Genomic DNA, 220998 nt, shown 5'->3' with positions numbered 1-220998 from the left:
GTGCACCCCGGAGGCGTCCTACGTCACCGGCACCGGGCTGGTCGTCGACGGCGGCTGGACGGCGTACTGACATGCGGAGGACGACACGATGCTCATCGGCGTGAGCGGGCTCGGTTCGATCGGCCGGCAGCACCTCGCGGCCTTCGCGCAGCTGCCCGGGGTCCGGCTCGTCGCGTTCGACCCCGATCCCGGCCGGCGCGCCGCGGCCGAGGCGCATCCGGCGGTCGAGCGCGCCGTGGCCGACTACGCGGACCTGCTCGACGCCGGGCCGGGCGCGGTGGTCATCGCCGGACCCGACCACGTCCACGTGCCGCAGCTGCGCGCCGCCGCCGACGCGGGCGTGCCGCTGCTGGTCGAGAAGCCGGTCGCGGCCGGCCTCGCCGAGGCCCGGGACGCCGCCGCGCACGTGGCGCGGGCCGGGACGCCCGCGCTGGTGGGGTACGTGCTGCGCCACCGGCTCGTCGTCCAGCGCACCCGGCGGCTCCTGGCCGCGGGCGAGGTCGGCGAGCCGGTCGCGGTCCACGTCATGCTGGGCGCCTACGGCACCATCGAGGCCGCCGTGGACCGGTTCGGCACCCCCGAGCCCGACCGCCTCTACCGCGACTACTCCCACGAGTGGGACTACCTGCGCTGGTGCTTCGGCCCGATCACGCGCGCCTTCGCGGCGGCGCGGACGGTCGAGTCCGTGCCCCACGTCGAGCGCCCGAACTGCGTCGACGGGCTGCTGGAGTTCGCCTCGGGCCTGCGCGCCACGTTCCACCTCGACTACCTCGAGCCCGTCGGCACCCGGACCGTGCAGGTGCTCGGCACCGGCGGCGCCCTGCTCGCCGACTTCGGCCGCGGGAACATCACCACCCGGACCAGGACCCGCACCGAACTGCACGAACTGCCCGAACCGCCGGCCGCCGCGCTCGCCCGCCAGGCCGCCCACCTCGTCGCCGTCGCGCGGGGCGAGGCCGAGCCCGTGGTCACCCTCGCCGACGGCGTCGCCGCGCTCGCCGCGTCCGAGGCCGTCCGCGCGGCCGCCGCGACCGAGCGGTGGCACGCCCTGTCGTTGCCGGATTGAAACGCGCGTGCCGCATGACTCCCGCGCTCCGATCTTGACCCCGATACCACCACGGTCTACATTCCCAAAAAATAAAACGCACGATTCACTAGATGAAACGCGGGAGGCTCGGGTGACGCAGTTCCAGATTGCCGGCGTGGGCGTGGTCGTCGACGCGGTCCCCGCGATGTTCCCAGGGCTCACGCGCACGGGCGGCGGCGAGCTCGTCGCGTCGTTCTCGACGGTGCCGGACGGCTGGCCCGGCGGCACGGTCGGCGTGGTGCGCTCCGGCGACGAGGGCCGCACCTGGTCCGCGCCGCAGATCGTGGCCGCCCCCGGCGACGGGCAGGACGCGATCCTCAACGCGGTCGCCCTCACCACCCTGCGCGACGGGACGCTGCTGCTGCCGTACAACGGCGTCCGCTGGACCCCGGGGCTCGGCGTGGCCGGGCGGGTCATCTCGGCCCACCTGCTGCGCTCGGCCGACGGCGGCCGCAGCTGGACCGGCGGCGAGCCGATCGACCTGGACTTCCACAGCCCGGCCGTCTACGGCGAGATCGTCGAGCTGGCCGACGGCCGGCTGCTGTGGCCGGTCTGGGGCCAGCGCACGGCGGCGGAGCGGTGGCGCTCGGCGCTGCTGGTCTCCACCGACGCCGGCGCGTCCTGGAGCGTCGGCTCGACGATCGCGTTCGACCCCGACGCCCGGCTCGCGGGCGCCTACGCCTCACCGGAGGTCTCCGGGCTCGGCGCCGACGGCAACCCCGACGTCTCGGTCACCACGGACCCCGCGTTCCGGCCGCACAGCCCGATCGACGGGTTCAACGAGACCACGGTGCTCGACCTCGGCGCCGGGCGCCTGCTCGCGATCGTGCGCCAGCAGGGCATCGGCGGCGACACCACGATGCGGCTGTACCGCGCCGAATCCGCGGACGCCGGCGCGACGTGGAGCCCGTACGTCCCCCTGGGCTTCACCGGCATGTCCCCCCTGCTGCACCGGGCCGAGGACGGCAGCCTGCTGCTGGCCACGCGCCGGTGCGCACCGGAAGGCGGCGACGACACCCCCGGTGTCGAGGTGCGCCGCAGCCACGACGAGGGCCGGTCGTTCTCCGACCCGCTCCCGCTGGCCGACCCGCACGGGTACCGGTACACCGCCGAGTACCAGTGCGGCTACCCCGCCATGGCGAACCTGCCCGGCGGCGACGTCCTGGTCATCTTCTACAGCTTCGCTCCCAACCGGGGCCGCTACGTCGCGTGGAATCAGCTCCGGCTCGCGTAGACCCCCGTTGACCAGTCGTTTTTGACTCCTGGAAGGCTCATGATCATGCGACGACACACCCGCGCCCTGCTGGCCGGCCTCGCCGTGCTGGCCCTGGCGCTGGCCGGCTGCTCCGGCCCCAGCGGTGGCGACGCCGGCGGAAGCCGTGATGCGACCGTGCAGCTCTACCAGGCCCCGCGCGGGTTCAACCCGCTGCTGGCCTCGATCGGCCCCGACCACCTGATGGAGCAGCTGCACTGGGACTCCCTGGTCTCCGCGGCCGGCGACAGCACCTACGGCGCCCGGCTCGCCGAGCGCTCCGAGGTCAGCGCGGACGGCAAGACCTGGACCTTCCACCTCGTGCAGGGCGTGAAGTGGAGCGACGGGACGCCCTTCACCGCGAAGGACGTCGTGTTCACCTACAACCTCTACGCCAACCCGAAGAGCGGCAGCGGCTACGTCGGCAAGTTCGCGAACGTCAACGGGGCCAAGGCCTTCAAGGACGGCACGGCGACGAGCGTGGCCGGCTTCCAGGCGCCCGACGACAACACCTTCGTCATCCAGCTCGACCAGCCCAACGTCGCGTTCCTCGACGAGCTCGTCCAGCCGATCATGTTCATCCTGCCCGAGCACGTCGTCGGCAAGTTCCCGGTCGACGGGCTGACCAACAACCCGTTCTGGCGCAACCCGACCGTCGGCCTCGGCCCGTACGTCTTCTCCCGGTGGGTCACCGCCGACCAGGTCGAGTTCAAGGCCAACCCGAACTACCGCAAGAAGCTCGGCCTCGACCGGGTCTTCGCGCAGTACCTCACCACCGACGCCGCCATGGCCCAGCTGCAGACCGGCAAGCTGGACTACGCCCAGGTGGCCGCGCCCGACGCCAAGCGCGTCGAGGGGCTCAAGGGCGTGAAGCTGCAGCGGGCCGAGGGCCCCGGCATCTTCGCCCTGCACACCGCGGTCGACTCCGGCAAGCTCGCCAACCCGCTGGTGCGCCAGGCGATCATGTACGCCATCGACCGCGACGCCCTCGTCAAGCAGGTGCTCAACGGCGAGGGCAAGGTCGTCGACACGCTCGTGCACGGCCCGTCGTGGGCGGTGCCGTCCGGCCTCACGCACTACGGCTACGACCCGGCGAAGGCCAAGGCGCTGCTGGCCCAGGCGGGCTGGAACCCGGCGACCGAGGTGCGCATCGAGCTCACGCCCGGCCAGCGCGACCGCGACACCGCCGCGACCATCATCGCGGCGCAGCTCAAGGAGGCCGGCATCAACGCCAGGGTGCAGAACTACCAGGCGGCCGAGCTGTCCCAGGCGATCGGCAAGCGGGACTTCGACCTGCTGATCTCGTCCTACGGCCTGTTCACCATCGACCCGGCCTCGATGAACGCCCGGCTGTCGTGCGCGGCCGTCGGCGGCACGAACATCACCGCCTACTGCAACAAGGACCTCGACGCGCTGCTGAAGCAGGGCATCGCGACGAAGGACCAGGCCCAGCGCCAGCAGATCTACGCGCAGGCGCAGAAGATCGTCAACGAGCAGATGCCGATCCTCGTGATGTACGTGCCGAACACCATCGCCGCGACCAGTGACCGGCTCAAGGGCTTCCAGCTCAACCCGTCGGTCGTGGACGCCTTCTGGAACGCCGCGGACTGGTCGGTGAGCTGACCTCGCCCCCGACGGCCGCGTCTCGATAGGAGAGTGAACATTTGATCGCGTTTCTCGTCCGGCGCCTGCTGGTGTCCGCGGTGGTGCTGGTCGGCATCAGCGTGCTGCTGTTCGTCCTGCTGCAGCTCATGCCGGGCGATCCGGCCGAGATGATGATCGATCCGATGTCGTTCTCCGGCGACCGGGACGCGGCCGTCGCGCTGCGCCGCCACGAGCTCGGGCTCGACGCGTCGCTGCCGGTGCAGTACTTCCACTGGGTCGCCGAGCTGCTGCGCGGCAACCTCGGCTTCTCGTTCAGCAGCGGCCAGCCGGTCACGCAGGTGATGGCCGAGCGGCTCGGCCCGACGGTGTCGCTCATGGGCACTGCCCTGCTGATCTCGCTGCTGGCCGGCATCCCAATGGGGATCGTGGCCGCGCTGCGGCGCAACAGCGCCGTGGACTACGGCACGACCGTGGTGAGCCTGCTGGCCATCTCGGTGCCGAGCTTCTTCGGCGCGCTGCTGGGCATCTACGTCTTCGGCCTCAAGCTCGGCTGGGTGCCCACCAGCGGGATGAACTCGATCGGCGGCGGCGGCTTCCTCGACTCGCTGCACCACCTGGTGCTGCCCGCCTGCATCCTGGGCTTCGCGCTCGCCGGGCCCTACGTGCGCTACGCCCGGGCCGGCATGCTCGAGGTGCTCGGCCAGGACTTCCTGACCACGGCCCGCTCCAAGGGCCTCACGAGACGACGAGTCATCGGCCGCCACGCCCTGCACAACGCGCTCATCCCGCTCGTCACCGTGGTCGCGATCCAGATCCCGACGCTGTTCGCCGGGGCGGTCGTCGTCGAGCAGATCTTCGCCTGGCCCGGCATGGGCCGCATGGCGCTGGACGCCGTGCTCGCCCGCGACTACCCGATCCTGCTGGGCTTCGTGATGGCGGTGGCGGTGCTGGTCCTGCTGTGCAACCTGCTGGCCGACGTCGCCTACGCGCTCATCGACCCCCGAATCCGGCTGTAGGAGGCCCCCGATGACTGTCACGGACGTCCCGGCCCCCGCGGCCGCCCCGCCCTCGGGCGCCGGGCACGCCTCGCCCGGCCGGCTCGCCGCCCGCCGCTTCTTCCGCCACCGCCTCGCGCTCGCCGGGCTGATCATGCTCGGCCTGTTCGCGCTGGCCGCGATCGTGCTGCCCTGGATCCTCGGCACCGACCCGAACCAGGTCATCCCGACCGCGATCCGCCAGCCGCCCGGCGCCGGGCACCCGCTCGGCACCGACTCGGCGGGCCGCGACGTGCTGGCGCGGCTGCTCGTCGGCGGCCGGATCTCGCTGCTGGTCGGGCTCAGCTCCGCGCTCGTGGCCACGCTCATCGGGCTCGTGCTCGGCGCCGTCGCCGGCTACTTCGGCGGCTGGGTCGACGGCGTGCTGAGCCGCTTCGCCGACGTCGTGCTCGCCTTCCCGAGCCTCATCGTCATCATCGTCGTGGCCGCGTTCGTCGGGCCGAGCCTGCCGACGCTCATCCTGTCCATCGGGCTGTTCGGCTGGCCGACGCCGTTTCGCATCGTGCGCGGCCTGACGCTCTCGCTGCGCGAGCAGGACGCGCTCGTCGCGGTCGCCGGGCTCGGCGCCGGGCCGCTGCGCATCCTGCGCCGCCACGTCGTCCCCGTCGTCGTCGCCCCGCTGACCGTCGTGGCGACCCTGGCCGTCGCCCAGGCGATCCTGCTCGAGGCGACCGTGTCCTTCCTCGGCCTCGGCGTGCCGCCCCCGACCGCCAGCTGGGGCAACATGCTCAACGACGCCCAGTCGCTGACCATCCTCGAGACGATGCCGTGGCTCTGGCTGCCGCCGGGCATCGCGATCGCCCTGACGATCCTCGCCGTGAACTTCATCGGCGACGGGCTGCGCGACGCCGCCGACCCGAGGAGGGGCCGGTGACCGGGGCTCCGCTGCTGTCGGTGACCGGCCTCGTCACCGAGTTCGGCGTGCACGGCGGCGTCGTGCCCGCGGTCAACGGGGTCTCCTTCGACGTGTACCCGGGGGAGACCGTCGGCATCGTCGGCGAGTCGGGCTCGGGCAAGAGCGTCACCGTCATGTCCGCCCTCGGGCTGCTGCCGTCCACCGGGCGGGTCGTCGCCGGCCGGGCCGAGTTCGGCGGCCGGGACCTGCTGGCCCTGCGCGAGCAGGACCTGCAGCACGTGCGCGGCAAGGAGATCGGGCTCGTGTTCCAGGACCCGATGACCGCGCTCAACCCGGTGATGACCGTCGGTGCCCAGGTCGCCGAGGGGCTGCGCCGCCACCAGGAGGGCCTGACCCGCCGGGCGGCCGCGGCCCGGACGGTCGAGCTGCTGGCCGAGGTCGGCATCCCGGACCCCAAGCGCCGGGCGCGGCAGTACCCGCACGAGTTCTCCGGCGGCATGCGGCAGCGCGCGATGATCGCGATCGCGATGGCGAACCGGCCGCGGCTCATCATCGCCGACGAGCCCACCACCGCGCTGGACGTCACCATCCAGGCGCAGATCCTCGACCTGCTGCGCCGTGTGCAGGCCGAGACCGGGGCCGCGCTCATGATGATCACCCACGATCTCGGGGTCATCGCGGAGATGACGCGGCGGGTCATCGTCATGTACGCCGGCCGCGTCGTGGAGACCGCGGACGTCGACACCACCTTCCACGCCGCCCGGCACCCGTACACGCGGGCCCTGCTGCAGAGCCTGCCGAAGCTGTACCACCGCGTCGACGAGCTCCCCGCGATCGGCGGGCAGCCGCCGAACCCGCAGCACCTGCCGGACGGGTGCGCCTTCCGGCCCCGGTGCGCGCGCAGCAACGGCCGCGAGGCCTGCCTGACCCGTCCCGAGCTGTTCGAGACCGGCCCCGGGCACCGGGCCGCGTGCCACTTCCACGCCGAGGCCGTCGAGGAGGAGGTGCCGGCATGAGCGGTACGGAGCGAAGCGGAGGTGCCGGCGTGAGCGAGCCGTTGTTGCGGGTGGACGGGCTGGTGAAGCACTTCCCGATCCGGGGTGGCGTGCTGCAGCGGCGGCAGGGCTGGGTGCACGCGGTCAACGGGGTCTCGTTCGACGTCGAGGCCGGGCAGACGCTCGCGCTCGTCGGCGAGTCCGGCTGCGGCAAGTCGACCGTCGGGCGCACCATCATGCGCTTCCACGCGCCGAGCGCCGGGCGGGTGCTGTTCGACGGGCGCGACCTCGGCACGCTGCCGACGAAGGCGCTGCGGGGCGTGCGGCGCGATCTGCAGTACGTCTTCCAGGACCCGTACGCGTCCCTGCCCGCCCGGATGCCCGTCGGGGACATCGTCGCCGAGCCGCTCGCCATCCACGGCATCGGCGACCGCGCCGGGCGCCGGGACCGTGTCCGGGAGCTCTTCGAGCTGGTCGGGCTCCCGGCCGAGGCGGTCGGGCGGTACCCGCACGAGTTCTCCGGCGGCCAGCGCCAGCGCGTCGGCATCGCCCGCGCCCTCGCGCTGGAGCCGAAGCTGCTCATCCTCGACGAGCCCGTCTCCGCGCTGGACGTGTCGATCCAGGCCCAGGTGGTGAACCTCCTGGCCCGGCTGCAGCGCGAGCTCGGCGTCGCCTACCTGTTCATCGCGCACGACCTCGCCGTGGTGCGTCACCTCGCGCACCGGGTGGCCGTGATGTACCTCGGCCACGTCGTCGAGTACGGCGACGCCGACACGGTCTTCACCACGCCGTCGCACCCGTACACGCAGGCGCTGCTGTCCGCGGTGCCGGTGCCGGACCCGCGGCTGCGCGACCCGGACCGGCGGCGGCTGCTCACCGGCGACGTGCCCAACCCGGCCGACCCGCCGTCCGGCTGCCCGTTCCGCACCCGGTGCTGGAAGGCCGAGGACCGCTGCGCGACCGAGCGCCCGCTGCTGCAGGTGCGCACCCCGTCCGGCGCCGAGTCGGCGTGCCACTTCGCCGAGCAGGAAGCGATGGCGACACCGTGAACTGGTGCCAGGAGAGGATCTCGGCCGGCCCCGACGGGCCCGGCGTCACCGTCCACGAGCTGGACAGCGGGCACGACGGGCCGACCGTCGTGGTGCTCGGCGGCGTGCACGGCAACGAGGTCGGCGGGATCGTCGGGGCCGGGCGGCTCACCACGCGCGCGCTCGACCTGCGGGCCGGTCGGCTGCGGGTGGTACCGGTGACGCACGAGGCGGCGTTCGAGGCGGATTCGCGCACCGGGCCGGCCGACGGCGGCAACCTGGCCCGGTCCTTCCCCGGCGACGAGCGCGGCACCCCGACCCAGCGCCTCGCCGACCTCGTCGCGCGGCGGCTCATCCGCGGCGCCGACGTGCTCGTCGACCTGCACACCTCCACCCCGGCCACGGACATGCCGTTCTTCGCGGGCGGCCTCGACGACGGCGGGGACGCGGCGACCACGGGCGTCGCCCTGGCGGTCGCGTTCGGCGCCGGCCTGGTCTGGACCCACGGGAGCCTCGGCCCCGGCCGCACCCTGACCCTGGCCCGCGACCTCGGCATCCCGGCGATCTACGTCGAGTCGCCCGGCGGCGGCGTCCTCGACCCCGCGCTGCTGGACGGCTACACCGGCGGCGTCGTCAACGTGCTCGCGCACCTCGGGATGGTCGCGGAGCCGGCGACGCCGCCGCGGCCGCCCGCGCTGTGGCTGCACGGCGACGGCGACACCGACAGCTTCACCGTCGCGCCCGCCGCCGGGCTGTTCCTGCCCGGGGTGCGGCTGCTGGACCGGGTCGAGCGCGGGCAGGCGGTGGGCCGGGTGCTCGACCCGCGCGGCCGCGAGCTCGCCGTCGTCGAGGCGCCCGAGTCCGGCCACGTGGCCACGCTCCAGCGGTTCGCGGCGGTCGCGGCGGGCACCCCGGTCGTCGGCGTCGCCCCCGCCCGCCCGGCCTCGCTCGGCCTGCCGTCGGACCGCATCCACGCGCGGGCGGTGCCCCGGTGATCGGCGTGGCCCTGCTCGGCTCGGGCGCGATCGCCCGCGACCACGCGGCCGCGTTCGCGCGCGTCGACGGCGTGCGGGTCACGCACGTGGTCGGCACCGATCTCGCGCGGGCCCGGCGGATCGCCGCGCTCGCGCCCGGGTGCCGGGCCACGACCGACCCGGCGGAGGCGTTGACGGACCCGGCCGTCACCGGCGTCGTGGTCTGCGGGCGCACCGGGGACCACGTGGACCGGGCCCTCGCCGCCGTCGCCGCGGGCCGCCACGTCGTCATCGAGAAGCCCCCGGCCCGCACCCTCGCCGCGTTCGAGACCCTCGTGGCCGCGGCGCGGGCGGCCGGGGTGCGCCTCATGGTCGGGCAGACCACGAGGTTCCAGCCGGCCGTGCGCACCCTCGCGGCGGCGGCCGCGGCCGGCGAGGCCGGCACCCCGAGGCTGCTGCACCTGGCCTGGTACGTCGGCCACGTCTGGCCCGGCGGCTGGAACAGCTGGCAGCTGGACCCGGACGCGTCCGGCGGCCACCTGGTGCACAACGGCATGCACCCCCTCGACCTCGCCGTCGCGCTGCTGGGCGGCCGACCCGTGCGGGTCTTCGCCCGCGGCTGGTGCACCCACGCGCCCGGGATGGCGACGCCGGACAGCTTCCACGTCACCGTCCGCTTCGACACCGGCGCGCTGGCCCTCGCCGAGCTCTCCTACGGCCTGCGGACGCCAGGGGCGATGCTGCGCCGCATGGTGCTCACGGGCGACGCGGGCGCCCTGACCCACCACACCGGCGGCGACCCGGTCCTCGGCGGCGCCCCGCCCGCGTCGGTCGCCGACGCCCTGTACCAACAGGCCGTGCACACCGCCGACGTCTTCGCCGGCCGGGCCGAGCCGATCGTCACGCTGGAGCAGTCCCGCGCGGCCCTCGCCGCGGCCCTGGCCGCCCAGCGCTCCCTGCACAGCGGCCGGCCGGAGCCGTGCGATGCCTGAGCGCGTGCGGGCGTGGGTGGAGGCCGGCGGGCTCGGCCTCCCGCGCAGTGTCAACGTCGAGTGCCACGACCTCGCCGCCGCCGTCGGCCTGGCCCGGACGCTGACCGGGTGCGAGCCGGTCGAGGTGTTCGCGGAGGCGAGCGGCGCCGTCCTCGTCGCCTCGATGCTCATGACGCACGGCGTGGTCGCCTCGCTCGTCGTCGGCCCGGTGCCGGGGACGGGCTCGGCCCGGCTCATCGGCTCCCACGGCCACACCGAGATCGACCTGGACGAGCCCTCGGTGCGCCACCACGGCCCCGGCGGGGTCCGCCGGATTCCCGTCGAGCCGCAGATCGTCCACAGTGGACCAGCGATCGTCGTCGAGGCGGTCGGGCGCTCCCTCGCGTCCGGGCGCCCGGAACGGGTGCACCCATGACAGACCTCGTGAATACCGACCTCGTGAATCTCGCCGACTACGAGAGCCGGGCGCGGGAGCTGCTCGACCCGGCCGCGTACGACTACATCGCCGGGGGCGCCGACGCCGAGGTGAGCCTCGCGCTGCCCCGCCGGGCGCTCGACGCCATCCGGCTGCGGCCCCGCGTCATGGTCGACGTCACCGTGTGCGACCTGGCCACGACCGTGCTCGGCACGCCCGTGCCCGCCCCGATCCTCGTCGCCCCCTCCGGCGACCACGGCATCGCGCACCCCGACGGCGAGCTCGCCACCGCCCGCGGGGCCGCCGCCACCGGCACCCTCCTGGTCGTCAGCTCCGGCGCCACCTACCCGCTGGAGGACATCGCCGCGGCGGCCGACGGGCCGCGCTGGCTGCACGTGCCGCTCCTGCGCGACCGCGCGGCGGCGCTGGACCTCGTGCGGCGGGGCGAGGCGGCCGGGTACACGGCCGTCTGCCTGACCGTCGACCACAAGGTGATGGCCAAGCGCGAGCGCAACATCCGCAACCGCTGGACCACCCCGCCCGCCGCGAACCTGAGCGGCGTGGCGGCGGCCGGCTGGGACGTCGACGGCACCGCGATGCGGCGGCGGTTCGACGCCGTCCTGGACCGCTCGGCAACCTGGTCCTATGTGGACTGGCTGGCCGAGCGGACCCCGCTGCCGATCGTCGCCAAGGGGATCCTGGCCGGCGCGGACGCGGACCTGGCGGTGCGGGCGGGGGCCGCGGCCGTCGTCGTGTCCGACCACGGCGGGCGGCAGCTCGACACCGCGATCGCGCCGATCGAGGCGCTGCCCGAGGTCGTCGCCGCCGTCGGCGGGCGGGCCGAGGTCTACGTCGACGGCGGGTTCCGGCGCGGCACCGACGTGCTCAAGGCGCTCGCGCTCGGCGCCCGCGCGGTGCTGCTCGGCCGCCCGGTCATCTGGGGCCTCGCGGCCGGCGGCGCCGACGGGGTCGCGGCCGTCCTGCTCATGGTGCGCGACGAGCTCGAGCGCGCGATGGCCATGTGCGGGCTGCCGTCCCTCGCCGCGATCTCACCGGAGGTGGTGAAGGTGCCATGACGGTCAGGGAAGGCATCGGCGTCGGGATCGTCGGATCCGGGTTCATGGGCCGCACCTGGGCCGCCGTGGCCGACGGGCTCCCCGGCGCGCGCGTCGCCGCCGTCGCGGGCGGGCGCCGGGCGCCCGGGCTCGCGGCCGAGTTCGGCGCCCGGCTGCACGCCGGCGTGCCGGAGCTGCTCGCCGACCCGGACGTGGCCGTGGTCGTGCTCGCGAGCCCGCCGGCCGCCCACCGCGAGCAGGCCGTGGCCGCCGCGCGGGCGGGGCGGCACCTGCTCGTGGAGAAGCCGATGGCGCAGACGCCGGACGAGTGCGCGGCGATGGTCGCGGCCTGCTCGGCCGCCGGGGTGCGCCTCGCGGTCGTGTCGCAGCAGCGGTACCGCACGATCCCCGCGACGGCGAAGCGCCTCATCGACGAGGGCGCGATCGGCCGCGTGACGATGGTCCGCGCGATCGGCCCCGAGGTCGGCTTCTGGGACACGGCCGTGACCCGCGACGAGTGGAAGCTGGACCCGCGGCAGCAGACGGCGTTCGCCTCCTGGGGCGCGCACGCCTGCGACCTGCTGCGCTGGTTCACCGGGGCCGAGGCCGAGGTGGTCTTCGCGCTCTTCGGCGCCTACGCGCCGGACCCGCCGCCGCTGCGCAGCGCCATGGTGACCTACGGGCTCACCGGCGGGGCGATGGCCCAGCTGTGGATGAGCTACGACGTGCCGCGGCCCGGCCTCGGCAGCGGGCTGCAGTTCCACGTCACCGGCACCGAGGGGATGCTCGAGCTCGACGCGTACGGGTCGCTGCGGCTCGGGCGCGGCGACGGCTGGACGGAGGTGGCGCGCCAGCCCGGCTTCGACGCCTCGGACCCGCGCGACCCGGTGCGGCTGGGCGCGTACTCGGCCCAGCTCGCCGACCTCCTCGACGCCGTCGCGGCCGGCCGCGACCCGCACGTGACGGGCCGCGACGGCCTGCTGACGACGGCGATGCTGCACGGCGCCGAGCGCTCGGCTCAGCTCGGCGCGAGCGTCCGGCTGAGGAACGACAGCGTGTCCGCCTCCTGGTAGACCTCGCCGCCCTCGTGCCCGTTGTAGGGCCAGACGCAGATCTCCTTCGGCCCCGCGTAGTGGTTGTACGCGGCGTACACCGTCGACGGCGGGCACACGTCGTCCATGAGCCCGACCCCGAACTGGGCCGGGGCCGTCGCGCGGGCGGCGAAGTTGACGCCGTCGAAGTACGCCAGCGTCCGGAACACCGGCTCGACCTCGGTGCGCCGCGCCTTGAGGTACTGCGCGATCTCGGAGTAGGGCGCCTTGTCCGTGATCTCGGTGGCCCGCCGGTAGTGGCACAGGAACGGCACGTCGGGCACGATCGCGGCCACGTCCGGCACGAGCGCCCCGGCGGCGAGGGCGAGCCCGCCGCCCTGGCTGCGCCCGTAGACGGCGACGCGGCGCGGGTCGACCGCCGGGTGGGCGCGGACCGCCTCGACCGCGCGGGCGGCGTCGGTCATGATGCGGCGGTAGTAGTACCGGTCCGGGTGGCCGATGCCGCGGGTCATGAAGCCGGGGTACTGCCCCGTGCCCGGATCCGGGTCCGGGTCGGGCGTCACGCCGGGCCGCCACGCCGAGCCCTGCCCGCGCGAGTCCATCACCAGGTGCGCGAAGCCGGCCGCGCTCATGAACAGCCGCTGGTGGGCGAGGCTGCGGCCGCTGCCGTAGCCGACGTACTCGACCACCGCCGGCAGCGGCCCGGTCCGGTGGCGGGGCAGCAGCAGCCAGGCCGCGACCCGCTCGCCGTTCCAGCCGGAGAACCGCACGTCGACGACCTCGACGGTGCTCAGGTCCGGCTCGCCGGGGCGGAACTCGGGGGCCAGGTCGTGCTCGCGGGCGGCGGCCAGGGTCCGCGCCCAGAAGTCGTCGAAGTCGGCGGGCTCGGTGCGCTCCGGCCGGTACGCGCGCAGCTCCTCCAGCGGCTTGTCGAACAGGACCATCGGCCAACCTCGTTCCACTGATTGAAACGCGCTTTCCATTCTCGGCCCCGATCTTGCCGCGCCGCCTCCACGCGCGTCAAGGTCGGTGGTCGTCGTTCACCAGGGCGCTCGGTAGTCCCGCTGCCGCCGCCCGTCCCGACCGATGCCCGCAACCGCAGGATCTCGGCGGTGCCCGCGACGACGAGCGCGAGCCCGAACGCCCAACCGGCTACGAGGCTCCGCGTGAACCGGCGCCGATGCGGCGGGGGCGGCCATCACGCCGCAGACGACCGAGACGACGGCCTCGGCGGCGTCCGTGCTCCAGGGCTCGGCGGGGGCCGTAGGCTGAGGCGCATGGCTGACGCTGACGACGTGCGGCGCATCGCGCTCGGGCTGCCCGACGTGGTCGAGATCGACAGCGACGGCTTCGACTTCCGCGTGGCGAACAAGGGCTTCGTCTGGTCCTACCCCGAGCGGATTCCGGGCAAGCCGCGGGTGATCCGGACCGACGTCGCGGTGCTCTACGTCGGCGACGAGGCGGAGAAGCAGGCCCTGCTGCTCGGGGAGCCCACGCGGTTCTTCACGAACCCGGGGTACGACGGACTGCCCCTGGTCATGCTCCGCCTGGAGACCGTCGACGAGGCCCGGCTGGAGGAGCTGATCACCGACGCCTGGCGGATGCGAGCGCCCGATCCCGGCCTCTAGGGTGTCCGCTGCCGCGCGCATGACAGATGTCATCCCCGGCCTGTGCCGGTCGGCACCGGGATCGACGTCGATGCCCGCCTACCGTCATGGGCATGGATGAGAACGAGACGCCGTTCCTGACCGGCAAGTCGGGCGCCACCTGGTACTGCAACCTCCTCGGCGGCACCAAGCGCCGCGGTGCCTGGACGATGCCGCAGGACATGCGCGTCGTCGGCCCGCTCGGTGGCGCCAACCTGGACCTGTGCGAGGCCACGCTGCCGCCGCGCCCCGTGCTGACGAAGATCAGCCTGATCGGCGGCGTCTCCCTGCGCGTCCCCGCCGACGTGGAGATCGAGGTCGAGGGCTTCCGCATCTTCGGCGGCGTCCGCATCGAGCCCGCGTCCGAGGGCGCGGCGCGGAGGCTGAAGGTTCGCGAGTACAGCCTGATCGGCGGCGTCCACGTGGTGCGCGGCTGACCCTTGACGCAACCGAAAGGTTGCAATAGCTTAAGTAGCAACCGAAGAGTTGCTACTCACTGGAGGTCGTCATGGGGTTCCCCGATCGCATCGAGCGGACCGTCGAGCTCACGCAGCCGCCGGCCCGGGTCTGGGCCGCGCTCACCACCGCCGAGGGGCTCGGCACCTGGTTCGGCAACGGCGCCACCGTCGACCTGCGCGAGGGCGGCGAGGCCAAACTGACCTGGGACAGCGGCGACCAGGCCACCCTGCACATCGAGCGGGTCGACGAGCCGGCCGTGTTCGCGTTCACCTGGGGCATCAACGGCCTCGCGGCCGAGGATCCCCGCCGCACCTACGTCGAGTTCACGCTCGAGCCCGCCGGCGCCGGCACCCGGCTGCGCATGGTCGAGTCCGGCTTCGCCCAGCTGCCGGAGGATGCGTACCGTAAGGCGTTCGAGAGCAACACGGGTGGATGGACGCACGAGCTGGGTGAGTTGGTCGAATACCTGCATGCCGCCTGAGCACGAGATGCCGCCCGACATCGAGGCGGTCGCCGAGCAGGTCTTCGTCGCCCTGGCCGACCCGTCGCGGCGCGGCATCCTCGCCGCGCTCGCGCAGGGCGGCCCGGCCACGGCGACGGACCTGGCCGATCGCCTGCCCATCACCCGGCAGGCGATCGCCAAGCACCTGGCCCTGCTGTCGGAGGCCGGCCTGGTGACGGCCGAGCCGGGGGAGCGCCGCCGCGTGCGGTACCGCCTCAGCTCCGCCCCCATGCGCGTGGCGCAGCAGTTCCTGGCCGCCCTCGCGCGCGACTGGGACGACCGCCTGGACGCGCTCACCGAGCACCTCAACCGCGGGGACCGGTGAGCGCCGGGCCCGGCGCCCCTGCCGGCGTCAGCCGCCGAGGGACTCCGCGGTGCCGACCTTGCGGGCGGCGAGCGCCCGCACGATGAGGGCGGTCTCGTCGTACCCGAGGATCAGCACGCCGTTGGGGGAGTTCTGGCGGACGCGGGCCGCGATGCCCGAGAAGTCCTCGGTCGTCGTCGGGTAGGAGATCAGGTCCACGTCCGCGTCCGTCATGCCCGCGGTGAGCAGGTCGGCCTTGACGTTCTTCTGCAGCCCGAGGCCGTACGCGTCCTCGCGGGCCACGATCGTCACCCGGTGCGGGCCGTCGCGCATGACGACGTCGGCCAGGGCGCGGGCCTGCAGGGTGTCGGGCGGGGCGGTGCGGAAGAACAGGCCGTTGTCGGCGATGGTCGACAGCTCGTCCGACGTGGACGACGGCGAGATGAGCATCCGGTTCGCCGCGGCGATCTTCGGGATCATCGCCTTGGTCACGCTCGACGACGACGCGCCGATGATGACCTGCACGCCGAGGCCGATGAACCGGTCGACCGTCGCCGCGGCCACCTTCTCGTCGGTGCCGTCGTCGCCGTCGACCCACTCCACCGGCTGCTCGATCACGCCCCCGGCCGCGTTGAGCTCGGCCACCGCGAGCCGGGCGCCGGCGAAGCGGGGCGCGCTGCGGAAGGCCAGGCGCCCCGTGTGCGGCATGAGCCCGCCGACCTTCAGCGGCGGGATCCGCTTCTTCGCGTTGCCCGTCGGGTACGCGGTGTAGGGCGGCGAGGCGGCCGTCGAGGCGCTCCCGGGATCGCCGGCGCCGATGTACTCCGTCAGGTTGTCGTTGATGGTGTTGCTGCGGCTGAAGTGCAGCGCGCCGTAGGAGGCCGAGGACGGCTCGCCCGCCTCGGTGAAGCCGCTGCGGCGCATCGACACCCCGCGGTAGGCGAAGTCCTTGCCCGCCTTGGCCAGCGCCAGGCACGCGGCCGCGCTGTCGCAGACGGTCCCGGAGTTGGAGGCGCCGACCATGTACCTCGAGATCGCCGTCGCGTCCGTCGAGCGCGCCGACTCCGCGGCCAGGCCGGCCAGCAGCACGGCGTCGTAGGCCTCCGCGGCGTAGCCGTAGTCGGCCAGCGAGGAGTCCACGCCCCGCAGCCGCTCCTTGAACGACTCCGGCAGGTCCAGCAGCGGCGCCGTGCCGACCATCCCCGACAGGATGACGGGGCTGTCCTTGAGCTTGTCCCTGAGCGAGTTGCTCATGTTCGCGTCGGAGCCATAGAGATGCACGACCATCGGCTTGCCGTCGTCGCCGCCGTCGGCCGGCGTCGTCCCGCACCCCCCGGCGATGACCGCCACTCCCACGAGCGTGGCGAGCATCGATGCCTTGCGTCCCACGAACCCTGCCCTTCGCAAATCGGCCCCGGCGAACCTAAGCGGCGCACACCGGACAGGCACAGGCCGTGATCCGGACCTTGAGGAAACCTTGAACAGAAGCGATGGAACGGGATGGAACGCATCACACCTCGTCACCATGCGTAGAAGGGAATCCCCGCATGTCGCTGTCGGCCGCGAAGAGCCGCGTGATGCAGGCCCGCACCCAGATCGAGACCGGCCGCCTCGACGACGTGGAGCCCACGCTCGCCGCCGCGCCCGCACCGCCCGAGCCGGCCCCGGCGCCCGCCGCCGAGCACCCCGCGGACGTGGCGCCGGCCCGGGCGAGCCGGCTGGTCGAGCAGGCGTGGTCGCTGGTCGAGAGCGGGCGCACCGAGGCCGTCGACGCCGTCCTGGCCGAGGCCGCCGCGCACCTCGCAGCGGTGCCCGCGAGCCCGCAGCGCGACGGGCTGCTCGGCCGGGCCGAGGGGGCGCTCGACGCGCTCGGCGGGGACTGGCAGGCGCGGATGCGGGCCCAGGCCGTACACGATCGGTGGCTGGTCCTGCTGGACGGCGTCGAGGACTGGGCGGACGAGTCCGACGACCCGGCGCAGCGGCCCCTGGAGGAGCCTCGGCTGCCGAAGACCCGCGAGGCGGTACAGCGCCTGCGCCACTTCGTGCGCGACGACGACGGCGACGAGGCCCCGGCGATCCGGGCCGTCTACCGGGCCGCCGCCGAGACGTTCGAGCGGGCCGGGGTGCGGCTCGACGCCGCGTTCGGCGCGATGCTCGACGACGCCGAGCGGCGGCCGGTGCCGCTGCGCGGGCCCGAGCTCGACCGGCCGCTGCACCTGGCCACGGCGGCGCGGTACACCTTCGAGGGCACCCGGTTCCTGGAGGCCAACGTGGCCCGGGCGGAGGCGCTGCACGAGCGGTGGCAGGCCGAGGTCGTGGCCGTCATGACGGCGCGGCGGGCGCTCTACGACCGGCTCGCCGCCGAGGCCGGCGCCGCCTGGCCGGGGATCGTGGCCGGGCACGGGCCGGTGCCGTTCGCCGCGGGCGCCGAGCCGGGCACCACGATCCTGCTCAGCCGCGTGCACAACCGCGCCGGCTGGGACTTCGACGGCGGCGCGCATCCGTTCTCGCTGCGCCACGACGGGGTCGTGCTCGCGGGCGACTACGAGCCGCACGTGCTCGCGGCGCTGGAGCACGCCTGGTACGAGCTCAAGCTCGACGTCAACGACCGCATCCCCTGGGACGTCGTCGCCGTCGTCGAGGGCCCGGGCACGGTGGGGGAGCGGACCGTGGTCCCGGTGCGGGACTTGGGCACCGGCCTGGAGATCGGCAAGCGCGAGGAGTGGCCGCCGGTCCCGTGCGTGCGCCTGCGGATCATCGCCCTGCACGCGGGGCCGGTCGCGGTCTGACCCCGCGGATCATCGCCCGGCCCGCGGCCCGGTCGTGGCATGAATCGGGGATTCCGCCGGGGCGGGCAGGGGACACGCTGAGGCACATGGCGTACGCATACCAGCCGCAGCAGGCGTGGCACCCGCACCCGGTCCGCACCACGGCCCCGATCTCCCTGCACGTCGTGGCCATCTTCCAGTACCTGGGCGGCGTGCTCATGCTCGGCGCGGCCGCGCTCCTCGCGCTCGCGGCGGCCCGCATCGCCCCGGCGTGGGACCTGCGGCTGGGCGGGGACACCTTCACGACCCGCCCCGAGGTGCTCACCGTCGCGACGTACACGGTCATCGGCACCGCCGCGCTGATGGGCCTCATCGCGATCGTGCTCGGCCGCAAGCTGCAGAACGGGCGCAACTGGGTCCGCGTGCTGCTCACCCTGCTCAACGGCCTGAGCGTGCTCGGCGGCGTCTACCAGGGCTACGTGCAGGGCGCGCCGTACGCCGCGACCCTCATGTCGGTCGCGTTCCCGCTGCTCTTCGTGATCCTGCTCAACACCCGCGCCGCGCGCGGCTGGTGCCGGTACCGCACCTACTGAGCGTTGCGCGGGCGGGGTGACCTGGCATTCTGGATGCCGTGAGCACCGACCCCCGCCTGCGTGAACTGGCTCTGCTGCGCCGCGTGCGCGACCGGATCGACCGGGAGTACGCGCAGCCGCTCGACGTCGAGGCGCTCGCCCGCGGGGTGCACGTCTCGGCCGGGCACCTGAGCCGGGCGTTCCGGGCCGTCTACGGAGAGTCGCCGTACAGCTACCTCATGACCCGCCGCATCGAGCGCGCCATGACCCTGCTGCGCCGCGGCGACCTCTCCGTCACCGATGTCTGCTTCGCGGTGGGATGCTCCTCGCTGGGCACCTTCAGCACCCGCTTCTCCGAGCTCGTCGGCATGTCCCCGAGCACCTACCGGCGCAAGGCCGCCGAGGACGCCCGGGGCATCCCGCACTGCGTCGCCAAGCAGGTCATGCGGCCGATCAGGAATCGAGAAGTCGCGCCCGGGCGCGGCGTCTAACGTGGGCGCATGAGCGTCATCATTCAGCACACCTTCCTGCCGGCCGACGACCATGAGGCCTCGGTCGCGTTCTACCGCGACGCGCTCGGCTTCGAGGTCCGCAACGACGTCGGCTACGGCACCATGCGCTGGGTCACGGTCGGCCCGAAGGACCAGCCGCAGACCTCGATCGTGCTCTGCCCGCCCGCGATCGACCCCGGCCTCACCGACGACGAGCGGCGGACCATCGTCGAGCTGATGGCCAAGGGCAGCTACGCCGCGATCGTGCTGGCCGCCGACGACCTGGCCGAGACCTTCGACCGCGTCCAGGCCACCGGCGCCGACGTGGTGCAGGAGCCGGCCGACCAGGACTACGGCGTGCGCGACTGCGCCTTCCGCGACCCGGCCGGCAACCTGGTGCGGATCAATCAGCGCTGAGCGACTCGTAGTAGGGCTTCATCGACGGGTAGTAGTCCTCGAACGGCCTCGCCGGCGTGCCCTCGCGGGCGGCCACGAGCGCGTCGAGATAGAACTCCCAGCCCGGGCCGACCTCGCCGACCTGGCTCACGTCGACGCCGCGGTGCACGAACCGCAGCTCGGTGGTGCCGTCCCGCTCGGTCAGCAGCACCTCCATCCGCCAGTTCCCGGCCTCGTCGGAGCCGGACACGGCCAGCCGGCGGGGCGGCTCGCACGCGTCGATGCGCAGGTCCATGACGGGCTCGCCCTCCTCCTGGACCATGCGCACCTTGATCGTGCCGCCCGTCCCGCCCTGGCCCTCCCACGGCCCGAACCACCGCGCGCTGCGCTCCGGCTCGGTCACGCTGGCCCACACGTCCTCGATGCCGGCCCGGAACGTCCGGACCAGGACGAGGTCGTGCCCGCCGTCACCCGGGATCAACTGCCCGCTCATGCGCTCTCACTCTCCGCTCGATGCTCGTCCGGTTGCCGCCTGCGGTCGCGGCGGGTGCGGTACACCTCGGTCTGCAGGGCGTCGAGCCGCCGGGCCCAGACCGGGCCGGGGCCGGCGATGGGGCCGGTGAGCCGGTCGATCCATCCCCGCAGCTCGGCGAGCGCGGAGGGGTCGAGCTCGTAGCGCCGCTCCCGGCCCACCACGCGGTCGCGCACGAGCCCGCTCTCGCGCAGCACGCGCAGGTGCCGGCTGACCGCGGGCCGGCTGATCGGGAACGCCTCGGCGATGCGCCCGGCCGCGATCGGCCCGTCGCGCAGCGCCTCGAGAATCTGCCGCCGCACGGGATCGGCAATGGCCGCGGCCACCTCGTCCACCCGGGAAGCGTAACCGATGTGTTACACGTCCGCCAGTCGATACACTGGAGAGAGTGACCCTTTCGCATCTGGAGCTCTTCCAGCGGTACATGCACGCCGGCCCCATCACCCGCAGCGCCACGGCCTACGCGAACCTGTTCACCGAGGACGGCGTCTATGAGGCGCCTCTCGAAGGACTCCGGCTCGAGGGGCGGGAGGCGATCGAGCGGGGCATCGTCGCCGTGCAGGAGCGGCCCGCTCCCCAAGGCGCGATGAACCCCGGCGCCTCGCGGTTCACGCTGCACGACACCGCCGACCCCGACGTGTTCGTCACCGAGATCGACGCCGTCTACGACGGGCCGGACGGGCCGGCCACCGTGTCGCTCGTGCAGATCTTCCGGCGCCGTGGCGACAGCCTCCGCGAGCTGCGGGACTACTTCCGGCCCTGAACCGTTCACCGACCGTGGTGCCGTGCGCCGGTCAGCCGACCGGTGCACGGCACCACGGGGACGGTGCTACAGGACCGCCTCGATGGGGCCGCGCAGGAAGTACACGATGAAGAGCACGGCCACGCCGTACAGCAGCGGATGCACCTCGCGCGCCTTGCCGCTGACCAGCTTGATCACCACGTAGGAGATGATCCCGGCGCCGATGCCGTTGGAGATCGAGTAGGTGAAGGGCATCAGCACGATGGTGAGGAACGCGGGCAGCGCGATGTCGTAGTCGGCCCAGTCGATGGTCCGCACCGCGGTCATCATGAGGAAGCCGACGACCACGAGGGCGACCGACGCCGCCTCGAACGGTACGACCGTCACCAGCGGCGCGAAGAACATCGCCAGCAGGAACAGCAGGCCGGTGACGAGGCTCGCGATGCCCGTGCGCGCGCCCTCGGCCACGCCCGAGGCGCTCTCGATGTAGCTGGTGTTGCTCGACGTGCTGGCGGCGCCGCCCGCGGCCGCGGCGAGGGAGTCCACGAGCAGGATCTCCCGGGTGCGCGGCGGCATGTTGTTCTCGTCGAGCATCCCGCCCTCCTGCGCCACCGCGACCATCGTGCCCATGGTGTCGAAGAAGTCGGTGATGAGCAGGGTGAAGACGAACATCAGCGGCACCAGTACCCCGGCCGTCTGCCAGGAGTGCAGCACGTTGAAGTGCCCGAGCAGGGACAGGTCGGGCCGGTCCACGATCTTCTCCGGCAGGGTGGGCACGTTGAGGCTCCAGCCCTTCGGGTTCGGCTTGCCGTTCACGAACGACGGCCCCGCCTTGGCGATCGCCTCGATGACGATCGCGAGCACCGTGGAGGCGAGGATGCCGATGAGGATCGCGCCGCGCACCCTGCGCACGACCAGCACCACGGTGAGCAGCAGCCCGACGCCGAAGGCGAGCGCGGGCCAGCTGACGAGCTTGCCGCCGATGCCCAGCCCGACCGGCACCGTCGTGCCGGCCGCATCCGGGACGCGGCGCACGAAGCCCGAGTCCACGAAGCCGATCAGCGCGAGGAACAGCCCGATGCCGACCCCGATCGCCGTCTTGAGCTGCGTCGGTACCGCCCGGAAGACCGCCGTGCGCAGCCCCGTCAGCACCAGGATGGTGATGAGCACGCCCTCGATGACGACGAGCCCCATCGCGTCGGCCCACGTCATCTGCGGGGCGATCTCGAACGCCACGAGCGCGTTGACGCCCAGGCCCGCGGCCAGCGCGAGCGGGAACCGGGCCACGACGCCCATGAGGATGGTCATCACGCCCGCGACCAGGGCGGTGCCGGAGGCCAGCGCGGTGATCGCGAGCTTGCCGCCGCTCTTGTCGATGCCGCTGTTGAGGATCAGCGGGTTGAGCACCACGATGTACGCCATCGTGAAGAACGTCGCGAGGCCGCCGCGGATTTCCCGGCTCAACGTCGAGCCGCGCTTGCTGATCTCGAAGTACCGATCGACACGGCTCTGTGTCGCGGCGGGTTGCCCGGCCATGGAACCTCCAGGTGGATCTATGGTTACGCGCGCATGATGTCACCTGCGGCGTCACCGGCCCAGACCTGCGGTGATACGAAGTGGTAAACCCCTCAGGGCCGCGCCGGGCCCGGGGGATCCGCGGGGACGGGCCACCGCTCGACGATCGCGCGCAGCGGTGCGAAATCGACGTGATGGAACTTGTACCGCCCGCTGCGCTCGGCCCGCACGAACCCGGCCTCGGCGAGGATGTCGAGGTGCTGGGAGATGGCCTGGCGCGAGGAGGCGACGCCGTGCCTGGTCGCGAGCCGCGCGCAGATCTCGAACAGCGTCTGCCCGTCGCGCTCGGCCAGCTCGTCGAGGATCGCGCGCCGCGTGGCGTCGGCGATCGCGGCGAAGACGTCGCTCACGCCGTACAGGATAGGCAAGCCATGACTTGCCTGTCTATGACGGGGCCGCGCCCGGATCGCGCCCGGTGCCACAATGGGCGGCCGTGACCCGTGATCATCAGACGTGCCCGCGCTGCTCGGCGCGGCTGGCCGGCCACCCGCCCGAGGCGCCGTGGTGCCCGGCCTGCGAGTGGAACCTGGCCCGCTACGACCGCTTCGCGGTGGCGTCCGAGTGGGGCAACCGGCAGCTGGACCGCGTCGCGCACCGGGTGGCGTTCGGGCTGGACGGGCTCACCTTCCGGCGCCTGCGCGGCGGATCCGCCGGGCGGCGGGGCGGGCGGGCCGGCCGCGGCCTGCTGCTGGTGCTCTGCGCGCTGGTGGCCGCGCTCGGCCCCGCGGCGCTGCTCGGCGGCGGATGGTTGATCGCCGCCGGGCCGGGCGCCACCCCGTACCTCGGCCTCGCGCTCGTGCTGCTCGCGGTGGTGCTGCGGCCCCGGCTGCGGCGCGGGCGGCCCGACTGGTTCTGGGAGGTGCCGCGGGAGGCGGCCCCCGCGTTCTACGCCCTGCTGGAGCGCACCGCGGCCGCGACCGGCGCGCCGATGCCCGCCGTCGTCGGCTTCTCCGCACAGGTCAACGCCTCGGCCGGGCACTGGGGACGGTACCGCTACCTCGACATCGGCCTCCCGCTGTGGGCCGCGCTGCCCGCCCAGCCACGTGTCGCCCTGCTCGCCCACGAGTTCGGCCACTTCGTCAACCACGACGTGCGCGACCGGCGCCTGGTCGCCATCGCCCGGCGCACGCTGGCCACGCTCGTCGACACGCTGGGCCGCACCCTGCTGCGGGTCTTCGGCCCGTTCGCGCTCCCCGTGGTGCTGCCGCTGGACGCGGCCCTCGCGCTGCTGCTGATCCTCGGGCAGCGCGACGGCCAGCGCGCCGAGTACCTCGCCGACGGTCTCGCCGCCGACGCCGCCGGTGGCCCCGCCGTCGCGGCGCTGCTGACCCTGCTGCTCGTCGGCGAGGAGCTGATCCCGGCCCTGCGGGCGATCCGCGGCCGCGCCGCCCGGCCGGAGGACTGGCGCACCGCCGGCGTCCAGGCCCTGCGCGACGCCGGCGACCTCCGGGTGCGCGAACAGCGCTCGCTGCGCGCGGAGGCGTCGCTGCTGGCCACCCACCCGCCGGTCGGCCGCCGGATCCGGATGGCGGCGGCGCACCCCGCGGGCCGGGCCCCGGCCGTGGAGCTCTCCGAGGCCGAGGCCGAGCGCATCGACGCCGAGCTGGCCCCGTGGTACGACCGCCTGCGCGCCCGGGCCGCCGAGGCCGCGTACATCTGACCCCGGATCCGCGCGGCGGCAGTAGCGTCGGAGGCGTACACCACCGAGGAGGACCAAACCATGGACAAGCGCACGCTCGGCAACGGCCTCGAGGTCTCGGCGCTCGGGCTGGGGTGCATGGGCATCAGCCACGGGCTCGGGCCCGCATCCGACCGCGTCGACGGGGTCGCCGTCATCCGGGCCGCGGTCGAGGCCGGAGTCACGTTCTTCGACACCGCGGAGGCGTACGGGCCCTACGTCAACGAGGAGGTCGTGGGGGAGGCCCTCGCGCCGTACCGCGACCAGGTCGTCATCGCCACCAAGTTCGGCTTCGCGTTCGACGGCCGGCCGAGCGGGCTCGACAGCCGGCCCGAGCACATCCGCCAGGTCGCCGACGCGTCGCTCAAGCGCCTCGGGGTCGAGACGATCGACCTGCTGTACCAGCACCGCGTGGACCCCGACGTGCCCATCGAGGACGTCGCCGGCACGGTCAAGGAGCTCATCGCGGCCGGCAAGGTGCGCCACTTCGGGCTCTCCGAGGCCGGGGTCGCGGTCATCCGGCGCGCGCACGCGGTGCAGCCGGTGACCGCGCTGCAGAGCGAGTACTCCCTGTGGTGGCGCGAGCCCGAGGCCGAGATCCTGCCCGTCCTGCAGGAGCTGGGTATCGGCTTCGTCCCGTTCAGCCCGCTCGGCCGCGGCTTCCTCACCGGCAAGATCGACGCGAGCACCACCTTCGGCAAGGGCGACATGCGCGGGACGCTGCCCCGGTTCAGCGTCGAGGCGCGCGAGGCCAACCAGGCCCTCGTCGACCTCGTCCGCGCCGTGGCCGAGCGCCGCGGGGCCCTGCCCGGGCAGGTCGCGCTCGCCTGGATCCTCGCCCAGCAGCCGTGGATCGTGCCCATCCCCGGCACGCGCAACATCGGCCGGCTCACCGAGAACGTCGCCGCGGCACGGCTCGAGCTGACCGCGGACGACCTGGCGGAGCTCGACGGCGCCGCCCAGCGCATCACGATCCAGGGCGACCGCTACCCCGAGCACATGCAGCGGATGATCAACCGCTGAGCCGCCGCCGCGGCGGGCGAGGCCCGACGCCGGGGGCACCGCCGCGCACGGCCGCGGCGGTGCCCCCGGTCGCGGCCTCGCCGCGACCCTCCGCTCGTGCGCCCGGGCAGCCGGGCGCACGGACCGCGCCGGCGCCGCTGCCGCCGCGGCGCTGGGCGCTGGGGGAGCTGTGGGGGAGCCAGAGCCTCGTACTCGGCGGCTTCGCCGGCGCCGAGCAGGAACTCCCGTCCGCGCCGCAGGCGTGCCACGAGGCGACGCGGACTGACTCGCCTACAGTCCACATGTGTACTTCGTGTGCCGGTGGCGGGAGCGTTCGCTGTTCAGCAAACGGGTGGTCACCGTCGCGGACGAGACCGTGCTCGACTGGTTCCGCCGCGGCTGGGACCGCGACGACCCCGAGGCGTGGATCGGCAGCGAGCTGGGCGGCTACGTCTATGGCCTCGACTCGATCTTCGACGAGGTCCGGGAGCGCAACGTGCCCCGGCCGCGGAGCATCGACGAGCTACGCGAAGTGCTGGACGAGCACCTCTGGGTGGAGGGCGACGACGAGGACGCCTGTATCCGGCTCGGGGAGCACGCGCTGCGAGTGCGCACCGACGACGACGAGGTGGATCTGGCGTACTACCTCATCGACGACGTGGCCGCCGCGGCGTCGCCGGACCGGCTGGCGTTCCTGTTACACGACACCTGGCCCCTGCCCGGCACAGCCGCAGCGCCCGGCGCGGTCTTCGACCATCGCGTGCCGGTCCGGACCGTCCGGCCCGCCGGGTCCGGGACGGAGTCCGTCTTCTCGGTCCGCCTCTGCTGGGAGTCGCCCGACGCCTACCGGAACCTGCATCTCACGGGCGCCGTCGTAGTCCCCGGCCTGACCGTGCCCGATCTCGCCGGATACCTGCGGCGCGTCGAGGACCCCGGCGCCCACCGCTGGCCGCACGACCTCCGTCTGCTGCGGGCTCTCCTCGGCCCGCAGGAGGATGACGTGGGCCCGGCGCTGGAGCGCTACCTCCGCCTGCCCGGCTACAACCCGTCACCCTCCGGCATCGACCGGACACCCGCCCATGACGCGATCCACGACCAGGTGCTGCGGCTGCTGCGCCCGGAGCCGCTCGCCGGGTCGCTCATCCAGCTGGACGGGCACATCGCGCAGGTCGCCCGGTACATCGACGACTTCTTCGGGTTCGACCAATGGTTCCTGTTCGACACCCGATGGGCGGCGGCCCACCCGGACCTGGCCCGCTCGCTGCTGCGCTACGCGGCGCATTGGGACCCGTATGAGGGCGTGGTACCGCGCTGACGTCCGGCCCAGCCGGTTGACTGTCCGCCATCGGCACTGCGGTGAGCTGTGGTCACCGCACCCGGGCCGACGCCGGCCTCGTCGAGCATCGACACCAGCTCGCTCTCGGCCGCGCGGATCATCATGAGCAGAGTGTCTCGCTCGCGCACGCGGTTCACGGCCGCGGTGTCGGTGTGGCGACATCGCCGCTGGTGAACGTGGTTGTGGCGGGTGCCGTGTCCCCCTGTGTCCGGCGGCGGACGGAAGCCGCGGGGAAGGGGAGGAACAACGATGGGCATCATCAAGGGCATCGCGACCCTGGCCGTCGGCGCGCTCGCGGGCGCGGCCGTCTACGCCGGCGTCAGCACCTTCGGCGGCGGGGCGGGCGTCCCCGAGTTCGACAAGGTGGGCGACTACACGTCCACGGCGAAGAACGCGGTGCGGTTCACGCTGGCGCCGAGCAGCGACCAGCTCGCCAGGTGCATGCCGAAGGCCAAGGTCGACGTGGCCGTCGCGCTGACCACCGACGCCAAGGGCTTCGACGTCCTCGACGTGCACATGACCGGTGCCCCGCCGAACACCTCGTTCACCGTCTTCCTGCTCGAGGTGCCGGGCAGCCCGTTCGGCGCGGCGGAGTACATCGGCGATGTCGGCACCGACAAGAAGGGCAACGGCAGGACCGAGTTGAAGCTCATCGTGGAGGAGGCGTTCTCCTCGACGCTGGTCGGCGACAAGCGCGTGCGCAAGGAGCTCGACCACGTCGGCATGTGGTTCGCCGACCCGAAGGGCGACGACTTCTGCCTCGGCGCGGGCGCCGGGCCCGTGACGCCGTTCGACGGCGACAACGAGGCCGGCGTCCAGGCCTTCAACTCCGCGCCGTCGCTGCCGAAGGCGCCACTGCCGTAGGCGATCCGGGCCGCTGCTCGACCGTCTGCACGCTCCAGAACACCGCGAACAGCAGCGCCACCGCGATCTCCAGCCAGAACAGGGTGATCGCGCCGAACGCCCACAGCGGGATGCCGATCGCCGCGACGGCGATGAGGGCCCAGGCGACCAGGCCGTACCGGTCCGGCCTCGCCTGGGCCTGCGGCGTCGCGCGGTGCCGGCGGCGGTTCACCAGCGCCACGGCGATGATGCACAGCAGCAGGCCGATCGCGGCGGCGAAGTGGGCGTGGTCGATGAACCAGTCCAGCGACGCCGCGAACGTCCCCAGCGCCGCGGCGTAGAGCAGCGCCGCCGCGCCGATCCCGGCCCACGGTGCGTGCCGGTCGCGCCGCGCGAGCGCGACCGTGACGGCGATGCCGAGGCCGCCGAGCACCAGCAGCGCCGCCATGTTGTTCTGCACGTTGGCGCGCGTCGCGTCGGCGAGGGCCTGCACGGTCGGGCAGTCGATCCCGTTCGGCAGCGGGCCGCCGCCGGCCCGGCAGGCGCGGACCGCGGCCTCGTAGTCGTCCCCGCGGGCGGTCGGGACCACGGCCACGACGGGCGCGAGCATGCCGCCGAGGTTGAGCAGCACGTCCTCGAGATCGGTCGTGCCGCGCAACGCGATCATGCTCGCGCCCAGGCCGACGAGGGAACCGATGAAGATGCCCTGCGCCGGGGTGTAGTAGTACGCACTCACGGACGACAGCGGGGTGCCGCCCTGGTGCCAGGTCTGCAGGCCCACCGCCGCGCCGAGCGCGACCAGCAGGCCGACCATCGCGATGCGGACATACAGGTATGACCGCAGCCACGTCTCGCTCGGCTCCACGTTCATAGCCGTAAACGTGCGCCTCGACGCTCCGTGACGTCCAGTGTGCAGTCGGCTACGCGATACCCGCGCGGATCAGGCGACCCAGAGCGCGTAGAGCCCCGGCGCCTGCCAGTTGGTCGGGGTGATCGTCTCGCAGTAGTAGGACGTCCACTGGTGGTTCTGCTGGCCGCTGTGCCCGACGCCGGCGCACTGGTCCGGCCAGCCGTAGAGCCCCTGCCTGGTGTAGCCGGGCGCCCCGGCCTCCGCCGCCGCCGCGCCCACGCCCACGCCGGCCAGCACGACGCTCGCGATCAATACCGTCCTGGTGATGATGCGCTTCATGAAAGAAAGTTAACGATTAAGTCCATCGATGCGCAACGATAACTTTGCGTCATCCCGGAAGGCCTCGGGCCGCCGCGCCCGCGACGGCCCGAGAAGGCCCGCCGCGCCCGCGGCGGCCCGGGAACGCTCAGCGCGGTGCGGTCACCGGGCGGAGCAGCTGACGTTCGTGACCGCGAAGTTCGGGCCGTTGAAGACCAGGCCCCAGCTGGTGCTCGCGTTCGCCCCGATGGTGCCGTTGTACGAGGCGTTGGACGCGGTCACCGTCTGCCCCGACGCCGACAGGGTCACGTTCCAGGAGCTGGCGATCGTCACCCCGGCCGGCAGCGTGAACTTCACCGTCCAGCCCGAGGTCGGCGCCGTGCCGGTGTTGGTCACCTTGACCTCGGCCTGCCCGCCGCCCGACCACGAACCCGTGGTGGTGACGGCGGCCGAGCACCCACCGGCGGGCGCCGGCGACGAGGACGCCGACCGGCTCGGCGAGGCCGACACCGACGCCGACACCGACGCGCTGGGCGAGGCCGACGCCGAGGCCGACTTGGACGGCGACGGGCTCGTGGAGGTGCTCGTGGTCGTGTAGGTCGCCTGGGTGTACGCCTGGCTGCACTGCGACGAGCACGCGGCCGGGAGCGAGAACGCGTACTCGCGGCCGTTGAACAGCAGCGCGTCGTTGACGTCGCGGACCCGGATGCGGAAGTCGGTGCCGCCGGACGTGGTGCCGCCGATGACGTACGACTGGCCCATGTCCCCGTTCATCGTCGCGGCCTTCCAGGCGCCGTCGGCGAAGTACTCGATGCCGTGCACGCCGTTGGGCAGCTTCGAGACCGCGATCGCGGGCCACCAGCGCTGCGCCCCGCTCAGGAACCCGATCTTGATGTCGCCGGAGTACGCCGGGGCCGGGATGAACTGCCAGGACACGTGGCGGTTGTTCCAGTGCGACGGGTACAGGTCCGTCATCGGCGCGCCGTTCTTCACGAACCTGTTCAGCGAGTCCTTCGACAGGTCCAGGTGGTACTTGTCGTCGCGGCACCAGGCGTTGGAGTCCCCGCAGCTGTCCGCGACGATCATGTCGAGGGTGCCGCCGTTGTACGCGTCCGCCGTCCACGCCCCGCTGCGGCAGAACGCCTGCCCGAGCGCGCCGTCGTTGACCCCGGTGCAGTAGTCGCCGATGCTCACCCGCACCCAGCGGCCGCAGTTGTGGCCGTTGTTCCAGATGCCCATCTTGTCGGCGTCGGCCGAGGACAGCGGGCGCGGGTAGAACGTGCCGCTGCCCGGGGTGTCGAAGACGTTGAGCGCGACGAAGTTCTGCGTCTCGAGCTCCGCCTGCGGCAGGCCGCAGCCGCCGTAGGGCGCGCCGAGGCCGTCGAAGTAGGTCGCGTTGCCCGTGACCGGGGCCGTGGGCTCCGGCACCGTGGCCCGCGCCGAGGGCTGCAGGGCCAGCACGATGAGGGCGGCACCGGCCGCGGCGATGACCGGGATGGCCAGCCGGGCCCACCAGATTCCACGATGCATGGTGAGCAACGTCCGCGCCGGGCGCACGCAGCGTCAACGGCCGTTGCCCCGGGACGGTCGCCACCTGCGCCGACCCGCGAAAGTTACAGCCGGCCGTTGTACCGTCGGATCATGGTCATGCCGCAGATGCCCGTGAACGTGCCGAGGCCCTCGCGGCGGATCAGCGCCGAGGACATCCTCAACGGGCGGTACACGATGGACGGCTACCCGTTCCGGTACTGCTACATCGTGCCGGGCTCGACGGCCCTGGCCGGGGCCGCGTTCAGCTTCGGCACCGGCCAGGGGGACATGATGCGCGACCAGGTGCTCAGCGCGGTCGAGTTGCTCGAAACGCGCGGCTGGCACCTGGTCGCCATCGAACAGAACGGGCTGGTCGCCTACCTCAGGAAGTGAGGCTTACGCCGGCAGGCTGAACTTCTGCGCGCCGGTGCCGTTGCAGTCCCAGATCTGCACCTGGGTGCCGGACGTGGTCGACCCGTTCGGGTCGTCCATGCACTTGTTGGCCTGCGGGTTGTAGTAGGTGTTGTCGGTGCGGTGGATGAACACCTGCGCCGCGGTGCTGTTGCAGTCCCACAGCTGCAGCTTCGCGCCGTTGGCCGTGGAGCCGTTGGGGATGTCCAGGCACTTGCCGAACGCCCGCAGCGTGCTGCCGGCCTCGACGTAGGTCCACTGCTGCGCGCCGGTGCCGTTGCAGGTGTAGAGCTGCACCGGGGTGCCGTTGGCGCTGTTGCTCGAGCGGACGTCGAGGCACAGACCGCCCGGGCCCTTGACCGCCTTGCCGCTGGTGGGAGGCGGCGTCGTGGTGCCGCCGCCACCGCCGCCCGCGGTGTAGGCCGCGACGTAGTCGACGAGCATCGGCACGCCGGAGACGGTGTTGCCGTTGGGGCCGCCGCCGAACGCGTCCGGGAAGCCGCCGCCGATGGCCACGTTGAGGATCATGAAGAACCCGTGGTGCGTGGCGTTGTTCCAGGTGGTGGCGTCGACCTGGTTCGCGTTGATCGTGAAGAAGTTGTTGCCGTCGAGGTACCAGCGGATCTGCTCCGGCGAGGTGCTGCGGTCCTGCTCCACGGCGTAGGTGTGGAAGCCGGTCTGGCAGCCGCCGCAGGCGCGCTCGCCGCTGCCGATGCCCGTGGTCTCACCGCACGGGCCGCCCGGCGACGTCCCGCAGTGCAGGGTGCCGAACTCGGAGCTGCGGCCGTTGATGTCCTCCATGATGTCGATCTCGCCGATGCCCGGCCAGCCGGACGCGCCGGTGCCGCGCGCCGCCGCGCCCAGCGCCCAGAACGCGGGCCAGTAGCCGGCGCCGTTGCTGGTGTTGACGTTCGGCTGCTGGAGGCGGGCCTCGAGGCGCAGCTTGCCGCCCGCCGGCGCGGCGAGGTCGGTGCGCTGGGTCTCGACGCGGCCGCTGGTCCAGTTGCCGGCGCCGTCGCGGATCGGCTTGATCGCCAGGTTGCCGTTGCCGTCCTGGTAGACGTTCGCCGTGCTGTTGGTCATGTTCTCGATCTCGCCGGTGCCCCAGTTGCCGGCGCCGCCCGGGTACCCGTGGCCGAGGTCGTAGAGCCAGTTGGCGGTGTTGAGGCCGGTGCCGGCGGCACCCGTGAAGTCATCGGCGAAGATCCGCGTCCAGCCGGCCGGGGTGCTGGGCAGCGAGGCGGACGCGTCGGGCAGTGCGGCGAACGTGGCCGCGGCCAGCACGGCGACGCCGCTGCCGGCGAGGAGCGCGAGGCGCCCGCGCCTGCGTCCCTTGGATTTCTGTTGGCTTTCCACAGCGATGGTGTGCCCTTCTCAAGATGGGGGCGGGGGAGGGGCTTGTCCTGTTCAGCCCTCACCTGGCGGACGTGAGAGCGCTCTCAGGGCATGTTCGCTGACTGGAAAGATTGTTGTCAATAGGGGGTGGGCCGATGTGCGAATCTGTCGCCACCGGCCCACCGGCTGTTACTGGTCCGGGGTCACCATGACGACGCGGCGCCGCCGGGCGATTACGAAGAGCACCGCGCCCGCGGCGACGAGCGCGGCGCCGAGTCCCGCGTAGAGGGCCGTGCGGTCACCGGTCACGGGCAGCGCGGGGCCGGCCGCGGCGCTGGCGGACGGCGTCGGCGCGGCCGTGCGCGACGGCGTGGCCGTGGGGGCGGCCGTCGTCGGGTTGTGCTCCGGGGCCTTGATGGTGACCGTGTAGCGGCCACCGTCGTTGGCGCTGTCGCGGTCCTCGCCGCCGCCGTCGGCGAAGAACACGAGGCCGCCGTCGTCCGGATGGGCGTCGGCGAGCTTCAGGTGGAACGTCCAGGTCTTCTCGGCGCCGACGGCGAGCCCGTCCGGCGTCGTGCAGTAGTAGCGGTCCGGCTGGATCCTGCCGTCACACTCCGGGGACACGTCGCCGGTGAACTCGGTGCCGCCGGGCCGCTGGATGAACGCGACGCGGACGCGGCCCGGCTCGACGGCGGCCGGACCGAGGTTGCGCACGGTCAGCGTGATCGGCACGACGTCGCCGACCGCGCCGGTGACATTGACGATCGGGATCGTCAGATCCCAGGGAAAGGTGTCGTTCTGCTCGGCCTGGGCCGGGGCGGCGCCGAGGGCGCCGAACGCGACGATCGCGGCACCGGCGGTGGCCGCCAGGCGTCGCGGGAAGAGGGATGACATCCGGGGGTTGCTCCAGGGTCTGTGGGAGGGACCGGCGGAGCCTAATGGCTGCCGCCGATCCCTCGCAGCCCCGGTCAGGTCGCCGGCATGTCCCGCCGGCGCAGCCCCGCGAGGCCGGCCGCGCCGAGTGCCAGGGCGACCACGGTCAGCCACACGACCGGCGTCGCGGTGAACGCCGAGCCGGGCAGCTTCGGCACGTGCGCGAACGGGGTGGCGTCGAGCAGGTACTGATTGATCCCGAACAACGCCCCGAGCTCGACCAGCAGCACCGACACGATGAGCGCGGCCCAGGTCAGGGTGCTCAGCCGCGGCGCGAACCCGATCAGCGCGATGCCGAGCCCGGCCAGCACCAGCGCGGCCGGCAGCTGCACCATGGCGGCGCCGAGCAGCCGGGCCGTCTGGCCGCCGGTGTCGTGGACCTGCGCGCCGTAGACGAGCCCGCCCGCGATCCCGGCCACGGCCAGCAGCAGGGCGGTGCCGAGCACCGCGAACACCAGGTGGCTCGCGGCCCAGCGCAGGCGCCCGACCCGGGTCGCCAGCAGCGCCTCGACTCGGCCGCTGCTCTCCTCCTGGCGCAGCCGCAGCGTCGCCTGGATCGTGTACGCCGCGGCGAGCTGGCCGATGAGGCCGTAGATCGCGCCGAGGAACGCGTCGGTGAGCCCGGTCCGCCCGCCCATCCGCGACAGGACGTCGGTGAGCTGCTGGTTGGGCGAGCTGAGGTTGCCGATGCCGACCGCGGCGCCGCCCATCACGGCCCCGGCCGCGGCCAGCGCGACCACCCACGCGAGCAGCAGACCCCGGTGCAGGCGCCAGGCCAGGCCGAGCGGGCTGCGCAGGGCGGGGGCGGCCTGGGCCGGGCCCGGGCGCTCGGCCAGCAGACCGGCGCCCACGTCGCGGCGGTCGACGAGGACGTACCCGACGGCGGCGAACAGGACCGCGAACCCCACGAACAGCAGCGCGATCCACCAGCGCTCGCCCGCGAAGGGGCGCATGTGCAGGGCCCAGCCGGTGGGCGACAGCCAGCTCAGCGCGGTCGGGCCGGTGTCGCCGACGGCGCGCAGGAGGTAGGTGCCGCCGAGCACGGCCCCGGCGATCCCCGTCGCGGCCCGGGCGCCCCGGGTGAGCTGGGCGGTCGCGGCGGCGATGGCCGCGAACAGCATCCCGAACAGGGCGGTCGCGAGCCCGAAGGCGAAGGCGCCGGCCGGGTCCAGCCCGACGGCGACGAGCCCGAGCGCGCCGAGCAGCCCGATCGCGAGGTCGGCGGCGACGGTGACCGCGAGGGCGGCGCTCAGCGGGGCGTACCGGCCGATCACCGTGGCCCGCAGCAGCTCCAGGCGGCCGGACTCCTCCTCGGTGCGGGTGTGCCGCACGACCGTCAGCACACTCATCAGCCCGATGAGGATGAGCTCGGACACCCCGATCTTCCACACGGTGAGCCCGCCGATGGACACGCCGAACAGCGGGCCGCTCAGGGCGACCAGGGACGGGTTGGACAGCACGCCGCTGACGGCCTGGAGGTCGGCCTCGGTGGGGTACAACTTCTGGTAGTTGGCCGCGGTGCCCATCGGCATCAGCGCGAGCCCGAGCACCCACACGGTGAGCCGGACCCGGTCGAGGCGCAGGGCCAGTCGCGCGAGCGCGCCGGTGCCGGTCATCGCGCGACCCCCGAGCGCGGCTTCGCCCCGTCGGCCGCGGCGCGGTCGTAGTGGCGCAGGAACAGCTCCTCCAGCGTCGGCGGCGTGCTCGTCAGGCCCCGCACGCCGGCCGCGGTGAGCCGGCGCAGGACGGCGTCCAGCTCGGCGTTGTCGACGCTGAACCGGACAGTACCGTTGTGCGCCTGCAGGTCGTGCACGCCCACGAGCTCGCCGAGACCGTCGACCGGCCCGGCCAGCTCGGCCTGGATCGACGTGCGGGTCAGGTGCCGCAGGCTCTGCAGCGTGCCCGTCTCCACCGCCCGGCCGTCGCGGATGATGGTGACCCGGTCGCACAGCGCCTCGACCTCGGCCAGGATGTGGCTGGACAGCAGCACCGTGCGGTCGCCGCGCCGCTGCTCCTCGCGGATCACCTCGCGGAAGACCTCCTCCATGAGCGGGTCGAGACCGGAGGTCGGCTCGTCGAGCACGATGAGCTCGACGTCCGAGGCGAGCGCGGCCACGAGCGCGACCTTCTGGCGGTTGCCCTTCGAGTAGGTCCGGCCCTTCTTCGTCGGGTCGAGGTCGAAGCGCTCCAGCAGCTCCTTGCGGCGCGCGGGGTCGAGCCCGCCGCGCAGCCGGCCGAGCAGGTCGATGACCTCGCCGCCGGAGAGGCTCGGCCAGAGCGTGACGTCGCCGGGCACGTAGGCGAGCCGCCGGTGCAGCTCGGTCGCGTCCTTCCACGGGTCCCGGCCGAGCAGCCTCGCCTCGCCCGAGTCGGCGTGCAGCAGCCCGAGCAGCACCCGGATGGTGGTCGACTTCCCGGCGCCGTTGGGCCCGAGGAAACCGTGCACCTCCCCGGTCCGCACGGACAGATCGAGCCCGTCGAGCGCGCGGGTGCGCCCGAACGTTTTGACCAGTGCGTCAACGCGGATCGCCTCGGTCATGGTCGCTCATTGCTCCTTCTGGTTTCCCCTGTGGTTGTCCCGCAGCGCCTGCATGGCCCGGTGGGCGTCGGCGGCGAGCGTGGGATCGAGCAAAGTGCTGGAGTAGAAGTCGACCATCGCCTCGACCAGGCGCGTGTAGCCCTCCATGGCGAACATGTCGGCGCCGAGGTTGCGGGAGACGTGGTCGTGCATGGCGAGCAGCCCGGACTGCATGCCGACGAGCACCGCCGCGAAGCCGCGCCGGTCCTGCGTGACGTCCGGCGCGAACTTGTCGATCCACTGCTCGGCGATGAGCACCATGTCGTCGAACATCGCCGCGGCGGCGGGCGAGCCGTCGAGCAGGGCCCGGGTGACGTACCGGTACATGAGCATGACCGTCGGGTGCACGGAGGGCATGAACCCGGGACTGGCCATCTTCCCGTCGATGATGATCTCGGCCTTGATCTTCATCGACAGGTCGAGCACGTGCTGGTCGCACGCCTCGCGCAGACCCTCCTTCGACCCGAAGTGGTGCCGCAGCAGCCCCGGCGAGACCCCGGCGGCCTGCGCGATGTCGCGCACGGTGGTGCCGTCCATGCCCCGATCCGCGAACAGGCGGATGGCGGCGTCCCGAATCCGGGCACGGGCCGTGAGGTCCTCGTCCGTCATGCGGCGTCACCCCTTGCTATACGTGCGTACAGCCGACTATACGCTCGTATAGTCGGCTGGCAAGGGGGGACCGGCAGAGGGTTCCGGGGGCCGGTCAGCCCCCGGCGGGATCGAGCCGGTAACCGGCCCCGCGCACGGTCTTGATCGCGGTCCGGCCGTACGGATGATCGATCTTCTTGCGCAGGTAGCCGACGTAGACCTCGACGATGTTGGGGTCCCCGTCGAAGTGCGCGTCCCACACGTTCTCGATGATCGCCGTGCGGCTCAGCACGTCACCGGGGTGGCGGAGCATGAACTCGAGCAGCGCGAACTCCCTCGCCGTCACCGATATCTCGTCGGTACCGCGGGTGACCCGCCGCTGCACCGGGTCCAGGTGCAGATCGCCCGCGCTGAGCACGACCGGCCGCTGCGGCGCCCCGCGCCGGATGAGCGCCCGCAACCGGGCCACCAGCACCACGAACGAGAACGGCTTGGTGAGATAGTCGTCGGCCCCGAGATCGAAGGCGTCGGCCTGGTCGTACTCCCCGTCCTTCGCGGTCAGCATCAGCACGGGGGTCCACACCTGCCGCTGCCGCAGCTGCCGGCACACCTCGTAGCCGGACAGCCCCGGCAGCATGATGTCGAGCATGATCGCGTCATAGGCCCCGTGCGGCGTCTCGGTCGCGGCCCACAGCCCGTCCACGCCGGTGTGCACGAGGTCGACCGTGAACCCCTCCCCGCTCAGCCCGTCCCGGATCGTCTCGGCCAGGTTCACCTCGTCCTCGACCACCAGCACCCGCACGACGCCCACCCCTCCCAGCGCGAACCTCCAGACTCACACTGTGATCCTGAACCAATCCTGAACGGCCCGGGCCCGATCGTCAGCGCGGCGTCGCGGCGGTCGGGGCGAAGGCCGGCCCGTGCCCGGGCACCACGAGCGCGGCGAGGGCCAGCACCCGCTCGCGCCCGGCGTGCAGGGCGTCCAGGTCCGTCGCGTACGCGTCGCCGGCCGACGTCGCCGTGGTCCACAGGTGCGTGAAGGCGACGAGCCCGTCCGCGGTGTCGGCGAGGGTCGTGATGTCCTGCGGGCTGTGGCCGGGGGTGCGGATGAGCCGCACGGACGGGCTCAGCTCGAAGCCCTCGGCGTCGCGGTCCTCCCACACGTCACCGTGGTAGATCGCCCAGTGGTCGTGGAAGCGCGCGGCCGGGAACAGGGCCGCGTTGAGCGTGTGGTCGGGATGGTGGTGGCTGAACACCACGTCGGTCACGTCCTGCGGCCGCACGCCGAGCGCGCGCAGGGGGTCGAGGATCAGGGCACGGTCGCGCACCATGCCGGGGTCGGTGACGATCAGCCGCGAGCCGTCACGGATGAAGCCGACGGTGCTCGCCACGGCGCCGCCGAGGTAGCCGGTGTGCAGCAGGGAAACGGTCGCACTCATACCGGCTGAGCATTCGCGCCGCGGCGCCGCGCCGCGAGCGGCCCGGCCGCCCAAGTGCGCAAGATTCCTGCCAATAGGATCGTCGCCGTGTTCACCACCGCCCCGGCCGCCGTCGACGTCGCCGCGACGTTTCCGCAGCTCGTGCCCTTCGCGCGGACGGCCGTGCGGCTGCATCCCCGGCCGGGGTCGCCCGACGCCGGGCAGAGCTCGATGGGCGGCCCCCTGCTGTGGCCGGCGGCGGAACCCTGGCCGATGTGCGACGGCCCGGACCCCTACGACCACTGGGGCCGGCCGCCGGCCGAGGCCCGCAGTCCGCTGGTCCCGGTGCTGCAGCTGTTCGCCGAGGACGTCCCCGGGCTGCCGTTCCCGGCCGGCAAGGACGTGCTGCAGGTGCTGTGGTGCCCGTTCGACCACAACCCGTGGAGCTCGCCGCGGCCCGAGCTGCGGTGGCGCCGGCGCGCCGGGACCGGGCCGCGGCTGCGCACGGCACCCCCACCGGACCCGGCGGCCGAGGCCGGCCGCGTGCCCGACCCGTGCGTCCTGCACCCGGAGCGGGTGACCGAGTACCCGAACCACGACCTGCCACCGCAGGTCCGGGAGAGCATCAGGCCGGCCGTCGCGCGGGTCGAGCGGGAGACCGGGTGGGAGTACGAGTACGACCTGTCGGTCGCCTCGGGCACGAAGGTGGGCGGCTACCCGGGCTGGACCCAGGTGCCGGACTGGCCCGCGTGCGGCTGCGGCGCCGTGATGGAGCACCTGCTCACCGTGGCGACGTGGGAGTTCAGCCGGGGCGACGAACGGCGCTGGATCGCGCTGGAGGACCGCCCGGCGATGGCGGGGTGGGACGCCGGCGCGGCCGATCATCCATGGCGGCGGGTGCAGAACCCGGCCGGGCTGATGCTCGGCGACGCCGGGGGCATCTCCCTGTTCGTGTGCCCGCACTGCGACGATCGGCCGTTCGACCATCGGTTCGACTGCGCCTGATCACAGCGTGGCGAAGGCCCGCGTGCGGCGGGCCTTGGCCAGGCAGCGGGCCCTCGTCGGGCCGATGGCGCCGACCGGGATGCCCAGCGCCGCGCTGATCTCGCGGTAGGGCACGGGCGGGTCGCTGAAGAGCATGGTCAGCAGCCGGCGGTCGCGCGGCGGGAGCTCGTCGAGCACCCGGTGGGCGATCTCGTGGCGCCGGGCCGCGTCCGGGTCGGGGTCCGGCTCCGGGTCGGCGGGATCGGGGAGCCGCTCGGTCTCCACGGGGATCTGGCGGCCCTGGTGGCGCAGCAGCATCAGGCACTCGTTGCGGCTCGTCGTCACCAGCCAGCCGGGCAGGGCCCGCGGCTCGCGGATGTCCCGCAACCCGGCCACCAGGCGCAGCCACACGGCGCCGCAGACGTCCTGGGCGTCGGCGCCGCGCAGGCAGTACCGGGCGCAGATCGCGAAGATCAGGGGTGAGTAGCGCTCGACGATCTCCCGCCAGGCGTCCGAGTCGTGGCGCGCCGCGCGCTCCAGCAGTGTGGTCATGGCAGAAGGGTCGCGGGGCCACCTGATCGGCGACCTTGCGCCAACCTTGCGGGCCTTCCCAGCACCCTCGCCGGTCCGCGACCATGAGGGGGTCATGGACATCCGGCTGTTCGGGGAGGTCCGGCTGTTCGCGGCCGGGCGGCTGCTCGACGCCGGGGCGCCGCGGCAGCGGGCGGTGCTCGCCGCGCTCGCGGTCGACGCGGGGCGCCCGGTGCCGATCGAGACGGTCGTGGACCGGGTGTGGGGCGAGGAACCGCCGGCCGAGGCGCGCAACGTGCTCTACTCGCACGTGAGCCGGCTGCGGCGGCTGGTGGCGATCGAGCGGCGCAGCGCCGGATACCTCCTCGACGTCCCGCCCGAGACCGTGGACCTGCACCGCTTCGCCGCGCTGGTGCAGACCGGCGGCGCGGCGGCGCTCGCCGAGGCGCTCGCGCTGTGGGACGCCCCGCCGCTCGCCGGGATCGGCGGGGACTGGGCGGACGCCGTGCGCACGGCCTGGCACCGGCGGCGCCTCGACGCGGTCGTGCGGTGGGGCGAGCTGCGGCTCGAGGCCGGGCACCCCGGGGAGGTGGCCGCGGCCGTCGCCGACCTGACCGCCGAGTACCCGCTCGCCGAGCAGCTCGAGGTGCTCGTCCTGCGGGCGCTGCTCGCCGCCGGCCAGCGGACCGAGGCCCTGGAGCGCTACGGGCACATCAGGCGCCGGCTCGCCGACGAGCTCGGCACCGAGCCCGGGCCCGAGCTGCGCGGGCTCCACGAGCGGCTGCTCGGCCGGGCCGGCGCCGGGAACGCCCCCGCCGGGAACGCCGGCGTCATCCCGGCCCAGCTGCCGGCCGGCATCGGCGGGTTCGCGGGGCGCGCGGCCGAGCTGCGGCTGCTCGACGACCTGCGGGGCACCGGCACGGTGATCCTCTCCGGCACCGCCGGCGTCGGCAAGACCACCCTGGCCGTGCACTGGGCGCACCGCGTGCGCGACGCCTTCCCGGGCGGCCAGCTCTACGTGAACCTGCGCGGCTTCGATCCGGGCGGCGACCCCGTCACCCCGGCCGCCGCCGTCCGCGACTTCCTGGACGCGCTGGACGTGCCCGCGAGCCGCCGGCCCGCCAGCCTCGAGGCGCAGATCGGGCTGTACCGCAGCCTCCTGGCCGGCCGCCGCGTGCTCGTCGTGCTCGACAACGCGCGCGACGCCGGGCAGGTCCGGCCGCTGCTGCCCGGCGCGCCCGGGTGCCAGGCGGTGGTCACCAGCCGCGACGAGCTCGTCGGGCTGGTCGCCGAGGGGGCCCGGCCCGTACCGGTGGATCTCCTGCCCACCGAGGAGGCCCACGCCGTGCTGCGCGAGCGGCTCGGCGCCGCGCGGGTCGAGGCCGAGCCCGGCGCCGCCGCGGAGATCGCCGAGCTGTGCGCGCGCCTGCCGCTGGCCCTCGCCGTGGTGGCGGCCCGGGCCGCGACCCGGCCCGCGTTCCGCCTCGGCGACCTCGCCCGGCAGCTGCGCGAGGCCCGCGGCGGGCTGGACGAGTTCGCCGGCGCCGACCCGGCCACCGACCCGCGCGCGGTGTTCTCGTGGTCCTACCTGCGGCTGAGCCCCGCGGCCGCCCGGCTCTTCCGCCTGCTGGGCCTGCACCCCGGGCCGGACCTCGGCACCCGGGCGGCGCGGGCCCTCGCCGGGACCGCCCGGCCGGCGCTGGCCGAGCTGACCCAGGCCCACCTGCTCACCGAGATCGGCCCGGGCCGCTACGCCTGCCACGACCTGCTGCGCAGCTACGCCGCCGAGCTCGTCGCCGAGCACGAGAGCGCCGGCGAGCGCGCGGCGGCGACCCGCCGGCTGCTCGGCTACTACCGGCACAGCGCCTACCTCGCCGACGGCTTCGTCGAGCCGCGCCGCGAGGTGCCGCCCGAGTTCGCCCCGCTGCCGGCCGGCGTCGAGCCCGAGCGGATCGTCACGCACGCCGAGGCGCTGGCGTGGTTCACGGCGGAGCGGCCGGTGCTGCTGCGGGCGGTACACCAGCCATCCGCGTTCGACCGGGAGGTGTGGGAGATCGTCTGGGCGTCGCGGCGGTTCCTGAAGCTGCGCAGCCGCTGGCACGAGGCCAACGCCATGCTGGCCGCGGCCCTGGAGGCGGCGCGCCGGCTGGACGACGGGCCGAAGCAGGCCTTCGCGCACTGTTTCCTCGGGTGCAGCGCCGTGTGGCTGGACCGCCACGACGAGGCCGGCGAGCAGCTCGACGCCGCGCTCGCCCGCTACGCCGAGGGCGGCGACCGCATCGGCCAGGCCTACACCCACCACTACTGGGCCTGGCTGCTGGAGAAGCAGGGGCGCCACCCCGAGGCGCTCGGCCACGCCGAGCGGTCGCTGGCGCTGTTCGCCGCGGCCGGGCACCGCGCCGGGGAGGCCAAGGCGCGCAACGCGGTCGGGTGGTTCCACGCGCTGGCCGGGGACCACGCCGCCGCCGTGCACCACTGCGAGCGGGCCCTCGCGCTGCAGCAGGAGCTCGGCGACGGGCTCGAGGCCGCCCAGACGTGGCACAGCCTCGGCTTCGCGCACCACGCGCTGGGCGACGACACCCGGGCGCTGCTGTGCTACAAATCCGCGGAGGACCTGTTCCACCGGTCCGGATATCTGTTCAACGAGGCGCTCGTCCTGACCGCATCGGCCGATATCCACGCCGCCTGCGGCCGTCACGACCGGGCCCGCGCCGAACGGCGGCGGGCCTACGACATCCTGCGCCCCCTCGGCCACCCGCTGGCCGAGGAGGTCCGCGCGCATCTGGAGGATTCGCATGACTGAGCCCGCAACGACGCCACCCGGCGACGACGACCTCGCCGCCCTCTACGCCACGCTCGCCGCGCTCGACCTGCCGCCCGCGCAACGGCAGCTGCTCGACAACATCCTGGCGATGGCCCGGGACATGACGCCCACGGACGAGCCCGTCGCCGCCGGGTTCGCCGCCGCCTACGCCCCCGGCGCGGCCGCCCTGATCGCGGCCTACGCGCACGGCGGCCCGCTGCTGGTCAGCCACGCGCCCGGCGGCGGCCACCCGGTGATGATCAGCCGCATGATCAGCCGCTGACCCGTGCCGGCGACCGCGGGGCCGACCGTCATCGTGGCCATGCCGTTCCTGCACGCCGACCGCCCGTCCATCCCGCTCGGGCTGCTCAAGGCGATCGGCGCGGCGCGAGGCTTCCCGGTGCGCACCCTGCACGCGTGCCTGGACTTCGCGGCGCGCATCGGCCCCGAGTACTACGCGCTGCTGGCCGACCACCGCGGCCGCCAGGTCGGCGACTGGCTGTTCTCCGTCGAGGCGTTCGGGGCCGAGGCCCCGGACCCCGACGGACGGCGGCTGCTGGAGGCGTTCGGCGACGAGCTGGCCTACCTCGGCGACCGGCTGCCGCACATCCGCGCCCACGACGTGCCCGCGTTCCTCGACGCGATCGAGCGCGAGCTGGGCGACGCGCGGATCGTCGGCTTCAGCGCGACGTTCCAGCAGAGCGTCGCCTCGTTCGCGCTCGCCCGGCGGCTCAAGCGGCGCCGGCCGGACCTGGTGACCGTCTTCGGCGGCGCCAACTTCGACGGGGCGATGGGCCCGGCCCTGGCCCGCGCGCTCGACGTGATCGACTACGCCGTCGTCGGCGAGGGCGACGACGCGTTCCCGGCGCTGCTCGACGCGCTCGCGAAGGGCGAGGATCCGGCCGCCGTACCGGGCGTCGCCACCCGATCCCGCCACACCCCGCCGGCCCCGCCGCGGCAGCGCCTCGACGAGCTGCCGGTGCCGGACTACGACGAGTACTTCGCCCGCGCCGCCCGCCTCGGCCTGCCCGTCGAGCACGTCGCGCTGCCGTTCGAGTCGGCCCGCGGCTGCTGGTGGGGCGCCAAGCACCACTGCACCTTCTGCGGCCTCAACGCGACCACGATGGCCTTCCGCGCCAAGTCGGCGCCGCGGGTCCTGGCCGAGCTCGACACCCAGTCCCGCCGCCACCGCACGTTCCGCTTCGAGGCGGTGGACAACATCCTCGACCCGGCGCTGCTGCGCTCGCTCGTCCCGGCCCTCGCCGAGCGCGAGTACCAGCTCTTCTACGAGGTGAAGGCCAACCTGAGCCGGGCCCAGCTGCGCGCGCTCGCCCAGGCCGGCGTGACCCGGCTGCAGCCCGGCCTGGAGTCGCTGAGCTCGGCGGTGCTGCGGCTGATGGACAAGGGGGTGCGCGCAGCGCAGAACGTGAACCTGCTGCGCTGGGCGCGGTACTACGGCATCGGCATCGCCTGGAACATCCTCTGGGGCTTCCCCGGCGAGACGGCCCAGGACTACGCGGCGCAGACCGCGCTCGTCCCGCACCTGGCGCACCTGGCCCCGCCGGCCGACGCCGGCCCGGTCTGGCTGGAGCGCTTCAGCCCCCTGTTCGCGACGTTCGCGAAGCGGCCCGAGCCGAGCTACTCGCTCGTGTATCCGTCCACTGTGGACCTGAACGAGGTCGCCTACTTCTTCGACTACGAGCCGCTCGACCCGCTGGATCCCCGGGTGTACGGGGAACTGCGCGACGCGGTCGCGGGCTGGACCGCGCGCTGGAACTCGCCCGAGCCGCCGGTGCTGGTCTACCGCGCCGCCCCCGGCTTCCTGCAGATCTACGACGGGCGGCATCCGCCGGGCACCGGGACGTACACCTTCCACGACCCGCTCGCCGCGATCTACCTCGCGTGCGCCGAGCGCCCCCGCACCCTGCGCGGCGTGCGGCGCGACCTCGGGCTGCCCGCCGCCACGATCGCGGCCGCGTTCGCGGGCTTCGCCGAGCGCGGGCTCATGATGCTGGACGAGGATCTCGCCCTCGCGCTGGCCCTGCCCGCCACGCCCGGCCGCTGAGCCGTATCACGGCGCCGGGCGGTGCATCCGCTCGGTGTGGACAGTTCGGTCATCATCGAGGCGCCGTGCTCGAGCGCGACGCGCGGCGGGCGGTTCGGCTGGGACCGGCTGCACAAGGACGGCTGCGCGATGGCCGCGGCCGTGCTGCTGTGGCCGGGCGGCACGGCGGCGTTCGCCGCGACCGTGGCCGGCGCCGCGCCCGGCGACGCCTGGGTGATCTGGCACGTGGACCTGCTCGACGCCGACGGGTTCGTCCTGGGCTCGCTGGCGACCGAGGACCCCGTCGGCGGCGACTGGCGCAAGTTCCTGCTCCCGATGCCGTGGCCCGGGATGCGGTACCGCCGGGAGGGCCGGGCGACGTTCGACGCCGGGCTGTGGCCGGTGCTGCGCCGGCTCAAGCTGTATGCGTCGGTGGCTCGCGGAACTCGGCCGTCACCCGCCAGCCCCGTTCGGCCGTGCCCCAGGTGAGGGTGCCGCCGACCGCCGCCACGTCCTCGGCCAGGCTCGCGAGGCCGAAGCCGCCGCCGCCCGGCTCGCCCGCGGGCCGCCCGGACCCCGGCGTGCTGGTCAGCCCGAGCCGGACCGTCTCGCCCGCCCGGGTCACGGTCGCGTCGAGGCGGGCGCCGGGGCCGTCGTGCCGCAGCGCGTTCGTGGCCGCCTCGCCGACGAGCCGGAAGGCCACCTCGCGCACGGCGGCCGGCAGGGTGTCGAGGCCGGTGATCCCGTCCGCCTCTAGGCCCGCCTCGCGCAGGGCGGCCAGGCGGCCGTCGAGCGTGGCGGCGGCGTCGCGCTGGGCCTCCTCGGCCAGGGCCAGGCGGACCTCGGCGAGGGCGGCGCGGCCGGCGCCCAGTACGACATCCAGGCGCTCCTCATCGGCGGTCGTCAGCCGTGCCGTCGCGCGCAGGGCCTCGCCCTGCACGAGCATGACGGTCATCGTGTGCGCGAGCCCGTCGTGCAGGCGCCGGGCCAGCCGCTCCCGGGAGCTCGCGGTCGCCGCGGCCCGGTCCGCGAGGTGCCGTTCGAGGCGCAGCTGCGCGACCAGGGCCCGCTCGCGCAGCAGCACGCCGCGCTCGGCGCCGAACAGCCAGGTGACGATGAGCGCGCCCGCCGCGAGCAGCCCGCCCTCGACCGGGCCGTGCCGGATCGCACCCGTCACCGTGACGAGCACGACCGCGCCGCCGCACACGCCCCACCGCACCCACGGCGAGCGGTGCGTGGCGGCGCCGTAGAGCGCGAGGGCGGCCGGCAGGTAGCCGACCGCGCGCGCCATCCCGAGCAGCGAGTGCGCCGCGGTGGCCGCGGCGATGACCGCGAGCGCGGCGCCCGGGTACCGGCGGCGGGCGAGCAGCGGCACCAGCTGCACGACCGCGAGCGGCACCGAGACGACCGAGTCCGAGAGCGCGAACAGCACGACGACCAGCGCGAAGAGGGCGATGTCGAACGCGAGCAGCCGGCGCACCCGGGCTCCCCCTTACGATCGGACGGTGATCCGGCTCGTGATCGTCGACGACCAGGCCCTCGTGCGGGAGGGCCTGAGCCTGATCCTGGGCAGCCAGCCCGACATCGAGGTCGTCGCCGAGTTCGCCGACGGCGAGGCGCTGCTGGACGCCGCCGCGGACCTGGCCGCCGACGTCATTCTCCTGGACCTGCACCTGACCGGCCTCGACGGGGTGGCGGTGCTGCGCTCGCGCACGTTTCACGCGAAGGTGCTCGTGCTGACCGCGGTCGGCAGCGCGGCCGACGTGCAGCGGGCCCTCGCGGCCGGCGCGGCCGGGTTCGTGCTCAAGGACGCGACCGGGGCCGAGCTCGCCGCGGCCGTGCGCGGGGCCCATGCCGGGGTGCGGCCGCTGAGCGCGTCGGCCGCCGAGCTGCTGTGGCCGCGCTCGGCGCCCGCCCCCGCCGCCGCCGACCTGAGTGTGCTCACGTCCCGGGAGCGGGAGGTGCTGCGGCTGCTGGGCCAGAGCAACCGCGAGATCGCGCGCTCGCTGGGCCTGGCCGAGCGCACGGTCAAGACGCACGTGAGCAACATCCTCTCGAAGCTGGCGGTGGACAGCCGCACCCAGGCCGCGCTGCTCGCCCAGGGACTAAGGGACTAGACCGGCTACGTCCTTCGCCGCTTCTCGCCGGGTGCCGGTCCTGGCAGGGTTGCGGCGATGCGACGGCGTTGGATCATCCTGGCGGTGGTGGTGCTGTGTGCGGCCGCCCTGTATCTCGGCAACCGATCGACGAGCGGCCCGCGGGCCGGCCGGCCGTTCCTGCTCGCCCACCGGGGCCTGGCGCAGACGTTCGACCTGCACGGCGTCGAGGCGGACACGTGCACGGCGACGCGGATCTTCCCGCCGCGGGTGCCGTACCTCGAGAACACCCTGCCGTCGCTGCGGGCCGCGTTCGACGCCGGCGCCGACGCCGCCGAGATCGACGTGCAGCTGACGAGCGACGGGCAGCTCGCGGTCTTCCACGACGCGCTGCTGGAGTGCCGCACGGACGGCACCGGCCCGGTCGGCGCGCACACCATGGCCGAGCTGCGCGCGCTGGACGTCGGCTACGGGTACGCGGTGAACGGCACGTTCCCCCTCCGCGGCAAGGGCGCCGGGCTGCTGCCGACGGTGCCGGAGGTCTTCGCGGCGTTCCCCGGCCGCGAGCTGAAGCTGGACATGAAGCGCGACCAGGCGGCCGACGGCGAGGCGGTGGCCGCGTTCCTGGCCACCCTGTCCCCGTCGCGCCTGTCCGCCGTGACGGTGACCGGCGGCGACACGGCCGTGGCCGCGGTGGCGAGCCGCCTGCCACAGGTCCGGACGTCGTCGAAGGCCATCATCAAGAGCTGTCTGCTGCGGTACGCCGGGGAAGGCTGGACGGGCCACGTCCCGTCCGAGTGCCGCCACCGGGAGCTGATCGTGCCGATCGAGTACGGCAAGTGGCTGTGGGGCTGGCCGAACCTGTTCGTCTCCCGCATGGGCGAGGCCGGCACGCGCGTGGTGCTCGTCCGCTACGTCGGGGACTGGTCGGCCGGCTTCGACACCGCCGCCGACGTGGCCGGGCTGCCGGAGGGCTGGACGGGCGCGGTCTGGACCAACCGCGTCGACGTCGTCGCCCCCCTCCTGCGCCGCTGACCGGCCCGGTCGTCAGGACCGGGCGGCGGGCCGCAGCACCTCGGCGCACCACTGGCGGAAGGTCGTCGGCGTGCTCGACTGCGCGGTGCGCTCGACGCCGTTGTCGAGGCCCTCGTCCTTGGCCACGGCCATGTCGAGCATGGCCTGCGCCATCGGCTCGGAGACCCCGCGGCCGACCAGGTTCGCCTTGAACGTCTCGCCCGGGATCCGCTGGTAGCGCACCGGGCGCCCGAGCACGCCGGCGAGCGTCGCGGCCATCTCGTCGTAGGTGATGTCCTCGGGGCCGAGCACCGGCACCTCCTCGAAGCCGGTCCAGGCGTCGTCGAGCAGCAGCCGGGCCGCGACCGCGGCGATGTCGCGGGTGGCGACGGCCGGGGCGGGGAGGTCCGGCCGCGACGGGCCGGACAGGATGCCCTGCGCCGTGATCGGCTGGAGCTGGCGCAGCGTGTTGTCCATGAAGGAGGGCATGGCCAGCGCGCGGTACGGCACGCCGGTCGCCGCGATCAGGTCGTCCATGGCGAGCGTCGCGGTGACGTGCCCGGCCCGGCCCGCGACCGGCGTGCCGCGGCCGAGCGCGGAGACGCCGACCACGCGGACGGCCGGGTGCGCCGCGAACGCCTCGAGGGCGGGGCGGGCGAAGCCGGAGTACGCCTCGCCGGCGGAGCTCGCGCGCGGGTCGGCCGGCACGAGCCAGAAGACCGCGTCGGCGCCCGCGAACGCCTCGGCCACGACGGCCGGGTCGGCGTGGGAGCCGCGGACGATCTCGACCCGCTCGGCGACCCCGGGCGCGAGGCGCGCCGGGTCGCGGGCCACGACGCGCACGGGCGCGCCGGCGTCGAGGAGGTGCTGGACGAGCTGCCGGCCGATGTTGGCGGTGGGTGCGGTAACCACGATCATGCGAGCAGTCAACGCCGATCCGTCGCGGGGCTGAAGGACCGATCCCGTCTCGATTGATACCCTGGTGATATGAGTGAGCTCGAGACGCGGCAGCTGCGGTACTTCGTCGCGGTGGCCGAGGAGCTGCACTTCGGGCGCGCGGCCGAGCGGCTCGGGATGGCGCAGCCGCCGCTGTCGCGGGCGATTCGCGAGCTCGAGCGGCAGCTGGGGGTACAACTGCTGCAACGCACGACGCGGCAGGTCGCGCTGACCGCGGCCGGGGCGGCGCTGCTGGACGACGCCCGGGTGGCGCTCGACGCCGTCGCGACGGCGGAGCGCCGGGCCCGGCGGGCCGCGCAGCCCGTGCCGTCGCTGCGGCTCGCGCTCAAGGCCGACTATGACGCCGGGCTCCTGCCGCGGGTGCTCGACGCCTACGACGTGATGCCGGTCGAGCTGCTGCTGGGCGGGCACGGCGAGCAGGTGCCGGCACTGCACGACGGGCGGGCCGACGTGGCGCTGCTGCCGACGCCGTTCGACGCGCGCGGCCTGGACAGCGAGCCGTTGATCACGAGCCCGTGCGTGGTGGCCCTGGCGGCCGCGGATCCGTTGGCGGCGCGCACCTCGCTGCGGCTTTCGGACCTGGCCGGGCGTCGCCTGCCGGGCGGCTCCCCGGCCGAGGGCGGCCGCATGGCGCCGGTGCCGGGGCGATCGTTCGACCTGTCGCAGATCTTCAACCTGGTCGAGGTGGGCGGGGCCGTGTGGTTCCTGCCCGAGTTCGTGGCGGCGCGGTTTCCGCGGCCGGGCACGGCCTTCCGGCCGGTGGCGGAGCTGGAGCCGGTGACGCTGACGGTGGCGTGGCCGGCGGCCTCGCGCTCGCCGGCGGTGGCGGCGTTCGTGCGGGCCGCGCAGGCGGCGGTGCTCGAGGCTCAGCCGGTGATGTAGCCGACGAGCGGGGCGTCCTGGGTGGTGCAGGCGGCGGGGGTGAGGACCTCGGAGGCGGTGCCGCCGTCGGTGCCGGTGCGGAAGATGCCGGGGGCGCCGGTGCAGGAGGTGGCGGTGTAGGTGATGCGCACGCCGCTGGGGTCCCAGGCGGGGTTGGTGCCGGTGCGGTCGCTGATCTGGTGCTGGTCGGTGCCGTCGGTGTGCATGACCCAGATGGTGTCGTTGTGGACGTAGGCGATCTGGGTGGCGTCGGGGGAGAGGGCGGGCTGGCGGCTGACGCTGTCGGTGGTGAGGCGGGTGGTGTGGCCGGCCTGCTTGAGGTAGATGGCGCCGTGGCTGGCGTAGACGGTGGGGGTGGTGGCGGCGTCGGTGGTGCCGGCGGTGGCGGTGGTGGTGCCGGCGAACGCGGCCGCGGCGGCGGCGATGCCGGCGAGAACGAGCGTGCGCTTGACGGTGGTGCGGTGCATCCCTGCCTCCAGTGTGTGTCGCTTCCGTGTGACGCAGGGACCATCGGCGCAACCGTCCGGCACCTGAAGGAAACCGTTCGCGAACCCGGTGTGACGGATCCGGGCCTCACAGCCGCGTCGCGGCGCGGACGAGGTCGGCGACGGCGCGGGAGCGGCTGTGCGGGGGCCAGGCGATCAGCGTGGTGATCTCCGGTGCGTCCAGCAGGGGCACGGCGACCAGGTCGCGGCGCAGGTGGGTGCGGGCCGAGTCCGGGAGCACGGCGCAGGCGCGGCCGAGCGCGATCAGCTGGTACAGCTGCGAGTTGCCCCTCACCTCGGGACCCCGCCCCGGTCTGTAGCTGCCGTCCGGCTCGGGCCAGCGGGGCAGCGGCAGGTCCGGCAGGTCGGCGACGTCGGCCATGCGCAGGCTGGGCGCGGTCGTGAGGGGGTGCCCGGCCGGCAGCACCACGACCTGGCTCTCCACCGTGAGGACCTCGGTGTCCAAGCCGGCGGGCTCGTCGTAGGGCAGGTGCAGCAGCGCCACGTCCGCGCGCCCGTCGCGCAGGAGGCGCTCCTGCTCGCCGATGCCGCACAGCTGGACGTCGACGGGGACGGCACCGGGCTCGGCGGCGTACGCGTCCAGGAGCTTGGCCAGCAGCTCGCCGGAGGCGCCGGCCTTGGTCACCAGCACGATGCCGGGCTCGGGCGCCGCCGCGCGCCGGGTGCGCCGGGCGGCCGCCTCGACGGCCGCGAGCGCCGCGCGCGCCTCGCGCAGCAGCACCCCGCCGGCCTCGGTCAGGGCCACGCTGCGGCTGGTGCGCTCCAGCAGCGTCACCCCCAGCCGCCGCTCGAGCTGCCCGATCGCGCGCGACAGCGGCGGCTGCGCGATGCCGAGACGGGCGGCGGCGCGGCCGAAGTGCAGCTCCTCGGCGACGGCGACGAAGTACCGCAGCTCCCGGGTCTCCAGATCGATACCCACAGGGTATCGCGGCCGACCGCATCGGTGTTGGCGCCGGGTTCCGGCGCTGGCCAAGCTCGACCCATGAGCGAAACGAAGGTCGCGCTGGTGACGGGCGCGAACAAGGGCATCGGGTACGAGATCGCCGCCGGGCTGGGCGCGCTCGGCTTCCGCGTGGGCGTCGGGGCCCGCGACGCCGCGCGCCTCGCGGACGCGCTGGCCAAGCTGGAGGCGGCCGGCGTCGACGCGTTCGGCGTGCCCCTGGACGTGACCTCCGCCGAGAGCGTGGCGGCCGCGACGGGGTCCCTGACGCGGCTCGACGTGCTGGTGAACAACGCGGGGGTGACCGGCGGGATGCCGCAGCAGCCGACCCTGGTCGACCTGGACGCCATCCAGCGCGCGGTGGACACGAACGTGCTCGGCGTCGTGCGCGTGACGAACGCGTTCCTGCCGCTGCTGCTGCGCTCCCCGTCGCCGCGGATCGTGAACATGTCGAGCTCGGTGGGCTCCCTGACGCGGCAGTCGGCCGGCGAGGTGGGGCCGCTGTCGGCCGCCTACGCGCCGTCGAAGTCCTTCCTCAACGCGGTGACGCTGCAGTACGCCAAGGAGCTGCGCGACACGAAGGTCCTCATCAACCTGGCCTGCCCCGGCTACTGCGCCACGGACCTGAACGGCTTCCGCGGCGTGCGCACCGCGGCCCAGGGCGCGGCGATCGCGATCCGGCTCGCGACCCTGCCGGACGACGGCCCGACCGGCGCCTTCTTCGACGACGAGGGCGTCGTGCCCTGGTGACGCCGCCTATCCGGCCAGGAACCGTGCGACCTTCGCGTCGAACTGCCCGGCGATGCGCGAGAACCGCCCGGCGTCGAGTCCCGGCTCCCGGTAGGACATCTCGATCGTGTACGAGCCGTACCGGGCCCAGTAGACCCATCTCGTGCAGGAGCCCGGCCGCCCCGGCGGCGGAATCTCGCGGCAGTAGATCAGGGCCTGGTCGGCTTCCACACCCACCGCGAGCGGCGCGTCGCGCACGTGCTCGTCGCCGAAGTCTTCGCGGTCATTGATGCGCGGGTCACTCGCGTAGTAGCCGTAGAGAGCCGCGTACCCGGAGCGGTGCACGGTGATCGCCTGCTCGAGCTCGTCGCGCGGCCGCTCGACCGGCTGCCAACGCCGCACGGAGAGCGCGCCGGCGTCGCGCGAGGGACCGTCCTTCCACCGCTGGTCCGCGAGCGCTTCGATGCCGGCCGGCGGCACGAACAGGCCCTCGGCGGGCCGGCCGGGGCCGCTGCGGATGCGGTCGGCGGTGAAGGCGGCGAGGGCGGCCAACACCGCCACCGCCGCCACCGCCGCCACCGCGAGCGCCGTCCAGCGGGCCCAGCCGGGGACTCGAACCACGCCGGCGGTCACGCGGGCGGCCTGCCGGTCGCGGCCGTGGCATCGGCCTCGGCCTGGCGCAGCGCCTCGGTGGCGCTCGTCAGTCTCCGGGCGGCCTGGGCGGCGGCCGGCGGCTCGGTGGCCGCGGCGGCGCGCAGCTGCCGCAGTGCCTGCTGCACGTGCTGGACCGCCTGCCGCTGCACGGCCTCGAGCTCCTGCTCCATGCGGGCGAGCGCCTCGGGCGCCAGCGGCGTCGACGCGTCGTAGACGAAGGACCGCTCGAGCTCGCGGCGCCACGTCACGAGCCGCTCGGTGAGCTTCGGCCCGAAGCTCGGAACCCCGGCGATGCGCGCGGCGACGACGTCCAGGGCGGTGTCGATGCCGTACGCGGACAGCATCGCCAGCCGCCCCGCGGCGATGCCGGGAATGGCGGCCCGTTCGATGGGCCGGCCGGCCAGGAACTGCTCGAGCTGCGACTGCCGCTTGTTCCTCATCAGCTCGCGGGTCTTCGCCTCCCGCAGCCGCGGAACCGACTCCCAGCCCGCCTTGGCCCGCTCCACGGCGGCGTGCGCCGCGGCGTGCATCGGGAACCGGTTCGCCCGATCGAGCTCGCCGGCGGCGGCCGCGTGCTGGTCGCGGGCCTGCCGATACCGCTCGGTCCATACCTTGCGGCGCGCGCCGGTCCGGTTCCACGCGATGCCGATCGTGGCCGCCCCGCCGATCAGGAGCAACAGCCCGGCGGGCAGCAGCGGCAGCCCCGCGAGCAGGAACAGCACGCCGCACGTGTAGGCGATCCACGCCCAGGCCGGAGTCTTGCGCGCCTGTACGGCATCCGGGCTCGCCGCTGCCGGGGCGTTGCTCATGGCCGGCCGGGCCGGGGCGGGCCTGGGGACCTCGGCGACGAGGCGCAGCACGTGCCGGTACTCCGCCTCGAACCGGCTCACCGACGCCGGTGCCGCGACGCCGAACAGCAGCACGCTGGTGTTCTGCTCGAAGGTGCACCACGGGCAGGACGGCGCCTCCCGGGCGTACTGATGGGTGGCGTTGGCCCCGCACTGGGCCAGGTTCGCGGCCATCGCGCCGAGCGCCTGCACCCAGCTGCCCGCGGTGGGCCGGGGCACCCGCCCGGCGGTCGGCGCGAACGCGGCCTCGAACAGCGCGCCGACCGCAGGGGACAGGATCTCCATGCCGACGGTGTTGGGCGGGCGCTGCATCTCCAGCTTGGCGGCCCCGCTGCCGTAGGCGAACCGGTGCTCGGCGATCGCCCGCTCGATCGGCATCTCGCCCGGGCCGAGGTACCGCCCGGCGAACGGGTGCCGGCCGAGCATCAGCAGCTGGAACAGGGTGACGGCAAGGCCGAAGGCGTCGTGGTCGCTCGTGCGGACCGTCGAGCTCAGGGACGCGCCGCGCAGCTCCGGCGGCAGGAACAGGGCGACGGCGACGGTGCACAGCAGCGGCGCCGCGCCCGGCACCGGGACCTGGAAGCTGTCGACGTCGATCAGCCGCACGGTGCCGTCGGCGAGCACCAGGATGGAGCCCGGGTTGACGTCGCCGATCACGAGCCCCTGGTCGTGGACGGTGGCGAAGGCCCGGGCGATGTTCGTGCTCACGTGCAGCAGGAAGCGCCAGTTGGCGCTCGGGAAGTGCTGCCGGCGGCTGCTGGGCGTGTAGAGGTGGTGCACGTCCCACCCGCCCTTGACGGCGGGCAGCAGCAGGCCGCGGGGCCGCCGGTGCTCGTCCAGCACGAGGCCGGACGGCCAGGCGGCGAACCGGTCGACCGCCTGGCGGTTCCACTGCGACAGGATGCTGATCTTCCGGGCCCGCTCCGCCGTCAGCGGGGCCGTGTAGACCTTGACCGCCAGCGACTCGTGGCCGGCCAGCCGGTACACGGCTCCCTCGCCGCCCTCGCCGAGCTTGTCGCCGAGCCGCAGGACCCGGCCCTGCTCGTCAATGAGCCGGGGCAAGGTCCGCCGGCTCCGTGACCCGGCTCGCCAGCACGAGCGTGAGATCGTCGTCGGTGCGCGAGGCAACGGGGGGCGAGCCCAGGTACGCCTCGAGGCCCGTGCTGAGCGTGCGGTCCTCGCCCTGCGCGGGGGAGCGGCGGACGGGGCCGAGGATGCGGTCGAAGAACGGGTCGTGCACCCGCTGGGCGCCGTAGTCGAGCACGAGGTGCTGCAGCCCGTCGGTGAACAGCGCCACCTCGTCCTGGCCGTGCGGCAGCGAGTCGGCCTCGAGCCGTTCGAGGGCCGTGGGGTCGGTCAGGAAGGAGGTGGTGTTGGCGTACTCGCCCCGCTGCGGCCAGAACATCCAGGCCCAGGCGCCGGTGCCCAGCTCGGGCGTGACGATCGCCCCGTCGCCGATCTGCGCGAATGCCGACCAGTCCGGGGCGAGCACCGCGCAGAGCAGCGTCGCGGCCAGCTCCCGCGGCGGCAGGCCCAGGCGCTCCGCCTCGGCGAACAGCCGCCCGCGCACCGTGGCGACGCAGGCCCGCAGCCAGTCGGTCCCGGCGGGCACCGCGTCCGCGAGCCGGCAGCGGATCTCGTCGAGCAGCTCGGCACAGATGAGCTCGGCGCCGCGCGCACTCTCCACCGCACTGCCGGCCCCGTCGGAGACGACGGCGACCAGCACCGGGCCCTGGGGCGAGGGCACGACCTGGCAGGCGTACCGGTCCTGGCAGGGCAGCCCCTCGCGGACGTGCCCGGTGCCCGGCCTGGCCGCCGCGGCGAACCGCCACCCGGCGACGCCCGTCATACCGTGGCCCAGCCCTGCGGCGTGGCCGGGTTGACGAGGGGAACCTCCTCGTGGGTCTGCGATCGCGAGACCGAGCCCATCGAACTCGACAACCAGGTGAACAGGCCGGCGAAGTCCAGGCCGCGCAGCCGCAGCGGCTGCCGGCTGGCGATCTGCCCGAGCACGTTCATGTCCGCGCCCTCGATGCCCACGGCGAAGAAGCTGAACGCCTTGCGCTCCTCCCCTTCGGCGACGCGGGCGGCGGCGGGCCGCCAGTCGTCGGTCGGGGCGCCGTCGGTGATGAGGAAGACCCAGGGGCGGTAGTACGAGATGCCCTGCTCCCGGTAGATGCGCTTGCGCGTCTCGACCAGCTCCAGCCCCTGCGCGATCGCCGCGCCCATCGGGGTGGCGCCCTCGGCCTGCAGCACCGGGGCGGTGAAGTGCGCGGCCGTGGTGAACTCCGTCTGGAGGCGCACCGGCCCGAACGACATCACGGCCACCTCGACGCGCTTGGCCGCCAGCCCGTCGCTCAGCAGCTGGCCGGCGAAGGTCCGCAGCCCCGCGTTGAGCTCCTCGATCGGCCGGCCCGCCATCGACCCGGACGCGTCGAGCAGCAGCAGGCAGGGGCAGCGCGGCTCGGGGTTGTCGACGAACTCGCTCGCATCGAACGGAATCTGGTCGTAGCTCATCGGGCGGTCCTTCGTCGGGGGCGGGACCGAGCCAGGCTACGCGGGGCGCGCCGCTGTCGCCTCGGGCCTTCGGGTCGATGTGGCCGCCCGGCGGGGGACGCGTTCTGCCTGACGCGGGTTTATTATCACTATCGAGAATGATAATGTTGCGACATGGAGATGTCGGGGGAGCGCTGGGCCGAGCTGGCCCTGCACCCGGTGCGGATCAGGATCCTGCGGGCGGTCGCGGGTGCCCGGCTGACCACGCACGAGCTGGCCGGGCTGCTGCCCGACATTCCGCAGGCCACGATGTATCGGCACCTGGCGACGCTGGTCAAGAACGGGCTGCTCGACGTGGTCGAGGGGCGCAGGATGCGCGGCGCCGTCGAACGGGTCTACGCGCTGCCCGCGCACGGCGCGACGCTGGACGCCGCGGCCCTGGCCACGGCCAGCCCGCAGGACCATGCGCGCTACTTCACGGCGTTCATGTCGAGCCTGCTGTCGGAGTTCTCCCGCTACCTCGCCCGGGAGCGGATCGACTTCGCCGCCGACGGTGCCGGCTACCAGCAGCTCGTGCTGCACCTGACCGACGCCGAACTGGCCGGGTTCGCCGCCGGTTTCGGCGCGCTGGTCGGCCCGTTGCTCGGCAACGAGCCCGGCAACGGGCGGACGCCGCGGCTGCTGGCGACCGTGCTGATGCCGGCCGACCGGCCGGCCGGCGCCGGCGACACCGAGCAGGGGCCGGCGGACGGCGCCGGCGACACCGAGCAGGGGGCGGCGGACGGCGCCGACGACACCGAGCAGGGGCCGGTGGACGGCTCCGGCACGACGAAGGGGGACGAGTGATGGCAGTGCTCACGGTTACCGGCGACGCGATCGACATCCGCTTCACCGGATGGGAGCGGGTGTGGACCGGGCGGGAGCGGCTCGCGCTGCGTCTCGGCGCGGTGCGGCGGGCCGCCCCGGTCGACGACCCGCTCCGGCTCGCCCGTGGCGCCCGGCGGGGGTTCGTGGTGTCCGGCTTCGTCAAGATCGGCGTCTGGGGCCTGTTCGGCGGTCCCCGGCAGCTCGTGGCGGCCCGCCGGGGCGAGCCCGGGCTGCACCTGGTGCTGGACCGGGCGGCGGCCGGCGGCGAGTTCGACGAGGTCGTGCTCTCCAGCCCGGCCGCGCCGGGCCTCGCGGCGACGATCCGGCGCGCCATGGCGGCCCGGGCATGACCGGCGACCGCCTGGCCATCGAGGTGTCGCGCCTGACGAAACGGTACGGTGACGTCACCGCCGTGCGCGATCTGAGCTTCACCGTGCAACCCGGTGTGGTCACCGGGTTTCTCGGCCCGAACGGCGCCGGCAAGACCACCACGATGCGCATGGTGACCGGGCTGGTGTCGCCGACCAGCGGCACCGCCACGATCGGCGGGCAGCCGTATGGCCGGCTGGCCCGGCCGTCGCGCACGGTCGGCGCGGTGTTCGACCCCAACGCGTTCCACCCCGGCCACACCGCCCGCGACCACCTGCGCGTCTACGCGGCCATGGCCGGCTGCCCGGACAGCCGGGTCACGGAGCTGCTCGACCTGCTCGGCCTCGCCGAGGCGGCCGACCGCCGCACCCGCGGGTTCTCCACCGGCATGCGGCAACGGCTCAACCTCGCCACGGCGCTGCTCGGCGACCCCCGCGTGCTGCTGCTGGACGAACCCGGCAACGGCCTGGACCCGCAGGGCGTGTCGTGGCTGCGCGGCCTGCTGCGCCGGCTGGCCGGCGAGGGCCGCACCGTGCTGATCTCCAGCCACGTGCTCAGCGAGATGCAGCAGCTCGTGGATGACGTGGTGGTGATCCGGCGCGGCGAGCTCGTCGCCGCCGGGCCGTGGTCCCGCATCGCCGGCCCGCCGTCGGTGCTGGTCGCCTCCCCCGACGCCGAAGCCCTCGCCTCCGCCCTGCGGGCCGCCCTCGCCGGCGGGTCCGCTGAGGCCGGCGCGTCCGTCGAGGCCGGCGCGTCCGTCGAGGCCGCCGGGCCCGGCCGGCTGCGGGTGCGCGGGCTGGACGCGCCGGACATCGCCGACCTCGCCGCCGCCCGCCGCCTGCGCATCCATGAACTGGTCGCCGAGAGCGCCAGCCTCGAGCGGCTCTTCCTCGGCCTCACCACCGACAAGGCGGCCACCCGATGACGCATCGCCTGATCAAGGCGGAGTTCCGCCGGCTGCTGGCCACCCGGATGTGGGGCGGCCTGCTGCTCGCCGCCGCGCTGCTGGGCGGCGGCCTGATCGGCGCCATGGCGCTGGTGGGCCCGGAGCACTTCGACCCGCCGATGCCGGGGCTGGACACCGAGGCAGGCCTGCGCTCGATCCTCGGCATCCTCGGCGTCACCGCCTTCGTGCCGGCCGCGGCCGGCACCCTCGCGGTCACATCCGAGTACCGGCACCGCACCGCCGCCGTCACCTTCCTGTTCGCGCCGCGCCGCGGGCAGGTGCTCGCCGCCAAGCTCGCCACCTACACGGTCGCCGGCCTCGCCTACGGACTCGTCCTGGCGGGCACCGCCGCGGCGGCCCTGTTCACCGTCGCCGCCGCCCGCGGCATCGCACTCGGCCTGCCGGCCGCGACCGTGCTGCAGCTGCTCGCGCGCATCGGCGTGGCGATGGTGGTGTACCTGCTCGTCGGAGTCGGCATGGGTGCCCTGATCCGCAACCAGATCGTGGCCCTGTGCGTCGTGATCGGCTATCTGTACCTGGGTGAGCCGGTGCTCATGATGGTCCCCGGCGCCAACGCGCTCTACCCGGTCCTGCCCGGCGGGGCCACCGCCGCGCTGACCGGCTTCACCTACCTCGCCGACGCCATGTCGGCACAACTCGGCAGCGGCACCGCCGGCCTCCTCCCGCCGGCGGCCGGCGCCCTCCTCCTCGCCGCCTACGCGCTGACCGCCTCGGCGATCGCCGTCATCGTTCCCATGCGCCGCGACATCACCTGACCGGCACGGCCCCCGAAAGCGCCTGCGCAATGGGAGAAACGGAGGAGTCTCCAACCCGGGCAGGCGACCTAGACTCGCGCCGTGGCCGGAGAAAAGGCTGGTAAATGGGCCTATCTCCCGGCCCTCGACGGCGTGCGCGCGCTCGCGATGCTCGCCGTCGTCGTGTTCCACGCCCAGCCCGGCTGGCTGCCCGGCGGGTTCCTCGGCGTCGACGCGTTCTTCGTCCTGTCCGGATACCTCATCACCGGGCTGTTGCTGCACGAAATGCGCACCACCGGGGGAATCGTCCTGGCCGCGTTCTGGGGGCGGCGGGCGCGCAGGCTGCTGCCCGCGCTGCTCGTGGTCGTCGTCGCCGTGGTGGTCGCCGGCCGGATGGTGCTGCCCGCGCCCGAGGTCACGGCGCTGCGGTGGGACTCGCTCGCGGCGCTGCTCTACGTGGCCAACTGGCGCATGATCTTCCGCGGCGGCGACTACTTCGCGGCCACCGCGCCGCCCTCGCCGCTGCAGCACACGTGGTCGCTCGGCATCGAGGAGCAGTTCTACCTGCTCTGGCCGCTGCTCGTCATCGCGCTGCTCAAGGCCCGCGAGTCGAAGGCGGCCCTGCTCACCGCCTGCGCGTCCGGCACGGCGATGGCGGCCTGGCTCTGCGCGCACTGGTACCACCCCGACGCCGACCCGGGCCGCGCGTACTACGGCACCGACAGCCGGGCCGGCGCCCTCCTGCTCGGCTGCGGGCTGGCGGTGCTGGCCGGCAAGGCCGGCGGCCGCGCGCTGGCGACCGCCGCGGCCGTGTGCGCGCTGGGGCTGGCCGTCGCGGTGGCGCTGGTGCACGGGACCGACGCCTGGCTGTACGACGGCGGCTTGACGGTGTTCGCTCTTGCCGTCACCGTCGTGCTCGCCCATCTCGTGCAGAACCCCGGTGGATGGGCCTCGCGGGTCCTGGCGGTGCCGCCGCTGCCGTGGATCGGGCGCATCTCCTACGGCCTGTACCTGTGGCACTGGCCGCTGCTGCAGTGGCTCACCGGCGAGCGCACCGGCCTCACCGGCCTGCCGCTGTTCGCGCTGCGGATGGCGGCCGCGTTCGCCGTCACGGTCGCGTGCTACTACGCGATCGAGCTCCCGGCCCGGCGGGCGTTCACCGTGCGCAGGAAGGCCGCCCGGCCGGCGACGTGGCGGACCCTCGCGCCGACCACCGCGCTCGTCGTCACCGGCGTCGCCGCGCTCGCCCTCGGGGTCACCGCCGCGCCGACGATCGCGGCGGACGTGCCCGCGGACGGGCCCGCGGACGGGCCCGCGGACGCGCCGCTGGTGCAGGCCGGGGGCAGCGCCGGACCGGTACCGCAGGCCGCCGCGGGCGCCCCGATGGCGCGGGCCGGGCGCAAGCCGGGCGCCAACCCGCGGATCGTGTTCCTCGGCGACTCGGTGTCGTGGACGATCGGCGCGTACCTCCCGGAGCACCCCGGCCTCAGCGTGGCCAACCGGGCCATCCAGGGCTGCGGGATCGCCCGGCTGCCGGACATCCGCTACATCGGCAGCGCGCACACGAACTACCCGGGCTGCGACCAGTGGGACGCCAAGTGGCGGGCGAGCATCCCGGCCGACGACCCGGACGTCTCGGTCATCCTGCTCAACCGCTGGGAGCTCATGGACCGCCGGCTCGACGGGCGCTACCAGCACGTCGGCGAGGAGTCGTTCGACGCGTACCTCACGAAGGAGCTCACGCTCGCGATCGACATCGCCGCGGGGAACGGGGGCCGGGTCGTGCTGCTCGACGCCGCCTACACCCACCGCGCCGAGCGCCCCGACGGCGGGCTGTGGCCCGAGGACACCCCCGAGCGCGTCGACGCCTGGAACGACCTGCTGACCCGGGTCGCCGGGGCGCACCCGCACCATCCGATCGTCCTGGACCTGCAGGGGGTCGTCTGCCCCGGCGGCGCGTTCACCTGGAACGTCAACGGGCTCAAGGTGCGCAGCGACGGGCTGCACTTCACGCCCGAGGGCGTCAAGCAGGTCATCGCGCCGTGGCTGCTGCCCCGCCTCAGGAACGTGGCGACGACGGGTTCCGCCTGAGAAGCAACCTTTCGCGGCGGTACGGTGTCCATGGATCATGCCGAGCTGGGACGCCCCGCCCTCGTTCGAGGACTACGTGCGGGACCGACACCGTGAGCTGCTGCGATTCGCCTGCCTGCTGAGCGGCGACGCGCACCTCGCGGCCGACCTCGTGCAGGACGCGCTGGAGCGGACCGGCATGGCCTGGCGGCGCGTGCGCAAGCACGAGGACCCCGGCGCGTACGTGCGGCGGGTCATCGTCAACCGGTACCTCAACCGGGTGCGCGCCCTGCGGCGCGAGCGGCTCACCGACACCGCCCCCGAGGTCGTGCACCTCGACGCCGAGCCGCCGGACGAGCAGCTGTGGCGGGCGATCGTGGCGCTGCCGAAACAGCAGCGCGCGGTACTGGTGCTGCGGTATTACGACGACCTGTCCGAGCAGCAGATCGCGGCCGTCCTCGGCTGCTCGGCCGGCACGGTGAAGAGCAACGCCTCGCGCGCACTGGCCAAGCTCAGGACGGCCCTGGCCGCCCGTGACCTCGACGGGAGCGATCTGTGATGGACCTCGAGCAGCTGATCCGCCGGGAGCTCGCGGACGGGCGCCACGCGCCGGAGGGGTGGGCCGAGCCGGTCCAGCGCATTCGCAGGGGCATCCGGCGCCGCCGCATCCGCCGGTACGGCACGATCGCCGCCGCCGTCGCCGCGCTCGCGTTCACGGGCGCCCTGCTCGGCCCGCCCGCGCCGGCGCCGGACCCCCGACCGGGCGGCATCGCCTGGACCGACACCCCGGCGACCCTGCCGAGCCTGGCCCGCACCAGCCCCCGCCCGGACTCGGCCCCCTGCGCCGAGTCCGGCTTCACCGCCCCGCCCTGGCTCGACGGCACCACGACGGGGGCGGACGGCACCAGGACGTACACGATGCTCGTCCCCAGCCGGCACTCCGGCCGCTGCACCCTGAGCGGCACCCCGCCCCTCACCGCCGGCGGCACCGCCGTGCCCGCCGGCGCGCTGGCGCCCCGGGGCGAGGCTGTCCGGCAGCCGGCGACGGTCGACCCGGGCGAGCCGGTGCGCGTGGACATCGCGGTGACCCCGTGCCGCGCCGGCGAGCCGTCGCCCGGCGGCGCGCTCGCCGTGTCCATCGGCACGGCCCGGATCGCGGTGCCGGGCATCACCGCCGAGCCGGGCTGCGGTTTCGCGGTGAGTCCGTGGTACTACCAGGCGCCCCTGCTCAACGCCCCGCTCACGGTGACGATGACCGCCCCGGCGACCGTCCGGCGCGGCACGACCCTCGTCTACCGGGTGACCATCACGAACGCGTTCCCGCGCGCCTTCGGGCTCGACCCGTGCCCCGTCTACCGCCAGACCCTCGGCGACGCCCGGGGCACGTACCGCCTCAACTGCACCGCGAAGAGCATCGCCCGGCACAGCAGCCAGACGTACGAGATGCGCCTCGACGTGCCCGCGACCACGCCCCCGGGCCCGGCGAACCTGTCGTGGATGGCCGCGATGTCCGACGGCACCGTGGCCATCGCGAACCTCGCCACCGCCGGCGTGACCGTGCAGGTCCAGCAATGACCGGCGCACGCGTGGAAGCCATCTGGGGGCGGCATTCGTCGGTTCAGGCGCAGCTGTGCGTCTCGGTCGATGAGGACCCGATCGGGCGGTCGCCGCCGCACGGCGCTGGTTCGAGCTTTGCTTCGCCCGGCTGGGTGGCGCATTTCACGAGGCGGCGCTGCGATCCGCGCCGGGGGAGCTCGACGCGCGGGCCCGGATCTCCGGCGGTGTGCCGGGGGCCGTCAGCGTCAGGACGCTCACCCAGTTCGGCGAGGACGATCCGGACGACTACGTCACCTACTCGCCCCAGGCCTGGGAGGAGCTGCTGCTGTCGCTCGGCCGGGTGCCGTATCTCGCGGCGCTGGACTGCGTGGCGAACGGCCGCGACGGCGATTCGTCGCGTGGCCCGTACCTCGTGTTCGCCGCCGTCCGGATCGAGCGGGACGGCCGGGCGTGGCTGCAACTGTCGCTGCCGGGCACGGGCTTCGAGCCCCACGCTCGGCAGGCAGCCTTGCTCGATGTGCTGCGGGTCGTCGCCGATCAGGCGAACGGCTCGGGGCCGGCGGGTACTGGTGCCGTGCCACGCCCGGCATCGACGATTATGACCAGGCCGCAGCGGAGCGCATGTTCGATGCCGTCGCGCCCGTCCTGCCGCCCGGCCGCCCCAACATGTGGAACGTCATGCCGCCGAATGTCCTGTCGCCCCGCGATCCCCGGCGGTGAACCACTCGCGGCGGCTCAGTCCTCGTGCTTCCCGGGCGTGATCTCCATGGTGCGCCCAGGCTAATCCCGGCGTTGTGCACCGCCGCGGCTGGGCGCCGCGCCGAAGATGTCGCCCGAGTGGGGTTGGCCGGCGACGTGGCCGGGCGCGGTGAACCACTCGCGGCCGCAGACCTTGCGGAACACCGGGCCCGGCAAGCGCGACAGCAGGGCCAGCGTGCGAATGCCCGAGCCGCCCTCGGACTGCGACGCGTGCGCCTTCATGGCCGCTCGCTTCGCGTGTTCGTAGCGCCGCACGTCCACCACGTGCGTGATGTCCTCGCGCGCGGTGAAGACCCGTGACGAGTCGCCGAAGGGCAGGGACGGCAGGAAGCGCCCGGCCACGCGCAGCACGGCCAGCAGCGCGCGCAGCGACGAGCGGTCCACGGTTGCCTCGAGCAGCGGAGTTCCGGTCAGGGCCGCCGCCGCCCGGGCCACCCGATGGACCTGCAGGTGGTCCGGGTGCCCGTAGCCGCCGTTCGCGTCGTAGCCGGTCAGGACGTCCGCCCGCTCCGAGGTGAGGATCGACGCCAGCCGGGCGGCCGCCTCGTCCACCGGAACGGACTCGAAGCCGGCACCGCCGGCAAGGCCCGAATCCGCATACCCCAGCGTCTCGACCCGCGCGCAGCCGAGCGCCGACGCCGCCGCCATCAGTTCCGCGTGCCGCCGTGCGCCCAGGCCGGCGCCGGACGCGGCCAGGCCCGCCTCGCCCAGGGTCGCGGTCACGAGCACGACGCGGTGGCCCTCCGCGGCGGCCCGGGCCAGGGTGCCGCCGGTCAGCAGGGTCTCGTCGTCGGGGTGGGCGTGGAACGAGACGAGCGTGTACCTACGCATGCGCCCGTCGGCCCAGGAACGCCGCGGCGCGCGCGTACAGCTCGTCGGCCGCGTCCAGCACGGTGTCCCACCGCACGCACGGTGCCACCGCCCGGTTGTGGGCCGACACCGCGGCGACCCGTGACGGATCGTCCAGCAGCGACGACAGCGTGTTCTGCAGCTCGACGTCCGAGTGCACCAGCCAGCCCTCGACGCCGTGCTGGATGAAGTCCGCCACCCCGCTGCCGGCCCTGGCCACCACCGGCAGGCCCGCGCTGCGCGCCTCCAGGGCCGCGATGCCGAACGACTCGCGGGGGGCCGGGGCGATGTACACGTCCGCCGAGGCGAGCAGCGAGCGGATCGAGGTGCGGTTGAGTGCCCCGGTGAAGGTGATCTCGGGGCAGACGGGTGTGGCGCGCCGCAGGCGGGGCAGGAGCGGGCCGTCGCCGACGAGGATCGCGCGGAAGTTCGGGTTCGTCTCGCGCAGGGCGAGCAGGGTGCGCAGCAGGGCGCGGGGGCGCTTGCGGCGCACCATGCGCATCACCGAGATGAACGTCGGGATCGCCGACGCGGAGGGAGCGGGCGGCAGGAGCCAGGCGGCCGGGTCGATGCCGTTGGGCAGCACGGCCACCGGGGTGCCGTCCAGGGCCTCGCGCACGGCCCCGGCGGCGGCGCTGGAGACCGCGGCCCACTGCACCGGCCACGAGGCGGCGTCGAGCGTGCGGGCGAAGCGTCGTACCAGGGGAAGGATGTCGTGCCACATCGAGTGCACCGACACGACCGTCGGCAGGCCCGTCGCCGCCGCCGACCGGGCCGCCGTCCAGGCCAGCGGCGAGAAGGCCGAGACGTGGGCGTGGACCGCCTCGATGCCGTTCGCCCGCAGCGTGGCGCCGAGGGCCTCGCCACCGAAGCGGCGGTAGGGGCCGGCGCCGATGCCGGTGATGCGCAGCGTCGGAACGTCGTCCTGGAACAGGGAAGGGGCCGTCGTCGTCAGGACCATCGTCGAGTGGCCCAGGCGCGACTGGCGCAGGGCCAGGTCGTGCACCTGCAGCTCGACGCCGCCCAGGCGGGGGAGGTAGACGTCGGTCACATGGGCTATGCGCATCTACGGCAAGTCTTTCGTCAAGGGGGCTACGCGGTGCGCCGGCCGAGCAGCCACAGCGCGGTGGCGATCCCGCCGACGGGGATCTCGGCTACGAAGACGAACGCGCGGTACAGCAGCACCCCGGCCAGGGCCCCGGTGGGGTCGGCGCCGAGGGCGATGATGACCGCGATGGTGCCCGCCTCGACCACGCCCGCGCCGCCGGGGGTGATGGCGGCGAGGGTCAGGAGGCGCTCCGCGACGAGCCCGGCGAGGATGACGGGCCACGGGAGGTACACGTGAATGGCGACGAAACTGAGCCACAGCAGCGCGCCCTGCAGGACCCAGTAGCCCGCCATGCCCCAGCTCAGCTCCGCCCAGCGGCGGCGGACGAGGCTGTCGGTGCCGTCGAGCAGCTCGGTGGTGGCCTTCGTCCAGCCCAGGGGGTCTTTCGATCGCCGAATCCGGCTCCACACGCGCTCGGACCAGGCGACCAGGCGCAGCAGGGGACCGGCCCGGCCCAGCAGGGCGGCCGTGACCAGCACGCCGGCGAGCGCACAGGTCAGCGCGCACAGCAGCCAGAGCGCGCCGTGGCCGACGGGGGTCGTGTCGGCGGCCAGGAGTACCCCCACGGCCACCAGCGGCATGAAGAGCTTGGCGATGAGGTCCCACGCCTTGGACACCACGACGAACCGGGCGAACTCGAGGCCGGTGTGCCCCCAGCCACGGACCATCCCGAGGTTGAGCACGGTGCCGGCCACCCCGCCCAGCGGCAGCACGTTCGACACGGCGCTGCCGGACAGGTTCAGCGTCAGCGCGCGGCGGTGTGACAGGCCGGGCAGCGACGCGGTGAGCACCGAGGTGTGCACCACCAGGCCCAGCAGCCACACCACGCCCAGGAACAACGGCCAGCGCCAGCCGAGGTGCGCGATCATCCGCCACGCCTGGGACCACGAGGCACCGAGTTCGCCCAGGTGCACGGCCGACCACGCCACGAATCCGACCGCGCCGGCCAGCAGCAGCGACCGGCGCGCTTTCACCGCCATGCGGTCCCTCCCCCGTGCGGCCAATCAAGTCGCTCAAGGTCGCAGACGGAACCTGAAGAAATGCTGAACGGAGCGTTACGTCTAGATTGTGACAGCCGGAGCGGTACTTTCGCGCACAATCAGCTCCGTGGCGAGTTCAATGCGTGGCGATTCGATCCGCTCGCCGTTCACAATCCGTAGCAGCGTGCGTGCGGCGGCCACGCCCATCTCGTGCAGCGGCTGGCGCACGGTCGTCAGCGGCGGCGCGGTCCACTGGGCGAAGTTCAGGTCGTCGAACCCGACCACGCTGACGTCGCCGGGGATGGTGAGCCCTGCCCGGCGGACCGCCTCGTAGACCCCGGTCGCCTGCTGGTCCGAGCCGGCGAACACGGCGGTCGGCGGGTCCGGGAGGGCGAGCAGCGACTCGGCCGCGCGCAGGCCGCCGTCGTGGTGAAAGTTTCCGTACCGCACCAGCTGCCGATCCACCGGCAGCCCGGCGGACTCCAGTGCCGCGCGATACCCGGCGATGCGCGCCCGGGTGCACTGGAACTGCTCGTGCCCGCCGATCGCGGCGATGCGCCGGTGCCCGAGCGACGCCAGGTGCTCGGCCGCCGCGTAACCGCCCGCGAAGTTCGTCGCGCCGATGGACGGCGTGCCCGGCGGCGGCTGGTTGACGGCATCGATGATGACGAACGGCAGGTTGCGCCGGCGCAGGTCCTCGTGCTGGCGTTCGGCCAGCTCGGACAGGACGAGGATGGCGCCCTCGGAGCCGCGCGCGAGCAGCGACTCGACCCAGCGGCGGGTCAGCGACTGCCGGTTGTGCACGGCCGAGACGACCAGGCCCAGCCCGGCCTCCTCGACGACCTCCTCGACGCCGGTGAGGATCGACAGCCCCCACACGCTGTCGAGCTCGTTGATGACGAGGTCGATGAGGTCGGTGCGGCGCCGCCGCCCGTTCTTGGCCGCGCGAGGCCGCTGGTAGCCGCGCTCGGCCAGCAGCCGCTCCACGGTCTGGCGGGTCTTCGCCGAAACATCCGTGTGCCCGTTGAGGACCTTCGAAACCGTCGAGACGGCGACCCGCGCCTCCCGCGCGATCTCCGCCATCGTGGGCCTGCCGTTCAGCGTCATGACCTCACCTGAGTTTCGAGAACCGTTGCCGCTGCGCCGGGGTGCTTTTGTGATCGGCACCGTACACCCCGCACCCCAGTTTTCGAAATGTTTCTCGAAAGGACCGATGGCGCATGCGCACTTCTGCGCTGTTACGCGGAGTCATCGCCGCCAGCCTCGCTGTTTCGCTCACCGCCTGCGGCTCCGCCGGCCCCGGCACCGAGACCGCCTCGGGCGGCGGGGACATCCAGGTCTGGGCGATCCAGGACGCGGCCGTGAACCCGATCGCCGCCAAGAGCATCGACGCGTACAACAACCAGGCGCCTCGAAGCTCCTGGCGACCGGCAAGGCCGCGATGCACCTGATGGGCACCTGGGACTTCTCGGTGCAGCAGCAGGCCAACGCCGCCTTCATCACGTCGCTCGCCTCGGAGCAGTACATCAACGGCCTCATCGACGCCGGGCAGGTCGCCGCGGTCAAGGGGGTCGGCGACACCCTGAAGAGCAGGCCCAACGCGGACTTCACCACGACCCCCGACGCGTTCGTGGCCAACATGGCCAAGGCGAAATGACGACAGTCAAGGCGTTCGGCCCGAACAAGTCGGCACGGCCCGGAGTCATCTGGGCCGCGCCGGCGGTCGTCTTCTTCGCCGCGTTCGGCATCCTGCCGGTCCTCGCGGTCGGGTACCTCAGCTTCACCACGTGGAACGGCCTGGGCGACCCGGTGCGGACCGGCATGTCGAACTGGGCCGCGCTGGGCGACGACACCGAACTGTTCGGCTCGGCCGGGCGCACGGTGCTGCTGACCATCGTCTCGTGGCTGCTGCAGACGCCCCTCGCCCTGCTCATCGGGGTGTGGGCGGCCGGGCCGCAGCGCGGCCGGGCGGTGCTGTCGAGCCTGTTCTTCCTGCCGCTGCTGCTGTCCACGGCCGCGATCGCGGTCACGTTCGTGGCGCTGCTCGACCCCAACTTCGGCCTGGCCGAGCAGTTCGGCGACGGCAACTTCCTCGGTGACGTTCCTGCTCAACAGCCTCGTGGTGGCGTTGGGCACCGTCCTGCTGGTGCCGGCGGTCGCGCTGCCGGCCGCGTACGCCATCGTGCGCACGCCCAACCGCACGATCCGCGCGGCGTTCACCATGTTCCTGCTCGGCCCCGCGGTGCCGGCGCAGGCCGTGATCGTGCCGATCTACCTCATCATCACGCGCCTGCACATGTACGACACGCTGACCGCGATCATCCTGCCCACCGCGGCCTTCTCGCTGCCGATCGCGATCGTGGTGCTCACCAGCTCGCTGCGGGACATCCCGGGCGAGCTCTACGAGGCGATGACGGTCGACGGCGCCACCGCCGGGCGCATCCTCGGCCGCCTGGTGCTGCCGCTGGCCCGGCCCGGGCTGACCAGCGTCGGCATCTTCGTCGGCCTGGGCGCCTGGAACGGGTTCCTCTTCCCGCTGGTGCTCACCCAGAGCGAGGAGCAGCGGGTCCTGCCGCGCCCTGTCTGTCCTATGCGGACGGTCTGTTCCACCTCGTCTACACCGACGTGAAGTCGTACTCCGGCTTCTGGGACACGCCCAACTTCCTGGTCACCGCGCCCTCCATCGAGGGACCGTGGTCCGACCCGGTGCCGCTGCACGCGCAGGGCTTCGACCCGTCGCTGTTCCACGACACCGGCGAGGGCGGCGACGGGCGCAGCTGGCTGCTGTCCAACCGGACCGACTGGCGCCCGGGCAACCCCTGGGCCAACGGCATCATCGCGCAGGAGTACGACCGGGCCGGGCGCAGGCTCGTCGGCGAGCCCGTCACCATCTGCACGGGCACGCCGGCGGGCATGACCGAGGGGCCGCACGCGTACCGGCGCGACGGCTGGTACTACCTCGTCACGGCGGAGGGCGGCACGGAGTGGTTCCATCAGGCCACCGTCGCCCGCTCGCGGGACCTGCTCGGCCCCTACGAGACGGACCCGGGCTCGCCGCTCATCACCTCCGTGCACCGGCCCGACCTCGCGCTGCAGAAGGCGGGCCACGGCAGCCTCGTGGACACCCCGGCCGGCGAGTGGTTCTTCGCGCACCTGACCGGCCGGCCGCTGAGCCCCCGGGGCCGCTGCGTGCTCGGCCGCGAGACGGCGATCCAGCGCGTCACGTGGACGGAGGCGGGCTGGCCCCGGATCGACAGAGGAGTGCCGCACGACGAGGTCCCCGCCCCGCGGCTGCCCGCGCACCCGTGGCCGGACGAGCCGGAGACCGACGACTTCGCCGCGCCCGGGCTCGACGTGCACTGGGCGACCCTGCGCCGCCCGGCGGCCCGCGACTGGGTGAGCACCGAGGCTCGCCCGGGCCACCTGCGCATCCACGGCGGCCGTTCGGCCGGCGCGCTGACGGGGGAGAGCCTCGTGGCCCGGCGGGTGCAGCACGCCCGCGCCACGTTCGAGGCGACGGTCGAGTTCCGGCCCGGGCACTTCCAGCACATGGCCGGGATCACCGCGCACTACAACAGCCGCAACTGGTACTTCCTGCGCGCCGGCTTCGACGAGCGGCTCGGCGCGGTCGTGGACGTGCTGTCCAGCGACCGGGGGCGGCTGCGGCTGCACGGCCCGGCGGTACCGGTCGCGGGGGCGGTGCGGCTCCGGCTCGACCTCGACGGGGGCGCGCTGCGGGCGTCGTGCGGGGAAACCGAGTGGGGGCCGTTCGACGCGTCCATCCTCTCGGACGAGTACGTCCGCGAGTTCGACGGGGACCTGGCCCGGGCGTGGGGCTTCACCGGCGCCTTCTTCGGCCTGTGGGTGCAGGACATGACCGGCGGCGGCCTGCCCGCCGACTTCTCGGCGGCGACCTACAAGCCGCAGCCGTAGGCCGTCCGGATACCGGGCCCGCCGCGCGGGGTGCGCGGCGGGCCCTTCCGGCATCCCCTGACCTAGTTTCCTAGGACGCGAAACGCGCTGTGACCCTGGCCGTCGGTGCGGCCGCGGCTACCGGGAGTGCCCGACGAGCTCGATGCGGGGGACGGTGTCGTGCGGGAGGCTCGCGTAGTCCCAGGTGACGATGACGTCGAGCTCGCCGCCGAGGGCCCGGTTGAGCAGCTCCTGCAGCAGCACGCCGTCGGGGTCGTGCACGGTGTCGACGGTGTCGTAGCCGCTGCGGTCGGCGTGGTCGTTGCACTCGTCGACGTACCGCATCTCGCGCAGATAGATCACGGCCCGCAGGGGTGGCAGGTTGGTGTCCATGTTCTGTGCATCGCGGCCCGGCGCCGGTTCGCAACAATTCGGGTCAGGGCAGGATCGCGTCGACATATCCGCCGTCGACTCGCACCGCGCCTCCGGTGGTCGCCGAGGCGAGGGGTGAGCTGAGGTACACGACGAGGTTCGCGATCTCCTCGGGCTCGATGAGCCGTTGCAGCAGCGACTGCGGCCGGTGCCGGCGCATGAACTCGCGCTGGGCCTCGTCCCAGGGCAGGTCGCGGTCGACGAGTTCGTACACGAAGTCCTCCACGCCGCCGGTGTGGGTGGGCCCGGCGATCACCGAGTTGACGGTCACCCCGCTGCCGGCGGCCGCCTTGGCGAACCCGCGCGCGACGCCGAGCAGCGCCGTCTTCGACACCCCGTAGTGGATCATCTCGGCCGGGATGGCGACGGCGGAGTCGCTGGCGATGTACTGCACCCGCCCCCACCCGGCCGCGATCATCCCGGGAAGGTAGGCGCGGGTGAGGCGTACGGCGGAGAGCACGTTGGTCTCGAAGTAGCGCCGCCACTCGTCGTCGGTGATCTCCAGCGGTTCCCGGGCCCCGAAGATCCCGAGGTTGTTGACGAGGATGTCGACGGCGGGGAGCGTGTCCAGCACCCGCTGGGTGCCCTCGTCGGTGGCGACGTCACCCGGCACGGCGACGAAGTCCCCGTCGCCGAGCCGGTCCAGGGCCGCGGCGACCGAGTCGTCGCCGCGGCCGTTGACGCCGACGCGGGCGCCGGCGCGCGCGAGCCCGGCGGCGATGGCGGCGCCGATGCCGCGGGTGGATCCGGTGACGAGCGCGGTGCGCCCGGTCAGGTCGATCTGCATCCGACCAATCGTGCCACCGGTGCCGCCGGGCGCCGGGGCTAGTGGAAGATCTTGAGGCCGATGACGCCGGCGACGACCAGGATCAGGGACAGCACGCGCAGCACGCCGGCCGGCTCGCCGAGGAAGATCATGCCGGCCAGGGCGGTGCCGGCCGCGCCGATGCCGACCCACACGGCGTAGCCGGTGCCGACGGGGATCGTGCGCAGGGCATAGCCGAGGCCGGCCATGCTCAGCACGAGGCCGACGGCGAAGACGACGGTGGGGACGAGACGGGAGAAGCCCGCCGAGCGGCTCAGGGCAATCGCCCAGACGGACTCGAACAGGCCGGAAACGACGAGAACAAGCCAGGCCATGACAACCACACCATGCTTTCGGGCGGTCGTCTTTGCAGGCCGGGTACGACTCCACTCGTCCGGGAGCACCGCGACTGCGGCGTCACGCTCAGTGTAGCGTCTGGCGCCCTCCGGTCGCGATCCATTACCTTCCATGGTGATGGACAGCACCCGGATCGACACGTCGGTGCCGCACCCCGCGCGCCGGTACAGCTACTGGCTCGGCGGCAAGGACCACTTCGCCGCCGATCGGGCGTCGGGGGACGCGATCGCCGCGGCGTTCCCCGCGGTCGTTGAGCTGGCGCGGGCGAACCGGGCGTTCCTGCGCCGGGCGGTGCGGGCCGTCGCCGAGGCCGGGGTGCGGCAGTTCCTCGACATCGGCACCGGGCTGCCGGCGCCGGACAACACGCACGAGGTCGCGCAGGCGGTGGCGCCCGAGTCGCGGGTCGTCTACGTCGACAACGACCCGATCGTCATGATGCACGCCCAGGCGCTGCTCGTCGGCGACCCCCGCGGGCACACGGCCTACCTCGAGGCCGACGTGCGCGACCCGGCGGCGATCCTGCGGCGCAGCGAGCTCGACCTGACCCGGCCGACCGGGCTGCTGCTCGTCGCGGTGCTGCACTTCCTGCACGACGACGAGCAGGTCGAGGGCATCGTCCGCACGCTCGTGGACGCGCTCGCGCCCGGCAGCCACGTGGTGCTCAGCCACGGCACGATGGACTTCTCCGACGCGGAGGGCATCGCGGCGTACGAGAAGATGTTCGCCGCCGGCGGGACCGACGTGCGCGCCCGGAGCCGGGCCACGCTGGAGGGGTACCTGCGGGGCCTGGACATCCTGGAGCCCGGGATCGTGCCCGTGGCCGACTGGCGGCCCGACGACCCGGCGGCCGCCCGGCCCGTCAGCCGCGACCTGGGCATCTACGGCGTGGTGGCCCGCAAGCCGGGGTGATCGTCCCGCGACGGCGCGATCGCTAGGCTGGACGGCATGCAGGTGCGCATCGCCCGCCAGACGGCGCAGTTGGAGACGGTCGTGGCCTTCTACCGCGACGGCCTCGGCCTGCCGGAGCTCGGCCGGTTCGAGGACCACGAGGGCTACGACGGGGTGATGCTGGACCTGCCCGGCACCGGCGCGCATCTCGAGTTCACCGCGACCGCGCACGTGGCGCCGCCGAGCCCGCACGTTGAGGACCTGCTGGTGCTCTACCTGGGCTCCCGCGAGGCGGTCGACGCCCTCGTCGCGCGCTCGGGCGCGCCGGTGGTGCCCAGCGCCAACCCGTTCTGGGACCGGGCCGGGGTGACGGTCGCCGACCCGGACGGCTTCCGCGTGGTGCTCGTCGCGGGCCACTGGTCCGCCCGCTGATAGCGTGCTCGGGTGCAGATCCGATTCGACGTGCCGGCCGATCCCGGCTACCCGGGGCGTGTCGCCGCGGTGCTCAGCGCGGCCCGGCTGCGCCGGTTCACCGTGATCGGCGCGTGGCTGCTGGGGCTGGGCGTCGTCGGGGTCGCGCTGGAGCGGGTGGCGGACTGGGGGCGGTCGCTGCACTCGCTCTATCTCGCCCTGATCATCGGCGGGATCCTGTCGATGCTGTATGCGCCGTGGGTCCGGTTCCAGGCCAGGCGCCGTTCGGGCCGGTATGCGGTCGAGGGCGGCTACGACATCACCGACGACAACATCATGATGCGCAGCGGCTCCGAGGAGGGCGGCATCGCGTGGGACGGCGTCTCGCGGGTGACCGAGACGCCGGAGTTCTGGATCGTGTACGTCGGGCGCATCCCCGCCACCGTGATCCCGAAGGCGTTCATGAGCGCGGAGGACGCCGAGACCCTCCGCGCGTTCATGGACCGCAACAACCTGCTCGCGGGCTAGCCGCGGCGCGCCCGGTGCTCGGCGCGGGCGGGGGCGCCGACCTCGTGCAGGAAGGCGAGCGCCTGCCGGTAGGACGCGACGAGTCCCGTCTTGGCGTAGGGCAGGCCGATCTGCGCGCAGTACGCCTCGACGATCGGCTGGGCCTTGCGCAGGTTGACCGACGGCATGCCGGGGAACAGGTGGTGCTCGATCTGGTAGTTCAGGCCGCCCATCGCGTGGTCGGCGATCCAGCCCCCGCGCACGTTGCGTGACGTGAGCACCTGCTTGCGCAGGAAGTCCTCGTCGCCGGTCGGGTGCGGCATCCCCTTGTGGTTCGGGGCGAAGGTCATGCCGAGGTACACCCCGAAGATCGCCTGGTGCACGAGCAGGAACGCGAGCGCCTGCAGCGGGGAGAGCACGAGCAGCAGCGCGCTGACGAACGCGATCGCGTGCACGATCAGCAGCGCGGTCTCCAGGCCGCGGCGCTTGACGGTGCCGTTGCGCAGGGCCTTGACGCTGGACACCTTCAGGTCGATCGCGAGCAGGGTGAGCAGCGGGAAGAACAGCCCGGCCTGGTGGCGGGTGATGAAGCCCTTCAGCCCGCGCCGCCCGAACGCCGACTCCGTCGCCCAGATGAGCACCTCGGGCGAGACGTCCGGGTCGAGGTCGTCGTGGTTCGGGTTGTTGTGGTGGCGGGTGTGCTTGTCCATCCACCAGCCGTAGCTCATCCCGATGCCCAGGTTGCCGGCGACGAGCCCGGCCACCTCGCTGGGGCGCTTGGTGCGGAACACCTGCCGGTGGGCCAGGTCGTGGGCGACGAGGGCCAGCTGGGTGAACGCCACCGCGAGGACCGCCGCGGTGGCCAACTGCCACCAGGACTCGCCGATGAGGCCGAACGCGGCCCAGCCGCCGGCGTACAGCAGCGCGACCACGCCGATGCGGACGGCGTAGTAGGCGGGCCGGCGTTGCATCAGCCCCTCGGCGTTGATCCGGCGGGCCAGGGCGGCGAAGTCGCTGCCGGTCGTCGGCCGCGAGATGGTGGCAGTCATGCCTTCATCACAGCGGCGCCGGGTCGCCGCGTCAGGAGCGCTATGTCGTGCGCGGTGGTGGTGCTAGCACCACCTTCAGGTTCGCCGGGCACTATATGACGTGTGGATGTGGCGGCGACCGGTGTGTGGATGGGGCGGCTGGCCCGGCGTGGCGTGAGCGCCGTGCTGGCCGGTCTGGCCTCGATCGGCCTGGCGTTGACCAATCTGCTGCTGCTGGTGATGGCGCTCGTGGCGCTGGTGCTGGCGCCGGTGCCGTTCCTCGGCCTGGCCCTCGTCCCGTGGGCGATGGCCCTCGTTCGGATGCGAACGGACCTGGAGCGGCGGCGGGCGTGCCGGGCCCGGGTCGTCGTGGCCCGGCCGTACCATCCGCCGCCGCCGGGGGCCGTCGCCGGGAGCTGGCCGTATTTCCGGTGGACCGTGACCGACCCGGCCACCTGGCGGGATCTGGCCTGGCTCGTCCCCGGCGCGATCGTCGGCGCCGGCCTCGGGTGCGTCGCGGTGCTCATCCCGCTGTACGGGCTGGCCGGCCTGACGCTGACGCCGGTGTGGATCTGGCTCGGCACCGGCTGGTACGGCTACGGCGTCGTGTGGCACCTGCGGGCCCCCGCCGAGGTGCTGATATGCCTGCCGCAGGGCGCGCTCATCCTGGCCGCGGGCCTCGCCGTGGCGCCGTGGCTGCGCCGGGTCGACGCGCTGTTCGCCCGGCTCTTCCTCGCCCCGACGAAGGCCGCCGAGCTGCGGCTGCGGGTCGCCCAGCTGACGGTCACGCGGGCCGACACGGTGGACGCCCAGGCCGCCGAGCTGCGGCGCATCGAGCGCGACCTGCACGACGGCGTCCAGGCCCGGCTCGTCTCCCTGAGCATGATCATCGGGCTGGCCGACTCGCTCATGGACCGCGACCCGGCCCAGGCCCACCGGCTGCTCGCCGAGGCCCGGGAGGCCAGCGGCACGGCCCTGGACGAGCTGCGGCACCTCGTGCGCGGCATCCATCCGCCAGTGCTCGCCGAGCGGGGCCTCGCCGGCGCGATCCGCGCCCTGGCGATCAGCCTGCCGCTGCCGATCGCGGTCGTCATCGACCTGCCGGGCCGGCCGGACACGCCGGTGGAGTCCGCGGCGTACTTCGCCGTCGCCGAGGCGCTGACCAACATGATCCGGCACAGCCGCGCCCGCAGCGGATCGGTGTCGATCCAGCACGTCGGCGGCGACCTGACCATGGTCGTCACCGACGACGGCAACGGCGGCGCGGACCCCGCCTGTGGCACCGGTCTGCGCGGGATCGAACGCCGCCTCGCCGCCTTCGACGGCACCATCGCGCTGTCGAGTCCGTCCGGGGGACCCACCGTCATCACCATGGAGTTGCCGTGCGCGTTGTCATCGCCGAAGACCATGCCCTCCTCCGGGACGGACTGACCCGGCTCCTGCAGGCCTTCGACTTCGAGGTCGTCGCCGTCGTCGACAACGGCCCGGCGCTGCTGCCCGCGCTCGCCGAGCACCGCCCCGACGTCGCCGTGATCGACGTGCGCCTGCCCCCGACGTTCACCGACGAGGGCCTGCAGGCCGCCATCGCCGCCCGCGCGGAGATGCCCGGCCTGCCCGTGCTCGTGCTGTCCCAGCACGTCGAGCCGCTCTACGCCCGCGAGCTGCTGAGCACCCCCGACGGCGGCGTCGGCTACCTGCTCAAGGACCGGGTCTCCAACGTCGACGAGTTCGTCGGCGCCGTGCGCCGCGTGGCCGGCGGGGGCACCGCCATGGACCACGAGGTGATCACGCAGATGCTGGCCCGCCGTGAGCCGCTGGCCGTGCTCACCGCCCGCGAGCGGGAGGTGCTGGGGGAGATGGCCGAGGGCCGCTCCAACGCCGCGATCGCGGCCAAGCTGCGCATCACGGAGAAGGCGGTCAGCAAGCACATCAACAACATCCTCACCAAGCTCGACCTGCCGCCCTCCGACGACGACAACCGGCGCGTCCTGGCGGTCCTGGCCTACCTGAACGCGTGAGGCGGGCGCCCGGCGTCTGCTGCGTCACACCGGAAATGTGCGGTCCAGCCGATGAGTTGCGGCGAATATGACAACGATCGGACTCATCGGCAGCGGCAACATCGGCGGCACCGTGGCGCGGCTCGCGATCGCCGCCGGCTACGACGTCGTGCTCAGCAACTCGCGCGGGCCCGAGACCCTCGCGGACCTCGTCGCCGAGCTCGGGCCGAAGGCGCGGGCCGCCCGTGCGGCCGACGCCGCGGCCGCCGGTGACATCGTGGTGGTGACGGTGCCGCTGAAGGCCTACCGCGCCGTGCCCGCCGAGCCCCTGGCCGGCAAGGTCGTCATCGACACGAACAACTACTACCCGGCCCGCGACGGCAACCTCGCCGAGCTCGACAGCGGCACCGCCACCTCCAGCGGCCTGCTGCAGGAGCACCTGGGCTCCGCGAAGGTCGTGAAGGGCTTCAACAACATCTGGTCGCAGCACCTCGGCGAGCAGGGCCGCCCGGCCGGCGCCGCGGACCGGCCCGCGCTGCCGATCTTCGGCGACGACGCCGCCGCGAAGCGGACCGTGACCGAGTTCCTCGACGCGATCGGCTGGGACGCCGTGGACGGCGGGGATCTGGCCGAGAGCTGGCGTTCCCAGCCGGACACGCCGGTCTACGGCACGCCGTACCGCGAGGGCCCCGCCGACGCCCCCGCGATCCGCGCGCTGCTGGACAAGGCCGAGCGCTAGCGCGTCTGACGCACCGACCCGTCGGCGGAGATGCGGATCTCCGCCTGCGGGGTCGGGTCCGCGCACGACGGTCCCGCGTCCGGGCACGCCCCCCGCGGCCGCACGGTGAGCGACGCGGCGACGGCGATCGGCGCGTCCGGCGGCGTCGACACGTCCACGGTGACCGCCTCCAGCGTCAGCTCGGGGATCGGCGCGTAGCCGTAGCCGGGCGCCGGCCCCGGCTGCCGCACCGCCCCGCACACGGCCGCGGGGTCGCCGGTCGACGGGCAGGGCAGCGCGCTCATCGTCCCCGACACCGTCAGCGGCACGTCCAGCTCGTGGCAGCCCCACGACCCGCACACCCGCAGGTGCACCAGCGGCACCCGCTCGGCCACGGCCTCGTCGGCCGAGACCCCGAAGCCGCGCATCAGGGCCGCCGAGCCGGCCTGGGAGTGGACCGGGCCGGCGGGCGCGCACCCGCTCAGGAACACCGCGGCGAGGGCCGCGGGCAGCAGTCGTCTCACACGGACACAGACGCCGCCGGCGGCTCGGCGGTTCCCGTCGCGCGCAGCAGTGGCAGCAGCCCGCGGCCCTGCCGCTCGACCTCGGCCAGGTAGGGCGTGTCGGAGAGCACGAAGTGGGTGACGCCGAGGTCGCGGTAGCGGCGCAGCGACCGCGCGACGTCCGCCGCGGAGCCGACCAGCCACGTGGTGCCGGCCCCGGCGCCGCCGACCCGGCCCGGCGCCGTGAAGAGGCACTCGTCGAGCACGTCGCCGCGCGCCGCGAGGGCCTGCAGGCGCCCCTGGCCGGTGGCGGCGTCCCAGTTCGCGTCCCGCGCGACGCCGGCCGCGGCCATCCGGGCCACCCGCGCCTCGGCCTCGGCCCAGGCCTCCGCGGCGGTGTCGCGGACCAGGGTGGTGACCCGCAGGCCGAACTCCAGCGGCGGCAGGTCCCGCCCGTGCCGCGCGCCGAGCGCCCGCAGCCGCTCGATCCGCTCGCGCACCCCGTCGAGGGGCTCGCCCCAGAACAGCTGCACGTCCGCCTCGGCCGCCGCGACCCGCTCGGCGGCCTCGGAGGCGCCGCCGAAGTACAGCCGGGGGTGCCGTCCCCGCACCGCGAGGGTGGACCGCTCGACGCTGAAGAACTCGCCGCGGTACGTGACCCGTTCCCGCGTCCACAGCCGCCGTACGACCTGCAGGAACTCGCGGGTGCGGTCGTAGCGGCGGCCCGGGTCGGCCTCGGCGTCGCCGTATTCGGCGAGGGAGTCGCGGCCGGAGACGACGTTGATGAGCACCCGGCCGCCGCTGAGGTGGTCGAGCGTGGCGGCCGCGGCGGCGAACCGGGCCGGGTGCCAGTAGCCGGGCCGGACCGCGATCAGCGGCCGGAACGTGGTCGTGCGTGCCGCGAGCGCCGTGGCGACGGTGAACGTGTCGGGCCGCCCCCACCCGGCGCCGATGAGCGCCCCGCCCCAGCCGTACGCCTCGACGGCGAGGGCCTGCTCGGTGAGCGTGCCGAGGCTGTTGTGCCCCTCGACCACGTCGTCGCCGCGGTGGCCCGGCCGCACCTCGTTCGGGATGTACCACAGGTATTCGCCCGCCACGTGTTCGCCCGCCATGGCCAAATCATACTAAGCAGATTGGAAAAGTCGCTAGGCGTCGGGGTCGGCGAGGCCGTTGCGGTACGCGTACACGACCGCCTGCACCCGGTCGCGCAGGTCCAGCTTCGTGAGGATCCGCGACACGTACGTCTTCACCGTCTCCGCGCTGATCACCAGCGTCGCGGCGATCTCCGCGTTCGACAGGCCCGTCGCGATCAGCCGCAGCACCTCCAGCTCCCGCGGCGCCAGCACGCTGCGCGCGCTCGCCAGCGGCTCGGCCGGGCGTACCCGCGTGCCGAAGCGGCCGATCAGCTGCCGCGTCACCGCCGGGGCCAGCAGGGAGTCGCCCGCGGCCACGGTGCGCACGCCCGCGACGAGCTGCTGCGGGGTGGCGTCCTTGAGCAGGAAGCCGCTCGCCCCCGCGCGCAGGGCCTGGAACACGTACTCGTCGAGGTTGAACGTCGTCACCACGAGCGTCCTGATCGGCTCGGCGACGCCCGGCCCCGCCAGCTGCCGGGTGGCCTCGATCCCGTCCAGCACCGGCATCCGGATGTCCATCACCACGACGTCCGGGCGCAGCCGCCGGGCGAGATCGACGGCGGCGCGGCCGTCGCTCGCCTCGCCGACGACCTCCAGATCGTCCTGCGCGTCGAGGATGGTGACGAATCCGGTGCGCACCAGCGCCTGGTCGTCGGCGACGAGCACCCGGGTCATGCGAGCTCTCCAGCGGGGATTCGGGCGGTCACGGTGAAGCCGCCGGCGGGGTCGGGGCCGGCGTCGAGGGAGCCGCCGAAGACCTCGACGCGGTCGCGCAGCCCGTCCAGCCCGCGGCCGGAGCCGCCGACCGGGCGCGCGGGCGCGGCGCCGGGCGCGCTGGTGACGGTGATGCGCACGCCGTCGTCGCGGTGCGCGACCCGCACGACGGTCGGCTGCCCGGCCGCGTACTTCAGCGCGTTCGTCAGCGCCTCCTGCACCACCCGGTAGCCGGCCAGCTCGCGGCCCGAGCCGAGCCCGCCCGGCCGGCCCTCCTCGACCAGCTCCACCGGCTGCCCCGCGGCCCGCGCCCGCGCCACGAGCTCGCCGATCCCGGCCAGGGCCGGCAGGTCCCCGCGCGGCGCGACCCGGTCCGGGTCCAGCACGCCGAGCAGGTCCCGCAGCTCGCCGAGCGCCCGCCGGCCGGTCCCGCTGATCGCCGTCAGGTTCGCCGTGAGCCGGTCCGGGCGGGCCGCGAGGAACTGCGCGGCATCGGCCTGCACCACCATCGCGGTCACGTGGTGGGTGATCACGTCGTGCAGCTCGCGCGCGATCCGGGCCCGTTCCGCGGTGCGGGCGGCCGCCGCCGCGGCCCGCCGCCGCTCGCCCTCGGCGATCCGTCCCCGCCGCACCCACGCCCCCATCGCCCAGCCGCCCGCCACGAGCAGGAAGAAGATCGTGTAGTCCGCCGGCCGCGCGGCCGATCCGGCGGCGTGCAGGGCCGCGGCCAGCCCGGCGTACGCGGCCACCGCGCCCGCGGCGACCCAAGCCCGGAACCGCTCCTGGTGCGCGGCCACGCTGTAGAGCGCGACGAGCAGGCCCGCGCCCGCGAACGTGGCGTACCCGCGCAGCTCCTGCACCGCGAACCCGGCCGCCGCCAGCGCGAAGCACGCCGCGGGAAGGCGCCGCCGCCCGGCCAGCGGGAGCGTCTGCGCGAGCATGGCCACCACGGCGAGCGCGTCGAGCGGGCGGTGCGGCAGCTCGCCGAGGCGCGTCCCGGCCCCGGCCAGCTGCGGCACGAAGGCCAGCAGCGCCAGCAGCAGCCCGAACGCGCCGTCGCGCAGCACCACGCTGCGCGCGCGCCACCAGGCCAGGGCCGCGGCGCCCCGGCGGCCGAGCGGCAGACGCGACACGACCGCAGCGTAGCCGCCGCGGTCGTGGGCGATGTCCTCGGTCCTGGCCGCGGGCACAGCCCTCACCCGGCGCCGCCGCGGCGCACGATCAGGCCCTGCCGGTACGCGCGCCGCAGCAGCACCGCCGCGACCGCCGCGCCCGCGACGATCGCGAAGACGCTGCCCTCCGGGCCGAACCCGCCGCCGCTGACGAGGTCCGAGCCGCTCGCCGCCCCGCGCAGCAGGCCGTGCGTGCCGGTGGTGCCCGACACGACCGTGCCGAACAGGCCCGACTCGGCGAAGTTCCAGCCGAGGTGCAGCCCGATCGGCACCCACAGGGACCGGGTGGCGGTGTACGCGGCGCCGAGCATCAGGCCCGCCTCGGCCGCGATCGCGATCGCGCCCCACACCGTCGCGCCCGGGTTGAGCAGGTGCAGCGCGCCGAACAGCACGCCGGAGACGGCGAGCGCGACCCACGTGCCCAGCCACTGCTCGACGAGCCGGAACAGGGCGCCGCGGAAGAGCAGCTCCTCGGCGACGGCCGCGCCGATCATGGTGCCGAGGGTGGCGATCGCCGCGCTCACCGAGCCCCAGCCGGCGACGCGGTAGCCGCCGAACAGCGCGATGACGCCGATCGTCACCGCGAAGAGCGCGATGCCGGCGCCCGCCCACCGCAGGACCTGCGGCACCATCCGCGCCGCGGCGATCTCGTCCACCGGGCGCCGCTCGAGCCGGCCGACGATCCATCGGTACAGCAGCAGCCCGCCCGCCGCCGTGAGCGCCCCGCACACGAGGGCCGTGACGGCGTTTCCGGCCGCGGCCGAGTTGACCGCCGCCGACACCACGAGCACGATCGCGAACACCACGAGCATGATGAGCAGGCGCAGCCCGATCCGCCGCGCCGGCATGGTCCTCGTCCCGTCCATCGCAACCCCTTCAGCCGGTGCGCGGCCCGTGCCGCGCTCACATCGACGACGCTATGGCGTGCGAGGGGCCGCGGACGTCACCGTGAGGTGGGCACCGCCGTGTAGCTCGCACGGGGGACAGGGCCGCGAGCACCGGCGGTTGGTACCGTTCGCCTCATGGCCGACGGCGCACCCATCACGCTGTACAACTCGCTCACCCGGCGGGCGGAGCCGCTGCGCCCGCTGGTCCCCGGCGAGGTCGGCGTCTACACGTGCGGCCCCACCGTCTACTCCTACGCGCACCTGGGCAACATGCGGCCGTACGTCTTCAGCGACACCCTGCGCCGCGTGCTGGAGTGGAAGGGCCTGCGGGTGCGCCAGGTCGTCAACATCACCGACGTCGGCCACACGGTCGGCGAGAGCGACCTCGGCGAGGACAAGGTCGAGGCCGCCGCGCGCCGCGAGCTCAAGTCGGTCCGCGAGGTCACCGGCCACTACACCGAGGCCTACCTGCGCGACATCGCGCGGCTCAACGTGCGCACGCCGTCGGACCTGCCGCGGGCCTCCGACTACGTGCCGCAGATGCTCGACTTCGCCCGCGCGCTGGACGAGCGCGGGTACACGTACCGCATCGACAGCGGCCTGTACTTCGACACCGCCCGCTCGCCCGGCTACGGCACCCTCGCCCAGATCTCGATGGAGGGCCAGCGCGAGGGCGCCCGCCTGGAGACCGTGCCCGGCAAGCGCAACAAGGCCGACTTCGCCGTGTGGCGCACCGAGGCCCCCGGCCAGCGGCGGGTCATGCGCTGGGACTCCCCGTGGGGCCCGGGCGTGCCCGGCTGGCACCTCGAGTGCTCGGTCATGAGCATCGACCTGCTGGGCCGGCACTTCGACATCCACACCGGCGGCGTCGACCACCGCGAGATCCACCACGTCAACGAGATCGCGCAGTCCGAGGCGTACCTCGGCGAGGACCGCCCCTGGGTGCCGCTCTGGCTGCACAACGAGTTCGTGCTCCTGCGCAACCGCAAGGTCGCCAAGTCCGAGGGCGGCGCCCCGCTGCTGCAGGACCTCGTCGACGACGGCCTGCATCCGCTGGCCTACCGCTACTTCCTGCTCACCGCCACCTACCGCAGCCAGCTGGAGCTGACGGACGCGGCCGTGCGCGCCGCCTCCAGCACCCTGCGCCGCCTCGCCGGGCGGGCCCAGTCGCTGCGCCCGCTGCCGCAGCCGCCGACGCTGGCGGCGGCCCGGGCCGCGATGACCACGGACGCCGGGCGGGCGGCCCTGCACCGGCTCGACGAGGCGGTCTCCGACGACCTCAACACCCCGCGGGCGCTGGCCGACCTCAACACCGTCGTGCGCGGCGACGACCTGCCCGACAACGACCTCGCGGCGCTGCTGGCCGCGGCCGACGCGGTGCTCGGCCTGAGCCTCGGCGCGCTGAACCCGGCCGACCTCGACGGCCGCGCCGACGTGTCCACGGTGGACGACGAGCTGCGCGCGCTGCTGGCCCGGCGGGAGGACGCGCGGCAGCGCCGCGACTGGCCCGAGTCCGACCGCATCCGCGGCGAGATCGCCGACGCCGGCTGGCGCGTGGTCGACACGCCCGAGGGCCCGGTGCTGGAGCCGCTGCGGTAGCTCACGCCAGGGGCGTCGCGACCAGCAGACCCTCCTGGGTGACCGTGGCGCACAGCTCGCCGGCCCGGTCGTAGACGTGCGCCGTGGCCAGCGAGCGGCCGTGCGAGGCGACCGGCGAGTGCTGGTCGAACAGCAGCCACTCGTCGGCCCGGGGGATGTGGTGCAACCACAGCGCGTGGTCGAGCGACACGGTGTCCCAGGCGTGGTCGTGGTCGCGCTCGCGGCCCAGGCGCAGGCCGTGCGGTACCAGCGCCGCCGACAGCAGCGTGAGATCGGTCGCGTAGCAGAGCACGGCCGCGTGGACGAGCGGATCGGCGGGCAGCGGGCCGGCGGCGCGCATCCACAGCAGCCCGCGCGACGGGTCCCCGTCGGCGCAGGGGGCCACGCGGATCTCGACGGCGCTGAAGCCGCTCCACAGGCCGGTCAGCCCGCCCACGTCGGCGATGCTCTCGTCCAGCGTCGGCGCGTCCCCGGGCCGGCCCGCCTCCGGGGCCGGGGTCTGGTGGGCGACCCCGGCGGCCGGGGTGCCGAACGCGGCCGTCAGGCGCAGGACCGCCTTGCCGTCCTGGAGCAGGTCGACGGCGCGGGTCGTGCGGCTGCGGCCGTCGCGCACGTGCGTGACCTCGAACCGGTTCGCGAGCCCGCAGCGGCCCGGGCGCAGGAACGTGGCGTGCAGCGACTGCGGCACCAGCGGCGGCGCGACGGTCCGCGCGGCGGCGACGAGGGCCTGCGCCGCGAGCTGGCCGCCGAAGACGCGGGGCAGGTCGAGCGCGCCGTTGCGCCCCTCGAACACGGATGCGCCGATCCGCCGCAGGTCCAGCACGTCCAGCAGATCACCGACGTCATGCACGGCGGGGCGGGCGCGGGAAGAAGCCGGAGGTGCGGGCGGCGTACTCGGCGAACTCCGGGCCGCGGGACCGGCTCATCCGCCGCTCCAGCAGCGCCTTGCCGCTCTTGTTCACGAGCATGTGGGTCATCAGCACCGGGCCGATCACGGTGAGCAGCCCGGCCCAGTGCGAGCACGCGAGCAGGAACAGGCCCGTCCACACCACGGAGTCCCCGAAGTAGTTCGGGTGCCGCGTCCACGCCCACAGGCCCCGGTCCATCAGCCGGCCGGCGTTGGCGGGGTCGCGCTTGAACCGGGCCAGCTGCGCGTCGCCGACCGCCTCGAACGCGAAGCCGACCGCCCACACCACGACACCGGCCCACAGCAGCGCCGGGACCGGCTCGGCGACGTACATGGCCACCTGGACCGGCAGGGAGACCACCCACATGATGGCGCCCTGCGGCCAGTAGATGGTCCGGATGACGTACGGCACCAGCTTGCCCTGGTTGCGCCGCAGCAGGGCCGCGTACCGCGGGTCCTCGCCCTTGCCCCGGTTGCGCGCGTGGATGTAGACGCCGAGCCGCACGCCCCAGACCGCCGTGAGCGCGAGGGTCACCCAGCGCTGCACCGGGTCGCCGTGCCCGGCGGAGAGCGCGAAGGAGACGGCGGCCACCACGACGAAGCCGAGCCCCCACACCGTGTCCACGATGCTCTGCTCCCGGCGCCGCAGCGCGTACGCCATCGTCAGGGCCATCACGAGCGCCACGGCGACGACGGTCGCGCCGAGGTTGGTCAGCAACGCGCTGAAGTTCACGGCAGCGTCTCCTCGGCGAAGTCGGCGAAGGCGTCCTGGGCGGTGCGGTACTCGTGCGGCTTCCCGGCCCGGCTGGAGCCGAGCAGCCCGGCCAGCCCCGCGGCGTCCAGCGTGGACGGCACGCGCACGGTGCCCCACTCCACGGCGCTCGTCGCGCGCAGCGAGCCGTTCGCGGCCACGATCACCTCGCCGTTGAGGGTCCCCGCCGGGTCGACGAGCGCGGCGACCACCGGCGCGACCGAGGCCGCCGTCATCGCGTCGCGGAACTGCTCGGCCATCCCGGCGTCGGTCATCTGGGTCGTCGCGTAGGGCAGCAGCACGTTGGTGAACACCCCGCGCGACGCCCCCTCGGCGGCGATGGTCCGCCCGAGCGCGATGACCGCGCCCTTGCTGGCCGCGTACGCCGAGACCGTCGGCTCCCCGTGCAGCCCCGCGGTGCTGGCCACGAGCACGATCCGCCCGCCGCCCGCGCCGCGCAGGTGCCGGGCGGCCGCGGCGGCGACGCCCGCGGTGCCGAGCACGTTGACGGTCTGCACGGCGGCGAAGGCCTCGACCGACGTCTTGTGGAACATCGCCGGCGTGCTCACCGCGGCGCTCGTGACGCAGAAGTCGAGCCGGCCGAAGGCGGACAGGGCCAGCGCGACGAGGTCCTCCCCGGCGTGCGGGCCGGCGACGTCGCTGTAGTCGGCGACGGCGCGCCCGCCGGCCGCGGTGATCTCGGCGACCACCGAGCCGGCCGAGTCGACCTCGCGGTTGCGGTTGTTGACCACGACCGCGGCCCCGAGCGAGGCCAGGTGCAGGGCGAAGGCACGGCCGAGGCCCTTGCCGCCGCCGGTCACGATGCCGGCCCGGCCGTGAAGGAGGCTCATGCCGTCGCCTCCGCAGGCTCCGGCGCCGGCATGAGGAAGCTGTGTTCATGATGAGCGGCCCCTCCGCTTCGCTCCGGACCGCTCATGCCGTCGCCTCCGCAAGCTCCGGCGCCGGCATGAGGAAGCTGTGTTCATGATGAGCGGCCCCTCCGCTTCGCTCCGGACCGCTCATGCGTCCACCCGCTCGACGAGCACGGCGACCCCGAGGCCCGCGGCCCCGGAGACCGCGGCGACGCCGTAGCGCCCGCCCCGGGCGTGCAGCTCCTCGACGCACTGGCCGAGCAGGATCGCGCCGGTCGCGCCGAACGCGTGCCCCATCGCGATCGTGCCGCCGTTGGGGTTCATGCGCTCCGGCCCGGCGCCGAGGTCCCGGCGGAACTTCAGGCACAGCGCCGAGAACGCCTCGGCGAACTCGAACACGTCGATGTCGCCCGGCGTGAGCCCGGCCCGGGCGATGACCTTCTCGACGGCCTGCTGCCCGGCGGTGAGCATGATGACGGGATCGGTACTGCACGTCGCCGCCGCGACCACGCGCGCCCGCGGCCGCAGCCCGTTCGCCGCCGCGGCCGCGCCGGTGCCGAGCAGCACCAGGGCGGCGGCGTCGGCGATGGCGGGGGAGGTGCCGACGGTGTGCCGGTGCTCGATCGCCCCGGCCTCGGGGTGCGCGGCGAGCGCGATGGCGTCCTGGCCGGACGCGCCCAGCTCGGCGAAGGCGGGCGGCAGCGCGGCCAGGCCCTCGAGCGTGGTGGCGGGCCGGACGAGCTCGTCGCGGGCGAAGCCGTCGACGGGGACGACGGCCCGTTCGTAGAACCCGGCGTCCCAGGCGGCCGCGGCCTTCGTCTGGGTCTCCAGGCCGTAGGCGTCGAGCTCCTCGCGCCGCCAGCCGTCCAGCGTCGCGTTGAGGTCGGCGGCGATGCCCATGTGCACCGACCCGACCCGGCGGATGGTGTCGGGATCGCTCCACAGCGGGCCATCGTCGGAGAACATCGGCACCCGCGAGACGCTCTCCACCCCGCCGGCGACGGCGAGGTCGAGGTCGTCGGCGCGGACCCGGGCGGCGGTCTGCGCGACGGCGTCGATGCCGGAGGCGCAGAACCGGTTCAGGCTGACCCCGGGCACGTGGTCGCCCCAGCCCGCCAGCAGCGCCGCGGTGCGGGGAAGGTTCGCGCCCTGCTCGCCGTTCTGGCTCGCGAGGCCGAGGGTCACGTCGTCGATGCGGGCCGGGTCGAGCCCGGTGCGCTCGACGAGCGCGTGCTGGAGGCGCACGACGAGCTCGGTCGGGCTCAGGTGGTGCAGGGAGCCCTTGGCCGAGCCCTTGCCGCGCGCCGTCCGCAGGTACTCCAAGACGTACACGTCGCGTGAGGTCACTCTGTTAGGTGTAGTCTCAAAGCGGGTCCTTGGCAATAGATCACTCAGGTCAGGACGGCTGGACGTTGACGAGCGACTCTGCTTGTTATAGTAAGGAAGCTCGAATGGGAGGTGTCTCATGGCCTTGACGGCACGGCCGGACACGTGGGTCGCAGGTGGCTTCCAGACCGACTTCGCCCGCAACTGGGCCCGGGCCGGGCACGGCTTCGCGGAGCTCTTCGCGGAGGTGACGACCGGGACGATCGACGCGTCCGGCATCGACCCGGCCGACATCGGGGTGATCCACGTCGGCAACGCCTTCGGTCAGCTCTTCACCGGCCAGGGGCAGCTCGGCGGCATGCCCGCCACCGTCGACGAGCGGCTCTGGGGCATCCCCGCCGCCCGGCACGAGGCCGCGTGCGCCTCCGGCGGCATCGCGGTGCTCGCCGCGATGGCCGATCTCGAGTCCGGCCGCTACGACGTCGCCCTGGTGCTCGGCGCCGAGCTCGAGCGCACCGTCCCCGGCGACCAGGCCGCCCGCAACCTCGGCGCCGCCGCCTGGGTCGGCCACGAGGGGCAGCAGGCCACGTTCATGTGGCCGTACATGTTCAGCGCCCTCGCCGACGAGTACGACAAGCGCTTCGGCCTCGACGACGCCCACCTGCGCGCGATCGGCCGGCTCGCCTTCGACAACGCCCGGGCCAACCCCAACGCGCAGACCCGCGGCTGGACCTTCACCGACGCGAGCTTCACCGACGACGAGACGGCCAACCCGCCGGTCGAGGGGCGGCTGCGGCGCAACGACTGCAGCCAGGTCACCGACGGCGCCGCGGGCGTGGTGCTCGTCTCCGACCGCTACCTCGCGGCCCACCCGGACCTCGCCCGCCGGCCGCTCGCCCGGATCCTCGGCTGGGGGCACGCGACCGTCGGGCTGCCGCTGGAGCAGAAGCTGCGGCGCAGTGCCGACCAGCCGTACGTGCTGCCCCACGTGCGCCGCGCGGTGCTCGACGCGTTCGGGCGGGCCGGTATCGGCGGCGTCGAGGACCTCGACGGGATCGAGACCCACGACTGCTTCACGATGTCGCAGTACGCGGCGATCGACCACTTCGGCATCACCGCGCCCGGCGAGAGCTGGAAGGCGGTCGAGTCCGGCGACCTCGCCATCGGCGGCCGGATCCCGATGAACCCCGGCGGCGGCCTCATCGGTGGCGGCCACCCGGTCGGGGCCACCGGCGTGCGCATGCTCGCCGACGCCTACCGGCAGGTGACCGGCCAGGCCGGCGCCTACCAGGTGCCCGGCGCGCGCACCTTCGCCACCCTCAACATCGGCGGCAGCACCACGACGACGGTCAGCCTCGTGGTCGGCGCGTCCGGCACCGCCGAATAGCCTCTGCGAAGGAGGAGCCCTGTCATGGACGTCGAGCTCGTCGGTCACGCCCTGTCCACGCTGCCGGAGGACGACGACCACCCCTACCGCACCGGACCGTGGCGGCCGCAGACCAGCGAGTGGCGCGCCGGCGACCTCACCGTGACCGGGGAGATCCCGGCCGACCTCGACGGCGTCTACCTGCGCAACACCGAGAACCCGGTGCACCCCGCGATCGCGGGCAAGTACCACCCGTTCGACGGCGACGGCATGATCCACGTGGTCGGCTTCCGCGACGGCAAGGCGTTCTACCGCAACCGCTTCGTGCGCACCGACGGCTTCCTCGCCGAGCAGGAGACGAAGGAGCCGCTGTGGGCCGGCCTCGCCGAGCCCCCGGCGAAGAGCCTGCGCGAGGGCTGGGGCGCCCGCGGCGGGCTCAAGGACTCCTCCAGCACCGACATCGTCGTGCACGCCGGGGTGGCCCTGTCGAGCTTCTACCAGTGCGGCGACCTGTACCGCCTCGACCCGCTCACCCTCGACACGCTCGGCAAGTCCACGTGGGGCGGGAAGTTCCCGTCGCAGTGGGGCGTCTCGGCCCATCCCAAGAGCGACGAGCACACCGGCGAGCTGCTGTTCTTCAACTACGGCAAGGAGGCGCCGTATCTGCACTACGGCGTCGTCGACGCGGCCGACCACCTCGTGCACTACATCGACGTGCCGCTGCCCGGCCCGCGCCTGCCGCACGACATGGCCTACACCGAGCACTACGCGATCCTCAACGACTGCCCGCTGTTCTGGGAGCCGGAGCTGCTGCGCCAGGGCGTCCACGCCGCCCGCTTCCACCCCGAGATGCCGCTGCGGATCGGGGTCGTGCCGCGCCGGGGCGGCTCGCAGGAGGTCCGCTGGTTCGAGGCGGACCCGACCTACGTGCTGCACTGGGTCAACGCCTACGAGGAGGGCGACGAGATCGTCCTCGACGGCTTCTTCCAGGACGACCCGGAGCCGCAGGACCGCGGCGACGGCTCCTACTATCAGCGCATGTTCCGCTTCCTCGCGCTCGACCGGATGCAGTCGCACCTGCACCGGTGGCGGCTCAACCTGGCCACCGGCCAGGTGCGCGAGGAGCGGCTGCGCGACACGGTCACCGAGTTCGGCATGATCAACGGGCGGCACGGGGGCCGGCGCAACCGGTACGCGTACGCCGCCACCGGCGTCGAGGGCTGGTTCCTCTTCGACGGCGTCGTCAAGCACGACCTGGTCTCCGGGCACGACGAGGCCTACAAGTTCGGCGAGGGCGTCTTCGGCAGCGAGACCGCGATGGCGCCCCGGGTGGGCTCCACCGGCGAGGACGACGGCTACCTGATCACGATCGTCACCGACATGAACCGCGACGCCTCCGAGTGCCTGGTGTTCGACGCGCGCCGGGTCGCCGACGGCCCGGTCGCGCGCGTCGCCCTGCCCGAGCGCGTCTCCAGCGGCACCCATGCCACCTGGGCGGCCGGCTCCTCGATCCCCGGCTGGGGCACCGCCGACACGATGGCCGCCGCGCTGCGGATGGGCCCTGCGTGACCGTCGAACATCCCGGGGACGCGCCCACCCAGCTGGAGGCGGGCGGGCAGAACGCGGTCGCGCACGCGCTCGGGCTCATCGGCGACGAGTGGACGCTGCTCATCCTGCGCTACGCGACCGCGGGCGTGCGGCGGTACAGCGACTATCTGGACCGGCTCCCGATCTCCAACTCGGTGCTGACCAACCGGCTCTCCCGGCTGGCCGAGGTCGGCATCCTGGAGAAGGTCGCCTACCAGCAGCGGCCGCCCCGGTTCGAGTACCGGCTGACCAAGCGCGGCCGCGACACCTGGCCGATCCTGCTGGCCATCTGGGCCTGGGAGGCCCGCTGGGTGCCGCAGCACGAGGAGCTGCTCCCGGTCATGCGCCACAGCCGGTGCGGGCAGCCGTTCCAGCCGTTGCTCATGTGCGCCGCCTGCGGCAAGCCGGTCGAGCCCCGCGACGTCACCGGCGGCTTCGGCCCGAGCGGCACCTGGGAGCGCAGCGTGCCCGCGGCCACGACCCGCCGCCGCTCCTTCGCCGGCGGCGGCGCCAGCCCCGGCCTGTTCCCGCAGACCATGGCCCTCATCGGCAACCGCTGGTCCTCGGCCCTGCTCGGCGCCGCGTTCCTGGGCGCGCACCGGTTCAAGGACTTCGAGCAGCGCCTCGGCGCCCCGCCGACGATGGTCGCCGACCGGCTGCGCACGTTCTGCGACCTCGGCGTGCTCGACCCGGCCCCCGGCACCGAGCGCGCCGACTGGCTCAGCTACCACCTCACCGCCAAGGGCCGCGCCTTCTTCCCGGTCGTCATGTGCACGCTGGACTGGGGGCACCGCTGGTTCAAGGCCCCCGAGGGGCGGGCGCTGGTCTACCGGCACACCGAGTGCCGGCGCATCTTCACCCCGCGGCTGGCGTGCGACCAGTGCCGCGAGCCCCTGCGCGGGGGCAGCGACGTCTCCATCGAACGCACGTCATGAGCGCCGTGCTCTCGCTCATCGAGGCGAGTGTCGCCAAATTTCCGGACAAAACGGCGATTACGGGCGACGATGTCACCGTCACCTACGCCGAGCTGTGGCGGCGGTCCGAGGCGTTCGCGGTCCGCAAGGGTGAGCGCGTCGCCTACCGGGACCGCAACCGCACGGACTTCTGGGCGCTCCTGCTCGCCTGCCTGCGGGCCGGCGCGACCCTCGTGCCGATCAACTTCCGCCTGAGCGAGGGCGAGGCCGGCTGGATCGCCGCGGACGCGGGCATCGGCGAGGTCTTCGACGACGCCCCCGTCATGATCATGTACTCCTCGGGCACGACCGGCCGCCCCAAGGGCGTCATCGTCGACGACGCCCAGCTGGCCTGGACGGTCGGCGCGTTCGGCGCCCTGTTCGAGGTCGACGAGCACGCGGTGAGCCTGGTCCCGACCCCGTACCACCACATCGCCGGCACCGGCTGGTCCCTGATCACCCTGGCCGCCGGCGGCACCATCGTGCAGAACGCCGAGCCCACCCCGGCGAGCATGTCTCGCCAGCTGGTCGGATACCGGGCCACCCACGCGGCGATGGTCCCGACGCTCATCCAGGCGCTCACCGACGCCCCGGCCGACTTCTCCGCCCTGCGCCACATCGTCTACGGCGGCGCCCCGATCACCCCCACGCTCGTCGGGCGGGCCACCGAGGTCCTCGGCGCGCATTTCCACCAGTCGTACGGCCTGACCGAGACGACGGGCGTCGCCACGGTGCTCGAGCCCGAGGAGCACCACGCGAACGGCCGCCTGACGTCGGTCGGCCGCCCCCTGCCGGGCCTGGAGGTGCGCGTCTGCGACGGCGAGGTGCTGGTCCGCGGCCCCTCGGTGACGCGCGGCTACTGGCGCGGCGAGTCCGTCGCGGACGGATGGCTGCACACCGGCGACGGCGGCGCGTTCGACGCCGACGGCTACCTGTACCTGCGCGACCGCATCAAGGACATGATCGTCTCGGGCGGCGAGAACGTGTACCCGGCCGAGGTCGAGCGCGTCCTGGCCGGGCACCCGCAGGTGCTCGACGTGGCGGTGATCGGCGTCCCCTCCGCGCGCTGGGGCGAGTCCCCGATCGCCGTGGTGGTCGCGACGGGCCCGGTGGACGACCTGATCCCGTGGTCCCGCGAGCGCCTGGCCCACTTCAAGTGCCCGGTGGCCGTCCACGTCGTGGATGCCCTGCCCCGCAACGCCTCCGGCAAAGTCCTCAAACGCCTACTCCGCGAGGAACACCGCAATGACTGACTGGGCACTGCTGCGCCAGGTCGTCCTGGCCACGAACGACATCACCGCCGACGCCCGCCTCCTGCGCGAGCACTACGGCCTGGGGGCGGGCTTCGCCGACCCGGAACTGGCCGCGATCGGCATGTCCGACGACACGATGGCCCTGGCCGGCGGCGCCTACCTGGAGCTGGTCGGCCCGCTGACCCCGGACGTGTCGATCGCGCGCTGGCTGGCCAGGCGCGGCCCCGGCGGCTACGCCCTGTCGGTCCAGCACGGCGACCCCCTGGCGGCCCGCGACCGCGCCCTGTCCCTGGGCGTGCGGGTGGTCGCCGACCAGCTCGTGATGGGCCACCCGATCGTGCAGCTCCACCCGGCCGACGTTGGGCTGCTGCTGGAGCTCGACGGCATCGAGGACCGCGACGCGTGGTTCTGGGACGGGATGGGCGTGGACCCCTCGCCGCACGCCCTGATCGACGACGTGGTGGCCGTCGACGTGCCGGTGCGGGACCCCGAGGCCACCGTGCAGCAGTGGTCGCAGATCCTGGGCTACGACGCTGCCGGTGCGGACACCATCGACCTGGGTGGCCGGACGGTCCGCTTCAGCCCGGCTGCGGAGTTCCCGCGGTGGACGGTGACGCTGCTGCGCTCCGAGCGCGGCACCGCCCTGCGCGACGAGAGCCTGCTCGGCGTCCGCTTCCGGTACCGCTGACGCGGATCAGGCGGCGTAGGTCGCGCGCAGGGCGTGCTTGAGCAGCTTGCCCGAGGCGTTGCGCGGCAGGGCGTCGACCACGTGGACGGCGACCGGGCACTTGAAGTGGGCCAGGCGCTCGCGGCACCAGGCGATCACCTCGGCTCCGTCGGGGGTCCGGCCGGTGCGCGCGACGACCACGGCCACCGGGGACTCGCCCCAGCGGCCGGAGGGGACGCCCACCACGGCCACCTCGGCCAGATCGGGGTGGCCGGTCAGGACGCTCTCGACCTCGGCCGGGTACACGTTCTCGCCCCCGGAGACGATCATGTCCTTGATGCGGTCGTGGAGGTACAGGTAGCCGTCGGCGTCGAAGGAGCCGCCGTCGCCGGTGCGCACCCAGCCGTCCACGATCGTCTCGGCCGTCGCCGCGGGGTTGCGCCAGTAGCCGCGCATCACGTGCCCGCCGCCGATCAGGACCTCGCCGCGCTCCCCGGCGGGCAGGTCCGCCAGCGTCACCGGGTCCACGACGCGCACCTCGACCCCCGGCATCGGGCGGCCTACCGAGCGCAGGCGGGGCTCCTTCGCGGGCTCGTCCGGCAGGTGGTCCTCGGGCCAGAGCACGGTGACGCCGCCCGTCGACTCCGTCAGGCCGTACGACTGCAGGAACTTGCAGCCGAAGACCTCCGTCGCCGAACGGATCACCGGCAGCGGGATCGGCATCGCGCCGTAGACCAGGTAGCGCAGGGCCGACCAGTCCGCCGAGTGGGTGCGGGGGAGGTGCAGCAGGGTCTGCAGGATCGTCGGGACCACGGCCGCGTGGGACACCCGGCGCTCGCAGAGCAGGGTGATCAGCGCGTCCGGGCCGGCGGCGGTCTCCAGCAGCAGGGCGGCGCCGTTCAGGTTGGCCACGAGGGCCAGGCCCAGGCCGGAGATGTGGAAGTAGGGGATGGGGGCCATCGCCACCGAGGTGGTCGTCAGCTCCATGTCGTAGTGCATGGTGGCCAGCGCCTGGCCCAGGTTGTCGCCGCTGAGCATGATGCCCTTCGGCCGGCCCGTCGTGCCCGAGGTGTAGAAGATGACCGCGGTGTCGTCCGGGCCCACGGGGACGCCCGGGTCGACGGCATCCACTGTGGACAGCCACGCCTCGTACCGCTCGCCCGTGCGGACCGTCCGCACCTCCGCCGCCACGTCGGAGTCGGTGATCAGCACGGCCGGGGAGGCGTCGGCCAGGATCGCCGCGATCTCCGGCGGGGCCAGGCGGTTGTTGACGGCCGTGGCGATCGCGCCGGCCTTCGTCGCGCCGTAGAGCACCTCCAGGAACTCCGGGGCGTTCGCGCCGATGTAGGCCACCCGGTCGCCCGGTCCGACCCCGGCCGCGATCAGGGCCTGCGCCACCCGGTTCGAGCGCTCGTCCAGGGCGCCGAACGTCGTGGTGCGATGCGGCTCGATGACGGCGGTCAGATCCGGGGTCGCGGCCGCCCGGCGGCGGATGATGTCGGCGACACTGTCCACTCTGGACCCGTCGGCGTGGCGCGCGAAGATCGCCCTCACCGCGACCAGGCCCCGAAGACCGAGAAGTCCAGGATGCCGGGCGGGGCGGCCAGCACGAGCGGGATGGCGCGGATGACCGGGCCCGCCGTCACGTACTGGGCCGCGGTCGTGCGCACGCCCGGCTCGTCCGGCTCGACGAGGTTCAGCGTCATGACGACCTCGGGCTTGCCGTAGAGGTGGATCGTCCAGTGGTCGCGCCCGGCGTAGCGGGGCCGGGCCGGGTCCATGGTCCAGATGATCGCGAGCGTCACGAACCGCTCGCCGGCCACGATGCCGTGCCAGCGCCACTCGGTCGCCACCACCGTGCCCTCGCGGATGACGCCGGCCGCGACCGTCAGATCCTCGGCGGCCGTCTCGAGGTGGTGGTCGGGTTCGATCCGGTCGTACCGCACCCCCATCGCGTCGCCCATGAAGCGCAGGGTCTCGGCGTACAGCTCGCCGAACAGCACCGGCAGGGTGCCGCCGGCGAGGTCGACGGACGCGGGGTCGGCGCCCATGCCCATGACGTTGAAGACGAAGTCCGGGTCGGGCATGGCGCTCGCGTCGAGCACCTCGTCGATCTCGATCCGGTCGAGGCGCACCGCGACCCCGCTCAGCGCCAGCGCGAGCCGCTCGCCGACGACCCCGGGGCTGATGCCGACGCCGAAGAGCGTGGTGCCGCCCTCCGCGCACGCCCGCTCGAACCTCGCCCGGCGCCCGGGCTCGGGGTAGTGGTGCCCCGCGGTGGTGATGACGTTCTTGCCCGAGCGCAGCAGGCGGCAGATGTCCTCGTCGTGCTCGCCGTAGTCGAGGCGCAGGCGCGGCGCGTGGATGACGACGTCGGCGTCGAGCGCCAGGATCCGCTCGATGTCGCGGGTCGCGACGACGCCGGTGGCCGGCCGGCGGGCGATGTCGCCGGCGTCGCGGCCGGCCTTGCGCTCGCCGTACACGTACAGCCCGGCGAGCTCGAGGTCCGGCGAGTCCAGGATCGCCCGCAGGGTGGTCTTGCCGATGGCGCCGGTGGCCCACTGGACGACGCGGGTGGCCATCTAGTCGCGCCCGGTCCGCAGGACCGCCTTGTGGATCAGGCGTCCCAGGCCGCGCTCGTAGCGGACCGGGTCGCGGGCCAGCCGGGCCCGGGCGTCGACGGCCATCCAGTCCGTGTCGGCGGTCAGCTCGCCCTTCGCCGCCGCCTTGAGGCCGGCCTTGGCGATGTCGCGCGGGTCCTCCTTGTGGCCGTCGACGTGATCCGACATGCGGGTGGCGACCGAGCCGACGATGAGCGCGGTGACCTTCGTGCCCTGGGGCTCCAGCTCGGCGCGCGTGATGCCGGAGAGGAACAGGGCGGCGGCCTTGGCGGGGGAGTACCCGCCCATGAACGCCGTCGGCACGATCGCGGCCACGGAGAGCACGTTGATGATCTGGCCGCCGCCGTTGGCCCCGAGCACCGGCGCGAACGCGCGCGTCATGGCGAGGGTGCCGAAGTAGTTGATCTCCATCTCGCGGCGGGCGGCGTCGGGGTCGGCGGTCAGCACCAGCCGCTGGTTGGTGAACAGCCCGGCGTTGTTGACCAGCAGGTTCACGTCGGCGCAGCGGGCCGCGGCCGCGGCGACCTGCGCCGGGTCCGTGATGTCCAGCTCGACCGGGACGGCGCCGGGGGTCGTGACCGCGTCCGGGTCGCGGCTGCCGGCGTAGACGCGGGCGCCCTGCTCCAGCAGCTCCTCGACGAACGCCAGGCCGATGCCGCGGTTGGCGCCCGTCACGAGCGCGACGACCTCGCTCATGACGCGTACACCGGGTCGTTCGGGAACTTCGCGCCGCGGTGCAGCACCGCGGGGTCGGGGACGAGCATGCCGAAGATCCAGCCTTCCGTGCGGTCCATGTCGTGGTTCCACTCCCACACCAGCCGCCGGTGCCGGATGCCCCAGCGGCCGCCGACCCGCTCGAACACGTCGAGCATCCGGGCCACGGTGAGCGTGTCGCCGGGCTTCACCCGGGCGAACGCGGTCACGTAGCACTCGACCTCGGCCCGGTCGCCGTCGAGCTCGATGAGCACGTTGGAGATCACGTGGGTGGTGATGGACTTCGGGTGCGTCAGCGTGCGCTCGATGCTGTCGGCGTACGCGTCCGCGGGCCCGGTGTAGACCCCGCCGTGCTCCTCCACGGCGCCCGGGAGATAGCAGGCGCGCAGGGCGTCGAGGTCGCCGCGGTCGACGGCCCGCATGTAGCGCGTCAGGATCTCGGTGATCTCCTGCTTGTCCAGCAAGTCTTGAAGCGACACTCAGCCGACCCTTCGTTCGTGGCCTTCCCACAGCGGCTCGCGCAGCACGCGCCGCAGGACCTTTCCGGATGCGTTGCGCGGCAGCGCGTCCACGAAGCGGACCGCGACCGGGCACTTGTAGTGGGCGAGTCGCTCGCGGACCCAGCCGATGAGCGCCGCCTCGGTGAGCTCGCTGCCGGGCTCGCGCACGACGACGGCGACCGGGGACTCGCCCCACCGGGCCGACGGCGCGCTGACGACCGCGACCTCGGCGACCTCGTCGTGGGCCTGCAGCGCGCGCTCGACCTCCGCCGGGTACACGTTCTCGCCGCCGGACACGATCATGTCCTTGGCCCGGTCGACCAGGTAGAGGTACCCCTCGGCGTCGAGCCGGCCCACGTCGCCGGTGCGCATCCAGCCGTCGCCGGGCAGCGTGTAGGCCGTCTCGTCGGGCCGCTGCCAGTAGCCGGCCATCACCTGCGCCGAGCGGATGAGCACCTCGCCGGGCTCGCCAGCGGGCACGTCCTCGAGCGTGCCGGGGGCCACCACGCGCAGCTCGCTGCTCGGGTCGGGCCGGCCGCAGGAGCGCAGCAGGCCGGGCTCGTCGCGGGCCCGCTCGTGGTCCTCGGGGCTCAGGAACGTGGCGCCGCCGGAGACCTCGGTGAGGCCGTAGGACTGCTCCATGGCGGCGCCGAGGCGCTTGGTGGCCTCGACGAGCACCTGGGCGGAGATGGGGGCGGAGCCGTACAGGATCAGGCGCAGGCTGCTCAGGTCGGCCTCGTCGAGCCCGGGGCTGCGCAGCACCACGTCGATGAGCACGGGCACGAGCACCGCCACCCGTACCCGCTCACCGGCGATCATGCCGAGCAGGGCCTGCGGGGCGGCGTCGCGCACCTGGGCCAGGACCGCGCCCTGGCGCAGGCTGTGCACGGCCCACGCGAAGCCGAGGACGTGGAAGTAGGGCGAGACGTTCAGCGAGGCGTCGCCCGGGTCGAGCTGCCACCGGCGCCGGGCCACGTCCAGCATCGAGTGCAGGTTGCGGTTGCGGATCATGACGCCCTTGGGCAGGCCCGTCGTGCCGGAGGAGTACAGCAGCACGGCGAGGTCGTCCGGGTCGGTGACGACGCCCGGGTCCTGCTCCGGCTGCGCGTCCAGCCAGGCCTCGTAGTCGCCGTCGGGATCGTCGCCGTCGAGCACCAGGGTCCGGATGCCGGCGTCGCGGACGAGTTCGGCCTGGGCGGGCTCGGCGAACAGCAGCACCGCGCCGGAGTCGGCCAGCACCGCGGTGAGCTCGGGGCCGGCGAGGCGGAAGTTCAGCGGGACGGGCACGGCGCCCGCCTTGGAGATCCCGGCGACGATGTCCAGCACGTCGGTCCGGTTGAGGCCCGCGTAGGCGACCCGGTCGCCGCGGCGCACGCCGGCGGCGACGAGCCCGGCGGCGACCCGGCTGGAGCGGCGGTCGATCTCGGCGAAGGTGGCGGCACGGCCCTGTCCGGCGACGGCCGGGGCGTCGGGGTGCTGCCTCGCGGCGTCGCGCACGACCTCGGCGATGGAGAACATCGTTGACCTCCAAACGAACCCGTACAGTGTCCACACGCTACAACTAGGAGAGTGACTTGCACAGGGGGCCGGTGGTCGAAATATTTCTGAACCGTTTCTGGATGGTTGCCCCGCGCCGAGGTGAGCATCGTGACCTGCAACGACGCGGAGCGATCACGGCAGCCCATTGACGGGTCACTCCGACTGTTGTAGTAACACGAGTAGCACTGTCAATTGAAGTAAGCGGTGGTCCCCTCGGAGTGGAGGTGCCTGGCCGGTGTCGGTTGCTGCGTTGGACGTGCGCGACGTCCGGATTCGGTTCGGCGGTGTCACCGCCCTCGACGGCATCAGCCTGACCGTCGCCCCCGGCGAGATCTGCGGCCTCATCGGGCCCAACGGCGCCGGCAAGACGACCCTGTTCAACTGCATCACGCGCATCTACCGGCCGGACTCGGGCACCGTGCGCTTCGGCGAGCGCGACCTGCTGGCCGTGCCCCGGCACCGCATCGTGCGGCACGGCATCGCGCGGACGTTCCAGAACCTCGCGCTCTTCGGCTCGCTCAGCGTGCTCGAGAACACCGTCGCGGGGGCCCACGTGCGCCGCGGCCGGCACCGCGCGCTGCGAGCCGAGGCCTACGGCATCCTGGCCGCGCTCGGGCTCACCGACGTCGCCCACCACCCGGCGCAGGGGCTGCCCTTCGGCACCCTCAAGCGCGTCGAGCTGGCCCGGGCCCTGGCCGCGCGGCCCAGCCTGCTGCTGCTGGACGAGCCCGCGGGCGGGCTGACCCACGCCGAGGTGCGCGACCTGGGCGAGCTGATCCGGCGGATTCGGGACCGCTACGAGCTCTCGGCCCTCCTCGTGGAGCACCACATGGGACTCGTGATGGGCATCTGCGACCACGTCGTCGCGATGGACTCCGGACGCAAGATCGCCGACGGCGAGCCCGAAGCGGTGCGCCGCGACGAGACCGTGGCCGCCGCCTACCTGGGGCGGGCGGCATGAGCGACCTGCTGCACGTCGAGGGACTCGTCGCCGGCTACGGCCAGGCGCAGGTGCTGCACGGCGTCGACCTCACCGTCGGCGCGGGCGAGGTCGTGGTCGTGCTCGGCGCCAACGGGGCCGGCAAGACCACCCTCATGCGGGCCATCGCCGGCCTGCTGCCCAGCCGCGGCACGATCGCGTTCGCCGGGCAGCCGCTGGGCGGGCGGCGGCCCGAGGCCGTGGTCGCGCGCGGGGTCAGCCTCGTGCCGCAGGGCCGCGGCACCTTCACCGCCCTGACCGTCCACGAGAACCTGCGCGTCGGCGCCGCGGTGCGCGGCAAGGACAAGGACGGCATCGCCGCCGACATCGAGCACTGGTACGAGGTCTTCCCGGTGCTGAGGGCGAGGGCGAAGCAGGTCGCGGGCACGCTGTCCGGCGGCGAGCAGCAGATGCTCGCCGTCGCCCGCGCGCTCATGAGCCGCCCGAAGCTGCTGCTGTGCGACGAGATCAGCCTGGGCCTCGCCCCGAAGATCGTCGCCGAGCTGTTCGCCGTGCTGCGGAAGATCAACGACGAGGACGGGACCGCGCTGCTGCTCGTGGAGCAGAACGCCGAGCTCGCCCTCGACCTCGCGGGCCGCGCCTATCTGCTGGAGGTCGGCCGCGTCGCCGGACAGGGCCCCGCCGCCGAGTTCCGCGACAACGACGCCGTCCGCCGCGCCTACCTCGGGTACTAGGGGAGGAACACCGTGTCGCTCCTGCTCGACCGGCTCTTCGACGGCATCACGAACGGGTGCGTGTACGCCATCATGGCCCTCGCCCTCGTGATCGTCTTCCGGGGCTCGGGCACCATCAACTTCGCCCAGGGCGAGCTCGCCCTCTTCACCACCTACGTCGCCTGGTGGCTCAGCACCCTCGGCGCGCCGATCTGGGCCGGGCTCGTCGTGGCCACCGTCGTCGGGCTCGTGCTCGGGGCCGGGATCGAGCGCACGCTGATCCGCCCGGTGCGCCGGCGCAACGACATGGCCGTGCTCATCGTCTGCCTCGGGTTGTTCACCGCGCTCAACGCCCTGGCCGGGCTGATCTGGAACTCCGAGTCCAAGGTGATGCCGAGCGTCTTTCCCAACGGGCTCGAGGACTACCTGAGCATCGGCGGGGCGCGGCTGTACTTCGACGGCCTCGGCGTCTGGCTCGTCGTCCTCGTGGTCGTCGGCCTGATGTTCCTGCTGTTCAACCGGACCACGCTCGGGCTGCACATGCGGGCCGTGGCCAACGCGCCCGAGTCGGCCGCCCTCAGCGGCGTGCGCACGGGCCGGGTGCTCATGTTCGGCTGGGGCGTCTCGGGCGCGATCGGCGCCGTCGCCGGCGTGCTCGTCACCCCGCTCTCGCCGCAGCAGCTGGGGCTGCAGACGATGTTCCCGATCCTCATCTACGCCTCGGCCGCGGCGCTCTTCGGCGGCCTTGACAGCCCGGTCGGCGCCGTCGTCGGCGGCCTGGTCCTGGGCGTCCTGCAGCAGCTCATCATGGGCTACGTCGGGTTCATCGGCGACACCCTGCCGCAGACCGCGGCGCTGAGCATCATCGTCGCCGTGCTCGTGCTGCGCCCCAACGGACTCTTCGGCACCCGTCAGCTGGAGCGCGTGTGATGCGAACGCCGATCGTGCTGACCCGCGGCTCCTGGCCGCACCGCGCCGCCCTGCTGGTCCTCGCCGGCCTGGTGATCCTCGCGCTGCTGTGGGCCTCCGGGCTCGCCCAGTTCCGCGTCTCCCAGCTCACCAGCGTGTTCATCTACGCGATCGCGATCAGCGGGCTCAACCTGGCCACCGGGTACACCGGCCTGCTGTCCATCGGGCACAGCGCGTTCTTCGGGCTGGGCGCCTACACCACCGGGATCCTCGTCATGCGGTACAACCTGGATCCGCTCTCGACCATCCTGCCCGCGGTGCTGCTGTGCTTCGTGGTGGGCTTCGTCATCGGCCTGCCCGCCCTGCGCATCCGGGGCCTGTACCTCGCCCTGGTCACCCTGGCCGTCGGCGTCGCCTTCCCGGAGCTGGTGCGCCGCTTCGAGTCGCTCACCGGCGGCGCCCGGGGCCTGGTCATCCGCCGGCGCCTGCTCAACCCGCCGCCGTGGAGCGGCTTCGGCCCCGGCGAGCGCGCCGAGTGGCTGTTCTGGCTCAGCGCCGTCACCCTCGGCGCGGTCCTGCTCCTGGTGCACCTGCTGGTGCGCAGCCGCGCGGGCCTGGCGATGGTCGCCACCCGCGACAACGAGATCGCGGCGGCCGCCTCCGGCGTGCGCGTCGCCGCCGTCAAGACGACGGTCTTCGGGCTCTCCGGCGCCGTCACCGGCCTCGCCGGGTGCCTCTTCGCGATGTACCTCGCCGCCCTCTCCCCGGACGGCTCCTTCACCCTGCTCAAGTCCATCGAGTTCATCACCGGTCTGGTCATCGGCGGCGCCGCGACCCGCCTCGGCCCGCTCGTCGGGGCCTTCGCCGTCGTCTACATCCCCTACCTGACCGCCAACCTCAACCCCGCCAACGTCAGCCAGGGCCAGCTCTCCGGCGTGCTCTTCGGCGTCGTGCTGATCCTGATCATCTTCCTGATGCCCGACGGCATCGTCGGCGGCCTCAGCCGCTTGAGCGGCCGCCTGCTCCAGGTGCACACCCCCACCCCGCTGGTGCAAGAGGAGAACCATGAAGCGTCCACTGTGTCTGATAGCCGCGACCTTACTGCTCGCGGCGTGCAGTAACGCCAACTCCGGCGACGATCCGGCGCCCGCCGCCAGCGGTGGATCGGCCGCCGCCGGCGCCTGGAAGGCCCCCGTCGAGGACTGCGACGACCCGGCCGCCGCCACCAGGCAGATCACCGGCACGCTCAAGGTCGGCTGGTCCGCCGCGCTCTCCGGCCCCCTCGCCGGGGCCGTCGGGGCGGTGCTGCAGGGCATGAAGGACCGCTTCGCCGTGGAGAACGCGGCCGGCGGCGTCGGCGGCGTCAAGCTCGAGGTCGTCACCCGCGACGACGCGTTCGACCCCGCGAAGGCCAAGGCGAACGTCGGGCAGCTGATCCAGAGCGACAAGGTCGACGTGCTCGACGTGTTCGGCTCCGGCCAGCTCGACGCGGTCGCCGACGACCAGAACGCGGCCTGCGTCCCGCTGCTGTTCGCGCAGTCCGGGGTGCCGACCTTCCGCGACGTCAAGAACTTCCCCTGGACGACGCAGTACCTCCCGTCGGCCGACGTCGAGACCGCGTTCGACGTGGAGCTGCTCAAGAAGAAGTACCCCAACGGGGCCAAGGTGGCCATCGCCGCCAACCAGACCGAGTCCGGCAAGGGCCTCGCCGACGGCTTCAAGAAGGCGCTGCAGGGCACCAACCTCGAGCTGGTCAAGGAGGTCTCGCTGGCCGACCCGGCCGCGGCCGCCACGACGCTGAGCGCCAGCGGCGCCCAGGTGCTCTTCGACGCCGGCGTCACGACCGACTGCCCGGCGCTGTCCATCGCGGTCGGCCGCAGCGGCTGGAAGCCCGACACGTTCATCCAGCCGTCCAACTGCGTCGACGGCAACACGCTCTACAAGCCGGCCGGCGCCGCGGCCGACGGGCAGCTCGTCCCGGTGTGGCTCAAGAACCCCGCCAGCGACCTGTACGCCTCCGACCCCGGCATGACCGACTACCTCGCGAAGCTCAAGGCCCAGAACAACCCCGCGCCCACGAACAGCTACACGGTCAACGGCTGGGTCATCGGCGACCTCATGGTCGACGTGTTCAAGAAGGCCGCGGCCTCTCCCTCGAAGCTGTCGCATGCGGGCATCATGGAGGCGGCGCGCACGCAGGAGTATCAGCCGCCGATGTTCATCGACGGGATCAAGTGGCGGATGGCCCCGTCGGCCCCGCTGGGCATCCTGGCGTTCCGCCCGTTCCAGTGGGACGCGACCGGGGTGGCGTTCAAGCCGTTCGGCGACGTCATCGACATCTCCAGCAAGTACATCACCAAATAGTCGAAGGGGGTTCGGGCATGCCGGGACGCAAACTGCACCCGCCCGAGCGCGTGGCGGAGTACACCGCGCGCGGCTGGTGGTCGCAGGACACCATGGATGCACTGCTGCGGGCGCAGGTCGCCCGGCAGCCCGACCGGCTCGCCGTCGTCGACCCGGCCAACAAGGCCGCGCTCGTCGGCTCCGAGCCGCGCCGCCTCACCTGGGCCGAGCTGGACCGCGAGACGGACCGCCTGGCCGCGGTGCTGCTGTCCCTGGGCGCGCAGCCGGGCGACGTCTTCGCGGTCCAGCTCCCCAACACCGTGGAGCTCGTCGTGGCCTACCTGGCCGCCTGGCGGATCGGCCTCATCGTCACGCCGTTCCCCGTCCAGTTCCGCTCGCACGAGATCACGTCTATGGCGGAGCTGGCCTCGGTCAAGTTCTTCCTGACGTCCTCGCGCATCGGCGACCGGGCACACGCGGCCGAAGTCGCCGGCTACGGGATTCAAGGGCCGGTCCTGTCCCATGGCGAAGACCTCCCCGACGGCGTGCTGCCGGCCGACGCGCTGATGGCCGCCGCCGACGTGTCCACAGTGGACGTGTACGAGGCCGACCCGAACGAGTGCGTGACGATCTGCTGGACGTCGGGCACCGAGAGCACCCCGAAGGGCGTCCCGCGCTGCCACTACGACTGGCTCGCGATCTGCTGGGCCACCGTCGAGGCGCCCCGCCTCACCGAGGACGACGTGCTGCTCAACCCGTTCCCGATGGTGAACATGGCCGGCATCAACGGCATGTTCCTGCCCTGGCTGCGGGTCGGCTGCGTCCTGGTGCAGCACCACCCGTTCGACCTGCCGACGTTCCTGGGGCAGATCACCACCGAGCGGGCCACCTACACCGTCGCCCCGCCGGCCCTGCTCACCCTGCTGCTGCAGCGCACCGAGCTGCTGGCCGCCGCCGACCTGGGAAGCCTCAAGCAGATCGGGTCCGGCTCGGTGCCGCTGCAGCCGCCGATGGTCCGCGGCTGGCAGGAGCGCTACGACATCGGGATCATCAACTTCTTCGGGTCGAACGAGGGCATCTCGCTGCTCACCGACCCGCACGACGTGCCCGACCCGGAGCAGCGCGCCCGCTTCTTCCCGCGCTACGGCGTGCCCGGCTACACGTGGAGCTCCCGCGTCACCGAGTGGACCAGCGTCCGGCTCGTCGACCCGGCGACCGGCGAGGAGGTCACCGAGCCCGGGGTCCCCGGCGAGCTGCGGCTGAAGGGGCCCACGGTCTTCGCGGGGTACCTGCACGGCGAGCGCCTCCCGAGCCCGTTCGACGAGGAGGGGTACCTGCGCACCGGCGACGTGTTCGTCATCGCGGGGGAGGACGGGCAGTTCCTGGAGTACGTCGACCGGGCCAAGGACCTCGTGATCCGGGGCGGGATGAACATCGCCCCGGCCGAGCTGGAGGGGCTCATCGCCGAGCACCCGGCCGTGGCCGACGTGGCCGTGATCGGCTACCCCGACGACGTGCTCGGCGAGCGGGTCTGCGCCGTCGTGGTGCTCCGCGACGGCCAGGAGCTCGACCTGCCCGGGCTCGTGCGGTTCCTGCAGGACAAGCGGATCGCGTCGTACAAGCTGCCCGAACGGCTCGACGTGCGCCCGGCCCTGCCCCGCAACCCGGTCGGCAAGGTCCTCAAACGACAGCTGCGTGAGGAGGTGAACGCGTGACCGCCCCCCTGGACGTTGCGCGTGACATGATCGACGCCTGGAACCGGATGGACTGGGACCGCGTCGTGGCCCTGTTCGCCGAGGACGGCGTGCTGCACAGCGTGATGCAGGACCCGATCGTCGGCCGGCCCGGCATCGAGGCCCGCATCCGCTCGCTGACCGCCGGGCTGGAGCGCATCGAGCTGCGGGTGAAGGCGATGGGCGTCATCGACGGCCGCGTCTTCATCGAGCGCGTCGACGACTTCGACATCGGCGGGCACCACGTGGAGCTGCCGGTCGTGGGGATCCTGCGCATCGGCTCCTCCGGGCTGGTGACCGAGTGGCTGGAGTACTACGACCGCGCCTCCATGATGCGCGGCATGGGGCTCCCGGCGGATTTCAGCCACTCGTGAGCATCGAGATCTCCCTCGGCCTGTGGCAGGACCGCCCGGCGGGCGAGGCGCTGGACACCGCGCGGATCGCCGGCGAGCACGGCTTCCCGGCCGTGTGGATCGGCGAGATGGCCACCTACGACGCGTTCGCGCTCGCGACCGCCGCCGGGCCGCTGCTGCCGGCCGCGACCCGCCTGGTGCTCGGCCCGTTCGCGGTCGCCGTGCGCGACCCGATGATGGTGGCGATGGGCGCGGCCTCGGTCGCGGCGCTGACCGGCCGCGCGGTCTCGGTCGCGCTGGGCACCTCCAGCCCCGTGGTCGTCGAGCAGTGGCACGGCCGCTCCCGGGCCGGCTCCGCGCGGGCGCTCGACGAGTCCGCCCAGGCCGTCAAGGCGCTCCTCGCCGGAGAGCGGGTGCGGGGGTACCGCCTGCGCCTGCCCCCGGTCCCCGGCGAGCTCGTCGTCGCCGCCTTCGGCCCGCGCGCGGTCGCCACCGCGGCCCGGCACGCGGACCGGATGGTGCTGAACCTGCTCGACCCGCCCACCGCCGGCGACCTCGTCGCCCGGCTGGACGCGGCCGCGGACGGTCCCCGCCCGCGGGTGGCCGCCTGGGCGCCGGCCGCGATCGGCACCGACCTGGCGGCCGCGTACGAGCAGCTGCGCCGGGGCGTCGTCGGCTACCTGGCCGCGCCCGGGTACTGCGACATGTTCGTCCGCGCCGGCTTCGGCGACGTGGTCGACTTCGCCCGCACCGGCCCGCACCCGCGGGACCTGCTGGCCGCGATCCCCACCGAGCTGGTCGACGCGATCGGCGTGGTGGGCACGCCCGCCGACGCGGCGAAGCGGGTCGCCGAGTACCACGCGAACGGCGTCGACGACGTCGTGCTGGTGCCGTCGTCCACCGACGCGGATCCGGCCGGGGCCGCGACTTTGGCCGCCGCGCGGGAGCTCCTGTGACGCCGGGAATGCTGCTGCTCAGCGTCGCGCGGCGGATTCCGGGCCGGGTCGCCGTGCGGGCCGGGGGCACCGAGCGCACGTACGGCGAGCTGTTCGACAACGCGGCCCGGTTCGCCGGCGCCCTCACCGCGCACGGCCTGCGCGCCGGCGACCGGGTCGCGTTGATGATGGAGAACCGGATCGAGGCCCTGGAGTGCTATCTCGGGTGCCTGCTGGGCGGCTACCCGGCGGTCCACGTGAACGACCGCCTGGCGCTGCCCGAGGTCCAGTCCATCGTGGACGACGCCGGGGCGGCCGCCTTCGTCGCCTACGGCCGGTCGGTCACCGCACCCGTGGTCCTGGAGCCGGTCTTCGACGCCGCGCCCATCGGCCCGCGCCTGGTCCCGCCGACGGCCCCGGCCATCATCGGCTACACGAGCGGCACGACGGGCACCCCCAAGGGCGTCGTGATCACGCAGGAGAACCTGAACCGGATCATCCTGCACATGCCGGTCCACGACGGCCTGCGCCCCGGCAGCCGCTGCGCCTTCACCGGCTCGTTCTCCTTCGTGGCCGGCATCTGGGGCGTCATGCTGCCGCACCTGTACCTCGGCGGCGAGCTCTCGTTCATGGCCGGCCTGCCCCCGGCCGAGTGGATCGACCGCATGATCCGCGAGCGCTCGAACTTCACCTACGTGCCGTCGCCGCTCGCGCCCGCGTTCATCGAGGAGGTACGCCGGCGGCCCGAGGTGCTCGAGTCCCTGACGGGCGTGCTGCACTCGGCCTCGGCGATGCGACCCGACGTCATGCGCGAACTCGTCGCCGTCATCGGCGACCGCTTCGTGGAGACCTGGGGCATGACGGAGACGGGCGCCCCGGTCACCACGACGGTCCCCGCCGACTGGACCGCGTCCTGCGAGGCCGACGACATCTACGCCTCGGCGGGCCGCCCGGCCAACATCGCCTCCGTCCGCGTCGTGGACCCCTCCGGCGCGCAGCTGCCGCCGGGGGAGGAGGGCGAGCTGCTGGTCCAGTCGGAGACGCTCTTCGCCGGCTACTACGGCCGTCCCGAGGAGACCGCCGCGGCCCTGCGCGACGGCTGGCTGCACACCGGCGACATCGGCCGCGTCGACCGGGCCGGCTACGTCTACATCACCGACCGCCTGAAGGACATGATCGTGACCGGCGGCATGAACGTCTACCCGGCCGAGGTCGAGCGGGCCCTGTCCCGCATGCCGGGCGTGGCCGAGGTCGCGGTCTTCGGCGCCCCGCACGAGCGCTGGGGCGAGACGGTGGTCGCGGCGGTGGTCCGCGCCCCGGGCCACACCTTCGACGACCGGCTGGTGATCGACTGGTCGCGGCGGCACCTGGCGTCGTACAAGAAGCCGACCGCGGTCATGTTCCTGGACGCCCTGCCGCGCAACGCCGCCCTGAAGGTCCCCAAGCCCCGCCTGCGGGAGCTGTACGCCCGGCGCTGACACGCCACCCGCCGCGCCCGCGCGCCGGGTGGCTAGGTCCGGGGACACCACGTGCCGTCGAGCGGAATGCCGGCGGCACCGTGTCGACCAGGCCGGGATGACCGGCGGCCACGATCGTGCCCACCGGGTTGCCGGCCGGGAACACCGTCAGGTCGTCAGCGCGCAGCAGGATCAGGTCGGCGTCCTTGCCGGGTGTGATGCTGCCCGTCCGGCCGGCGAGCCCGCACGCCCGGGCACCGTCGACGGTGGCGAACTCCAGCACGTCGCGCGAGCGCAGGCCGCCGTCGAGGCCGCGCTGCACCGCGAACGCGGTCCGCATGGTGGCGAACATGTCGCCGCCGGCCGACGGGCAGTCGTCGGTGGACAGCGTCGGGCGCAGGCCGGCGGCGAGCATCCGGCCGGTCTCCGGCCAGCCGATGCCCATCTTCAGCTCCACATCCGGGCTGATCGACACCGAGCCGCCGGCGTCGGCGAGCATCCGCAGCTGCTCGTCGCTGATCCCGTTGGCGTGCACGAAGGTGGTGGTGTCGAACAGCAGGCCGTGGTCGCGGAGCCCGGCGATCGGGCGGCCGCCGGCGCCACCGGTCTCGATGTGCACGCCGGTCCGGAGCCCGTGCTCGGCGGCCAGTCGCAGGTCGTCGGCGACGATGTCCATGGTGGTCATCTCGGGTCCGCGAAGCCCGAGCGCCATCGTGAGCAGGCCGTCTCCGGACATCGCCGAGCGGACCCGGCGGACCTCGGCGTCGATCGGGTCGTCGGTGCGGAACCCGGCGCCGTAGCAGAAGACCGACCGCCCGGGCGCGTCCCGCAGCGCCGCGACGGCGGCGTCGGCGTGTGCGGGGCTCTGCCCGCAGTGGAACCAGTCCAGCATCGTGGTGACGCCGGAGTGCAGCGCCTCAAGCCGGCCGAGCAGGTTGCCCAGATAGACGTCCTCGGGCCGGTAGTGGGGCTTCAACGTGCCGTGTACCGCCGCCAGGTACTCGGCGAACGTCCAGTCCGCGCCGATGCCGCGCAACGCCGTCTGCCAGGTGTGCCGGTGGGTGTCGACGAAGCCGGGGAGCACGATGCGGTCGGTCGCGTCGATCACCTCGGCGTCGGTGACGTCGATCCGCTCGGCCACCTCGACGATCACGCCGTTGTCGATGAGGACGTCGCCGCGGCCGAGATCGCGGGTGGCCGGGTCCATGCCGACCACCGTGCCGCCGGAGAGCAGGGTCCTCATCGGGTGGGTCCCGGCACCGTCGCCGCGTCCGCGGCGAGCACCGCGTCGGCCGCGGCGAGCGCGTCGGCGACCAGGTCGGCCGTGTCCTCCGTGCCGGCGGCCAACCGGACCAGGCCCGGCGCAACCCCCGAGCCGGCAAGCTGCTCCTCGCTGAGCATCCCGCGCCACATCGAGGCCGGATGCACGGCGAGCGACTCCACGCCGCCGAGGCTGGCCGACCGGCGGGCGTAGCGCAGCCGGCCGAGGAAGCTGTCGGCCGCCTCGAAACCGCCGGCGAGCTCGATCCCGAGCACCCCGCCGAATCCGCTCATCTGGCTGGCCGCCAACGCGTGCTGTGGGTGCGTCGCCAGGCCGGGGTAGTGCACCCGGGCCACCGCCGGGTGGTCGTGCAACGCCTCGGCCAGGGCCTGACCGTTGGCGTTGTGCCGGGCCATCCGCAGCGGCAGCGTGCGGAGGCCGCGCAGCAGCAACCACGCGTCGAACGGGCCGAGCACGGCACCGGTGAGCACGGCGACGTCCCAGATCCGGTTCAGGGCCTCGGCCGGCCCGGCCACCACCCCGGCGGACACGTCGCTGTGGCCGTTGAGGTACTTGGTCGCGCTGTGCCAGACCAGGTCGATGCCGAGGTCCGCCGGTCGCTGGTTGACCGCGGTGGCGAAGGTGTTGTCCGCCATCGTCAGCACGCCGTGCGCGCGGGCCAGGTCCGCGACGGCGCGCAGGTCGGTGACCTGCAGCAGCGGGTTGCTCGGCGATTCCACCAGGATCAGGCGGGTCTGCGGGGTCAGCGCACGCTCGAACGCCTCCGCGTCGGTCTGGTCCACCTGCGTGATCGACACGCCCAGCCGCGGCAACAGGTTCAGCAGTACCGCCGCCGTGCCGCCGTAGGTGGAGCGCTGCCCGATCACGTGGTCACCGGCGGACACCAGGGCCAGCACGGCGGTGGTGAGGGCGGCCATGCCGGACGCGGTGACCATGGCCGCCTCGGTGTGCTCCAGCTCCGCGACCACGGCCGCGACCTGCGCGTGGTTCGGGTTGCCGTAGCGGGTGTAGAAGCCGTGGCCGCGCGGGTGGACGGCGGCCTGCGCGAACTGCTCCGCGTCCTCGGCCCAGAACGCCGCCGTCTGGTAGATGGGTGGTGCGACGGCGCGGCCGGCCTGCACGCCGCGGTCGGCGTGAACGGCGACCGTACTGCTGCCCGACATGGATTCCCCTCCGTGGACCGCCGGATGTGACGCCATGGAGCATGACCGGCCGCAGCGCCGACGCCCACGAGTCCGGGCAACTTTGGCAGCAAGTTGCGCCCGGTTCGCGGCACGTGATGGTGCTACCTGCGGTGACACGGCAATAATCTGCCACCATGGACGAGGTCGACCGGGCGATTCTGGCCGTGCTGGAACAGCACGGCCGGATCAGCAACGCCGAACTCGCCGCCCGGGTCGGCCTGTCGCCGTCGCCCTGCCTCCGGCGCGTGCGCCGGCTTGAGGAGACCGGGGTGATCCGCGGCTACCGGGCACTGGTCGATCCCGCCGCCGTCGGCCGCGGCCTGCGGGTGTTCGCCGGCGTCCGGCTGGTGCGGCACGCGCGCGCCGATGTGGTCGCGTTCGAGCGTGCGGTCACCCGGCTGCCCGAGGTTGTGCACAGCCACCATGTCACCGGCAACTACGACTACCTGCTCCAGGTCGAGGTCGCCGACCTGCCCGCCTACGAGGACTTCCACGCCAACCGGTTGGCCGGCCTGCCCGGCGTGGCCATGGTGACCAGCTACGTCACCATGAAGACGCTCACTCCCGGCACTGCGTGATCGACTGCGCACCACCGGCCGGCACCCGCAGTCGGGTCAGCGGGCGGCCTGCTTGATCAGGCCGGCCACCGCAGCGGGCTGGGAGACGTAGACGGCGTGGCTGCCGGCCACCTCGACGACGGTGCAGCCGGCGCGTTCGGACATCGCGCGCTGGGCCGACGGCGGGATCATGCGGTCGTCGGTGGCGACCAGGTACCAGCTCGGCTTGCTGCGCCAAGCGGGTTCGTTGACGGCGCCGGCGAGGGCGTCGACGCCCCATGGGACCTGGGCGTCGGCCAGGAACTGGGCCTGGGCTGCCGGGAGGTCGCCGGCGAAGGAGGCGTGGAACTTGTCACGGTCGAGGAAGAGAAACCCATCGACGGGAGGCAGGATCGGCGGGACCGGGGCGCCCGGCGGCGGGTCGGCGATCAGGGTGTTCACCGATTCGCCCTTGTCGGGCGCGAACGCGGCGATGTAGACGAGCGCGGCCACGTTCGGGTGGGTGCCCGCCTCGCTGATCACGGCACCGCCGTACGAATGACCGACGAGGACCGTGGGGCCGTCCTGCCGGTCGAGGACCATGCGGGTTGCCTCGGCGTCGCCCTGCAGCGACAGGGTGGGGTTCTGCACGACGCTGACCCGGTATCCGTCCTGCTTGAGCAGGTCGTAGACCGCCTGCCAGCCGGATCCGTCGACGAAACCGCCGTGCACCAGCACGACGTTGGTAACAGCACTCACGACGTTCACTCCTCGCGTGGTGGACCGGTGCGAATGAGCACGACGGTAGGCGGCCGGTCGCGGCGTTCGATTACGTCAATTGACTGGTCTCGCCAGTGCGTCGCGCAACGCCGCCCGCGAGGTGATGCCGAGCTTCGGAAAGATCTGGTACAGGTGCGTGCCGACGGTCCGCGGCGAGAGGAACAGCTTCTCGCCGATCTGCTTGTTCGTCACCCCGGCGCCGGCGAGCTCGGCGATCTGCCGTTGCTGAGGTGTCAGCGCGTCCGGCCCAGCGGCCGGCAGGCCGCCGATGGTCTGGCCGGTCGCGCGCAGTTCCGCCGAGGCGCGCGTCACCCACGGGCGAGCCCCGAGCCTGTCGAAGGTCTCCAGCGCGGCCGCAAGGTGTTCGCGGGCCGCGCTGTTGGCCTTGACCCGGCGCAGCCGTTCGCCGTAGGCGAGCAGGATCCGGGCGCGTTCGAAGGGCCAGCGCCGGCCGCCGCTGACGGCAAGAGCGGAGTCGAACAGCGCCGGCGCCTCGTCGTCCGGCGCGACGAGCGCGCTTGCCGCATCGACGGTCATGGCCAGCCGCGGGGACATCACGGCGACACCGCAGGCGCGGGCCGCGGCCACATGAGCCCGGGCCTCGGCGATGCGGCCGGTGCGCATCGCCGCCTCGACGACATCCATGATCACCCATAGGCTGTGCGGGACGTGCGACGCCAGCCGCCCGATGGGGGCGATCGCGACGGCGTGCTGGTATGCCCGCTCGTAGTCGGCGCGGCCCAGCGTGTCCAGCAACTTCGCCTGTCCGGCGATCCGCAGGACGAGACCGGCCCGCCGCGGCGTGGCCCAGATCGTCATCCGATCGGTCAACTGCCGTACCTGGTCGTAGTCGCCCTCCGCGGCGGCCAGCATCGCCAGCAGGTACAGGCCGATGCATTCCAGGAGCCGATAGTCGTGGGTGCGGCACAGCTCGACGTGTTCCTCGGCGATGCGCCGCGTCTGCTCCCACTCGCCGGTCATCAACTGGTCAAGTCCGAGCAAGGAACGGGCGTGCAGCGTCAGGGCGACTCCCGGGGCGCGGTCGTCGCCGAGGATCGCGGTCAGCGCCGTACGGCACGGTGTCAGCCGGTCCAGGAACATCGCGGCCAGACCGACCCGGATGCTCCATACCGCGTCGGCCTGCGTGCTCAGGCCGGCGACCGCGGTGTCGAGCCGGTCGAGCAGTGGCGCCGCCGTGCGGGCTGGGTCGTCGAACGTGCCGGCCAGCAGGACGAGCAGCTCGGGCACCGCCGGCGACAGCCTGGCCAGCGCGGCGTGAAACGGCTCCCACAGCTGCGGCTGTCCCCCGAAGTAGCACACCCAGCCGAGTGTGTAGAGGGCCTCGACCATCGTGGGGTTGTCCCCGTCGTACGGCAGCGGCTGCATCTCGATGGCGCCGGACAGCAGCCGATGCGCGGTGTCGATGTCTCCCTCCCCGCTGAGCAGCAGATGATGCGCAGCGGCGACGGCGGAAGCCAGCGATTGCTCACCCGGGCCCGGCCGGGCATCTGCCAGCAGCCTCGGCACCTGGCGGAGGTCACCGGTGACGACGGCACCGAAGTAGGCCGCTTCGGCGAGCCGGCGACTGCGGTCGGCGCCGGCCGGGCTCAGGTCGGCGGCGCGTAGCAGGGTGGTGACCGCGCCGGCGGCGTCGCCACGGCTGCGTATCGCGTACGCGGCATCCTCGAGCCGGTGGGCCACCGTCTCGTCCGGCCCGGTGGTTGCCTGAGCCAGGTGCCATGCGGCCCGTTCCGGCCGGTCGGCCATTCCGGCGGCCAGCTCGGCGTGTGCCCGCATGCGCTCGCCGACCGTGGACCCTTCAACCACGGCCGACCTGGTCAGTGGATGGTGGAATGCCACGCGGCCGGCGCGTTCGTCGACGTGGACCAGTCCCGCCCGCTCGGCGGCGGCCAGTGCCGCCAGGTCCGGCTCTGCGGTGACGATGCTGCTCAGCCGGCCACCACCGTCCAGCGCCGCGAGCAGGAGCAGGCGCCGGGCCGGCGCGGGCAGGCCGCTGATCCGTGATGCGAACGCCGCTTGGAGGCGACGGTTGAGCGGAAGTACGTCCGGCAGCGATCCGAGACCGGACTGCTGGCGGTCGGTGAGCGCCAGCGGCAGTTCCAGCAATGCCAGCGGATTGCCCTGCGCCTCGGCGAGCAGGCGCGTCCGTACGCGGGGAACCAGGGCCGGAAAGCGCTGGGTGACCAGCACCGCTGCCGCCTCGTCGTCCAGCGGCCCGATCTCGTGCTCCGGCAGGCCGGCCCGGTCGAAGAAGGTCTCCTGCCCGTACCGATAGGCGGCCAGCAGCCCGGCCCGGCGCGGCAGCCGGCGAGCCACGATCGCCAGCACCATGGCGCTCGCGCGATCGAGCCACTGCAGGTCATCAATGATCAGCAGGACAGGGCCTGCCGTGGCCGCACGTTGCAACAGTTCGAGGGCCGCGTTGGCGATCATCAGCAGGCTCGGCGGAGCACCTTCGCGGATGCCCAGGGCAACCTGCAGCGCCCGCCGGTTGGCCCCGCCCAGCCGGCCGGGATCATCGGCCATGGGGTGCAGCAGCTGGTGCAGGCAGGAGAAGCTGTGCTCGGCCTCGAACGGGGTGCCCGACGCTGCCAGAACCCGCATCCGGCCCGCTGCGGCGTCATCGGCGGCGGCCCGCAACAAGGCCGTCTTCCCGACGCCCGGCTCGCCGACCAGCAGCAAAGCGCCACCGGAACCCGCTGCCGCGTCGAGGAACGCACGCAGTACCGCGATCTCGTCGTCGCGCCCGACGAGATCCACACCACCAGCAGACGTATAGAGCACGTGGACCGCCGGGGAGTCGCACCCCGAACCCGTGAACCTGTCCCGGTCCGCTGCCGATCCGCCGGGCGGCCGGGGCTCGGCAGGAAGCCGGCTCGGACGTTCCGGCGGCACCGGGTGTTGACCCGCAGGATCACCATAGGAGGTTCGCCCGTACAGGGCGAGGACTGTGCGCCGTTCATGGCAGGCGCGCGGCCCGCGACTCCAGGTAGCGCTGCTCGGGCCGGCTGAGCGTGAGCCGCGCCGCCAGCCGGTACTGTTCCTGCGCCGCGGCCCGGTCGCCGGCCAGCTCCAGCAGGTGGGCTCGCACCGCGGCGGTGCGGTGGTGCCGGGCCAGCAGCGGATCCTCCGCGGCCCGGTCGAGCGCGGCGAGCCCGGCCCGCGGGCCGTCGACCATGGCCCGCGCCACGACGCGGTTGAGGGTGACCATGGGGCTGGGGGCGAGCGCGTGCAGCATCCCGTACAGGGCGAGGATCTGCGGCCAGTCGGTGTCCTCGGCGCGCGCCGCCTCGTCGTGCACCGCCGCGATCGCGGCCTGGAGCTGCAACGGGCCGATCGGCGCGCATTGCAGCGCGTGGGTGATGAGCGCGGTGCCCTCGGCGATCGCGGCCGCGTCCCAGCGGCTGCGGTCCTGCTCGGTGAGCGGGACCAGGTTGCCGTCCGGAAGGGTTCGCGCGGGCCGGCGCGCGTCGGTGAGCAGCATCAACGCGAGCAGTCCGGCCACCTCTCCATCGCCCGGCAGCAGCCGGTGCAGCTGCCGGGCGAGCCGGATCGCCTCCCCGGACAGCTCCACCCGGTTCAGGGCATCGCCGGAGCTGGCCGTGTACCCCTCGTTGAAGATCAGGTAGAGCACGTGGCGGACCGCGGTGAGACGCTCGCCGAGCGCGTCCGGCGCGGGCATCTCGAACTGCGTGCCGGTGTCGCGGATGCGCTGCTTGGCCCGGCTGATCCGCTGGCCGACGGTGGCCTCGGGCAGCAGCAGGGCCCGGGCGATCTCCGCGGTGCTCAGCCCGCCGACCGCGCGCAGGGTGAGCGTGACCTGCGCCGGCACGGTGAGCGCGGGATGGCAGCAGAGCAGCAGCAACGCCAGCTCGTCGTCTCCGCGGACCTGCGGCGTGGGCTCGTACCGGACCGTCTCCTCGCGGCGCCGCCGGGCCGTCTCGTTGCGCAGCAGTTCCACCCGCCGGCGGCCCGCGACGGTGATCAGCCAGTGCAGCGGCTGCTGCGGGACTCCGGTCCGCGGCCACTGCACGGCGGCCGCGATCAGCGCCTCCTGTACCGCATCCTCACAGGCTTCGAAGTCGCCGTAGCGGCGCACCACGGCGACCAGGACCCGCGGCGCGCACTCGCGCAGCAGGTCCGGCAGCGCGGTCACAGGTCCCAGGTGCTCATGTCGAGGACCGGGCGCACCTCGACCCGGGTGTACGCGGCGTCCGGCGCCTTCGCGGCCCAGGCGACCGCCTCGTCGAGGTCGGCGACGTCGATCAGGTAGAAGCCGGCCAGGTGCTCCTTGGACTCGGCGTACGGGCCGTCGGAGGTGATCGTCCGGCCGTCGCGCACCGAGACCTGGGTGGCCAGGGCCGGGTCGCCGAGTCCCTCGCTGACCACCAGCACCCCGGCCTCGCGCATCTCCTCGGTCAGCCGCAGGTGGCCGAGGCCGAAGTCGGTGCGCTGCTGATCGGTCAGCGTCTCCCAGACCGCCAGCGACTGCGGGTTCGACTGGATCAGGATGACGTACTTCATGGTTGCTCTCCTTCGCTCCTGCCCGGATGTCGAAACCGGGGCCGCCGGTTTCGACATCTCGGCAACACGTGAAAGGCAGGACCTGTCATGGATGAGATCCGAGACGTCATCGAACGCAAAGCCGCGCTGCTGGAGACCGGTGACGCCAGGGCGATCATGGCGTACTACGCGTCCAGCTTCGTCGAGTACACCCTCGCCCCGCCGCTGCGCCAGCCCGGCGACGGCCGGGACCCGGCCCCGCTGGAGTCGTGGATGGCCACCTTCGAGGCGCCGCCGCGCCGCGAGGTCACGCGGCTGGAGATCACGGCGGACGGCGACGTGGCGTTCGCGACCAGCCTCGACCGCCTGTCCGCGGTGCCGCGCGGCTCGACCGAGGGCTTCAGCATGTGGTTCCGGGTGACCCTGGGGCTGCGCCGCATCGACGGGCGCTGGCTGGTGACGCACGAGCACGAATCGGTGCCGTTCGAGATGGACGGCTCGCTGCGCGCCTCGGTGGGGCTGGTCCCGTCCGACTGAGCGTGCTCACACCGATGCCGGTCGGAGGGCCCATTCCACCGTGACGGTCACGGTCAGCCGCTGCCGCCCCGGTTCGATCGGCATCGGCGCGCCCGCCCCTGCCCTGTAGTCCCGGCCACCCGGAATCACGTCGCCGGCCGGCACCTCGCTCAGCCTGATGACCCGGCCGAGGGGCCGGCCGGCCTCACGGGCATACAGTTCGGCCCTCGCCCGGGCATCGGCGAAGGCCTGCTTGCGCGCCTCGGTGAGCAGCGCCGTGTCGTCCTCGATGGCGTACCACACCCCGTTCAGCCGCGCGGCGTCGCCGCCCGCGGCGATGGCCTCGGACAGGACGGCCCCGGCCCGCGGGAGGTCCCGGATGGTCGCGGTGATCCCCTGACCGGCGGTGTAGCCGGTGACGCCGCCGTCGTCGTCGCGCTGCGCAGTGACCGTGACGTTCGACGTCTGGAGGTCGGCCCTGGTCAGCCCCGCGCGCACCAGCGCGTCCCGCATCCGGCCGGCCGCGGTGTCGGCGCGGTCGAGGGCTTCGTCGACCGCGGACGCGCTGGTCTCGACCGCAAGATCCGCGGTGAGCGTGTCGGGCTCGCCGGAGACCTCGCCGGTACCGGTGACCAGCACGCTGTCCACGGCCTGCTCGGCGAACGCCGGCCGGCCACCGAACAGCGACGATGCGACAACAACAAGGCTCGTCAGCGCGACGAGCACACGCACGCCGGCACGTGATCGGGACATTCTTCACCTTTGGGTCGTATTTGCCCCTTATTCAAGCGGACCGTGCGGTGCCGTGCCGGACGATCGGCGAAAACGGTGCTCAGCGCCGCTCGACGCGAGCCGCGCGGACCAGGCGAGCGGCCGTGACGGTGAGGACGGCCGCACCCGCGAGGGCCACGGCCGTCCAGCCGAGCGCGGCGAGCGCACCCGGAGGGCGAAATGCCTGGCCGGGCGCCCACGGGTACATGACGGCGGGGACGGTCACGCCCTCCTCGTCGACGCCGTCGATGGTCACCGGACGCGGCGAACCACCACCGTCAGGGACGAAGTCCCCCCAGCACGTCGGACCGTGACGCGGCAGTCCAGTGCCACATTCCGTCGTGCCGACCCGGCCGCCGACGCCGACGCCGGGCACGAACGCGAGCAGCCACAGCACTCCGAGCCCCAGAACGGTCACCCCGACGATGAGGCCCGCCACGGTCGCGACGCGTTGACGCATGGATGCCACCATAGGCACTGCGGTCGGCAACCTGCTTCTTCCGCCGCAGGCGTCCGCGGACCATCGGCCGTTCAGCGCACGACGACCGCGTGGATCATGTACCACAGGACGTCCGAGGCGCCCGGAGCGTCGAGGTCGGTGAGGACGAACGCGAGCACGGCGCCGCGACCGACCCAGACGCAGGTCGTACCGTGCTGGCCTCGGCCGGTGAACTGCGAGCACCGGACTGTGCGGGCGAGGTCCTCGTTGGGGCGGAAGTGGTCGGCCGCCGCGCCGCCGAGCGGGCCGAGGCTGGTCAGGAGGGCGTCCAGGCCGTCGGTGTCGAAGTCGTGGTCGAACGCCTCGCCGGTGCCGCCCCAGATCGTGGCGGTGCGGCCGGCCGGGTCGCGGTAGTACGCGTCGAACTGGTGCTCGACGCCCGGGAACGGGTGGGCGGCGAGCATCGTGGCGGCGGGCGTCTGGTCGGACGATTTCTCGTACTCGATGATGGCGTCGGGTGCCGTCAGGGTGGGGGTCGGGCGGACGGGGCTCGGGGCTGGTGTCGCCGTGGCGCGGGTTCCCGGCGCCGTGCCGGCCGCATGCGGCGCGGTCGCGGACCTTCCAGGGTCGCCCACGACGATCGTCAGGATGGTGATGCCGGCCAAACCGACGGCGACGGCGGCGGCCGGCGCGCGGTGGCGGGTCATGGGCCGGCTGTACGGCGCCTCCGGTGCGCGGGTGACGCGGCGCCAGACGACGATGACATACGCCGCCTGCGACGCCAGCATGACGATCCGCAACGCGGTGTAGCCCATCAGCGCATGGCTTCGGCCGATGAACGCGTCCCGGAACGCGGCCGGTTCACCGGTATCGGGCAGGGGCCGGCCGGCGAGCACGAGGGAGAGGATCACGACCAGCGCGAGGCTGATCCGCCAGATCGTGTTGGTCCAATGGTCCAGGATGCCGGGGCGGTCCGACCGCTGCAGGTGGCGCCGATTGCTGACCGACCAGGCGAGGAAGCCGGCCAGGTACACCCAGATCCAGACCTGCGTGACGGTGCCCAGCAGCGCGGCCCGGCCGAACGCGGCACGAGACGCCGCGCTGGAGATCGGCGCCGGTCCGGTGAGCATCGCGTCCGCGGCGGCCAGCGCTACGACGTCGGCTGCCAGCAGCCCGAAGTAGGCGACGGTGACGGTCAGAAACACCCAGGCCGATAGCTGCCAGGACAGCGGTGGCCGCGGGCGGTTGCCATGCTCTGGGCACCGGTGCCCGTCGCCGGTGGTGAACCCGGGCACACCGCAGATCGTGCAGGGCATCGACACAAGATCGAAACCTTAGCCTTTCCGGTGCCCCCGTCAAGGGCCGCCCACGGGCCTGCCGGAGAGCGTCACGGTCGAGCTGGAGCCGACGCTGGGCTCCGGGGCCGAATTGGACCGCAAATCGGGACAGACAAGCGCCCCCGAACTCCGCATAATGTGAGCCGTTCACACGTACGGGGGACGAAAACGATGAAGACAACGATCCGGGCCGCCATCTCCGTGGCGCTGCTCGCGGGGTTCTACCTGCTGGCCGTCGCGCTCATCGGCGGGCTCGGCTGGGCCACCGTCTGGCTGTGGACCGAGCACCCCGGCGCGGCCGCCGGCAAGCTCGCGTTCCTCACCATCGCGGTCGCGGTCGGGCTCGTGGTCGCGTTCTGGAAGATCCTGACCGCCAAGCCCGGCGAGCCCGAGGGGCTGGCGCTCGCGCCGCACGAGGCCCGCGGGCTCTGGGACACCGCGCACGAGCTCGCGCACCAGGTCGGCACCCGGGCGCCCGACGAGATCCGGCTCATCCCGGAGGTCAACGCCGCGGTCGCCGAGCAGACGCGCTTCCTCGGACTCGCCGGGGGTCGCCGGATCATGTACGTCGGCCTGCCGCTCCTGCAGGCCTTCACCGTCGCCCAGCTGCGCTCGGTCCTCGCGCACGAGCTGGGCCACTACTCCGGCAGCCACACCAAGCTCGGCGCCCTGGCCCACCGGGGCCGGATGGCGATCGTGCAGACCATCGTGCAGGTCGGGCCGAGCAGCCTCGCCGGGTTCGTGTTCCGCACCTACGCGCGGCTCTACATCCTCGTCGAGCAGGCGGTGAGCCGGCGCATGGAGTACGAGGCCGACGAGTTCTCCGTGCGGATCGCGGGCCGGACGGCCGCCGTGAGCGCGATGCGGGACCTCGCAGTCGTGGACTCCGCGTGGAACTTCTTCGTCGGGCGGTACGTCACCATCGGCTGGGATGCCAAGCTCGCCCCCCGCGACGTCTTCGGCGGATTCGCCCAGCTGCTGCAGGGGCGCTCCGGCGAGCTGGCCAAGCTGCGCGACTCGGCCCCGCCGGAGGAGAAGTCGCGCTGGGACTCCCACCCGCCGATCGCCGACCGCATCACCGCCATGCAGGCCATGCCCGACCCCGGGGTCGCCACGGACGATCGCCCCGCCGCGGTGCTGCTAGCCGACCCGGCCACGCTCGCCCAGCGGCTCCAGCAGGCCGCGCTGAACATCGAGGACAAGACGCTGCTGCCGTGGGACGAGCTCACCGACGCGGCCATCGCGGCCCGGGCGCAGCGCGACGTCGACACGCTGTTCCGCGCCGCGGCCCGGATGGGCGGCGCGCCGCAGGGCGACCTTGCGCTGGTGCTGCACATCCTCGAGCGCGGCGGGGCGGGAGACCTCGGCCGCGCCGTCGAGCCGCACGGCAGCCCGCGGGAGCAGCACGAGATCCTCGTCGACCGGATCGACTCCGCGATCGGGCTCGCCGCCCGCGCCGGGGGCCTGGGACGCTGGAAGCACTCGTGGACCACCGGCGCCACCTTCGCCCGCCCCGACGGCATCGAGGTGCCGACGATGGAGATCTCCCGGCTCGCCACCGCCCCCGAGACGGTGGCCGAGGCCCGCCGGCGGCTGGCCGAGTTCGGCGTCGACGTGGCCGCGGTCCGGCAGCTCTCGGCCGTCGCCACCGCGGACGGGGCCGAGGTCCTCGGCGGCATCGCCAACATGAACGCGCCCGGCAAGCTGCACTTCGACGTGCTGCTGCTCACCAACGGCCTGCTGCTCGTGCCGGGCCCGAAGTCCACCGACAACGGCAAGCAGCGGCTCGTGCAGATCCTGCGGTCGGCGCCGGTCGCGCAGCTGGCCCGGCAGCACCGGTTCGTGGCCTACGAGGACGTGCGCTCCGCCGAGATCCTCAAGAACGTGCCGATCAAGGTGCGCCTGACCATGCACAGCGGCGACGTCCTGGAGCTGGCCGAGACCTGGACCGGGGAGTCGCTGGACAAGAACGACCGTGAGCTCCTCGCCGCCGCCCTGAACCCGTACGTGACGGTCTCCTCGGAGTAGAGGTCCTGATTCCCGGACGACGCAATTACTGAAGGTCATCGAACCGCGTCGGGTGCCCCGAACTCTCTCGAAAACGCTACGGGAATTGTCGGGCGCGTTCGTAGCGTACCGGCATGGTACGACGCCTCCTCGTCGTCCTTCTGCTCATTGTGCCGCTGTCCGCAGCGGTACCGGCGGCCGCCACCGCCTCGACGTTTGCGCCGGGGAACGGACGGCTGTTGTTCGTGGGACAGTCCACGAAAACGGCGTGGGACGACTACGCATCGTTCGGGGCCGCCCCCAGCGGCGGCTCGGTCTACTACGAGGTCAAGTCCGGCACCTGGGTGAACCAGGGCCACAAGGACTACGCGACCTTCCTGGCCCAGCAGGGCAAGATGATCCAGGTCGGCGTGTCCTGAAAGGACAACCCGCCCGGCTTCACCGGCGGCGACGAGCAGGCCAAGGCCGCCCGCTCCCGCCAGGTCACCGCGGAGCTCGCGGCCGGGCAGTACGCGGCGCAGTTCAGCCAGCTCATCGCGTTCGTCAACCAGTACCCGAACGCGAAGTTCTTCCTGCGCCTCGACTACGAGGTGTCGAGCTTCTACCACTGCACCGACGCGTCGTGCGCGTCCTACAGGGGGCGTTCGCGAAGATCCGTCAGCTCATCGACGGGGCGAAGCACCAGGACAACGTCACGTACGTCTACCACCCGGTCCGCGGCGAGTACGAGGCCCTGTACCCGGGTGACGGGGTCGTGGACTGGGTCGGCGTGTCCGTGTTCGCGCACGAGGCTGTGCCTGCCGATCTACGACAACGGCTACCTCTACAACGGCACCCAACAGGTTCGACTTCAGCAACCCGAACCACCTCGCCGACTGGTACCCCGGCGACGACGTCGTGGACTGGATCGGCATGAGCACGTTCTGCTGGGACGGCAACTTCCGCCAGTACCAGTGGGCCTGTGACACCCCGACCACCAGCAGCCCGAAGTCGCTCTACGACCGGTCGCTGGCCTTCGCCCGCTCGCACAACAAGCCGGCCATGATCTCGGAGGCGACGCCGCAGGCGTACCGCACCGCGAACCTCGACGCGTCGTGCACGAACGTCAACAACCGGGTCTCTCTGGGCGGCGACTGGACGAAGATCGGCAGCTGGTTCGACCAGTACTTCGCCTACGTCAACGCCAACACCGACGTGCTGCGCGCGGCCGCCTACATCAACAGCAACTGGGAGGCGATCGCCCAGTTCGCCTGCCCGCCCGGCGCGACCGCGGGCTCGCCGAACTGCACCGACGGGTACTGGGGCAACAGCCGCACGATCGAGGCGGAGTCGTACAACAGCCAGAGCGGCACCCAGATCGTGACCACCGCGGCGACCGCCCCGGTCATCGCGGCGCCCGGCCTGCTGGGCACCGGCGGCTGGACGACGTACGAGGAGATCTCCTGCAACGCCAGCAACCTGCCCGCCGGCACGACCTCGATCACCGCGGTGACGAAGGTCGGCGACTCGGCCGACATCCTGGATCTCGACTGGTTCAAGTTCGTCTGATCGGCGGTGTGACCCGGGCCGGCACCGAACCACGGTGCCGGCCCGGCACGGTAATTGTTAAGTATTGACAGATCTCCCTGGGATGGGAGAACCTTCACGAGCGTCGATTCGGCGGTCGGCGGCCCCTCGCCGGTTCATCGATCGGAGCGACGTGAGAAGGCTGCTCTGCAACGTCCTGGCCGCGGCATGCGCCGCCGCCGTCACCGTGACCGCCCTCGGCGCGCCCGCCCGGGCCGCCGTACCCGCCGACCTCACTGGTCTCGTGAACCCGCTGATCGGGACGCAGAAGGAGGGCAACACGTTCCCCGGTGCGGCGCTGCCGTTCGGGATGGTGCAGGTGAGCCCCGACACCGGGTGGGGGACCGGCTACAACTACGACCACACGAAGGTCTGGGGCTTCTCCCAGACGCACCTGTCCGGCGTCGGCTGCCCCGTCGCCGGTGAGGTGCCGCTCATGCCGACCGTGGGCGCGGTGAACAGCAACGACCCGAACACCTACGGGCAGGGGCTCAACCACGGCCAGGAGCAGGCGACGCCGGGCTACTACCGGCTCGGGCTGCCCAGCGGGGTCACCGCGGAGCTGAGCGCGACGCTGCGCACGGGCTGGCAGCGGTACACGTTCCCGGCCGGCACCGAGTCCAACGTGCTGTTCAACACCGCCCAGGCGCGCGGCCAGACCCAGGGCGCGAGCAGTTCGAGCGTGTCCATCGTGGGCAGCGACACCGTCGAGGGATCCGTGACCGTGGGCGGGTTCTGCGGTTCCTCGCCGGCCCACACGGTCTCCTTCACCGCCCAGTTCTCGCGGCCGTTCGCGTCGTTCGGCACCTGGTCGGGCTCCACGTTCACGGGCGGCTCCCGGGCCTCGTCGGGCAGCGGCGCCAAGGGCGGCTGGGTGCGCTTCGACACCAGCTCCGACCGCTCGGTCACGGTGAAGGTCGGGCTCTCCTACACCGGCCTGCCCGGCGCGCGGGCCAACCTGAGCGCGGAGACCTCCTCGGCGGGCTTCAACTTCGACACGGTACGGCAGGCCGCCCACGACACCTGGAACGCCAAGCTGCACAAGGCCGAGGTCGACGGCGGGACGACGGACCGGCAGGTGGCCTTCTACACCTCGCTGTACCACTCCCTGCTGCACCCGAACCTGGCCGGCGACGTCGACGGCAGCTACCGCGGCTTCGACAACGCCGTGCACACCGCGTCCGGCTACACGCCGTACCAGACGTTCTCGCTGTGGGACACCTACCGCGCCCAGAACCAGCTCGTGGCGCTGCTGGAGCCGCAGGTGGCCCGCGACTCGGCGCTGTCGCTGCTCGCCGTCGACCGCGAGTTCGGCTGGCTGCCCCGGTGGGCGCTGGACAACACCGAGACGAACACGATGACCGGCGACCCGGTCACCCCGTTCCTCGTCGACCTGTGGTCGCGCGGGCTGCTGTCCGGCTACGAGGAGCAGTTCTACACGGCGCTGCGCAAGAACGCGTTCGGCACCCCGCCCGCGGCGACCGGGCTCAACGGCCGCAACGGCAACCCGTACTACACCGCGCTCGGCTACGTCCCGACCGGCGTCACGTGCACCCCGACGAACTCCTTCGACCACGACTGCCAGTACCCGAGCTCGTCCACATTGGAGTACGCGGCGGCCGACTCGGCACTGTCCCTCATGGCCCGGGCCCTCGGGCACACCGCCGACGCGGACGTGCTCGCCGCGCGGGGCCAGAACTACCGCAACCTCTTCGACCCGTCGATCGGGTTCTTCCGGCCCCGCAACGCCAACGGCGTGTTCGCGGGCACGTACTCGCCGACCGACGGCGCGCACACGTTCCACGAGGCCGGGGCGTACCAGTACCAGTGGCTCGTCCCGCAGGACCCCGACGGCCTCGTGGGCCTGCTCGGCGGCAAGGCGGCGGCGAACACGCGGCTCGACCAGTTCTTCGCCTACAACAGCCTGCTGAGCGACCCGTCCGGCACCGCGCACAACACCTGGGTCAACGGCGCCTACGACTACTACAGCTTCACGACCTACAACCCGAACAACGAGCCGGACCTCCTGGCGCCCTACACCTACCTGTGGACCGGCCAGCCGTACAAGACGGCGACGGTCCTGCGGGCCGCGTACACGCTGTTCGCCAACGGGCCCAACGGCGTCACCGGCAACGACGACCTCGGCACCATGTCGGCCTGGTACGTCTTCGCGTCGCTGGGCCTCTACCCGCTCATGAACGGCGCGAACTTCTACGGCGTCAGCACCCCGCAGTTCCCGTCGGCCAAGGTCACCGTGGGCACGCTCGGGTCCCAGCAGGGTGGCACGATCACCATCGCCGCGCCCGGCGTGACCGACGCCAACCGCTACATCGGCACCGCGACGCTCAACGGCACCGCGTTCACCCGCACCTGGCTGTCCCAGGCCGACATCGCCCACGGCGCATCCCTCAACTACAGCGTCAGCGGTACCCCGGGTGCGTGGGGGACCGGCGCGGGCGACACGCCGCCGTCGGCGAACCACACCACCCCGCCGGCCGCCCAGCCGAACCTGGCCCAGGGCAAGGCCGCGACCGGCTCGGCCGCGTGCGCCACGACGGAGGGCCCGGACAAGGCCGTCAACGGCAGCGTGACCGGGGGCAACGCCGACAAGTTCTGCTCCGGCGGCGGCTCGGCCTGGCTGCAGGTCGACCTCGGCACCGCGCAGACGCTGAACCGCTTCGTGGTCAAGCACGCGGGCGCGGGCGGCGAGCAGGCGGCGTACAACACCAAGGCCTTCACCATCCAGACGTCGACGGACGCCAGCACCTGGTCGACCCCGGTGACGGTCACGAACAACGCGGATCCCGTGACGACGCACCAGATCCCGGCCACGACCGCACGCTACGTCCGGCTCAACGTGACGACCCCGACCCAGACGTCGGACAATGCCACGCGCATCTACGAGCTCGAGGCCTACGGCCCGGCCCTGACCAACTGGGCGCTCAACCGCCCGGCGACCGGCTCGGCCGCGTGCGCGTCGACGGAGGGCCCGGAGAAGGCGGTCAACGGCACGGTGAACGGCGGCAACGGCGACAAGTACTGCTCGGTGTCGGCGAACGCGACGCTGCAGGTCGACCTCGGCGCGACGCGGTCGATCAGCCGCTTCGAGGTGGCCCACGCCCAGGCCGGCGGCGAGTCGGCGGACTGGAACACGAAGGCCTTCACGATCGACGTGTCCACGGACGGCACGACGTGGACGAGGGCCGTGACGGTCACGAACAACACGGCCGCGAACACCGCGCACCCCGTGGCGGTGTCGGGCCGCTACGTCCGCCTGACGGTCGCCACGCCCACCCAGACCACGGACGCCGCGACGCGCATCTACGAGTTCCGCGCGCTCGGCTGAGCGACACGGGTGAGGCGGCGGGTGATTCGTCTGCTCACCCGGCTCGAACAGGATCGGCGAGGGCCGATGGGGCTTACGTTCCTTGCATGCCTCCGGCCCTCGTTCGCCCGTACGTCCGGGTCATCCCCATCGCCTATATCCCGCCCGCCCCGCCGCGGCGCTCGACGATCCCGCCGCGGCCCGCCCAACCCGTGTATCACCCGCGCCACGTCAGCCCGGTCAACCTCAACCCACCGCAGCAGCCGCCCCGGCGACGACACGCCCGTCGCCGCCGGGCCCCGGCTCTGGCCTGGGGCGCGCTGCTGATCACGATCACGGGCGGCGCGATCGCCCTCAAGGGTGGGGACGACCTGATGACCCAGGCCCAGGCCGCCGAGTCCTCCCGCCTGGAGACCGCGCTCGTGCCGGCGCCCCTGGACGTCGTCACCCTGGCGCCCGCCCCGCGGCGCCCCGACGCTCCCACCCGGGCTCACCACTGATCCGCGGGTTCACCCATGATCTGTATGCTCCGCCAGATGGAGCAGCAGGACCGTGAAGTGCTCGACTGGCCGACGTTCGGCCGGGCGGCCCGCGAGCTGGCGCAGGCCGTCGCCGACGACGGCTTCCGCCCGGATCTGGTCCTGAGCGTGGCCAGAGGCGGCCTGCTGGTGGCCGGCGCGCTGAGCTACGCCCTGGACGTCAAGAGCATCCACATGCTCAACGTCCAGTACTACACCGGCGTCGACGAGCGCCTCGACGCCCCCATGATCCTCGATCCCCGGCCGGACCTCGCCGACCTGTCCGCGGCCCGGGTCCTGATCGCCGACGACGTGGCGGACACCGGCGCGACGCTGGAGGTCGTGCGCGACTTCTGCGCCGGCCGGGTCGCCGAGGTCCGCTGCGCCGTGCTGTACGAGAAGCCCGGCTCGACCGTCACCTGCGACTACGTGTGGCGGCGCACCGAGCGCTGGATCAACTTCCCCTGGTCGAGCCTGCCCCCGGTGACCGACCCGGCGGCCCCGGTCACCGGCTGATCCGCCCCGGCGCTCGGCCCGGGCGGCGTCTCGCGGCTGCGGGCGGCCAGCAGGAACGGCAGCGCCACGAGCTGCAGCAGGCCCGCGAGGACGAACGAGTGCGCGTAGCCCCACACGTCCGCCGCGCGGCCGAGGGCCGGCTGGAGCACGACCCCGCCGCTGGAGGCGACCAGCGAGTCGAACGACAGCACGGTGGCGCGCCGGTCGCTCGGGACGAGCCCGTTGAGGTACGCCTGCCGCGAGGGCAGCACGCCCGCGGTGACGAGGCTGTAGGCGGCGAGCAGGGCCAGCGCGAGGGGCACCCCGGTGACCATGCCGAACGCGGCCAGGACCGCCGCGTTGAGCAGCGCCCCGGCGAGGAGCACCGACACGCGCCGCCGGAAGACCGAGCGGAACAGCGGCGACAGCAGCCCGCCGGCGGTCTGCGCGACGGCCTGCAGCGCCGCCGCGACCCCGAGCAGGCCGTAGGCGCGGTCGTCGCCGGCGAGCTGCAGCAGGTACGGCTTCATCGTGAACGCGACGTAGTAGGACACGCCGGCCGCGGCCCAGGCGCCGAGCATCACCCAGCGCACGGCCGGGCGCCGCCAGCCGTACCGCAGCGACGCCGACACGACCGTGCGCATCCGCGCGAGCGGGCGCCCGGCCCGGCTCGGGGTGAAGCCGATGTCGTGCATGAGCCGCCAGGCCACGGCGGTGAGGGTGAGCAGGAGCGCGGCGCGCACGAGGAAGGGCACGCCGACGTTCGTGGCCTGGGCGATGAACGCGCCGCCGAGGGAGCCGGCGAGGGAGCCGAGGCCGTTGCAGACCTGGGCCTGGGCGAACACCGGCTCCAGCGCGCCGTCGTAGCCCAGGGACCGCAGCGCGTCGACCAGCCAGGCGTCGGTCGCGCCGGAGAAGAACGTGAACCCGAGGGCGAGCAGGACGGAGACCACCGCCCAGATCGCGACGCCCGCGTGCAGGCGCCAGGCGAGCCAGTACAGCAGCGTCGTGACGGCGAGCGTCCCGCCGCCGAGCAGGTAGGACACGCGGCGGCCCCGGGTGTCGGCGACGGTGCCGGTCGGCACCTCGAAGAGGGCGAAGCCGAGCGTGAAGCAGGCGTTGGCGGCCAGGGCCTCGGTGTTGGACAGCCCGGCCTCGAACAGCAGCAGCGAGTTGACGCCCCAGATCGAGGAGACGGCGAGGGCGTTGAGCAGGACGAGCGTCAGGTAGGTGCGCCGGACCGGCCGCATCCTCGCCGCGCGGTCACGTCTCGGGCCGGCCGGCGACCAGGCGGACGGTGAACCGGCCGTGCTCCTGGCGCAGGTCGACGTAGGCGCAGGTCTGGTGCGCGATCCACAGGCCGAGGCCGCCGGTCGCCGAGCGGACCGGGCGCAGGCCGACGAGCGGGTCGCGCGGGCCCGGGCCGGCGTCGCTGACCCGCACCAGGATGCGCCGCTCGGCGGTCCACACCCGCACCTCGACCGGCGGGACGCCGTGGACGATCGCGTTCGTGACGACCTCGTTCGCGGCCAGCATCAGCCCGCGCACGTCGGCCTGGTCGACGCCGCCGTGCGCGCCCGCGGCGTCGACGGCGGCGCGGACCTCGGCCGGCATCGGGTCGACGAGCAGGAGCCGGGGCCGGGTGCGCTCCAGCGGGTCGCGCCAGGTCGAGGGCCGCCCGCGTAGGAAGTCCGCGGGGTCGGCGAAGTCCGGGTTCGGGTGGTGCCCGGCGGCGGTGGCGAGGAACGGGTGCGTGCACCGCACCTGCTCGAGCGCGTCCGGCGGGGTGACGCGCACGTCGTACATGCACAGCCCCCACAGCGGGAAGTCGTCGTACGCCTGGTTGCACGCGGCCTCATAGCGGCCCCACCAGTCCCACGGCCCCGCGACGCCCGGGTGTGGGATCTCCCCGGCGATGCGGATCTGGGCGGACCCGGCGGCCACGTGCTCGGCGAGCAGCTCGCGGTACCGGCGGATCGCCGTGGCCGGCCGCGCGTAGTGCTCCTCGCCGGCCAGGTAGTCCACCGCCCCGCCGGTGCCGCCGGTGCCTTCGGTGCCTTCGAGGCGGTCGCGCAACAGGGCCTGGCGGCGGGGCCCGAACGCCGCCACCACCGGCTCGCCCGCGGCCAGGCCCTCCTCGACGAACGGCGTGACGATCGCGAGGAACTCCTCGTCGGAGTGGTAGAGGGCGGCCTCGTGGAAGAACCCGCGGTGCCCGGCCGGGGCGCCGGCCCTCACGCGTCCGCCTGCCGGACGAGATCGAGCAGCCCGGCCAGCCGCTTGCTCGCGCCGGCCAGCCGCACGCCGGGCACCCGGCGGGCGGTGGCCACGAGCGCGGCGGCCGCGGCGACGTCGGCGAACTCCAGGCCGGACAGGTCGATGGTGAGCGGGTCGTCGCCGGGCAGGTCGTCGCGCAGCCCGTCGAGGACGGCGGCGAGCGCGGCCCGGTTCGCGATGTCGGCCTCGCCGGTCAGCGCCAGGCCCCGGGGCTCGCTCGTGTGCCGCATCCGCAGCTGGGGCGGCTGGGGATCGCCGGGCTCGACGGTGCCGGGGTGGGTGGCGATGAAGCGCCGCAGCCGCGCCGGCGTGAACGTGCCCCGGTCGTAGAGGCAGACCCCGCGGGCGAAGCCGCCGGCGAAGATGCGGTTCACCTCGGCCTCGTACCAGGGCAGGCGCTCGGTGCCGGGCACCGCGCCGGTGGCCCAGCTCATGTCGGCGATGACCCGCAGGCCCGGGTGGCCCTCGTCGCGGGCCCGGGCGATCACGCCGTGCCAGCCGGCCGCGGTCCGCTCGGCGTCGAAGCGCCCGGTGGCCAGGTAGCTCTCCGCGGCGCTGCCGATCATGAGCTGCCCCCGGGCGAGCGCGTCGGAGATCCGCGGGTCGTGGCCCGCGAACGCGGCGGCGAGCTCGCGCGGGTCGTCCTGGACGGTGCAGCAGATGACCTTGTCGCCCTCGTCGAGGGCGCCGCGGACGAAGCTCTCCATGATCCCGGTGCGCACGCCGTCGCCGCTGAACGGGACGCAGACGTGGTCGCCGGCCTGCAGCCCGGCCAGGGTCGCGGTGCCCACCACGTCGTCACCTCACTCGCAGTGCTCGGATCATCACACGGTACCGTGAACGGTGATCATCACCGATGGCTGGGCGCTGGTTCCATCCCGCGGGCTACACCGCCTGGCCGAACGGCCTAGCCCGATCAGTTGTCTCGGCGCCCTGGCGGAGCACCCGCCGGACGAACTGCTCGAACTCCGCGGCCGAGTCGCCGGTCCACACCATCCCATGCTCGCGGATGATGAACCAGTCCGTCGACTTCGCGCGCAGCTCGGCGAAGAACCGCCGCCCCGCCTCGAACCGTCCACACTCGACGGTTTCGGCGGTCACCAGCTCGCGGTGGCGGGACCCGCGGGTCAGCTCGCGGTGGTGGAAGTGCACGATGAGCCGCGGCCGCCGCCCGTGCATGCTCAGCAGCGTGCTCAGCATCAGGTATTCGGGCGCGTCCGAGCTCGGCAGCCGCGGCCCGGTGTAGGTCAGCGCCCGCCGCCCCTCGTCGTAGGAGGTCACGAGGTCGAAGTCGGCCGCGGTCATGAGGGTCTTGTCGGTGACCGTCTGCGACACGAACCAGTGCCCGTCGTGCGAGAACAGGATCGACCCGTCCGTCCACGGCTTGCGCTGCCAGAGCCGGTGCTCCCGGTGCACCCGGGCCAGCTGCGCGATCTCCCCGGCGTGCCTGGCGCCGAGCCGCTCCCGCGCCGCGGTGTCGACGGGTTCGAGGCTGCGCGTCGGGGTGTACTTCACCCGGATCGTCTCGCCGATGACGTTGACGTACACGTCCTGCCAGGTGTTCGTCCGGATGCCGCGCCGCCGGTCGATCTCGTCGGGGTAGATGGCGTTGACGTCGAGCTCGTCGCACAGCTCGGGCACGGCGGTGCGGGCCCGCTCGTAGCCGGGCCGGTCCTGCCCGTCGGCGGTCAGCTCGTAGGCCGAGAGCACGTTCGTGCGCACCCCGGCGGCGGCGAGCGCGGCGAGGTACGCCTTCTCGTCCTCGCCCATGCCGAGCGGGTCGGTCGGCCCGTAGACGACGTAGGTGATGAGGCCCGGCCGCGGCGTGGGCAGCTCCCCGAACGCGAGCGGCTCGACGGAGAGCCCGAATTCGGCGCGCAGCGCGAGGAACGCCGGCCGGACGACCTCCCGCAGTGCCCAGCCCCCGTGCGGCGAGCGCGGATTGATCACGTAGAAGCAGCGGACCTCGGCCGGGCCCCGTTTGTGGCAATAGTCGGATGCCTGTGCATCCCCCGACGTCAGCGCCGCAGTGACCACGCGGTCACTCTACATTGACCGTCCGTTCTCGCACGTCGAGCGGATTCGCCCCGCGAACCGTGCGGCGGTTAGAACCCGCCGGCGCCTGGGGAACCGGACGGGTTCCGGGCCTCGCCGGCGTCAGGCGGTGTGCTGGTACACGACCTGCCAGTTTCCGGCCACGACCCGCAGCAGCATGCTCAGGTGGTGCCCGCCGCACCGGGCGGAGCACAGGGCCTCCCAGCGGCCGGTGCCGATCAGCCACTCGACGTCGTGCAGCGCGCGGTCGTCCCGGAGCAGCGCGGGGACCACCGCGTCCCGCCCGCGCAGCGCGACCCCGTGCCGCCAGGCCACCGCACCGGCGTCGACCAGCTCCGGCAGCCGCTCCGGCGGCGAAGTCGCGCGCCGCGTAGACCCCGCGCCCGCCGAGCGCCCCGTCGCCGATCCGCACACCCTCCACCCGGATCAATCTAGTGGCGCACGACGGGACCGGTGTTCCCCGCGCGTCGCTGTGTGGATCGCAGACTGAAAAATTTGCATACTTGACGCGTCAGCTCTGAGAGTGTTTTCTGCAAATACTTGCGCGCGCCGCTACGCGCGCAGGTTCCAGAGAGGACACCTCATGCCACGAGCATCGATGCGTGCGGCGCGGCGGGCGGTGGCGCCCCTCGCCGTCGCCGCCCTGGTCGGCACCGCGCTCACCGTCGCCTCCACCCCCGCCCAGGCCGCCACCGCCGGGGCCACGACACCGTTCACCAGCTACGAGGCCGAGGCCGGGACCCTCGGTGGCGGCGCGACGACGGTCGCGCTGACCGCGGCGCCGACCACGCAGTACTCCAGCGCGGCCCTGGAGGCGTCCGGCCACGCGTACGCGCACCTCGCCGCCACCGGCCAGAAGGTGCAGTGGACGAACACGACCGGCCGGCCGATCAGCGCGATCGTGGTGCGCGCCAGCATCCCCGACGCGCCCGGCGGCGGCGGGATCACCGCCTCGCTGAACCTGTACGTCGACGGCGCCTACCGCCAGGCGCTCACCCTGACGTCGAAGCAGTCGTGGGTCTACGAGGGCAACAACCACTACAACGACAGCGCCGACCAGAACCCGGCCGACGGGAACCCGCGGGTGTTCTTCGACGAGGCCCGGACCTTCGTCACCGGCGCGCCCATCGCGCCCGGCGGGACCTTCGCGCTGCAGCGCGACGCGGCGAACACGGCCGCGTTCTACGACATCGACGTCGTCGACGTGGAGAACCCGGCCCCGATCGCCCAGCCGGCGAACTCGATCTCGATCACCTCGTGCGGCGCGGCCGCGGACAACCCGAACCTGGACAGCACCGGGCCGATCCAGACCTGCATCAACCAGGCCCAGTCGCAGGCCAGGACGCTGTGGATCCCGGCCGGGACCTTCTACCTCAAGGGGACCAGCGGGCTGCACGCGACCGGCATCACGATCGCGGGCGCGGGGCCCTGGTACAGCACGATCTACCGGGCCGTGCCGCTGCCGAACCCGCAGCCCCTGGGCGCCGTCTTCGACCTCACGTCGTGCACGGTGAAGGACTTCCACATCGACTCCAACGCCACGAGCCGGGCCTCGGTGGACGGCGCCGGCGGCGCGATGGACACCACCGGCACCAACTGGGTCGCGGACGACATCTGGACCCAGCACACGCTGTCCGGATTCTGGGCGTCCGGCACCGGCGGCCAGGTCCGCAACAGCCGGCTCACCACCATCTGGGCCGACGGCATCAACCTCAACAACGTGTCGCTGAACAACTCGGTCGGCAACAACCTCAGCGCCACCAACAACTTCGTCCGGGGGACCGGCGACGACGGCATGGCGATCAACTCGGTGAACTACAACACCGACGCCAACGGCAACCGCACGTACTACACCCCGATGGCGAACATCTCGTTCACCAACAACACGATCGTCGCGCCGTGGGGCGGCAAGGGCATCGGGATCTACGGCGGCGGCGGGCACGACGTGCAGTACAACGCGATCAGTGACACCGCCCGCTACATCGGCCTCGGCGCCGGCCGCTTCGGCGTCAACGGCAGCGACCTGCTCGGCGCGACCGTCTCCAACAACGTCGTGACCCGCTCGGGCGGCAACGGCTACAGCCAGGGCCAGCCGGCGCTGCAGATCGGCAACGGTGGCGACGGGCAGAACGTCGGCGTCGTCGACCGCGTCACGGCGGCGAACAACACCGTCGTGAGCTCGCTGTACGACGGCATCGGCTTCTCCCAGTCGACGAACACGCTGCTGCAGAACAACACCGTCACCAACCCCGGCCGCAACGGCGTCGTCGTCGCGCCGCCGTTCTACCCGGCCCCGAGCGGCTCGGCGAGCATCACCGGCAACACGGTGACCGGGCTCAAGAGCGGTTCCACGGCGTACCTCAACAACTCCGCCGGCTTCGCGGCCACCCTGAGCGGCAACAGCTGGCAGGGCGGGGGCGGCCCGGTGGAGGCCCCGTTCGGCGGCACCCCCGCGGCGATCCCGGGCACCGTGCAGGCCGAGAACTACGACACCGGCGGCCAGGGGCTCGCGTACAGCGTGAACTCGGTCAACGGCACCGGCAACGGCTACCGCGCGGACGGCGTCGACCTGGAGTCCACTTCGGACACCGGCGGCGGCTACAACCTCGGCTGGACCAGCGGCGGGCAGTGGTTCCGGTACACGGTGAACGTCGCCGCGGCCGGCCAGTACACGCTCACGGCCCGGGTCGCGGCCCCGAGCGCGGTGACCGGCGCCCTGCACATCGCGAACGCGGCCGGGGCCAACCTGACCGGCGCGGTGAACCTGCCGGCCACCGGCGACTGGCAGGCGTGGGGGAGCGCCACGGCGACGCTCACGCTCCCGGCCGGCCAGCAGGTGCTCACGCTCGTGCAGGACAACGGCGGCTGGAACCTCAACAGCCTCCAGTTCACGCAGGGCGGCGGCACGCCCACGCCGACCAACCTCGCGGCCGGGCGGGCCACCTCGGAGTCGTCGCACAACCAGGTGTACGGCTCGGGCAACGTCACCGACTCGAACCAGGGCACCTACTGGGAGAGTGCGAACAACGCGTTCCCGCAGTGGGTGCAGGTCGACCTCGGCTCGGCCCGCTCGGCCACGAAGGTCGTGCTGCAGCTGCCGGCGTCCTGGGGCGCGCGCAACCAGACCCTGACGCTGAGCGCGTCCGGCGACGGCACCTCGTTCACCACCGTCGCCTCGGGGACCTACACCTTCAACCCGTCCGTGACGCTCACGTTCCCCGCGACGACGCAGCGGTACTGGCGCGTGACGATCACCGCCAACACCGGCTGGCCCGCCGGGCAGATCTCGGAGTTCCAGGTCTGGAACATGTAGATTTCATGTGACAAGTAACAACGTAAGGCCACGTCCGGCGGCGGGTTTATGCCTCGCTTAAGTTTGGTTTACCGCCGCCGGACGCCCCTTTCCGGCCCCTATATTCGCCGCGTGAACCTCGCCTTCTCTCGCCGGCACGTCGTCATTGCCGCGGTCGCCGGCCTTGCGGTCGCGGCAAGCATCGGCGCCGTGGCCGCCTTTTCGTCCTCCTCGGCTCCGTCCGGGGAGCCGGCGGCCTCGGCCCGGTCCTCATCGGACGGTGGCGACACCGCCGCGCTGGCCGCGGCCGGGGCGCCCTCGAGCGCCGCCGCGAGCAGCGCCGCCCCGGCGAAGGAGACCGGGCCGTGCGGCCGCGCCGCGAGCGGAACCCCCGTGGTGAAGGTGACCGACGTCGCCGTCGGCAGCGCGGTCACCGGCTACGGCCGGGAGGGCGACACCGACCCGCTGCCGATGGCCATCGCCGCGACCCCGAACGGCGGCTCGTGGCTGGCCTGGCTCGGCACCAACGGGAAGGTGTACCTGGGCCGGCTCGGCTGCGACGACAAGCTCGCCGGCACGCCGACCAGCTTCGACGGCATCGACCTGCAGGACGTCTCGGCCGACGCGAACGGCGGCGTGCTGCTGCTGACCCGCAAGGGCGAGTGCCACGACGGCCCGCTCTGCGGCGGCTCGTCGAGCCCGTGCAACACGATGCACATGGTCCGGTTCGACAACAACGGCCGGCAGGTCTGGGATCGCCAGGTCACCAACCTGAGCGCGAGCCTCGGCGGCTACGACGACGGCGCCCGGTTCGTGTGGTGGTACCAGCACCACGGCCGCCTCGCCTCGGACGGCAGCAACTACGCGGCCTACTTCGGCGTGGCCATCACCGTGCGCAACGGGTCCTGTGTGGACATTCACGAGGGCGACCGCATGCAGGTCGTCAACTCCGGCGGTGGCCTCGTGAACCACAAGGACGCCTTCGAGGTCGGCTGCAGCCACAGCTGGGGCACGCGGATCGTGTGGGACCCGCGCACGAGCCACTACGCGATGGTCTGCGCGACCGACAACAACTGCCGCATCGCGCAGCCGCATCCGTACCGCACCGTCGCCGCCGGCGCCTGCGACAACACGCTCTTCGGCGGCGACCTGGTGCTGGCCCGAAGCTCCGGCTACTGGACCGCGTGGAGCCAGGGCGGCCAGGCCCGCCTCGACCACTTCGGCACCGGCGCCTCGGACGCGACGGTCAAGACATCGGCGAAGACGGCCCATCCGCACCTGGTGACCTACGGCGCCGGCCGGATGCTGCTGGCCTGGGAGTCCGGCTCGTCGATGGCGGCGCAGGTCTACGACTCCGGCAGCGGCTCGCCGGTCGGCGCCCAGTTCACCATCGGCGTGAAGGACCACAACTACCAGGCGTTCAAGCCCTACCCGGACGGCAGTGCCGCCTACCCGGCCGCGGGCGCGAACAGCACCTCGATCCGCATCGCCCGCGTCATGCCGATGGCGTAGGCGTTCAGCTCTCGACCGTCAGCCCGGTCAGCCGCCCCTCGGTGTCGAAGACGGCGACGAGCAGGTTGTCGGTCAGGTCCCGGCCCGTGGTGTAGTCGAACACCACGGGCCGGTCGGACGAGTCCGGGTAGATGCCGATCCGCACCAGATGCAGGCGGTTCACGAAGTCGGCCGCGCTCAGGCCGGCGAGGGACGGCTCCTCGGCGAGGTAGTAGCGGACGGCCGAGTCCGGCAGCGCCCAGTCCTCGAGCATGCCCCGGTGCGCGCGGAGGTGGTAGCCGCCCAGATCGGCGGTCACCCGCACGACGCTCGCCAGCACGTGGTCGCCCATCCGGTCGCCGTCGAACCAGAGGTCGATCTCGGTCTCGCGGCCGGAGAAGGCGGTGCTGGTCTCCCACACGATCTCGGCCATGCCGACCCCCTCGGAGAGCGCTCTCTCAAGTTTGGCTTACGACCGGCTTAAGTCGGTTCGTACCGCTTGACGAGGTCGCGCGGCATGGACGAGCTTAAGGCTCGCCAAGGTTCGCGAACCATCGAGGAGTGCCATGCGGCTCGGCCGAAAACCCCTGATCGTTCTGCTCGCCGCCGCCGTGGTGGGCGTCGGGATGGTCGGGCTCACCAACGCCCTGGCCGACACCGGCGCGCCGATCACCGGCATCGCGGGCAAGTGCGTCGACGTCGCCGCGGCGAACACCGCGAACGGCACCGCCGTGCAGCTGTGGGGCTGTAACGGCACCGCCGCCCAGAAGTGGACGGTCACCGCCTCCGACGCGAGCGTCCGCGCGCTCGGCAAGTGCCTCGACGTGACCGGCGCCTCGAGCGCGGACGGCGCGAAGGTCCAGCTCTACGACTGCAACGGCACCGGCGCGCAGAAGTGGGCGGCGGGCGCGGGCAACCGGCTCGTGAACACCGGCTCCGGCAAGTGCCTCGACGCCAGCGGCAACAGCTCCGCCGACGGCACGCGGCTGCAGATCTGGACCTGCACCGGCAACGCCAACCAGCAGTGGAAGCTCCCGGGCGCCCCGGCCTCGCCCTCGGCGACGGCCACCCGGACCGCGTCGCCGGCGCCGAGCGCGAGCCGCACCACGGGCCCGGTGGCCAAGAAGAAGGGCGTCAGCACCTGGCAGTTCACCGGCCTGTCGGACGCGGTGCGCAACGTGGGCGCGGGCTGGTACTACAACTGGTCCACGAACAACGACTCGATGCCCGCGAACGCCGAGTTCGTCCCGATGATCTGGGGCGCCGGCGCGGTCACCGACGCCGACCTGGCCAAGGTCAAGAGCGAGGGCGCGGTGCTGCTGGGCTTCAACGAGCCCGACCTCAAGGAGCAGTCGAACATGACCGTGGAGCAGGCGCTGAGCCTGTGGCCGCGGCTGGAGGCGACCGGCATGCGGCTCGGCAGCCCGGCCGTCGCCTACGGCGGGGACACGCCCGGCGGCTGGCTCGACCGGTTCATGACCGGCGCACGGCAGCAGAACCGGCGGGTCGACTTCATCACGCTGCACTGGTACGGCTCCGACTTCTCCGACGCCGCGGTGGGTCAGTTCCTCGGCTACGTGCAGCGGGTGCACGACCGGTACAACCTGCCGATCTGGATCACCGAGTACGGCCTGATGAACTTCAGCGGCACCCCGAAGTTCCCGAGCACGGCCCAGATCACCTCGTTCATCACCCGCACGACGACGCAGATGCAGGCCACCTCCTACATCGAGCGCTACGCGTGGTTCTCGCTCCCGGCCGTCGGCGACTCGCTGCCCTACGGCCTCTACAAGGACGGCTCCACCCCGACCCCGGCCGGCGAGGCGTACCGAGCCGCGGGCTGACCCCACAGGCTGACCACGGACCGAGACCGGGGGCCACCCGGATGGGCATGCCGCCCGTACGCTGGCGGCATGTCCTTCCCGTCCGCAGTCGCACCGCCGCCGGCCGCCCGGCGCGTCCCGATGTGGTTCTGGCTGGTGCTCGCCCTCGTCGTGGTCCTGCTCCTCGCGGCCGGCATCACGGCCACGGTCCTGCTCGTCCGGCGCTTCGGCGGCGGCCCGGTCAAGGGCGACGTCGCCTACACGCTGCGGGTGACCGGCAAGGACGGCGCCGCGGCCGACTCCGGCGCGGTGGAGCGGACGCGGACGCTCCTGCTGGACCGGCTGCGCAAGCTCGGCGTCGGCCGGCCGAACGTCACGGCGGTGGGCCCCGACACCCTGCGGGTGACCGCCGCGCACGAGGACGCCGACCGGGTCAGGTCGGTGCTCTCGCCCGGCAACCTCACGTTCCGCCTGGCCACGGATCAGACCATGGCCCAGCCCACGGACCAGCCCGGCGGCGACTGCAAGGGCGGCGCGCAGGCCCCGGCGAGCGCGGACGGCCCGCTGGCCTCGGCCCGGCAGAAGCTCGGCGAGTCCGTCTACCAGGCCGCGGCCGCGCTCACCGGGCCGGACGACCCGAAGGCGGCCCAGTTGCAGGGCTTCGACCGGCTCAGCTGCGCCGAGATCGCGGCGCTGCCCCCGGCCATGCAGTTCGCCGTGCCCGCGATCACCTGCGCGATGCTCAACCAGCGCCCGGCCGACGCGCTGCCGAACGACGCCGGGGTGACCGCGTGCGGCGACTCGGTGAAGTACCGGCTCGACGCGGCCAAGGCCACCGGCGCCGACGTCGCGGACGCCGAGGCGGCGCTGAACAAGGACATCGGCCGGTGGACGGTCACCATCCGCTTCACGCCGTCCGGCCAGGACCGGTGGGCGGCGCTGACCAAGGAGGCGCTGCACCAGCAGGTCGCCATCCTGGTCGACGACGAGGTCGTGTCCGCCCCGACCATCCAGGCCGTCATCACCGGCGACGCGGAGATTTCCGGCGGCAGCCTGGACACGAAGGACGCCGCCTCGGCGCTCGCGGCCACGCTGGGCTCCGGCGCGCTCCCGGCCCAGGTCACCATCACGGCGACGGACACCGTCGGGTGACGGCCGAGCGCATCGCGATCGCACGGCGGCGGCTGGGCGGGCCGGGCCGGTTCCCGCGGGCGTTCTGGCTCGCCGCGATCCTCGTCGGCGGGGTGGCGCTCGTGCTGCGCCTGATCAACCTCGGGCATCCGCCGCAGGTCATGTTCGACGAGGTGTACTACGCCAACGAGGCCCAGGACCTCCTGCAGCACGGCGTGGAGTGGAACCCGGAGACCATGCAGCCCGAGTACGTGGTGCATCCGCCGCTCGGCAAGTGGATGATCGGGATCGGCGAGCAGCTCTTCGGGTACAACGCCTTCGGCTGGCGCATCATGGCCGTCGTCTTCGGCGTCGCCGCGATCGTGCTCGTCATGACGGCGACCTGGCGGCTGTTGCGCTCCACGGTGCTGGCCGCGACCGCGGGGCTGCTCATGGCGCTGGACGGCATGCACTTCGTGATGTCGCGGGCCGCGCTGCTGGACATCTTCCTGCTGTTCTGGATCGTCGTGGCGTTCAACCTGCTGGTGCTGGACCGCGAGCAGCGTCGCGCGCGATGGCTGGCCGCGGTGGAGACCGGCGGGAAGGGCCGCGCGAAGCTCGGGATCCCCTGGTACCGCATCGCCTGCGCGATCTCGCTCGGGCTCGCCTGCGGCGTCAAGTGGAGCGGGCTGTGGTACCTGATCCTGTTCGCCCTCGCCGCCGTGGTCTTCGACATGAGCGCCCGCCGCAGCGCCGGCGTGCGGCACTGGATCTCCGAGAGCATCCCGCCCGCGGTGGGGTGGACCCTCGCGATCGCCGGCATCGCCCTGTTCGCCTACGTCAACGTCTGGTGGGGCTGGTTCCTGTCCGACGATGGCTACTTCCGGCACTGGTACGCCGCGACGCACAACCTGCCGCACGACCGCCTCATCGACCCGCTGGTCAACCTGGCCCACTACCACGACACCGCGTACGCGTTCCACACGACGCTGGACAAGCCGCACCGCTACCAGTCGTGGCCCTGGCAGTGGCTGCTGCTCGGCCGCCCGGTCCCGTTCTACTGGGACCCCAACGTCTCCTGCGGCGCGCCCGACTGCACCGCCGAGATCCTGCTGCTGGGCACCCCGGTGCTGTGGTGGTCGTTCACGCCGGCGCTGGCGGCGCTCGGCTGGCTCGCCGTCGCCCGCCGCGACGGGCGCGCGTGGCTCGTGCTCGCCGCGGCCCTGGCCGGGATCGTGCCCTGGTTCCAGTCGATGCCGGAGCACCGCACGATGTTCTTCTTCTACGCGCTGCCGGCCGAGCCGTTCCTGGTCCTCGCGGTCGTCTACGTGCTCGGCGCGATCATCGGCGCGCCCCACAGCGCGCGGCGCCGGTCCGGGGCCGTGATCGCCGGGGCGTACGTGCTCGCGGTCGCGCTGTGCTTCGCGTACTTCTACCCGATCTACGCGGGCACGCCGATCCCGTACAGCGACTGGCTCGACCGCCTGTGGCTCGGCAACCGCTGGGTGTAGCTACCCCAGCGCCGCGGCCACCCCGGCGCGCAGCAGGTCGCGCAGCCACGCGTGGGCGGGGTCGGTGTCGTCGCGCTGGTGCCAGGTCAGGATCACGGGCACCGGGGGCGCCGGCAGCGGCAGCGGCACGAGCCGCATCCCGTGCCGGGCCACGGCGTGCGCGGTCATCCGGTCGGGCACGGTGACCGCGGCGCCGATCGCGGCGGCGAGGCCCAGCGCGGCGTCGACGGTCGGGGCCGAGGCGACGGTGCCGCGGGAGAGCCCCAGGGCTTCCAGGGCATCGTCGAGCGGATCGCGCAGCCGCCCGCGGCGCGAGACGATGACGTGGGGGACGGTGGTGTACCGCCGCAGCGTCAACGACTTCCCGCGCCACCGCGCCGGGATCGCCACGACCCGCTCGGCGTGGCCGAGGATCTCGCCCCGGATCTCCGGCAGCTCCGGCTCGGCCGAGCCGAGCTCCGCGTCCACCCGCCCGTGCCGCAGGTCGCTGGTGTCGGCGCCGGCCTCGGCCAGGAAGCGCAGCCGCACGCCCGGCGCCCGCGCGCGGACCGCGGCGAGCAGCCCGGGGCCGGCCGCGGCGGTGATGGCGTCGTGGAAGCGCAGCGTGAACGTGCGCGTGAGGGTCGCGGGGTCCACGTCGGCGTCGGGCGCGAGCAGCGCCCGGGCCTCCTGCACGAGCCGGTGCACGTCGGCCCTGATCCGCACCGCGTACGGCGTCGCGGTCATCGTCCGCCCGGTGCGCACGACGCCCGCCTCCCCGGCCGCGACGCCATGCTGGAGGCCGCCGCGCGCCTCGACGCCACCGTGCGCGACCCGCTGCGCGAGGCGCTCGGGCGCCTGCGCCCGGCCGCGCGCTGGGTCACCGACGACGAGGAGCGCGCGAGCCTCGACGCGGGGGAGTGGTGGGCCGTCGACGACGTCGAGGGCGCCGTGAACCTGCTCCACGGCCGGCCCGAGTGGTGCGTGAGCATCGCCCTCGTCCGCGACGGCGTCACCGCGCTCGCGGTCGTCTACCAGCCGGTCGGCGACCGGCTCTGGACCGCGGCGCCGGGCGGGGGCGCGTTCGGCGACGGCCGCCCGCTCGCGGTCTCCCCGAAGGCCGCGTTCGCCGACGCGATCGTCGAGACGAGCCAGGTCGGCGACGAGCCGGCCGAGCTGCGGGCTCGCATCGGCCGCGCGCTCGGCGCCCTCATGAGCCGCGCGCTGCTGGCAGTACGCCCCGGCGGTGACCGGCGTGGCCGCCGCGACCCTGCTGGCCACCGAGGCGGGCGCGGTCGCGACGGACCTGTCGGGCGCGCCCTGGCGCCCGGGCGCGGCGGATCTCCTGGTCGCGCCGCCCGCACTGCACGCCGGGGCGCTCGCGGCGCTGGCGGACCTGTGATGGAGCTGACCGTCCTCGGCGCGACCGGCGGCACCGGCCGCGAGCTGGTGCGCCAGGCCCTCGACCGGGGCCACGCGGTCCGCGCGGTCGCCCGCGACCCGTCCCGCCTGCCCGAGGCGCCGGGCCTGGTCCCGGTGGCCGCGAACGTCCTCGACCCGGCCTCCGCCGCCCGGGCGGTGCGGGGTGCCGAGGTCGTGCTGTCCGGCCTCGGCATCGCCGCGGGCGAGGCGCCGGGCGTGCTCGCCGCGGGCGCCCGGGCGGCCGCCTCCTCCGGCGCGCGGATCGTGTGGCTGGCGGCCCTGGGCATCGGCCCGTCGGCTCCGGCGGCGGACGCGCTGAGCCGGATGCTGCTGCGCACCTTCATGCGCCGGGAGCTGCCGGACCGGGAGGCGGCCACGGATGCGGTCCTCGCGGCGGGCGGCACGGTGCTGCACGCCGGACCGCTGACCGACGGCCCGCTCGCGCCTCGGCGGCGCACCCTGGCGCTGCCGGACGTGCCCCGCCACCTCCTGCCGCCGCGCGTGAGCCGCGCGACGGTGGCGGCGGCGATGCTGGACGAGGCCGAGTCGCCCCGGCACGCGGGCCAACCCGTCGTCGTGCTCTAAGAGCCGCTGCCGAACGGGTACAGGACGGTGCCGCCGTCCGGGGTGCGGATCGTGACCGGGAGCCGGCCCGGGCTGCCCGCGCGGCCGGTGAGCGTGTCGGCCAGGGCGGTCACCGACACCGGCTGGTAGTCGTAGGCGGCCAGGTAGGCGGGGGACTGCGGGAAGTACGCGATGTCGTAGGGGCCGCCGACCGACGTCACGACGACCGGCCGGCCGGTCGCGAGCAGGGCCTCGACCAGCGCCACCTGAGTCGGGTCCGACCACACGTTGTTCGTCGTCACCACCGTCGCGTCGGCGGTCCCGGCCGCGGCCACCGCCTGGGCGATGACGGCCGGCGACGGCGAGCCGGTCCACAGCCGGGTCGCGGCCACCCCGCGCGCGTTGAGCCCGTCGGTGAGGTTCTGCGTGGTGCTCACGCCCCAGCCGGTGACGAGCACGTGCGCGCCGGGCGCGAGGGGGAGCCCGGCCCCGCGCAGCCTCGTGATCGAGCGGGCGGCGATCGCGGACATGGTCCGCAGGTGCTCGGGGGTGCCGACCACGGGCGCCGGCACGTCGCCCCGCCCGAACAGCCCGAGCTCCCGCTTCATGCGCAGGATCCGGCGGACCGACTGGTCGATCCGCGCCGTCGGCAGCGTTCCGGCCGCGACGGCGTCGAGCACCGCCTGGATCGCCGCGGGCGGGTCGGCCGGCATGAGGAGCTGGTCGACGCCCGCGTTGATCGCGTCGAGCACGATCCGGTCCGGCGGGATGTCCGCGAGGGCCGCGGCGTCGAGCGCGTCGGTGATGACCACGCCGTCGTAGTGCAGCTGCTCGCGCAGCAGGCCGGTGACGATCGGGCGGGACAGGCTGGCCGGGGCGCCGGACGGGTCGAGCGCGGGCGCCACGATGTGCGCGGCCATGATGCTCGGCACCCCGGCGGCGATGGCGGCGCGGAACGGCGGGACGTGCGTCGCCATGATCTGGGCCCGGGACTCGTCGGTCACCGCGACGCCGTTGTCGGTGTTGACGGTCGTGTCGCCGAGCCCGGGGAAGTGCTTGGCCTGGGCGCCGATCCCGGCGAGCCGGTAGCCCGCGACGGCCGCGGCGCCGAAGAGCGCGACCTGGGCGGTGCGGTCGCCGAACGCGCGCGGCCCGTCGGCGGCGTTGCGCGGGTTGGTGTTGACGTCCACGACGGGCGCGTCGACCACGTTGATGCCGAGCGCGAGCAGCTCCTGGCCGCTGACCCGGGCCGCCTGGAGCGCGGCGGCCGGGTCCTGGGTCGCGCCGATGGCCATGTTGCCCGGCGACACGGCGAGCGGCGCGCCGATCCGGGTGACGATCCCGCCCTCCTGGTCGGTGCTGATCTGCAGCGGGATGCCGGTGTCGGCGCGGGCGGCGGCCTGCAGCTGGTTGGACAGCGTGGCCACCTGGGCCGGCGCGGCGAGGTTGTGGCTCCAGCTGAAGTAGATGACGCCGCCGAGGTGGTAGCGCCCGAGCACCTCGGCCCCGGTCCCGACGCCGTAGCGGGTCGTGTTCGCGGCGACGTCGGCCGGGGCGGGGGCGGTGGCGTTGTCGCCGTACACGTACCCGACGAACATCTGCCCGACCTTCTCCGGCAGCGTCATCCCCGCGAGGAGCCGTTCCACCTGGTCAGCGGGCGCGGCCGAGGCCGCCGCCGGCAGACCCGCGAGACAGAGGGCCACTACGGAACAGACCACCACCGACCGTCGCAACATGCGTCAATCTCACTCTTGTCGATGTCTCGGGTCAAGTGGTCCAGGCCGAACGTCAACTTGGCGGCGTCACCGTCATCGGCGTCGTCGTCGATCGCGCCCGCCGCGATGTGCGGGGCCGTGGTCGACGGTCGGCGCTCGCCGGGGTTGCGGGGCCGGCTACGCCGGGACGGCCTCGAGGTCGAGCACGAAGACCGAGCCGCCGTCCGGGTTCGGCTCGTAGTGCACGTCCGCCCCGTTGGCCTGGGCCAGGTTGCGCACGATGTAGAGCCCGAGCCCCGTCCCGCGCACCTTCGCCGCGTCGCGCTCGGCCCGGGCCAGCCGCTCGAAGAGCCGGTTGCGGAACTCCTCCGGCACGCCCGGCCCGCGATCCTCCACCGCGACCCGCACCCGGCCCTCACCGAGGCGCACGCGCACCGCGGTGGCGCCGCCGCCGTACTTCGCCGCGTTGCTCAGCAGATTGGTCAGGATCTGCTGCAGCTGCACGGGATCGGCCAGCGCCGCCGCGTCCGGCCCGTGCACCGGCACCCCCTCGGCGCCGGTGTTGGCCAGGGCGTGCGCGATCTGGCCGCGCAGCGGGGTCGGCACCCGCTTGGCGTGCAGGGTGCCTGCCTCGCTGCGGACCATCGTGAGCACCTCCTGCACGATGCCGTCGAGGCGGTGCGCCTGCCGGGAGATGCCCTCGACGACCTTGGTGCGCATACCCTCGCCGAGGGCGGACCAGCTGTCGGAGGCGATCTCCGTGTACCCCAGGATCGCGGCGAGCGGATTGCCGAGCTCGTGGCCGAGCATGCCGATGAGGTCGCGCTTGAGCCGGTTGGCCTCCTCGAGCTCGGCGTTGCGGGCGGCGAGCACGGCCGCGTCGTCGGCGTGGCGCAGCGCGGAGCCGAGCGCCTCGGCGAGCAGGGCGAACTGCTGCTCGTCGGCGTCGTCGAACACGTCGGCGTGCCGTGAGGAGACCTTGAGCGCGCCGATCACGGCGTCGTCGGCGTGCAGCGGCGCGATGAGCATCGCCGCGATGCCGAGCCGGGCGCACGTCTCGCGGTCCACGCGCGGATCGCGGGCCGCGTCCCGGCAGTGCGCGGGCGCGTCGGCGGCGAGCACGGCGCCGCTGAGCGAGGCGCCGGCGCGGACCCGGGTGCCGAGCGCCCCGGCGAGGCTCCCGGCGGTCGCGGCGAACACCAGGTCGTCGCCGTCGGCCAGCTCGACCGCGGCGCCGTCGGCCGCCGGGAACAGCTCGACCGCCCGCTCGGCCACCACCCGCAGCGCCGCGTCCCGGTCGGCGGCGGCCGCGATCAGCTCCCGCTGGACGCTCAGGGTGTGCTGCAGCCGGCGCAGCTCCCGCTCGGTCGCCTCCGCGGCGGCGCGCTCGGCGGCGATGTCCTCGACCTGCATCAGCCGCCACGCCTCGCCCGCCGGTCCCGGCACCACCGACAGCGTCACCCGCGCCCACACCGTCCGCCCGTCGGGGCGCAGGAGCCGCTGCTCGTAGCGCACCTGCCCGCCCGTGCGCAGCCCGGTTCGCGCGTCCGCGGCGGTCGCGAGGTCGCGCGGGTCCGTGACGTCGCCGTAGCGCAGCCCGGCCAGCTCCCCGGCGCTGCGCCCGGTCAGCGCGGCCGCCGCCGGGTTCGCCTGCCGGAACACGTCGTGCTCGTCGCACAGCACCAGCCCGAGCGGGCTGCCCGCGAACGCGGTGCGGAACTGCTCCTCGCTGCGCGCGAGCGCGAGCGCGGCGGTCCGCTCCCGGGTCACGTCCATGAGCTGTACCACGGCCGCCGCCGGGCCCTCGCGGTCGCTGATGACCGAGGTGTGCGCGGCGACCCGCACCTCCGTCCCGTCGCGGCGGCGCAGCACCGTCTCGCGCGCGCTGCGGCTGCGCCGGCCGTCGGCGAGCGTGGCGACCGCGGCGTCGAACCGCTCGCGGGGCACCGCCACGAGCCCGGCGAGCTCCAGCCCCACGACCGCGGCCGGCTCCCAGCCCACGAGCTCGCTGAAGGCCGGGTTCGCCAGCGTGATCCGGCCGTACTGCGGCCCCCGCAGCCCCAGCACCACCTTCGCCACCGGGCTGTGGTCGAACACCTCGGCGAAGCGCCGCTCGCTCTGCTCGTGGCGCTCCACGGCCGCCAGCGCCGCCGCCCGCTGCCGCGCGAGCTCGGCGTTGGCCTCGGTCGCCTCGTGCAGCAGCTCGCGGTTGCGCGCCGCGTGCTCGGCGTGCAGCAGCGCCCCGGTGAGCGCGTCGGCCAGCAGCGTCAGCTGCTGCTCGTCGGCCTCGTCGAACGCGTGCGGCCGGCGCGCGAGCACGACGAGGACGCCGATCGGCCCCTCCGGGCGCAGCAGCGGCGCGACGACGAGCGAGCGGACGCCGGTCACCCGCCCGACCGCGGGGCCGATGCCCGCCCGCGGGTCCGTGGCGGTGTCGTCGCAGCGCAGCGTCGAGCGGGTGGACAGGGCCAGGCCCGCCACCGACTCGCGCAGCGGGATCGGCGGCCCGTCCGGCATCTGCCCGGCGACGGCCGCGCGGGTCAGCGCCTCCCCGTCGAGCAGGTGGATCGCCGCGCCCTCGCTGCCCGGCATGTTCTGTAGCGCCCGCTCGGCGGTCAGCGCCAGCAGCGCGTCGCGGTCGCCGGCGGCCGCGGCGATCTCGCGCTGCAGCGCGATCGTGGTGCGCAGCCGCCGCGCCTCGTCCTGGGAACGGGCCGCACGGTCGGCCAGGGCGTGCCGCTCGGTGCTCTCCACCGACTCCAGCACGACGAACCCGCCCCCGCACACCGGCAGCGACCGCGTCGAGATCCACAGGCGGGAACCGTTGCGCCGCACGATCTGCCGCTCGCAGGTCTCGTCGGCGAACCCGCGCCACGGATCGTCCGGGTGCAGCAGCAGCGTGACCGGCCGGCCGGTGAGCTCGTCGCGGCGGTACCCGGTCAGCAGGCAGAAGGCGTCGTTGACCTCGATCAGCTCGCCGGCGACGGTGGCCACCGCCTTGGCGATCGTGCTGCGCTCGAACAGCTCGGCGAGCAGCCGGGCGCGCGACTGCTCGTCGAGCCGCTGGAGCAGACCGACGGTCACGCCTTCATGATCGACCGGCGGGTACCGGATCTGAGCCATCGCGGAATGCCGCCCGGGCCGCCGCCGGCGCCGATATGTTGGAGCGGATGGCGACGGTACTGCCGGTCGACGACGACCACGGCGTGCGCACCATGCTGCAGGTCGTGCTCGACACCGCCGGCTTCGAGGTCGCCGCCCACGACAACGGCTCGGCGGCCGTGCGCGACGCGCTCGAGCGGGTGCCCGACGTCGCCGTCCTGGACGTGTCGATGCCCGGCATGTCGGGCCTGGACGTGTGCCGGGAGCTGCGCGCCGATCCGCGCACCGCCCAGCTGCCGATCGTCCTGCTGACCGCGCTCGGGCAGTGGCTGGACGTGGCCTCGGGCTTCGAGGCCGGCGCGGACGACTACGTGGTGAAGCCGTTCAGCCCGCCCGACCTGCTGCAGCGGATCGAGCAGCTACTGGCGCAGGCCTGAGGGCGCTTCCCTCGGCAGCCGCAGCTCCACCGCCCCGCCGTCCTCGGAGGTCGCCATCCGCAGCGTCCCGCCGTGGCGCGCGACGACCGCCCGGGCGAGCATGAGCGCCGTGGACGTGCGCGCCCCGCCCGTGGCCGTGAAGAGGCGGTTGCTGGTGAGCTGTTCATGCAGCGGTACCCGCACGAGCCACCCGTCCGCCGAGGACTCCGCGCTCACGTGCACCGCCGCGTCCCCGGCCGAGGCCACGGCGACCGACAGCAGCCGCTCCACCAGCGCGTCGAGCCAGACCGGGTCGGCCGTGATCGTGAGCCGGCCGGGGTCGGCGACCCCGAGGGTGACCGGCGCCGCCGGGCCCTGCCGCGCGTTCCAGGCCGCCACCGCGTCGCGCAGCAGCGTCCCGAGGTCCACCGGGCGCACGTCGAGCCCGACCGAACCCTGCTCCAGGGCGTTGAGCGTGGACAGCTCGTCGACGACGTCGCCGATGCGGGCGGCGTTGCGGCGGACCACGTCCAGCAGGTCGTGCAGGTCCGGCTGCGCCGAGGTGTCCGGCAGCAGCTCGAGCATCGTGTTCGTCGACGTGAGCGGCGTGCGCAGCTCGTGGCACAGCGCGGCGACGAGCTCGGTCTTCTCCGCCACCTTCTCGGCCAGGGCCCGGTTGTGCTCGCGCAGCCGCTGGCGGATCTGCGCCTGCAGCGTCACGTCCCGCACCACGAGCACCCACCCGGACTCGATCCGGTGCCAGGCCGCCTGCACGCTGCGCCCGCCGGCCAGCCGCAGCTGCCGCGGGTGCGTGACCGGCGGCCAGGCCAGCGCCGCGGCCACGGCGTGCGCGCCCCGCGCGTCGAGGTCCCCGGCGAGCGCGGCCACGGACCGGTCGGGCGCCACGTCGGCCGCGCTGAGCCCGAGCAGGCCGGGCAGCGCCCCGTTGACCTGCGTCAGCCGCCCGTCGGGCCCGGCCACGGCGACGCCGACGTCGAGGACGTCGAGCACCTCCGCGACGGTGACGCCGACCGCGGTGCCCATCTCAGGACCGCGCCGACGGCTGACGCACGAGCCGTTCGTCCAGGCAGGCGTCCACCCGGTCCAGCAGGTCGCCGGTGCTGAACGGCTTCACCACGTAGCCGGTGGCGCCGGCGCTGAACCCGTCGGCCACGTCGCCGTGCATGCCGCGGGCGGTCACCAGCAGCACGGGCGTGCGGGCGGTCGCGGGCGCCCCGCGCATCGCCGCGCACACCTCGAGGCCGCTCAGGCCGGGCATGTTGACGTCGAGCACCGCGATGTCGGGCCGGTGGGCGCCCGCGAGCCGCGGCGCCTCCTCCCCGTCGCCGCACGCGAGGACGGCGTGCCCGGCGCCCGCGAGCATGAACTCCATCAGCTCGCGCACGCCGCAGTCGTCCTCCGCCAGCAGCACCGTCGCCATCCCAGTCCCAGGCCCTTCCGGGTCGGTTGCATTCCGTCCGACGGTACCGAAAAAGCCATGATCCAAATGCTACGTTCGGCAGGATAAAGCCGACATACCGGAATGACGCCCGTACGGGAGGACCACCGTCCATGCCCGCGACGCCGCGGGGCGAGCTGCTGCGCATCGCCTCGCACGAACTCCGGACGCCGCTGACCTCCATCCGCGGGTACAGCGAGCTGCTGGCGACCGGCCGCGCGGGCGCGCTCACCGAGCAGCAGCAGCGCATGGTCGGGCTCATCGACCTGTGCGCCGGGAAGGTGTACGGCATCGTCGAGGACCTCATCGTGCTCGCCGGGCTCGAGGAGGGCACGTTCGGGCTCGCGGTGGAGCCGATCCGCCTGGCCCCGCTGGTCGCCCGGGTCGCGGGGGAGCTGGCGAGCGTGGCCCGCGCGGCCGGCGTGGCGATCGACGCCGCCGTGCCCGGCGAGGTCGCGCTCCTCGCCGATCCCCGGCACCTGCAGCGGGCCCTGGCCAACCTGCTGTCCACGGCGATCGGCTACGCCCCCGAGCACGAGACCGTCCGCCTCGCCGCCACCCAGGAGCCCGGCGGCGCGACCCGCGTGGTACTGACCTGCCCGAGCGCGGGGGCGGCGGCGGGGGAGCAGCTGGAGCTGTACGAGCGCTGCCTCGTGCGCGGCCCGGGCGCGGCCGATCTCGAGGGCGCCGGGCTCGCCCTGGCCGTGGTGCACGCGGTCGTCGGCCACCACGGCGGTCGCCTGCGGGCCGAGGCCGGGGACGCCGGCGTGGCCGTCACCGTGCTCCTGCCGCCGGCGCCCCCGGCCGACCCCGCGCACGTGGTCCTGCTGCGCCGCAGCCCGGTCCGCGCCTGACGGCGTTCGTGCGGCGTTCAGCCCGTGGTCGCTCCCGCATCCCAGGATTCCTCAATCGACGTCTGCTGATCGATGGAGGAATCTGTGCGGATGTGGTGGCGGCTCGCGGCGGCGGCACTTGTGGGCATCGGGGCGGTGGGATTCGGTGGGGCGTTCGCGCACGCGGACACTACCGGCGTGCGGATCAACGAGGTCGAGTCCAGCGGCGGCAGACCCGGTGACTGGATCGAGCTGACGAACACCGGGACCACGACGGTCGGCCTGGCCGGCTGGGTGCTCAAGGACGACGACGACTCGCACGCGTACACCATCGGCTCGGTCTCCCTGGCCCCGGGCGCCTTCGTCGCGTTCGACGTCGAGTCGGCCTTCGGGCTGGGCAGCGCGGACAAGGCGCGGCTCTTCCAGCCCGGCGGGACGCTCGTGGACTCGTACACGTGGAGCAGCCACGCGAGCGCGACCTACGGCCGCTGCCCGGACGGCACCGGCGCGTTCGCGACCACGAGCGCGGCGACGAAGGGCGCGGCCAACGCCTGCCCGCCGCCCGCCCCGGTGGCCTGGCCCGGCGGCTCCGCGGTCGCGAACGCGGACGCCGCGAACGCCTTCGGCGAGAACCTCGGCGGCCTGTCCTACGAGTCCGCCGGCGTCGTGTGGGCCGTCAAGAACGGCCCCGGCACGCTGTACCGCCTGGTGCCCAACGGCGCCCAGTGGCAGCGCGACACCGCGAACGGCTGGGCGAACGGCAAGGCGCTGCACTACGCGAACGGCTCCGGCGACCCCGACGCCGAGGGGGTCGTGGCCACGCCCGACGGGATCGTGGCGGCGACCGAGCGCGACAATGCCCACAATGGCACGAGCCTGCTGAAGGTCCTGCGGTTCAACCCTTCCGGCAGCGGTACCGCCCTGAGCGCGACCGCCGAGTGGAACCTCACGGCCGACCTGCCCGCCGCGGACCCGAACGGCGGCCTGGAGGCGATCGCGTGGGTGCCGGACACGGCGCTCACCGCGGCCGGCTTCCGCGACGAGCACGCCGGCGCCGCCTACAGCCCGGCCGCCTACCCGAACCACGGCACCGGCCTGTACCTGGTCGGCGCCGAGACCACCGGCATCGTCTACGCCTACGCGCTCGACCAGGCCGGCGGCGCGTACACCCGCATCGCCACCTTCGCCAGCGGCCTGGCCGGGGTGATGGACCTGGAGTACGAGCCGGCGACCGGGCGCCTGTGGGCCGCGTGCGACGACACGTGCGGCGGCCGGACGGCGACCCTGGCGGTCAACGCGCAGGGCCGGTTCGCGGCGACGGCGACGTACAACCGCCCGTCGGGGATGCCGAACTACAACAACGAGGGCTTCGCGATCGCGCCCCAGCCGGCGTGCGCGGCCGGCGTGAAGCCGGTGCTGTGGTCGGACGACGGCAACGACAAGAGCCACGCCCTGCGCTCCGGCACCCTGTCCTGCTGACGGCTTCGGCTCCTGTCGACGGCTGCGGCGAACCCGCCCGCGCGGGTTCGCCGGGCCGAGGATGTGCACCAGGCGCGAAAAAACCGAGCGCTCAGCTGCTCAGTGACGAGCCCAGGGACGCGAAGAAGTCGCCGAAACCGTTGGCGATGTCGAGCAGCCCGCCGCCGATGGAGCTCACCACGTTGGCCGCGGACTGCGGGCGATACGCGACGAAGAACACCAGGAACGCCAGGCCACCCCATCTGAGGATCTTCTTGACCATGGTCGCCTTTTCCTCCCCATCAAGGACGCCGAGCATTCAGCGTAGCCGTTGAATGACGCTCAGTGAAGTTGCCCTATGTCATTGAACGACCCGCAGAACGATAGCAACACACGAACCTCGCATTCACGATCGTTCACTCACCGCCCGCCGTCCCCCCGCGGGGGCCCGTCGCCCCTGCTGTGTCGGCTTTCGGGCACGCCGGTGTCCCCGGTTGGAACGCACCTCCGATGTCCATCGATCGACGAGGAGTTGCCAATGTCATACCCCGGATACCCGCCCGCTGCCGCCGTGGCCCCGGCCGCGAGCCGCCCGACGACGCTCACCCTGGCGTTCCTCGGCGCGCTCGTCTCCGGTCTCGCCGGCCTCGTCGCCTCCGTGCTGCTCATGGTGCAGGCGCGCGACCTGGCCGCCGACACCGTCGACGACATCGCCGGGGACGTGCTCGGCGACGAGCTCACCAAGGCCACCGTCGACGAGGCCGCCGCCACGCTGCAGACCCGCGGCGTGGCCGGCATCGTCTCGGCCCTGCTCATCATCGGCTTCGCGTTCGCGATCCGGGGCGGCGCCATGTGGGCCCGGATCGTGCTCGCCGTCGTGCTGGCCGGCTTCCTGTGCGCGGGCGGCCTGCAGGTCGCCGACGTCGCTCCGGCCGCGACCAAGGCCCTCGACGTGCTCGCGTGGCTGCTCGGCCTGGCCACGATCGTCCTGATGTTCCTCCCGCCGTCCAACGCATACGCCCGGGCGCGCAAACAGGGGGTCGTAGCATGAGCTGATGGCGTACGACGAGGTGCTCGCCGAGCGGCTGCGCGAACGGCTCCCGGCCGCGGCGCGGCGGCGCATGTTCGGCGGCCTGGCCTTCCTGACCGGCGGCAGCATGACCGTCGGCGTGTACCGCGACGACCTGCTCGTCCGCCTGAGCCCCGAGGACGCCGACGCCGCCCTGGACCGCCCGGGCGTGCGGCCGTTCGACATGACCGGACGCCCGATGCGCGGCTGGGTCCTCGTGGCCGGCGAGCACCTCGACGACGCCGACCTCGACCGGTGGGTCGCGACCGCCTCCGCGTTCGTGGCCACGCTTCCCCCGAAGTAGGGTGCAGCGGATGGGTCACGTCCGCACGGCGTTCTTCCTCGACTTCGACAACGTGTTCAGCGGGCTGTTCAAGCTCGATCCCGAGGTCGCCGTGCAGTTCGCCAGTGAGCCCGGGGTGTGGCTGCAGCGGCTGGCCACCACCCTGACCGCCGAGGCGCCCCGGCGCTGGCTGATCCTGCGCTGCTACCTGAACCCGGCGGGCTGGGTGAACACGCGCGACGCGGCGGGGGAGCCCAACCGGCTGTACTTCTCGCGCTTCCGCCCCAGCTTCGTGCGCGCCGGCTTCGAGGTCATCGACTGCCCGCGGTACAACGCCACGAAGAACGCGGCGGACATCCGCATCGTCGTGGACGCCGTCGACGCGCTGGCCGACGACACCCGCTACGAGGAGTTCGTCATCGCCTCCGGGGACTCGGACATGACCCCGCTCCTGCAGCGCCTGCGCCGCGCCGACCGCCGCACGATGATCGTCTCCCCGGCCGACGCCGCCGAGGCCTTCACCTCGATCGCCGACCAGCTCCTCGACAGCCAGCAGCTCATCGCCCTCATCCAGGGCGAGCCGGTCGACCTCGACGACTTCGAGGGCGGCCCCGACACCGGCGCCGACTTCGTGCCCGACGAGGCCTACGAGCAGTTCCGCACCATCGTCACCGCCGAGTACGAGGCCGCCGAGGCACCCCTGAACATGGCGGCGCTCGCGTACCGGCTGCGCACCGAGGTCGGCCCGGTCGTCGGCAGCACCAACTGGTTCGGGTTCGGCTCCTTCGCCCGCGCGCTGGAGACGCTGGAGCTGCCCAACCTGCACCTGTCCCAGCACCTGCTGTGGGACGAGAGCCGGCACCAGGCCCCGGAGCCCACCGCCCCCGGGGCGCCCCGCACCGTCCTGCCCGAGCCGGTCGAGCGCCTCGCCGACCAGCTGAGCCTGCCCCGCCTCCCGCAGGCGTGGTGGCCGTCCATCTACGAGACGCTCTCGGCCTACGCGCGCGAGCACCGGTTCAACCTCACCCAGTGCACGAGCTGGTCGCGCGACCGGCTGCGCGACAACGGGGTGCCGGTCAGCCGGGGCGCGGTGGCGTTCGTGGTGCGGGGGACGTCCTTCGGCGGCTACCCGCTGCACCGCCAGCCCCCGCCCACGCCCGCCGAGATCGCGTCGGCCTTCGTGAACAACGTGCTCTCCCGCGCGGAGGCGGCGCAGATCCCCTTCACCGACGAGGAGGCCGCCGCGGTGCGCTCCTGGCTCGGCGAGTCGGCCTGACGCGATAAGTCGGGCGCTCCGCGCCGCGACTTATCGGACTTGTCGCCCGTCAGGCCATATGCCGGTTCTCAGGCGTTCTGCAGCACCCGCGGCTGCGCGACCGGCTCGGTGCGGCCGCGCACGGCCAGCGCCAGGCCCGCGAGCACCACGACGGCGAGCCCACCCGCCGCGAGCAGCGTCAGCGCGTCCGGCTCCAGCAGCGGCTGCCCGCGCAGCGCCTGCCACGTCAGCAGCGCGACCAGCCCCGCGTAGCCCACCGCCGCCACCCGCACGACCCGCAGCCGCGCGCGCACCGCCCCGAACCGGGCCGGGTACCGCGCGGCCAGCAGGGCCAGCAGCAGAGCCAGCAGCGGCAGCGCCTGCAGCGCGTGAATCCCGGCGAAGTGCGGGATGCGCAGGTCCCCGCCGGTGGTCGACCAGCCGGTCACCGGCATGGCGGGCCCGCCGTCGGCGACGCCCACGCTGTGCGCGCCGATCATCGCGGGCGCGCCGCCGTTGTCGAGCTCGACCTGCTGCGCGCCAGTCGGCTGCGTCATGAGGAAGCCGAGCGCCATCCCGGCGAGCGAGAGCGCGAACCCGAGCCGGGCCGCGGAGCGCACCACCGGATCGGTGTCGCGCTGCACCGCGACCACGATCGCCACCACGAGGCTGGCCGTCCAGAGCACCATCACCGTGGCGCCCATGAGACTCCAGATCATCGCGTCGAACGGGGTGGCGACGTCGAAGTGGCTCGCCCGGCCGCGCACCGCCTGCAGCACGATGGCGACCATCTCGCCGGCGGACGCGAGCGCGACGACGGTCGCGGCCCACCAGCCCGTGCGGCGCCAGCGGTTCACGAACCGCAGGAGCCAGGCCAGCGTCAGGGCGTACAACCCCAGGGAAACGGCGAATTTGCACGGCTTGAGCCACGCGGGGCTGCCGCCGATGCCGCGGTCGTCGACGGCCAGGCCGACGAGCGCCACGATGGTGAGCACGCCCATGACGGCGGCCAGCCCGACCAGCGGCCGGTGCCAGCGGGCGGCGGTGACGGGGGAGTTCGACATGCCTCGACCATCCCGTTCGCGGCGGGCCGAAGCAGCCCCGCGCACCCCCCGAATCGATGCTGAGGCTGTCCCTACCATCGATTACCGTCGGCGAATGACCAACACCTATGCGAACGCCGCCGGCCTGGACGGCACGGCGTGTATCGTCACCGGGGCGGCCCAGGGCATCGGGCGGGGCATCGTCCAGGCGCTGACCGAGCGGGGCGCCGCCGTGCTGCTCGTCGACCACAACCCCGAGACGCTCGAGGCCACCGTCAAGGGCCTGGAGGGCCGGCGGGTCGCGTCGCTGCTGTCGGACGTTCGCCAGGCCGGCGAGGCGGAGCGGATCGTGGCCGCGGCGGTGGAGGCGTTCGGGCGGCTCGACGTGCTCGTGAACAACGCGATCGCCACCCGGGCGGCCGGGCCGTTCACGGAGCACAGCGACGACGACTACGACCTGGTCTTCGAGACCGGGCCGCGGGCGACGTTCCGGCTCATGAAGGCGGCCTTCCCGCACCTGGCCGCGAGCGGCCGCGGGTCGGTGGTCAACCTCGGGTCGAGCGCGGGGACCGAGGGGCAGGCGGGCTGGGCGACCTACGCGGCGGCCAAGGAGGCCGTCCGGGGCCTGTCCAAGGTGGCCGCGACCGAGTGGGGCGCGGCGAACGTGCGCGTGAACGTGGTGTGCCCGTTCGCGAACTCGGAGGGGGCGCAGCTGTGGGAGCGGTTCGACCCCGACGGGTACAACGCCGCGCTCGCCAAGGTCCCCATGCGGCGCATCGGTGACACGCGGACCGACATCGGGGCGCTGGTGGCCTTCCTGGCGAGCGACGACGCGACGTACATCACCGGCCAGACCATCATGATCGACGGCGGCTGGGGCATGCACCGGATCTAGACGGCACCGTTTTTGGGGGGCCGGTTGCTGGGTAGTGATCCTTTGAACGCGATTTCGCCGGTTCGAGGGAGATGTGATGAGTGTTGCCGCGGATCCAGCCACCGTCGACAAGTGCCTCCGGGTGGGTGCCGGGTTCTCGCAGGGCGATCGCAACTGGATCGCCGAGCAGTTCGCGACGCTCGACGCCCGGCTCGCGGCCTTCAGATCCGACGCGACCGAGCTCGAGGTGTCGGTGAAGGACCGTGAGGCGCCCGGGCAGAAGGTGACGCTGGAGTGCTGGATCGCCGGCCGGCAGAAGATCGTGACCACCTCCGGCGAGGAGGAGCTGCTGGCCGCCCTCCACGACGTGCGCGACGACCTGCGCCGCCGGCTCAACGACGCCAAGACCCGCGAGGAGCCGCGCAACAACCGCCACCTGCGCGAGCGGGCGGAGGCGGAGGACTACTCCGAGCTGCAGTGACCGAGGCGGCCGCCCCGCCTACCGCAAACCACCGGTAGGCGGGGCGGTCGACTCGCGAACCACCAGGTGCGTCGCCAGCTGGACGTGCATCGAGTCGGGCGTGCCGCCGCGGGCGATGGTGTGCAGGGTGCGCACCGCCACCCGGCCCATGTCCGCGATCGGCTGGTGCACCGTGGTCAGCGGCGGCGAGGAGAGCTTCGCCGGCTCGATGTCGTCGAAGCCGACGATCGACAGGTCCTGCGGCACCCGGCGGCCGAGGCGGCGCGCGGCCTCGAAGACGCCGAGGGCGGCCCCGTCGCAGGCGGCGAAGATGGCCGTCGGCGGGTCGGGCCGGGTCAGCAGCTCGATCGCCATGCGGCAGCCGGCCTCCGCCGTGAAGCCGCCGTGCACGACGAGCGCCGGGTCGGCCTCGATGCCGGCGAGCTCGAGGGCGTTGCGGTAGCCGTGCAGCCGCTCCCGCGAGGCGGCGATCTCGGCGGGCAGCCCCGCGAAGCCGATGCGCCGGTGGCCGAGCGCGACGAGGTGCTCGGTGGCCTGGGTGCCGCCGGCGAAGTTGGTCGCGGCGACGCTGGCCAGGCCCGTGCCGAAGGCCCCGGTGAGGTCCACGGAGACCAGCGGCAGGCCGAGCTCGTCGACGGTGCGGACCTGCCCGGCGGTGAGCGCGAGGGACACGACGATGACGCCGAGGCGGCGGCGGGCGGCGGCGCGGATCAGCCACGCGTCGCTGAGCGGGAGACCGGGGCGGCCCTCGCGGTCGAGCACGTCGACGGCGATCTCGACGCCGAGCTCGCGGGCGGCGGTCAGGATGCCGCCGAGGACCTGCAGGGAGTACATGCTGACCATCGAGTCGAACACCACGTCCACGACGGTCTCGGTCTGCGGCTCGCGCGGGCCGGTGCTGGGCACGTAGCCGAGCGCCGTGATCGTCTCCTCGACCTTCGCGCGGGTGCGGGGATCGACGTTGGGCCGCTTGTTCAGCACCTTCGACGCGGTCGCCTTGGACACGCCGGCGGCCTGGGCGACGTCCTCGAGGGTGACGCGCACAGGCTGTTCACTCATGCACCCTCCCAGATCGATAGAGCGCTCCCCGAAACTGTTTCATCGCGTTGACAGCAGAGTAGGTTACCCATACCGTCGATACAACACGAAACTCCACGAAAAAGTTTCTGCCATTGACGACCTAAGAGGACGACGGATCGTGACGACTGTGACCGAGAGACTCCCGTACCAGGACGCATCACTGCCGGTCGCGGAGCGGGTCGAGGATCTGGTCGGGCGCATGACCCTCGCCGAGAAGGTCGGGCAGATGCTGCAGCTGGACGCGCGGCTCGACCTCGCCGAGGCGGTGCTGACCAAGACGACGGGCTCGCTGCTGCACGCCTCGCCCGCGCGCATCCGCGAGTCGATGGCGATGGTCGCCGCGACCCGGCTGCGCATCCCGCTGCTGATGGCCGACGACTGCATCCACGGCCACGCGTTCTGGCCGGGCGCGACGGTCTTCCCGACCCAGCTGGGCATGGCCTGCAGCTGGGACCCGGCGCTGATCGAGCGCTCGGCGCGGGTGACAGCGGCCGAGATCTCCACGACCGGCGTGCACTGGACCTTCTCGCCGGTGCTGTGCGTCGCCCGCGACCTGCGCTGGGGCCGGGTGGACGAGACGTTCGGCGAGGACCCGTTCCTGATCGGGGAGCTCGGGGCGGCCATGATCAGCGGGTACCAGGGCGGCGGTCTCGGCGACACGACCGCGGTCCTCGCGACGGCCAAGCACTTCGCCGGCTACTCCGAGACCCAGGGCGGCCGCGACGCCAGCGAGGCCGACCTCACCCCGCGCAAGCTGCGCTCCTGGTTCCTCCCGCCGTTCCAGCGGGCGGTCGAGGCGGGCTGCGCCGTGTTCATGCTCGGCTACCAGTCGATCGACGGCGTGCCCGTCACCGCCAACCGCTGGCTGCTCGACGGCGTGCTGAAGACCGAGTGGGGCTTCCCCGGCACCCTCGTCACCGACTGGGACAACGTCGGGCGGATGGTGTGGGAGCAGAAGGTCTGCGCCGACGACGTGGAGGCCGCCGTCATCGCGGTCGAGTCCGGCAACGACCTCATCATGACCACGCCCGAGTTCTTCGAGGCGGCGCAGACGGCGGTCGCGCAGGGGCGCCTGGCCGAGGCGAAGATCGACGATGCCGTACGCCGCATCCTGCGCCTGAAGTTCGAGCTGGGCCTGTTCGAGGACCCCCGCGGCGCCGACGCCGAGCGCCAGGCCGCGGTCATCGGCTCGGCCCCGCACACCGCGCTCAACCTCGAGGTCGCCCGCCGATCGCTGGTGCTGCTGCGCAACGACGGCACCCTGCCGCTGGCCGGGCCGGTGCGCCGCATCGCGCTCGTCGGGCCCAACGCCGATGACCCGCACGCCCAGCTCGGCGACTGGGCCGGCGCCTCCGGCCAGGTCGACTGGATGCCGGACGGGCACCCGCGCGAGACCGTCATCACCGTGCGCGACGGCCTGCGGGCCGCGCTCCCGGACGGCTGGGAGCTCGCCTACTGCGAGGGCGCCCAGATCGGCAGCCTCGAGCCCGACCCCGAGGGCACCCACTTCCCCGACGGCCAGCCGCGCCCGCCCCTGTTCCGGGCGGCCCCGGCCGACCCGGCCGCGATCGCCGAGGCCGTGGCCCTGGCCGAGGCCAGCGACGTCGTCGTGGCCGTGCTCGGCGACAACGTGGCCCTGACCGGCGAGGGCAAGTCGACCGCGACCCTGGACCTGCAGGGCGGCCAGTCCGCGCTGCTCGACGCGCTCGTGGCCACCGGCAAGCCCGTCATCGTGGTGCTCGTGCAGGGCAAGCCCTCGACGCTGCCCGCCTCGGCCGAGCGCGCCGCCGCCGTCATCGCCGCCTTCAACCCGGGCATGCAGGGCGGCCGGGCCATCGCCGAGCTGCTCCTCGGCGAGATCGAGCCGAGCGGCCGCCTCCCGATCTCCTTCGCGCGCCACGCCGGGCAGCTTCCGGTGTACTACAACCAGCTCCGCGGCCAGCACGGCAACCGCTACGCCGACCTGACCCAGGAGCCCCTCTTCGCGTTCGGCGAGGGCCTGTCCTACTCGACGGTCGCCTACTCGGACCTGCGCATCGCCGACGCGGTCGTTCCGGCCGACGGCGTCATCCGCGCGAGCGTCACGATCGCGAACACCGGCACGCGCCCGTCGCTGGAGACGGTCCAGGTGTACGTGAGCGACCTCGTCACGAGCGTCACGTGGGCCGAGCGCGAGCTGAAGGCCTTCACCCAGGTGACGGTCGCCCCGGGCGCGACGGAGACGGTGGAGCTGGAGCTCCCGGCGTCGTCCTGCTCCCTGGTCACGGCCGACGGCCGCCGGGTCGTCGAGCCCGGGCGCTTCGAGCTCCAGGTGGGCCGCAGCTCCAAGCCCGCGGACCTCCTGCGCGCCCCCTTCGAGATCCGCTAGCCCGCCGGACGCTCCCCGGCCGCGGCCGTCACGGCGGGCAATGCGTGCGCCGGGAACGATTCCGCGGCCGGGGTAGTGTCGGCGGGTGCCCGAGGAACCGCTGGGATTCGTGCTCGCCGCCGTCGGCAGCGCGGCGTCGTCGGCGTTCGAGGCCGCGCTGGCCGGGACCGGCCCGCACCCGCGCCACTTCGCGGTGCTGCGCGGCCTGCGCGACGCCGAGGCGCAGTGGCAGCAGCAGCTCGCGCACGACCTCGGCATCCCGGCCAGCCGGGTCGTCGGGGCTGCTCGACGACCTGGTGCGCCGCGGCTACGTGTCGCGCCGCGAGTCGCCGACCGACCGCCGGGTCAAGCTCGTCGCCCTGCTCGACGAGGGCCGGGCGCGCTGGGCCGGCTGACCGCCCTTGCCGGGCGCTCCCAGGACCGGCTCACCGCCGGCCTGACCGATGCCGAGCAGGCCGAACTGCGGCGCCTGCTCGGCATCGTGCACCGCAACGCCGCCGCGGAGCCCGAGGGCGTCCGCGGCGTCCGGTGAGCCGCGGCTAGGACAGCGGCTCCAGCCCGGTCCAGGTCTCGGCGGTGGTGGTGACCACGAGCTGGACCGCCGTCGGCGCTCCAGCCGACCCCGCCGGTGCCGGGATCGCCGCCGGAGAGCGTGGCCCAGAGGACGCCGCCGGCCTGCTGGTACCGGCCGATGAAGCGCCCCGGCGGACGGCCGGTCAGCCGGTACACGGTGCCGTGCCGGGGTCGAAGGCGATCGGCCCCCGTCACTTCCGGACTAGACTCATGACTCGTGATCTTCCGCCCGGCCGTGCGCGCCGATCTGCCGGCGATCGTCGCACTGCTCGCCGACGACGTGCTCGGGCGCGACCGGGACCGGGCCGTGGTGGACGACGCCTACGAGCGGGCGTTCGCGGCCATCGACGCCGACCCGCGCAACGAGGAGATCGTCGCCGAGGACGGCGGCGAGATCGTGGCGTGCCTGCAGGTGACCTACGTTCCGGGGCTGGGCCGGCACGGCATGCAGCGCGCGCTGGTCGAGTCCGTGCGTGTGCGCCCGGATCTCCGCGGGCGCGGCGTGGGCGCGGCCCTGATGACGTGGGTCGTCGACCGCGCCCGGGCCCGCGGCTGCGGCCTCGTGCAGCTGACGACGGACAAGGCGCGCGCCGACGCCCACCGCTTCTACGAGCGGCTCGGCTTCGTCGCCTCCCACGAGGGCATGAAGCTGCACCTCACGAGCTGAGCCGCGGCCCCGCCGGGCCGAAGGCCACTAGGCCGCGGTGATGCGCGCGAGGCGCTGCGGGGTGGGCCAGCGCACGTCCCAGGCCCAGCCGAGCCTCTCGAACAGCCAGATGGTGCGGGCCGAGATGTCGATCTGGCCGCGCAGCACCCCGTGGCGGGCGGAGGTCGGGTCGGCGTGGTGCAGGTTGTGCCAGGACTCGCCCATGCTCAGAATCGCCAGCGGCCAGAAGTTGGCCGAGCGGTCGCGGGCCGCGAACGGGCGCTCGCCGATCATGTGGCAGACCGAGTTCACCGACCAGGTCACGTGATGCAGGGCCGTGACGCGCACGAGTCCGGCCCAGAAGAACGCGGTCACCGCGCCCTGCCAGGACCACGAGATCAGGCCGCCGAGCACGGCCGGGGCCGCGAGCGTGACGATCGTCAGCGGGCCGAAGAGCCGGTGCACGAGCCGGATGTCGCGGTCCGCGAGCAGGTCGGGGGCGAAGCGCTCCTGGTTGGTGAGGTCGCGCTCGAGCACCCAGCCGAGGTGGGCGTGCCAGAAGCCGCGGGCGAGCGCGACCGGCGAGGTGCCGAAGAGCCAGGGGGAGTGCGGGTCGCCCTCCCGGTCGGCGAACGCGTGGTGGCGGCGGTGGTCGGCGACCCAGTGCAGGATCGGCCCCTGGACCGCCATGCTGCCGACCACCGCGAGGCCGATGCGCAGCGCGCGCTTGGCCTTGAAGGCGCCGTGGGTGAAGTACCGATGGAAGCCCACCGTCGCCCCGAGGCACGTCACGACGTAGAAGGCCGCGGCGAGGATCACGTCCAGCCACGCCAGCCCCCAGCCCCACGCGATCGGGACCGCCGCGAGCAGCGCGAGGAACGGGATGATGACGAACGCGTAGACCGCGACGTGCGCCGGAATCGGGCGCTTGCGGCCGAGGAGGGGCTTCACCGCCGTGGTCATGGCCGCGACCATAGACCGCCGTCATGGCTGGCATCCCGCGGCAACAATGCCGGGCCGCGGCGGCGACGTTACAGGTAGACGTCCAGCCGGCCGGAGAACAGCGACGTCGTCTGCAGCCGCTGCTGCTGGATGGCGTCGAAGTTGGCCCGCGCCTCCTCCGCCCGCTGCCGGAGCTGGTCCTCGAGCGCCTGCTGCTGCTGGATGCGCTGCTGGTCGTCGAGGCGCTGCTGCTCCACCGTCCGCTGGTCGGCGAGGCGCTGGTCGGCCAGGCGCTGCTGCTGCAGCTGGTACTGCTGGTCATCGGCCTGCTGCACGTCGCGCGTGCGCTGGTCCTGCTGCCGGACGAGCTGCTGGCGGTCGGCGGCCTGCAGGTCGTCGGCCCGCTGCTGCTGCAGCCGCTGGTCGTCGAGGCGCTGCTGCTGCAGCCGCTCCTGCTGGAGCCGGTCCTGCTGCAGGTTCTGCTGCATGTCCCGCGAGGTCGGCGTGCCGGTCGCATTGGCCGTGGCGGCGCTCGTCGCGGTCGCCGTGGTCAGCGTGGTCGGTGTGGCCGGCGCAATCGGTGTGATCGACATGGCAACCTCATTACTCCTTGCAAGATCCTGATAACTCAAAGTTACCACGAACGGGTGACGTCAAACGCCCCGCTCGGCCAGCCCGGCGAGGTTCAGCAGCTGCCGGCGCATCATCACCAGGTCGCCGGCGCACAGCAGCGGGCGGGTGGCGCGCTCCAGGGGGCCGCGCGGGCTCGGGAGGTACAGCTTCCCGATGAGGCGGGACCGCCCGGGCCCCAGCTCCCGGACCAGGTAGCTGATGACGATGTCGCCGAACAGCGCCCGGGCCGGCCGGGTCGCCATGCGGAAGGTGAGCTGCTCGCCGGGGACGAAGGCGATCAGGTCGAAGATCGTCATCCAGCGCTGGCCGGCCGCCAGTTCGTCCACGCCGGGCACGAGCTCGCGGGGGCTGGGGCGGCCGCCGTTGTCGATCCAGTCATAGCTGTACGGCGCCACGCGCAGCTGGCACAGCCAGCGAAACGTCACGGACGCGGGCGCGTGCACGTCCACGGCGCGGAACCAGGCCTCGCGCCCGGGCGCGAGCTCGTCGCCGGCGTAGGCGAGGGCGGTCTCGCCGGGGCGGGTACCCCACACTTTTAGAGACATGTCTCTAAAATTAGCACCGCCGTCTCCTCCGCGAGGTCCTCGGCCCGGGCCGGGATCTCGTGCCCGGCGCGCAGGTGCCGGCGGACCAGGGCCGCCGGCAGGTCGGTGAGCGCGAGCACCACCTTGTCGAAGTCGCCGCCGAGGGCGCGCATCGCGGTCACGGCCCGCCCGTTCATCGCGTCGAGGGCGGCGCGCTCCTCGTCGCTCCAGTGCTCGCGGTCGAAGTCGTCGGCGCGGTACAGCAGGACCGCCGCCTGGTCGGGATGCTCCCGGCACCAGGCCACCACGTGCCGGGCCGCGCGGGCCGGGCGGCCCTCGGCCAGGGCCGCGAAGAACCCGGCCTGGAACCGCTCGACGGTGCGCAGCCACAGCGCGGCGGCCAGCGCGGGGCGCCCGGCGAAGCGGTGGTACACCGACCCGCTCGGCCCGCCCGCCTCCCGCGCCACGGCCGCGACCGTGAGCGCCTTGGGCCCGCCGGTCCCGACCAGTCGCACGGCCGCGTCCAGGAGGCTGTCGGCGTCGTGCCGAGCGGGTCGTCCCATGGTCCCCAACCTACTGACTAGGCTTGACGAAGACCGTGCAGAGACGCCGGTCACGTTCCGGAATCGTTGCTGCCCGCCTCGGTTGGCTCGTAATGTCACGGCGGCAGTCCGACGGAGAGGCACACCCCATGTCCAGCGAGACGGTCCTGCAGGAATCCGACAACCGGCACGCCCCGCCGGCCACGGTGGTGATCTTCGGCGCGTCCGGCGACCTCACCCGGCGCAAGCTGATCCCGGCGATCGAGAGCCTGGCCCGGCACAACCGGCTGACCGAACGGTTCGCGGTCGTGGGCGTGGCCCGCACGCCGATGGACGACCAGCAGTTCATCCACAACGTGCTCGGCGACCGCGGGGTGTCGGGCATGCCGCAGCTGGCCGGCGCGGTGCGGTACATCGCCGGCGGCTACGACGACCCGGAGACCTACAAGAACCTCAGCGCCCTGCTCGACGAGCTCGACGAGCAGCGCGGCACGGGCGGCAACCGCATCTTCTACCTCTCCACCCCGGCCGAGGCGTTCCCGCTGGTCATCAACGGCCTGGCCGGCGCCGGGCTGAACCAGGCCCCGGAGGGCTCCTTCGCCCGCCTGGTCATCGAGAAGCCCTACGGCCACGACGAGCGCAGCGCGAAGGCCCTCGACCAGACGGTGCACGCGTCCTTCGACGAGTCGCAGGTCTTCCGCATCGACCACTACCTGGGCAAGGACACCGTCCAGAACGTGCTCGCGCTGCGCTTCGCCAACTCCATCTTCCAGCCCATCTGGAACCGCACCTGGGTCGACCACGTGCAGATCACCGTGGCCGAGACGCTCGGCGTCGGCACCCGCGGCTCCTTCTACGAGCACGCCGGCGCGGTGCGCGACATCCTGCAGAACCACGTGCTGCAGGTGCTGGCCCTGGCCCTCATGGAGCCGCCGGCGTCGTTCGCGGCCGAGGCGGTGCGCAACGAGAAGGTGAAGCTGCTGCAGGCGATCCGCCTGCCCCGCGGCCGGGACATCGACGACATCGCGGTCCGCGGGCAGTACACCCGCGGCGGCACCCGCGAGGAGCTCATGCCCGGCTACCGCGAGGAGCCCGGCGTCGACCCGCTCTCGCGCACCGAGACCTACGCCGCCCTGCGACTGGACGTGGACAACTGGCGCTGGGCCGGCGTCCCGTTCTACGTACGCACGGGAAAGCGGTTGCCCAGCCGCGTGACCGAGGTCGCCCTGCAGTTCCAGCGCCCGCCGCACCTGCCGATCCCCGACTCGCAGCTCACCGAGCTGCAGCCCGACGCGCTGATCCTGCGCATCCAGCCCGACGAGGGCATCGCCCTGCGCTTCGGCGCCAAGGTGCCGGGCCACTCGTTCCGGGTCCGCTCGGCCAGCATGGACTTCTCCTATGACAAGACCTTCCGGGAGGAGTCCCCGGAGGCGTACGAGCGGCTGCTCCTCGACGCCCTGATCGGCGACACCACGCTGTTCATCCGCTCCGACGAGGTCGAGCAGTGCTGGCGGATCGTCGACCCGATCATCGAGCGCTGGGCCCAGGACACCAGCCCGATCCCGACCTACGAGGCCGCGTCCTGGGGCCCGACCGACGCGAACCGCCTGATCGAGCGCAGCGGGCGCGCCTGGCGCAACACCGTCGCCTGACGACGACTCCCTCCGCAGAAGGCCCGGGCGACGCTTCGCCCGGGCCTTCGCGTATGCACCGTCAGCGTTCTTCGAGCCCGAACGCCTTGGGATTCTCATCGAACTCTCATCCCGCCGGGTGAGGGTGTGGCGGTGAGCGGTGCCCAGGCACGAATCCTCGTCGTCGACGACCAGCCCAACATCGTCGACACTGCTGGCCACCGTGCTGCGCTTCCACGGGTTCGCGGTCGCCACGGCCGGCACCGCGGCCGACGCGCTGCGCCTGGCCGAGCGGGAACGGCCCGACGTCGTCGTGCTCGACGTCATGCTGCCCGACGGCGACGGCCCGCCCCTGATCGCCACCCGGCGCGGCTTCGGCTACGTGCTTTCCGAGGAGGCGGCGTGAGCGGTACGGAACGAAGCGGAGTGGCCGCGAACCGGCAATGCGGGTGGGTATCGCGTCGGTGCCGGAGCGAGTTGGAGGCGGCGGCGTGAGGCGGCAGCTGCTGCCGGGCATGCTCGCGGTCACCGCAGTCGTGCTGCCCACCGCCGGGACCGCCGCGGTGCTCGCCCTGCGCGGCTACCTCCTGGACCGCCTCGACGCCCAGCTCGCCCTGGCCGCCCACCTAGCCCCCTCGCGCATCGAGCAGGCCGGCGTCAACGTACGCGCGCTCATCACCCCGACCGAGTACGTCATCGAACTGCGCCGCACGGACGGCACGACCACGCACTTCGGCGCCGCGACCGGCATCCCCGGATACGTACTGCTCGACCACGCCCCGCCCGCCCCCGCCGGCGGCGGCGTGTCCAAGCCGGTCGACCTCGCCGCCAACACCTACCGCGCCGTGGTCACCCGCACCACCGACGGCTCGACCGTCCTCGTGGCGCTGCCCCTGGGCCCGATGCACGACACCGTCCGCCGCCTGGCCCTCGTCGAGATCGGTACCGGCGCCGCGCCGAGGACGAGGCTCGCCGCATGGCCGCTCTGGTCCCGCTCCTGCGCGCCGTGTCCGACCTGCTCGCCGCCGTCCCCGGCCGCCCCGCGACGCTGGACCTGCCGCCGTCGTGCTCCGACGCGCCCGCATTCGGCCCCGGCGGCTCCGGTGGCCCCGGCGCGCTAGGCGGTCCCGGCGTGCCCGCATTCGGTCCAGGCGGTCCCGGCGGTCCTGGCAGCGCTGGCGGCGCCGGCAGTCCCGCGGCGCCGGACGTGCCGCCGCCGTGCTCCGACGCATCCGCCGTCGGGCCCGGCGTTCCCCGCGGCGCCGCACGTGCCGCCGCCGTGCTCCGACGCATCCGCCGTCGGGCCGGGTGTTCCCGCGGCGCCGCACGTGCCGCCGTCGTGCCAGGTCGTCGGCGACGAGGACGCGGTGCGCCAGGTACTCGCCAACCTCCTCGGCAACGTCCGCGCGCACACCCCGCCGGGCACCCCGGTCACGGTCGCGCTGTCGTGCGCGGGCGGGACGGCGGAGGTGAGCGTGCGCGACGAGGGCCCCGGCATGGAGCCCGACCTGGCCGAGCGCGCCTTCGACCGCTTCGCCCGCGGCCCGGCCGTGCGTGCGGGCGGCGGCAGCGGCCTGGGGCTGTCCATCGTGGCCGAGATCGTCCGGGCCGGCGGGGGCAGTGTGTCCCTGACCTCGGCGCCGGGCGAGGGCACCACGGTCCGCTTCACGATCCCCACCGCCCCGACTGCCCGCACCGCCGCCATCGCCCGCACCGCCACCACCGCGACCGCGACCGCCGCGACCATCGCCACCGCTGGCACCGCCGCGACCGCGACCGCCGCGACCGCCGCCACTGCTGGCACCGCCGCGACCGCCCGCACCGCCCCCACCGCCGCGACCGCCCACACCTCCGGCACCGCCGCCACCGCGCGCCGCGAACGCACCGCCGACGCTCGCCGTGGCCGACACGTGGACCCGTAATGCCTGCAAATCGCATATATCACCCGTCAGGCGAAAAGTCCGATATGTCGTGGCGCGGAGCGCCCGACATATCGTCAGCACCCGAACGACTAGGAGCGCGGTGAAGCGGCTCGGCACCTGGTGCGCCACGCACCCCAGAACCATCCTGGCGGCCTGGCTGCTCGTCGTCGCCGCCCTGGTCACCGGCGTCGCCCTTGCGGCCGCCCGACCGACAACGACGTCACCCTCCCCGGCAGGGACGCCCAGACCGCCCGGGACCTCGTCGGCGCCGGGAACACGCTCGCCGAAGCCCACCAGCTCGTCCTGTGGACCCGCCGGCCGCGGGGCCCTCGGACGCGCGCCTGGCCGAGCTGGGCGACGCCGTCGCCGCGGTGCCGGGCGTCGCCGGTGCCTCCCCGGTGCGGATCTCCGGCGGCGGCGGGGTCGCCGCGCTGCGCGTCACCCCGTCCACCGCGCCGGGCGACCCCGCGACCGCCGGCCTGGTGCGCCGGATTCGGGCCCTGCGGGTGGCCGGGGCGCCGGTGCACGTGGCCACGAAGGCGGACCTCGCCGAGCGCAGCGCGGGCCGGCTGCCGGTGGTCATCGGGCTCGTCGTCGCACTCTCGGCGGTGCTGCTCCTGCTGGCCTTCCGCGCTCCCGTGGTCGCGCTCAAGGCCGCGGTCATGAACCTCGTGTCGATCGGCGCCGCGTACGGCGCACTCACCGCGGTCTTCGCGTGGGGCTGGGGCGTGCGGCTGACCGGGCTCGACGGGCCGCTGCCGATCGAGAGCTAGGTGCCGACGATGCTCTTCGCCCTGCTCTTCGGGCTGTCGATGGACTACGAGGTGTTCCTGCTGACGGCGGTACGCCAGGAATGGCAGCGAACCGGCGACAACACGGCGGCGGTGCGGGCCGGCCTCGCCCGCACCGGCCGGGTCATCACGTCCGCCGCCTGCATCATGGTGGTCGTGTTCGCGAGCTTCACGGCCAACGCCGACCCGATCATCAAGATGTTCGGGCTCGGCATGGCGGTCGCGATCGCCGTGGACGCCACCGTGGTCCGGGGCCTGCTCGTCCCGGCCACGATGGCGCTGCTGGGGCCGGCCAACTGGTGGCGCCCACGGCGGCGGGGAACTACTTCGACGCCGCCTCCAGCCGCGGCAGCAGCTGCATTGCCGTCCGGCGGGCGACGGACAGGTTAGCCTGGTCGCTCGACTCCGAGGAGACGTACACGTCCACGTCCCGCCCGTCCTGCCACACGTAGAGGTGCCCGGCGAGGGAGTACGCGGTGGTGCCGACGCCGATCACCGGCTGGGCCTGCTTGTTGCGGACGTCGAAGTTCTCCCGCGTCTCCAGGCTCACGGTGACCGTGAGCTGGCCCTGGGAGAGCTGCCACTGGCAGTAGCGGCTGGTGGTGCTGGAGCCGCCGTCGTCGGTCATGAGGGTCACCGACTCGCCGGTCAGCGTCTGCACCTCGGCCTTGGACATGAGCTTGCAGATGTCGGGCACCGCGCCGGCCTCCTTGGTGCCGGTCGACGGCTTGGCCGAGCCGCTCGCCTTCGCCGAGGGCTTCGCGGAGGCCGAGGCCGGGGCGGAGGCGACGGCCGCGGCCGACGCCGGGGTGGACGGCTTGGCGGTGGCGGTGCCGGCGTCCTGCTGGCAGCCGGCGAGCCCCAGCGCCCCGAGGGCGGCCGCGGCCAGAACGATGATGCGACGAGTCACGGTGCGCTCCTCAGATCGGTTTGGTACGACCAAAGGTGCGCGATCGCCGCCCCGCCGCACGCACGTATGGTGCGACCTGGCACGTTTTCGTGACCCGGTCAGTCCCACCGGGTCGCGTTGGCCTCCGACAGGGTGCCCGGAGCGTCCAGCACCACGCAGAACGGCAGCCCGGCCGGGTCCCGCATCACCTGCCAGTTCCCGGCCCGCTCGACCCGCGTGGCGCCGAGCGCCTCGAGCCGGGCGACCTCCGCGTCGAGGTCGTCGGTGTGGAAGTCGAGGTGTATCCGGGCCTCGCCGTCGCCGAGCCGCTGGGCGAGCAGCAGCATGTCGTGGTTCGGCAGCCGGGCGCCGTTGAACTCGGGGTATTTGCCGACGACCGGCATCTCGGCCCCGGCCGCGCCGGACCAGAACGCCACGGTGGCGTCGTGGTCGTGCGCGGGCACGTCGACGCAGATCGCGTAGAGCCTACTGAAGTGAGCCACGCCCAGCAGTATGCTCGCGCGATGTCGACCTTCATGGCGGTGGCCGCGGTGGACCTCCCGCGCGCCGCGGACCCCGCCGGGTTCGTGGACGCGCTGAAGCTCCCGCAGGAGCCGGTGCCGTACTGGATCCGCCCGCAGGGCTCGGCGCACACGCGCGTGTCGCTCTACGCGGACGGGGGCAACACCTGGCTCGCCGAGGCCATCGCGGACGCCCCGGACTGGGAGCGGGCGATCATCGCGCTGGACCACGACGAGTACGGCGGCGAGCATTTAATCCTGTCCAGAGTGGACGGTGTGGTGTCCCGGGTCCAGCACGTGTTCCTGCACTGGGACGGCGAACCGGGTCCCGATTTCGACGAGGTCGCGCTGCCTCGGCTGCTCCCGGCGCCGACCGCCGACGGCATGCTGAACACGCCCGCGTCCTGGGCCGCGGTGGCCGCCCTCTACGGTGCCGACCCCGCGGCCGTCGAGCGGGCCGGGCGCGCCGCCGCCGAGGCCCACGAGGAGCTCGGCACCATCTTCACGCCGTTCGAGGGGTTCTGGGACGCCGTCGGCGCCGAGTACCCGCTCGAGCTCGACGGCGAGATCGACGGGATCATCCTTCCCTGACCGGCGACGCTTCGGCGCTCAGCGCTCTCTGACCGGCGACGCCTTGGCGGTCAGCGCTCCGTGACCAGCGACGCCTTGGCGGTTAGCGCTCTTTGACCAGCGACGCCTCGGCGATGAGCGCGACCAGGCGGTCGAGCACGCCCGGGGCAAGGTGGTGCGACATGCCCGCGATCTCCACGTGCCGCGCGCCCGGGATCGCCGTCGCCGTGGCGCGCCCGCCGCTCGGGTGCACCATGCGGTCCACGTCGCCGTGGATGACGAGGGTCGGGGCCGTGATCGTGCGCAGGGCGGCGGTACGGTCGCCCGAGGCCTGGATGGCGCCGATCTGCCGCGCGACCCCCGCCGCGCGGGCCGGTCCGCCGCCCCGGTCCCACACCCCGGCCGCCCAGGCACGCTCCTGCGCATCGTCGTACGGGAACGTCCGCGACCCGATGTGATCCAGCATCTCTAGGTGCCGTCCCACCCACTCCTCGCGGGTGCGGGCGGCGCGGCGGGCCATGCGCAGCAGCGTCGAGCGGGCCGGCTGCCCGATGCCCCGCGCGCCGGTGGTCGAGAAGATCGACGTGAGGCTGGCGACGCGGTCCGGATGGGTCGCGGCCAGCGCCTGCCCGATCATCCCGCCCATCGACATGCCGACCACGTGGGCCCGCTCGATCCCGAGGTACCCGAGCAGCCCGGCGGCGTCGCCGGCCATGTCCTCGAGGCGGTACGCGCCGGGCAGCGGCCGCGCGACGAGCTGGCGCAGCTTGCCCGGCGGGCGGGCGTCGACGCGGGTCGAGCGCCCGGCGTCACGGTTGTCGAAGCGGACCACCCGGAAGCCGCGCGCGGTCAGGCCGTCGAGCAGCGGGCGGGGCCACGAGGTCAGGTCGAGGCCCAGGCCGGCGATGAGCAGGAGCGGTGCGCCCTGCGGGTCCCCCTCGGCGCGGTAGCACACCCGCACGCCGCCCGGCAGGTCGCAGAACTCGTCGTCGATCACACCCGGCAGTCTCGCGCGTTTTCCTGCCCGGCCCAAGATGCCGTACGGGTCCGTACGAGGGGTGAATTCGAACGTGTGTTCGAGTATCGTGGGGGGAGGTTCGGTCGTTGCCTCAACAGGGTGGGGGTGGTGGCGATGACGTCGGACGATGACCAGGGCTGGGCGGTGCGCCTCGATTGGCCGGTCGCGCGCCGGGGCGGTGTGCGGCACGAGTTCACACAGTTCACACCGAGCCTGCGGCGGGCTCTGCGCCGGGCGGTCGGCACCAGGCGCTACTGGGCCACGGGCCCGGTGCGCCCGCTGGCGGTGACGGTGGTGCCGATCGGCCGGGCGGAGTTTGACGCGCACGGCCGCGAATGCGCCTCGCTCACGTGCCCGACCATGGCCCCGCTCCTGGGAATGGCCGCCGTGGCCCCGGCCCCGTTGCCGTGACCGTGGCCGCCGTGGCTCCGGCGCCGTGACCGTGACCGTGACCGCCGTGGCTCCGCGCCATGACCGCCGTGGCTCCGGCTCCGTTGTCGTGACCGCCGCGCGCGACGGCTCATCGCGGCGGGTTGCGTCCGGCGGCGGCGATCGGGTCCGTTGTCGTGGGTGGCCGCCCATTGGCCGGCGCCTTTGGGTGCCTCCTGCCGCCCAATCGACCTTTGCGCCCCACGCGTGAACGGTTCGCGATGTGTCGTTTGCTTCTGGACCGCTCTGTCGTGGGACTGGCTTTCCGTGATTCGGTTTGAACCGTGTCGACTTCTTCGGTCGGCATCAGTGCGAATCTCCGGGATGGCGGGTGGCGTTCTCGGTGCCCGGAGAATGGGGTGAAGAATCGGCGTTCCGGATGTGCGCCATTTGACATTATGCTGTTCGGGGCGGTGATTCGCGCTCGGTCCTGGGATAATGGAGAGTATGGGGCAGCTACAATTGTTTACCAAGGACGAATTGGCTGCCATGCGTGACCGGACCAGGTCGCGTCGTTATTCTCCGGCGAATGAGCAGTTCCGTCGGGAACATGCTCGGCATCGAGTTTGGGGTCTGGCTCAACGGCACGCCGAAAAGCTGCGCCGCGCACACGCTGACACCCCGCCTTCCGTCGGCGAACGCCCGGACGGATTGGGCTCGGACGGATTGCCGCCATCGCCATCGCCATCGCCATCGCCATCGCCATCGCCATCGCCGTCGCCGTCGCCGTCGCCGTCGCCGTCGCCGTCGCCATCGCCATCGCCATCGCCTGAGCGGGTTGAACGGGTTGAACGGGTTGAACATCCTGCGGGTGGCAGCGTGGCGCACGCCGGTGACCCCACGCAGGGCGAGCCCGGTCGGACCGCGCAGCCTGGCCCCACGCCGAAGCGTCGCGACACCCGCGCGCCAATGGCGCTCCGGCCCGCTGGTGCCGTAACACGCGCAACAGCGACCCGCACTACGGGGCCGGCGCCGCGCCCGCGTCGCCGCCCGGCAAGACCGCCCGCGACATCAGCCGACGGCAATCCGCACGGGCCGCCAGTGGCCCGCGCGACCTGGTGCCGAGTACACCGCCGGGCTCATTGCCGCGCTTCGCGCGAGTCCGGGCAGGCACGGACGGGCTACCACACTCCTGGACACGGCACCGGAAGCACACTCCTGGACATGGAACCGGAAGCGAGACGTCGAGCGTACGTCGGAGCCGCGGGGGCTTCGGTAGGTTTGGCTGGTGAGCGTCGAGGATGCGAGCGCCAGGCTGCGGCGGTTCCTGCCGGTCAACGTCACCTACGTGCGGCAGGCCGATGGGTACGAGGTGTTCACGTCCTCGGGCGTGCGGTTCACGATCGGGGCCGGGCAGAGCGAGGACGGGCTGGAGCTGGCTCGGGCGGCCGTGCGTGAGCGCCTCGGTGAGACGCCGGTCGGGGCGGAATACGTCGACCCCGGCCTCGATCTCGTCGAGTGGCGGGGGCTGTGGTTCGAGCCGTATGCCGACCGGTACGGGCTCGACGATCCGACGCCCGCGCAGCGGGAGCGGCTGGAGGCGTGCGCCGAGGCGTATCGCGGCGGGTCGGCAACGGTCGACGTGTCGGCCAACGTCGTGCGGGTGGTGCCGGCCACGCGGGAGCAGCTCGAGGTGGCGCGGGCGGTGCCGGTTCCCGACGGGTTCGTGCGGGTGGCCAAGGAGCTGACCGGCCTGGACGACGCGGTGGGGGTCATCCATCTCGTGCTCAAGGAGCGCTGGGAGCTCGATCGCCCGGACTGAGGCGTCGGCGGGGTCGTTTCGTGCTCGAGGGGCGCTGGGAGCTCGATCGCCCGACTGAGGCGCCCGCGGGCGGCTCGGTTGTTGGCGCTTCGGCTGCTCCGTGCCGGTCAGCGTGCGGTACGCCCGGAAGTATCCGAGCAGGGCCGCGGCCGATCGTCAGGCCGGCCAGGCCCAGTGCCGCGACGATGACGGCGGCGCGGCGCTGCCCGGGTCCAGGTCACCGATCCGGCGCGCGGTCAGCCCCGTGAGCGCGCCGGGGTTCGGCGCGGGGTGGGGTCGTGCGGCGGGTAGCAGAGCGTGACGGCGATGTCCGGCAGGCCCAGATCGCCGCGCACGACCTCGATGAACTGCTCGGCGGCGTGCTCGGCCGGCGACCGGGCGACCCGCCAGTCGTCCCAGGTGTAGCGCTTGAGCCGTGCGACGCTCGCGAGCTTGTTGACCTCCAGGTCGACCTCGTGGGCCGCGGTGGCGACGGCCGGCGAGCCGTGGAACCACACGGCGACCACGGACTGGTTGAAGTCGACGCCCAGATCGAGTGCGCGCGCCAGCGCCTCGTGCGACTCCGGCGTGTCCGGCTCCAGCAGCGCGAGGGCCCGGTACGCCTCGCGGGAGGCGTAGTACGCCCGGATGAACTGCTCGTAGACGCGTATCCGCTGGTCGCGCTGCCAGCGGCGCCCCTCGACGCGGCCGTCCCAGAAACGGCCGACGATGAGGCCGAGCAGGGCGGTGGCGGCGGCGATGATCGCAGACTGCATGACGAGCCTCCTCTGCCGGAACCACAGTGTCGCAACGAGCCGCAACGGCCGCCGGCAGGCCGGTCAGGGGCGGGCGGCCTGCACGACCCAGGAGTCGCGGCGCGGGTGGTGCTCCAGCGCGATCCGGCCCGTCGCCCACAGCAGGGCCCGGCCCGCGTCCGGGTCCACCGACGGCGGGACGGAGGGGAACAGCCGGGCCAGTACCGCCGCCGCCAGGTGCGGGGGAGGGCTCCAGCTCAGGCCGAGGCCCTGGGCGATGTCCCACGTGTGCACGAGGATCTCGTTCACGCCCATCGCCGCGAAGGCCGTCCGGTCCGCCGGGCCCCAGTGCCAGGCGGTCGCGTCCGGGCCGGCCGCGTCGAGCTCCAGGGTGAGCAGGCGGGCGCACGAGGCGATGATCCGCAGGACCGTCCGCGGGTCGGTGCCGGGGTGGACGACGAGGTCCAGGGGGAGGTAGGCGGCCTCGGCGCGGGCCGCGAGCTGGGTCGCGTACGCGGTCAGGTCGTGCGCGATGTGCTCGGCCGTGGCCAGGCACGTCCACTCCACCACGCCCGCCCGGGCCGACCAGGCCGCCGGGGTCGTGGCGGGTTCGCGTAGCAGGGTCAGGGACTCGTCGAGCGCGCGCCGGACATCTGCGCTGTCCATGAGGGCACGGTATCGGCGGCGGGCAGCGGGCGCACCTCGTCCGCGGTCAGCGGGATCGGGCCGCGGAACTGGCGGGCCACCGCCGTGAACCAGCCCAGGTGGATCTCGTCCCGGTCGGCCACGAACGCGGCGCGCAGCTCGTGCCAGCGCAGGCCGGGGTGGCGGTGGTGCACGTTGTGCAGGTTGAACGCGAGCACGAAGTACTCCAGGGCCCGCGGCAGGGCCAGGTTCATCGCGTCGAGCGGGCGCTCCAGGCGGGTGCGGTAGTGGTACGCGTTGTCGGCCAGGGACACGATCAGGGCCCGGGCGCCGACCGCGCTCCACAGCATCCAGCAGTGCCCGCCCCAGGCCAGGGACGAGCCGGTGTACGTCACGATGACCGCGATCGCCTCCACGCGGAACCTGCGCAGGCTGTCGCGGCGCGCGACGCGCTCGAAGAGCAGGCCGGTCACCGAGTCCAGGGAGTCGGTCCGGTGCACCAGCAGCCGCCAGCCCGGGCGCGGCAGGAGGACGAGCAGCACCGACAGGAGCTCGGCCACGTACAGGCCGCCGAGCAGCCTCGGGTAGTACGTCCGCGCCGCCGTCAACCACGAGGACTTCGCGGGGTCGTAGACCTCGGTGCGCTCGCGCTGGGTGCGGCTGTAGCGGTGATGCAGCAGGTGACCGGCCTTGAGCAGCGTGAACGGGCCTCCGTAGCCGACCGCGAGCAGACGGCCCAGGCGATCGTTCCACGCCCGGTTCCGCAGCAGCGTGCCGTGGATGGCCTCGTGGATGAGCGACCACAGCGGGATCGTGGTGAGCGCGATCGGTGCGAGCAGCCAGGCCCAGCGCGGGTCGAGCGGCAGGAGCACCAGGGGGAGCACGACGAGTTGCAGCAGCAGGGCGGCGAGCGCTGTCCCCACCAGCGCGATCGCCAGCACAGACTGACGGCGGACCATGTTCGCACGCTAACTCGGCCAAGGAAACGGCCGAGTGTCCGCCTCGCGAAGACTTGGGTGGCACCATGGCCGGGTGCTGTTGGAGATCATCGCCCTGGACGCCGCCGATGCCCGGGCCGCCCAGGACGGCGGGGCGGACCGCGTCGAGCTGGTCAGCGACATGGCCGCCGACGGGCTCAGCCCCGCCCCGGCGACGGTCGAGGCGGTGCGGGCCGCGGTGTCGATCCCGGTCCGGGTGATGCTGCGCACGACGCCGGGGTTCGCGGCCGACGTACCGTCGCTGCGAACCACCCTCCGGCAGTTGCGCGCGGCCGGGGCGGCCGAGTTCGTGCTCGGCTTCCTCGACGCCGGCGGCGCGGTGGACCGGGCGGCGCTCGAGGCGCTGCTGGACGGCTTCCCGTGGACGTTTCACCGGGCTATCGACCACGCCGCCGACCGGGCCGCGGCCTGGCGGGCGCTGGCCGGTCTGCCCGGCCTGACCTCGGTGCTGACGGCCGGTGGGCCGGGCGGGATGAACGCGGGGCTGCCCGGCCTCCTGGCGGACGCGCCGGTCCATCGGAGCCTGCTGCTGGCCGGGGGCGGCCTTCGGGAGTCGCACATACCCGCGCTTCGGCAAGCCGGAATCCGCGCGTTCCACTCGGGCACCGCGGTACGCCCCGGCGGCCGCTGGGCCGCCCCCGTCGCACCGCGACTCGTCGAACGGCTGCGTCAGGCGCTCGGCCCGGCGTAGGAGTCGCGAGGCGCGGCGGACCCGTGCCGAGCTCCGCCCGCCGGTGCCGTCCTGCCGGCCGCCGGGAGCTCGACACGGGTTCACCGGTCGCTCAGAGGGACCAGTTCTGGTTGGCGCCGCCGCCGCAGGTCCAGATCTGCAGCCGGGTGCCGTTGGCCGAGCTGGGGCCGGTCGCGTCCAGGCACTTGCCCGAGCCCACGTTGACCAGCGTCTGGCCCGTGCGCGTCCACTTCTGGGCGTTGGTGCCGTTGCAGTCGTACAGCTGCACCTTGGTCCCGTTCGCGGTGCCCGCCGCCGCCACGTCCATGCACTTGCCGAGCGCCCGCAGGGTGCCGTCCGAGGCGCGGGTCCACTTCTGGGCGGTCGTGCCGTTGCAGTCGTAGAGCTGCACCGCCGTACCGTTGGCGGAACTCGCACCGGCGACGTCCACGCACTTGCCGCCGTAGCCGACGATCTGCCCCGCGGTGCCCGTCGGGCCCGTGGTCGGCGTCGTCGGGCCGCCGGTCGGCGAGGTGCCGAGCCACGCGTTCGCGGCCGAGGAGCCGGTGCTGTCGATCGCGGTGTTGCTCTCCACGGGGCTGGGCACCGAGGACGGGAAGACGATGAACGTCACCGGGCCGGCGGTGCCGCCGGTGGCCGGGTTCGGGTCGATGCCGAGCGCGGTGGCCAGGGCGTAGGAGCCCTCGCCGATGATGTTGTCCGGGCCCTCGTCGGCGAAGACCGCGTACGCGACCTGGTTGTTGTAGACGACCGCGGCCACGGCCCCGGGCCGGATGCCGTTCGCGCCGTAGTCGAAGCGCGAGCTGGGCAGCGGGATCACGTAGTAGCGCGTGACGTCCGAGGTGAAGTACGAGCCGTTCGACGTGGTGAACGAGGTCTGGGCCTGGTACCACGGGTCGGTCGAGGCGTTGCAGTGCGACGTGCCGATGCCGTCGCAGTCGATGTCCATGTCGGCGGTCCAGAAGTAGGCCGAGCCGCTTTTGCAGATCGCGACGGTGGCCGCACCGCCGTCGTCGGTTGCGTACTTGCCGTTGGACACCTGGTTGCAGGTCTGGGTGCGGGCCAGCAGCTGGCTCGCGGTCGGGCCGGCGGCGAGCGCGGCCTTGTTCGTCTGGGCGAGGGCGTACGCGGTCGTCGCGGTGAACGAGAGCACGACGGCCGCGAGGGCGATGAGGGGCAGGCGGTACCGCTTCACGAGCAGGCTCCTAGGAAGACTGACGGGTCTCCCAACGGCACGTTGCGGACGTGTTGGTGAGCCGAAGGTTGCGGATAGGAAACCTTATTGACAGATATGTGTCAATAGTTGCTCGGGTGGCAGGAGCGCCCGCGCCGCGTCCAGGTCACCGGCCCGGACCAGCTCGTGGACCCGGTGCGCCAGGCCGGTGACGTCGGTGATCGAGACCGTCCACTCGTCGGCGTACCGCCGCACCGCCTCGCCGCTCAGCCCGAGCTGCAGCGACCGGGTGCCCGGGACCGCCCGCAGGTGCAGGTCGCGCTCCGGGTCCCACTGCACCCGCACCGGGCTGGCCTTGAGCTGCCGCTTCCAGGACGCCGCGCTCTCGTGCACGTCAGGGTCGTAGTGGCTCAGCACCGCCTGCTCCAACGCCCACGCGAAACCGTCGCGCCGGATCTCGACCGCGAGGACGTGCTCCTGGCCTTCCTTGCCGGCCCAGCCGCTGCGGTACATCATCCAGAGGAACGACGGCTTGATCCACGTCATGCGATCGCGCCGGAACGGTCCCGTGAACCGCCCGGCGGCGACGGCGGCCGACGCGATCGCGGCGTTGTACGCCTGGTAGACGGTGATCGTCGTCGCGGTGTGGACCGCCCGGATCTGCCGCGTCGGGGTCACTGTCCGGCTTCCCGGGCGGCGATGGCGGCCTGGATGCGGCGCAGCGTGCGCAGGGCCTTCTTCGCCGCGGCCCGCACCTCGCCGTCGAACACCGTCGTGCCCCGGTCCTCGGCCTGCAACCGCTGCAGGGTCGCCGCGACCCGCTCGTCGCCGGTGGAGCCCAGCGCCACCGCGGCCCAGTAGCGGCGGTTCGGGTCCGGGTCGTCCGCGGCCGCGATCAGCCGCGGGACGACCTCCGGCGCGAAGGCGGCCAGGGCGCTGGCGATGTGGCCGATCCGCGGGAAGCGGCGGTGCTCGAACTCGTGCCACAGCGCGTCGAGGGCCTCCGGGCCGCCGATGTCCGCGAGCGCCTCCGCGGCCCGCAGCCGCACCCAGTCGACGCCGTCGCCGAGCAGCGGGCGCAGCGCGGGCACGACGGACGCGTCGCCGAGCCGGCCCAGGGCCCGCAGCGCCTCCTCCACGACCTTCCACTGCGGGTGGTCGAGCAGGCCGACCAGCGCCGGCACGGCCTCCCGCACCCCCATGGCCGCACAGCCCATCGCCGCCCAGGCCTGGCAGTTGTACCGGGTGTCGCCGAGCGCCGCGAGCAGCGGCTCCCGCAACTCGCCGGGCGGGGTGTGCGCGGCGATCACGTCGGCGTGGTTCATCGCCCGGGTGTACAGCGAGCGGTGGTAGTCGGCGTAGTCGCGCACGAGCGCCTGCAGCGCGGCGACCGCGGCCGGGTCGCCGAAGTCGTGCGCCCGCTCCAGGAGCCGGTAGAGGTGCTCCTCGCGGGTGTCGAGGTCGCCGTCGCGCAGGACATTCGCGGTCATTCGAGCGATACTAGGCCGTCCCGCCTCGTCGGCGAGCCGGTCGGCCTGCGGGCGCGGGCACTCCGGCATGCTGTGCGGTGTGGACAACACCCGCCCCTTCACCCTCTCGGACCTGCCGGCCGTCGCCGGCGACGTCGCCGCGCGCCTGATCGACGCCGGGTTCACCGAGGCACCGCACCTGCGCCAGGCCCTCGCGCTCGCCGAGGAGGCCGGCGAGTTCGTCGGCGCCGTCCGGCGGCACTACGGGATGGCCCGCCGCACCGGCTCCCGCGAGGACATCGAGGCCGAGCTCGCGGACGTGGTCATCACCGCCTTCGTGACCGCCCACACGATGGGCATCGACCTCGAGCGGGCGGTGGGGCAGAAGCTCGGCGTGGTGTACACCCGCGGCTGGCGGGAGGAGCGATGAGCTGGCTGGAGATCGTCGGCTGGGCGGGCTCGGCCCTGCTCGTGTGGTCCCTGCTGCAGCGGCGCCTGCTGCGGCTGCGGCTGTTCAACCTGGTCGGCTCGCTGGTCCTGATCGGCTACAACGCCGGGGTCCGCGTCTGGCCGATGGTCGGCCTGAACCTCACGCTCGCGATCATCAACGTCTGGCAGCTGTACTCCCTGCTGCGCACCCGCCACGACGAGCGCATCTACCAGGTGGTGCAGGTCGCCACCGACGACAACTTCCTGGCCCACGTGCTGCGCGTGCACTGGGCCGACATCGCCCGCTTCAACCCCGACTTCCGCTTCGACGACGACGGGCACCGCCTCGCCTTCCTCACCCTCAACGCCGACGAGATCGTCGGGGTCCTCATGCTCCGCCCGTCGCCGCAGGACCCGCAGGTCGCGCAGGTGGAGCTGGACTACGTGACGCGGCGGTACCGCGATCTGTCGCCGGGCGAGTTCGTCTTCCGGCAGAGCGGGCAGCTCACCGCGCACGGCTTCCGGCGCGTGCTCACCCCGCCCGGGATGGTCGCCCCGTACTACTCCCGCCTCGGGTTCGAGCGCACCGGTGACCGGTACGAGCTCGACCTGACCCGGAGTTTTGATTAGCTCTGCTAACGAGGTATATTTCGGGAGTGGATCGTGAAGGGCTGGCCGATGCGCTGGCGTCGCAGCTCAACGGCGTGCGCCGGGTGCTGCGCCGCCGCCTGCGGGCCGGCCTCGCGGTCCCCGCGCTGACCGGCAGCCAGGTCGAGCTGCTGCGGCTGGTCGAGTCCGCGCCGGGCACCGGCGTCTCGGCCGCGGCCGCGCAGCTCCACCTCGCCGGGAACTCGGTCAGCACCCTGGTCAACCACCTCACCGAGGCCGGGCTGCTGCGCCGCGAGCAGGACCCGGCCGACCGCCGCTCGGTGCGGCTCTTTCTCACCGACGCCGCGGCCGCCCGGCTCAACGCCTGGCGCGAGGCCCGGATCTCGCTGCTCGCCACGGCGCTGGACGACCTCGACGAGGACGAGCGGCTGGCCCTGACGGCGGCGGTGCCGGCCCTGAGCCGCCTGGCCTTCGTCCTCGCCGAGCAGGGGAGTGCCCATGAACCCGGCCGTTGAGATCGAGGGACTGCGGCACCGCTTCAAGGAGACCCTGGCCGTCGACGACCTCTCGCTGAGCGTCCAGCCGGCCGAGATCTTCGGGCTCCTCGGCCCGAACGGCGCCGGGAAGACGACCACGATCCGGGTGCTCACCACGCTGCTGCCCCCACAGGCCGGCCGCGCCGAGGTCTTCGGGCTCGACGTGCGCCGCAACCGGATGGCGGTGCGGCGGCTCATCGGCTACGTCCCGCAGGCGCTCTCGGCCGACGCCGGGCTCAGCGGGCGCGAGAACGTCGCCCTGTTCGCGCGGCTGTTCGACGTACCGCGAGCCGAGCGCCGGGCCCGCGCTGACGCCGCGATCGAGGCGATGGGCCTGGCCGAGGCCGCGGACCGCCCGGCCGGCACCTACTCCGGCGGCATGATCCGCCGCCTCGAGCTCGCCCAGGCCCTCGTCAGCGCGCCGCGGCTGCTCGTGCTCGACGAGCCCACGATCGGCCTCGACCCCGTCGCCCGGGCCGGCGTGTGGGAGCGCATCACCCAGGTGCGGGCCGAGACCGGCATGACCGTGCTCGTGACCACGCACTACATGGAGGAGGCCGAGGAGTTCTGCGACCGGGTCGCGCTCATGCACCGCGGCCGGATCCGGGCGCTCGGCTCGCCCGCGGAGCTGATCGCCTCCGCCGACGGGGACTCGCTGGACGACGTTTTCAGGCAGTACACCGGAGATGATCTGGACGCAGGGGGGTTCAGCGATGTCCGTGCGACTCGCCGCACCGCACGCCGTCTCGGCTGACGCCGGGCGCACGAACCCGGTGCGGGTCCTCGCGACCCGGATCGCCGCGATGTGCCTGGTCGAGCTGCAGAAGCTGCGCCGCGACCGCACCGAGGTGATCACCCGGGCCATCCAGCCCGCCCTGTGGCTGATCATCTTCGGCCAGACGTTCACCCACCTGCGCGCCATCCCCACGGGCGGGCTGCCGTACCTCGACTTCCTCGCCCCGGGCATCCTGGCCCAGTCGGCCCTGTTCGTGTCGATCTTCTACGGCATCCACATCATCTGGGAGCGCGACGCCGGCGTCCTGGCCAAGCTCATGGTGACCCCGACGCCGCGGGCCGCCCTGGTCACGGGCAAGGCGTTCGCGGCCGGCATCCGCGCGCTCGTCCAGGCTGTGGTGGTGCTCGTGCTGGCCGCGATCCTGGGCGTGTCCCTGACCGGCAACCCGCTGAAGCTCCTCGGCACCGCGGTGGTGCTGCTGCTCGGCTCGGCGTTCTTCTGCTGCCTGTCGATCACCCTGGCGGGCCTGGTCCTGAAGCGGGACCGGATGATGGGCATCGGCCAGGCGATCATGATGCCCCTGTTCTTCGCGTCCAACGCGCTCTACCCGGTCTCGGCGATGCCCGGCTGGCTGCGGGTGCTCAACCACGTGAACCCGCTCAGCTACGAGGTCGACGCGCTGCGGGGCCTGCTCATCGGCACCCCCGCCCGCCTCCTGCTGGACTTCGGCGTGCTGGTCGGCGCGGTGGCGGTCGCGGTGTTCGCGGCCTCGGCGATCCTCGGGCGCCTGACTCGTTGACATTTGCCCCCGTGTCACAAAAGGGTGATCTCCACGCGCTGTCACGGCAAGCCGGTGATGGCCTACGATGCGTACTCATGGCAGATGGCGTCGGCGACGAGCAGGCCGGCTGGTCGGACCGGATCGACACGACCGCGGCACACCCCGCCCGGCGGTACAACTATTGGCTGGGCGGCAAGGACAACTTCGCCGCCGACCGCGAGTCCGGCGAGGCGATCGCGCGGGTCTACCCGGCGATCCGCACCACTGCCCTGGAGAACCGCTACTTTCTGCAACGCGCGGTGCGCTTCCTGGCCGGCGAGGCGAACATCCGGCAGTTCCTCGACATCGGCACCGGCATCCCGACCGCGAACAACACCCACGAGGTGGCGCAGAGCGTCGCCCCGGACTCGCGGATCGTCTACGTCGACAACGACCCGATCGTGCTGACGCACGCCCGGGCGCTGCTGACGAGCACGCCGGAGGGCAAGACGGCGTACATCGACGCGGACCTGCGCGACCCGGGCACCATCCTCGCGGACGAGAGCCTGCGCAAGACCCTCGACTTCGACCAGCCGGTCGCGCTGATGCTGATCGCGATCGTGCACTTCCTGTTCGACGAGGACAAGCCGTACGAGATCGTGCGGTCCCTGGTGGACGCGCTGCCGTCGGGCAGCTACGTGGTGATGACGCACGGCACCGCGGACCTGAACGACCCGGCCGCGCGGGACTACGCGCTGCGCGAGATCAAGGCGGGCCGCCTGAAGGTCGACGCCATGCCGCGCAGCCTCGACGAGGTGGCGCAGTTCTTCACGGGTCTGGAGATCGTGGAGCCGGGCATCGTTCCGGTTACGGGCTGGCGCAACCCCATTCCGGAGGAGGACCGTCCACCACTGGTCGACACGGCCATGTACTGCGTGGTCGCGCGGAAGCCCTAAGTAATTTTGACCTTACTCATCGTGTTCGCTAGCGAGATCAGTTTGAATGCGTGTGGTAGGGTCTAAATGAACGGAACGGCACCCAGGTCCCAGGTGTGTGGGGTTTCGCGCGGCTCCTTGATTCTTCTTGCGCTGGCCTGACTTTTTGGGCTTGCAGCGTCCGCCGGACGGGCGGGCTGTGGTGGCTCGGCGTTGTGCGACGGACCCGTGGCGCCCGTCGCCTGTCGGTGTGGGCGGTGAAGCGATAGCGCGGCCGGCGGCTCGTGGCCCGCGTGGCGATGGGGCGACCTGCGGCGTGTGGATCGTGGGGTGCTGAGCCCGGCGGCGGGCGAGGCTCGTGGCTCGGCGACGCGGCGGGGTGGCCCGCGCTGGCCCGGTGAAGTGGCCTGCGTGGTGGGTGGGTTGACGTGCGGCGCGGGGTCCGTGGGTGGTGAGGCGGCGAGCGCGGTTCGTGGCCCGGCGGGGGTGGTGGGGCGACGGAGCGGCCGGTGGTCGGTGGCGGCTCTGGGGCGGTGGGGCGACCTGCGGCCTGGCGTCAGACCAGCGTGCGCCGCGGTCGGATGCCAGCCTCGGCGCGTGCCGGGACCCGCGCCCGGCGCACGCGGTCGCCGCCGGCCCTGACCGCTCGCTGTTGTTTGGCACCGAAAGATCGCCGCAGCCCGCAGCCCGCAGCCCGCAGCCCGCAGCCCACGACCCGCGCGGTCCACGACTCGCGATCCGCGACCCACGGCCCGCGACCCACGGCCCGCAGCCCACGGCCCGCAGCCCACGACGTGCAGCCCACGACGCGCAGCCCGCGACGCGCAGCCCGCGACCGCCGCCCGCACCGCAGCCGTGCAGCTCGCGCCCGTCGCCCGGTTGACACAGGCCTGGGCGCGCTGCTCAACCTCGGTCGCCACACGGCTGCGATGTGAGCCGTCGCCGTTGTCGTCGCCCGGCGTCGGGGGCGAGCGAGCAGTGCCGTTCACGGGGCCCAGCCGCCGCGATCAAGACTCGTCGCAAGGGGCGAAATGTCAGTATTTGCGGCTAGGCGGGAGCGGCCGCCGGGCCCGTTGAGCCGCGCACGGTCAAGTGGACCGGCAGCATGACCTGCTGGCGAGTCGTCGGTGAAGGAGCCGAGGTCCGGTCGAGCCGCGACAGCAGCATCGACACCGCCACGCGACCGGCCTGCTCGATCGGGGCCGTCAACGTCGTCAATGGTGGATGGCAGAAGTCCGCGCCGAAGATGTCGTCGCACCCGACCACGCTGATGTCCTCCGGCACACGCACGTGCCGCTCGCGCAGGCGCTGCAGAATGCCGATCGCCAGCAGGTCGTTGAAGACGATGCACGCCGTCGCGCCGGTGTTCAGGACCGCGTCCGCCGCGGCCGGGCCCGAGCCGCGGCCCGACGGGAACGGGCCCACCCGCGTGAAGGTCAGGCGATGGCGCGCCGCCACCTCGCGCATGGCGTGCCAGCGGGCCTCGTTGGGCCAGGAGCGCTGCGGGCCCGAGACGTAGGCGATGTCCCGGTGGCCCAGGGAGAGCAGGTGCTCCGCCGCCTGGCCGATGCCCGCCGGGGTGTCGATGATCGCGCTCGGGACGCCGCGCACGTTGCGGTTGATCGTCACCAGCGGGATCTCGCCGGCCAGGCGGGCCAGCTCGCGGTCCGGGAGGCGGGACGCGGCCAGGATCGCGCCGTCCAGGGAGCGGCGCATCTTGTGCAGCATCTCGGCCTCCAGCTCGCCGGAGTCCTCGGTGTCGATCAGCAGCTGGGCGTAGCCGGCCGCCTTCAGCTGCTGCTGGGTGCCCCGGATCACGCCGAAGTAGAACGGGTTGGTCACGTCCGAGACCAGCACCGCGATGGCGCGCGTCCGGCCCGAGGACAGGGCGCGCGCGGGGGAGCTGGGGACGTAGCGCAGCTCGCGGGCCGCGGCCTCGATGCGCTCCCGCGTCACGGCGTTCACCCGGCCCGGGTTGTTCAGGGCGCGCGAGACCGTGGACGCGGCGACCCCCGCCGCCGCGGCGATGTCGTTGATCGTCACGGGGCGGTCGCGGCCGGAGGGGCGGGGCATGCCCGACAGCGAAGCAGATTTGGCAAAAGATGGCAAACGATTGCCACCCCTTCAGCAGCGTTGATAGCGTCCGCAACCATCGATCCGCCACTCGAAAAAACGCCCCCATAGCAAGCGACGAGGAGTGGACACCCCCCATGAATCGCATGAAGCTCATGTCCGTCGGACTGGCCGCGGCCGTCCTGCTCGCGGCGTGCGGCAACGACAGCAAGGACACCGCGACCGGCGACGGCAAGCTGGACGGTGCCGGAAAGACGATCAACGTGCTGGTGCAGGCCAACACCATCTACCCGCAGCAGCAGAAGCAGTGGTTCACCGACACCAGCGCCGCGTTCAAGGCCCAGACCGGCGCCGAGGTCAAGTTCGAGACGTTCGCGTCCGCCAACGACGAGCTCACCAAGATCCAGACGTCGGTCGTTTCCGGGCAGGGACCCGACGTGTACTCCCTGGGCACGACCTTCACCCCGACCGCCTACGCCACCGGCGCCTTCCTCGAGCTCGGCGACGCCGACTGGCAGAAGGTCGGCGGCAAGGACAACTTCGTCCCCGCCGCGCTCGGCATCTCCGGCCCGGACGCGCAGCACCAGGTCGGCATCCCGTTCACGAGCCGCCCGTTCGTGATGGCGTACAACACCGACCTGCTCAAGGCCGCCGGCATCGACAAGCCCGCCGACAGCTGGGACGGGCTGCGCGAGCAGGCGAAGAAGCTCACGAGCGGCGGCACCTACGGCATGGCGGTCGCCTACGCCGACGGCTTCGACCCGTGGAAGTTCATCTGGGCGATGTCCGTCCAGGCCGGCAACCCGCTCGTGGCCGGCAAGAAGGCATCGCTGGACGACCCGGCGACGGTCAAGGCCTACCAGACCTACCTCGGCTGGCTCGCCGCCGACAAGGTCGTCGACCCGGCCGCCGTCGGCTGGAAGAACGCCCAGGCCATCGCCGAGTTCGGCGCGGGCAAGGCCGCGTTCCTGCCGATGGTCTCGGCCACGTCCAAGGTGACGCTGGACAAGTCGCAGGTCGCGGGCAAGTACGCGTACGCCGTCATGCCCACGATCCCGCCCGGCGCCACGTCCAAGCCCGGCAACGGCGTGGCCGCGACCAGCATCCTCTCCGGCGACAACCTGGTCGTGGCGAAGTACTCCAAGAACAAGGACCTCGCCCTCGCCCTGGTCAAGATGCTCACCAGCGCCGATGCGCAGAAGACGTACTACAAGACCTTCGGCGAGCTGCCCACGAACGCGGCCGCGGCGAAGGAGCTGCAGTCCGACCCGGCCCTCGCGGCGATCGTGGACTCGTCGTCGAAGTCGGCCGGCACGCCGTTCAACGGCGGCTGGAGCAAGGTGCAGCTGGCCCTGCTCAACGTCGTCGTGCAGTCCATCCCCGACCTCAAGGCCGGCAAGGTGGACGACGGCAAGCTCAAGTCCCTCGTCAGCGCGGCTCAGAAGGACGCCCAGAGCGCCGTGGACGAAGCAAAGTGAGCAAGGCCGTCTCCCGGCGTCAGCGTCCACTGTGGATGCTGGCGCCGGGCGGCGTGCTCATGGTCGTGGTCATCCTGGTGCCGCTGGCGGTCGCGCTGCTGGTGTCCACCCTGGACCTGAACCAGTACACGCTGCGGCAGTGGACGGACGCGCCGAACATCTGGCTGGACAACTACCGCGAGGCCTGGAGCGAGACCGCCCTGCCGCACGCGATCTGGGTCACGGTGGGCTACGCGGTCATCGTGACGGTCGCCGCGGTACCGCTGGGCCTGGCCGCCGCCCTGGCCACCCAGCAGCGTTTCCCGGGCCGGGCACTGGTCCGCTCCGCCTTCCTGATCCCGTACGTGCTGCCCGCCTTCGTCGTCGGCACGGTGTGGCGCACCATCCTGCAGCCCAACGGCCCCGCGGGGAACCTGCTCGGCGCCGACTACCTGTGGCTCAACGGCCCGCGCAGCTACTGGGCGCTCGTGCTGGTGCAGATCTGGACCTCGTGGCCGCTGCTGTACCTGCTGGCGCTGTCCGGCCTGCAGGGCATCCCCGACGACGTGCACGAGGCCGCGGCGCTGGACGGCGCCGGCTACCGGGCGAAGCTGACGAGGATCGTGCTGCCGCAGCTGCGGGGCGTGCTCGGGCTCGGCATGGTGATCGAGTTCCTGCACACGCTCAACAGCTTCACCCTGCCGTACGTCCTCTTCGGCGTCCCCGCCCCGCACGACGTCGAGGTGCTGCCCGTGCTCACCTACGTGGAGAGCTTCCAGAACTTCAAGTTCGGCCTCAGCGCGGCGATGGCGGTGCTGTCCCTGGTGCTCGTGGCCATCCCGCTGTCGGTGTACCTGCGAGCGGTGAGGCTGAACCGCGATGAAGACTGACGTGCAACGGCTCCTGCCCCGCTGGCTGCAGATCCTGGTCATCGCCGGGCTCCTCACCGTGACGCTGACCCCGGTGCTCTACATGCTCTTCGCCAGCGTCAACGACGACCTCGCCGTCGCCCGCGGCGGCTTCTGGCCCAGCGCCTTCCACCCCGGCAACTACGCCGAGATCTGGGACACCGTCGAGCTCGGCGACGGCCTGCTCAACAGCGTCCTCGTGGCCGGGTCCGTCGCGGTCGTCTCGGCCCTCGTCTCGGTCGCGACCGCCTACGTGCTCGTGCGCTTCACGTTCTTCGGCCGCGGGCTGATCCTGCGCGGGCTGCTCGCCCTGCAGAGCATCCCGGGCACGCTGATGCTGCTGCCGGTGTTCGTGCTCTTCGCGAACCTGGCCCGCATCCTCAGCATCGACGTCATCGGCACCCGCTGGGCGCTGTTCGTCACCTACCTCACGTTCGCGCTGCCGTTCTCCACCTGGGTGATGGTGACCTACCTGCGCGGCCTGCCGCACGAGCTCGACGAGGCGGCCCGGCTCGACGGCGCCTCCTCCTGGCGGATCCTGCGCTCGATCGTCATCCCCCTGAGCTGGCCGGGGCTCGTCGTCTCGGCCATCTTCGCGTTCCTGCTCGGCTGGAACGACGTGCTGTTCGCCTCCGTCATCACCAACGCCGACACGCGCACCGCCGCGGTCGCGCTGCAGGTGTTCGGGGCGACCCAGGAGGGCGGGGCGATCCCGCTGTACGGGCAGCTGATGGCCTCCGCGCTGGTGTGCGCGCTGCCCGTGGTCGTGTTGTACCTCGCGTTCCAACGGTTCCTGGTAGGCGGCCTCACGGCCGGGGGAGTGAAATGACACAGCTGAATGTGGCGATCGTCGGCAGCGGCATCATCGGCGCCAACCACGCCGAGGCGATCGCCCGCCATCCGCGACTGCGAACCAAAGCCCTGGTCGACGCGCGGATCGAGGCCGCCGAGGCCCTGGCCGCGAAGCTCGACCCGCACCCGTCGGTCCACCTGACGCTCACCGAGGCCCTGGCCGCTCACGACATCGATCTCGTCTCCATCTGTACGCCCAGTGGCCTGCACATCGCCGCCGCCGAGGAGACCCTGGCGGCCGGCGCGCACCTGCTCGTCGAGAAGCCCCTCGACACCGACCTGGCCAAGGCGCGCGCGTTCGCGAAGGTGGCCGAGGCGGCGGCCGGCCGCGGGCTGGTCGCCTCCGTGGTCAGCCAGCACCGCTTCGACCCCGCGACCGCCGCGCTGCTCGGCGCCGTCCGGGCCGGGCGGCTGGGCCGGATCACCTCCGCCGTCGTGTCCATGCCCTGGTGGCGCGACCAGGCGTACTACGACTCCGCCGACTGGCGCGGCACGTGGGCGTTCGACGGCGGCGGGGCCCTGGCCAACCAGGGCATCCACCTCGTGGACCAGATGCTGGCCCTGCTCGGCCGCCCCGCCGAGGTCTACGCGCAGACGGCCCTGGTCTGCCACGAGCGCATCGAGGTCGAGGACCTCGCCGCGGCCACGATCCGGTTCGCCTCCGGCGCGCTCGCGGTCCTGCACGCGACCACCGGCGCCTGGCCCGGGCTGCCGGTCCGCCTCGCGCTGCACGGCACCGAGGGCTCCGCGGTCCTGCACGACGACCAGCTCGAGTCCTTCCACACCGCGGGCGATCCCGGGACGCGGGCCGCCGATCTGGTACCGCCGGCCGAGCTCTACGGCGCCGCCAAGGCCCCCGACGGCTTCGTGACCGGGCACCTGCGCCAGTACGAGGACATCGTCGAGGCCATCGAGACCGGCCGGGACCCGGGAGTACGGATTCAGGACGGGCTGCTCGCCCTCGGCCTGGTGCGGGCGGTCTACGTCTCCGCCGCGCTGGGCCGGCCCGTCTCCTTCGACGAGGTCCTCGACGGCGCCCACGACGACGTCAAGCCCGACACCAAGGGAGCACACCAGTGAAGTTCTCGGTCTTCACCGCCTCGACGCCCGACTGGACCCCGCAGGAGGCCGCTACCGAGCTGGCCGCGCAAGGCTGGGACGGCATCGAGTGGCGCATCACCGACCAGGAGGAGACCGACGAGCCCGGCTTCTGGGCCGGCAACCGGGCCACGTGGCCGCTCACCGGGCTCGAGGATCGCCTCGCCGACATCCACACCGTCACGCGCGGCGCCGGCCTGGCGTACTCGGGCCTCGGCGGCTACGCGCGCAGCTTCGAACGCGACGACGTGGCCCGGCTCCTGGCGGCCACCGCGACACTCGGCGCCGGCCGCGTCCGGGTCACCATGCCGCTGCTGAAGACCGGCGACTACCCGGACCTGTTCGCCGGGGCCCGCAAGGACCTCGAGTGGGCGACCGCCGAGGCGGCCCGGCTCGGCGTCACCGTGCTCGTCGAGCTGCACCACGAGACGATCGCCGCGTCCGCCTCGTCCGCGCTGCGGCTCGTCGACGGGCTCGACCCGGCCGCCGTCGGCGTCATCCACGACCTCGGCAACCTCGTCATCGAGGGCCACGAGGACCACCGGGCCGCGTTCCAGCTGCTCGGCCCCTACCTGCAGCACGTGCACGTGAAGAACGTCGCCTGGCGGGCGGTGTCGACCGCGCCCGACGGTACCGTCGCGTGGAAGGCGGACTGGGCCACCCTCCGCGAGGGCCAGGCCGACGTCGGTGCCTACCTGCGGGCGCTGCGCGAGCACGGGTACGACGGCTGGGTCACCCTCGAGGACTTCTCCACCGCCGTACCCCTGCGCGAGCGCACCCGCGACAACCTCGCCTACGTGCAGTCCCTCATCTAGGCACCCGCACCGGCACCCGGGTCCGAGGCCGGTCACCGGCGCCTGGGCCCGGTAGGCGTCGCCCTTGCCCGTTTACCGGCGTCAGGAGATTTTTCGCAGGTGGGTAACGGCGCTGTCGTAGGTGCGGAACAGGCCGGCGTCGAGCCCGTGGACGGACAGGAAGGCCGCCGGGTGGCGGGTGCCGGTGTCGGCGTCCTCCCACACCCCGGCGGGCAGGAACGGCAGGCGGGCCGGTGGGGCGGGCTCGCCGTAGCGGTGGCCGTCGAGGAACTGGAACACGGCCGCCTCGTCGCCGGCCGCCGACAGATAGGCCAGGGCCGGGGCGTCGGACTCGCGCGGGGAGCGCAGCCGGAACAACCGTCCATGCTGGACGATCGGGCGGATCCGCTTGTACTGCCCGATGAGATCGGCGGCCAGCCGCAGCTCCTCGTCCGTCCACCGCGGCAGGTCCCCGCCGATGCCGAGGACGCCGGCCATGGCCACGTGGAAGCGGTACGTGAGTGGCACCCGGTTGCCGGTGAGGAAGTTCGGGGCGTCGGTCACCCAGGCGGTCATCGCCCGCGCCGGGTACAGCTGGCCGAACCCCTCCTGGATGTGCAGCCGGTCGCTCGCGTCGGTGTTGTCGCTGGGCCACACCTGGTCGGTGCGGGCCAGGATGCCGAGGTCGACGCGGCCGCCGCCGGAGGCGCACGACTCGAACCGGACCCCGGGGTGGTCGCGGCGCAGCCGGTCCAGGACCGCGTAGAGGTTGCGCGCGTGCCGGGTGGACCACTGCAGGTCGCGGTACGGGCCGGGATCGGTCACGGGCCGGTTCATGTCCCACTTCACGAACGCGATGTCGTGCTCGGCGAGCAGCGTGTCGAGCCAGTCGTGCAGCCAGGCCGCCACCTCCGGCCGGCCGGCGTCGAGGACGAGCTGGTTGCGCAGCTCGTGGCGCGGGTAGCCGTCGGAGGCGTAGACCCAGTCGGGGTGGGCGCGGTACAGGTCGCTGTCGGGGTTGACCATCTCGGGCTCGACCCAGATGCCGAACGCCATGCCGAGCTCGCGCACGCGCTCGATGAGCGGCCCGAGGCCGTTGGGGAAGCGGGCCGGGTTGGGCAGCCAGTCGCCGAGGCCGGCGTTGTCGGCGACGCGGGCGCCGAACCAGCCGTCGTCCATCACGAACAGCTCGCAGCCCAGCGCCGCGGCCCGCTCGGCGAGGGCCATCTGGTTGGCCTCGTCGAGCCGGAAGCCGGTCGCCTCCCACGAGTTGTACAGCACCGGGCGCAGCTCGTCGCCGTGCGGCAGGACCGCGGCGCGGACGTACTCGTGCCAGGCCCGGCTGGCCCCGCCGAAGCCCTCGGCGCTGAACAGCCCGCAGCTCTTCGGGGTCGCGTAGGCGCCGCCGGCGGCGAGCCGGGCCACGGGCGCCTCGTGACCGGCGCCGGCGTTGGCCACCACCCGGCCGTCGGGCAGCCGCTGCACGTCGATCCGCCAGGTGCCGGACCAGGCCAGGGCCGCGGTCCAGACCTCGCCGTGGGACTCGGTGGCGGTGCCGTCGTCCAGGGCCACCCACGGGTTGTGCATGGGGCTGGTGGTGGTGCGGCGGCTGCCGAGGCGGACGGTCCCGGCGGGCAGGTCGGTGCGCTGCAGCCGGCTGTCGGCGCCCCACCGGCCGTGCAGGCTGGACAGCCGGGCGCGGTCGAGGGCGGGCACGCACCAGGCGGCGCTGTCGGCCCGCAGCACCTCCACCGGCACGTCGGTCGCCAGCTCGGCCCAGCGCTCGATCACGTCGTGGCCGGGGGAGACCCGGTAGTGCAGGGTGAGGCGGACGGGGCGGGTCAGCTCGCGGTACCGCAGCCGCAGCCGCGTGCCCTCGGCCTCGGCGCCGTCCGGAACCCAGCGCACGGCCCGGCCGTCGTCGGGGAAGCGCAGCGCGAGGGCGGGCTCGGTGAAGCGCAGGCCGGTGTCCGACGGGAACTCCTCGCGCCCGTCGAGCGGGCTCTCCCAGCCGCGCGACGGCGCGTGCGGCACGGCGGCCAGGGCGACGGCGGCCGCGTCGTCGACGGGCGCGCCCCAGTGCACGGCGAGCGGGACGTCCTCACCGCCGCCGGCGTCGAGGACGTAGGCGCTGCCGGGGGTGCGCAGGACCCAGACACCGGGTGCGACTTCGGAAACCGGGGGCGGTAAGGGCATGCGACGTTCGTAACACCTGACCGCCCGGTTTGTCAGGACCCGGCGTAGGCGGCCCCGAGCAGGGCCGAGCGCTCGGTGTCGGCGACCGGGCGGGCCGGCACGGGCAGGTGCAGGGCCGGCTCGATGAGGTCCCAGGCGCCGGTCATCGAGCCGCCCACGACCACGACCTCGGCGCCGAAGCGGTCCAGCCACTCGGTGAGCAGCCGGCCGAGGATGCCGAACGCGGTGTCGACGACCTCGCGGGCGTCCTTGTCGCCGTCGCGGGCCAGCGCCGCCAGGCCCCGCATGCCGTCCACGGTCACGCCGGTGCGGGCCAGGTAGCCGCGCACGAGCGCCCGGTCGGAGACGAGGTCCTCGATGTTCACGCCGTCGACGTCGCAGAAGTGGATCTCGCCGTCCTTGGGCACGTCCGGCCCGTCGCTGACCACGGCCCCGTCGGCGAGCCAGGACGAGCCGATGCCGGTGCCGAGCGTGATCGCGACGCTGCGCCGGGTGCCGGTCGCGGCCCCGTCGACCCACTCGCCGAGCAGGAACGCGTCGGCGTCGTTGACGAACGTGAACGCCTCCGGCTCGGCCGGGATCGCCGCGGCCAGGGCCTCGCGCAGGTTCACGCCGTGCAGCTGGTCGAACTTGCTCACGCCCTCGTGCAGCGACACCCCGGCGGCGTAGTCGAACGGGCCCGGGAAGGCCACCGCCCAGCGGTCGCCGGGGCCGGGCAGCAGCCGCTTCGCCGCGTCCGCCAGCGCGCCGACGATCGTGAGCGCGTCCTGGGCCGGGTCGAGCGGGTGCCGCTGCCGGTCGAGGATGCGGTGGCCGGCGACCTCGACACTACCGGCGGTCACATGGCTCCCACCGATCTCGAGAACCCGCACGGGAGGGGAAGGGGAGTCGGTGTCCTGCACGGCGTAAACGTTATCGCACCCGGTTCGCGATGATCGGCTCCGCGTACGGGTACGGCGTGTGCTTCGAGACCCCGACGAGCCCGGTGAAGAAGTCGTGCATGGCGGCGGCGGTGCCCGCGTGGCGCAGGATCACCGCCCGGCTGCCCGGGGGCGCGTCGTCCAGCTCCGCGGGGAGGGCGCCCGCGGCGGCCCGCGCGATCAGGTCGTGCGCGCGGTCCCAGTCGCCGGGGCAGCCGTGCTCGCACGCGAGCCACGTCGCGAAGTGCCCGGCGTTGTAGCGCCGGTCGTAGCCGGCGTGCGCGCGGAAGAACGCGGACTCCTCGGGCGTGCGGGCGAACGAGGCGTGCAGGGCGAGGCCGAAGTCGGCGAAGTACACCAGCCGCCCGTCGGTGAGCAGGTTGCCCATGTGCGCGTCGAAGTGCAACAGCCCGCCCGCGTTCATCGCGCAGACGGCGGCGGCGAGCCGGGCGGCCACCTCGACGCCGGCGTGCTGGTCGCCGCCGTCGATGCGCTCGCGCAGCCACGGGCCGAGCTCGTGCGGGATGTGCTCCAGGAACAGCATGACCGCGGCCGGGGCCGCGTTGAGCTCCTCCAGCCGGCGGCGCACCGCGGGGCTGCCGTCCCAGTAGGCGGTGCGCTCATCGACGTCCACACCCACACCCACACCCACACCGGCACCTGCACCGGCACGGGCGGGCTCGCGGCCGGGCCGGACCTCGGGACGGGGCAGGATGCGCCAGTGGTACAGCAGCGGGAAGTTCGGCTGCCGCCCGGAGCGCACCCACGCGGTGGTGAGCCGGTGCGCGGTGAGCTCCCGCCAGGCTCCGAAGCCGGCCGAGCCCACGCCGTACTGATAGAAGCCCGGCAGCCCGAAGAGGTTCCCGGTGTCGTGCGGCGCGGCCAGCTCGGTCGCGGTGAGCGGCACCTGCTTCACGAAGACCGCGACGCCGTCGACGTCCAGCCCGGCGGTCCGCCCGCCGATCCCGGTGCCGTGCGGGACGGCGCCGGCGACCAGCCTCGCGAGCTCGTCGTCGCCGAGCGCGGCGAGGGCGGGCGCGACCCGGTCGAAGCGCGCGGCGCGGTCATCGAGCATGGTCGCAGTGTGCCATGCACGCGAAAGGCGCGGCCCGCGTTTGCCGGCCGCGCCCCCCTGCGAATGCTCCTACTTGTGCTTGCCCAGCACCGAGATGGCGATGATGATCGCGATCACCGCGAGCGCGCCGATGATGGCGAGGGCGATCTTGCCCGCGCTGTACGGCCGCTCGCCCGCGATCTCGCCCGTCACGCCGTTGACCTGGATGTTGTAGGTCTTGCCGCCGTACAGGTAGCACGCGATCCAGACCGGCAGCAGCATGAGCTTGAAGGTGACGTCGTTGTACTGCGTGTGCATCTGCTCGACGCGCTGCTCGTCGCCGCCGATGTCCTCGCGGCAGTCCTGCTCCAGGATCGGGCGCATCTTGCCCTTGGCGTTCTCGAGGCCCTGCTCCGGCTCGACGTCGTAGCGCAGGGTCTCGTGCCCGGCGAGGTACTCGGGCCGGTACGGCTGCGCGTCCGGCAGCGGCCACGGCTCCAGCGCTTCCAGGTGCTTCTGGCTCACCTTGGTCGTGCCGGTCACCAGCACGTCGTCGAAGTCCCGGAAGACCCGGCCGCTGGCGTGGTACCAGCGCGTCTTCTGCACCTGCCGGGTCTTCGTCTCACCGTTCTCGGTGTAGGTCTCGGTGACGTAGTAGTGCTCGCCCCGCTGGCCCTGGTAGTCCGTGATCGTGCGGGAGTCGTACGTCCAGTGCGGCAGGTACGTGCTCTTGGCCGTCTCGGCCTCGGACACCTTCTTCAGGCCCGACGGCGCGAACCAGCGCGACGACGCCCACTTGCCCAGCGCCTCGCGCAGCGCCCGCTTGTCGACCCCGAAGGGCACCACGGCCTCGGGCACCACCAGGTCCTGCGGGCTCAGCTGGGCCACCACCGGCGCGTTGCAGAACCGGCAGCGGTCCGAGATCGAGTCGCTCTCGGTCTGCGCGCCGCAGTTGCGGCACACGAACACGTGCTTGGCCAGCGTCGCGATCGGCTTGCGGGGCAGGCTGGTGAAGGAGAGGTAGTCGTGCTCGCGAACCCGCGCGCCGGTGGTCTGCAGCACTGTCTCGTGGCCGCAGTACGGGCACTTGAGCACGTTGGTGCCCGGTGCGAACTCGACGTTGGCGCCGCAGCCGGCGCACGGGTACTGGCTCTGAGACATGTCCTGGTCAGCCCATCGGGGGGAGCGGCGGGGGGGACGGAGTTGAAGATGCCCGCCAGCTCCGGGATCTGCTCGGCGGGGGTCCAGGCGGCCATGCCGTTCTTCCACAGCAGCGTGGACCGGCTGATCGCCCCGGCCTGCACCTGCTGGGCCAGCGCGTTCGGGTCGAACGGGCCGGCCTGGGCGCCGTTGATCGCGGCGAACCAGGTGGCCTGCTGCGGCAGCGGCGGGGGACCGGCCGGCGGCGCCGACTGCGGCGCGGCCTGCGGGGCGTAGCCGGGCTGCTGCTGGGGATAGCCCGGCTGCTGCGGGTAGCCCTGCTGCGGCTGCTGCGGGTAGCCGGGCTGCTGCGGCTGGGTGGGCCGGTTCAGCGACTGGGCCACCTGCTGGGCGGCCGCCATGCCGAGGCCGAGCCCGAAGCCCTCGCCGGCGCCGCCCTGGTTGTTCGCGGCGGCCTCCATGGCGTTGGCGGCCTGGAACTTCGAGTACTGGTCCAGGTTGCCCAGCACGCCCATCGAGGTGCGCTTGTCCAGCGCCTCCTCGACCTCCGGCGGCAGGGAGATGTTCTCGATGATGAACTTGGGGATCTGGATGCCGTACTCGGCCAGCTCCTGGGTCAGCACCCCGGCGAGCTTCTGGCCGATGAGCAGCTGCTGCGAGACGAGGTCGAGCACCGGCACCTGCGCGGCGGCCAGGGACGGGCCGAGGTGGCCGACGATGAGCTGGCGCAGGAACTCCGAGACCTCTTCGGTGCGGAACTGGGGGTCGGTACCGACGAGCTGCTTGAGCAGGTTCTCCGGGTGCACCACGCGCAGCGAGTAGGCGCCGAACGCCCGGATGCGCACCATGCCGAACTCGGCGTCGCGCATCATGATGGGGTTCTGCGTGCCCCACTTGAAGTCGGTGAACTGCCGGGTGTTGACGTAGTAGACCTCGGCCTTCCACGGCGAGTCGAACCCGTACTTCCAGCCCTTGAGGGTGGACAGGATCGGCATGTTCTGCGTCTGCAGCGTGTAGGTGCCGGGGACGAACACGTCGGCGACCTGGCCCTCGTTGACGAAGACCGCCACCTGCGACTCGCGGACGACGAGCTTGGCGCCCATCTTGATCTCGTTCTGGTAGCGCGGGAACCGCCAGACGATCGTGTCCCGGCTGTCGTCGAGCCACTCGATGATATCGATGAACTCGCCCTTGACCTTGTCCCACAGTCCCACGTCGGTCCCCCTAGCGTTCGGATCATCGAGCGTCGCAGACCCTAGCAACCGTTCCTTGGGATTCGGGCGTTGCTGTCGGGAAGCCGCTCCGGCTATTTCAGCGTAGAATCGCCGCCGCGTCAGTCAGGAACCGGGCATATGCCCGCTCCGCCGCCGGCGCCCAAATGTGCGTACATCGGGTGGTTGTGCACGAGTCCGGCCTCGACGCGCAGGGTGGCGGGGACCCCGGCGCCCCGCAGCCGCCGCGCGTAGGCGACCGCCCCGTCCCGCAGCAGGTCGAGCCCGGCCACCGCGACCGGCCCGGACTCGGCCGCCCAGCCGAGCACCGTGAGCGCGTCCTCGACCGCGGCCGGGTAGGGGTGCTCGGGCGCGCGCCGGTAGCCCACGGCCACGACGGTGGCGCCCGTCGCGGCGGCGAGGCGCCGGCACACCAGGTCATGGGTGTCGAGGTCGCCGAGCACGAAGCCGCCGCCGTGCAGGTACACGATCCGGGTCCGGCCCTCCTGCCGGTAGACGCGCACCGGCACGTGCCCGGCCACGCGGTCCTCGACGGCCACCGAGGGCCCGGGCGGCCGCTCGCGGGCCCGCTGGGCGGCGCCCTCCCGCATCCGCGCGACGGACGGCTCCGGCCCCGGCGCGCGCAGCCCGAGCACGAACCGCTCCGCGGCCTCGTCGGCGAAGATCGTCACCGAGTAGGTATACCGCGCGCGGGTAGCGGGAGGACATGCCCTACGACCGCCGCCCCCTGGCCGCTCTGTGTCTCGGCTGGTTCATGGTCATCGTCGACATGATGATCGTGAACGTCGCACTTCCCGCGCTGGGCCGCGACCTGCACGCCTCCGTGGCCGGCCTGCAGTGGGTGGTCGACGGCTACACGGTCGCCTTCGCTGGCCTGCTGCTCACCGGCGGCTGGCTGGGCGACCGGGTGGGCTCCCGCCGCGTGTTCCTGGCGGGCCTGGTCCTGTTCGGCGCGGCCTCGGTGGCCTGCGCGGCGGCCCCGACGCTCCCGCTGCTGCTGACCGCCCGCGCGGTGCAGGGCGTGGCGGCGGCCCTGATGGTCCCCGCGTCGCTGGCCCTGGTGCAGAGCACGTACACGGATCGGGACCACCGGGCGAGGGCGGTCGCGGGCTGGGCCCTGATCGGCGGCTTCGCGGGCGCGGCGGGCCCGCTGGCGGGCGGGGTGCTGACCGCGGGGCTGGGCTGGCGCTCGATCTTCTGGGTCAACGTGCCGGTGACCGTGGTGGCAGTTTTGCTTGTACGCCGCTACGTGCCGGGGGATCGTTCGGTCACGAAAAATCCGGCGCTTCGCTTGCCGGATTTTTCGGACTTATCAGCATATAGTCGCCCGCCGCTGGACCTCGGTGGGCAGCTCTGCGGGGCCGTGGCCCTGCTCGCGCTGACGGCGGCGGTGGTGGAGGCCGGCCGCTCCGGGCTCGGCGCGCCCCTGCCGCTCGCGCTGCTCGCGGTGTTCGCCGTGGCCGCGGCGGCGCTGGTGCTCGTCGAGCGCCGCGGGCGCCGGCCCCTGCTGGACCGCGCGCTGCTTGCCGAGCCCGCGTTCGCCGGGTCGCTGGGCGTGGGGCTGCTCATCAACCTCGCCTACTACGGCGCCGTGTTCGTGATCGGGCTGTGGTTTCAGGAGCAGGCACGGTACGGCGCGCTCGCGACCGGGTTCGCGATCGTGCCGATCACCGCCGCGACCCTGGCCGGTACCTGGTTCGGCGGGCGCGTCACGCGCGGGCGGGGGCCGCGGCGCTCGATGCTCATCGGGCTGCCGGCGGGGGCGGCCGGGCTGGCCGGGCTGGCGGTGCTCATCGGGCGGGTGCCGTATGCGGTGCTGATTCCGGCGCTTGTGCTCGGGGGCTTCGGGATCTCGATGAGCATGGTGGCGGCGACCTCGGCGGTCGTCGAGGCGGCGCCGGGCGGGCGGGCCGGGCTCGCCACCGGGCTGTTCAACGCCGCTCGGCAGGTGGGCAGTGCGCTGGGGATCGCGGTGCTGGGTGCGCTGCTGGCCGGCGCCGGGGTGCGCTTCGCGCTGGTGGCGGGGGCGGTGGGCTATCTGGTCGCGATCTTGTCGGCACTGCCGGTTCGCGGGATGACGAAAAATCGTGAAATGTCCGAAAAGTCCGATCACGAAGTGTCGGACTTTTCGTCGCGGCGGCTGGAGTGACGCGGCCAGGCGGGCGCGGCGTTCGGTCAAGAGTTGCGGCATCCGGGAGCTGGGTGTGCGGCGGCGGGTTGAGGTGCTGTGGCGCCCGGAGTGAGCGTCGCGCGTTCGTTTGGGAGGTGCGGCACCTGGGCGTTAGGCGGGCGGTGGTCGGGGTGGGAGTTGCCGTGGCCGGGCGGGGAAGTTGCGGTCGGCGAAAAGCGGTCGGATTTTTGCAGAGAATCGTGTTAGTTTTCCGGCCTCACGTAATCGGATGACGGGGGCTGGGCATGGGGACCGAGGTGCTCGTCGAGGCCGCAGGGCTGCAGAAGGTGCACGGCCCGGGCGGTGTGCGCGCCGTCGACGGGGTCTCGTTCGCCATCGAGCGGGGCGAGGCGTTCGGGTTCCTCGGGCCCAACGGCGCCGGGAAGTCGACCACGATGCGGATGATCGCGTGCGTCTCGCCGCCGACCGGCGGGCGGCTCACCGTCCTCGGCCGCGACCCGGTCCGCGACGGCTCCGCGATCCGGGCGCGCATCGGGGTCGTGCCCCAGGACGACGCCCTCGACGGCGAGCTGACGGTCGAGGAGAACCTGCTCATCTATGGGCGCTACTTCGGGCTGTCGCGGCGGCAGGCCCGCGACAGGGCGGTACAGCTGCTGGACTTCGCGCAGTTGACCGACAAGGCGGGCGCCAAGGTGGCCGCGCTGTCCGGCGGCATGCGCCGGCGCCTGACCATCGCCCGGTCGCTCGTGAACGATCCCGAGATCCTGCTGCTCGACGAGCCCACCACGGGCCTGGACCCGCAGGCCCGGCACGTGCTCTGGGACCGGCTCTTCCGGCTCAAGCAGGACGGCGTCACGCTGATCCTCACCACGCACTACATGGACGAGGCCGAGCAGCTCTGCGACCGGCTCGTGGTCATGGACAAGGGCACGATCGCGGCCGAGGGCTCGCCGCGGGCGCTCATCGAGCGGTACGTGACCCGCGAGGTCCTCGAGCTGCGCCTGCCGCCCGGCGCGCAAGTGCCGAAGGACGAGCGCGTCGAGCGGGTCGAGGAACTGCCGGACCGGGTGCTGCTCTACACCGAGGACGGCGAGGCGGTGCTGGCCCGGCTCGAGACCGAGCCGATCGCGGCCCTGGTGCGCCGGGCCACGCTCGAGGACGTGTTCCTGCGCCTCACCGGAAGGTCGCTGGTCGAGTGAGCGTCCTGGCGCTGCGCGAGTTCTCGTACTGGATGCTGCGCTACCGCAGCACCTGGCGATCCACGATTGTCGTGTCGGTCCTCAACCCGCTGCTGTTCCTGCTCGCCATGGGCGCGGGCCTGGGCCGGCTCGTGGACCGCAACACCGCCCCCGACACCCTGCACGGCGTCGCGTTCCTCGCCTTCTTCGCCCCCGGCCTGCTCGCCGCGGCCACCATGCAGACGGCCGTCATCGAGGCGACCCGCCCGGTGTTCCTGGCCGTGCGCCCGGGCGGCAGCTACCGCAGCGCCGTCGCCGGGCCCCTCGGCCCGTCCGACGTGCTCGCCGGGCACCTGCTCTACATCGCCTTCCGGATCGCCACCTCGGCGCTGTGCTTCGTCGCCGTGCTGCTGTGCTTCCCGGCGCTGCGGACCCCGGCGCTGCTCTGGCTGACCCCGGCCGCGCTGCTGACCGGGCTGGCGTTCGCCACGCCGTGCGCGGCCTGGGTCGCGACGCTGGAGACCGGGCAGCCGATGTCGACCCTGTTCCGCTTCGTGATCATGCCGATGTACATGTTCTCCGGGGTGTTCTTCCCGGTCGAGCAGATCCCGGCGGCGCTGCGCTACGTCGTCTACTGCACGCCGCTGTGGCACGGCACCGAGCTGTGCCGCGGCGAGCGGCCCGTCCTGCACGCCGCGTACCTCGGCGCGCTCACCGTCGCGGGCCTGCTGCTGGCCCGCCACACCTACCGCCGGCGGTTGTTCGCATGACCCGTGCCCTGCTGCTCGTCGAGCGCAACCTCATGATCTACCGGCACACCTGGGCGATGCTCGCCGCCGAGGTGCTGGAGCCGCTGCTGTACCTGCTGTCGATCGGCGTCGGCGTCGGCGCGCTCGTGGGCGCGGTCCCCGGCGTCGGCCCGGGCATCAGCTACGCCCAGTTCGTCGCGCCCGCCCTGCTGGCCACCGCGGCCATGAACGGCGCCCTGAACGAGACGGCGTTCGGCCTGTACTTCAAGCTCCGCCACGAGCGCACCTACGACACGATGGTCACGACCCCGCTGACGGTGCGCGACATCGCCCTGGGCGAGACGGCCTGGGCCCTGCTGCGCGGCGCCGTCGCCAGCGGCGGGTTCCTCGCGGTCGTGGCCGTGCTCGGCTTCGCCCGCTCGCCCTGGGTCCTTCTCGCCGTGCCCGGGGCCGCGGTCGTCGGCTTCGCGTTCGCGGCCGCGGGGCTGGCCGTGGCCACCTTCCTGCGCGGGCCCGGGGACTTCCAGCTGATCCAGCTCGTGATGCTGCCGATGTTCCTGTTCGCGACCACGTTCTTCCCCGTGACGGTCTATCCGCGGCCGGTCCAGTGGTTCGTGGAGGTGCTGCCGCTGTACCACGCGATCCAGCTCCTGCGCGAGCCCGCCCTCGGCCACGTCGGGCCCGCGCTGCTGCCGTCGCTGGTCTACCTGCTCGCCTTCGGCGCCCTGTCGCTGGCGATCGCCCTGCCCCGCCTGCGCCGCGCACTACTGGCCTAGGTGCCTGCTTAGGAGACCGCTGAATCATCCGGTTTCCGGGCCGGGGTCTGGTCGGCACGGGTGCGCCGGTCGCCAGCCGGCCGGCGACTCATGGCAAAACGGACCAGTACGAAATGTCTCCCGAACCGGCGGGGCGGGCATGCTCAACCGGCCCGCCCCCTCGTTCGGACCCTAACCCAGACCCTTTGCTACCAATGGGTCACCATAAATACTTCGGACATTCTCATCGATTGACTCCTTTCAAAGGACTTGAGTATTGCGCCGGGTCCGGACATCGATAGTGTTCGCCTGACGACCCACCCGTATCCCGGGAAGGAGGCCGCTATGAAGTCCGTGCGCACGCTCTGAGCGAGCAGAGGTCACCTCGATGATGCGCCGGCGGCTCGTCCGAACGCCGCCGGCGCACACCCTCCCCCGGCACTTCGAAAAGGACCCCGCATGTCGCTGACCGATCGCATCACGGTGCCATTCAAGGGCGACGGAGAGGGGACCGAGGAGCTGACCTGGGGGCAGTTCGCGGCCTGGCGCTCGATGCAGGTCGTCGAGGCCACGGAATGGGCGGGCGGTACGATGGCGCTCGCCGAGGGGACCACGGTGGGGTACATCGCGACGATGCTGGGCTTCATCATGGGCCGGCACCAGTCGCTGCGCACCCGGCTGGTCCCGGACGGCGACGGCCCGCCGCGGCAGTGCCTCGCCCCGGCCGGCGAGATCACGCTCGAGGTCTACGCCGCCGGCGACTCGCCCGAGGACATCCGGGAGCGCTACGAGAAGGCCCCGTGGGACCCGATGGCCGACTGGCCGGTGCGGATGGCGGTCGTAGCCGACGGCGAGCGGGCCCTGCACCTCGTCGCGCTCTACTGCCACATGGTCATCGACGGGTACGGCTTCGAGGCCCTCGTCGCCGACCTGGCCAACCTCGACCCGGCCACCGGCGCCGCGCTCGGCCCGGTGGAGGGCATCCAGCCCCTGGACCTGGCCCGCGCCCAGCGGGGGCGGGCGGCCCGGCGGGCGCACGAGGGGTCGCTGCGGTACTGGGAGCGGCACCTGCGCGCCATCGCCCCCCGCCGCTTCCCCGACCGCCTGGAGCCGGCCGGCGAGCGCTGGCAGGAGGCGACCTTGACCACCCCGGCGACCGCCCTGGCCCTGGCCGCCGTCGCCGGGCGCGCGAAGGTCCACTCCGGCACCGTGCTGCTCGCCGCCTACGCGGTGATGCTCGCCGGCCTCTCCGGCCAGCCCGTCGGTGCGTTCCGGATCGTGGTCAGCAACCGCTTCCGCCCCGGCTTCGCCGCCTCGGTGAGCAACCTCGCCCAGGCCGGCCTGGCCGTCATCGACACCGAGGGTGCCACCTTCGACGAGGTCGTCGCCCGCGCCTGGAGCGCCCAGCTGGCCGCCGGCATGCACGCCTACTACCACCCGAAGGACCTCTGGGCGCTGGTCGAGCGGGTCGGCCGGGAGCGCGGCGAGGAGCTGGACACCCTCTGCTACTTCAACGACCGCCGCCGCTCGGCCGCCCAGGGCGGCGCCGACGGGCCGCCGCCGTCCCCGCACGAGATCAGCGCCGCGCTGCCGGCCTCGCGGCTGCGCTGGGGCCCCCGCTCCGACGAGTTCGACGCCACCTCGTTCCTGCACGTCGACGCGGCCGGGGAGGGCATCGAGCTGACCTGGCGGGTCGACACCACGGCCGTCTCCCCGGCGATGCTGGAGTCCGGCCTGCGCGAGATCGAGTCCCTGGTCGTGACCGCCGCGCTGACCGGCGACCTGGCGGGGCACCCGGCGTAGCCGGGCTTGCGCCGGCCACCGCCGGGTGACCCGTCGACGCGTCCGGGTCACCGGCCAGGTCGATTGGTAAGGCGTGTCGATGTCCGCCGACGCGATCGTGTGGCTCAGGGAAGACCACAAGGACGTCTTGCTGCGGGAGACGCGGATCAGGTCGGCGATCCCGGTGAGGGGCAGGTCCGGTGGTCCGGAGAACCGCAACCCAGGTCGATCGGCGGATGCAGGCTAAGCGCGGCCGTGGACAGGTGGACCCGGCCCGTCATCGAGGTCCGGCGGCCAGGTAGGTGAGGACGGCCAGTACCCGGCGGTGCTGGTCCGGTTCTGGCGGCAGCCCCAGGCGTTGGAAAATGGTGCGGATGTGGGACTCGACGGTGCGGTGGCCGAGGAACAGCTGACGGGCGATGGCCTGGTTGCTGTGGCCCTCGGCCATGAGGGCCAGGATCTGGTGCTCCCGTTCGCTGAGTCCGCTCACCGGGCGGGCCGGCCGGTGCGGTGCGGGTGCGGGGTCGGCCAGGGCGAGCCGCGCGGCCGAACACACCGCGGCGAGCAGCGTTGGATCGTCGCGCAGCGCCGCGTCGTGGACGAGGACGGTGGCCCGCCTGGGGCTGCGGTCGATTTCGGTAGTGGCTACGGGGGTACCGGGCGGGGGCGGTGCCAGCGGTGAACCGTCCGCCGCCACCAGGGCCGGTGTCGCCTCGTACCGGTAGGCGATGGTCAGCGACGGGTCGCCGAGCGTGCGGCTGAGCAGGTCGCGGAGCCGGGGGACCGGGATCGGCCGCTGCAGTTCCACGAGGAGGGTCGCAAGGGCGGTCCGGCCGAGGTGGGCGTGCAGCACACCGGCGAGGAACGCCAGCGGTATCAGGCTGAGGGTGGCCTGGTAGGCGACGAGGCAGGCGGCGTGCAGGGGCAGCAGCCCGTCGAAGGCGGCGGTGAGCGCGTCGGCGGTGCCGGCGAGCGCCGCGGCGGCGAAGACCGGTGTGAGAATGCCGCGCATGGGCCGGGTAGCGCTGATCCACCGGCGGCCGAGCGTCAGCACGACGCCGATGATGAGGGCCGTGCCGAGCAGGTTGACGACGCGGGCATGCAGCGTCAGCAACTGCGGCTGGGCGGCGGCGGGCAGCAGCTCGGGCCGGCCGAGCAGCACGCCGAGCGGGTGGAGGCCGAAGCAGAGCAGATATCCGCTCGTGACCAGGCGCCGTTCGACCGGGCCGGGGAGCCGGCCGCTCGGAAAGGCCAGCAGCAGGTGGGCCGCGATCGGGTTGGACGCCAGGGCGAGCGCGACCCCGACGGCCGCGATGGCAGGCTGCGGGACGAAGCGGAGGTCCTCGGCGATGTAGCCGACGCCGACCAGGATCATCAACAGCCCGACCCGATTGGCCGGGCGGCGCAGGGAGGCGACGACCCCGGCGGTCAGGAACAGGTACCCGGCCGTCGCGTCGACAACCAGCTGACCCGCGCTGTAGGACGGAGAGCGCGACTTGCACGCCAGCACGACCATCCCGAGCACCGCCCCGGCCGCGCTCAGCGCCAGTGCGGCCCGGTGAGCGCGGCCGGCCGCCGAATCCGGTGCGAGTCGGCCCACCACCGCCTCCGTCGTCACCGATCGATACTGACCGATCACAGGGGGGTGGTCAAGGCGCGGATTCAGTGCCTGCACGGAGGCGTGCCGGGCCTGGTGACGTCCATCCTGAGTGCCGAAGAGCGGTGTGCAAGAACCAGTGTGAAGGAGCTCGGAGATGGACGAGTCGACGGCGCAAGGATCGGCCGAGGCCGGTGCGCCGGTGTCCCGGCGGCGGATACTGCGGCTGGCCGGCGAGGCCGCGGGGGTGGCGGCGGCGGGCGCCCTGGCCGGCGCGGTGGCCGGCTTCGACAGTCCGGCGGCCGCGACCGCGGTGACGAACGGCCGGACGATCCTGAACAAACCATGCAGCCCGTTCGCGTGCGCCGACGAGCAGCGGGCACTGGGCGTCTGCCCACCCGATCCGCATGTGACGGCCCAACTGCCGGCCCGGCTGCCGAACGTGCACCGCACGTTGGTCCAGCGCGAGGCCTACGTCGCCAACGCGTTGCCCGGGGACCTCTACCTGTCGCCGGGCAACGGGGACGGCACCATCGGCGGGCTGCTGGCCCAGCTGACGGTCCCGCAGGCGTACGACCACATGGGGATCTTCCTCGACGCCGGCTTCTCGATCCGGCACTGCACGTTCAGCAAGGAGCGGATGGCGAAGCACCCGGTCGGTGACGTCCTGGGCACGCCCGCTCCCACGCACGGGTTCGACGAGAACGTCGTGCGGTACGGCTGGCCCGGGACGCTGACCCAACGGGTCACCGACGCGTGGCGGGAGGCGACCCCATCCGGTGGCCGGGTGGCATACCGGGACGAGTTCAACGCGTCGTACGACATCGAAGCGATCGAGTTCGCGCCGACATGGGGGCCGGGTGGCGTCACCGATCTGCGGCGGCCGCTGGTGGTGCGCCCGTGCCAGGAGACCGCCGCCGTGCGGCGGGTGCTCATCGCGGTCGCCGAGGCGGCTCGCCGTACCAACGGCCACTACCGCTTCTACGGGTACACCGACGCGTCCATCGCGCTCAACCCGGCGAAATCCGGTCCGGGCCTGACCGTGGCCTTCCAGGACCCGCAGACCGGCACGTGGCTGAACCAGAACTTCAACGCCGTCGCCGATCCGTGCCGCCCGAACCGGCAACCGGCCGACGCCTCAGTGCCGCTGGTCTGTTCGTCGTTCCCCTGGTACGCGGTGTCCCTGGTCAGCAGCGGCGTGGTCCGCGGCGTCACCGCGCAGGACTGGGGTCAGTCCTACAAGATCGTCCTCGACACCGGGAAGTCCGCCGAGAAACAGTGCCAGCGCCACCTGACCGGCACCACGTCCGGTCACGTGGTCGACCCGGCCACGTTCGACGGCCTGGTGGTGTTCGACGCCGCCCAGCGCGCCAGGGCCGCCGCCTGGCTGAACACCTACCTGACCGACTACGTCCGAGCCGAGGTGGCCCGGCAGGAACCCGGCCTGCTCACCGCGCTCGGCTACGCCGCCATCCCGGTCGGACTGCTCGCGGCGATCTTCGCCGGGGCCGAGACGACCGCGCTGCTCGTCGCGTTCGGGCTGCCACCCGCGCTGGCCGCCGAGATCGCCGCGACGGGCAACGACATCGCCAAGGCCGTGGCGAACCAGCTGTGCAACGCGCTGGCCAACGACGACTGCGGCCTGTCCGGGACCACGTCCACCGCCTGGTCGGCGCCGGGAACCGGACGGGCGGTCGGCCCGGACGACACCGCCTGGTTCTGGTCGGCACCCGCCGGCATCGGCCCGGACGGCACGATCCAGGGGCTGTACGGCAGCAACGTGCCCGCCGCCATCCGCGCGGCCCGGCTGGTCCACGAATACGACGCGATCTGGGCGGCGAGCGAATCGTACGGTGGCGTCACGATCCAGGTCCGGCGCGACAACGGGACGGGCCTACAGCCGGTACCCGGCGCGACGGTCCGGTTCGCCTGCCACACCTTCGCCACCGACGCGACCGGCCACGCCACGCAGATGGACGGACTCCCCGAAGGCATCTACCTCGTCGCCGCGTTCTTCACCGACCCCGTCACCGGCTACGTGTGGAACATCGACGACAACAAACCGGTCGACGTGGAGATCCGGCCCGGCAAACCGGCCACGCTCGACATCGTCCTCGCCCCGCCGCCGGCCGCCCTGCGCAGCATCCTCGTCCACTGCGAGATCGACGTCGTCGACCGGGTCCTGATCGGGCACGACAACTGGCAACACGACAAGTCGGATCTGGCCGTACCCATCGGCCCCGCCGGCGACCCGGGCAACCCCGCCGACCAGACCGGCTGGACGCGTCGAGTGGCCATCAGCAGCTCCGCACCGGCCGGCGACGCGAGCGGTGAGGTCGTCGTCAACCTCGCCTGGCGCCCGGACTTCGGCGTCGAGGTGGCCGTCGTCGCCTACCTCAAGGACAGCGACGTCGTCGGGAACGACGGCATCCTGATCGAACGGGCCGCGAGATTCATCATCCCCGAGGACGGCTGGCAAGAAGCGGCGTTCGATCTCGACGGCGGTGGCATCGTGCCGAACCGCGCCTGGATGCGGCTGCACCTGACCAACAGCCGGCAAGCATAGGCTCCGCAGCGGCGCATCACCAATGCTCCACCACCTCAATCGCGTCCTCGAGGTGACGGTTGTCCCGCGTGAGCCGATCAATGTCATGAACGACGATGCCGTCGAGCCGCGCCCCGGTCGAAGTCGCGGGGCCCGGCGGGAAGGAGGACGCCACCACCACGGTGAGCACGAGCAGGGCCCGGGATCGGGCCGCCGGGGACCTTCACGAAGGCGAACGCCACGGGAAGGACGACGAACACCAGGATGAACTCGGCGACCATCCGGGGGACGGTGTCATCCGCAGATGACGATCAACCCATACTCTCGTGGACGATGCGCATCGCGAGCTACAACGTCGAGAACCTGTTCAACCGGGCCAAGGCGCTGGACCAGCGGACCTGGGCGGACGGGCGGCCGGTGCTGGAGGCGTTCGCGCGCGCCGGCGAGCTGCTCGAGGAGCCCGTCTACACCGACGAGATCAAGCGCGAGATCCTGCGCGAGCTCACGAAGCTGGGGCTGCGGGGCGGCGATCTGGCGAAGTTCGCGCGGCTGCGGCAGAACCGGGGCCGGCTGCTGCGCCGGGCCCGCGACGGCCGGGTCGAGGTCGTCGCCGGCGGCCGCGCCGACTGGATCGGCTGGGTCGAGCTGACCACCGACCGCTGCGACGAGCAGGCGCTGCTCAACACCGCCCGGGTCATCCTCGACCTGCGCGCCGACGTCCTCGGCGTGATCGAGGCCGAGAGCCGCCACGCGCTCAAGCGCTTCACCGAGGGCGGGCTGCGCGGGTTGTACCGCCACATCCAGGTCATGGACGGCAACGACGAGCGCGGCATCGAAGTCGGCATCATGTCCACCGCCGGGTTCCCGCTCGCCGGGCAGCGCACCCACGTCGACGACGCCGACGAGCGGGGCCGGGTGTTCAGCCGGGACTGCCCCGAGTACCACGTCGTGCTCCCCGGCCGCGCCGAGCCCCTGGTCGTGCTCGTCAACCACCTCAAGAGCAAGGGCTACGGCGGGAAGCTCGCCTCCGACGCGACCCGCCGGCGCCAGGCCGCCCGCGTCGCCGCGATCTACCGCGCCCAGGCCACCCCGTTCGTGGCCGTCGTCGGGGACCTCAACGACACCCCGGACAGCGAGCCCCTCGCGCCGCTGCTGCACGACACCGACCTGCGCGACGTGTCCGCGCATCCGGCGTTCGACGACAACGGCCGGCCCGGCACCTACGGCTCCTGCACCGCGCGGAACAAGCTCGACTACGTGCTGCTGTCCCCGGCGCTGTGGGCGGCGACGACCGGCGGCGGCATCCTGCGCAAGGGCGTGTGGGGCGGGCGCAACGGCGTGCTGTGGCCCATCTACGACACCATGACGAAGGCGGTGCACGCCGGCTCCGACCACGCGGCCATCTACGCCGATATCGACCTCGACAAATTGTGATGACACATTCGGTGAAATCTCTGCCCAAGGTAGCGGAGACATTGCTGCGCGTGACAATCTTGGGATCGGAGCAGCACGCCATTCGGGGGTCGGATGCGGAGGGGAGATGACGGCTACTGCGGCGTCGACGAGCCTTGCCTCCGGCGAGCCCCCGATCAACTTCGCCGCCCACCAGCTGCGGGCCGGCAACCTCGCCGGTGCCCGTGACGACTTCGAGCAGATGCTCGCCATGCTGCTCGCCGCGATCCACCCGGGCGCGCGGGCGATCAGCGCCAACCCCGGCGACTGGGGCATCGACATCCTCCTCGGCGAGCTGTCCGGGCTGGTGGTGATCTGGCAGTCGAAGTACTTCTGGCCGATCGTGACCCGCTCGCACCAGGGCCAGATCCGGGAGTCCTTCGACTCGGCGGTCGCCGCGGCGGCGCGCAACGGCTACCGGCTCGCGCAGTGGGTGCTGTGCGTGCCCGCGAGCATGGACGCGCCCACCGCCCAGTGGTGGGACAACTGGCGGGCGCGGCGGCAGCGCGAGACCGGGGTGCAGATCGAGCTGTGGCACGAGAACGTGCTGCGCAACCTGCTCGTCAAGCCCGACTGCGCGCACGTGCGCCGCCACTTCTACGATCCCTACGCCGCGCCTTCGGGGCCGGTGCAGGCGCCGCGGGTACCGCTGCATGATCTGGATCCCGAGCACGACTCGGCGCTGGACGGCGCGCTGTTCGTGCGGCAGCTGCGGGCCGCCGGGCACACCGAGGTCGGCGCGGCCAAGCGGGAGTACTTCAACGCCGACCTGCTCGCCCGGGAGATCCTTGACAAGCGGGTGCCCGCCGAGCTCGACGCGCTGGACGAGGCCGACGGTCTGGTGCACGGCATCTGGGAAGGCCAGTTCAACTATTTCGTCGTGCGGTGGCCGCGCGATGCGACGCTGCCGGGCCTGCACGCCTCGGTGATGCGCGAGATCCGCTCGACCGGCGGGTTTCCCCTGTCGCTCACCGCCGTCCACCGGTGCGGGCTCATGCACCGGGTGGTCGAGCAGCGGCGGGCGGGCTGGGTCCGGCACTGGCGGGAGCTGCTGTGAATCGGGAGCTGCTGTGAATCCTGACGAGTTCGCGGTGTTCCGCCGGGCGCGGCTGCTGCTGGTGCTGCTCGCGGCCGGGGAGCCGGTCGACGCCGAGCGGCTCGGCGCCTACGAGTTCCTCGCCGGGCAGCCGCTGCTGCTCGCGCGCGCCGAGGACGACCCGGACCGCACCGCGCTGCGCCTGGCCGGGTTCGACGACCGCACGGTCGCCTACGCCAGCCCCGCCCAGCGGTACGTCACCGCGCAGCTCAGCCTCGGCAAGGACCTCGCCGCGCTCGTCGCGCAGGGGCTCGTCGCGGTGACGGCCGCCGGGCGGGTCACCTACCGCCTCACGGAAGAGGGAGCGACCATGGCCCGGCGATTCACGGCGATGTATGCTCAGTCATACATCACAGCGGTACGCATCGTCATCCGTCGCCTGCGGCGCCTGAGCGGTCGTAAGCTTCGAGAGAACCTGCGACAGTGGCTCCTCCCCGTCCCAGTCAAGGACGTGCCATGATCGGCTTGCGCACCCAGGGCATCCGGATCAGGCGACTGCGCCTGCACGGCGACGACCGCGACTACGACGTCGACTTCCGCGCCTCCGACGACACCCCGCGGCCGCTGTCGGTCCTCGCCGGCGCGTTCAGCACCGGCAAGACCACGATCCTCGAGTTCGTCGACTACTGCCTCGGCGCCAACGACCATCCCCGCCACCCGGAGATCACGCCGAAGGTCAAGTCCGCGACGCTGGAGGTCGAGCTCTCCGGCTCGCCGTACCTCATCGAGCGCGCCGTCGGCGAGCCCTCGATGTTCGCCTACGTGCGCGCCGGCCGCCTCGACGAGCCCGGTGCCGCCCCGCGCGTGCGCCACACCCTGCGCCCCGCCGGCCACCCCGGCAGCCTGTCGAGCCTGCTGCTCTCGCACTGCAAGCTCCAGGGCGTCCACCTCTCCCTCGACACCGCGGCCGAGCCCCATGACCCACTGAGCTTCCGCGACCTGATGTGGCTGTGCTTCCTGCCCAACGAGCGCCTCGACGGCAAGGACCTGCTCTTCGAGAGCGTGCCGATCAAGCACCTCAAGCTCCGCCAGGTCGTCGACGTGGTCTTCGACGTGCACGACGACCACACCGTCGAGATCGGCCGGCGCATCCGCGCCGTCGAGGCCGAGCTGGCCGCGGCCCGCACCGCCTACCGGGCCGCCGAGCAGCTCGTCGAGGACCAGCACGTCGGCTCCCGCCTCGACCTGGAGGCCCTGGAACAGTCGGCCAAGGACGAGCTGACCGCGTGCGCCCAGTCGCTGGCCGCCTTGGACGCCCGGGCGCGGGCCGCGACCGCCTTCGCCGCCGACCTGCGCGAACGCCACCGCGACGCCGCCCGGGCCGCGCTGGCCGCCGCCGACGAGCTGCGCGACCGCGAGACCCAGCTGCAGCGGATGATCCCGCTGCGCGGCACGTACGCCGACGACGTGTCGAAGTGGACGATGCTCGCCGAGGCCGACCGCCTCTTCGAGACCGGCGCGGGGGCGTGCGCCTCCTGCGGCGCCGCGCTGGTCGCGTCCGACGAGCGCTGCCCCGCCTGCCGCTTCCCGGTCGGCCCCGTCGACGTCTCGGGCGAGCTGCGCTCGGCCAAGACCCGCCTCGCCGAGCTGACCCGGCACATCGAGGACCTGGAGCGGGAGATCCCCGTGCTGCGCGCGGCCGCGTCGCGCGCCCAGGACGCCGAGTCGCGGGCCGCGGCCGAGGTGGACGCGGCGACGTGGCACGCGGTGACCCCGTTCCTGGCCGAGCGCGACGCGATCGCCCACCGCCGCGAGGAGGCGGCCGCCGTGCGGCAGCGCGCGGCCGACGGCCTGCGGCTGGTGCTGAGCCTGGAGCGGCGGGCCAACGGCATCCTGCAGATGATGGACCAGCTGGAGGCGGACCGCGACGAGCTGGGCGCGGCCGGCACCCAGGCCCGGCGGGCGGACCGCTCGGCCGTGGTGCGCCGCGTGAGCGAGCGCTACCGGGCGATCCTCGCCGAGTTCCGCTACCCGAAACTGGCCGACGCCTACCTCGCCGAGGACCTGACGCCGTACGTGCGCGGCGAGCCCTACACGGCCGCGTCCTCGGGGGGCCGGGTGCTGATCACCCTCGCCTGGCAGCTGGCCATGTTCGAGACTGCGTGGGAGACCCGCTCGTCGCACCCCGGGTTCCTGCTGCTGGACAGCCCGCAGAAGAACCTCGGCGCGCTGGGCGACCTGGAGGACGGCCGGACCATCGAGCGGATCTACAGCCACCTGGAGGCCTGGCTGGCGGGCCGGGGCGTGGGCGCCCAGATCGTGGTGGCGGACAACACCCCGCCCCCGACGGCGGCCGCCGACGTGATCGTGCGCTACTCCCGCCGGCCCGACCAGCCGCCGTACGGTCTGATCGACGACGACTTCTGAGCCGGTCAGGCGCCCTTGCGGGTCGCGACGATCACGGTGCCGACGCGCTCGACGTCGTCGTGTCTGATCACGTCGTACCGCTGGATCGCCGAGGCCTCGTCCACGCCCGCCCAGAGCACCTGCACCCGCAGCGTGTCGTGGCCCTTCACGGTCGTGTACGTGCACGTGGTGTCGTCGTCGCGATGGGCGCTCGCCTGCCGCTTGCCCAGGCGCTTGGCGACCTCGGCGGCGGGGAGCACGGCGCACGGGTCGGGCCGGTCGGCGGCGCCGCCGAGGTGGCCGGGGGGCTGCTCGACGGGGCGGATGCGGTACCACGCCAGGCGCTCCCCGTCCGAGACGAGCACCGCCGAGCCGCGCTGGGGTACGGCGTCGGCGGGGAGCATGGTCGCGTAGGGCGCGGAGACGCCGTGCTCGCCGACGCCCGACACCGCCGTGAACGGGGCCGGCTGCGGGGCCGGGCCGACCGCGTAGAGCCGGCCGCCCTCGCGTACGAGCGCCCGCGCGGTCCGCTCCGCGCGCCAGCGTTCGTGGCCGTCGGCCAGCGCGAACGCCTCGAGCGCGCCGTCGGTGCGGTCGGTGCTGCCGCCGGACTGCGCGACGATCGCCACGTCGCCCTCGACGGCCAGGTCGCAGAAGTCGGCGCAGCCGTCGCCGTCGCGCTGGACGAGCCGCTTGCCGTCCGGGCCGAAGAGCTGGAAGGTCCGTTCGCCGCGCACCAGCGTCGCGCCGTCACGGACCAGCAGGCCCAGCCCACCGTCGTCGGCGTCCGGGTCGATCGTGGTCCGCGAGCGCAGCGCCCCCGTGCGCGCGTCGCGGATCTCGAGGCGGTCCTCGAGCCGGTCGTCCTCGGTGCAGGCCAGCCGCAGCGCGGTCGTGCGGCCGTCGCCCGCCGTGGCGCGCAGGTCGCATCCCTCGGGCAGCTCGGCGCTCCACAGCCGGCCGCCGTCGCCGGCCGCCACCGCGTTGATCGTGCCCGCACCGGGCGCGGAGCGGGTCGCGACCGTGGCGGCGTCCTCGTCGGTGTGGCCGATGCGGGAGCGGCCCTCGTCACCGGTCTTCTGGTCGCCGGGGGTCGGCTGGGCGTTGACGTGCATGTTGTGGGCCGCGCCGCTCGGCTCCGGCGTCTTCGCCGCGGACTTGGAGGCCTTCGGCTTCGGCGTCGCGGCCGCGGACTTCGCGGCGTGCGGGCCCCACGTTGCCTCCGGGATCGCGCCTCTCCGCGACGCAGCGGGCGTCGCGGATTTCGCGGACTTGCCGGTCCTCGGTGCGTCGCGGGGGTCGGCCCACTGCATCGGCGACGCGTGCTCGGCCGGCTCGCCGACCAGGAGGGCCGGGCCGGCGGCCATGGCCTCGGTGCGGGCGGTCAGGGGCATGCGCCAGCGGACCGTGCCCGTCCGGGTGGACAGGGCCGTCAGCTCGGCCTTCTTCGTGTCCCGGTGGTACGTGTTGACCAGCACCGAACCCGCGCCGAGGTCGTTCTGGGACCACAGCACCGTGCCGTACTCGCCGGACGTGTCGAGCCGGCGGCGCCACTGGACCGTGCCGGTGTGGGCGTCGATGCCGGTCAGCTCCGTGCCCGCGCCCGCCTGCGTCACGATAATGTCGGCGGTCGGGTCGTAGCCCACCAGGTCGCGGGCGGTCGTCGCGAACGTGGCGCCGCGCACCAGATCGCCCGCCCGTAGGCCGGCGCCGCTCGTCGTCGCGGTCTCGAACGAGGGGGAGACGGGCGGCTCGGGATGGGCGGCGACGCTGGCGGTCAGCACCGCCGCCGGCACGACCAGCAAACCCGCCGCGGCATACGGCCTCACGACATCCCCCGCTCTTCGACATGCGTCTCAAAGACGCTAAATGCGGATATTTCCGGACAGGGGTAGCGACGCGACGCGTTCACCGCTCGCGGTACTTTCCCGACATATCCTGATTTAGCACCGTTAGAGCCGTCACTGGCGAAAATGCGAATCGTTCGATGCGCGCTGCCTGTGCTGCCGCGCTGCCCGCGCTGCCGGCGCTGCCCGTTCGACGTGCGCGGCGTGCTCGCGCTGCCCGCGTGGCTTGCGCTGCCGCTTCCCGTGCTGCCTGTGCTGCCGGCGCTGCCCGTTCGACGTGCGCGGCGTGCTCGCGCTGCCCGCGTGGGAAAAAGCGTCACGGACTCGCTCACCGAAGCCGCCGTCCTGCTCGGGCAGCTCAGTGAAGCCGCCGAGTTGCTGCACGCTCTCGCCGACCGCTCCCGCGACGATATCAGTTGACAGTCATCTCTCGATGAGTTGCCCGTTCAAGCCCTGGGCGAGAGAGGGCCAGAATTGCTTTGCCCAGTCAAACCAGCTCTCATGTCCCGGCGGCGGGGATGGCAGAAACGAACCGGAGAGCTCGTCTGCGTCAGGAATCTGGAATTGCTCTCTCCAGGGGTCGAGCTCCGCCTCGGCCATAGGAAATGTCTGCTCCGGCGTGTGTTTCCAGCGGTTCTGAATCCGGTTCCATTGCACATCGCGTTCGACAGGCAGGTACACGATCTCGCATGACGCTCCCACCGAAGCGGCCATCCAGCGCAGTGCGGAGCGCTCGTCGCGCGACCATAGTCCGAAGTCGAGAACGACGCTGAGCCGCAGGCGCAGGGCGTCGATGGCCAATGCGATGAGTCGTCCCTCCAGCAGCCATCGCATGCCACCTGGCTCCTGGTGACGGTCTTCCTGGCCGAAGATGGAGAGCGCCCATTCGTCGGGAGTGAGCCGCAGGGCCCCACGCTCCTCCGCCAGCTCCCGCGCTCGAAAGGTCTTCCCTGACCCGGGAAGACCCACCATCAAGAACAGAGTGGGGCCATTGGCTGCACGCAAATCTTTCAACGTCTCACTCACCTGCTACATGGTGCACGACACTCGCCCACGAGCAACCGCATAATCGGCCATCGGCCTGTCAAAGCATCGGTCCACCTCAAGTTCTCGTCCCACGTCCGAGCGACACCCCACCAAGGCGAGTGGGGCCAAACAAGTTGGAATTGCGGCCTCCCGGCCGCGACCCATCGCCACCTTCGATCACCGCCCAAGTGGAGCCAAAAGGAGTTCTACTCGATCAAGCGGTGGTCCCGAAAGAAGTTCGCCCGGTGGGGCCAGAACAGGTTCTTACAAAACACGCTGCTCGTTCGGCGTGCGCGGCGTGCTCGCGCTGCCCGTTCGGCGTGCCCGATGTGCCCGACGTGCCCGGCGTGCCTGCGCTGCCCATTCGGCGCGCGCGGCGTGCTCGCGCTGCCCGCGTGGCTTGGCTTGCACTGCCCGCTCCCCGTGTGGCGTGCGTGGCCCGTGCTGCCCGCGTGGCGTGCGCTGCCACGCTGCCGGCGTTGCACGCGCTGCCCGCGCGTGGCGTGCCTCGCCGCTCGCTGCCCGCGTGTCCCACAGGCGTGCGGCCTGCCCCCGCTGCCGCGTGCGTGGCATGCTCCGCTGCGCGCGCTGTCCGCGCCGGCGTGAGCAGCGGTCTAGGGGAGCCGGACCAGATGGGAGTAGAGGGTCCGCAGGGCGGCCTGGACCTCCGGCAGGGCCCGCGGGTCGTCCAGGGCCTGCAGGATGGCGTCGTCCGCCGGGTCGCCGCTCACGATCAGGAACTGCTTCGCGGACGGGTTGGGCCGCACGAGGGTGCGCCGGCGGTCGCGCGGGTCCGGTGACGTCACCACCGAGCCGTGCTCCTGCAGCCGCGCGATCGACGCCGACACGTGGCTCTGCGGGAAGCCCGTCCGCGCCGCGATCTCGCCGATCGAGCTGTCCGGGTGCTGGGTCACGTCGACCAGGACCGAGCGCACGCTGGCCGGCATCTCCGCGTCCGGGGAACCCAGGGTCGGCATCGCCGTGCTGCCCAGCTTCATCAGGGTGCGGCCCAGGACCAGGAGCTCGAGTCCGTTCACGATCGCCAGAATACAACAGGCTTGATGCATCAGAAATGATGCTTTACCGTCGGCGGCATGCACACCCAGATGCGCGGCCGCGGGGAGCGGCTGCTCGTGATCGTTCAGCCCGGGGACGGGGATGCCGACGGGTGTCCCGCGCTCGTCGAGGAGCTGGCCGGTGACATGAGGGTCCTGACGTACGACCGCCGGGGCCTGTCCCGCAGCCCGGCCGGCGACGATCCGGTGACGATCGAGTCGCACACGGACGACCTGGCGTTCCTGCTGGCCACGCGGGCGAAGGGCCCCGTCGACGTGCTCGGGATCAGCATCGGCGCGCTGATCGGGCTCGACCTCGCGGCCAGATACCCGGGGCTGGTGCGCACGCTCGTGGCCTTCGAGCCGCCGCTCACGCAGGTGCTCGACGAGCCGGAGCCGTTCGTGGCGCGGCAGCGGGCGGTCGAGGACGCGTTCCGGGCCGAGGGCGCGGCCGGGGCGATGCGGCACTTCCTCGCGATGACCGGCGTCGACCCGGCCGACCGTGAGCCGGACGCCGAGCTGCCGGGGCCGGGCCCGCGACGGGCGGCCAACCTCGCGTTCTTCCTGACCTACGACGCCCCGGCGGCGAGGCGTTTCCGGTTGTACCTCGACCCACTCCTCGACCCCGCCCCGCCCACGGTCATCCCGGCGGTGGGCCGCAGCAGCCGCGGCCGCCCGCACGCGGCCCCGGCGGAGGCCCTGGCGCGGCTCCTCGGTCGCGAGCCCGCCGAGTTCGACGGCGGCCACAGCGCCCACGTGTTCCGGCCGAAGGCCTTCGCGCGACGACTGCGCGAGCTGCTCGGCCCGAGCTGAGGCCGACTCCGAAACGCGCGGTTGAGCCCGGCCCGGCGACGCGCGGCTGAGCCCGACACCGCGACGCGCGGCTGAGCCCAATCCCGTCACGCGTAGCTGAATCCGGTCCCGTCACATGTACAGGTCGACGCCCTTGCCGTCGGTCACGTTGGCCGCGACCCGCACGTTGTGCTTGGTGCCCATGAGCTGGCTCAGGGTGTCGGCCTGGGCGTTGACCTGGGCCTGGCGGGTCGCCGGGTCGACCGGGGTGCCCGCGGCGGGCATGCTGAACGTGATCGCGTCGCCGATGCGCATGCGCTGTCCTCCGTGACGTGAATGAGCACTGGTCCCCTGCCATCGGCCGGGGGACCAGTGCTCGTGAGGGTTTTCAACGCTCGAGCCGCAGTTGCGCCGCGAGGGCCACGAGGGCGGCCAGGATGATCGCGCCGCCGTAGAGCAGCACGGTGGTGAGCAGGCCCAGGGGCGCCACCAGCTGGCCGGCGACGATCGCGGGGACGCCGAAGCTGAGGTACGCCACCAGGAACACGGCCGCGAAGAGCGCCGCGCGCTGGTGGGCCTCGGCGAGGGGGCCGACCGTCCGCAGCGCGCCGGAGAACGTGGCGCCGAAGCCCGCGCCGCCGATCAGGCCGCCGACCCACAGCAGGGGCAGCGTGCCGGTCGCGATGCCGGCGAGCACGATCGCGGTGCCGGCCAGCACGGCGACGGTGCCGGTGCGCACGACGCGGCGGGCCGGGTGGCGGCTGAGCACGTACGCGGCCGTGGCGGCGGTGGCCGGCGGGATGAACGCGGTGACGCCGTTGAGCAGGCCGCTGGAGTGGTGGAACACGTCGCGCAGGATGCTCGGGGACAGGCCCATGAACAGGCCCGCGAGCATCCAGGAGGCCAGATGGGCCGGGGCGGCGGCCAGGAAGTCGGGGCGGGCGGCCCGCGGCACCGAGACCCGCGGCCTCAGCGCGGCCAGGGCGCCCGGGCGGCGGCTGACGGTCTCGGCGGACAGCACCGCGGTCAGGGTGCCCACGGCCATGATGACGGTGAGGCTGGTGAACACGATGAGGTTCGCCTGGTGCGTGAACTGCACGGCGGCGCCGGTGAGCAGCGCGCCGATGCCCAGCCCGCCCGCGGGGGCGACGGCGCCGAGGATGCCCCCGAGCCGCTTGTGCCGCTCGGGCGCCAGCTCGACCAGGGCCGCGGTGAACGCGCTGCTGGCCGCGCCGGTCGCGACGCCCTGCACGACGCGGGCGGCGATCACCCAGCCGATGTTCGGGGCGAAGACGAACATGAGCATCGCCGCGAGCTCGACGGCCAGGGCGGCGACGAGCACCGGGCGGCGGCCGACGTGGTCGGACAGGGAGCCGACCACGACGAGCGAGGCGAGCAGGCCGAACGCGTAGGCCGCGAAGGCGACCGTGAGCACCCACGGGGCGAAGCCCCACTCGCGCTCGAACAGCACGAGCAGCGGGGTCGGGGCGCCGGCGGCGAGGTACAGGGACGCGAAGGCCAGGGCGGCGCCGGTGAAGGCCACGGCCGGCGGAAGGGTGCGCCGGGCGGGCGTGACGGCCGGGCGGGCGAGTGTTGCGGTAGACATCGCGCGACTCCTAAAGCAAAGGTCTTTGCGTTACGCTGAAGGTACGCCCGAGGGACCCCGTTAAAGCAAAGAACATTGCATTAGTAAGGAGGGTCACACCGTGTCCGCTCCCGTGCGCCGCACCGGTGGGCGCAGCGCCGCCGTGCTGGCCTCGATCCGCTACGCCGTCGAGGAGCTCGTCCGCGAGCGCGGCGCCGAGAAGGTGACGATTCCCCTCGTGGCCGAGCGCGCCGGGGTCAACCCGACGAGCGTGTACCGCCGCTGGGGCGACGCCGCCGCGCTGCTCAACGACATCGCGACCTATCGCCTGGACCCCGACCGGGAGCTCCCGCACTCCGGCGACCTGCGCGCCGACCTCATCGCCTGGGCCCGCGAGGTCGTCGAGCACTACCGCAAGCCGATCAACGCCGCCCTCCTGCGCGGGGGCAGCGCGTCCGCCGGCGAGCAGGAGACCGAGTGCCTGCGCAACCGCCGCGCCGAGGCCCTCGTCATCATGGGCGAGCCCGCGGCGCTGGACGCCGACGAGATCATCGACGGGATCATCGCGCCCATCGTGTACCGCGCGATCTACCTCCCGTGGACGCTGGACGATGATCTGCCGGTCCGCCTGGTCGACAAGGCCCTCCCGGCCTAGCGTGGGTGGCATGAGTCGCCCACACCTGATCCCCGGCCCCGACCACCCGATCACCGTCACGCCCTCGGACGTGCGGGTCGTCGTCCGCTCCGGCGAGCACGTCGTCGCCGACACCACCAACGCCCTGGCCCTGCAGGAGTCCACCTACCCCGTGGCCTACTACGTGCCGCTCGACGACGTCGACCAGCAGTTCCTGCAGCGCTCGGAGCACAGCACCTACTGCCCGTACAAGGGCGACGCCTCCTACTACTCGGTCGTCACGCCCGACGGCACCGTGGAGAACGCGGTCTGGAGCTACGAGACGCCCTACGAGGCCGTCGCGCCGATCGCGAAGCGTGTGGCCTTCTACACGGACCGTCTCGAGGTCACGGTCGTGTCGGGATCCTGACGTAAACGCGGCGGCCCTCCGTGTACGTCTAACCCTCGGGAACGCGCCCGGACATTGCGGGCAATACCATTCGGGGGTTTTGCAGCGCGGCTCCCGGTGAGTACCGTTCGCGAACGGGGAGGGCACAAAACATGTGGAGTCGTCGCAAGATGCTGGCCGCGGGCGCGGGAGTGGCCGCGGCCGCCGCGCTCGCCGCGTGCAATGACGGGAACAAGGGCAAGGCCGCCTGGACCGGTGGCGGCGCCTCACCCGGCACGGACGCCGGCGGCGGAGGCGGCGGGGGAGCCCCCGCGACGCTCACCATCACGCCCGCGGCCGACACCAAGGACGTGTCGCCGACGAGCCAGGTGACCGTCGCCATCGACAACGGCACGCTGAGCACGGTCACCGTCGCGGCCGGGAACAAGAGCCTCGACGGCAAGCTGTCCGAGGACAAGAAGAGCTGGACGTCGAGCGGCTCCCTCGCCTACGGGCAGACCTACACGGTCACCGCCGCCGGCGCCGGCGCGGACGGCAAGGACGTCAGCCAGACCGCGAGCTTCACCACGCTGCAGCCCAAGGCCGTCGCGAACATCACGTTCCAGGCCAACCCGATGGCCGCGCTGAAGAACGGCGGCACCTACGGCGTCGGGCAGCCGGTCATCGTCTTCTTCAACAAGGCCGTCAAGAACCAGGACGCCGCCGAGCAGGCGATGAAGGTCACCACCTCGCCGCAGGTCGAGGGCAAGTGGCACTGGGTCACCAACCAGAGCGCGCACTGGCGGCCGGAGAAGTACTGGGCGAAGGGCACCACGGTCAAGGTCAGCGTCAACCTGCTCGGCGTCGACCTCGGCAACGGCACCTACGGCGGCGGCAACGCCAGCGCCAACTTCTCCATCGGGCCGGCGCGCATCGCGATCGCGGACTCCAACACGCACCAGATGGAGTGCTACGTCGACGGGCAGATGGTCAAGAAGATCCCGATCAGCATGGGCAAGGGCGGCACGACCACCGGCTCCAAGGGCGAGACCATCGACTTCTTCACCCGCTCCGGCGTGCACGTGCTGATGACGAAGGAGCCGGTCGTCACGATGAGCTCCGCCAGCTACGGCATCACGGACAAGAAGAACCCGAACTACTACGAGGAGCAGATCAAGCTCGCGTGCCGGATCTCGCTCTCGGGTGAGTACGTGCACTCGGCGGACTGGAACATCCCCTCGCAGGGCAAGGCGAACACCTCGCACGGGTGCGTGAACGTGGCGCCGGCCAACGCGCAGTGGTTCTACGACACCTTCGACACGGGCGACGTCGTCGAGGTGCGCAACACGCCCAAGAACCTGCCGCTGACCGACGGCGTCGGCGACTGGAACGTGGCCTGGAGCCAGTGGTGACCCGGTGCTGACGGACCCGGTGGCGACCCGGTCCCGTCACAGGCCGCCGGCGACCCGCAGCGTCGTGCCCGTCGCATAGGAGGCGGCCGGGCTGAGCAGCCACGCGATGGCCTCGGCGATCTCCTCCGGGGTGCCGAGGCGCCCGACCGGGATGCGCGAGACCACGTTCGCGGCGCGGTCCGGGTCGCCGGTCTGCTCGTGGATCTCGGTGTGCACGAAGCCGGGAGCCACGCCGTTGACGCGGATGCCGTCGGCCGCGAGCTCCTTGGCCAGGCCGAGGGTCAGCGCGTCGACCGCGGCCTTGCTCGCCGCGTAGTGCACGTAGTTGCCGGGGCTGCCCAGGGTCGCCGCCGTCGAGGAGACGTTCACGATCGCGCCGCCCCGGGTCATGACCCGGGCGGCCTGGCGGGCGCACAGGAACGCGCCGATGACGTTGACGTCCATGACGCGGCGCAGCTCGGCGGTGTCGAGGTCGGCCAGCCGGCCCAGGGTCGAGGCGATGCCGGCGTTGTTGACCAGGCCCGTGATCGGGCCGAGGCGCTGGGCGGCGGTGTCGAACAGCGCCACGACGTCGTCCTCGGACGAGGTGTCGGCGCGCACCGCGACGGCCTCGGCGCCCGCGGCCCGCACGGCGTCGGCGACCCGCTCGGCGGCGTGGGCGTTGCTGCGGAAGCCGATCGCGACGCGGTGCCCGTCGCGGGCCAGCCGCAGGCAGGTCGCCGCGCCGATGCCCCGCCCGCCGCCGGTGACGACCGTTACGTGCTCCATGCCGCCGAAGCTACCGGTCCGCGGGGGCCGTGGGTGGCGTTCCGGCGCCGAATGGGCGCCCGCCGAGGGACTCGCGGCCGTGCGGCTCCTGCCAGCCGCTCAGGTCGGGGCCCAGCGGCACGACGCCGCTCGGGTTGATGTCGCGGTGGACCTCATAGTAGTGGCGCTTGATGTGCTCGAAGTTCACCGTGTCGCCGAAGCCGGGGGTCTGGAACAGGTCCCGCGCGTACGCCCACAGCACCGGCAGCTCGCTGAGCTTCTGCCGGTTGCACTTGAAGTGGCCGTGGTAGACCGGGTCGAACCGGACCAGGGTGGTGAACAGGCGCACGTCGGCCTCGGTGATCGTGTCGCCGACGAGGTACCGCTGC

At 73.3% G+C, this 220998-nt stretch carries 229 protein-coding genes and 1 riboswitch (2 of these 230 only partly in view); of the genes, 130 read left to right on the top strand and 99 right to left on the bottom strand.

All coding sequences use genetic code 11. The features are described from left to right. The 13 genes from AC6JBM_RS30150 to AC6JBM_RS30090 all read left to right on the top strand — a co-directional run. Positions 1-70 carry the final stretch of an SDR family NAD(P)-dependent oxidoreductase gene (locus tag AC6JBM_RS30150; protein ID WP_497977417.1) on the top strand. It extends 674 nt beyond the left edge of the window, so the window shows 70 of its 744 coding nt (coding positions 675-744); the start codon falls outside the window, past its left edge; it ends in the stop codon at positions 68-70. Positions 71-100: 30 nt separating this feature from the next. Continuing rightward, on the top strand, positions 101-1066 hold the full coding sequence (locus tag AC6JBM_RS30145) for a Gfo/Idh/MocA family protein (RefSeq protein ID WP_497977416.1): 966 nt from the start codon (positions 101-103) through the stop codon (positions 1064-1066). Positions 1067-1178: 112 nt separating this feature from the next. Then, positions 1179-2321 carry a sialidase family protein gene (locus AC6JBM_RS30140; RefSeq protein ID WP_497977415.1) on the top strand — a complete coding sequence of 381 codons (1143 nt, stop codon included), beginning with the start codon at positions 1179-1181 and terminating at the stop codon, positions 2319-2321. Positions 2322-2366: 45 nt separating this feature from the next. Further along, positions 2367-3962, top strand: a complete 1596-nt coding sequence (locus AC6JBM_RS30135) for an ABC transporter substrate-binding protein (RefSeq protein WP_497977414.1) — start codon at positions 2367-2369, stop codon at positions 3960-3962. Between the two features lie 41 nt (positions 3963-4003). Then, positions 4004-4960 carry an ABC transporter permease gene (locus tag AC6JBM_RS30130; protein WP_350609383.1) on the top strand — a complete coding sequence of 319 codons (957 nt, stop codon included), beginning with the start codon at positions 4004-4006 and terminating at the stop codon, positions 4958-4960. 10 nt (positions 4961-4970) lie between these two features. Continuing rightward, the gene (locus tag AC6JBM_RS30125; protein ID WP_433607999.1) at positions 4971-5873 is read left to right on the top strand and encodes an ABC transporter permease; all 903 of its coding nucleotides are present in this window, start codon (positions 4971-4973) and stop codon (positions 5871-5873) included. Beyond that, positions 5870-6871, top strand: a complete 1002-nt coding sequence (locus AC6JBM_RS30120; protein WP_497977413.1) for an ABC transporter ATP-binding protein — start codon at positions 5870-5872, stop codon at positions 6869-6871. The genes AC6JBM_RS30125 and AC6JBM_RS30120 overlap by 4 nt, the downstream gene beginning before the upstream one ends. After that, positions 6868-7899: an ABC transporter ATP-binding protein gene (locus AC6JBM_RS30115; RefSeq protein WP_497977412.1), complete on the top strand. Its 1032-nt coding sequence runs from the start codon at positions 6868-6870 to the stop codon at positions 7897-7899. The genes AC6JBM_RS30120 and AC6JBM_RS30115 overlap by 4 nt, the downstream gene beginning before the upstream one ends. Continuing rightward, entirely contained in the window at positions 7896-8873 is a 978-nt protein-coding gene (locus AC6JBM_RS30110; RefSeq protein WP_497977411.1) for a succinylglutamate desuccinylase/aspartoacylase family protein, read from the top strand. The genes AC6JBM_RS30115 and AC6JBM_RS30110 overlap by 4 nt, the downstream gene beginning before the upstream one ends. Next, positions 8870-9844 carry a Gfo/Idh/MocA family protein gene (locus AC6JBM_RS30105; protein WP_497977410.1) on the top strand — a complete coding sequence of 325 codons (975 nt, stop codon included), beginning with the start codon at positions 8870-8872 and terminating at the stop codon, positions 9842-9844. The genes AC6JBM_RS30110 and AC6JBM_RS30105 overlap by 4 nt, the downstream gene beginning before the upstream one ends. After that, on the top strand, positions 9837-10259 hold the full coding sequence (locus tag AC6JBM_RS30100) for a hypothetical protein (RefSeq protein ID WP_497977409.1): 423 nt from the start codon (positions 9837-9839) through the stop codon (positions 10257-10259). Before AC6JBM_RS30105 ends, AC6JBM_RS30100 begins: the two co-directional genes overlap by 8 nt. Then, positions 10256-11335 carry an alpha-hydroxy acid oxidase gene (locus AC6JBM_RS30095; RefSeq protein ID WP_497977408.1) on the top strand — a complete coding sequence of 360 codons (1080 nt, stop codon included), beginning with the start codon at positions 10256-10258 and terminating at the stop codon, positions 11333-11335. Before AC6JBM_RS30100 ends, AC6JBM_RS30095 begins: the two co-directional genes overlap by 4 nt. Next, entirely contained in the window at positions 11332-12387 is a 1056-nt protein-coding gene (locus AC6JBM_RS30090) for a Gfo/Idh/MocA family protein (RefSeq protein WP_497977407.1), read from the top strand. Before AC6JBM_RS30095 ends, AC6JBM_RS30090 begins: the two co-directional genes overlap by 4 nt. On the opposite strand, the gene AC6JBM_RS30085 is transcribed toward AC6JBM_RS30090, so the two are convergent. Next, positions 12333-13310 (bottom strand): acetylxylan esterase, encoded by a 978-nt coding sequence (locus AC6JBM_RS30085; protein WP_497977406.1) that lies wholly within the window; start codon positions 13308-13310, stop codon positions 12333-12335. The two genes, AC6JBM_RS30090 and AC6JBM_RS30085, sit on opposite strands and share 55 nt — an antisense overlap. A gap of 333 nt (positions 13311-13643) precedes the next feature. On the opposite strand from AC6JBM_RS30085, the gene AC6JBM_RS30080 reads away from it, so the two are divergent. The 4 genes from AC6JBM_RS30080 to AC6JBM_RS30065 all read left to right on the top strand — a co-directional run bounded on the left by AC6JBM_RS30080 (position 13644) and on the right by AC6JBM_RS30065 (position 15298). After that, positions 13644-13994 carry an MmcQ/YjbR family DNA-binding protein gene (locus AC6JBM_RS30080; protein WP_497977405.1) on the top strand — a complete coding sequence of 117 codons (351 nt, stop codon included), beginning with the start codon at positions 13644-13646 and terminating at the stop codon, positions 13992-13994. A gap of 92 nt (positions 13995-14086) precedes the next feature. Further along, the gene (locus AC6JBM_RS30075) at positions 14087-14449 is read left to right on the top strand and encodes a hypothetical protein (protein ID WP_497977404.1); all 363 of its coding nucleotides are present in this window, start codon (positions 14087-14089) and stop codon (positions 14447-14449) included. Positions 14450-14520: 71 nt separating this feature from the next. Beyond that, entirely contained in the window at positions 14521-14952 is a 432-nt protein-coding gene (locus AC6JBM_RS30070; RefSeq protein WP_350609407.1) for an SRPBCC domain-containing protein, read from the top strand. After that, a complete protein-coding gene (locus AC6JBM_RS30065; protein ID WP_497977403.1) occupies positions 14942-15298 on the top strand; it encodes an ArsR/SmtB family transcription factor in 357 nt (118 codons plus the stop codon). The genes AC6JBM_RS30070 and AC6JBM_RS30065 overlap by 11 nt, the downstream gene beginning before the upstream one ends. Positions 15299-15325: 27 nt before the next feature. Here AC6JBM_RS30065 and AC6JBM_RS30060 read toward each other — a convergent pair whose 3' ends face one another. Continuing rightward, positions 15326-16666 (bottom strand): ABC transporter substrate-binding protein, encoded by a 1341-nt coding sequence (locus AC6JBM_RS30060; RefSeq protein ID WP_497977402.1) that lies wholly within the window; start codon positions 16664-16666, stop codon positions 15326-15328. Positions 16667-16824: 158 nt separating this feature from the next. Between AC6JBM_RS30060 and AC6JBM_RS30055 the strand changes: the two genes are divergently transcribed. The 4 genes from AC6JBM_RS30055 (at position 16825) to AC6JBM_RS30040 (ending at position 19525) form a co-directional block, all read left to right on the top strand. Beyond that, positions 16825-18066: a hypothetical protein gene (locus AC6JBM_RS30055; RefSeq protein WP_497977401.1), complete on the top strand. Its 1242-nt coding sequence runs from the start codon at positions 16825-16827 to the stop codon at positions 18064-18066. Positions 18067-18152: 86 nt separating this feature from the next. After that, complete coding sequence (locus tag AC6JBM_RS30050) at positions 18153-18638, top strand: hypothetical protein (protein ID WP_350609415.1); 486 nt, start codon at positions 18153-18155, stop codon at positions 18636-18638. A gap of 29 nt (positions 18639-18667) precedes the next feature. Beyond that, a complete protein-coding gene (locus AC6JBM_RS30045; protein WP_497986551.1) occupies positions 18668-19108 on the top strand; it encodes a helix-turn-helix transcriptional regulator in 441 nt (146 codons plus the stop codon). Positions 19109-19117: 9 nt separating this feature from the next. Further along, a complete protein-coding gene (locus AC6JBM_RS30040; RefSeq protein ID WP_497977400.1) occupies positions 19118-19525 on the top strand; it encodes a VOC family protein in 408 nt (135 codons plus the stop codon). Here the strand turns inward: AC6JBM_RS30040 and AC6JBM_RS30035 are convergent. Both AC6JBM_RS30035 and AC6JBM_RS30030 read right to left on the bottom strand, forming a co-directional pair. Further along, positions 19512-19997 carry an SRPBCC family protein gene (locus AC6JBM_RS30035; protein ID WP_497977399.1) on the bottom strand — a complete coding sequence of 162 codons (486 nt, stop codon included), beginning with the start codon at positions 19995-19997 and terminating at the stop codon, positions 19512-19514. The genes AC6JBM_RS30040 and AC6JBM_RS30035 overlap by 14 nt on opposite strands. Then, positions 19994-20371 (bottom strand): ArsR/SmtB family transcription factor, encoded by a 378-nt coding sequence (locus AC6JBM_RS30030; protein ID WP_497977398.1) that lies wholly within the window; start codon positions 20369-20371, stop codon positions 19994-19996. Before AC6JBM_RS30030 ends, AC6JBM_RS30035 begins: the two co-directional genes overlap by 4 nt. A gap of 53 nt (positions 20372-20424) precedes the next feature. Between AC6JBM_RS30030 and AC6JBM_RS30025 the strand changes: the two genes are divergently transcribed. Further along, positions 20425-20799 carry a nuclear transport factor 2 family protein gene (locus AC6JBM_RS30025; protein WP_497977397.1) on the top strand — a complete coding sequence of 125 codons (375 nt, stop codon included), beginning with the start codon at positions 20425-20427 and terminating at the stop codon, positions 20797-20799. A gap of 66 nt (positions 20800-20865) precedes the next feature. Here the strand turns inward: AC6JBM_RS30025 and AC6JBM_RS30020 are convergent, their stop codons facing one another. Then, positions 20866-22314 carry an NCS2 family permease gene (locus tag AC6JBM_RS30020; protein WP_497977396.1) on the bottom strand — a complete coding sequence of 483 codons (1449 nt, stop codon included), beginning with the start codon at positions 22312-22314 and terminating at the stop codon, positions 20866-20868. A 92-nt stretch (positions 22315-22406) separates the two neighbouring features. Next, entirely contained in the window at positions 22407-22703 is a 297-nt protein-coding gene (locus tag AC6JBM_RS30015) for an ArsR/SmtB family transcription factor (protein WP_350609427.1), read from the bottom strand. 83 nt (positions 22704-22786) lie between these two features. Here AC6JBM_RS30015 and AC6JBM_RS30010 point away from each other — a divergent pair, with 83 nt between their 5' ends. The 4 genes from AC6JBM_RS30010 (at position 22787) to AC6JBM_RS29995 (ending at position 27233) form a co-directional block, all read left to right on the top strand. Continuing rightward, positions 22787-24013: a M48 family metallopeptidase gene (locus AC6JBM_RS30010; protein ID WP_497977395.1), complete on the top strand. Its 1227-nt coding sequence runs from the start codon at positions 22787-22789 to the stop codon at positions 24011-24013. A 60-nt stretch (positions 24014-24073) separates the two neighbouring features. Next, positions 24074-25054 carry an aldo/keto reductase gene (locus AC6JBM_RS30005; RefSeq protein ID WP_497977394.1) on the top strand — a complete coding sequence of 327 codons (981 nt, stop codon included), beginning with the start codon at positions 24074-24076 and terminating at the stop codon, positions 25052-25054. A 283-nt stretch (positions 25055-25337) separates the two neighbouring features. After that, the gene (locus AC6JBM_RS30000; RefSeq protein WP_497977393.1) at positions 25338-26348 is read left to right on the top strand and encodes a hypothetical protein; all 1011 of its coding nucleotides are present in this window, start codon (positions 25338-25340) and stop codon (positions 26346-26348) included. Between the two features lie 270 nt (positions 26349-26618). Then, a complete protein-coding gene (locus tag AC6JBM_RS29995) occupies positions 26619-27233 on the top strand; it encodes a hypothetical protein (protein ID WP_497977392.1) in 615 nt (204 codons plus the stop codon). Here the strand turns inward: AC6JBM_RS29995 and AC6JBM_RS29990 are convergent. The 3 genes from AC6JBM_RS29990 to AC6JBM_RS29980 form a co-directional block, all read right to left on the bottom strand. Then, a complete protein-coding gene (locus AC6JBM_RS29990; RefSeq protein ID WP_497977391.1) occupies positions 27193-28083 on the bottom strand; it encodes a hypothetical protein in 891 nt (296 codons plus the stop codon). The two genes, AC6JBM_RS29995 and AC6JBM_RS29990, sit on opposite strands and share 41 nt — an antisense overlap. Before the next feature lie 69 nt (positions 28084-28152). After that, positions 28153-28401: a hypothetical protein gene (locus AC6JBM_RS29985; protein ID WP_497977390.1), complete on the bottom strand. Its 249-nt coding sequence runs from the start codon at positions 28399-28401 to the stop codon at positions 28153-28155. Positions 28402-28542: 141 nt separating this feature from the next. Beyond that, positions 28543-29910 (bottom strand): cellulose binding domain-containing protein, encoded by a 1368-nt coding sequence (locus AC6JBM_RS29980; protein WP_497977389.1) that lies wholly within the window; start codon positions 29908-29910, stop codon positions 28543-28545. A gap of 111 nt (positions 29911-30021) precedes the next feature. On the opposite strand from AC6JBM_RS29980, the gene AC6JBM_RS29975 reads away from it, so the two are divergent. Then, entirely contained in the window at positions 30022-30303 is a 282-nt protein-coding gene (locus tag AC6JBM_RS29975) for a hypothetical protein (RefSeq protein WP_350609441.1), read from the top strand. A 3-nt stretch (positions 30304-30306) separates the two neighbouring features. Here AC6JBM_RS29975 and AC6JBM_RS29970 read toward each other — a convergent pair whose 3' ends face one another. The 7 genes from AC6JBM_RS29970 to AC6JBM_RS29940 all read right to left on the bottom strand — a co-directional run bounded on the left by AC6JBM_RS29970 (position 30307) and on the right by AC6JBM_RS29940 (position 37194). After that, positions 30307-31677 carry an RICIN domain-containing protein gene (locus tag AC6JBM_RS29970; RefSeq protein ID WP_497977388.1) on the bottom strand — a complete coding sequence of 457 codons (1371 nt, stop codon included), beginning with the start codon at positions 31675-31677 and terminating at the stop codon, positions 30307-30309. A gap of 168 nt (positions 31678-31845) precedes the next feature. Continuing rightward, positions 31846-32550, bottom strand: a complete 705-nt coding sequence (locus AC6JBM_RS29965; protein WP_497977387.1) for an LPXTG cell wall anchor domain-containing protein — start codon at positions 32548-32550, stop codon at positions 31846-31848. Positions 32551-32624: 74 nt separating this feature from the next. Next, the gene (locus AC6JBM_RS29960; protein WP_497977386.1) at positions 32625-34205 is read right to left on the bottom strand and encodes an ABC transporter permease; all 1581 of its coding nucleotides are present in this window, start codon (positions 34203-34205) and stop codon (positions 32625-32627) included. Then, entirely contained in the window at positions 34202-35128 is a 927-nt protein-coding gene (locus AC6JBM_RS29955; RefSeq protein WP_497977385.1) for an ABC transporter ATP-binding protein, read from the bottom strand. The genes AC6JBM_RS29960 and AC6JBM_RS29955 overlap by 4 nt, the downstream gene beginning before the upstream one ends. A gap of 6 nt (positions 35129-35134) precedes the next feature. Next, on the bottom strand, positions 35135-35776 hold the full coding sequence (locus AC6JBM_RS29950) for a helix-turn-helix domain-containing protein (protein WP_497977384.1): 642 nt from the start codon (positions 35774-35776) through the stop codon (positions 35135-35137). A 94-nt stretch (positions 35777-35870) separates the two neighbouring features. Then, positions 35871-36557 carry a response regulator transcription factor gene (locus AC6JBM_RS29945; RefSeq protein WP_350609453.1) on the bottom strand — a complete coding sequence of 229 codons (687 nt, stop codon included), beginning with the start codon at positions 36555-36557 and terminating at the stop codon, positions 35871-35873. Between the two features lie 79 nt (positions 36558-36636). Continuing rightward, positions 36637-37194 carry an MBL fold metallo-hydrolase gene (locus AC6JBM_RS29940; protein ID WP_497977383.1) on the bottom strand — a complete coding sequence of 186 codons (558 nt, stop codon included), beginning with the start codon at positions 37192-37194 and terminating at the stop codon, positions 36637-36639. A gap of 87 nt (positions 37195-37281) precedes the next feature. On the opposite strand from AC6JBM_RS29940, the gene AC6JBM_RS29935 reads away from it, so the two are divergent. Continuing rightward, positions 37282-38178 (top strand): hypothetical protein, encoded by an 897-nt coding sequence (locus AC6JBM_RS29935; RefSeq protein ID WP_497977382.1) that lies wholly within the window; start codon positions 37282-37284, stop codon positions 38176-38178. On the opposite strand, the gene AC6JBM_RS29930 is transcribed toward AC6JBM_RS29935, so the two are convergent. Further along, entirely contained in the window at positions 38179-38709 is a 531-nt protein-coding gene (locus tag AC6JBM_RS29930; protein ID WP_497977381.1) for an RNA polymerase sigma factor, read from the bottom strand. A 94-nt stretch (positions 38710-38803) separates the two neighbouring features. On the opposite strand from AC6JBM_RS29930, the gene AC6JBM_RS29925 reads away from it, so the two are divergent. The 4 genes from AC6JBM_RS29925 to AC6JBM_RS29910 are packed head-to-tail and all read left to right on the top strand — an operon-like array spanning position 38804 to position 44024. After that, positions 38804-41491 carry an AfsR/SARP family transcriptional regulator gene (locus AC6JBM_RS29925; protein ID WP_497977380.1) on the top strand — a complete coding sequence of 896 codons (2688 nt, stop codon included), beginning with the start codon at positions 38804-38806 and terminating at the stop codon, positions 41489-41491. Beyond that, positions 41484-41774, top strand: coding sequence for a hypothetical protein (locus tag AC6JBM_RS29920; protein ID WP_497977379.1), 291 nt, complete (start codon positions 41484-41486; stop codon positions 41772-41774). The genes AC6JBM_RS29925 and AC6JBM_RS29920 overlap by 8 nt, the downstream gene beginning before the upstream one ends. Before the next feature lie 3 nt (positions 41775-41777). Then, positions 41778-43556: a RiPP maturation radical SAM C-methyltransferase gene (locus tag AC6JBM_RS29915; RefSeq protein WP_497977378.1), complete on the top strand. Its 1779-nt coding sequence runs from the start codon at positions 41778-41780 to the stop codon at positions 43554-43556. Between the two features lie 36 nt (positions 43557-43592). After that, positions 43593-44024: a DUF6294 family protein gene (locus AC6JBM_RS29910; RefSeq protein WP_497977377.1), complete on the top strand. Its 432-nt coding sequence runs from the start codon at positions 43593-43595 to the stop codon at positions 44022-44024. Here the strand turns inward: AC6JBM_RS29910 and AC6JBM_RS29905 are convergent. Further along, positions 43951-45015 carry a sensor histidine kinase gene (locus tag AC6JBM_RS29905; protein ID WP_497977376.1) on the bottom strand — a complete coding sequence of 355 codons (1065 nt, stop codon included), beginning with the start codon at positions 45013-45015 and terminating at the stop codon, positions 43951-43953. The genes AC6JBM_RS29910 and AC6JBM_RS29905 overlap by 74 nt on opposite strands. Before the next feature lie 25 nt (positions 45016-45040). Here AC6JBM_RS29905 and AC6JBM_RS29900 point away from each other — a divergent pair, with 25 nt between their 5' ends. Together AC6JBM_RS29900 and AC6JBM_RS29895 are read left to right on the top strand one after the other, a co-directional pair. Then, positions 45041-45652 (top strand): response regulator, encoded by a 612-nt coding sequence (locus AC6JBM_RS29900; protein ID WP_497977375.1) that lies wholly within the window; start codon positions 45041-45043, stop codon positions 45650-45652. 57 nt (positions 45653-45709) lie between these two features. Continuing rightward, positions 45710-46666, top strand: coding sequence for a glycerophosphodiester phosphodiesterase family protein (locus tag AC6JBM_RS29895; protein ID WP_497977374.1), 957 nt, complete (start codon positions 45710-45712; stop codon positions 46664-46666). A 12-nt stretch (positions 46667-46678) separates the two neighbouring features. Here AC6JBM_RS29895 and AC6JBM_RS29890 read toward each other — a convergent pair whose 3' ends face one another. Continuing rightward, positions 46679-47563, bottom strand: a complete 885-nt coding sequence (locus AC6JBM_RS29890; protein ID WP_497977373.1) for an NmrA family NAD(P)-binding protein — start codon at positions 47561-47563, stop codon at positions 46679-46681. A 69-nt stretch (positions 47564-47632) separates the two neighbouring features. Between AC6JBM_RS29890 and AC6JBM_RS29885 the strand changes: the two genes are divergently transcribed. Continuing rightward, complete coding sequence (locus AC6JBM_RS29885) at positions 47633-48484, top strand: LysR family transcriptional regulator (protein WP_497977372.1); 852 nt, start codon at positions 47633-47635, stop codon at positions 48482-48484. On the opposite strand, the gene AC6JBM_RS29880 is transcribed toward AC6JBM_RS29885, so the two are convergent. Continuing rightward, positions 48469-48951, bottom strand: coding sequence for a TolB family protein (locus tag AC6JBM_RS29880; protein ID WP_497977371.1), 483 nt, complete (start codon positions 48949-48951; stop codon positions 48469-48471). The genes AC6JBM_RS29885 and AC6JBM_RS29880 overlap by 16 nt on opposite strands. Positions 48952-49057: 106 nt before the next feature. Further along, positions 49058-49897: a LysR family transcriptional regulator gene (locus AC6JBM_RS29875; RefSeq protein ID WP_497986550.1), complete on the bottom strand. Its 840-nt coding sequence runs from the start codon at positions 49895-49897 to the stop codon at positions 49058-49060. Positions 49898-49972: 75 nt separating this feature from the next. Between AC6JBM_RS29875 and AC6JBM_RS29870 the strand changes: the two genes are divergently transcribed. After that, positions 49973-50680, top strand: a complete 708-nt coding sequence (locus tag AC6JBM_RS29870; RefSeq protein ID WP_497977370.1) for an SDR family NAD(P)-dependent oxidoreductase — start codon at positions 49973-49975, stop codon at positions 50678-50680. Between the two features lie 6 nt (positions 50681-50686). On the opposite strand, the gene AC6JBM_RS29865 is transcribed toward AC6JBM_RS29870, so the two are convergent. The 4 genes from AC6JBM_RS29865 to AC6JBM_RS29850 are packed head-to-tail and all read right to left on the bottom strand — an operon-like array spanning position 50687 to position 54678. Beyond that, the gene (locus AC6JBM_RS29865; protein WP_497977369.1) at positions 50687-51292 is read right to left on the bottom strand and encodes a hypothetical protein; all 606 of its coding nucleotides are present in this window, start codon (positions 51290-51292) and stop codon (positions 50687-50689) included. Continuing rightward, complete coding sequence (locus tag AC6JBM_RS29860; protein ID WP_497977368.1) at positions 51289-53223, bottom strand: helix-hairpin-helix domain-containing protein; 1935 nt, start codon at positions 53221-53223, stop codon at positions 51289-51291. Before AC6JBM_RS29860 ends, AC6JBM_RS29865 begins: the two co-directional genes overlap by 4 nt. After that, positions 53207-54010, bottom strand: a complete 804-nt coding sequence (locus tag AC6JBM_RS29855; protein ID WP_497977367.1) for a PP2C family serine/threonine-protein phosphatase — start codon at positions 54008-54010, stop codon at positions 53207-53209. Before AC6JBM_RS29855 ends, AC6JBM_RS29860 begins: the two co-directional genes overlap by 17 nt. Then, entirely contained in the window at positions 54007-54678 is a 672-nt protein-coding gene (locus tag AC6JBM_RS29850) for a vWA domain-containing protein (protein WP_497977366.1), read from the bottom strand. Before AC6JBM_RS29850 ends, AC6JBM_RS29855 begins: the two co-directional genes overlap by 4 nt. 153 nt (positions 54679-54831) lie before the next feature. On the opposite strand from AC6JBM_RS29850, the gene AC6JBM_RS29845 reads away from it, so the two are divergent. From AC6JBM_RS29845 to AC6JBM_RS29810, 8 genes are all read left to right on the top strand, one after another. After that, entirely contained in the window at positions 54832-55503 is a 672-nt protein-coding gene (locus AC6JBM_RS29845) for a helix-turn-helix domain-containing protein (RefSeq protein WP_497977365.1), read from the top strand. Beyond that, positions 55503-55874 carry a hypothetical protein gene (locus AC6JBM_RS29840; RefSeq protein WP_497977364.1) on the top strand — a complete coding sequence of 124 codons (372 nt, stop codon included), beginning with the start codon at positions 55503-55505 and terminating at the stop codon, positions 55872-55874. Before AC6JBM_RS29845 ends, AC6JBM_RS29840 begins: the two co-directional genes overlap by 1 nt. Continuing rightward, on the top strand, positions 55871-56818 hold the full coding sequence (locus tag AC6JBM_RS29835) for an ABC transporter ATP-binding protein (RefSeq protein ID WP_497977363.1): 948 nt from the start codon (positions 55871-55873) through the stop codon (positions 56816-56818). Before AC6JBM_RS29840 ends, AC6JBM_RS29835 begins: the two co-directional genes overlap by 4 nt. Next, positions 56815-57615, top strand: a complete 801-nt coding sequence (locus tag AC6JBM_RS29830) for an ABC transporter permease (protein ID WP_497977362.1) — start codon at positions 56815-56817, stop codon at positions 57613-57615. The genes AC6JBM_RS29835 and AC6JBM_RS29830 overlap by 4 nt, the downstream gene beginning before the upstream one ends. Positions 57616-57696: 81 nt before the next feature. Beyond that, positions 57697-59685, top strand: coding sequence for an acyltransferase family protein (locus AC6JBM_RS29825; protein WP_497977361.1), 1989 nt, complete (start codon positions 57697-57699; stop codon positions 59683-59685). A gap of 37 nt (positions 59686-59722) precedes the next feature. Then, positions 59723-60223 carry a SigE family RNA polymerase sigma factor gene (locus AC6JBM_RS29820; protein ID WP_497977360.1) on the top strand — a complete coding sequence of 167 codons (501 nt, stop codon included), beginning with the start codon at positions 59723-59725 and terminating at the stop codon, positions 60221-60223. Then, entirely contained in the window at positions 60223-61239 is a 1017-nt protein-coding gene (locus AC6JBM_RS29815; protein ID WP_497977359.1) for a hypothetical protein, read from the top strand. The genes AC6JBM_RS29820 and AC6JBM_RS29815 overlap by 1 nt, the downstream gene beginning before the upstream one ends. Before the next feature lie 208 nt (positions 61240-61447). Next, positions 61448-62005 (top strand): hypothetical protein, encoded by a 558-nt coding sequence (locus AC6JBM_RS29810; RefSeq protein WP_497977358.1) that lies wholly within the window; start codon positions 61448-61450, stop codon positions 62003-62005. On the opposite strand, the gene AC6JBM_RS29805 is transcribed toward AC6JBM_RS29810, so the two are convergent. From AC6JBM_RS29805 to AC6JBM_RS29790, 4 genes are all read right to left on the bottom strand, one after another. Further along, a complete protein-coding gene (locus AC6JBM_RS29805) occupies positions 62002-62811 on the bottom strand; it encodes a PIG-L family deacetylase (protein ID WP_497977357.1) in 810 nt (269 codons plus the stop codon). The genes AC6JBM_RS29810 and AC6JBM_RS29805 overlap by 4 nt on opposite strands. Further along, complete coding sequence (locus tag AC6JBM_RS29800; protein WP_497977356.1) at positions 62804-63895, bottom strand: glycosyltransferase family 4 protein; 1092 nt, start codon at positions 63893-63895, stop codon at positions 62804-62806. Before AC6JBM_RS29800 ends, AC6JBM_RS29805 begins: the two co-directional genes overlap by 8 nt. Before the next feature lie 26 nt (positions 63896-63921). Beyond that, on the bottom strand, positions 63922-64917 hold the full coding sequence (locus AC6JBM_RS29795; protein ID WP_497977355.1) for a lysylphosphatidylglycerol synthase transmembrane domain-containing protein: 996 nt from the start codon (positions 64915-64917) through the stop codon (positions 63922-63924). A gap of 81 nt (positions 64918-64998) precedes the next feature. Beyond that, a complete protein-coding gene (locus AC6JBM_RS29790) occupies positions 64999-66024 on the bottom strand; it encodes a LacI family DNA-binding transcriptional regulator (RefSeq protein WP_350609487.1) in 1026 nt (341 codons plus the stop codon). A gap of 113 nt (positions 66025-66137) precedes the next feature. Here AC6JBM_RS29790 and AC6JBM_RS29785 point away from each other — a divergent pair, with 113 nt between their 5' ends. From AC6JBM_RS29785 to AC6JBM_RS29770, 4 genes are all read left to right on the top strand, one after another. Next, positions 66138-66368 carry a hypothetical protein gene (locus AC6JBM_RS29785; RefSeq protein ID WP_497977354.1) on the top strand — a complete coding sequence of 77 codons (231 nt, stop codon included), beginning with the start codon at positions 66138-66140 and terminating at the stop codon, positions 66366-66368. Further along, positions 66368-66574 carry a hypothetical protein gene (locus AC6JBM_RS29780; RefSeq protein ID WP_497977353.1) on the top strand — a complete coding sequence of 69 codons (207 nt, stop codon included), beginning with the start codon at positions 66368-66370 and terminating at the stop codon, positions 66572-66574. The genes AC6JBM_RS29785 and AC6JBM_RS29780 overlap by 1 nt, the downstream gene beginning before the upstream one ends. Before the next feature lie 438 nt (positions 66575-67012). Beyond that, the gene (locus tag AC6JBM_RS29775) at positions 67013-67546 is read left to right on the top strand and encodes a carbohydrate ABC transporter permease (protein ID WP_497977352.1); all 534 of its coding nucleotides are present in this window, start codon (positions 67013-67015) and stop codon (positions 67544-67546) included. Continuing rightward, entirely contained in the window at positions 67543-68850 is a 1308-nt protein-coding gene (locus AC6JBM_RS29770) for a glycoside hydrolase family 43 protein (RefSeq protein WP_497977351.1), read from the top strand. Before AC6JBM_RS29775 ends, AC6JBM_RS29770 begins: the two co-directional genes overlap by 4 nt. Before the next feature lie 117 nt (positions 68851-68967). Here the strand turns inward: AC6JBM_RS29770 and AC6JBM_RS29765 are convergent, their stop codons facing one another. Genes AC6JBM_RS29765 through AC6JBM_RS29755 form a run of 3 tightly spaced genes read right to left on the bottom strand, consistent with a single transcriptional unit; the run spans position 68968 to position 70401 of the window. Beyond that, positions 68968-69222, bottom strand: coding sequence for a hypothetical protein (locus tag AC6JBM_RS29765; protein ID WP_350609497.1), 255 nt, complete (start codon positions 69220-69222; stop codon positions 68968-68970). Positions 69223-69265: 43 nt separating this feature from the next. Beyond that, positions 69266-70048 carry an SDR family NAD(P)-dependent oxidoreductase gene (locus AC6JBM_RS29760; RefSeq protein WP_350609499.1) on the bottom strand — a complete coding sequence of 261 codons (783 nt, stop codon included), beginning with the start codon at positions 70046-70048 and terminating at the stop codon, positions 69266-69268. 38 nt (positions 70049-70086) lie between these two features. Next, entirely contained in the window at positions 70087-70401 is a 315-nt protein-coding gene (locus AC6JBM_RS29755) for a DMT family transporter (protein WP_497977350.1), read from the bottom strand. Between the two features lie 21 nt (positions 70402-70422). Continuing rightward, a riboswitch (guanidine-III (ykkC-III) riboswitch) is annotated at positions 70423-70488 on the bottom strand. Positions 70489-70540: 52 nt separating this feature from the next. Here AC6JBM_RS29755 and AC6JBM_RS29750 point away from each other — a divergent pair. The 3 genes from AC6JBM_RS29750 to AC6JBM_RS29740 are packed head-to-tail and all read left to right on the top strand — an operon-like array spanning position 70541 to position 72250. Then, complete coding sequence (locus AC6JBM_RS29750) at positions 70541-71332, top strand: SAM-dependent methyltransferase (protein WP_350609503.1); 792 nt, start codon at positions 70541-70543, stop codon at positions 71330-71332. A gap of 36 nt (positions 71333-71368) precedes the next feature. Next, complete coding sequence (locus AC6JBM_RS29745; RefSeq protein ID WP_497977349.1) at positions 71369-71743, top strand: VOC family protein; 375 nt, start codon at positions 71369-71371, stop codon at positions 71741-71743. A 12-nt stretch (positions 71744-71755) separates the two neighbouring features. After that, positions 71756-72250 carry a YcxB family protein gene (locus tag AC6JBM_RS29740; protein ID WP_350609507.1) on the top strand — a complete coding sequence of 165 codons (495 nt, stop codon included), beginning with the start codon at positions 71756-71758 and terminating at the stop codon, positions 72248-72250. Here AC6JBM_RS29740 and AC6JBM_RS29735 read toward each other — a convergent pair. Next, positions 72247-73278, bottom strand: coding sequence for a fatty acid desaturase family protein (locus tag AC6JBM_RS29735; RefSeq protein WP_497977348.1), 1032 nt, complete (start codon positions 73276-73278; stop codon positions 72247-72249). The genes AC6JBM_RS29740 and AC6JBM_RS29735 overlap by 4 nt on opposite strands. Before the next feature lie 102 nt (positions 73279-73380). Between AC6JBM_RS29735 and AC6JBM_RS29730 the strand changes: the two genes are divergently transcribed. The 3 genes from AC6JBM_RS29730 to AC6JBM_RS29720 all read left to right on the top strand — a co-directional run bounded on the left by AC6JBM_RS29730 (position 73381) and on the right by AC6JBM_RS29720 (position 75993). Beyond that, complete coding sequence (locus AC6JBM_RS29730) at positions 73381-74688, top strand: sensor histidine kinase (RefSeq protein WP_497977347.1); 1308 nt, start codon at positions 73381-73383, stop codon at positions 74686-74688. Further along, positions 74640-75275 (top strand): response regulator transcription factor, encoded by a 636-nt coding sequence (locus AC6JBM_RS29725; protein ID WP_497977346.1) that lies wholly within the window; start codon positions 74640-74642, stop codon positions 75273-75275. The genes AC6JBM_RS29730 and AC6JBM_RS29725 overlap by 49 nt, the downstream gene beginning before the upstream one ends. Positions 75276-75342: 67 nt before the next feature. Next, positions 75343-75993, top strand: coding sequence for an NADPH-dependent F420 reductase (locus tag AC6JBM_RS29720; RefSeq protein WP_497977345.1), 651 nt, complete (start codon positions 75343-75345; stop codon positions 75991-75993). Here AC6JBM_RS29720 and AC6JBM_RS29715 read toward each other — a convergent pair. The 5 genes from AC6JBM_RS29715 to AC6JBM_RS29695 form a co-directional block, all read right to left on the bottom strand. Next, on the bottom strand, positions 75990-76496 hold the full coding sequence (locus AC6JBM_RS29715) for a hypothetical protein (protein WP_497977344.1): 507 nt from the start codon (positions 76494-76496) through the stop codon (positions 75990-75992). The two genes, AC6JBM_RS29720 and AC6JBM_RS29715, sit on opposite strands and share 4 nt — an antisense overlap. Continuing rightward, complete coding sequence (locus tag AC6JBM_RS29710) at positions 76493-77587, bottom strand: LLM class flavin-dependent oxidoreductase (RefSeq protein WP_497977343.1); 1095 nt, start codon at positions 77585-77587, stop codon at positions 76493-76495. The genes AC6JBM_RS29715 and AC6JBM_RS29710 overlap by 4 nt, the downstream gene beginning before the upstream one ends. Before the next feature lie 33 nt (positions 77588-77620). Beyond that, a complete protein-coding gene (locus AC6JBM_RS29705) occupies positions 77621-78283 on the bottom strand; it encodes a response regulator (RefSeq protein WP_497977342.1) in 663 nt (220 codons plus the stop codon). Then, positions 78280-79455, bottom strand: a complete 1176-nt coding sequence (locus AC6JBM_RS29700; protein WP_497977341.1) for a sensor histidine kinase — start codon at positions 79453-79455, stop codon at positions 78280-78282. Before AC6JBM_RS29700 ends, AC6JBM_RS29705 begins: the two co-directional genes overlap by 4 nt. A gap of 62 nt (positions 79456-79517) precedes the next feature. Beyond that, positions 79518-80321, bottom strand: a complete 804-nt coding sequence (locus AC6JBM_RS29695; RefSeq protein ID WP_497986549.1) for a CPBP family intramembrane glutamic endopeptidase — start codon at positions 80319-80321, stop codon at positions 79518-79520. A gap of 195 nt (positions 80322-80516) precedes the next feature. Between AC6JBM_RS29695 and cysS the strand changes: the two genes are divergently transcribed. Next, positions 80517-81980, top strand: coding sequence for a cysteine--tRNA ligase (cysS, locus tag AC6JBM_RS29690; protein WP_497977340.1), 1464 nt, complete (start codon positions 80517-80519; stop codon positions 81978-81980). A gap of 1 nt (position 81981) precedes the next feature. Here cysS and AC6JBM_RS29685 read toward each other — a convergent pair whose 3' ends face one another. The 4 genes from AC6JBM_RS29685 to AC6JBM_RS29670 form a co-directional block, all read right to left on the bottom strand. Then, a complete protein-coding gene (locus tag AC6JBM_RS29685) occupies positions 81982-82830 on the bottom strand; it encodes an acyl-CoA thioesterase (protein ID WP_497977339.1) in 849 nt (282 codons plus the stop codon). Then, the gene (locus AC6JBM_RS29680; protein ID WP_497977338.1) at positions 82823-83620 is read right to left on the bottom strand and encodes a DUF1295 domain-containing protein; all 798 of its coding nucleotides are present in this window, start codon (positions 83618-83620) and stop codon (positions 82823-82825) included. The genes AC6JBM_RS29685 and AC6JBM_RS29680 overlap by 8 nt, the downstream gene beginning before the upstream one ends. Further along, positions 83617-84489 (bottom strand): SDR family NAD(P)-dependent oxidoreductase, encoded by an 873-nt coding sequence (locus AC6JBM_RS29675; RefSeq protein ID WP_497977337.1) that lies wholly within the window; start codon positions 84487-84489, stop codon positions 83617-83619. Before AC6JBM_RS29675 ends, AC6JBM_RS29680 begins: the two co-directional genes overlap by 4 nt. A 168-nt stretch (positions 84490-84657) precedes the next feature. Further along, positions 84658-85857: an acetyl-CoA C-acyltransferase gene (locus AC6JBM_RS29670; RefSeq protein WP_497977336.1), complete on the bottom strand. Its 1200-nt coding sequence runs from the start codon at positions 85855-85857 to the stop codon at positions 84658-84660. 118 nt (positions 85858-85975) lie between these two features. Here AC6JBM_RS29670 and AC6JBM_RS29665 point away from each other — a divergent pair, with 118 nt between their 5' ends. Genes AC6JBM_RS29665 through AC6JBM_RS29645 form a run of 5 tightly spaced genes read left to right on the top strand, consistent with a single transcriptional unit; the run spans position 85976 to position 91683 of the window. Beyond that, positions 85976-87223, top strand: coding sequence for an acetyl-CoA acetyltransferase (locus AC6JBM_RS29665; protein ID WP_497977335.1), 1248 nt, complete (start codon positions 85976-85978; stop codon positions 87221-87223). A 24-nt stretch (positions 87224-87247) separates the two neighbouring features. Further along, positions 87248-88771, top strand: a complete 1524-nt coding sequence (locus AC6JBM_RS29660; protein WP_497977334.1) for a carotenoid oxygenase family protein — start codon at positions 87248-87250, stop codon at positions 88769-88771. Continuing rightward, positions 88768-89724: a winged helix-turn-helix transcriptional regulator gene (locus AC6JBM_RS29655; protein WP_497977333.1), complete on the top strand. Its 957-nt coding sequence runs from the start codon at positions 88768-88770 to the stop codon at positions 89722-89724. The genes AC6JBM_RS29660 and AC6JBM_RS29655 overlap by 4 nt, the downstream gene beginning before the upstream one ends. Then, entirely contained in the window at positions 89721-90995 is a 1275-nt protein-coding gene (locus AC6JBM_RS29650) for a class I adenylate-forming enzyme family protein (RefSeq protein ID WP_497977332.1), read from the top strand. The genes AC6JBM_RS29655 and AC6JBM_RS29650 overlap by 4 nt, the downstream gene beginning before the upstream one ends. Continuing rightward, a complete protein-coding gene (locus tag AC6JBM_RS29645; protein WP_497977331.1) occupies positions 90988-91683 on the top strand; it encodes a VOC family protein in 696 nt (231 codons plus the stop codon). Before AC6JBM_RS29650 ends, AC6JBM_RS29645 begins: the two co-directional genes overlap by 8 nt. Positions 91684-91689: 6 nt before the next feature. Here AC6JBM_RS29645 and AC6JBM_RS29640 read toward each other — a convergent pair whose 3' ends face one another. From AC6JBM_RS29640 to AC6JBM_RS29620, 5 genes are read right to left on the bottom strand one after another with little or no spacing between them, the layout of a single operon-like run. Beyond that, positions 91690-93177: a long-chain-fatty-acid--CoA ligase gene (locus AC6JBM_RS29640; protein ID WP_497977330.1), complete on the bottom strand. Its 1488-nt coding sequence runs from the start codon at positions 93175-93177 to the stop codon at positions 91690-91692. 35 nt (positions 93178-93212) lie between these two features. Further along, positions 93213-94244 carry an NAD(P)H-dependent amine dehydrogenase family protein gene (locus tag AC6JBM_RS29635; RefSeq protein WP_497977329.1) on the bottom strand — a complete coding sequence of 344 codons (1032 nt, stop codon included), beginning with the start codon at positions 94242-94244 and terminating at the stop codon, positions 93213-93215. After that, entirely contained in the window at positions 94245-94979 is a 735-nt protein-coding gene (locus AC6JBM_RS29630) for an SDR family oxidoreductase (protein ID WP_497977328.1), read from the bottom strand. It abuts the gene before it with no gap. Further along, the gene (locus AC6JBM_RS29625) at positions 94976-95476 is read right to left on the bottom strand and encodes a nuclear transport factor 2 family protein (RefSeq protein ID WP_497977327.1); all 501 of its coding nucleotides are present in this window, start codon (positions 95474-95476) and stop codon (positions 94976-94978) included. Before AC6JBM_RS29625 ends, AC6JBM_RS29630 begins: the two co-directional genes overlap by 4 nt. Continuing rightward, positions 95477-97015 (bottom strand): long-chain-fatty-acid--CoA ligase, encoded by a 1539-nt coding sequence (locus AC6JBM_RS29620; protein ID WP_497977326.1) that lies wholly within the window; start codon positions 97013-97015, stop codon positions 95477-95479. Positions 97016-97271: 256 nt separating this feature from the next. Here AC6JBM_RS29620 and AC6JBM_RS29615 point away from each other — a divergent pair, with 256 nt between their 5' ends. Genes AC6JBM_RS29615 through AC6JBM_RS29575 form a run of 9 tightly spaced genes read left to right on the top strand, consistent with a single transcriptional unit; the run spans position 97272 to position 106440 of the window. Further along, positions 97272-97997 (top strand): ABC transporter ATP-binding protein, encoded by a 726-nt coding sequence (locus AC6JBM_RS29615; RefSeq protein WP_497977325.1) that lies wholly within the window; start codon positions 97272-97274, stop codon positions 97995-97997. After that, the gene (locus tag AC6JBM_RS29610; RefSeq protein WP_497977324.1) at positions 97994-98710 is read left to right on the top strand and encodes an ABC transporter ATP-binding protein; all 717 of its coding nucleotides are present in this window, start codon (positions 97994-97996) and stop codon (positions 98708-98710) included. The genes AC6JBM_RS29615 and AC6JBM_RS29610 overlap by 4 nt, the downstream gene beginning before the upstream one ends. A 12-nt stretch (positions 98711-98722) precedes the next feature. Continuing rightward, positions 98723-99619 carry a branched-chain amino acid ABC transporter permease gene (locus tag AC6JBM_RS29605; RefSeq protein ID WP_497977323.1) on the top strand — a complete coding sequence of 299 codons (897 nt, stop codon included), beginning with the start codon at positions 98723-98725 and terminating at the stop codon, positions 99617-99619. Further along, positions 99619-100719 (top strand): branched-chain amino acid ABC transporter permease, encoded by a 1101-nt coding sequence (locus tag AC6JBM_RS29600; protein ID WP_497977322.1) that lies wholly within the window; start codon positions 99619-99621, stop codon positions 100717-100719. Before AC6JBM_RS29605 ends, AC6JBM_RS29600 begins: the two co-directional genes overlap by 1 nt. Next, the gene (locus tag AC6JBM_RS29595; protein WP_497977321.1) at positions 100664-101962 is read left to right on the top strand and encodes an ABC transporter substrate-binding protein; all 1299 of its coding nucleotides are present in this window, start codon (positions 100664-100666) and stop codon (positions 101960-101962) included. The genes AC6JBM_RS29600 and AC6JBM_RS29595 overlap by 56 nt, the downstream gene beginning before the upstream one ends. A gap of 17 nt (positions 101963-101979) precedes the next feature. Continuing rightward, positions 101980-103656 carry a class I adenylate-forming enzyme family protein gene (locus AC6JBM_RS29590; RefSeq protein WP_497977320.1) on the top strand — a complete coding sequence of 559 codons (1677 nt, stop codon included), beginning with the start codon at positions 101980-101982 and terminating at the stop codon, positions 103654-103656. Beyond that, entirely contained in the window at positions 103653-104048 is a 396-nt protein-coding gene (locus AC6JBM_RS29585; RefSeq protein WP_497977319.1) for a nuclear transport factor 2 family protein, read from the top strand. The genes AC6JBM_RS29590 and AC6JBM_RS29585 overlap by 4 nt, the downstream gene beginning before the upstream one ends. After that, positions 104045-104983 (top strand): LLM class F420-dependent oxidoreductase, encoded by a 939-nt coding sequence (locus AC6JBM_RS29580; RefSeq protein WP_497977318.1) that lies wholly within the window; start codon positions 104045-104047, stop codon positions 104981-104983. The genes AC6JBM_RS29585 and AC6JBM_RS29580 overlap by 4 nt, the downstream gene beginning before the upstream one ends. Further along, positions 104980-106440, top strand: a complete 1461-nt coding sequence (locus tag AC6JBM_RS29575) for a class I adenylate-forming enzyme family protein (RefSeq protein ID WP_497977317.1) — start codon at positions 104980-104982, stop codon at positions 106438-106440. The genes AC6JBM_RS29580 and AC6JBM_RS29575 overlap by 4 nt, the downstream gene beginning before the upstream one ends. Here AC6JBM_RS29575 and AC6JBM_RS29570 read toward each other — a convergent pair. Continuing rightward, positions 106358-107662, bottom strand: a complete 1305-nt coding sequence (locus AC6JBM_RS29570) for an amidohydrolase family protein (protein ID WP_497977316.1) — start codon at positions 107660-107662, stop codon at positions 106358-106360. The two genes, AC6JBM_RS29575 and AC6JBM_RS29570, sit on opposite strands and share 83 nt — an antisense overlap. After that, positions 107659-108864 (bottom strand): trans-sulfuration enzyme family protein, encoded by a 1206-nt coding sequence (locus AC6JBM_RS29565; RefSeq protein ID WP_497977315.1) that lies wholly within the window; start codon positions 108862-108864, stop codon positions 107659-107661. Before AC6JBM_RS29565 ends, AC6JBM_RS29570 begins: the two co-directional genes overlap by 4 nt. Before the next feature lie 155 nt (positions 108865-109019). On the opposite strand from AC6JBM_RS29565, the gene AC6JBM_RS29560 reads away from it, so the two are divergent. After that, positions 109020-109463 (top strand): Lrp/AsnC family transcriptional regulator, encoded by a 444-nt coding sequence (locus tag AC6JBM_RS29560; RefSeq protein ID WP_350609579.1) that lies wholly within the window; start codon positions 109020-109022, stop codon positions 109461-109463. A gap of 36 nt (positions 109464-109499) precedes the next feature. On the opposite strand, the gene AC6JBM_RS29555 is transcribed toward AC6JBM_RS29560, so the two are convergent. The 4 genes from AC6JBM_RS29555 to AC6JBM_RS29540 form a co-directional block, all read right to left on the bottom strand. Further along, entirely contained in the window at positions 109500-110180 is a 681-nt protein-coding gene (locus AC6JBM_RS29555) for an alpha/beta fold hydrolase (protein WP_497977314.1), read from the bottom strand. 75 nt (positions 110181-110255) lie between these two features. Beyond that, positions 110256-112982 (bottom strand): helix-turn-helix transcriptional regulator, encoded by a 2727-nt coding sequence (locus tag AC6JBM_RS29550; protein ID WP_497977313.1) that lies wholly within the window; start codon positions 112980-112982, stop codon positions 110256-110258. Positions 112983-113181: 199 nt separating this feature from the next. Then, complete coding sequence (locus AC6JBM_RS29545) at positions 113182-114387, bottom strand: RNA polymerase sigma factor (RefSeq protein WP_497986548.1); 1206 nt, start codon at positions 114385-114387, stop codon at positions 113182-113184. Continuing rightward, the gene (locus AC6JBM_RS29540; protein WP_497977312.1) at positions 114375-114746 is read right to left on the bottom strand and encodes a YciI family protein; all 372 of its coding nucleotides are present in this window, start codon (positions 114744-114746) and stop codon (positions 114375-114377) included. The genes AC6JBM_RS29545 and AC6JBM_RS29540 overlap by 13 nt, the downstream gene beginning before the upstream one ends. A gap of 87 nt (positions 114747-114833) precedes the next feature. Here AC6JBM_RS29540 and AC6JBM_RS29535 point away from each other — a divergent pair, with 87 nt between their 5' ends. Next, positions 114834-115262, top strand: coding sequence for a YybH family protein (locus tag AC6JBM_RS29535; RefSeq protein ID WP_497977311.1), 429 nt, complete (start codon positions 114834-114836; stop codon positions 115260-115262). Positions 115263-115268: 6 nt separating this feature from the next. Here AC6JBM_RS29535 and AC6JBM_RS29530 read toward each other — a convergent pair whose 3' ends face one another. The 3 genes from AC6JBM_RS29530 to AC6JBM_RS29520 all read right to left on the bottom strand — a co-directional run bounded on the left by AC6JBM_RS29530 (position 115269) and on the right by AC6JBM_RS29520 (position 117746). Then, positions 115269-115994 carry an SIMPL domain-containing protein gene (locus tag AC6JBM_RS29530; RefSeq protein WP_497977310.1) on the bottom strand — a complete coding sequence of 242 codons (726 nt, stop codon included), beginning with the start codon at positions 115992-115994 and terminating at the stop codon, positions 115269-115271. Between the two features lie 79 nt (positions 115995-116073). After that, on the bottom strand, positions 116074-116472 hold the full coding sequence (locus AC6JBM_RS29525) for a hypothetical protein (RefSeq protein WP_497977309.1): 399 nt from the start codon (positions 116470-116472) through the stop codon (positions 116074-116076). Positions 116473-116543: 71 nt separating this feature from the next. Then, positions 116544-117746 carry a hypothetical protein gene (locus AC6JBM_RS29520; RefSeq protein ID WP_497977308.1) on the bottom strand — a complete coding sequence of 401 codons (1203 nt, stop codon included), beginning with the start codon at positions 117744-117746 and terminating at the stop codon, positions 116544-116546. Between the two features lie 213 nt (positions 117747-117959). Here AC6JBM_RS29520 and AC6JBM_RS29515 point away from each other — a divergent pair, with 213 nt between their 5' ends. From AC6JBM_RS29515 to AC6JBM_RS29490, 6 genes are all read left to right on the top strand, one after another. Further along, complete coding sequence (locus tag AC6JBM_RS29515) at positions 117960-119816, top strand: M48 family metallopeptidase (protein WP_497977307.1); 1857 nt, start codon at positions 117960-117962, stop codon at positions 119814-119816. 113 nt (positions 119817-119929) lie between these two features. Beyond that, complete coding sequence (locus tag AC6JBM_RS29510; protein ID WP_497977306.1) at positions 119930-120214, top strand: hypothetical protein; 285 nt, start codon at positions 119930-119932, stop codon at positions 120212-120214. 478 nt (positions 120215-120692) lie between these two features. Continuing rightward, the gene (locus AC6JBM_RS29505) at positions 120693-121343 is read left to right on the top strand and encodes a carbohydrate-binding protein (protein ID WP_497977305.1); all 651 of its coding nucleotides are present in this window, start codon (positions 120693-120695) and stop codon (positions 121341-121343) included. A gap of 151 nt (positions 121344-121494) precedes the next feature. After that, complete coding sequence (locus AC6JBM_RS29500; protein WP_497977304.1) at positions 121495-124707, top strand: GH92 family glycosyl hydrolase; 3213 nt, start codon at positions 121495-121497, stop codon at positions 124705-124707. 86 nt (positions 124708-124793) lie between these two features. Next, positions 124794-125186, top strand: coding sequence for a hypothetical protein (locus tag AC6JBM_RS29495; protein WP_497977303.1), 393 nt, complete (start codon positions 124794-124796; stop codon positions 125184-125186). Positions 125187-125222: 36 nt separating this feature from the next. Continuing rightward, positions 125223-125720 carry a phosphoribosyltransferase gene (locus AC6JBM_RS29490; RefSeq protein ID WP_497977302.1) on the top strand — a complete coding sequence of 166 codons (498 nt, stop codon included), beginning with the start codon at positions 125223-125225 and terminating at the stop codon, positions 125718-125720. On the opposite strand, the gene AC6JBM_RS29485 is transcribed toward AC6JBM_RS29490, so the two are convergent. The 5 genes from AC6JBM_RS29485 to AC6JBM_RS29465 form a co-directional block, all read right to left on the bottom strand. Further along, positions 125630-126949, bottom strand: coding sequence for an MFS transporter (locus AC6JBM_RS29485; protein ID WP_497977301.1), 1320 nt, complete (start codon positions 126947-126949; stop codon positions 125630-125632). The two genes, AC6JBM_RS29490 and AC6JBM_RS29485, sit on opposite strands and share 91 nt — an antisense overlap. Before the next feature lie 13 nt (positions 126950-126962). Beyond that, positions 126963-127937, bottom strand: a complete 975-nt coding sequence (locus AC6JBM_RS29480) for an anti-sigma factor RsbA family regulatory protein (RefSeq protein ID WP_497977300.1) — start codon at positions 127935-127937, stop codon at positions 126963-126965. Beyond that, entirely contained in the window at positions 127934-128770 is an 837-nt protein-coding gene (locus AC6JBM_RS29475; RefSeq protein WP_497977299.1) for an MEDS domain-containing protein, read from the bottom strand. Before AC6JBM_RS29475 ends, AC6JBM_RS29480 begins: the two co-directional genes overlap by 4 nt. 91 nt (positions 128771-128861) lie before the next feature. Beyond that, entirely contained in the window at positions 128862-130013 is a 1152-nt protein-coding gene (locus AC6JBM_RS29470; protein WP_497977298.1) for a hypothetical protein, read from the bottom strand. 120 nt (positions 130014-130133) lie between these two features. Continuing rightward, complete coding sequence (locus AC6JBM_RS29465; RefSeq protein WP_497977297.1) at positions 130134-130346, bottom strand: hypothetical protein; 213 nt, start codon at positions 130344-130346, stop codon at positions 130134-130136. 268 nt (positions 130347-130614) lie between these two features. On the opposite strand from AC6JBM_RS29465, the gene AC6JBM_RS29460 reads away from it, so the two are divergent. Both AC6JBM_RS29460 and AC6JBM_RS29455 read left to right on the top strand, forming a co-directional pair. Next, positions 130615-133344, top strand: a complete 2730-nt coding sequence (locus AC6JBM_RS29460; RefSeq protein ID WP_497977296.1) for a carbohydrate-binding protein — start codon at positions 130615-130617, stop codon at positions 133342-133344. Positions 133345-133455: 111 nt separating this feature from the next. Next, positions 133456-134835: a hypothetical protein gene (locus tag AC6JBM_RS29455; protein ID WP_497977295.1), complete on the top strand. Its 1380-nt coding sequence runs from the start codon at positions 133456-133458 to the stop codon at positions 134833-134835. Positions 134836-134839: 4 nt separating this feature from the next. Here AC6JBM_RS29455 and AC6JBM_RS29450 read toward each other — a convergent pair whose 3' ends face one another. Continuing rightward, the gene (locus tag AC6JBM_RS29450) at positions 134840-135247 is read right to left on the bottom strand and encodes a DUF2004 domain-containing protein (protein ID WP_497977294.1); all 408 of its coding nucleotides are present in this window, start codon (positions 135245-135247) and stop codon (positions 134840-134842) included. 133 nt (positions 135248-135380) lie between these two features. On the opposite strand from AC6JBM_RS29450, the gene AC6JBM_RS29445 reads away from it, so the two are divergent. The 3 genes from AC6JBM_RS29445 (at position 135381) to AC6JBM_RS29435 (ending at position 139258) form a co-directional block, all read left to right on the top strand. After that, on the top strand, positions 135381-136658 hold the full coding sequence (locus AC6JBM_RS29445) for a glycoside hydrolase family protein (protein WP_497977293.1): 1278 nt from the start codon (positions 135381-135383) through the stop codon (positions 136656-136658). A 69-nt stretch (positions 136659-136727) separates the two neighbouring features. Then, on the top strand, positions 136728-137789 hold the full coding sequence (locus tag AC6JBM_RS29440) for a SecDF P1 head subdomain-containing protein (protein WP_497977292.1): 1062 nt from the start codon (positions 136728-136730) through the stop codon (positions 137787-137789). Beyond that, positions 137786-139258, top strand: coding sequence for a dolichyl-phosphate-mannose--protein mannosyltransferase (locus AC6JBM_RS29435; protein ID WP_350609631.1), 1473 nt, complete (start codon positions 137786-137788; stop codon positions 139256-139258). The genes AC6JBM_RS29440 and AC6JBM_RS29435 overlap by 4 nt, the downstream gene beginning before the upstream one ends. On the opposite strand, the gene AC6JBM_RS29430 is transcribed toward AC6JBM_RS29435, so the two are convergent. Then, positions 139259-140002: a LysR substrate-binding domain-containing protein gene (locus AC6JBM_RS29430; RefSeq protein ID WP_497977291.1), complete on the bottom strand. Its 744-nt coding sequence runs from the start codon at positions 140000-140002 to the stop codon at positions 139259-139261. A 27-nt stretch (positions 140003-140029) separates the two neighbouring features. On the opposite strand from AC6JBM_RS29430, the gene AC6JBM_RS29425 reads away from it, so the two are divergent. Further along, the gene (locus tag AC6JBM_RS29425; protein WP_497977290.1) at positions 140030-141244 is read left to right on the top strand and encodes an inositol monophosphatase family protein; all 1215 of its coding nucleotides are present in this window, start codon (positions 140030-140032) and stop codon (positions 141242-141244) included. On the opposite strand, the gene AC6JBM_RS29420 is transcribed toward AC6JBM_RS29425, so the two are convergent. Both AC6JBM_RS29420 and AC6JBM_RS29415 read right to left on the bottom strand, forming a co-directional pair. Then, complete coding sequence (locus AC6JBM_RS29420; RefSeq protein ID WP_497977289.1) at positions 141241-142869, bottom strand: glycoside hydrolase family 3 protein; 1629 nt, start codon at positions 142867-142869, stop codon at positions 141241-141243. The two genes, AC6JBM_RS29425 and AC6JBM_RS29420, sit on opposite strands and share 4 nt — an antisense overlap. A 246-nt stretch (positions 142870-143115) precedes the next feature. Beyond that, positions 143116-146022, bottom strand: a complete 2907-nt coding sequence (locus AC6JBM_RS29415; protein WP_497977288.1) for a PAS domain S-box protein — start codon at positions 146020-146022, stop codon at positions 143116-143118. Positions 146023-146108: 86 nt separating this feature from the next. Here AC6JBM_RS29415 and AC6JBM_RS29410 point away from each other — a divergent pair, with 86 nt between their 5' ends. Continuing rightward, complete coding sequence (locus AC6JBM_RS29410) at positions 146109-146477, top strand: response regulator transcription factor (protein ID WP_497977287.1); 369 nt, start codon at positions 146109-146111, stop codon at positions 146475-146477. Here AC6JBM_RS29410 and AC6JBM_RS29405 read toward each other — a convergent pair. Next, complete coding sequence (locus AC6JBM_RS29405) at positions 146460-147500, bottom strand: PAS domain-containing sensor histidine kinase (protein ID WP_497977286.1); 1041 nt, start codon at positions 147498-147500, stop codon at positions 146460-146462. The genes AC6JBM_RS29410 and AC6JBM_RS29405 overlap by 18 nt on opposite strands. A 1-nt stretch (position 147501) precedes the next feature. Further along, the gene (locus tag AC6JBM_RS29400; protein ID WP_497977285.1) at positions 147502-147897 is read right to left on the bottom strand and encodes a response regulator transcription factor; all 396 of its coding nucleotides are present in this window, start codon (positions 147895-147897) and stop codon (positions 147502-147504) included. 131 nt (positions 147898-148028) lie between these two features. On the opposite strand from AC6JBM_RS29400, the gene AC6JBM_RS29395 reads away from it, so the two are divergent. Then, positions 148029-148769 (top strand): sensor histidine kinase, encoded by a 741-nt coding sequence (locus AC6JBM_RS29395; protein WP_497977284.1) that lies wholly within the window; start codon positions 148029-148031, stop codon positions 148767-148769. Between the two features lie 177 nt (positions 148770-148946). Further along, on the top strand, positions 148947-150227 hold the full coding sequence (locus AC6JBM_RS29390; RefSeq protein ID WP_497977283.1) for a lamin tail domain-containing protein: 1281 nt from the start codon (positions 148947-148949) through the stop codon (positions 150225-150227). Between the two features lie 91 nt (positions 150228-150318). Here the strand turns inward: AC6JBM_RS29390 and AC6JBM_RS29385 are convergent, their stop codons facing one another. Beyond that, positions 150319-150489, bottom strand: coding sequence for a hypothetical protein (locus AC6JBM_RS29385; RefSeq protein ID WP_350609657.1), 171 nt, complete (start codon positions 150487-150489; stop codon positions 150319-150321). Between the two features lie 255 nt (positions 150490-150744). Between AC6JBM_RS29385 and AC6JBM_RS29380 the strand changes: the two genes are divergently transcribed. The 3 genes from AC6JBM_RS29380 to AC6JBM_RS29370 are packed head-to-tail and all read left to right on the top strand — an operon-like array spanning position 150745 to position 152834. Continuing rightward, complete coding sequence (locus tag AC6JBM_RS29380) at positions 150745-151257, top strand: hypothetical protein (RefSeq protein WP_497977282.1); 513 nt, start codon at positions 150745-150747, stop codon at positions 151255-151257. A gap of 4 nt (positions 151258-151261) precedes the next feature. Continuing rightward, positions 151262-151579 carry a TfoX/Sxy family protein gene (locus tag AC6JBM_RS29375; protein WP_497977281.1) on the top strand — a complete coding sequence of 106 codons (318 nt, stop codon included), beginning with the start codon at positions 151262-151264 and terminating at the stop codon, positions 151577-151579. A gap of 10 nt (positions 151580-151589) precedes the next feature. Beyond that, positions 151590-152834, top strand: coding sequence for an NYN domain-containing protein (locus tag AC6JBM_RS29370; protein ID WP_497977280.1), 1245 nt, complete (start codon positions 151590-151592; stop codon positions 152832-152834). Positions 152835-152902: 68 nt separating this feature from the next. Here the strand turns inward: AC6JBM_RS29370 and AC6JBM_RS29365 are convergent, their stop codons facing one another. Beyond that, positions 152903-153877 (bottom strand): hypothetical protein, encoded by a 975-nt coding sequence (locus AC6JBM_RS29365; RefSeq protein ID WP_497977279.1) that lies wholly within the window; start codon positions 153875-153877, stop codon positions 152903-152905. Between the two features lie 94 nt (positions 153878-153971). On the opposite strand from AC6JBM_RS29365, the gene AC6JBM_RS29360 reads away from it, so the two are divergent. Then, entirely contained in the window at positions 153972-154751 is a 780-nt protein-coding gene (locus AC6JBM_RS29360) for an SDR family NAD(P)-dependent oxidoreductase (RefSeq protein ID WP_497977278.1), read from the top strand. A 76-nt stretch (positions 154752-154827) separates the two neighbouring features. Then, positions 154828-155211 (top strand): HPF/RaiA family ribosome-associated protein, encoded by a 384-nt coding sequence (locus AC6JBM_RS29355; RefSeq protein ID WP_433607815.1) that lies wholly within the window; start codon positions 154828-154830, stop codon positions 155209-155211. A gap of 18 nt (positions 155212-155229) precedes the next feature. Here AC6JBM_RS29355 and AC6JBM_RS29350 read toward each other — a convergent pair whose 3' ends face one another. Beyond that, on the bottom strand, positions 155230-156270 hold the full coding sequence (locus AC6JBM_RS29350) for a LacI family DNA-binding transcriptional regulator (protein ID WP_497977277.1): 1041 nt from the start codon (positions 156268-156270) through the stop codon (positions 155230-155232). Positions 156271-156418: 148 nt separating this feature from the next. On the opposite strand from AC6JBM_RS29350, the gene AC6JBM_RS29345 reads away from it, so the two are divergent. The 3 genes from AC6JBM_RS29345 to AC6JBM_RS29335 all read left to right on the top strand — a co-directional run bounded on the left by AC6JBM_RS29345 (position 156419) and on the right by AC6JBM_RS29335 (position 159899). Continuing rightward, on the top strand, positions 156419-158659 hold the full coding sequence (locus AC6JBM_RS29345) for an exo-beta-d-1,3/1,6-glucosidase (RefSeq protein WP_497977276.1): 2241 nt from the start codon (positions 156419-156421) through the stop codon (positions 158657-158659). Positions 158660-158744: 85 nt separating this feature from the next. Further along, positions 158745-159191: a hypothetical protein gene (locus AC6JBM_RS29340; protein WP_497977275.1), complete on the top strand. Its 447-nt coding sequence runs from the start codon at positions 158745-158747 to the stop codon at positions 159189-159191. A 258-nt stretch (positions 159192-159449) separates the two neighbouring features. Beyond that, positions 159450-159899, top strand: a complete 450-nt coding sequence (locus tag AC6JBM_RS29335; RefSeq protein ID WP_497977274.1) for a GNAT family N-acetyltransferase — start codon at positions 159450-159452, stop codon at positions 159897-159899. Between the two features lie 27 nt (positions 159900-159926). Here the strand turns inward: AC6JBM_RS29335 and AC6JBM_RS29330 are convergent, their stop codons facing one another. The 4 genes from AC6JBM_RS29330 to AC6JBM_RS29315 form a co-directional block, all read right to left on the bottom strand. Next, positions 159927-160841: an acyl-CoA desaturase gene (locus AC6JBM_RS29330; protein WP_497977273.1), complete on the bottom strand. Its 915-nt coding sequence runs from the start codon at positions 160839-160841 to the stop codon at positions 159927-159929. 68 nt (positions 160842-160909) lie between these two features. Then, positions 160910-161413, bottom strand: a complete 504-nt coding sequence (locus AC6JBM_RS29325) for a hypothetical protein (protein WP_497977272.1) — start codon at positions 161411-161413, stop codon at positions 160910-160912. A 60-nt stretch (positions 161414-161473) separates the two neighbouring features. Continuing rightward, a complete protein-coding gene (locus AC6JBM_RS29320) occupies positions 161474-161998 on the bottom strand; it encodes a hypothetical protein (protein ID WP_497977271.1) in 525 nt (174 codons plus the stop codon). Then, the gene (locus AC6JBM_RS29315; RefSeq protein ID WP_497977270.1) at positions 161989-162540 is read right to left on the bottom strand and encodes a TetR/AcrR family transcriptional regulator; all 552 of its coding nucleotides are present in this window, start codon (positions 162538-162540) and stop codon (positions 161989-161991) included. The genes AC6JBM_RS29320 and AC6JBM_RS29315 overlap by 10 nt, the downstream gene beginning before the upstream one ends. Before the next feature lie 128 nt (positions 162541-162668). On the opposite strand from AC6JBM_RS29315, the gene zwf reads away from it, so the two are divergent. From zwf to AC6JBM_RS29285, 6 genes are all read left to right on the top strand, one after another. Next, positions 162669-164171 carry a glucose-6-phosphate dehydrogenase gene (gene zwf, locus AC6JBM_RS29310; RefSeq protein WP_433086576.1) on the top strand — a complete coding sequence of 501 codons (1503 nt, stop codon included), beginning with the start codon at positions 162669-162671 and terminating at the stop codon, positions 164169-164171. A gap of 139 nt (positions 164172-164310) precedes the next feature. After that, the gene (locus AC6JBM_RS29305; RefSeq protein WP_497977269.1) at positions 164311-164556 is read left to right on the top strand and encodes a response regulator; all 246 of its coding nucleotides are present in this window, start codon (positions 164311-164313) and stop codon (positions 164554-164556) included. A gap of 85 nt (positions 164557-164641) precedes the next feature. Continuing rightward, positions 164642-165271 (top strand): hypothetical protein, encoded by a 630-nt coding sequence (locus AC6JBM_RS29300; protein WP_497977268.1) that lies wholly within the window; start codon positions 164642-164644, stop codon positions 165269-165271. 207 nt (positions 165272-165478) lie between these two features. Continuing rightward, positions 165479-166072, top strand: a complete 594-nt coding sequence (locus AC6JBM_RS29295) for a sensor histidine kinase (RefSeq protein WP_497977267.1) — start codon at positions 165479-165481, stop codon at positions 166070-166072. Between the two features lie 305 nt (positions 166073-166377). Next, the gene (locus AC6JBM_RS29290; RefSeq protein ID WP_497977266.1) at positions 166378-166845 is read left to right on the top strand and encodes a hypothetical protein; all 468 of its coding nucleotides are present in this window, start codon (positions 166378-166380) and stop codon (positions 166843-166845) included. Positions 166846-166854: 9 nt separating this feature from the next. Further along, positions 166855-167253, top strand: a complete 399-nt coding sequence (locus AC6JBM_RS29285; protein ID WP_497986547.1) for an MMPL family transporter — start codon at positions 166855-166857, stop codon at positions 167251-167253. Here the strand turns inward: AC6JBM_RS29285 and AC6JBM_RS29280 are convergent. Both AC6JBM_RS29280 and AC6JBM_RS29275 read right to left on the bottom strand, forming a co-directional pair. Further along, on the bottom strand, positions 167186-167773 hold the full coding sequence (locus AC6JBM_RS29280; RefSeq protein ID WP_497977265.1) for a hypothetical protein: 588 nt from the start codon (positions 167771-167773) through the stop codon (positions 167186-167188). The genes AC6JBM_RS29285 and AC6JBM_RS29280 overlap by 68 nt on opposite strands. 98 nt (positions 167774-167871) lie before the next feature. Then, positions 167872-168255 (bottom strand): VOC family protein, encoded by a 384-nt coding sequence (locus AC6JBM_RS29275; protein ID WP_497977264.1) that lies wholly within the window; start codon positions 168253-168255, stop codon positions 167872-167874. 21 nt (positions 168256-168276) lie between these two features. Between AC6JBM_RS29275 and AC6JBM_RS29270 the strand changes: the two genes are divergently transcribed. Next, positions 168277-168864, top strand: coding sequence for a hypothetical protein (locus tag AC6JBM_RS29270; RefSeq protein WP_497977263.1), 588 nt, complete (start codon positions 168277-168279; stop codon positions 168862-168864). An 82-nt stretch (positions 168865-168946) separates the two neighbouring features. Here AC6JBM_RS29270 and AC6JBM_RS29265 read toward each other — a convergent pair whose 3' ends face one another. Continuing rightward, positions 168947-169840: an alpha/beta fold hydrolase gene (locus AC6JBM_RS29265; protein ID WP_497977262.1), complete on the bottom strand. Its 894-nt coding sequence runs from the start codon at positions 169838-169840 to the stop codon at positions 168947-168949. A 135-nt stretch (positions 169841-169975) separates the two neighbouring features. Here AC6JBM_RS29265 and AC6JBM_RS29260 point away from each other — a divergent pair, with 135 nt between their 5' ends. Together AC6JBM_RS29260 and AC6JBM_RS29255 are read left to right on the top strand one after the other, a co-directional pair. Further along, complete coding sequence (locus AC6JBM_RS29260; RefSeq protein ID WP_497977261.1) at positions 169976-170272, top strand: hypothetical protein; 297 nt, start codon at positions 169976-169978, stop codon at positions 170270-170272. A gap of 1246 nt (positions 170273-171518) precedes the next feature. Beyond that, positions 171519-172052 (top strand): hypothetical protein, encoded by a 534-nt coding sequence (locus AC6JBM_RS29255; RefSeq protein ID WP_497977260.1) that lies wholly within the window; start codon positions 171519-171521, stop codon positions 172050-172052. Positions 172053-172288: 236 nt separating this feature from the next. Here AC6JBM_RS29255 and AC6JBM_RS29250 read toward each other — a convergent pair whose 3' ends face one another. The 3 genes from AC6JBM_RS29250 to AC6JBM_RS29240 all read right to left on the bottom strand — a co-directional run bounded on the left by AC6JBM_RS29250 (position 172289) and on the right by AC6JBM_RS29240 (position 174390). Continuing rightward, a complete protein-coding gene (locus AC6JBM_RS29250) occupies positions 172289-172807 on the bottom strand; it encodes a hypothetical protein (protein ID WP_497977259.1) in 519 nt (172 codons plus the stop codon). 63 nt (positions 172808-172870) lie between these two features. Beyond that, on the bottom strand, positions 172871-173452 hold the full coding sequence (locus tag AC6JBM_RS29245; protein WP_497977258.1) for a DinB family protein: 582 nt from the start codon (positions 173450-173452) through the stop codon (positions 172871-172873). Beyond that, complete coding sequence (locus tag AC6JBM_RS29240; protein WP_497977257.1) at positions 173410-174390, bottom strand: fatty acid desaturase family protein; 981 nt, start codon at positions 174388-174390, stop codon at positions 173410-173412. The genes AC6JBM_RS29245 and AC6JBM_RS29240 overlap by 43 nt, the downstream gene beginning before the upstream one ends. Positions 174391-174463: 73 nt before the next feature. On the opposite strand from AC6JBM_RS29240, the gene AC6JBM_RS29235 reads away from it, so the two are divergent. Further along, on the top strand, positions 174464-175120 hold the full coding sequence (locus AC6JBM_RS29235) for a copper homeostasis protein CutC (RefSeq protein WP_497977256.1): 657 nt from the start codon (positions 174464-174466) through the stop codon (positions 175118-175120). 91 nt (positions 175121-175211) lie between these two features. Here the strand turns inward: AC6JBM_RS29235 and AC6JBM_RS29230 are convergent, their stop codons facing one another. The 3 genes from AC6JBM_RS29230 to AC6JBM_RS29220 all read right to left on the bottom strand — a co-directional run bounded on the left by AC6JBM_RS29230 (position 175212) and on the right by AC6JBM_RS29220 (position 177784). After that, complete coding sequence (locus AC6JBM_RS29230; RefSeq protein WP_350609719.1) at positions 175212-176315, bottom strand: ricin-type beta-trefoil lectin domain protein; 1104 nt, start codon at positions 176313-176315, stop codon at positions 175212-175214. 84 nt (positions 176316-176399) lie between these two features. Continuing rightward, a complete protein-coding gene (locus AC6JBM_RS29225; RefSeq protein ID WP_497977255.1) occupies positions 176400-176972 on the bottom strand; it encodes a DUF4291 domain-containing protein in 573 nt (190 codons plus the stop codon). Next, positions 176969-177784 carry a HEAT repeat domain-containing protein gene (locus AC6JBM_RS29220; RefSeq protein WP_497977254.1) on the bottom strand — a complete coding sequence of 272 codons (816 nt, stop codon included), beginning with the start codon at positions 177782-177784 and terminating at the stop codon, positions 176969-176971. Before AC6JBM_RS29220 ends, AC6JBM_RS29225 begins: the two co-directional genes overlap by 4 nt. Before the next feature lie 79 nt (positions 177785-177863). On the opposite strand from AC6JBM_RS29220, the gene AC6JBM_RS29215 reads away from it, so the two are divergent. From AC6JBM_RS29215 to AC6JBM_RS29190, 6 genes are all read left to right on the top strand, one after another. Further along, positions 177864-178193 carry a MazG nucleotide pyrophosphohydrolase domain-containing protein gene (locus tag AC6JBM_RS29215; RefSeq protein WP_497977253.1) on the top strand — a complete coding sequence of 110 codons (330 nt, stop codon included), beginning with the start codon at positions 177864-177866 and terminating at the stop codon, positions 178191-178193. After that, on the top strand, positions 178190-178822 hold the full coding sequence (locus AC6JBM_RS29210) for a hypothetical protein (RefSeq protein ID WP_497977252.1): 633 nt from the start codon (positions 178190-178192) through the stop codon (positions 178820-178822). The genes AC6JBM_RS29215 and AC6JBM_RS29210 overlap by 4 nt, the downstream gene beginning before the upstream one ends. A 26-nt stretch (positions 178823-178848) precedes the next feature. Beyond that, a complete protein-coding gene (locus AC6JBM_RS29205; RefSeq protein WP_497977251.1) occupies positions 178849-179316 on the top strand; it encodes a MarR family winged helix-turn-helix transcriptional regulator in 468 nt (155 codons plus the stop codon). Continuing rightward, positions 179300-180091 carry an ABC transporter ATP-binding protein gene (locus AC6JBM_RS29200; protein ID WP_350609731.1) on the top strand — a complete coding sequence of 264 codons (792 nt, stop codon included), beginning with the start codon at positions 179300-179302 and terminating at the stop codon, positions 180089-180091. Before AC6JBM_RS29205 ends, AC6JBM_RS29200 begins: the two co-directional genes overlap by 17 nt. Further along, complete coding sequence (locus AC6JBM_RS29195; RefSeq protein ID WP_497977250.1) at positions 180051-180872, top strand: ABC transporter permease; 822 nt, start codon at positions 180051-180053, stop codon at positions 180870-180872. The genes AC6JBM_RS29200 and AC6JBM_RS29195 overlap by 41 nt, the downstream gene beginning before the upstream one ends. Positions 180873-180949: 77 nt before the next feature. Next, the gene (locus AC6JBM_RS29190) at positions 180950-181789 is read left to right on the top strand and encodes an SAM-dependent methyltransferase (RefSeq protein WP_497977249.1); all 840 of its coding nucleotides are present in this window, start codon (positions 180950-180952) and stop codon (positions 181787-181789) included. Positions 181790-182815: 1026 nt separating this feature from the next. Here AC6JBM_RS29190 and AC6JBM_RS29185 read toward each other — a convergent pair. Next, positions 182816-183841, bottom strand: a complete 1026-nt coding sequence (locus AC6JBM_RS29185; RefSeq protein ID WP_497977248.1) for a LacI family DNA-binding transcriptional regulator — start codon at positions 183839-183841, stop codon at positions 182816-182818. A gap of 137 nt (positions 183842-183978) precedes the next feature. Here AC6JBM_RS29185 and AC6JBM_RS29180 point away from each other — a divergent pair, with 137 nt between their 5' ends. From AC6JBM_RS29180 to AC6JBM_RS29160, 5 genes are read left to right on the top strand one after another with little or no spacing between them, the layout of a single operon-like run. Beyond that, a complete protein-coding gene (locus AC6JBM_RS29180; protein ID WP_497977247.1) occupies positions 183979-185319 on the top strand; it encodes an ABC transporter substrate-binding protein in 1341 nt (446 codons plus the stop codon). Further along, positions 185316-186188: a carbohydrate ABC transporter permease gene (locus tag AC6JBM_RS29175; RefSeq protein ID WP_497977246.1), complete on the top strand. Its 873-nt coding sequence runs from the start codon at positions 185316-185318 to the stop codon at positions 186186-186188. The genes AC6JBM_RS29180 and AC6JBM_RS29175 overlap by 4 nt, the downstream gene beginning before the upstream one ends. Then, positions 186178-187035, top strand: coding sequence for a carbohydrate ABC transporter permease (locus tag AC6JBM_RS29170; RefSeq protein ID WP_497977245.1), 858 nt, complete (start codon positions 186178-186180; stop codon positions 187033-187035). The genes AC6JBM_RS29175 and AC6JBM_RS29170 overlap by 11 nt, the downstream gene beginning before the upstream one ends. Next, on the top strand, positions 187032-188138 hold the full coding sequence (locus AC6JBM_RS29165; RefSeq protein WP_497977244.1) for a Gfo/Idh/MocA family protein: 1107 nt from the start codon (positions 187032-187034) through the stop codon (positions 188136-188138). The genes AC6JBM_RS29170 and AC6JBM_RS29165 overlap by 4 nt, the downstream gene beginning before the upstream one ends. Then, positions 188135-188971 carry a sugar phosphate isomerase/epimerase family protein gene (locus AC6JBM_RS29160; protein WP_497977243.1) on the top strand — a complete coding sequence of 279 codons (837 nt, stop codon included), beginning with the start codon at positions 188135-188137 and terminating at the stop codon, positions 188969-188971. The genes AC6JBM_RS29165 and AC6JBM_RS29160 overlap by 4 nt, the downstream gene beginning before the upstream one ends. A gap of 81 nt (positions 188972-189052) precedes the next feature. Here the strand turns inward: AC6JBM_RS29160 and AC6JBM_RS29155 are convergent, their stop codons facing one another. The 6 genes from AC6JBM_RS29155 to AC6JBM_RS29130 all read right to left on the bottom strand — a co-directional run bounded on the left by AC6JBM_RS29155 (position 189053) and on the right by AC6JBM_RS29130 (position 196184). Then, positions 189053-191146 carry an alpha-galactosidase gene (locus tag AC6JBM_RS29155; protein WP_497977242.1) on the bottom strand — a complete coding sequence of 698 codons (2094 nt, stop codon included), beginning with the start codon at positions 191144-191146 and terminating at the stop codon, positions 189053-189055. 32 nt (positions 191147-191178) lie between these two features. Then, positions 191179-192018 carry an ROK family protein gene (locus AC6JBM_RS29150; RefSeq protein WP_497986546.1) on the bottom strand — a complete coding sequence of 280 codons (840 nt, stop codon included), beginning with the start codon at positions 192016-192018 and terminating at the stop codon, positions 191179-191181. 40 nt (positions 192019-192058) lie between these two features. Then, the gene (locus AC6JBM_RS29145; RefSeq protein WP_497977241.1) at positions 192059-193141 is read right to left on the bottom strand and encodes a serine/threonine protein phosphatase; all 1083 of its coding nucleotides are present in this window, start codon (positions 193139-193141) and stop codon (positions 192059-192061) included. 69 nt (positions 193142-193210) lie between these two features. After that, the gene (locus AC6JBM_RS29140; RefSeq protein ID WP_497977240.1) at positions 193211-194011 is read right to left on the bottom strand and encodes a hypothetical protein; all 801 of its coding nucleotides are present in this window, start codon (positions 194009-194011) and stop codon (positions 193211-193213) included. Continuing rightward, the gene (locus tag AC6JBM_RS29135) at positions 193996-195495 is read right to left on the bottom strand and encodes an SPFH domain-containing protein (RefSeq protein ID WP_497977239.1); all 1500 of its coding nucleotides are present in this window, start codon (positions 195493-195495) and stop codon (positions 193996-193998) included. Before AC6JBM_RS29135 ends, AC6JBM_RS29140 begins: the two co-directional genes overlap by 16 nt. A gap of 119 nt (positions 195496-195614) precedes the next feature. After that, positions 195615-196184, bottom strand: coding sequence for an alpha/beta hydrolase fold domain-containing protein (locus AC6JBM_RS29130; protein WP_497977238.1), 570 nt, complete (start codon positions 196182-196184; stop codon positions 195615-195617). Positions 196185-196219: 35 nt separating this feature from the next. On the opposite strand from AC6JBM_RS29130, the gene AC6JBM_RS29125 reads away from it, so the two are divergent. The 5 genes from AC6JBM_RS29125 (at position 196220) to AC6JBM_RS29105 (ending at position 202129) form a co-directional block, all read left to right on the top strand. Then, positions 196220-197662: an MFS transporter gene (locus AC6JBM_RS29125; protein ID WP_497977237.1), complete on the top strand. Its 1443-nt coding sequence runs from the start codon at positions 196220-196222 to the stop codon at positions 197660-197662. 266 nt (positions 197663-197928) lie between these two features. Further along, positions 197929-198843 carry an ABC transporter ATP-binding protein gene (locus tag AC6JBM_RS29120; protein ID WP_497977236.1) on the top strand — a complete coding sequence of 305 codons (915 nt, stop codon included), beginning with the start codon at positions 197929-197931 and terminating at the stop codon, positions 198841-198843. Then, positions 198840-199592, top strand: coding sequence for an ABC transporter permease (locus tag AC6JBM_RS29115; RefSeq protein ID WP_497977235.1), 753 nt, complete (start codon positions 198840-198842; stop codon positions 199590-199592). Before AC6JBM_RS29120 ends, AC6JBM_RS29115 begins: the two co-directional genes overlap by 4 nt. Next, on the top strand, positions 199589-200347 hold the full coding sequence (locus AC6JBM_RS29110; RefSeq protein ID WP_497977234.1) for an ABC transporter permease: 759 nt from the start codon (positions 199589-199591) through the stop codon (positions 200345-200347). The genes AC6JBM_RS29115 and AC6JBM_RS29110 overlap by 4 nt, the downstream gene beginning before the upstream one ends. 438 nt (positions 200348-200785) lie before the next feature. Next, entirely contained in the window at positions 200786-202129 is a 1344-nt protein-coding gene (locus AC6JBM_RS29105) for a condensation domain-containing protein (protein WP_497977233.1), read from the top strand. A 256-nt stretch (positions 202130-202385) separates the two neighbouring features. On the opposite strand, the gene AC6JBM_RS29100 is transcribed toward AC6JBM_RS29105, so the two are convergent. Next, the gene (locus AC6JBM_RS29100; protein WP_497977232.1) at positions 202386-203708 is read right to left on the bottom strand and encodes a helix-turn-helix transcriptional regulator; all 1323 of its coding nucleotides are present in this window, start codon (positions 203706-203708) and stop codon (positions 202386-202388) included. 154 nt (positions 203709-203862) lie between these two features. On the opposite strand from AC6JBM_RS29100, the gene AC6JBM_RS29095 reads away from it, so the two are divergent. Then, positions 203863-206271, top strand: coding sequence for a hypothetical protein (locus tag AC6JBM_RS29095; RefSeq protein WP_497977231.1), 2409 nt, complete (start codon positions 203863-203865; stop codon positions 206269-206271). Between the two features lie 16 nt (positions 206272-206287). Here AC6JBM_RS29095 and AC6JBM_RS29090 read toward each other — a convergent pair whose 3' ends face one another. Beyond that, positions 206288-206440, bottom strand: a complete 153-nt coding sequence (locus tag AC6JBM_RS29090; protein WP_497977230.1) for a hypothetical protein — start codon at positions 206438-206440, stop codon at positions 206288-206290. 143 nt (positions 206441-206583) lie between these two features. Between AC6JBM_RS29090 and AC6JBM_RS29085 the strand changes: the two genes are divergently transcribed. The 4 genes from AC6JBM_RS29085 to AC6JBM_RS29070 all read left to right on the top strand — a co-directional run bounded on the left by AC6JBM_RS29085 (position 206584) and on the right by AC6JBM_RS29070 (position 211165). Next, entirely contained in the window at positions 206584-207684 is a 1101-nt protein-coding gene (locus AC6JBM_RS29085) for an endonuclease/exonuclease/phosphatase family protein (protein ID WP_497977229.1), read from the top strand. 106 nt (positions 207685-207790) lie between these two features. After that, on the top strand, positions 207791-208759 hold the full coding sequence (locus AC6JBM_RS29080) for a hypothetical protein (protein WP_497977228.1): 969 nt from the start codon (positions 207791-207793) through the stop codon (positions 208757-208759). A 13-nt stretch (positions 208760-208772) separates the two neighbouring features. After that, a complete protein-coding gene (locus AC6JBM_RS29075; protein ID WP_350609778.1) occupies positions 208773-209258 on the top strand; it encodes a hypothetical protein in 486 nt (161 codons plus the stop codon). Further along, on the top strand, positions 209255-211165 hold the full coding sequence (locus AC6JBM_RS29070; protein WP_497977227.1) for a DNA recombination protein RecN: 1911 nt from the start codon (positions 209255-209257) through the stop codon (positions 211163-211165). Before AC6JBM_RS29075 ends, AC6JBM_RS29070 begins: the two co-directional genes overlap by 4 nt. 5 nt (positions 211166-211170) lie before the next feature. Here the strand turns inward: AC6JBM_RS29070 and AC6JBM_RS29065 are convergent, their stop codons facing one another. Further along, entirely contained in the window at positions 211171-212973 is a 1803-nt protein-coding gene (locus tag AC6JBM_RS29065) for an outer membrane protein assembly factor BamB family protein (RefSeq protein WP_497977226.1), read from the bottom strand. A 144-nt stretch (positions 212974-213117) separates the two neighbouring features. Here AC6JBM_RS29065 and AC6JBM_RS29060 point away from each other — a divergent pair, with 144 nt between their 5' ends. Further along, entirely contained in the window at positions 213118-213411 is a 294-nt protein-coding gene (locus AC6JBM_RS29060) for a hypothetical protein (RefSeq protein ID WP_497977225.1), read from the top strand. 3 nt (positions 213412-213414) lie between these two features. Here AC6JBM_RS29060 and AC6JBM_RS29055 read toward each other — a convergent pair whose 3' ends face one another. Further along, a complete protein-coding gene (locus AC6JBM_RS29055) occupies positions 213415-214017 on the bottom strand; it encodes a P-loop nucleotide/nucleoside kinase family protein (RefSeq protein WP_497977224.1) in 603 nt (200 codons plus the stop codon). Between the two features lie 614 nt (positions 214018-214631). Beyond that, the gene (locus AC6JBM_RS29050) at positions 214632-215054 is read right to left on the bottom strand and encodes a MarR family winged helix-turn-helix transcriptional regulator (protein WP_497977223.1); all 423 of its coding nucleotides are present in this window, start codon (positions 215052-215054) and stop codon (positions 214632-214634) included. Positions 215055-215111: 57 nt separating this feature from the next. On the opposite strand from AC6JBM_RS29050, the gene AC6JBM_RS29045 reads away from it, so the two are divergent. After that, positions 215112-215885 (top strand): alpha/beta fold hydrolase, encoded by a 774-nt coding sequence (locus AC6JBM_RS29045; protein ID WP_497977222.1) that lies wholly within the window; start codon positions 215112-215114, stop codon positions 215883-215885. A gap of 111 nt (positions 215886-215996) precedes the next feature. On the opposite strand, the gene AC6JBM_RS29040 is transcribed toward AC6JBM_RS29045, so the two are convergent. Further along, positions 215997-216179, bottom strand: coding sequence for a hypothetical protein (locus tag AC6JBM_RS29040; RefSeq protein WP_497977221.1), 183 nt, complete (start codon positions 216177-216179; stop codon positions 215997-215999). A 73-nt stretch (positions 216180-216252) separates the two neighbouring features. Continuing rightward, positions 216253-217470 carry an MFS transporter gene (locus tag AC6JBM_RS29035; RefSeq protein ID WP_497977220.1) on the bottom strand — a complete coding sequence of 406 codons (1218 nt, stop codon included), beginning with the start codon at positions 217468-217470 and terminating at the stop codon, positions 216253-216255. 100 nt (positions 217471-217570) lie between these two features. On the opposite strand from AC6JBM_RS29035, the gene AC6JBM_RS29030 reads away from it, so the two are divergent. The 3 genes from AC6JBM_RS29030 to AC6JBM_RS29020 all read left to right on the top strand — a co-directional run bounded on the left by AC6JBM_RS29030 (position 217571) and on the right by AC6JBM_RS29020 (position 219862). After that, positions 217571-218104: a TetR/AcrR family transcriptional regulator gene (locus AC6JBM_RS29030; protein WP_497977219.1), complete on the top strand. Its 534-nt coding sequence runs from the start codon at positions 217571-217573 to the stop codon at positions 218102-218104. Positions 218105-218114: 10 nt separating this feature from the next. Beyond that, a complete protein-coding gene (locus tag AC6JBM_RS29025; protein ID WP_497977218.1) occupies positions 218115-218492 on the top strand; it encodes a DUF427 domain-containing protein in 378 nt (125 codons plus the stop codon). Positions 218493-218623: 131 nt separating this feature from the next. Beyond that, on the top strand, positions 218624-219862 hold the full coding sequence (locus tag AC6JBM_RS29020; protein WP_497977217.1) for a L,D-transpeptidase: 1239 nt from the start codon (positions 218624-218626) through the stop codon (positions 219860-219862). Between the two features lie 36 nt (positions 219863-219898). Here AC6JBM_RS29020 and AC6JBM_RS29015 read toward each other — a convergent pair whose 3' ends face one another. Together AC6JBM_RS29015 and AC6JBM_RS29010 are read right to left on the bottom strand one after the other, a co-directional pair. After that, complete coding sequence (locus AC6JBM_RS29015; RefSeq protein ID WP_497977216.1) at positions 219899-220630, bottom strand: glucose 1-dehydrogenase; 732 nt, start codon at positions 220628-220630, stop codon at positions 219899-219901. 10 nt (positions 220631-220640) lie between these two features. Further along, positions 220641-220998: the 3' portion of a glutathione S-transferase family protein gene (locus tag AC6JBM_RS29010; RefSeq protein WP_497977215.1), read on the bottom strand. 617 nt of this gene lie beyond the right edge of the window; 358 of the gene's 975 nt are visible here — the last part of the coding sequence; its start codon lies off the right edge, out of view — the gene reads right to left on this strand; its stop codon occupies positions 220641-220643.

It is taken from the genome of Dactylosporangium thailandense, assembly GCF_059739745.1.
This window is presented reverse-complemented; position numbering and strand designations above follow the sequence as displayed.

Excerpts from the sequence above, each read along its gene's own strand:
- zwf (WP_433086576.1), top strand. The coding sequence starts at position 162,669 with ATGTCCAGCGAGACGGTCCTGCAGGAATCCGACAACCGGCACGCCCCG.
- AC6JBM_RS29610 (WP_497977324.1), top strand. The coding sequence starts at position 97,994 with ATGAGCGACCTGCTGCACGTCGAGGGACTCGTCGCCGGCTACGGCCAG.
- AC6JBM_RS29665 (WP_497977335.1), top strand. The coding sequence starts at position 85,976 with ATGGCCTTGACGGCACGGCCGGACACGTGGGTCGCAGGTGGCTTCCAG.
- AC6JBM_RS29560 (WP_350609579.1), top strand. The coding sequence starts at position 109,020 with ATGGACGAGGTCGACCGGGCGATTCTGGCCGTGCTGGAACAGCACGGC.
- AC6JBM_RS29410 (WP_497977287.1), top strand. The coding sequence starts at position 146,109 with ATGGCGACGGTACTGCCGGTCGACGACGACCACGGCGTGCGCACCATG.
- AC6JBM_RS29600 (WP_497977322.1), top strand. The coding sequence starts at position 99,619 with ATGCGAACGCCGATCGTGCTGACCCGCGGCTCCTGGCCGCACCGCGCC.
- AC6JBM_RS29350 (WP_497977277.1), bottom strand. The coding sequence starts at position 156,270 with ATGAGTGAACAGCCTGTGCGCGTCACCCTCGAGGACGTCGCCCAGGCC.
- AC6JBM_RS29735 (WP_497977348.1), bottom strand. The coding sequence starts at position 73,278 with ATGACTGCCACCATCTCGCGGCCGACGACCGGCAGCGACTTCGCCGCC.
- AC6JBM_RS30080 (WP_497977405.1), top strand. The coding sequence starts at position 13,644 with ATGGCTGACGCTGACGACGTGCGGCGCATCGCGCTCGGGCTGCCCGAC.
- AC6JBM_RS29660 (WP_497977334.1), top strand. The coding sequence starts at position 87,248 with ATGGACGTCGAGCTCGTCGGTCACGCCCTGTCCACGCTGCCGGAGGAC.
- AC6JBM_RS29325 (WP_497977272.1), bottom strand. The coding sequence starts at position 161,413 with ATGTCGATCACACCGATTGCGCCGGCCACACCGACCACGCTGACCACG.
- AC6JBM_RS29180 (WP_497977247.1), top strand. The coding sequence starts at position 183,979 with ATGAATCGCATGAAGCTCATGTCCGTCGGACTGGCCGCGGCCGTCCTG.
- AC6JBM_RS30065 (WP_497977403.1), top strand. The coding sequence starts at position 14,942 with ATGCCGCCTGAGCACGAGATGCCGCCCGACATCGAGGCGGTCGCCGAG.
- AC6JBM_RS29145 (WP_497977241.1), bottom strand. The coding sequence starts at position 193,141 with ATGCTCGATGACCGCGCCGCGCGCTTCGACCGGGTCGCGCCCGCCCTC.
- AC6JBM_RS29250 (WP_497977259.1), bottom strand. The coding sequence starts at position 172,807 with ATGCAGTCTGCGATCATCGCCGCCGCCACCGCCCTGCTCGGCCTCATC.
- AC6JBM_RS29445 (WP_497977293.1), top strand. The coding sequence starts at position 135,381 with ATGCGGCTCGGCCGAAAACCCCTGATCGTTCTGCTCGCCGCCGCCGTG.
- AC6JBM_RS29485 (WP_497977301.1), bottom strand. The coding sequence starts at position 126,949 with ATGCGGCCGGTCCGGCGCACCTACCTGACGCTCGTCCTGCTCAACGCC.
- AC6JBM_RS29750 (WP_350609503.1), top strand. The coding sequence starts at position 70,541 with ATGGACAGCACCCGGATCGACACGTCGGTGCCGCACCCCGCGCGCCGG.
- AC6JBM_RS29720 (WP_497977345.1), top strand. The coding sequence starts at position 75,343 with ATGACAACGATCGGACTCATCGGCAGCGGCAACATCGGCGGCACCGTG.
- AC6JBM_RS29155 (WP_497977242.1), bottom strand. The coding sequence starts at position 191,146 with ATGCCCTTACCGCCCCCGGTTTCCGAAGTCGCACCCGGTGTCTGGGTC.
- AC6JBM_RS29460 (WP_497977296.1), top strand. The coding sequence starts at position 130,615 with ATGCCACGAGCATCGATGCGTGCGGCGCGGCGGGCGGTGGCGCCCCTC.
- AC6JBM_RS29210 (WP_497977252.1), top strand. The coding sequence starts at position 178,190 with ATGAGCTGGCTGGAGATCGTCGGCTGGGCGGGCTCGGCCCTGCTCGTG.
- AC6JBM_RS29270 (WP_497977263.1), top strand. The coding sequence starts at position 168,277 with ATGTCGACCTTCATGGCGGTGGCCGCGGTGGACCTCCCGCGCGCCGCG.
- AC6JBM_RS29850 (WP_497977366.1), bottom strand. The coding sequence starts at position 54,678 with ATGAGCTACGACCAGATTCCGTTCGATGCGAGCGAGTTCGTCGACAAC.
- AC6JBM_RS29855 (WP_497977367.1), bottom strand. The coding sequence starts at position 54,010 with ATGACGGGCGTCGCCGGGTGGCGGTTCGCCGCGGCGGCCAGGCCGGGC.
- AC6JBM_RS29950 (WP_497977384.1), bottom strand. The coding sequence starts at position 35,776 with ATGACGGACGAGGACCTCACGGCCCGTGCCCGGATTCGGGACGCCGCC.
- AC6JBM_RS29940 (WP_497977383.1), bottom strand. The coding sequence starts at position 37,194 with ATGAGTGCGACCGTTTCCCTGCTGCACACCGGCTACCTCGGCGGCGCC.
- AC6JBM_RS30035 (WP_497977399.1), bottom strand. The coding sequence starts at position 19,997 with ATGAGCGGGCAGTTGATCCCGGGTGACGGCGGGCACGACCTCGTCCTG.
- AC6JBM_RS29570 (WP_497977316.1), bottom strand. The coding sequence starts at position 107,662 with ATGAGGACCCTGCTCTCCGGCGGCACGGTGGTCGGCATGGACCCGGCC.
- AC6JBM_RS29330 (WP_497977273.1), bottom strand. The coding sequence starts at position 160,841 with ATGACCACGGCGGTGAAGCCCCTCCTCGGCCGCAAGCGCCCGATTCCG.
- AC6JBM_RS29965 (WP_497977387.1), bottom strand. The coding sequence starts at position 32,550 with ATGTCATCCCTCTTCCCGCGACGCCTGGCGGCCACCGCCGGTGCCGCG.
- AC6JBM_RS29955 (WP_497977385.1), bottom strand. The coding sequence starts at position 35,128 with ATGACCGAGGCGATCCGCGTTGACGCACTGGTCAAAACGTTCGGGCGC.
- AC6JBM_RS29525 (WP_497977309.1), bottom strand. The coding sequence starts at position 116,472 with ATGCGTCAACGCGTCGCGACCGTGGCGGGCCTCATCGTCGGGGTGACC.
- AC6JBM_RS30095 (WP_497977408.1), top strand. The coding sequence starts at position 10,256 with ATGACAGACCTCGTGAATACCGACCTCGTGAATCTCGCCGACTACGAG.
- AC6JBM_RS29120 (WP_497977236.1), top strand. The coding sequence starts at position 197,929 with ATGGGGACCGAGGTGCTCGTCGAGGCCGCAGGGCTGCAGAAGGTGCAC.
- AC6JBM_RS29630 (WP_497977328.1), bottom strand. The coding sequence starts at position 94,979 with ATGAGCGAGGTCGTCGCGCTCGTGACGGGCGCCAACCGCGGCATCGGC.
- AC6JBM_RS29515 (WP_497977307.1), top strand. The coding sequence starts at position 117,960 with ATGAAGACAACGATCCGGGCCGCCATCTCCGTGGCGCTGCTCGCGGGG.
- AC6JBM_RS29020 (WP_497977217.1), top strand. The coding sequence starts at position 218,624 with ATGTGGAGTCGTCGCAAGATGCTGGCCGCGGGCGCGGGAGTGGCCGCG.
- AC6JBM_RS29535 (WP_497977311.1), top strand. The coding sequence starts at position 114,834 with ATGGATGAGATCCGAGACGTCATCGAACGCAAAGCCGCGCTGCTGGAG.
- AC6JBM_RS29365 (WP_497977279.1), bottom strand. The coding sequence starts at position 153,877 with ATGTCGAACTCCCCCGTCACCGCCGCCCGCTGGCACCGGCCGCTGGTC.
- AC6JBM_RS30040 (WP_497977400.1), top strand. The coding sequence starts at position 19,118 with ATGAGCGTCATCATTCAGCACACCTTCCTGCCGGCCGACGACCATGAG.
- AC6JBM_RS29925 (WP_497977380.1), top strand. The coding sequence starts at position 38,804 with ATGGACATCCGGCTGTTCGGGGAGGTCCGGCTGTTCGCGGCCGGGCGG.
- AC6JBM_RS29245 (WP_497977258.1), bottom strand. The coding sequence starts at position 173,452 with ATGGACAGCGCAGATGTCCGGCGCGCGCTCGACGAGTCCCTGACCCTG.
- AC6JBM_RS29080 (WP_497977228.1), top strand. The coding sequence starts at position 207,791 with ATGACGGCTACTGCGGCGTCGACGAGCCTTGCCTCCGGCGAGCCCCCG.
- AC6JBM_RS29645 (WP_497977331.1), top strand. The coding sequence starts at position 90,988 with ATGACTGACTGGGCACTGCTGCGCCAGGTCGTCCTGGCCACGAACGAC.
- AC6JBM_RS29170 (WP_497977245.1), top strand. The coding sequence starts at position 186,178 with ATGAAGACTGACGTGCAACGGCTCCTGCCCCGCTGGCTGCAGATCCTG.
- AC6JBM_RS29400 (WP_497977285.1), bottom strand. The coding sequence starts at position 147,897 with ATGGCGACGGTGCTGCTGGCGGAGGACGACTGCGGCGTGCGCGAGCTG.
- AC6JBM_RS29495 (WP_497977303.1), top strand. The coding sequence starts at position 124,794 with ATGCCTCCGGCCCTCGTTCGCCCGTACGTCCGGGTCATCCCCATCGCC.
- AC6JBM_RS29125 (WP_497977237.1), top strand. The coding sequence starts at position 196,220 with ATGCCCTACGACCGCCGCCCCCTGGCCGCTCTGTGTCTCGGCTGGTTC.
- AC6JBM_RS29845 (WP_497977365.1), top strand. The coding sequence starts at position 54,832 with ATGGAGATGTCGGGGGAGCGCTGGGCCGAGCTGGCCCTGCACCCGGTG.
- AC6JBM_RS29355 (WP_433607815.1), top strand. The coding sequence starts at position 154,828 with ATGAGTGTTGCCGCGGATCCAGCCACCGTCGACAAGTGCCTCCGGGTG.
- AC6JBM_RS29380 (WP_497977282.1), top strand. The coding sequence starts at position 150,745 with ATGTCATACCCCGGATACCCGCCCGCTGCCGCCGTGGCCCCGGCCGCG.
- AC6JBM_RS29975 (WP_350609441.1), top strand. The coding sequence starts at position 30,022 with ATGGTCATGCCGCAGATGCCCGTGAACGTGCCGAGGCCCTCGCGGCGG.
- AC6JBM_RS29755 (WP_497977350.1), bottom strand. The coding sequence starts at position 70,401 with ATGGCCTGGCTTGTTCTCGTCGTTTCCGGCCTGTTCGAGTCCGTCTGG.
- AC6JBM_RS29805 (WP_497977357.1), bottom strand. The coding sequence starts at position 62,811 with ATGCGTAGGTACACGCTCGTCTCGTTCCACGCCCACCCCGACGACGAG.
- AC6JBM_RS29890 (WP_497977373.1), bottom strand. The coding sequence starts at position 47,563 with ATGATCGTGGTTACCGCACCCACCGCCAACATCGGCCGGCAGCTCGTC.
- AC6JBM_RS29360 (WP_497977278.1), top strand. The coding sequence starts at position 153,972 with ATGACCAACACCTATGCGAACGCCGCCGGCCTGGACGGCACGGCGTGT.
- AC6JBM_RS29800 (WP_497977356.1), bottom strand. The coding sequence starts at position 63,895 with ATGCGCATAGCCCATGTGACCGACGTCTACCTCCCCCGCCTGGGCGGC.
- AC6JBM_RS29895 (WP_497977374.1), top strand. The coding sequence starts at position 45,710 with ATGCGACGGCGTTGGATCATCCTGGCGGTGGTGGTGCTGTGTGCGGCC.
- AC6JBM_RS30100 (WP_497977409.1), top strand. The coding sequence starts at position 9,837 with ATGCCTGAGCGCGTGCGGGCGTGGGTGGAGGCCGGCGGGCTCGGCCTC.
- AC6JBM_RS29385 (WP_350609657.1), bottom strand. The coding sequence starts at position 150,489 with ATGGTCAAGAAGATCCTCAGATGGGGTGGCCTGGCGTTCCTGGTGTTC.
- AC6JBM_RS29200 (WP_350609731.1), top strand. The coding sequence starts at position 179,300 with ATGAACCCGGCCGTTGAGATCGAGGGACTGCGGCACCGCTTCAAGGAG.
- AC6JBM_RS29990 (WP_497977391.1), bottom strand. The coding sequence starts at position 28,083 with ATGAACGTGGAGCCGAGCGAGACGTGGCTGCGGTCATACCTGTATGTC.
- AC6JBM_RS29785 (WP_497977354.1), top strand. The coding sequence starts at position 66,138 with ATGCGCACTTCTGCGCTGTTACGCGGAGTCATCGCCGCCAGCCTCGCT.
- AC6JBM_RS29375 (WP_497977281.1), top strand. The coding sequence starts at position 151,262 with ATGGCGTACGACGAGGTGCTCGCCGAGCGGCTGCGCGAACGGCTCCCG.
- AC6JBM_RS30135 (WP_497977414.1), top strand. The coding sequence starts at position 2,367 with ATGCGACGACACACCCGCGCCCTGCTGGCCGGCCTCGCCGTGCTGGCC.
- AC6JBM_RS29370 (WP_497977280.1), top strand. The coding sequence starts at position 151,590 with ATGGGTCACGTCCGCACGGCGTTCTTCCTCGACTTCGACAACGTGTTC.
- AC6JBM_RS30020 (WP_497977396.1), bottom strand. The coding sequence starts at position 22,314 with ATGGCCGGGCAACCCGCCGCGACACAGAGCCGTGTCGATCGGTACTTC.
- AC6JBM_RS29510 (WP_497977306.1), top strand. The coding sequence starts at position 119,930 with ATGGTACGACGCCTCCTCGTCGTCCTTCTGCTCATTGTGCCGCTGTCC.
- AC6JBM_RS29590 (WP_497977320.1), top strand. The coding sequence starts at position 101,980 with ATGCCGGGACGCAAACTGCACCCGCCCGAGCGCGTGGCGGAGTACACC.
- AC6JBM_RS29395 (WP_497977284.1), top strand. The coding sequence starts at position 148,029 with ATGCCCGCGACGCCGCGGGGCGAGCTGCTGCGCATCGCCTCGCACGAA.
- AC6JBM_RS29765 (WP_350609497.1), bottom strand. The coding sequence starts at position 69,222 with ATGGACACCAACCTGCCACCCCTGCGGGCCGTGATCTATCTGCGCGAG.
- AC6JBM_RS29565 (WP_497977315.1), bottom strand. The coding sequence starts at position 108,864 with ATGTCGGGCAGCAGTACGGTCGCCGTTCACGCCGACCGCGGCGTGCAG.
- AC6JBM_RS29920 (WP_497977379.1), top strand. The coding sequence starts at position 41,484 with ATGACTGAGCCCGCAACGACGCCACCCGGCGACGACGACCTCGCCGCC.
- AC6JBM_RS29185 (WP_497977248.1), bottom strand. The coding sequence starts at position 183,841 with ATGCCCCGCCCCTCCGGCCGCGACCGCCCCGTGACGATCAACGACATC.
- AC6JBM_RS29885 (WP_497977372.1), top strand. The coding sequence starts at position 47,633 with ATGAGTGAGCTCGAGACGCGGCAGCTGCGGTACTTCGTCGCGGTGGCC.
- AC6JBM_RS29190 (WP_497977249.1), top strand. The coding sequence starts at position 180,950 with ATGGCAGATGGCGTCGGCGACGAGCAGGCCGGCTGGTCGGACCGGATC.
- AC6JBM_RS29620 (WP_497977326.1), bottom strand. The coding sequence starts at position 97,015 with ATGTTCTCCATCGCCGAGGTCGTGCGCGACGCCGCGAGGCAGCACCCC.
- AC6JBM_RS29450 (WP_497977294.1), bottom strand. The coding sequence starts at position 135,247 with ATGGCCGAGATCGTGTGGGAGACCAGCACCGCCTTCTCCGGCCGCGAG.
- AC6JBM_RS30115 (WP_497977412.1), top strand. The coding sequence starts at position 6,868 with ATGAGCGGTACGGAGCGAAGCGGAGGTGCCGGCGTGAGCGAGCCGTTG.
- AC6JBM_RS29405 (WP_497977286.1), bottom strand. The coding sequence starts at position 147,500 with ATGGGCACCGCGGTCGGCGTCACCGTCGCGGAGGTGCTCGACGTCCTC.
- AC6JBM_RS29840 (WP_497977364.1), top strand. The coding sequence starts at position 55,503 with ATGGCAGTGCTCACGGTTACCGGCGACGCGATCGACATCCGCTTCACC.
- AC6JBM_RS29425 (WP_497977290.1), top strand. The coding sequence starts at position 140,030 with ATGCTGGAGGCCGCCGCGCGCCTCGACGCCACCGTGCGCGACCCGCTG.
- AC6JBM_RS29705 (WP_497977342.1), bottom strand. The coding sequence starts at position 78,283 with ATGACCCGGGTGCTCGTCGCCGACGACCAGGCGCTGGTGCGCACCGGA.
- AC6JBM_RS29320 (WP_497977271.1), bottom strand. The coding sequence starts at position 161,998 with ATGTCTCTAAAAGTGTGGGGTACCCGCCCCGGCGAGACCGCCCTCGCC.
- AC6JBM_RS29960 (WP_497977386.1), bottom strand. The coding sequence starts at position 34,205 with ATGACCGGCACCGGCGCGCTCGCGCGACTGGCCCTGCGCCTCGACCGG.
- AC6JBM_RS29260 (WP_497977261.1), top strand. The coding sequence starts at position 169,976 with ATGACGTCGGACGATGACCAGGGCTGGGCGGTGCGCCTCGATTGGCCG.
- AC6JBM_RS29015 (WP_497977216.1), bottom strand. The coding sequence starts at position 220,630 with ATGGAGCACGTAACGGTCGTCACCGGCGGCGGGCGGGGCATCGGCGCG.
- AC6JBM_RS29110 (WP_497977234.1), top strand. The coding sequence starts at position 199,589 with ATGACCCGTGCCCTGCTGCTCGTCGAGCGCAACCTCATGATCTACCGG.
- AC6JBM_RS29315 (WP_497977270.1), bottom strand. The coding sequence starts at position 162,540 with ATGGGACGACCCGCTCGGCACGACGCCGACAGCCTCCTGGACGCGGCC.
- AC6JBM_RS30055 (WP_497977401.1), top strand. The coding sequence starts at position 16,825 with ATGTCGCTGTCGGCCGCGAAGAGCCGCGTGATGCAGGCCCGCACCCAG.
- AC6JBM_RS30085 (WP_497977406.1), bottom strand. The coding sequence starts at position 13,310 with ATGGTCCTGTTCGACAAGCCGCTGGAGGAGCTGCGCGCGTACCGGCCG.
- AC6JBM_RS30075 (WP_497977404.1), top strand. The coding sequence starts at position 14,087 with ATGGATGAGAACGAGACGCCGTTCCTGACCGGCAAGTCGGGCGCCACC.
- AC6JBM_RS29635 (WP_497977329.1), bottom strand. The coding sequence starts at position 94,244 with ATGGCCACCCGCGTCGTCCAGTGGGCCACCGGCGCCATCGGCAAGACC.
- AC6JBM_RS29830 (WP_497977362.1), top strand. The coding sequence starts at position 56,815 with ATGACGCATCGCCTGATCAAGGCGGAGTTCCGCCGGCTGCTGGCCACC.
- AC6JBM_RS29820 (WP_497977360.1), top strand. The coding sequence starts at position 59,723 with ATGCCGAGCTGGGACGCCCCGCCCTCGTTCGAGGACTACGTGCGGGAC.
- AC6JBM_RS29540 (WP_497977312.1), bottom strand. The coding sequence starts at position 114,746 with ATGAAGTACGTCATCCTGATCCAGTCGAACCCGCAGTCGCTGGCGGTC.
- AC6JBM_RS29035 (WP_497977220.1), bottom strand. The coding sequence starts at position 217,470 with ATGTCTACCGCAACACTCGCCCGCCCGGCCGTCACGCCCGCCCGGCGC.
- AC6JBM_RS29995 (WP_497977392.1), top strand. The coding sequence starts at position 26,619 with ATGGGCATCATCAAGGGCATCGCGACCCTGGCCGTCGGCGCGCTCGCG.
- AC6JBM_RS29880 (WP_497977371.1), bottom strand. The coding sequence starts at position 48,951 with ATGCACCGCACCACCGTCAAGCGCACGCTCGTTCTCGCCGGCATCGCC.
- AC6JBM_RS29795 (WP_497977355.1), bottom strand. The coding sequence starts at position 64,917 with ATGGCGGTGAAAGCGCGCCGGTCGCTGCTGCTGGCCGGCGCGGTCGGA.
- AC6JBM_RS29220 (WP_497977254.1), bottom strand. The coding sequence starts at position 177,784 with ATGACCGCGAATGTCCTGCGCGACGGCGACCTCGACACCCGCGAGGAG.
- AC6JBM_RS29285 (WP_497986547.1), top strand. The coding sequence starts at position 166,855 with ATGCTCTTCGCCCTGCTCTTCGGGCTGTCGATGGACTACGAGGTGTTC.
- AC6JBM_RS29675 (WP_497977337.1), bottom strand. The coding sequence starts at position 84,489 with ATGAGCCTCCTTCACGGCCGGGCCGGCATCGTGACCGGCGGCGGCAAG.
- AC6JBM_RS29240 (WP_497977257.1), bottom strand. The coding sequence starts at position 174,390 with ATGGTCCGCCGTCAGTCTGTGCTGGCGATCGCGCTGGTGGGGACAGCG.
- AC6JBM_RS29985 (WP_497977390.1), bottom strand. The coding sequence starts at position 28,401 with ATGAAGCGCATCATCACCAGGACGGTATTGATCGCGAGCGTCGTGCTG.
- AC6JBM_RS29780 (WP_497977353.1), top strand. The coding sequence starts at position 66,368 with ATGGGCACCTGGGACTTCTCGGTGCAGCAGCAGGCCAACGCCGCCTTC.
- AC6JBM_RS29760 (WP_350609499.1), bottom strand. The coding sequence starts at position 70,048 with ATGCAGATCGACCTGACCGGGCGCACCGCGCTCGTCACCGGATCCACC.
- AC6JBM_RS29835 (WP_497977363.1), top strand. The coding sequence starts at position 55,871 with ATGACCGGCGACCGCCTGGCCATCGAGGTGTCGCGCCTGACGAAACGG.
- AC6JBM_RS29490 (WP_497977302.1), top strand. The coding sequence starts at position 125,223 with ATGGAGCAGCAGGACCGTGAAGTGCTCGACTGGCCGACGTTCGGCCGG.
- AC6JBM_RS29980 (WP_497977389.1), bottom strand. The coding sequence starts at position 29,910 with ATGCATCGTGGAATCTGGTGGGCCCGGCTGGCCATCCCGGTCATCGCC.
- AC6JBM_RS29045 (WP_497977222.1), top strand. The coding sequence starts at position 215,112 with ATGCACACCCAGATGCGCGGCCGCGGGGAGCGGCTGCTCGTGATCGTT.
- AC6JBM_RS29195 (WP_497977250.1), top strand. The coding sequence starts at position 180,051 with ATGTCCGTGCGACTCGCCGCACCGCACGCCGTCTCGGCTGACGCCGGG.
- AC6JBM_RS29930 (WP_497977381.1), bottom strand. The coding sequence starts at position 38,709 with ATGACCACACTGCTGGAGCGCGCGGCGCGCCACGACTCGGACGCCTGG.
- AC6JBM_RS29440 (WP_497977292.1), top strand. The coding sequence starts at position 136,728 with ATGTCCTTCCCGTCCGCAGTCGCACCGCCGCCGGCCGCCCGGCGCGTC.
- cysS (WP_497977340.1), top strand. The coding sequence starts at position 80,517 with ATGGCCGACGGCGCACCCATCACGCTGTACAACTCGCTCACCCGGCGG.
- AC6JBM_RS29745 (WP_497977349.1), top strand. The coding sequence starts at position 71,369 with ATGCAGGTGCGCATCGCCCGCCAGACGGCGCAGTTGGAGACGGTCGTG.
- AC6JBM_RS29870 (WP_497977370.1), top strand. The coding sequence starts at position 49,973 with ATGAGCGAAACGAAGGTCGCGCTGGTGACGGGCGCGAACAAGGGCATC.
- AC6JBM_RS29095 (WP_497977231.1), top strand. The coding sequence starts at position 203,863 with ATGGACGAGTCGACGGCGCAAGGATCGGCCGAGGCCGGTGCGCCGGTG.
- AC6JBM_RS29530 (WP_497977310.1), bottom strand. The coding sequence starts at position 115,994 with ATGTCCCGATCACGTGCCGGCGTGCGTGTGCTCGTCGCGCTGACGAGC.
- AC6JBM_RS29790 (WP_350609487.1), bottom strand. The coding sequence starts at position 66,024 with ATGACGCTGAACGGCAGGCCCACGATGGCGGAGATCGCGCGGGAGGCG.
- AC6JBM_RS29060 (WP_497977225.1), top strand. The coding sequence starts at position 213,118 with ATGCGAATCGTTCGATGCGCGCTGCCTGTGCTGCCGCGCTGCCCGCGC.
- AC6JBM_RS29070 (WP_497977227.1), top strand. The coding sequence starts at position 209,255 with ATGATCGGCTTGCGCACCCAGGGCATCCGGATCAGGCGACTGCGCCTG.
- AC6JBM_RS30050 (WP_350609415.1), top strand. The coding sequence starts at position 18,153 with ATGGCGTACGCATACCAGCCGCAGCAGGCGTGGCACCCGCACCCGGTC.
- AC6JBM_RS29085 (WP_497977229.1), top strand. The coding sequence starts at position 206,584 with ATGCGCATCGCGAGCTACAACGTCGAGAACCTGTTCAACCGGGCCAAG.
- AC6JBM_RS29815 (WP_497977359.1), top strand. The coding sequence starts at position 60,223 with ATGGACCTCGAGCAGCTGATCCGCCGGGAGCTCGCGGACGGGCGCCAC.
- AC6JBM_RS29040 (WP_497977221.1), bottom strand. The coding sequence starts at position 216,179 with ATGCGCATCGGCGACGCGATCACGTTCAGCATGCCCGCCGCGGGCACC.
- AC6JBM_RS29650 (WP_497977332.1), top strand. The coding sequence starts at position 89,721 with ATGAGCGCCGTGCTCTCGCTCATCGAGGCGAGTGTCGCCAAATTTCCG.
- AC6JBM_RS29710 (WP_497977343.1), bottom strand. The coding sequence starts at position 77,587 with ATGGCGGGCGAACACGTGGCGGGCGAATACCTGTGGTACATCCCGAAC.
- AC6JBM_RS30125 (WP_433607999.1), top strand. The coding sequence starts at position 4,971 with ATGACTGTCACGGACGTCCCGGCCCCCGCGGCCGCCCCGCCCTCGGGC.
- AC6JBM_RS29595 (WP_497977321.1), top strand. The coding sequence starts at position 100,664 with ATGAAGCGTCCACTGTGTCTGATAGCCGCGACCTTACTGCTCGCGGCG.
- AC6JBM_RS29105 (WP_497977233.1), top strand. The coding sequence starts at position 200,786 with ATGTCGCTGACCGATCGCATCACGGTGCCATTCAAGGGCGACGGAGAG.
- AC6JBM_RS30090 (WP_497977407.1), top strand. The coding sequence starts at position 11,332 with ATGACGGTCAGGGAAGGCATCGGCGTCGGGATCGTCGGATCCGGGTTC.
- AC6JBM_RS30005 (WP_497977394.1), top strand. The coding sequence starts at position 24,074 with ATGGACAAGCGCACGCTCGGCAACGGCCTCGAGGTCTCGGCGCTCGGG.
- AC6JBM_RS29165 (WP_497977244.1), top strand. The coding sequence starts at position 187,032 with ATGACACAGCTGAATGTGGCGATCGTCGGCAGCGGCATCATCGGCGCC.
- AC6JBM_RS30070 (WP_350609407.1), top strand. The coding sequence starts at position 14,521 with ATGGGGTTCCCCGATCGCATCGAGCGGACCGTCGAGCTCACGCAGCCG.
- AC6JBM_RS29025 (WP_497977218.1), top strand. The coding sequence starts at position 218,115 with ATGAGTCGCCCACACCTGATCCCCGGCCCCGACCACCCGATCACCGTC.